Annotated in this window: 204 protein-coding genes, 2 tRNA genes and 1 riboswitch (1 of these 207 running past the window's edge); of the genes, 124 read left to right on the forward strand and 82 right to left on the reverse strand. The window is 33.7% G+C overall.

Annotated elements, in window-relative coordinates:
• Positions 1–187: 187 nt before the first annotated feature.
• Positions 188–781 carry a Crp/Fnr family transcriptional regulator gene (locus tag AABD74_RS00290; protein ID WP_406844345.1) on the reverse strand — a complete coding sequence of 198 codons (594 nt, stop codon included), beginning with the start codon at positions 779–781 and terminating at the stop codon, positions 188–190.
• 110 nt (positions 782–891) lie between these two features.
• Between AABD74_RS00290 and AABD74_RS00295 the strand changes: the two genes are divergently transcribed.
• From AABD74_RS00295 to AABD74_RS00345, 11 genes are all read left to right on the forward strand, one after another.
• Positions 892–1,785: a DUF6268 family outer membrane beta-barrel protein gene (locus AABD74_RS00295; protein ID WP_406844346.1), complete on the forward strand. Its 894-nt coding sequence runs from the start codon at positions 892–894 to the stop codon at positions 1,783–1,785.
• Between the two features lie 19 nt (positions 1,786–1,804).
• A complete protein-coding gene (locus AABD74_RS00300; protein ID WP_406844347.1) occupies positions 1,805–2,029 on the forward strand; it encodes a hypothetical protein in 225 nt (74 codons plus the stop codon).
• A 247-nt stretch (positions 2,030–2,276) separates the two neighbouring features.
• Positions 2,277–2,777 carry a tetratricopeptide repeat protein gene (locus AABD74_RS00305; protein ID WP_406844348.1) on the forward strand — a complete coding sequence of 167 codons (501 nt, stop codon included), beginning with the start codon at positions 2,277–2,279 and terminating at the stop codon, positions 2,775–2,777.
• A gap of 218 nt (positions 2,778–2,995) precedes the next feature.
• The gene (locus AABD74_RS00310) at positions 2,996–3,955 is read left to right on the forward strand and encodes an ion channel (RefSeq protein WP_406844349.1); all 960 of its coding nucleotides are present in this window, start codon (positions 2,996–2,998) and stop codon (positions 3,953–3,955) included.
• Positions 3,956–4,027: 72 nt separating this feature from the next.
• Positions 4,028–4,927 (forward strand): MerR family transcriptional regulator, encoded by a 900-nt coding sequence (locus AABD74_RS00315; RefSeq protein WP_232683116.1) that lies wholly within the window; start codon positions 4,028–4,030, stop codon positions 4,925–4,927.
• A 39-nt stretch (positions 4,928–4,966) separates the two neighbouring features.
• Positions 4,967–6,433 (forward strand): phytoene desaturase family protein, encoded by a 1,467-nt coding sequence (locus AABD74_RS00320; protein WP_406844350.1) that lies wholly within the window; start codon positions 4,967–4,969, stop codon positions 6,431–6,433.
• Positions 6,434–6,436: 3 nt separating this feature from the next.
• Positions 6,437–7,276: a phytoene/squalene synthase family protein gene (locus tag AABD74_RS00325; RefSeq protein WP_406844351.1), complete on the forward strand. Its 840-nt coding sequence runs from the start codon at positions 6,437–6,439 to the stop codon at positions 7,274–7,276.
• 211 nt (positions 7,277–7,487) lie between these two features.
• Positions 7,488–7,928, forward strand: a complete 441-nt coding sequence (locus tag AABD74_RS00330) for a sterol desaturase family protein (protein WP_232683113.1) — start codon at positions 7,488–7,490, stop codon at positions 7,926–7,928.
• A 49-nt stretch (positions 7,929–7,977) separates the two neighbouring features.
• On the forward strand, positions 7,978–8,487 hold the full coding sequence (locus tag AABD74_RS00335; RefSeq protein ID WP_232683112.1) for an SRPBCC family protein: 510 nt from the start codon (positions 7,978–7,980) through the stop codon (positions 8,485–8,487).
• Between the two features lie 197 nt (positions 8,488–8,684).
• Entirely contained in the window at positions 8,685–9,980 is a 1,296-nt protein-coding gene (locus AABD74_RS00340) for a cryptochrome/photolyase family protein (protein ID WP_406844352.1), read from the forward strand.
• Positions 9,981–10,610: 630 nt separating this feature from the next.
• The gene (locus AABD74_RS00345) at positions 10,611–11,768 is read left to right on the forward strand and encodes a hypothetical protein (RefSeq protein ID WP_406844353.1); all 1,158 of its coding nucleotides are present in this window, start codon (positions 10,611–10,613) and stop codon (positions 11,766–11,768) included.
• Positions 11,769–11,858: 90 nt separating this feature from the next.
• Here the strand turns inward: AABD74_RS00345 and AABD74_RS00350 are convergent, their stop codons facing one another.
• Both AABD74_RS00350 and AABD74_RS00355 read right to left on the reverse strand, forming a co-directional pair.
• Entirely contained in the window at positions 11,859–13,163 is a 1,305-nt protein-coding gene (locus AABD74_RS00350; protein WP_406844354.1) for an ABC1 kinase family protein, read from the reverse strand.
• The gene (locus AABD74_RS00355; protein WP_406844355.1) at positions 13,160–13,822 is read right to left on the reverse strand and encodes a TetR family transcriptional regulator C-terminal domain-containing protein; all 663 of its coding nucleotides are present in this window, start codon (positions 13,820–13,822) and stop codon (positions 13,160–13,162) included. The genes AABD74_RS00350 and AABD74_RS00355 overlap by 4 nt, the downstream gene beginning before the upstream one ends.
• Positions 13,823–13,921: 99 nt before the next feature.
• On the opposite strand from AABD74_RS00355, the gene AABD74_RS00360 reads away from it, so the two are divergent.
• Positions 13,922–14,833, forward strand: coding sequence for a TIGR01777 family oxidoreductase (locus AABD74_RS00360; RefSeq protein ID WP_406844356.1), 912 nt, complete (start codon positions 13,922–13,924; stop codon positions 14,831–14,833).
• Positions 14,834–14,836: 3 nt separating this feature from the next.
• On the opposite strand, the gene AABD74_RS00365 is transcribed toward AABD74_RS00360, so the two are convergent.
• From AABD74_RS00365 to rmuC, 4 genes are all read right to left on the reverse strand, one after another.
• On the reverse strand, positions 14,837–15,406 hold the full coding sequence (locus AABD74_RS00365; protein WP_406844357.1) for a YceI family protein: 570 nt from the start codon (positions 15,404–15,406) through the stop codon (positions 14,837–14,839).
• Positions 15,407–15,890: 484 nt separating this feature from the next.
• Positions 15,891–16,286: a VOC family protein gene (locus tag AABD74_RS00370; RefSeq protein WP_406844358.1), complete on the reverse strand. Its 396-nt coding sequence runs from the start codon at positions 16,284–16,286 to the stop codon at positions 15,891–15,893.
• Between the two features lie 42 nt (positions 16,287–16,328).
• Entirely contained in the window at positions 16,329–16,877 is a 549-nt protein-coding gene (locus AABD74_RS00375; RefSeq protein ID WP_232683103.1) for an acyl-CoA thioesterase, read from the reverse strand.
• Between the two features lie 173 nt (positions 16,878–17,050).
• A complete protein-coding gene (gene rmuC / locus AABD74_RS00380) occupies positions 17,051–18,436 on the reverse strand; it encodes a DNA recombination protein RmuC (protein WP_406844359.1) in 1,386 nt (461 codons plus the stop codon).
• A gap of 172 nt (positions 18,437–18,608) precedes the next feature.
• Here rmuC and AABD74_RS00385 point away from each other — a divergent pair, with 172 nt between their 5' ends.
• The 4 genes from AABD74_RS00385 to AABD74_RS00400 all read left to right on the forward strand — a co-directional run bounded on the left by AABD74_RS00385 (position 18,609) and on the right by AABD74_RS00400 (position 22,682).
• Positions 18,609–19,460, forward strand: a complete 852-nt coding sequence (locus AABD74_RS00385; RefSeq protein ID WP_232683101.1) for a protease complex subunit PrcB family protein — start codon at positions 18,609–18,611, stop codon at positions 19,458–19,460.
• Between the two features lie 162 nt (positions 19,461–19,622).
• A complete protein-coding gene (locus AABD74_RS00390) occupies positions 19,623–20,174 on the forward strand; it encodes an RNA polymerase sigma factor (RefSeq protein ID WP_232683100.1) in 552 nt (183 codons plus the stop codon).
• The gene (locus AABD74_RS00395; RefSeq protein WP_406844360.1) at positions 20,171–22,033 is read left to right on the forward strand and encodes a hypothetical protein; all 1,863 of its coding nucleotides are present in this window, start codon (positions 20,171–20,173) and stop codon (positions 22,031–22,033) included. Before AABD74_RS00390 ends, AABD74_RS00395 begins: the two co-directional genes overlap by 4 nt.
• 121 nt (positions 22,034–22,154) lie before the next feature.
• Positions 22,155–22,682 (forward strand): MepB family protein, encoded by a 528-nt coding sequence (locus AABD74_RS00400; protein WP_406844361.1) that lies wholly within the window; start codon positions 22,155–22,157, stop codon positions 22,680–22,682.
• 58 nt (positions 22,683–22,740) lie between these two features.
• Here the strand turns inward: AABD74_RS00400 and AABD74_RS00405 are convergent, their stop codons facing one another.
• A complete protein-coding gene (locus tag AABD74_RS00405) occupies positions 22,741–26,154 on the reverse strand; it encodes a choice-of-anchor J domain-containing protein (RefSeq protein ID WP_406844362.1) in 3,414 nt (1,137 codons plus the stop codon).
• 549 nt (positions 26,155–26,703) lie between these two features.
• Here AABD74_RS00405 and AABD74_RS00410 point away from each other — a divergent pair.
• From AABD74_RS00410 to AABD74_RS00435, 6 genes are all read left to right on the forward strand, one after another.
• Positions 26,704–26,910 carry a hypothetical protein gene (locus AABD74_RS00410; RefSeq protein ID WP_406844363.1) on the forward strand — a complete coding sequence of 69 codons (207 nt, stop codon included), beginning with the start codon at positions 26,704–26,706 and terminating at the stop codon, positions 26,908–26,910.
• Positions 26,911–26,972: 62 nt separating this feature from the next.
• On the forward strand, positions 26,973–27,545 hold the full coding sequence (locus tag AABD74_RS00415; protein WP_406844364.1) for a pseudouridine synthase: 573 nt from the start codon (positions 26,973–26,975) through the stop codon (positions 27,543–27,545).
• A 30-nt stretch (positions 27,546–27,575) separates the two neighbouring features.
• Positions 27,576–28,031, forward strand: coding sequence for a tRNA (cytidine(34)-2'-O)-methyltransferase (locus AABD74_RS00420; RefSeq protein WP_232683095.1), 456 nt, complete (start codon positions 27,576–27,578; stop codon positions 28,029–28,031).
• Positions 28,032–28,033: 2 nt separating this feature from the next.
• Positions 28,034–28,513, forward strand: coding sequence for a hypothetical protein (locus AABD74_RS00425; protein WP_406844365.1), 480 nt, complete (start codon positions 28,034–28,036; stop codon positions 28,511–28,513).
• A 15-nt stretch (positions 28,514–28,528) separates the two neighbouring features.
• Positions 28,529–28,999, forward strand: a complete 471-nt coding sequence (locus AABD74_RS00430) for a hypothetical protein (protein ID WP_232683092.1) — start codon at positions 28,529–28,531, stop codon at positions 28,997–28,999.
• A gap of 86 nt (positions 29,000–29,085) precedes the next feature.
• The gene (locus AABD74_RS00435) at positions 29,086–29,610 is read left to right on the forward strand and encodes a hypothetical protein (protein ID WP_406844366.1); all 525 of its coding nucleotides are present in this window, start codon (positions 29,086–29,088) and stop codon (positions 29,608–29,610) included.
• A gap of 116 nt (positions 29,611–29,726) precedes the next feature.
• On the opposite strand, the gene AABD74_RS00440 is transcribed toward AABD74_RS00435, so the two are convergent.
• The 5 genes from AABD74_RS00440 to AABD74_RS00460 all read right to left on the reverse strand — a co-directional run bounded on the left by AABD74_RS00440 (position 29,727) and on the right by AABD74_RS00460 (position 33,256).
• On the reverse strand, positions 29,727–30,503 hold the full coding sequence (locus AABD74_RS00440) for an ABC transporter ATP-binding protein (RefSeq protein WP_406844367.1): 777 nt from the start codon (positions 30,501–30,503) through the stop codon (positions 29,727–29,729).
• A gap of 90 nt (positions 30,504–30,593) precedes the next feature.
• Positions 30,594–30,902: a GxxExxY protein gene (locus AABD74_RS00445; RefSeq protein WP_406844368.1), complete on the reverse strand. Its 309-nt coding sequence runs from the start codon at positions 30,900–30,902 to the stop codon at positions 30,594–30,596.
• Positions 30,830–31,009, reverse strand: a complete 180-nt coding sequence (locus AABD74_RS00450; protein WP_255669562.1) for a GxxExxY protein — start codon at positions 31,007–31,009, stop codon at positions 30,830–30,832. Before AABD74_RS00450 ends, AABD74_RS00445 begins: the two co-directional genes overlap by 73 nt.
• Before the next feature lie 74 nt (positions 31,010–31,083).
• Entirely contained in the window at positions 31,084–32,112 is a 1,029-nt protein-coding gene (locus AABD74_RS00455) for an iron chelate uptake ABC transporter family permease subunit (protein WP_406844369.1), read from the reverse strand.
• Position 32,113: 1 nt separating this feature from the next.
• Positions 32,114–33,256: an ABC transporter substrate-binding protein gene (locus tag AABD74_RS00460; protein ID WP_406844370.1), complete on the reverse strand. Its 1,143-nt coding sequence runs from the start codon at positions 33,254–33,256 to the stop codon at positions 32,114–32,116.
• Between the two features lie 95 nt (positions 33,257–33,351).
• Between AABD74_RS00460 and AABD74_RS00465 the strand changes: the two genes are divergently transcribed.
• The 8 genes from AABD74_RS00465 (at position 33,352) to AABD74_RS00500 (ending at position 42,150) form a co-directional block, all read left to right on the forward strand.
• A complete protein-coding gene (locus tag AABD74_RS00465) occupies positions 33,352–33,711 on the forward strand; it encodes a DUF5522 domain-containing protein (protein WP_232683088.1) in 360 nt (119 codons plus the stop codon).
• A gap of 91 nt (positions 33,712–33,802) precedes the next feature.
• Positions 33,803–34,312 carry a bifunctional adenosylcobinamide kinase/adenosylcobinamide-phosphate guanylyltransferase gene (cobU, locus tag AABD74_RS00470; protein WP_406844371.1) on the forward strand — a complete coding sequence of 170 codons (510 nt, stop codon included), beginning with the start codon at positions 33,803–33,805 and terminating at the stop codon, positions 34,310–34,312.
• Between the two features lie 122 nt (positions 34,313–34,434).
• Entirely contained in the window at positions 34,435–36,114 is a 1,680-nt protein-coding gene (gene cobT, locus AABD74_RS00475) for a nicotinate-nucleotide--dimethylbenzimidazole phosphoribosyltransferase (protein ID WP_406844372.1), read from the forward strand.
• Positions 36,115–36,155: 41 nt separating this feature from the next.
• Positions 36,156–36,614, forward strand: coding sequence for a transposase (locus AABD74_RS00480; protein WP_406844373.1), 459 nt, complete (start codon positions 36,156–36,158; stop codon positions 36,612–36,614).
• Positions 36,615–37,643: 1,029 nt separating this feature from the next.
• Positions 37,644–38,429 (forward strand): adenosylcobinamide-GDP ribazoletransferase, encoded by a 786-nt coding sequence (locus AABD74_RS00485; RefSeq protein WP_406844374.1) that lies wholly within the window; start codon positions 37,644–37,646, stop codon positions 38,427–38,429.
• Positions 38,414–38,950, forward strand: coding sequence for an alpha-ribazole phosphatase (cobC, locus tag AABD74_RS00490; protein ID WP_406844375.1), 537 nt, complete (start codon positions 38,414–38,416; stop codon positions 38,948–38,950). Before AABD74_RS00485 ends, cobC begins: the two co-directional genes overlap by 16 nt.
• A gap of 67 nt (positions 38,951–39,017) precedes the next feature.
• Positions 39,018–39,221: riboswitch (cobalamin riboswitch) on the forward strand.
• Between the two features lie 26 nt (positions 39,222–39,247).
• Positions 39,248–41,098 carry a TonB-dependent siderophore receptor gene (locus AABD74_RS00495; RefSeq protein WP_232683082.1) on the forward strand — a complete coding sequence of 617 codons (1,851 nt, stop codon included), beginning with the start codon at positions 39,248–39,250 and terminating at the stop codon, positions 41,096–41,098.
• A 5-nt stretch (positions 41,099–41,103) separates the two neighbouring features.
• Positions 41,104–42,150 carry a YncE family protein gene (locus tag AABD74_RS00500; RefSeq protein WP_406844376.1) on the forward strand — a complete coding sequence of 349 codons (1,047 nt, stop codon included), beginning with the start codon at positions 41,104–41,106 and terminating at the stop codon, positions 42,148–42,150.
• A 185-nt stretch (positions 42,151–42,335) separates the two neighbouring features.
• On the opposite strand, the gene AABD74_RS00505 is transcribed toward AABD74_RS00500, so the two are convergent.
• Complete coding sequence (locus tag AABD74_RS00505) at positions 42,336–43,673, reverse strand: IS1182 family transposase (protein WP_406844377.1); 1,338 nt, start codon at positions 43,671–43,673, stop codon at positions 42,336–42,338.
• Between the two features lie 134 nt (positions 43,674–43,807).
• The gene (locus AABD74_RS00510; protein WP_406844378.1) at positions 43,808–45,247 is read right to left on the reverse strand and encodes a S41 family peptidase; all 1,440 of its coding nucleotides are present in this window, start codon (positions 45,245–45,247) and stop codon (positions 43,808–43,810) included.
• A gap of 160 nt (positions 45,248–45,407) precedes the next feature.
• Between AABD74_RS00510 and AABD74_RS00515 the strand changes: the two genes are divergently transcribed.
• From AABD74_RS00515 to yiaA, 6 genes are all read left to right on the forward strand, one after another.
• Entirely contained in the window at positions 45,408–45,917 is a 510-nt protein-coding gene (locus AABD74_RS00515) for an RNA polymerase sigma factor (protein WP_406844379.1), read from the forward strand.
• Complete coding sequence (locus tag AABD74_RS00520; RefSeq protein ID WP_232683077.1) at positions 45,904–46,359, forward strand: hypothetical protein; 456 nt, start codon at positions 45,904–45,906, stop codon at positions 46,357–46,359. The genes AABD74_RS00515 and AABD74_RS00520 overlap by 14 nt, the downstream gene beginning before the upstream one ends.
• An 18-nt stretch (positions 46,360–46,377) precedes the next feature.
• Entirely contained in the window at positions 46,378–46,953 is a 576-nt protein-coding gene (locus tag AABD74_RS00525; RefSeq protein WP_406844380.1) for a DUF4252 domain-containing protein, read from the forward strand.
• A gap of 2 nt (positions 46,954–46,955) precedes the next feature.
• On the forward strand, positions 46,956–47,492 hold the full coding sequence (locus AABD74_RS00530; RefSeq protein WP_232683076.1) for a DUF4252 domain-containing protein: 537 nt from the start codon (positions 46,956–46,958) through the stop codon (positions 47,490–47,492).
• A 123-nt stretch (positions 47,493–47,615) separates the two neighbouring features.
• Positions 47,616–48,947 (forward strand): IS1182 family transposase, encoded by a 1,332-nt coding sequence (locus AABD74_RS00535; RefSeq protein ID WP_406845615.1) that lies wholly within the window; start codon positions 47,616–47,618, stop codon positions 48,945–48,947.
• A 942-nt stretch (positions 48,948–49,889) separates the two neighbouring features.
• Entirely contained in the window at positions 49,890–50,288 is a 399-nt protein-coding gene (gene yiaA / locus AABD74_RS00540) for an inner membrane protein YiaA (RefSeq protein ID WP_232682648.1), read from the forward strand.
• 63 nt (positions 50,289–50,351) lie between these two features.
• Here yiaA and carB read toward each other — a convergent pair whose 3' ends face one another.
• Together carB and rpmH are read right to left on the reverse strand one after the other, a co-directional pair.
• Positions 50,352–53,207: a carbamoyl-phosphate synthase large subunit gene (gene carB / locus AABD74_RS00545; RefSeq protein WP_232682649.1), complete on the reverse strand. Its 2,856-nt coding sequence runs from the start codon at positions 53,205–53,207 to the stop codon at positions 50,352–50,354.
• 145 nt (positions 53,208–53,352) lie between these two features.
• The gene (rpmH, locus tag AABD74_RS00550) at positions 53,353–53,514 is read right to left on the reverse strand and encodes a 50S ribosomal protein L34 (protein ID WP_008464848.1); all 162 of its coding nucleotides are present in this window, start codon (positions 53,512–53,514) and stop codon (positions 53,353–53,355) included.
• Between the two features lie 168 nt (positions 53,515–53,682).
• On the opposite strand from rpmH, the gene AABD74_RS00555 reads away from it, so the two are divergent.
• Positions 53,683–54,198, forward strand: a complete 516-nt coding sequence (locus AABD74_RS00555) for a DUF2892 domain-containing protein (RefSeq protein ID WP_232682650.1) — start codon at positions 53,683–53,685, stop codon at positions 54,196–54,198.
• Positions 54,199–56,087: 1,889 nt separating this feature from the next.
• On the opposite strand, the gene AABD74_RS00560 is transcribed toward AABD74_RS00555, so the two are convergent.
• The 4 genes from AABD74_RS00560 to AABD74_RS00575 all read right to left on the reverse strand — a co-directional run bounded on the left by AABD74_RS00560 (position 56,088) and on the right by AABD74_RS00575 (position 61,531).
• A complete protein-coding gene (locus AABD74_RS00560; RefSeq protein ID WP_406844381.1) occupies positions 56,088–57,392 on the reverse strand; it encodes a peroxiredoxin family protein in 1,305 nt (434 codons plus the stop codon).
• A 213-nt stretch (positions 57,393–57,605) separates the two neighbouring features.
• On the reverse strand, positions 57,606–60,743 hold the full coding sequence (locus tag AABD74_RS00565; protein WP_406844382.1) for a hypothetical protein: 3,138 nt from the start codon (positions 60,741–60,743) through the stop codon (positions 57,606–57,608).
• Between the two features lie 301 nt (positions 60,744–61,044).
• Positions 61,045–61,260 carry a hypothetical protein gene (locus tag AABD74_RS00570; protein ID WP_232682653.1) on the reverse strand — a complete coding sequence of 72 codons (216 nt, stop codon included), beginning with the start codon at positions 61,258–61,260 and terminating at the stop codon, positions 61,045–61,047.
• Between the two features lie 64 nt (positions 61,261–61,324).
• Positions 61,325–61,531, reverse strand: coding sequence for a hypothetical protein (locus AABD74_RS00575; protein ID WP_232682654.1), 207 nt, complete (start codon positions 61,529–61,531; stop codon positions 61,325–61,327).
• A gap of 99 nt (positions 61,532–61,630) precedes the next feature.
• Here AABD74_RS00575 and AABD74_RS00580 point away from each other — a divergent pair, with 99 nt between their 5' ends.
• Positions 61,631–62,092 carry a hypothetical protein gene (locus AABD74_RS00580; protein ID WP_406844383.1) on the forward strand — a complete coding sequence of 154 codons (462 nt, stop codon included), beginning with the start codon at positions 61,631–61,633 and terminating at the stop codon, positions 62,090–62,092.
• A gap of 138 nt (positions 62,093–62,230) precedes the next feature.
• Here the strand turns inward: AABD74_RS00580 and AABD74_RS00585 are convergent, their stop codons facing one another.
• On the reverse strand, positions 62,231–62,890 hold the full coding sequence (locus AABD74_RS00585) for an alpha/beta hydrolase family protein (protein WP_406844384.1): 660 nt from the start codon (positions 62,888–62,890) through the stop codon (positions 62,231–62,233).
• Positions 62,891–63,175: 285 nt separating this feature from the next.
• Between AABD74_RS00585 and AABD74_RS00590 the strand changes: the two genes are divergently transcribed.
• Positions 63,176–63,487, forward strand: a complete 312-nt coding sequence (locus AABD74_RS00590) for a GNAT family N-acetyltransferase (RefSeq protein ID WP_232682657.1) — start codon at positions 63,176–63,178, stop codon at positions 63,485–63,487.
• Here the strand turns inward: AABD74_RS00590 and AABD74_RS00595 are convergent.
• The 6 genes from AABD74_RS00595 to AABD74_RS00620 form a co-directional block, all read right to left on the reverse strand.
• A complete protein-coding gene (locus AABD74_RS00595; protein WP_406844385.1) occupies positions 63,484–64,914 on the reverse strand; it encodes an anion permease in 1,431 nt (476 codons plus the stop codon). The genes AABD74_RS00590 and AABD74_RS00595 overlap by 4 nt on opposite strands.
• A 20-nt stretch (positions 64,915–64,934) precedes the next feature.
• Complete coding sequence (locus AABD74_RS00600) at positions 64,935–66,032, reverse strand: porin (protein ID WP_406844386.1); 1,098 nt, start codon at positions 66,030–66,032, stop codon at positions 64,935–64,937.
• Positions 66,033–66,143: 111 nt separating this feature from the next.
• On the reverse strand, positions 66,144–67,319 hold the full coding sequence (locus tag AABD74_RS00605; protein ID WP_232682660.1) for a hypothetical protein: 1,176 nt from the start codon (positions 67,317–67,319) through the stop codon (positions 66,144–66,146).
• Positions 67,320–67,524: 205 nt separating this feature from the next.
• Positions 67,525–69,159, reverse strand: a complete 1,635-nt coding sequence (locus AABD74_RS00610) for an ABC-F family ATP-binding cassette domain-containing protein (protein WP_232682661.1) — start codon at positions 69,157–69,159, stop codon at positions 67,525–67,527.
• A 649-nt stretch (positions 69,160–69,808) separates the two neighbouring features.
• Positions 69,809–70,984, reverse strand: coding sequence for a GlmU family protein (locus AABD74_RS00615; RefSeq protein WP_406844387.1), 1,176 nt, complete (start codon positions 70,982–70,984; stop codon positions 69,809–69,811).
• 533 nt (positions 70,985–71,517) lie between these two features.
• Positions 71,518–71,772 carry a type B 50S ribosomal protein L31 gene (locus AABD74_RS00620; RefSeq protein WP_011921626.1) on the reverse strand — a complete coding sequence of 85 codons (255 nt, stop codon included), beginning with the start codon at positions 71,770–71,772 and terminating at the stop codon, positions 71,518–71,520.
• A 249-nt stretch (positions 71,773–72,021) separates the two neighbouring features.
• On the opposite strand from AABD74_RS00620, the gene AABD74_RS00625 reads away from it, so the two are divergent.
• The 5 genes from AABD74_RS00625 (at position 72,022) to AABD74_RS00645 (ending at position 78,567) form a co-directional block, all read left to right on the forward strand.
• Positions 72,022–72,552, forward strand: coding sequence for a DUF4199 domain-containing protein (locus AABD74_RS00625; protein ID WP_232682663.1), 531 nt, complete (start codon positions 72,022–72,024; stop codon positions 72,550–72,552).
• 9 nt (positions 72,553–72,561) lie between these two features.
• Positions 72,562–73,509, forward strand: coding sequence for a glycosyltransferase family 2 protein (locus AABD74_RS00630; RefSeq protein WP_232682664.1), 948 nt, complete (start codon positions 72,562–72,564; stop codon positions 73,507–73,509).
• 181 nt (positions 73,510–73,690) lie between these two features.
• Positions 73,691–75,418, forward strand: a complete 1,728-nt coding sequence (locus AABD74_RS00635) for a phospho-sugar mutase (protein ID WP_232682665.1) — start codon at positions 73,691–73,693, stop codon at positions 75,416–75,418.
• Positions 75,419–75,701: 283 nt separating this feature from the next.
• Positions 75,702–77,531, forward strand: a complete 1,830-nt coding sequence (locus AABD74_RS00640) for an ABC transporter ATP-binding protein (protein ID WP_232682666.1) — start codon at positions 75,702–75,704, stop codon at positions 77,529–77,531.
• Positions 77,532–77,865: 334 nt separating this feature from the next.
• Positions 77,866–78,567 (forward strand): DUF2971 domain-containing protein, encoded by a 702-nt coding sequence (locus AABD74_RS00645; protein ID WP_232682667.1) that lies wholly within the window; start codon positions 77,866–77,868, stop codon positions 78,565–78,567.
• A 185-nt stretch (positions 78,568–78,752) separates the two neighbouring features.
• Here the strand turns inward: AABD74_RS00645 and AABD74_RS00650 are convergent, their stop codons facing one another.
• The 3 genes from AABD74_RS00650 to AABD74_RS00660 form a co-directional block, all read right to left on the reverse strand.
• Positions 78,753–79,472: a hypothetical protein gene (locus tag AABD74_RS00650; RefSeq protein ID WP_406844388.1), complete on the reverse strand. Its 720-nt coding sequence runs from the start codon at positions 79,470–79,472 to the stop codon at positions 78,753–78,755.
• An 84-nt stretch (positions 79,473–79,556) separates the two neighbouring features.
• Positions 79,557–82,028 (reverse strand): carboxypeptidase-like regulatory domain-containing protein, encoded by a 2,472-nt coding sequence (locus AABD74_RS00655; RefSeq protein ID WP_406844389.1) that lies wholly within the window; start codon positions 82,026–82,028, stop codon positions 79,557–79,559.
• Between the two features lie 11 nt (positions 82,029–82,039).
• Positions 82,040–83,722: a M23 family metallopeptidase gene (locus AABD74_RS00660; RefSeq protein WP_406844390.1), complete on the reverse strand. Its 1,683-nt coding sequence runs from the start codon at positions 83,720–83,722 to the stop codon at positions 82,040–82,042.
• 179 nt (positions 83,723–83,901) lie between these two features.
• Between AABD74_RS00660 and AABD74_RS00665 the strand changes: the two genes are divergently transcribed.
• The 3 genes from AABD74_RS00665 to rny all read left to right on the forward strand — a co-directional run bounded on the left by AABD74_RS00665 (position 83,902) and on the right by rny (position 86,259).
• The gene (locus tag AABD74_RS00665; RefSeq protein ID WP_232682671.1) at positions 83,902–84,192 is read left to right on the forward strand and encodes a hypothetical protein; all 291 of its coding nucleotides are present in this window, start codon (positions 83,902–83,904) and stop codon (positions 84,190–84,192) included.
• 5 nt (positions 84,193–84,197) lie between these two features.
• Positions 84,198–84,491, forward strand: coding sequence for a cell division protein ZapA (locus AABD74_RS00670; RefSeq protein WP_057124075.1), 294 nt, complete (start codon positions 84,198–84,200; stop codon positions 84,489–84,491).
• A gap of 208 nt (positions 84,492–84,699) precedes the next feature.
• The gene (gene rny, locus AABD74_RS00675; protein WP_232682672.1) at positions 84,700–86,259 is read left to right on the forward strand and encodes a ribonuclease Y; all 1,560 of its coding nucleotides are present in this window, start codon (positions 84,700–84,702) and stop codon (positions 86,257–86,259) included.
• Positions 86,260–86,316: 57 nt separating this feature from the next.
• Here rny and AABD74_RS00680 read toward each other — a convergent pair whose 3' ends face one another.
• The 4 genes from AABD74_RS00680 to AABD74_RS00695 all read right to left on the reverse strand — a co-directional run bounded on the left by AABD74_RS00680 (position 86,317) and on the right by AABD74_RS00695 (position 90,286).
• A complete protein-coding gene (locus AABD74_RS00680) occupies positions 86,317–87,837 on the reverse strand; it encodes a PAS domain-containing protein (RefSeq protein ID WP_406844391.1) in 1,521 nt (506 codons plus the stop codon).
• 142 nt (positions 87,838–87,979) lie between these two features.
• Entirely contained in the window at positions 87,980–88,876 is an 897-nt protein-coding gene (gene xerD / locus AABD74_RS00685; protein WP_232682714.1) for a site-specific tyrosine recombinase XerD, read from the reverse strand.
• A 78-nt stretch (positions 88,877–88,954) separates the two neighbouring features.
• A complete protein-coding gene (locus AABD74_RS00690) occupies positions 88,955–89,542 on the reverse strand; it encodes a porin family protein (protein ID WP_406844392.1) in 588 nt (195 codons plus the stop codon).
• 165 nt (positions 89,543–89,707) lie between these two features.
• Positions 89,708–90,286 (reverse strand): porin family protein, encoded by a 579-nt coding sequence (locus AABD74_RS00695; RefSeq protein ID WP_406844393.1) that lies wholly within the window; start codon positions 90,284–90,286, stop codon positions 89,708–89,710.
• A gap of 467 nt (positions 90,287–90,753) precedes the next feature.
• Here AABD74_RS00695 and AABD74_RS00700 point away from each other — a divergent pair, with 467 nt between their 5' ends.
• The 3 genes from AABD74_RS00700 (at position 90,754) to AABD74_RS00710 (ending at position 94,524) form a co-directional block, all read left to right on the forward strand.
• Complete coding sequence (locus AABD74_RS00700) at positions 90,754–91,314, forward strand: porin family protein (RefSeq protein WP_406844394.1); 561 nt, start codon at positions 90,754–90,756, stop codon at positions 91,312–91,314.
• Positions 91,315–91,439: 125 nt separating this feature from the next.
• Positions 91,440–91,853, forward strand: a complete 414-nt coding sequence (gene aroQ / locus AABD74_RS00705) for a type II 3-dehydroquinate dehydratase (protein WP_198858214.1) — start codon at positions 91,440–91,442, stop codon at positions 91,851–91,853.
• Between the two features lie 181 nt (positions 91,854–92,034).
• On the forward strand, positions 92,035–94,524 hold the full coding sequence (locus AABD74_RS00710) for a DUF5686 and carboxypeptidase regulatory-like domain-containing protein (protein WP_406844395.1): 2,490 nt from the start codon (positions 92,035–92,037) through the stop codon (positions 94,522–94,524).
• A 235-nt stretch (positions 94,525–94,759) separates the two neighbouring features.
• Here AABD74_RS00710 and AABD74_RS00715 read toward each other — a convergent pair whose 3' ends face one another.
• The 4 genes from AABD74_RS00715 to AABD74_RS00730 all read right to left on the reverse strand — a co-directional run bounded on the left by AABD74_RS00715 (position 94,760) and on the right by AABD74_RS00730 (position 98,135).
• On the reverse strand, positions 94,760–95,635 hold the full coding sequence (locus AABD74_RS00715) for a cation diffusion facilitator family transporter (protein ID WP_406844396.1): 876 nt from the start codon (positions 95,633–95,635) through the stop codon (positions 94,760–94,762).
• Between the two features lie 70 nt (positions 95,636–95,705).
• A complete protein-coding gene (gene murA, locus AABD74_RS00720) occupies positions 95,706–97,019 on the reverse strand; it encodes a UDP-N-acetylglucosamine 1-carboxyvinyltransferase (RefSeq protein WP_406844397.1) in 1,314 nt (437 codons plus the stop codon).
• A gap of 96 nt (positions 97,020–97,115) precedes the next feature.
• Positions 97,116–97,835: a DUF4290 domain-containing protein gene (locus AABD74_RS00725; protein WP_406844398.1), complete on the reverse strand. Its 720-nt coding sequence runs from the start codon at positions 97,833–97,835 to the stop codon at positions 97,116–97,118.
• A gap of 3 nt (positions 97,836–97,838) precedes the next feature.
• Positions 97,839–98,135, reverse strand: a complete 297-nt coding sequence (locus AABD74_RS00730) for a DUF493 family protein (protein ID WP_406844399.1) — start codon at positions 98,133–98,135, stop codon at positions 97,839–97,841.
• A gap of 288 nt (positions 98,136–98,423) precedes the next feature.
• On the opposite strand from AABD74_RS00730, the gene AABD74_RS00735 reads away from it, so the two are divergent.
• The 6 genes from AABD74_RS00735 to AABD74_RS00760 all read left to right on the forward strand — a co-directional run bounded on the left by AABD74_RS00735 (position 98,424) and on the right by AABD74_RS00760 (position 104,399).
• Positions 98,424–99,335 (forward strand): alpha/beta hydrolase family protein, encoded by a 912-nt coding sequence (locus AABD74_RS00735; RefSeq protein WP_406844400.1) that lies wholly within the window; start codon positions 98,424–98,426, stop codon positions 99,333–99,335.
• Positions 99,336–99,814: 479 nt separating this feature from the next.
• Positions 99,815–100,348, forward strand: coding sequence for an AAA family ATPase (locus tag AABD74_RS00740; RefSeq protein ID WP_406844401.1), 534 nt, complete (start codon positions 99,815–99,817; stop codon positions 100,346–100,348).
• Between the two features lie 65 nt (positions 100,349–100,413).
• Complete coding sequence (locus AABD74_RS00745; RefSeq protein ID WP_406844402.1) at positions 100,414–102,309, forward strand: ATP-dependent DNA helicase RecQ; 1,896 nt, start codon at positions 100,414–100,416, stop codon at positions 102,307–102,309.
• Positions 102,309–103,256 carry a methionyl-tRNA formyltransferase gene (fmt, locus tag AABD74_RS00750; protein ID WP_406844403.1) on the forward strand — a complete coding sequence of 316 codons (948 nt, stop codon included), beginning with the start codon at positions 102,309–102,311 and terminating at the stop codon, positions 103,254–103,256. The genes AABD74_RS00745 and fmt overlap by 1 nt, the downstream gene beginning before the upstream one ends.
• Before the next feature lie 180 nt (positions 103,257–103,436).
• Positions 103,437–103,709, forward strand: coding sequence for an HU family DNA-binding protein (locus AABD74_RS00755; protein WP_012022249.1), 273 nt, complete (start codon positions 103,437–103,439; stop codon positions 103,707–103,709).
• 129 nt (positions 103,710–103,838) lie between these two features.
• Entirely contained in the window at positions 103,839–104,399 is a 561-nt protein-coding gene (locus tag AABD74_RS00760; RefSeq protein ID WP_073416430.1) for a YqgE/AlgH family protein, read from the forward strand.
• Here AABD74_RS00760 and AABD74_RS00765 read toward each other — a convergent pair.
• Positions 104,396–105,232, reverse strand: coding sequence for an aminotransferase class IV (locus AABD74_RS00765; RefSeq protein WP_406844404.1), 837 nt, complete (start codon positions 105,230–105,232; stop codon positions 104,396–104,398). The two genes, AABD74_RS00760 and AABD74_RS00765, sit on opposite strands and share 4 nt — an antisense overlap.
• Before the next feature lie 54 nt (positions 105,233–105,286).
• Positions 105,287–105,679 (reverse strand): START-like domain-containing protein, encoded by a 393-nt coding sequence (locus AABD74_RS00770; RefSeq protein WP_026727620.1) that lies wholly within the window; start codon positions 105,677–105,679, stop codon positions 105,287–105,289.
• A gap of 151 nt (positions 105,680–105,830) precedes the next feature.
• On the opposite strand from AABD74_RS00770, the gene AABD74_RS00775 reads away from it, so the two are divergent.
• The 4 genes from AABD74_RS00775 to AABD74_RS00790 all read left to right on the forward strand — a co-directional run bounded on the left by AABD74_RS00775 (position 105,831) and on the right by AABD74_RS00790 (position 108,804).
• Positions 105,831–105,904 (forward strand) — tRNA-Met (locus AABD74_RS00775).
• Between the two features lie 149 nt (positions 105,905–106,053).
• The gene (locus AABD74_RS00780) at positions 106,054–106,311 is read left to right on the forward strand and encodes a hypothetical protein (protein WP_232682679.1); all 258 of its coding nucleotides are present in this window, start codon (positions 106,054–106,056) and stop codon (positions 106,309–106,311) included.
• Between the two features lie 447 nt (positions 106,312–106,758).
• Positions 106,759–108,186 (forward strand): DUF1254 domain-containing protein, encoded by a 1,428-nt coding sequence (locus AABD74_RS00785; RefSeq protein WP_406844405.1) that lies wholly within the window; start codon positions 106,759–106,761, stop codon positions 108,184–108,186.
• Positions 108,187–108,261: 75 nt separating this feature from the next.
• Entirely contained in the window at positions 108,262–108,804 is a 543-nt protein-coding gene (locus AABD74_RS00790; protein ID WP_232682680.1) for a dihydrofolate reductase family protein, read from the forward strand.
• Between the two features lie 267 nt (positions 108,805–109,071).
• Here the strand turns inward: AABD74_RS00790 and AABD74_RS00795 are convergent, their stop codons facing one another.
• The 4 genes from AABD74_RS00795 to AABD74_RS00810 form a co-directional block, all read right to left on the reverse strand.
• Positions 109,072–109,857, reverse strand: a complete 786-nt coding sequence (locus AABD74_RS00795) for a DUF2490 domain-containing protein (protein ID WP_232682681.1) — start codon at positions 109,855–109,857, stop codon at positions 109,072–109,074.
• Positions 109,857–110,048 carry a carbonic anhydrase gene (locus AABD74_RS00800; protein ID WP_406845616.1) on the reverse strand — a complete coding sequence of 64 codons (192 nt, stop codon included), beginning with the start codon at positions 110,046–110,048 and terminating at the stop codon, positions 109,857–109,859. Before AABD74_RS00800 ends, AABD74_RS00795 begins: the two co-directional genes overlap by 1 nt.
• Positions 110,023–110,577, reverse strand: a complete 555-nt coding sequence (locus tag AABD74_RS00805; RefSeq protein ID WP_406844406.1) for a carbonic anhydrase — start codon at positions 110,575–110,577, stop codon at positions 110,023–110,025. Before AABD74_RS00805 ends, AABD74_RS00800 begins: the two co-directional genes overlap by 26 nt.
• A gap of 199 nt (positions 110,578–110,776) precedes the next feature.
• Positions 110,777–111,799 (reverse strand): hypothetical protein, encoded by a 1,023-nt coding sequence (locus tag AABD74_RS00810; protein WP_232682683.1) that lies wholly within the window; start codon positions 111,797–111,799, stop codon positions 110,777–110,779.
• A gap of 197 nt (positions 111,800–111,996) precedes the next feature.
• Here AABD74_RS00810 and AABD74_RS00815 point away from each other — a divergent pair, with 197 nt between their 5' ends.
• The 7 genes from AABD74_RS00815 (at position 111,997) to AABD74_RS00845 (ending at position 118,557) form a co-directional block, all read left to right on the forward strand.
• Positions 111,997–112,512, forward strand: coding sequence for an RNA polymerase sigma factor (locus AABD74_RS00815; protein WP_232682684.1), 516 nt, complete (start codon positions 111,997–111,999; stop codon positions 112,510–112,512).
• 51 nt (positions 112,513–112,563) lie between these two features.
• Positions 112,564–113,463, forward strand: coding sequence for a FecR family protein (locus AABD74_RS00820; protein ID WP_232682685.1), 900 nt, complete (start codon positions 112,564–112,566; stop codon positions 113,461–113,463).
• An 84-nt stretch (positions 113,464–113,547) separates the two neighbouring features.
• Positions 113,548–115,998 (forward strand): carboxypeptidase-like regulatory domain-containing protein, encoded by a 2,451-nt coding sequence (locus tag AABD74_RS00825; RefSeq protein ID WP_406844407.1) that lies wholly within the window; start codon positions 113,548–113,550, stop codon positions 115,996–115,998.
• Positions 115,999–116,377: 379 nt separating this feature from the next.
• Positions 116,378–116,776 (forward strand): OB-fold putative lipoprotein, encoded by a 399-nt coding sequence (locus tag AABD74_RS00830; RefSeq protein WP_232682687.1) that lies wholly within the window; start codon positions 116,378–116,380, stop codon positions 116,774–116,776.
• A 2-nt stretch (positions 116,777–116,778) separates the two neighbouring features.
• Complete coding sequence (locus AABD74_RS00835) at positions 116,779–117,621, forward strand: DUF5777 family beta-barrel protein (RefSeq protein ID WP_232682688.1); 843 nt, start codon at positions 116,779–116,781, stop codon at positions 117,619–117,621.
• Positions 117,622–117,634: 13 nt separating this feature from the next.
• The gene (locus AABD74_RS00840) at positions 117,635–118,000 is read left to right on the forward strand and encodes a cytochrome c (protein ID WP_232682689.1); all 366 of its coding nucleotides are present in this window, start codon (positions 117,635–117,637) and stop codon (positions 117,998–118,000) included.
• 11 nt (positions 118,001–118,011) lie between these two features.
• The gene (locus tag AABD74_RS00845; RefSeq protein ID WP_232682690.1) at positions 118,012–118,557 is read left to right on the forward strand and encodes a YceI family protein; all 546 of its coding nucleotides are present in this window, start codon (positions 118,012–118,014) and stop codon (positions 118,555–118,557) included.
• 75 nt (positions 118,558–118,632) lie between these two features.
• Here the strand turns inward: AABD74_RS00845 and AABD74_RS00850 are convergent, their stop codons facing one another.
• The gene (locus AABD74_RS00850) at positions 118,633–119,613 is read right to left on the reverse strand and encodes an aldo/keto reductase (protein WP_406844408.1); all 981 of its coding nucleotides are present in this window, start codon (positions 119,611–119,613) and stop codon (positions 118,633–118,635) included.
• A gap of 178 nt (positions 119,614–119,791) precedes the next feature.
• Between AABD74_RS00850 and AABD74_RS00855 the strand changes: the two genes are divergently transcribed.
• From AABD74_RS00855 to AABD74_RS00875, 5 genes are all read left to right on the forward strand, one after another.
• Entirely contained in the window at positions 119,792–120,685 is an 894-nt protein-coding gene (locus AABD74_RS00855; RefSeq protein WP_232682692.1) for an AraC family transcriptional regulator, read from the forward strand.
• 4 nt (positions 120,686–120,689) lie between these two features.
• Positions 120,690–122,264, forward strand: coding sequence for a Na+/H+ antiporter (locus AABD74_RS00860; protein ID WP_406844409.1), 1,575 nt, complete (start codon positions 120,690–120,692; stop codon positions 122,262–122,264).
• 236 nt (positions 122,265–122,500) lie between these two features.
• Entirely contained in the window at positions 122,501–123,967 is a 1,467-nt protein-coding gene (locus AABD74_RS00865; RefSeq protein ID WP_406844410.1) for a glycoside hydrolase family 130 protein, read from the forward strand.
• Between the two features lie 365 nt (positions 123,968–124,332).
• Positions 124,333–124,575 (forward strand): hypothetical protein, encoded by a 243-nt coding sequence (locus AABD74_RS00870; protein ID WP_406844411.1) that lies wholly within the window; start codon positions 124,333–124,335, stop codon positions 124,573–124,575.
• A gap of 211 nt (positions 124,576–124,786) precedes the next feature.
• Positions 124,787–125,398 carry a hypothetical protein gene (locus AABD74_RS00875; RefSeq protein WP_406844412.1) on the forward strand — a complete coding sequence of 204 codons (612 nt, stop codon included), beginning with the start codon at positions 124,787–124,789 and terminating at the stop codon, positions 125,396–125,398.
• 251 nt (positions 125,399–125,649) lie between these two features.
• Here the strand turns inward: AABD74_RS00875 and AABD74_RS00880 are convergent, their stop codons facing one another.
• A complete protein-coding gene (locus AABD74_RS00880) occupies positions 125,650–126,252 on the reverse strand; it encodes a nucleosidase (protein WP_406844413.1) in 603 nt (200 codons plus the stop codon).
• Positions 126,253–126,423: 171 nt separating this feature from the next.
• On the opposite strand from AABD74_RS00880, the gene AABD74_RS00885 reads away from it, so the two are divergent.
• The 4 genes from AABD74_RS00885 to AABD74_RS00900 all read left to right on the forward strand — a co-directional run bounded on the left by AABD74_RS00885 (position 126,424) and on the right by AABD74_RS00900 (position 128,798).
• The gene (locus tag AABD74_RS00885) at positions 126,424–126,987 is read left to right on the forward strand and encodes a DUF6642 family protein (RefSeq protein WP_232682701.1); all 564 of its coding nucleotides are present in this window, start codon (positions 126,424–126,426) and stop codon (positions 126,985–126,987) included.
• Between the two features lie 143 nt (positions 126,988–127,130).
• A complete protein-coding gene (locus tag AABD74_RS00890) occupies positions 127,131–127,910 on the forward strand; it encodes an AraC family transcriptional regulator (protein ID WP_232682702.1) in 780 nt (259 codons plus the stop codon).
• A gap of 70 nt (positions 127,911–127,980) precedes the next feature.
• On the forward strand, positions 127,981–128,181 hold the full coding sequence (locus AABD74_RS00895; RefSeq protein WP_053472362.1) for a hypothetical protein: 201 nt from the start codon (positions 127,981–127,983) through the stop codon (positions 128,179–128,181).
• A gap of 44 nt (positions 128,182–128,225) precedes the next feature.
• Positions 128,226–128,798 (forward strand): pentapeptide repeat-containing protein, encoded by a 573-nt coding sequence (locus AABD74_RS00900; protein WP_406844414.1) that lies wholly within the window; start codon positions 128,226–128,228, stop codon positions 128,796–128,798.
• Between the two features lie 109 nt (positions 128,799–128,907).
• Here AABD74_RS00900 and AABD74_RS00905 read toward each other — a convergent pair whose 3' ends face one another.
• The 4 genes from AABD74_RS00905 to AABD74_RS00920 all read right to left on the reverse strand — a co-directional run bounded on the left by AABD74_RS00905 (position 128,908) and on the right by AABD74_RS00920 (position 137,327).
• Positions 128,908–130,473: a DUF5123 domain-containing protein gene (locus AABD74_RS00905; protein ID WP_406844415.1), complete on the reverse strand. Its 1,566-nt coding sequence runs from the start codon at positions 130,471–130,473 to the stop codon at positions 128,908–128,910.
• A 39-nt stretch (positions 130,474–130,512) separates the two neighbouring features.
• Complete coding sequence (locus AABD74_RS00910; protein WP_406844416.1) at positions 130,513–132,303, reverse strand: RagB/SusD family nutrient uptake outer membrane protein; 1,791 nt, start codon at positions 132,301–132,303, stop codon at positions 130,513–130,515.
• Between the two features lie 20 nt (positions 132,304–132,323).
• On the reverse strand, positions 132,324–135,536 hold the full coding sequence (locus tag AABD74_RS00915) for a SusC/RagA family TonB-linked outer membrane protein (protein ID WP_406844417.1): 3,213 nt from the start codon (positions 135,534–135,536) through the stop codon (positions 132,324–132,326).
• A 624-nt stretch (positions 135,537–136,160) separates the two neighbouring features.
• Positions 136,161–137,327, reverse strand: a complete 1,167-nt coding sequence (locus tag AABD74_RS00920) for an MFS transporter (protein ID WP_406844418.1) — start codon at positions 137,325–137,327, stop codon at positions 136,161–136,163.
• A gap of 103 nt (positions 137,328–137,430) precedes the next feature.
• On the opposite strand from AABD74_RS00920, the gene AABD74_RS00925 reads away from it, so the two are divergent.
• The 7 genes from AABD74_RS00925 to AABD74_RS00955 all read left to right on the forward strand — a co-directional run bounded on the left by AABD74_RS00925 (position 137,431) and on the right by AABD74_RS00955 (position 146,452).
• Entirely contained in the window at positions 137,431–138,264 is an 834-nt protein-coding gene (locus AABD74_RS00925) for an AraC family transcriptional regulator (protein WP_232682709.1), read from the forward strand.
• Positions 138,265–138,334: 70 nt separating this feature from the next.
• Positions 138,335–138,718: a hypothetical protein gene (locus AABD74_RS00930; RefSeq protein WP_406844419.1), complete on the forward strand. Its 384-nt coding sequence runs from the start codon at positions 138,335–138,337 to the stop codon at positions 138,716–138,718.
• A gap of 156 nt (positions 138,719–138,874) precedes the next feature.
• The gene (locus tag AABD74_RS00935) at positions 138,875–139,405 is read left to right on the forward strand and encodes a DUF3347 domain-containing protein (protein ID WP_406844420.1); all 531 of its coding nucleotides are present in this window, start codon (positions 138,875–138,877) and stop codon (positions 139,403–139,405) included.
• 2 nt (positions 139,406–139,407) lie between these two features.
• Positions 139,408–139,968 carry a helix-turn-helix domain-containing protein gene (locus tag AABD74_RS00940; protein ID WP_406844421.1) on the forward strand — a complete coding sequence of 187 codons (561 nt, stop codon included), beginning with the start codon at positions 139,408–139,410 and terminating at the stop codon, positions 139,966–139,968.
• Positions 139,969–140,433: 465 nt separating this feature from the next.
• Positions 140,434–141,519, forward strand: a complete 1,086-nt coding sequence (locus AABD74_RS00945) for an IS110 family transposase (protein WP_406843547.1) — start codon at positions 140,434–140,436, stop codon at positions 141,517–141,519.
• Positions 141,520–141,673: 154 nt separating this feature from the next.
• Positions 141,674–144,205, forward strand: coding sequence for a heavy metal translocating P-type ATPase (locus AABD74_RS00950; RefSeq protein WP_406844422.1), 2,532 nt, complete (start codon positions 141,674–141,676; stop codon positions 144,203–144,205).
• Positions 144,206–144,214: 9 nt separating this feature from the next.
• Entirely contained in the window at positions 144,215–146,452 is a 2,238-nt protein-coding gene (locus AABD74_RS00955) for a multicopper oxidase family protein (RefSeq protein WP_406844423.1), read from the forward strand.
• A gap of 202 nt (positions 146,453–146,654) precedes the next feature.
• Here the strand turns inward: AABD74_RS00955 and AABD74_RS00960 are convergent, their stop codons facing one another.
• Positions 146,655–147,986, reverse strand: a complete 1,332-nt coding sequence (locus AABD74_RS00960) for an IS1182 family transposase (RefSeq protein WP_406845617.1) — start codon at positions 147,984–147,986, stop codon at positions 146,655–146,657.
• Positions 147,987–148,281: 295 nt separating this feature from the next.
• On the opposite strand from AABD74_RS00960, the gene AABD74_RS00965 reads away from it, so the two are divergent.
• Positions 148,282–148,440 carry a hypothetical protein gene (locus tag AABD74_RS00965; RefSeq protein WP_406844424.1) on the forward strand — a complete coding sequence of 53 codons (159 nt, stop codon included), beginning with the start codon at positions 148,282–148,284 and terminating at the stop codon, positions 148,438–148,440.
• 188 nt (positions 148,441–148,628) lie between these two features.
• Here AABD74_RS00965 and AABD74_RS00970 read toward each other — a convergent pair whose 3' ends face one another.
• The gene (locus AABD74_RS00970; protein WP_406844425.1) at positions 148,629–152,024 is read right to left on the reverse strand and encodes a polysaccharide deacetylase family protein; all 3,396 of its coding nucleotides are present in this window, start codon (positions 152,022–152,024) and stop codon (positions 148,629–148,631) included.
• A 350-nt stretch (positions 152,025–152,374) separates the two neighbouring features.
• On the reverse strand, positions 152,375–152,827 hold the full coding sequence (locus tag AABD74_RS00975) for a DUF4442 domain-containing protein (protein WP_232680970.1): 453 nt from the start codon (positions 152,825–152,827) through the stop codon (positions 152,375–152,377).
• Between the two features lie 254 nt (positions 152,828–153,081).
• Here AABD74_RS00975 and AABD74_RS00980 point away from each other — a divergent pair, with 254 nt between their 5' ends.
• The 5 genes from AABD74_RS00980 to AABD74_RS01000 all read left to right on the forward strand — a co-directional run bounded on the left by AABD74_RS00980 (position 153,082) and on the right by AABD74_RS01000 (position 157,394).
• A complete protein-coding gene (locus AABD74_RS00980) occupies positions 153,082–153,540 on the forward strand; it encodes a DUF4870 domain-containing protein (RefSeq protein WP_232680969.1) in 459 nt (152 codons plus the stop codon).
• Positions 153,541–153,664: 124 nt separating this feature from the next.
• Positions 153,665–153,997, forward strand: coding sequence for a PadR family transcriptional regulator (locus AABD74_RS00985; protein WP_017498072.1), 333 nt, complete (start codon positions 153,665–153,667; stop codon positions 153,995–153,997).
• 3 nt (positions 153,998–154,000) lie between these two features.
• Positions 154,001–155,734: a PspC domain-containing protein gene (locus AABD74_RS00990; protein WP_232680967.1), complete on the forward strand. Its 1,734-nt coding sequence runs from the start codon at positions 154,001–154,003 to the stop codon at positions 155,732–155,734.
• A gap of 3 nt (positions 155,735–155,737) precedes the next feature.
• Positions 155,738–156,475, forward strand: coding sequence for a head GIN domain-containing protein (locus AABD74_RS00995; protein ID WP_232680964.1), 738 nt, complete (start codon positions 155,738–155,740; stop codon positions 156,473–156,475).
• Positions 156,476–156,560: 85 nt separating this feature from the next.
• Positions 156,561–157,394 carry a GIN domain-containing protein gene (locus AABD74_RS01000; RefSeq protein WP_232680963.1) on the forward strand — a complete coding sequence of 278 codons (834 nt, stop codon included), beginning with the start codon at positions 156,561–156,563 and terminating at the stop codon, positions 157,392–157,394.
• 148 nt (positions 157,395–157,542) lie between these two features.
• Here AABD74_RS01000 and trxB read toward each other — a convergent pair whose 3' ends face one another.
• Positions 157,543–158,490 carry a thioredoxin-disulfide reductase gene (trxB, locus tag AABD74_RS01005; RefSeq protein ID WP_406844426.1) on the reverse strand — a complete coding sequence of 316 codons (948 nt, stop codon included), beginning with the start codon at positions 158,488–158,490 and terminating at the stop codon, positions 157,543–157,545.
• A gap of 177 nt (positions 158,491–158,667) precedes the next feature.
• On the opposite strand from trxB, the gene AABD74_RS01010 reads away from it, so the two are divergent.
• The 7 genes from AABD74_RS01010 to AABD74_RS01040 all read left to right on the forward strand — a co-directional run bounded on the left by AABD74_RS01010 (position 158,668) and on the right by AABD74_RS01040 (position 168,798).
• Positions 158,668–158,742 (forward strand) — tRNA-Pro (locus AABD74_RS01010).
• Positions 158,743–159,378: 636 nt separating this feature from the next.
• Entirely contained in the window at positions 159,379–159,996 is a 618-nt protein-coding gene (locus AABD74_RS01015) for an RNA polymerase sigma factor (RefSeq protein ID WP_232680960.1), read from the forward strand.
• Positions 159,997–160,065: 69 nt separating this feature from the next.
• Positions 160,066–161,181, forward strand: coding sequence for a FecR family protein (locus AABD74_RS01020; RefSeq protein ID WP_406844427.1), 1,116 nt, complete (start codon positions 160,066–160,068; stop codon positions 161,179–161,181).
• Between the two features lie 199 nt (positions 161,182–161,380).
• The gene (locus AABD74_RS01025; protein WP_406844428.1) at positions 161,381–165,046 is read left to right on the forward strand and encodes a SusC/RagA family TonB-linked outer membrane protein; all 3,666 of its coding nucleotides are present in this window, start codon (positions 161,381–161,383) and stop codon (positions 165,044–165,046) included.
• Between the two features lie 12 nt (positions 165,047–165,058).
• Positions 165,059–166,534, forward strand: a complete 1,476-nt coding sequence (locus tag AABD74_RS01030; protein WP_406844429.1) for a RagB/SusD family nutrient uptake outer membrane protein — start codon at positions 165,059–165,061, stop codon at positions 166,532–166,534.
• 15 nt (positions 166,535–166,549) lie between these two features.
• Positions 166,550–167,413, forward strand: coding sequence for a substrate import-associated zinc metallohydrolase lipoprotein (locus AABD74_RS01035; protein ID WP_406844430.1), 864 nt, complete (start codon positions 166,550–166,552; stop codon positions 167,411–167,413).
• A 38-nt stretch (positions 167,414–167,451) separates the two neighbouring features.
• Complete coding sequence (locus tag AABD74_RS01040; RefSeq protein WP_406844431.1) at positions 167,452–168,798, forward strand: DUF4302 domain-containing protein; 1,347 nt, start codon at positions 167,452–167,454, stop codon at positions 168,796–168,798.
• Positions 168,799–169,142: 344 nt separating this feature from the next.
• Here AABD74_RS01040 and AABD74_RS01045 read toward each other — a convergent pair whose 3' ends face one another.
• Genes AABD74_RS01045 through AABD74_RS01055 form a run of 3 tightly spaced genes read right to left on the reverse strand, consistent with a single transcriptional unit; the run spans position 169,143 to position 174,148 of the window.
• The gene (locus AABD74_RS01045) at positions 169,143–171,356 is read right to left on the reverse strand and encodes a TonB-dependent receptor (protein WP_406844432.1); all 2,214 of its coding nucleotides are present in this window, start codon (positions 171,354–171,356) and stop codon (positions 169,143–169,145) included.
• Between the two features lie 30 nt (positions 171,357–171,386).
• Positions 171,387–172,739: a HupE/UreJ family protein gene (locus AABD74_RS01050; RefSeq protein ID WP_406844433.1), complete on the reverse strand. Its 1,353-nt coding sequence runs from the start codon at positions 172,737–172,739 to the stop codon at positions 171,387–171,389.
• Positions 172,740–172,753: 14 nt separating this feature from the next.
• Positions 172,754–174,148: a DUF3500 domain-containing protein gene (locus AABD74_RS01055; protein WP_406844434.1), complete on the reverse strand. Its 1,395-nt coding sequence runs from the start codon at positions 174,146–174,148 to the stop codon at positions 172,754–172,756.
• A gap of 215 nt (positions 174,149–174,363) precedes the next feature.
• On the opposite strand from AABD74_RS01055, the gene AABD74_RS01060 reads away from it, so the two are divergent.
• Positions 174,364–175,416, forward strand: a complete 1,053-nt coding sequence (locus AABD74_RS01060; RefSeq protein ID WP_406844435.1) for a sensor histidine kinase — start codon at positions 174,364–174,366, stop codon at positions 175,414–175,416.
• The gene (locus AABD74_RS01065; RefSeq protein WP_232680942.1) at positions 175,413–176,105 is read left to right on the forward strand and encodes a LytTR family DNA-binding domain-containing protein; all 693 of its coding nucleotides are present in this window, start codon (positions 175,413–175,415) and stop codon (positions 176,103–176,105) included. Before AABD74_RS01060 ends, AABD74_RS01065 begins: the two co-directional genes overlap by 4 nt.
• Before the next feature lie 164 nt (positions 176,106–176,269).
• On the opposite strand, the gene AABD74_RS01070 is transcribed toward AABD74_RS01065, so the two are convergent.
• Positions 176,270–178,444: a hypothetical protein gene (locus tag AABD74_RS01070; protein WP_406844436.1), complete on the reverse strand. Its 2,175-nt coding sequence runs from the start codon at positions 178,442–178,444 to the stop codon at positions 176,270–176,272.
• 191 nt (positions 178,445–178,635) lie between these two features.
• On the opposite strand from AABD74_RS01070, the gene AABD74_RS01075 reads away from it, so the two are divergent.
• The 7 genes from AABD74_RS01075 (at position 178,636) to AABD74_RS01105 (ending at position 184,703) form a co-directional block, all read left to right on the forward strand.
• Entirely contained in the window at positions 178,636–179,037 is a 402-nt protein-coding gene (locus AABD74_RS01075; RefSeq protein ID WP_406844437.1) for a septal ring lytic transglycosylase RlpA family protein, read from the forward strand.
• A gap of 277 nt (positions 179,038–179,314) precedes the next feature.
• A complete protein-coding gene (locus tag AABD74_RS01080) occupies positions 179,315–180,082 on the forward strand; it encodes a ParA family protein (protein ID WP_232680938.1) in 768 nt (255 codons plus the stop codon).
• A 5-nt stretch (positions 180,083–180,087) separates the two neighbouring features.
• Positions 180,088–180,990, forward strand: coding sequence for a ParB/RepB/Spo0J family partition protein (locus AABD74_RS01085; protein ID WP_406844438.1), 903 nt, complete (start codon positions 180,088–180,090; stop codon positions 180,988–180,990).
• Positions 180,990–181,550, forward strand: a complete 561-nt coding sequence (locus tag AABD74_RS01090) for a DUF5683 domain-containing protein (RefSeq protein ID WP_232680936.1) — start codon at positions 180,990–180,992, stop codon at positions 181,548–181,550. The genes AABD74_RS01085 and AABD74_RS01090 overlap by 1 nt, the downstream gene beginning before the upstream one ends.
• 39 nt (positions 181,551–181,589) lie before the next feature.
• Positions 181,590–182,291, forward strand: a complete 702-nt coding sequence (dapB, locus tag AABD74_RS01095) for a 4-hydroxy-tetrahydrodipicolinate reductase (RefSeq protein WP_406844439.1) — start codon at positions 181,590–181,592, stop codon at positions 182,289–182,291.
• A gap of 65 nt (positions 182,292–182,356) precedes the next feature.
• Positions 182,357–183,910 carry a signal peptidase I gene (gene lepB, locus AABD74_RS01100; protein ID WP_232680933.1) on the forward strand — a complete coding sequence of 518 codons (1,554 nt, stop codon included), beginning with the start codon at positions 182,357–182,359 and terminating at the stop codon, positions 183,908–183,910.
• A gap of 178 nt (positions 183,911–184,088) precedes the next feature.
• Complete coding sequence (locus AABD74_RS01105; RefSeq protein WP_232680932.1) at positions 184,089–184,703, forward strand: WbqC family protein; 615 nt, start codon at positions 184,089–184,091, stop codon at positions 184,701–184,703.
• An 87-nt stretch (positions 184,704–184,790) separates the two neighbouring features.
• Here the strand turns inward: AABD74_RS01105 and AABD74_RS01110 are convergent, their stop codons facing one another.
• The 6 genes from AABD74_RS01110 to AABD74_RS01135 all read right to left on the reverse strand — a co-directional run bounded on the left by AABD74_RS01110 (position 184,791) and on the right by AABD74_RS01135 (position 191,104).
• Positions 184,791–185,843, reverse strand: coding sequence for an endonuclease/exonuclease/phosphatase family protein (locus AABD74_RS01110; RefSeq protein ID WP_406844440.1), 1,053 nt, complete (start codon positions 185,841–185,843; stop codon positions 184,791–184,793).
• Between the two features lie 16 nt (positions 185,844–185,859).
• The gene (locus tag AABD74_RS01115) at positions 185,860–186,723 is read right to left on the reverse strand and encodes a rhomboid family intramembrane serine protease (protein WP_406844441.1); all 864 of its coding nucleotides are present in this window, start codon (positions 186,721–186,723) and stop codon (positions 185,860–185,862) included.
• Positions 186,724–186,768: 45 nt separating this feature from the next.
• Entirely contained in the window at positions 186,769–187,566 is a 798-nt protein-coding gene (locus AABD74_RS01120) for a rhomboid family intramembrane serine protease (protein ID WP_406844442.1), read from the reverse strand.
• The gene (gene mutL, locus AABD74_RS01125; protein ID WP_406844443.1) at positions 187,563–189,491 is read right to left on the reverse strand and encodes a DNA mismatch repair endonuclease MutL; all 1,929 of its coding nucleotides are present in this window, start codon (positions 189,489–189,491) and stop codon (positions 187,563–187,565) included. Before mutL ends, AABD74_RS01120 begins: the two co-directional genes overlap by 4 nt.
• Positions 189,492–189,667: 176 nt before the next feature.
• Positions 189,668–190,240, reverse strand: a complete 573-nt coding sequence (gene ribH, locus AABD74_RS01130) for a 6,7-dimethyl-8-ribityllumazine synthase (protein ID WP_232680924.1) — start codon at positions 190,238–190,240, stop codon at positions 189,668–189,670.
• Positions 190,241–190,324: 84 nt separating this feature from the next.
• Positions 190,325–191,104, reverse strand: coding sequence for a hypothetical protein (locus AABD74_RS01135; protein WP_232680923.1), 780 nt, complete (start codon positions 191,102–191,104; stop codon positions 190,325–190,327).
• A gap of 381 nt (positions 191,105–191,485) precedes the next feature.
• Here AABD74_RS01135 and recF point away from each other — a divergent pair, with 381 nt between their 5' ends.
• From recF to AABD74_RS01185, 10 genes are all read left to right on the forward strand, one after another.
• The gene (gene recF / locus AABD74_RS01140; protein ID WP_406844444.1) at positions 191,486–192,565 is read left to right on the forward strand and encodes a DNA replication/repair protein RecF; all 1,080 of its coding nucleotides are present in this window, start codon (positions 191,486–191,488) and stop codon (positions 192,563–192,565) included.
• A 137-nt stretch (positions 192,566–192,702) separates the two neighbouring features.
• Positions 192,703–193,380, forward strand: coding sequence for a DUF2461 domain-containing protein (locus AABD74_RS01145; protein WP_406844445.1), 678 nt, complete (start codon positions 192,703–192,705; stop codon positions 193,378–193,380).
• A 241-nt stretch (positions 193,381–193,621) separates the two neighbouring features.
• Positions 193,622–194,683: a glycosyltransferase gene (locus AABD74_RS01150; RefSeq protein ID WP_406844446.1), complete on the forward strand. Its 1,062-nt coding sequence runs from the start codon at positions 193,622–193,624 to the stop codon at positions 194,681–194,683.
• 131 nt (positions 194,684–194,814) lie between these two features.
• Positions 194,815–195,828: a UDP-N-acetylmuramate dehydrogenase gene (gene murB, locus AABD74_RS01155; protein ID WP_232680916.1), complete on the forward strand. Its 1,014-nt coding sequence runs from the start codon at positions 194,815–194,817 to the stop codon at positions 195,826–195,828.
• A gap of 39 nt (positions 195,829–195,867) precedes the next feature.
• A complete protein-coding gene (locus AABD74_RS01160) occupies positions 195,868–196,368 on the forward strand; it encodes a hypothetical protein (RefSeq protein WP_232680914.1) in 501 nt (166 codons plus the stop codon).
• A gap of 181 nt (positions 196,369–196,549) precedes the next feature.
• Positions 196,550–197,164, forward strand: coding sequence for an FMN-binding negative transcriptional regulator (locus AABD74_RS01165; RefSeq protein ID WP_406844447.1), 615 nt, complete (start codon positions 196,550–196,552; stop codon positions 197,162–197,164).
• 84 nt (positions 197,165–197,248) lie between these two features.
• Positions 197,249–198,355 (forward strand): glycosyltransferase, encoded by a 1,107-nt coding sequence (locus AABD74_RS01170; RefSeq protein ID WP_406844448.1) that lies wholly within the window; start codon positions 197,249–197,251, stop codon positions 198,353–198,355.
• Positions 198,346–198,897, forward strand: a complete 552-nt coding sequence (locus AABD74_RS01175; protein ID WP_232680909.1) for an RNA polymerase sigma factor — start codon at positions 198,346–198,348, stop codon at positions 198,895–198,897. The genes AABD74_RS01170 and AABD74_RS01175 overlap by 10 nt, the downstream gene beginning before the upstream one ends.
• A gap of 156 nt (positions 198,898–199,053) precedes the next feature.
• A complete protein-coding gene (locus AABD74_RS01180; protein ID WP_406844449.1) occupies positions 199,054–199,887 on the forward strand; it encodes an energy transducer TonB in 834 nt (277 codons plus the stop codon).
• A 219-nt stretch (positions 199,888–200,106) separates the two neighbouring features.
• A complete protein-coding gene (locus AABD74_RS01185; protein WP_012022332.1) occupies positions 200,107–200,487 on the forward strand; it encodes a PH domain-containing protein in 381 nt (126 codons plus the stop codon).
• A 56-nt stretch (positions 200,488–200,543) separates the two neighbouring features.
• On the opposite strand, the gene AABD74_RS01190 is transcribed toward AABD74_RS01185, so the two are convergent.
• A complete protein-coding gene (locus AABD74_RS01190) occupies positions 200,544–201,410 on the reverse strand; it encodes a M48 family metalloprotease (RefSeq protein WP_232680905.1) in 867 nt (288 codons plus the stop codon).
• Positions 201,411–201,740: 330 nt separating this feature from the next.
• Here AABD74_RS01190 and lipA point away from each other — a divergent pair, with 330 nt between their 5' ends.
• The 3 genes from lipA to AABD74_RS01205 all read left to right on the forward strand — a co-directional run bounded on the left by lipA (position 201,741) and on the right by AABD74_RS01205 (position 205,894).
• Positions 201,741–202,607, forward strand: coding sequence for a lipoyl synthase (lipA, locus tag AABD74_RS01195; protein ID WP_232680903.1), 867 nt, complete (start codon positions 201,741–201,743; stop codon positions 202,605–202,607).
• A gap of 90 nt (positions 202,608–202,697) precedes the next feature.
• Positions 202,698–203,696: a type I glyceraldehyde-3-phosphate dehydrogenase gene (gene gap, locus AABD74_RS01200; protein WP_232680900.1), complete on the forward strand. Its 999-nt coding sequence runs from the start codon at positions 202,698–202,700 to the stop codon at positions 203,694–203,696.
• A 26-nt stretch (positions 203,697–203,722) separates the two neighbouring features.
• Entirely contained in the window at positions 203,723–205,894 is a 2,172-nt protein-coding gene (locus tag AABD74_RS01205) for an ATP-binding protein (protein WP_232680898.1), read from the forward strand.
• 25 nt (positions 205,895–205,919) lie between these two features.
• Here AABD74_RS01205 and lpxK read toward each other — a convergent pair whose 3' ends face one another.
• The 3 genes from lpxK to AABD74_RS01220 are packed head-to-tail and all read right to left on the reverse strand — an operon-like array spanning position 205,920 to position 207,458.
• Positions 205,920–206,942, reverse strand: coding sequence for a tetraacyldisaccharide 4'-kinase (gene lpxK, locus AABD74_RS01210; protein ID WP_232680896.1), 1,023 nt, complete (start codon positions 206,940–206,942; stop codon positions 205,920–205,922).
• A gap of 4 nt (positions 206,943–206,946) precedes the next feature.
• Complete coding sequence (locus tag AABD74_RS01215; RefSeq protein WP_406844450.1) at positions 206,947–207,228, reverse strand: Txe/YoeB family addiction module toxin; 282 nt, start codon at positions 207,226–207,228, stop codon at positions 206,947–206,949.
• A complete protein-coding gene (locus AABD74_RS01220) occupies positions 207,210–207,458 on the reverse strand; it encodes a DUF2683 family protein (RefSeq protein WP_073486552.1) in 249 nt (82 codons plus the stop codon). The genes AABD74_RS01215 and AABD74_RS01220 overlap by 19 nt, the downstream gene beginning before the upstream one ends.
• Before the next feature lie 190 nt (positions 207,459–207,648).
• Between AABD74_RS01220 and AABD74_RS01225 the strand changes: the two genes are divergently transcribed.
• The 5 genes from AABD74_RS01225 (at position 207,649) to rluF (ending at position 211,955) form a co-directional block, all read left to right on the forward strand.
• Positions 207,649–208,743: a Nif3-like dinuclear metal center hexameric protein gene (locus AABD74_RS01225; protein WP_406844451.1), complete on the forward strand. Its 1,095-nt coding sequence runs from the start codon at positions 207,649–207,651 to the stop codon at positions 208,741–208,743.
• Positions 208,744–208,746: 3 nt separating this feature from the next.
• Entirely contained in the window at positions 208,747–209,526 is a 780-nt protein-coding gene (locus AABD74_RS01230; RefSeq protein WP_232680886.1) for a zinc ribbon domain-containing protein, read from the forward strand.
• Between the two features lie 159 nt (positions 209,527–209,685).
• A complete protein-coding gene (locus tag AABD74_RS01235; RefSeq protein WP_232680884.1) occupies positions 209,686–210,543 on the forward strand; it encodes an alpha/beta fold hydrolase in 858 nt (285 codons plus the stop codon).
• 66 nt (positions 210,544–210,609) lie between these two features.
• Positions 210,610–210,957: an antibiotic biosynthesis monooxygenase gene (locus AABD74_RS01240; RefSeq protein WP_232680883.1), complete on the forward strand. Its 348-nt coding sequence runs from the start codon at positions 210,610–210,612 to the stop codon at positions 210,955–210,957.
• 170 nt (positions 210,958–211,127) lie between these two features.
• Complete coding sequence (rluF, locus tag AABD74_RS01245) at positions 211,128–211,955, forward strand: 23S rRNA pseudouridine(2604) synthase RluF (protein ID WP_406844452.1); 828 nt, start codon at positions 211,128–211,130, stop codon at positions 211,953–211,955.
• Positions 211,956–211,995: 40 nt separating this feature from the next.
• Here rluF and AABD74_RS01250 read toward each other — a convergent pair whose 3' ends face one another.
• The 11 genes from AABD74_RS01250 to AABD74_RS01300 all read right to left on the reverse strand — a co-directional run bounded on the left by AABD74_RS01250 (position 211,996) and on the right by AABD74_RS01300 (position 227,001).
• Positions 211,996–213,384: a DUF4173 domain-containing protein gene (locus tag AABD74_RS01250; RefSeq protein WP_406844453.1), complete on the reverse strand. Its 1,389-nt coding sequence runs from the start codon at positions 213,382–213,384 to the stop codon at positions 211,996–211,998.
• 140 nt (positions 213,385–213,524) lie between these two features.
• Entirely contained in the window at positions 213,525–213,815 is a 291-nt protein-coding gene (locus tag AABD74_RS01255; RefSeq protein WP_053472423.1) for a transcriptional regulator, read from the reverse strand.
• Between the two features lie 4 nt (positions 213,816–213,819).
• On the reverse strand, positions 213,820–214,434 hold the full coding sequence (locus AABD74_RS01260) for a hypothetical protein (protein ID WP_406844454.1): 615 nt from the start codon (positions 214,432–214,434) through the stop codon (positions 213,820–213,822).
• A 510-nt stretch (positions 214,435–214,944) separates the two neighbouring features.
• On the reverse strand, positions 214,945–215,871 hold the full coding sequence (locus AABD74_RS01265) for a magnesium transporter CorA family protein (protein ID WP_406844455.1): 927 nt from the start codon (positions 215,869–215,871) through the stop codon (positions 214,945–214,947).
• A 393-nt stretch (positions 215,872–216,264) separates the two neighbouring features.
• The gene (locus AABD74_RS01270) at positions 216,265–217,152 is read right to left on the reverse strand and encodes a bifunctional 5,10-methylenetetrahydrofolate dehydrogenase/5,10-methenyltetrahydrofolate cyclohydrolase (protein WP_073486560.1); all 888 of its coding nucleotides are present in this window, start codon (positions 217,150–217,152) and stop codon (positions 216,265–216,267) included.
• A gap of 139 nt (positions 217,153–217,291) precedes the next feature.
• Positions 217,292–218,644, reverse strand: coding sequence for a signal recognition particle protein (ffh, locus tag AABD74_RS01275; RefSeq protein WP_406844456.1), 1,353 nt, complete (start codon positions 218,642–218,644; stop codon positions 217,292–217,294).
• Positions 218,645–218,928: 284 nt separating this feature from the next.
• Entirely contained in the window at positions 218,929–220,611 is a 1,683-nt protein-coding gene (locus tag AABD74_RS01280) for an MBOAT family O-acyltransferase (RefSeq protein ID WP_406844457.1), read from the reverse strand.
• 1 nt (position 220,612) lies between these two features.
• Positions 220,613–221,941: a GDSL-type esterase/lipase family protein gene (locus tag AABD74_RS01285; RefSeq protein WP_406844458.1), complete on the reverse strand. Its 1,329-nt coding sequence runs from the start codon at positions 221,939–221,941 to the stop codon at positions 220,613–220,615.
• A gap of 82 nt (positions 221,942–222,023) precedes the next feature.
• A complete protein-coding gene (locus AABD74_RS01290) occupies positions 222,024–223,505 on the reverse strand; it encodes an SGNH/GDSL hydrolase family protein (RefSeq protein ID WP_406844459.1) in 1,482 nt (493 codons plus the stop codon).
• Between the two features lie 276 nt (positions 223,506–223,781).
• Positions 223,782–224,867, reverse strand: a complete 1,086-nt coding sequence (locus AABD74_RS01295; protein ID WP_232680868.1) for an HmuY family protein — start codon at positions 224,865–224,867, stop codon at positions 223,782–223,784.
• A 19-nt stretch (positions 224,868–224,886) separates the two neighbouring features.
• Positions 224,887–227,001 (reverse strand): TonB-dependent siderophore receptor, encoded by a 2,115-nt coding sequence (locus tag AABD74_RS01300; protein WP_232680866.1) that lies wholly within the window; start codon positions 226,999–227,001, stop codon positions 224,887–224,889.
• 102 nt (positions 227,002–227,103) lie between these two features.
• Here AABD74_RS01300 and AABD74_RS01305 point away from each other — a divergent pair, with 102 nt between their 5' ends.
• Positions 227,104–228,009, forward strand: a complete 906-nt coding sequence (locus tag AABD74_RS01305) for a DUF6607 family protein (RefSeq protein WP_232680865.1) — start codon at positions 227,104–227,106, stop codon at positions 228,007–228,009.
• A 68-nt stretch (positions 228,010–228,077) separates the two neighbouring features.
• Here the strand turns inward: AABD74_RS01305 and AABD74_RS01310 are convergent, their stop codons facing one another.
• Both AABD74_RS01310 and AABD74_RS01315 read right to left on the reverse strand, forming a co-directional pair.
• Positions 228,078–229,580, reverse strand: coding sequence for a SusD/RagB family nutrient-binding outer membrane lipoprotein (locus AABD74_RS01310; RefSeq protein WP_232680863.1), 1,503 nt, complete (start codon positions 229,578–229,580; stop codon positions 228,078–228,080).
• A 12-nt stretch (positions 229,581–229,592) separates the two neighbouring features.
• Positions 229,593–230,686, reverse strand: partial view of a SusC/RagA family TonB-linked outer membrane protein gene (locus tag AABD74_RS01315; protein ID WP_406844460.1) — the 3' end only. 2,161 nt of this gene lie beyond the right edge of the window; only the last 1,094 of its 3,255 coding nucleotides appear in the window; its start codon lies off the right edge, out of view — the gene reads right to left on this strand; its stop codon occupies positions 229,593–229,595.

Below are 230,686 nucleotides of genomic sequence, written 5' to 3' on the forward strand. Positions count from 1 at the left end.
GAAAGTCTAAAATCTTTAAATAAGGAATTTCAATTTGTATTAATATGTTCTATTAAAAAAAGCCTTTCAAATTGTATAATTTGAAAGGCTTTTTTTAATCAGAATAAAATCTTAACCTAAATTTATTCCTTAACTATTTTTGTTTTCAGCTACAGACTAAAGTATTCTTTCCTGTACATCAAACAATTCAATTCTTTTTATTGTATTTACTATCAGCTTTCACAATCCTCGCCCTTATTCGGCTCAGAGTTTCTTTTGTTACCCCAAGATAATTTGCCAATAAATGCTGCGGTAATTTAAAAATTTTACCAGACTGTTTTTTTATCAAATCTTCATAGCGTTTTTGCGGGCTGTCGTACATCATGGATAACAATCTTTCATGCTGCTGGCAAAATTCGTTTTCAGCTATTGTCCTTCCTATTTTTTGATATACCATATCCCTGTCAAATAGCTTAATTACGTCTGCTGTAGGAAGACAAAGTACTTCAGATTTCTGATTGGCAATAATATCAAAAGAGGCTGGTCCAGATTTTAAAATTCCATAGTAGTCAGATACAAAATCATCTTCTAATGAAACATCAAAAGTCCTTTCATTACCATCATTGTGCATTACGAATCTAAAACTGCCTTTTTTAATAAAACCAATAACAGAACATGCATCTCCTCTTTTTAAAAAATATTCATTCCTTTTAAAATGTCTAATTTCTACCAATTCAGAAATTTCATTCCAATGGTGTTCGTCAAGTGGGACAATAGCATTTAAAATATTAAATAACTCCATTTTTATTGATTCAAGTCAACATTTTAAAGATTCCTGATTGTTCATATTTGCCAGCACAAATAACAAACAAAAAAACAATTAATTACAAACTTAAATCAACATTTTATATTTTGGAAAAGATAAACCTCGTTATTCTGGTATTCCTGTTTTCACGTTCAATCAAAGCACAGGAAAAAAATGAATTTTTCTCCTTAAATTACTCTCTTGCAGCCCCGGCAGAATTTAAAAAAAGTAATTCAGAAATGAGATTTAGTTCGTTAGATACCTATTTAATTACTCCAACAATTAATGCTGGAATTAAAATAAAAATCAACAACATATTTTCCTATAGATTTACAGAATATGATTTTTCTAAGGAAAAGAATACTTCAGATGAATTAAAACAACAGCTTACTGATGCTAAATGGTCTGTGCTGTTTCGATATAATTTCAATGAAAGACAATATCTGTTTGTACTGCCTCAGATTATTTTTCGCTCAGATCTTCAAAATAAGTTTAGTTCAAAAGATTTTTTCCCAGCCATTTATGCTATTTTCTATCACACATCGAAAAAGAACAGCAGACTAAAAATTGGATATGGTTTAGCCTACAGCAGAGATTATTTTAAAAACAACTTAACTCCTTTACTTGCTTTTTCTTATGAATCCGAAAGACTTTATTTTGAAGCGATCCTTCCCGGAAATGCCCAATTAACATTTTTACCCAACCCAGCTTGGGAATATGGTGTAGTTATTAATCTTGATACAGCAGTTTATAAGTCCGATTCAAGTACAAATCCTGAGACAGAATATTTAAGAACGTTAAATATCCCATTATTATTAAATGTTTCAAGAAGAATAGATGGAATACTTTGGATAAATGCCAAAGCAGGAGTCAGTCTAATAAAAAATTATGGAGCATTGGATACTCATTTCGATTTGATAGAGAATCAAAATACTAGTTTAAATCCATCTCCTTATTTCAGTATTGGTTTAAGTATGAGGTTAAACGAAAACAAAAAGTAAAATTTATAAATGTAAAACTGTGAAATTACAAGGAGATATGGTATTAGTTTTTAAAACATCTATAAGATATAAAAAGGACATAATTAAAATCAAAAAAGCATTTGCAGCTGCTAAAGATTTGATAATAAGTTTTGATCTTGAAGATTGCGATAAGATTATGCGCACTGAGGGTAATTACTATAATGCTAAGGAAATAATAGAAAAGATAGAAGCATTAGGATATTATTGTGAAGAGCTGGAATAATTGATGTCAGTTTCGTGAAAATCTTAAAATCAGTAATTTATTCAATATAAATCACTTAACAACTTCAAATCTTCCAGTAAAAGATTCGATTTTTGAAGCAAGAGCCGCTAAAAAAGGAAAAACAAATTAAAAACAAATTCTTAATCAAAAAAAATAATAGTTATTTTACAAAAGAATACTTTCACAAAAACAAAACTTTGCTAAATTCGTTTGAAGAATAATTAACCCACTAATCCCAAATTAGTTTATGAAAAACCTACTACTTGTATCATTTATTATGATAAGCTTTTCGTCGTGGTCACAAACCGCAGAAATTTATTTTAACAAAGCTTTTAACAAAGCTGCAACCGGAAATTACAAAAGCGCAATTGCTGATTACACAAAAGCCATTCGCAAAAATTCTAAATTTGTTGAAGCGTATCAAAATCGTGGCGTTGCAAAATACCAATTGAATGACTTACAAGGCGCAATGGCCGACTTTAGCAAAACAATTGAACTTGACGATATGAATGCCGATGCTTTTACGGGCCGGGCAAATGTTAATTTCAAACTGTCAAAATTCCACGAAGCCATTCAAGACTGTACTTCTTCACTTGGTTTAAACCCAAGAGATTATGTTGCCTACAATTTACGAGGTTTAGCTTACAATAAAATTGGAGATAAAGCCAATTCCTGCAAAGATTTCCTAAAAGCAATCGAATTAGGAAGCCAAAGTGCTATAAAAAACAAAAGAACTTTTTGTAAATAATAATTTGAAATTATCTTAATAAAAAAGCAATCTGCAAATACATTCTTTTGCTGATTGCTTTTTGTATTTTATTATAATAATTTATCTGTCCAAGAAAGTATTAACACAATAAAAACAGATTGGAGCTTGTAACCAAAAGGAATTTATTATATTTCGATTTCAAATGAAAAATGGACACAGCACCAAAAAAATAATCAAACAATAACAGTAAAAACTGCATGTCACTTTTAAGAAAAATAAATAACCTTCAAACAGATAAAAATTCAGGATTTGGTACTAATGCCGGAAGCTACGGCGGAAGATTTGTAAATAAAAACGGAACTCCAAATATAGAAAAAAGAGGTATGCACCTGCTTCGACGAACAAGCTGGTACCATACCATGATTGATATGCCGAATTGGAAGTTCATGTTTATTTTATTTTCTTTCTATATTATAATCAATTTTATTTTTGCTGTTATTTATTATGCCATTGGAATCGAACATTTGGACGGAATTGCCCAATCGGGAAGCATTTTAACCCAGTTTGGACAGGCCTATTTTTTTAGTGCACAGACTTTTACAACCGTTGGTTATGGACATATAAGTCCAACCGGATTCCTTACAAGTGCTTTATCTGCGGCCGAAGCCCTGATTGGTCTGCTCAGTTTTGCAATCGCAACAGGTTTATTCTTTGGAAGATTCAGCAAACCAACAGCTTTTTTAAAATTTTCACACAATGCTTTAGTCTCTCCTTATGCAGAAGGCAAAGCCTTAATGATTCGACTTGTTCCTTTTAAAAATACCAATTTTACAGATGCGGCAGCAAAAGTTACTTTAGGAATGAGTATTGAAGAAAACGGCCAGAGGGTAAATAAATTTTATAATCTTAACCTCGAATTAGATCGTATAAATGCACTTTCGTTAAGCTGGACATTAGTTCACCCAATTGATGAAAACAGTCCGCTGTACAATTATACCGAAGAAGATTTTAACAAAACTCATGGTGAGATTTTAGTCTTTATTACCACTTTTGATGACATGTTTAGTAATACAGTGGCAGCCAGAACTTCATATACCTTCAGTGAAATAATTTACGGCGCAAAATTCAGGACTATGTACAACCGAAGTAAAGATGGTACTAAAACGATTTTGCATTTAGACAAATTAAATCAATTTGATACTATAACCTTCTCATAAGGTATCATTTTTATCAAGTTTTAAAGGTTTTTTGAGATTTTATTTTACTTTTGTTTACATAATCGTATAAAAATGGTAAACAACATAAAAACTGTTTTCAGTATAAAAGATCTTGAGAATTTATCCGGAATAAAAGCACACACGATTCGTATTTGGGAAAAAAGATATAACATTTTGGAGCCAATGCGCACTGATACCAATATCAGACTTTATAATCTGCAAAATTTACAGAAACTTCTAAACATTACCTTATTACACGAATACGGTTATAAAATTTCTAAAATAGCAACTTACCCGGAAGAAAAAATCCCGCAGTTGGTACGCGAAATTATTTCGAAGAAAAACTCTCAAAATTATGCCATTACATCTTTTAAAATGGCCATGATGAATTTTGATCAGGAACTGTTTTTCAACACTTTTGACTGGCTTATTTCTGAAAAAACGTTCAAAGAAGTTTTTAAAGAACATTTTTTGCCCTTATTAAAAGAATTAGGATTATTGTGGCAGTCGGAAACGATAACACCTGCAAATGAACACTTTATGAGTCATTTGATCAAACAGAAAATTTTAATTTATACCGAAAGCCTTCAGATTCAAAAACCAACAAAAACAGACAGAATTTTTGTTCTTTCACTTCCGTTAAATGAAATTCATCAAATTGGACTGCTTTATCTTCAATATGAAATTTTATCTAAAGGCTACAAAACCATTTATTTAGGCGAAAGTATGCCTATTGAAAATCTGCAGGATTTAACCAAGCATTTTGAAAACATCACTTTTGTATCCTTTATGACTATCCAGCCAGATCGCAGCGTTATTAACCAATATGTAAAATCAATGGGGCAAAAACTGCTGCAAAAAAATAATGAAATCTGGCTTATGGGTAAAATGGTCGAACACATCGATCAAAAAGTACTGCCGGAAAGAATCCGTATTTTTGATTCCATGGAAGAAACAATAGAAACAATTTAAATATTCTGTTTAAAGTTTTTGTATATTTGTTAAACAAAAATGACAAAAACTATCGCAATAATAGGATCAGGCTTTTCTTCGCTAGCCGCTTCTTGTTACCTGGCACAACAAGGAAACAAGGTCACTATTTATGAAAAAAACCTAACCATTGGCGGTCGGGCAAGACAATTCAAGAAAGACGGTTTTACATTTGATATAGGACCAAGCTGGTACTGGATGCCAGATGTTTTTGAGCGTTTTTTTCAGGACTTCGATAAAAAGCCTTCGGATTATTACGAGCTTATAAAACTAAATCCTGCCTATCGTGTTTATTTTGGAATAAATGATTTCATTAGCATTTATGACAATTTAGAAGAGATTAAAGCTGTGTTTGAAGAGATTGAAAAAGGAAGCAGTAAGCAGCTCGAAAAATTTATCAATCAAGCCAAAAGCAATTATAGTATTGCCATAAAAGATTTAATATATCGTCCCGGAGTTTCTCCTCTGGAATTAATCACAAAAAAAACGGTTTTAAAACTCAATCAATTTTTTAATAATGTCAGCTCTGATATTCGCAAGAAATTTAAAAATGAAAGACTGATTCAAATTCTCGAATTTCCCGTTTTATTCCTCGGAGCGAAGCCAGCTAAAACACCATCATTTTACAATTTTATGAATTATGCCGATTTCGGACTCGGAACCTGGCATCCAAAAACCGGAATGTTTGATGTCATTCGAGGAATCGAAAAATTAGCTTTAGAACTTGGCGTTACCATCAAAACAAATTCTTCCATTGAGAAAATAATTGTTGAAAACAGAACTGCCACGGGAATTATTGTAAATGGAAAAACAATAAAAGCTGACATCATTTTAAGCGGAGCAGATTATCAGCATACTGAAACTTTACTGGAAAAAGAACATCAGGTTTATTCTCAAAAATATTGGGAGAGTCGAATCTTTGCCCCATCTTCTCTCTTGTTTTTTATAGGGTTCAATAAGAAAATTGAGAACATTTCGCATCATGCCTTATTTTTTGATGTCGATTTTAATCAGCATGCGGCAGATATTTATGACAATCCAAAATGGCCTGAAGCTCCTTTATTTTATGCCAATTTCCCGTCTAAAACAGATCAGACTGCTGCACCAGACGGAATGGAAACAGGGTTCTTCTTAATTCCGCTGGCACCCGGAATTGAAGATAACGAAACATTAAGAGAGGCATATTTCGAAAAGATAATTACTCGTTTTGAGCAGCTTACACAACAGGAAATCAGAAATAATATTATATTTAAGGAGTCCTTTTGTAAAAACGATTTTGAAGCAGATTATAACGCCTATAAAGGAAACGCTTACGGAATGGCTAATACATTATTACAAACCGCATTTTTGCGTCCAAAACTAAAAAGCAAAAAAGTACGTAACTTATATTTTACAGGGCAATTGACAGTTCCCGGGCCAGGTGTTCCGCCTGCATTAATTTCAGGAAAACTAGCTGCTGAATTAATTCAAAAATCTTTAAGGTCTTAAAAAATGAAAACATTATTCGACGCCGTTTCTTTTAAATGCAGCAAATTGATTACCAAGAACTACAGTTCCTCTTTTTCGCTTGCTGTAAAAATGCTGTCGCCAAGCATTCGCGATGCCATTTACAGCATTTACGGATTTGTTCGTTTTGCTGATGAAATTGTGGATTCTTTTCACGATTATGATAAAGAATCCCTGATTGACGATTTCGAAAAAGAATATTACAAAGCAATGGAGTTAGGAATCAGCCTAAATCCTATTTTAAATTCTTTTCAGCATACTGTAAAAGAATATAATATTACCGACGATTTGGTTCAGGCTTTTTTAAAAAGCATGAAACTCGACCTTATAAAATCAACTTACAACACACAAGCCGAATATGCTGATTACATTTACGGTTCTGCCGATGTTGTAGGTTTAATGTGTTTAAAGGTTTTTGTATCGGGAAAAGAACATAAATACGAACAGTTAAAAAACGAAGCCATGCGATTAGGATCGGCCTTTCAGAAAGTGAATTTTTTGAGAGATTTAAAAGATGACAATACCATCTTGAACCGAACTTATTTTCCGGGCGTTAACCTCAACAATTTCAACGAAGATTCAAAAGCACAGATCATCAAAGAAATCGAAGAAGATTTTCGTATTGCATATCAGGGAATTGTAAAACTGCCAATCGAAGCCAAATTTGGCGTTTATACCGCATATGTTTATTACAGAAAACTGCTTAAAAAACTAAAAAAAACACCTTCTCATGAAATTGGAAATTCAAGAATCCGGGTTTCAAATTATACAAAAGCAGGGCTTTTAGCACAGTCGTTTGTGACGTATAAATTGAAGCTGGTTTAGATTAAACGAACAGTTTGTCATTTCGACCGAAGGGAGAAATCGCACTCGAAACTCCGCAATGTGAAGAACCAATCTTTGTCGAATCCCGTGTGCGATTTCTCCCTTCGGTCGAAATGACAAACAAAAAAATAATCTTTAGAGTCAATCTTTAATAAACTATAGCTAAACTCTACAGATTTTAAATCATAATTTTAATAACAACATTTATAAAATGATTTCTTTTTTAATCTTTTTAGGCGTTTTTCTGTTTATGGAATGTGTTACCTGGCTTACACACAAATATATAATGCACGGTTTTATGTGGTATTTTCATGCTGATCATCATCAGCCAAAATACGAGCATACTTTTGAGCGCAACGACATTTTCTTTGTCATTTTTGCTACGCCGAGTATTCTTTTATTTTATTTTGGAGTTGAGGGCGGGTTCAACTATTTGTTTTTTATTGCCTGCGGTATTACGCTTTACGGAGCTTGTTATTTTTTAATTCACGATGTATTAATCCATCAGCGTTTTAAATGGTTCAAAAACACCAAAAACAAATACCTCGTCGGACTCAGAAAGGCGCATAAAATACACCACAAACACCTAAATAAAGAAAAAGGAGAATGTTTCGGAATGTTGTTTGTACCATTAAAATATTATAAAATGTAATTATTTGGGCGTTCCAAAAAACATTTGTAACAATTGATTTAGTTAGAAGATGAAATTATACAAGATAGCAACCGTACAATATGTAAATGCCAAGGTCGAAGACTGCTGGGATTTTTTCTCCAGTCCCAAAAACCTGCAGACTATTACACTCGACAATATGAATTTTAAAATCAAAGATTTTGATGAAAAGCGAATGTACCACGGGCAGATTATAACCTATACTTTACGGCCGCTTTTAGGAATAAAAATTTCGTGGGTTACAGAAATCACAGCCTGTAAAGAAAATCATTATTTTATCGACGTTCAGCGTTTTGGCCCTTATAAATTATGGCATCATAAACACTTTTTTGAACGAACAGCCGATGGCGGAACCAAAATGACAGACATCGTTCATTATGCGCTCCCACTCGGAATATTGGGAAGAATTATGAATAGATTAGTGGTGAAGAACAAACTAAAGACCATTTTTGATTTCCGTTATAATAAGATCGAGGAATTGTTTAATTCAAAATCACAGCCAAAGATTATACAGATTAATGCAGAGCAAAAAAGCATATAATTTATTTTTAAACACATAGAGACATAGTATTCATAGCTTTTAAAAAGGCGTTTCACTTGCATAAACAAACATAGATATTACTATGTGTTAGAAACTTGTTTCTTTTTATATTCTTTTACATAAAAATAAAATCTATGTTTCTATGTGTTTAAAAAACCATACACAATACAAAATATTCGTCAAGCGAAAATTATAAAATGACAAAACAAAAAGTTTCCTTTTTCTGGTTCAGACGTGATTTACGTTTAGAAGACAATACCGGATTATTTCACGCTTTACAAGCCAATTTTCCTGTAATTTCATTATTTATTTTTGATGATGATATTCTGGACAATCTTCCAAAAAATGATGCACGGGTAAGTTTCATTTACAATTCACTTCAAAAAATAAATACCGAATTAAATACTTTTGAATCTTCTATTTTAATCAAAAAAGGAAAAACAAAAAATGTTTGGAAATCACTTCTGGAAGAATTCGATATTCAAAACGTATTCTTCAATAAAGATTATGAACCTTTTACTATTAAACGCGATACTGCAATTTGCTCTTTATTGAAGGAAAATAATATTGAATGTTTTTCTTTTAAAGACCACGTTATTTTTGAAGAAAAAGAAATCACAAAAGCCGACGGGCTTCCGTACACGGTTTATACACCTTATAAAAATAAATGGCTCGAAAAGTATCATTTAGCAGGATCTGCTCCAGAATATGATTCTGCTCCATTTCAATCTAATTTTGCAAAAAATCAATTTCCATTTCCAGAATTAGCAGCAATTGGTTTTGAAAAAAGCCCGATAAAAGTGCAGTCGCACAACTTAACTCAAATTGCCAATTATAAAGAAACAAGAGATTTTCCGGCTCTTGACAGTACTTCTTATCTTTCGCCGCATTTACGTTTCGGAACCGTGAGTATTCGAAAATTAGTAAACTGGGCAAATCGAAAAAACCAGACTTTTTTAAGCGAATTAATTTGGAGAGAATTCTTTATTCAGATTCTGTTCAGTTTTCCTAATTGTGTCAATCATAATTTTAAATCGGCATACGACGGAATTCAATGGCGAAATAATGAAGAGGATTTCAAACGCTGGTGTTCTGGAACAACCGGATACGCTATCGTCGATGCCGGGATGCGCCAGCTAAACGAAACAGGTTATATGCACAATCGTGTTCGTATGGTTGCGGCTAGTTTTTTATGCAAACATTTATTGATTAACTGGCAGTGGGGCGAAGCTTATTTTGCCGAAAAACTACTGGATTTCGAACTGGCTTCAAACGTTGGAAACTGGCAATGGGCTGCAGGAACAGGCTGTGATGCAGCACCGTATTTCAGGGTTTTTAATCCTGAAATACAACAAAAGAAGTTTGACGAAAAAGGCGAATATATCCGCAAATGGATTCCTGAGTTTGATTTTGGTTATAATGAACCTATGATTGATCATACCTTTGCGAGAGATCGCGCGATTGCAACTTATAAAGCGGGAATCATTAAATAAAATTCCAATTCCAAATTGTTCTTAATCTTGTCATCCTGAGGAACGAAGGATCACACTAGAAGCTCCGCAAACAATATCGCCAATCTTTGTCGATTTCCGAGTGTGATCCTTCGTTCCTCAGGATGACAAACTAGACAAAAAAATCTTTGTCAAATGTTTGAAGTTTCACGCTGTGTAACCTGAAACTTGAAACCTGAAACAAAAGAAACAATTCTTAATACTTCAAATAATTCTCCACAGCAATTTTCGCTTTCAAATCGAACATTAAACTATAAAGTCCAAAGAACAGTTCATGTAAATAAATTTGTATCCGCTCTTTTTTTGCATTTTTCTCTAATAAATGCTATTCTAATACTTATTTCTTCGGCAAAATCCTTTTCTTTTCAATAAGGCCGTTTTCTTTCAAAACACACAACTGATTAACAATCAAGTATTTATTTTATTTGTAAGAAAAAAAATACATTAATTTATGTTTGTAAGTTTTTAAATACAAAATTTTTTATATATTTTGCATTTTTTTTAAGTACAAAATATAATTTTTGTTATAACAATTAAACAAGTAAAAAACATATATAAAACAACTTAGCAACCTTTTATTGGTATCAATTTTAAATTTTAAAAATAATGAATATGAAGAAAATTGTATGTATGCTTTTATTAGCTCAGAGTTCATTTATGATGGCGCAGACAGAAACGTTTATTACCACCAATGGTAAAAAAGTAGAAATAAATCCTAACTCATTAAATACTGCTGACAATGGCTTATCTGCAAGTAATGGAAAAGTTCAATTAGGAGGAACATTGAATAAACCTACACAAATTGTAACAACCAGCTCAAATACATTAACAATACAAGGACTGCAAACCGGTGCCGGTACAGATAATGTACTGGTTGCAGATGCTAATGGTGTATTAAAATGGGTAACAAGATCCTCTTTTTTGGGTGATAATTTAGGTAATCATACCGCTGCTCAAAATTTAAATATGAGCAATAAAAACATTACTAATATTAGCAATGCTTATATTAAAAATGAAGCCCAAATTCTAGATAGAACCCCTGAAAATACTAATTATTTTTCATTATATAAGAGTAATGGAATATTTGGCATTTATAGTTCAAATAAAGGAGGAAATCCCCTTGAAATTGATGAGGCAACTGGTAAAAATACTGTAAGCTCACTTCGAATAACAAAAGGAACAGATAATATAGCCCCTGTTGCTGGTGCGATTGCTACTTCTGCAGATAATAATGGTAATGTAAAATGGGTGGCTCCATCTGAAGTAACTCCTGTAGGAACTGCCTTTTTTAAATATACATTACAAAGTGACGCAAGTTTTGCAGGTAATAATGGAAAAGTGAAATTTGATAATAAAATCGTTGATAAAAGTAATTTAAAAGCTAGTATCGTTGATAATAGCGGAACTTATTCAATATTTGTTGTCCCAAAGACAGGTTTTTACAGCATTACGGCAGCAGTTTATCAGTTTTTTGCCAGTACCGGGACTATTTCTACACCTGTAACAATGAGAGGGTCTGTTTATATAAATAATGAAACTACTGGGACAAAAATAGGAACTGTCGATCTTTATGCACTTTCAGTTAGTCCTTATTATTGGACACCTGGTTTATTAACATCGATAGAAAAATTAAATGCAGGTGATAAAATATCTGTTAGCTTTAGTAATAATTTTGCATCTCAATCTGGTATCACTGCTGGAACTAATGTTGCAGGAGATGGCGGGCATCCATCAGTTACCTATTTTTCAGGTTACTTTATTTCAGAATAATAAAAAAGAAACTTCTGGAAGTAGATTATCTTTTTGCACATTGTTTTCTTAAAAGAGGAAGTTACAGCTTCCTCTTTTTTGTTAAAAACCCTAATACTTCAAATAATTCTCAACCACAATTTTCGCCTTCAAATCGAACATTAAATTATAAAGTCCGAAGAAAGTACGGTTCATATAAATAAAGTGCTTAGAACCACGATTTCCGTTCATTTTTTTCAAATTCGTATCTTCAGAAAAACGTTTTCCTAATTCTGCAATCGCATTAAAAAAAGTTTCATCGGCAAAATCAAAAGTTTCGTTTTGAAAAGGCTTCGTGAAAAGCGATAATAAATCATGAAACATTTCGGTGAAATATTCTACTTCTGACGGAGAATCGTCAGGACGGAGAATTTCTAATTCGAATAATTTTTTATTAAACAACGCTTCATCAGTAATAACATTTTTGTTGATTAACTCAAAATACGGCATGTAAAACTCCTCAGGAATTTGTTTCATACAGCCAAAATCTAAGGCAATTAATTGATTTTGATCGTTAACTAAAAAATTTCCCGGATGCGGGTCTGCATGTACTTTTCGCAAAACATGAATTTGGTACATATAAAAATCCCAAAGCGCCTGCCCTATTTTATCTGCAGCTTCCTGATCTGTATTTTTAGCTGTAAATTCAGAAAGATGAATTCCCGTCATCCAATCCATTGTAATGATTTTCTCTGATGAAAATTCCGGATAGTAATTCGGGAAAATAATATTTTCAATTTTACTGCAGGCTTCTACAACTTCCTGACTTTGTTTTAATTCTAACAAATAGTTCGTTTCTTCGATAAGTTTATCTTCAACTTCTTTGAAATATTTATCTGAATCTTTTCCCTGCAGATTAAACATTCTAATTGCGATTGGTTTTACCAAAGCCAAGTCAGAAGAAATACTGTTGGCAACACCCGGATATTGAATTTTAACGGCCAGTTTTTTATTGTTTTTCTTTGCTAAATGAACTTGACCAATACTTGCAGCATTTACAGAATTTGCATTGAACTCATCAAAAATTTCATATGGTGTTTTGCCAAAATTAGTTTTGAAAGTTTTTAAAACCAAAGGTGCAGAAAGTGGCGGAACTGAAAATTGTGATAAAGAGAATTTCTCCACATAAGCCTGAGGCAAAAAGTTTTTGTCCATGCTTAACATTTGAGCTACTTTCAAAGCGCTTCCTTTTAAGCTTTTAAGTCCGTCATAAATATCTTCGGCGTTATTTTCGTTAAGTTTATCGCGGGTTAAATCTGGGTTTACTACTTTTTCAGCATAGTGCTTTATATAATTTACTCCAATTTTGGCGCCGGTTTGAACTAATTTTCCGGCTCTTTCTATTTTTGAAGTTGGAATATAATCGATTGTTTTCATTGTTTGGTGTATATTTTTTCTTTGAATAGAAATTTTCCAAAATCTATCAAATGGTTCATTGGCGCAGCATTCATTAATTCAAATGATGCATTAACAGATTTTTCGATAAATATGTCTGTTTTTTCAAAAGCAGCAGATTCATCTTCCATCCAGAATTTAATGGTCAGCATTAATTGTAACCATGCCGATTCCTGAATGGCTTTTTCCTGAAATTTCTGCAATTTTTCCTGTTCTAATCTATAATCATCAGTTAGGATTTCAGAAACATATTCTTTAAAACTATTTCTAAGTGTAGTTAACTGAACCAGGTTTTTAAGCGGATTTCTATCAATTTTAAGCGATTGTAAAACGTAACTTCTGTTTGCAGTTAGGATTTCGAAGAAAGTAAAATAGAAACTCAGCATTTTATTCTTCATGTCATATTCCTGATATTCTTCATTTTTATGAAGTAAGTTAACTGTGTTTTCAAAAAACAGTCGGAATATTTCTTTTTCTAAACCTTCTAATGTTCCAAAAAAGGAATAAAACTCAGCTTCGGTAAAATCATTTTCTTTGGCAAAATGATAAACTGATTTTGGTTTTTGGCCTTTTTCTAAAACTTCATCCATATATTTTGAAACGATATCATCTTTGGTAATTACCTTCTTTTTAGTCGCCATTTTATTTAAAATTTAGAATTTGCCATAAAGGTAAACATTGTTTAAGTACCTTTACTAATGATTAAACGGCAAGCACTGTTAAATATATTATAAACTATTATGGCTCAAAATGTTCTATTAACCGGAGGAAGCGGATTCATTGGAAAACATTTAGCAAATATTCTAATTGGAGCTGGATATTCTGTGTCAGTTTTGAGTCGTTCTGATAAAGAAAACACTTCTGAAATCACGTATTATAAATGGGATTTGGACGGAAATTATATGGATGAAAATGCCGTTCTAAATGCTGATTTCATAATTCATCTTGCGGGCGAAGGAATCGTTGAAAAAAGATGGACAGAAAAAAGAAAAAAAGCAATTTTGGAAAGCCGCATAAAACCAATTGATTTGATTTTTTCGGTTTTAGAAAAAAACAATAAAAAGCTTAATGCTTTTATTTCGGCATCGGGAGTTGGAATTTACGGCGCTGTTACCAGTCACAAAATTTGTACAGAAGAAACGCCGGCGGCAGATGACTTTTTAGGCACGACCTGTCGGGTTTGGGAAAATGCAGTTGATAAGATCGAATCATTAGGCATTCGAACCGTAAAAATCAGAACCGCAATTGTTTTGGGAAAAGATGAAGGGTTCCTAAAAAAAGTTAACCCTAATTTTAAATCTGGTTTTGGGGCAGTTTTAGGTTCGGGAAAACAATATTTACCCTGGATTCATATCGAAGATTTATCTCAAATTTATTGTAAAGCAGTTTCAGATGACCAAATGCATGGTCCGTATAATGCGGCCGTGACAGATAACACTACAAATTTGAGGTTTTCTAAAATATTAGCAGCATTATACGGATATGCTATCTGGCTTCCTAAAATCCCTCCTTTTATTCTTAGAATTGTTTTAGGAGAAATGAGTGAAGCTGTTTTAACAGGGCAAAGGGTGTCATCAGAAAAAATACAAAAAACCGGATTTGAATTTCAGTTTACCGATTTAGAAAAAGCACTTATAGCAAGCATTAATTAAAAATCATTTCAAAGTTAAAAACTTCATATCTTCGCTTTGTACAACTCCAAGTAAATTAGTATTGGCAGTTTTTGAAATTTTACTGGCTACAACACTTGGTATTGCAATATTAAAATCTGAAAGTGAGATTGGATAATTACACGAAATTTGAATTCCGTCAGGAACTCTTTTTATCAAAGCTTTCATTTCAATAATTTTCGATTTTCCGTGCAGATAAAGCTTTCCCTTTACATCATATTCCTTTTCAATTCCATCAACGTTTTTTAAATCAAATTTTGCAACTTTTCCTTTAAATACAGCCTTTGGATAACGATGGCTTTCAATATAGTTTTCATTAAAATGCTCTTGCATTAAATCCATTTTAAAACGAAAATCTTTGATTACAACAGTACAAATTAAAGCACTTGTTTCTGGTTCAAGAATAATAGACCCGAGTTTATTTACTGCTTTTACTTCTTCAAAAAAAGGAACAGAAGCTTCAAAATTTACAACTGCCTTAGTGGTTTTAAATTTGTCTTGGGCAAGTATTGAAAATGCAGTAAAAAATAAAATAAGCAATGTAGTTCTTTTCATAATCGTCATCAATTAAACAATTATGTCATTCTATTTTTAAGAAGAAAATTACAAGATAAAAAATAGAACGGCAGTACTCCGTGAAAAAATTTCGTAACCAAATTTTATACTTAAAGTTACGAAATTTCGAGACGCAGAGTTCTTGAACTAGTGCTAAATATTTGTGAATATTTTGGGGTGTAAAATGGTAGTTGTAATATGTAAAATGTAAAGTCCCTACGGGACAAAAACGTGGTTGCAATTTTATTTTTTTTCTACCGATATGTAATCTCTACGAGATATTTTTTTTAATTTGATAGTGAAACAACAAATGCCGTGTAGTCCCTACGGGACAAAAACGATGTCGTCAATTTATTTTTTTTCCTACCGATATATAATCTCTACGAGATATTCCGCTAGGAATTATATATCGGTAGCTAAAAAATAACGAATGACCCAAATGTCCCGTAGGGACTTCACAGCCATTCACACGATTGATCAATTTTTATCCATGCATTGGCGTACAAATCTCCAATAAAAAACCGTCCGCATCTCTTACATACGCTACAACTTGTCCCCATGGTTTTTTCTTTGGTTCTGTAACTAAAACAGCCCCAAACGAAGTTGCTTTTTGAACGAGCTCACCAACATCTTCTGTTATGAAACCTAATTCAATGGCAAAAGGTTTGGCTTCTAAACTGCTTTCTATAAAACCATCGCTTAAATTATGCGATGCTAACTTTTTTGATGCAAAAGAAATCGTGGTTTCACCAGTATTTAATTCTCCATAATCATTATCCGGGCTTATAAATTTCCTTGCAAATCCAAATGCGTTTTCATAAAACTCAATTGATTTTTCTACGTCTTCAACGTATAAAATTGTATATCCAAACTTTATCATGATTTCTTTATTTAAATGTGTATCAAATATAGATAGGGAAATTTAGCTGATTTCTAAAAGCACATTGTATTTATCTAAGCTTGCTAAGTCTTCGATTGAGTTAATATTGGCAATTTTTTCGTGTTCTTCTACTTCTTTTCTAACTTCGATGTGTTTGATTGCTTTTCTAAAACGTCGCACTTCTTCGAGATTAGATAAAATAAGTCCGGGAACGGGAACACTTTTTCCTTCTTTATCTTTGGCAACCATTGTAAAATAAGACGAATTACAATGTTTTATAACTCCGGTTTGAATATTCTCCGCTTCAACACGAATGCCTACTATCATTGAGCTTCTTCCAACATAATTTACAGAAGCTTTCATGGTTACTAATTCTCCAACTTCTATTGGTTTAAGAAAGTTTACTGTGTCAACAGAAGCCGTTACACAATAGTTACCGCTAAATTTTGAAGCCGAAGCAAACGCTATCTGATCCAGCAGCTGTAAAATATATCCCCCATGAATTTTACCGCTAAAGTTGGTATGCGACGGAAGCATTAATTCTGAAATGCTGATTTTTGATGAAGAAACGGGTTTAAAATCTGTAGTCATGTTTTTGTTTTTGGAAATTTCTATAATTATTATTTTAAACACATAGAAACATAGTTTTCAAATGTCGTTAAAGGTGTTTCACTTGCATTAACAAACATAGCTATGTGTTAGAGACTAGTTTCTTTTTAATTCTTTCACAGAAAAATATCCCGATAGCTATCGGGACTATGTGTTTAAATATTTTCTTGATTCAATAATTCATTTTCATCCGTATTTAAAGCTCTGTTGATGATATTTTCGGGAAGTGATTTCTTGGCTTTTGCACCCATTTTTTTCAATTTTTCTACACTCGAAATCAGGTTTCCTTTACCGTCAACAAGTTTGTTCATGGCGCTTTCATATTCTGTTTTGGTATCTTTAATTTTATTTCCAATTCGAACTAAATCGGTTACAAAACCTTCAAATTTATCGTATAAAGCTCCTGCTTGTCGGGCAATTTCAAAAGCATTTTCCTGCTGCTTTTGGTTTGCCCACATGCTGTCTATTGTACGCAGTGTTGCTAATAATGTACTTGGAGTAACAATTACAATATTTCTGTCGAAAGCTTTATTGTATAAAGTCGAATCTTCGTTCAGCGCAATAGCAAAAGCCGGTTCTATCGGGATAAAAAGCAAAACAAAATCCGGGCTTTCTATTTGGTATAAATCGTGATAATTTTTATTTCCGAGTTGTTCTACGTGGCGTTTAATTGACAAAACGTGTTCTTTAAGCCAATCGATTTTTAGTAAATCAGATTCTTCGTTTACCCATTTTTCGTAAGCAACAAGAGAAACTTTAGAATCGACTATCATTTTCTTACCGTCTGGAAGATTGATTACAACGTCAGGAAAAACACGGTTTCCTTCGCTGTTTACAAAACTTTGCTGTACTTCATATTCGCGGCCTTTTTCTAAACCAGATTTTTCGAGAACGCGTTCTAAAACAAGTTCACCCCAGTTTCCCTGCATTTTGCTGTCGCCTTTTAATGCTTTGGTCAGGTTTAGGGTTTCTTTGCTCATTTGAACATTCATTTCGCTTAAACCAATAATCTGCTGGCGAAGCGCCGCATGATAATCGATACTTTCTTTATGGGTTTGATCTACTTTTTGTTCAAATACATGAATTTTATCCTGAAGCGGCAGCAGAATATTTTTCATATTCTCGCTGTTTTGTTCTGTAAATTTTGCCGATTTTTCTTCGAGAATTTTATTGGCCAGGTTTTCAAATTCTTTGGTGAATTTTTCCTGAAGTTCGTTTATTTCACTTTTTTGTTCTTTATGGCGTTCCCATAAATTTTCAAAATCAACTTCTTTTTTAGAAAGCTGAATTGCCAGACTATCTTTTTCTGTTCTGATATTTTCCTTCTCAGAATTACTTAAATGAAGCTGTTTCTGAAAATTATTTCTTTCTATTTCAAATTGCTCTTTCTGCAGTTGAGACTGACTCGCATTTGCATTTAATCTTTCTTCTAAGCTCACTTTTTCTGCCTGAAATTTAGCAGAAAACAACATTTTTCCTAAGTATATCCCCAGAAACAAAGCAATTATAAAAGCCAATAAAAGTGGAAGAAATTCTAACATGTCTAAGTTTATTTTAAGTAAAAGTACGCAATAATACGTAGTGCTTAATTTTAAAAATTAAAATTTCACGAATTAGTATTAATTCTAAATTAAACAAACATAATTCTTTGTTTTTAACGCAACCATTTTAAAAGTGTACCATCTACATGATATAACCTATTAAAAAATAATCATGAAAAAATTAATGTTGAGCTTATTTATCGCTTTTGGATTTAGCGCCTGCTCTCTTAGTAATGACGACCTGAATGTTGATTGTGGAACTAATGCAGATTTACCTTTTTCAGGTTTCCCTCTTTTATGCAATTATAGTGTAAAAAATTTGCCTAATAATCCAAGTGCACTAATTGTAGGTTCTCAGGAAAAAATGGATGCTTATTTTACAAAACATGAAAATACATGTACAGTTGCAAGCGATCCAAACATTGATTTTTCAAAAAATTATTTAGTAGCACTTTTTGCCGGAGTAAAACCTACAAATGGTTACGCAATAAAAATTACTTCAATTGTAGAAAACAACTGCGAAATCATTATTAATTTTTATGAAAAAGGGCCGCAGACAGGAGAAACTTTAACGCAGACCCCAACTTATCCATCTGATTTCATTTTGATTCCAAGAACTTCAAAAGCAATTTTATTTAACAGAACAAACGAAAGCCCTGATAATATTGTAATTGGAAGTTTTGCAACTACAAACGACTTTTTTCAGCTCAATGACTACAATGTTTTAAAATTTCTTGGTGTAACTACCGGAAACTATGAGTTTGCACAATATAAATACAATGCAAAAACAGTAAGAAGTGAGTATACATTATTCTCAAAAACAATTCCTGCAGAAATTTTAGCAATTAAAGGTCAGACAAAAACGTATGGTACACCAGGTGCTCAAGGTGGTGTTTATTTTGAGCTTCGCCAAGGAATTACGGTAACTAAAATTACTATTGACAATAATGATACTGCAGATCAAAGCAGTGAAATTAAAGCTTTCAAAATGGCAATTAAGGCAAAAATCAACAGCCTAAAATAATATTCTTTGAGTACTGTCTGTATCTTTTACGACCCAACAAAAGATACAGATATACTTGATAATCAAAAACTAACACAAAATACCACTGGTTCTGACTATTTACAAAATGTAGTTTTGTAAGCTTTTAAGAACTATTTTTGCAAAACCAAATTAATCCATTTTTTGAAAGACGATTTAGAGAAATATATTAAGCTTTGCATGAAAAATGACAGAGGAGGGCAACTGAAAATATATCAGTTGTTCTCTCCTGTTTTATATGGTATCTGCCTTAAGTATATGAAAAATGAAGACGATGCGAAGGATGTTTTCCAGGAAGCATTTGTAATTGTTTTTCAAAAAATAGGCCAATATAAATTTGAAGGAAGTTTTGAAGGCTGGCTAAAACGGATTTTCATTAATAAATTGATTGAAACTATAAATAAGAAGAAAAAAGAGAGTTTCTTTTTAGATGTTTTTGATCCCGATACTGATTTTATCGAAGAAGAGGAACTGGACATTATCCCGATTGAACAAGAAAAACTGTTAGAATATATTAGGGATTTACCGGATCAATATCGAACGGTTTTTAACCTTTATGTTTTTGAAAAAATGAAACACAAAGAGATTGCCGAATTATTAAAAATCTCTGAAGGAACATCAAAATCAAATTTGAATCGGGCAAAGCACATTTTGCAAAAAAGAATACTGAGCATAAAAAATTTTAAGATAGCATGAAGAAGCAAAAAATAGAAGATATTTTTTCATCAATGGAAGACTTCTCGAGTGTTCCGCCTCCTGAATTGTGGGGGCAGATTGAAGAAAAACTAGACAAACCTAAAAAGAAGAAGAGAGCAATTCTTTGGTGGTCGGCGGCTGCATGCTTATTATTAGGCTTACTGCTTCCTTCTGTATTGTATTTTACTTCTAATAATTCCGGAATTAAAACAATACAAAACAATTCTATTGAAGATAATAATGTTGTTCTGGATCACAAAAATATTAACACAGATAAAACCAGAAGTATTCAAACTAAAGAAAATATCCTGGAAAAAGAATCAAATAATAATCGGGTTTCATCATCAGAAAAAACAACAAATCAATCAAACAGTAATCAATTAAATCAAAATCCGGAAGCAGTTAAAGCTCAGACTGGTTCTCAAAACAAAACAAACAATAGCCGCTTTGAACCAAAATTTAACGCTGAAAGAAATAATGCCGTAGCCGAAAAATCATTTATTCCGGCAAGAAGTAATACGTTTAATTCTGTTTCAAAAAATCAGATTTCAAACCATAAATACGGAAATTCAAATCAGGCTGCTGCCGAAAAATCATTTGTTTCAGCTGGAGGGAATGGATTTAATGCGGCATCTAAAAATCAAATTTCGACCACTAAAAAAGAGAATTTAAATAAGGCTGTCGCCGAAAAATCATTTGCCCCAAACAAATCGAATTCTTTTAATTTTGGTTCGAAAAGTCAATCAGACATTGAAAAAAGAAATGCTGATAAGATTTTGGCAGAGAAAACATTTGCTCCGGCAAAAACAAATAAATTTAATGCTGCTTCGAAAACCCAAATATCAAATTCAATTTTTGAAGAAAATCCAAATTCAAAAAACAATAACAATATTGTTTACAATGCTTTAAAATCTCCTTCTAATTCTCCTTTAAATAGAAATTTAATTGCCGTTAATACAAATAAAGAAAAACAAAACATTCAAAAAACTGCGGTTGATAAAAGCATCGTAAGCAGCCAAAACGATAATTCAAAAAACAATACTGTTTTTACCAATACCAGCGTATTAAGCAAAAAGGATTCAGTGCAGCTGGCAGAGCTTCAAAATTTAGAAAAAGGAATTGTAACTCCTGAGGAGAAAAAGAAAAAAGAAGAAAAATTATTATCAAAATCAGAAAAATGGGCTTTACAGCTTTTTGCAGGTGTTGCCAATTCTGAAAATTATAAAAACAATAAAACTTTAGGAAACGTAAACGATTCTAAACAAAGTAATTCATACGGCGTAAAAACACAGTACAAAATCAATAAAAAATGGGCCGTTGCTTCTGGTTTTAAAATTAATGAACTAGGGCAAAGTGTGGCAAATGTTTCTTATTTGAGCGCAAGAAATGAAGCTCTTTTTAGCTCGACTGATTATTTTGTAAAAAATGAAAGCGTTCCTCAAATTGCAACCAGCGCAAATTATCTTCTAGTCTCAAATAGTACTAAAGATGTGCTGCAAAGCGAAAATATCGAAACTGGAAATCTGGACCAAAATCTTCGTTACATTGAAATGCCCCTGGAAGTATCGTATTCTGTTTTTAATAAAAACAGGACAAATATTAATATAAACACTGGCGGATTTGTTGGTAAATTGATTTCAAACAGTGTATCGATAGATGGAAATTCTATGGGAGAAAACGTAAATGCAAACAACTACGTTTATGGTTCTACCTTAAGCAGTACTATACAATACCGTGTTTATAAAAAAACAAATGTATTTGTTGAGCCTGCTGTAAATTATTATGCAAATCCTTTAAGTAATCAATCTTTCAATCAATTTCAATGGGGATTGAATTTTGGATTAAATGTTAATTTTTAATATCTATAGTTTATTGTTTTTAATTACATTAGATATAACAAAAAGGCAGTTCAATTCGAACTGCCTTTTTTATTGAATTATGTTTGATTTATTGTAATTTGCAAGAAAAACAAACCAATAAATGGCTTTTAAAAATAATTGGAATGATATAAAATTTATTCCGAAGAATTTACAAATTGCAAAAGAACTGATTTATGATGTTTGCAATTTTGAATGTTCTGAACCTCAACCCGAAAAGGAAAGTCAGGAATATGACGCTTTCGATTTTAAAATCGGCGAAAGCCGGATTAAATTTAGATCGGCTAAAATTACTCCAACAAAAACAGGTCAGTTTGTAACTTTGTGGAAACGTAATAAAGCTGGAATTATCGAACCTTTTGATTATTTAGATACAATAGATTTTGTAATCGTCAGCGTTCAAAAAGAAAATCTTTTAGGTCAGTTTATTTTTCCGAAAGAGATTCTGCTCAAAAAAGGAATTTTTACTACAACTATAAAAGAAGGAATAAGAGCTACAAGAGTTTATCCGCCCTGGGACGAAACAACAAGCAGACAGGCACAAAAAACCCAGCAATGGCAATTGGATTATTTTTTGTCAATTTCTGATCAAATTGATATAGATCGTGCTAAGTTTTTACTTGGCAGATAGATAAAAACAAAAAGGCAGTTCGAATTTGAACTGCCTTTTTTTATGAATTAAACCCTTCTTATTTTTTTAGGATTTTTTCTTTATAAACCACTTTATTATTTTCTGATAAAGTATAAATGTAAAGTCCCGGATATAAATTGCGAACAGACAATACTGTATTTGAAAGCTCCTGACTGCTATTAATTTCGATAGGATTTCCTAATACACGGCCATTTATATCGTAAAGTCTTAGTTTAAAGTTTCTGTTTTCGTTTGTTTTTACGGCAAAATTTAAATCATCAACCGCCGGATTTGGATATGCTGTTACAAAAAATCCATTTTTAGATCCAAAATCAGGAGTAGACAAAACATCTTGTTTTAATTCAAAACGAGCAATTACAGGCCCGTGATCTGATGTTGTTGTGGTATAACCCGGGATATCATTACGAGGATCATAAACTGCAATCGAGTTAGGAATATATTGATCGTTTAATTCATTAGAAATTATAATGTGATCTAAAAATCCGCCTGAACTTAAAAAACTGTAAGCACCAGCCTGGCTGATTCCTAAAGTAAGTGCATTGTAGTTACTAGTATCTGTAACAAAACTTTCGTAAGAAGAAGGATTTGGCGTAATTACAGATGCTTTTACATCATCATTATAATCTCCTAAAATAATTAAATTAGAGTTTGAATAATGTGCATCTAAACTGTCTTTTAAAACCTGGGCATCATATTTACGCATATTGTATCGTGAAATATCACTTCCGCTGTTTGCACGCGCGTGAAGATCAATAAGATTGATTTCTTTTGTAAATCCGCCCATATTGGTTTCGATCGTTACCAAATATGGCAAACGTCCAGAGGAGAAAAAACTCGACCCGTTTCCGCCAGGATAATTAGGCAGTGTTTTTGTTCCTGCACGAACTTCGTCATAAAACTCTTTAAACATAACACGAGTCTTTTTTACTGTTGTTGTCTGCGTGTTATAAAGTACTACTAGTTTTTGCGGCGGGAAATTCGGATCTGGCGCTTCAAAAGAATACGACCATGATGTCGAAGTTGTTTTATCGAATGTTTTTCCGTTGATATTTATTTTTTGAATTAAAGCGTCAATTGACGGGTCATCAGAAACTTCCTGAACAACATAAACATCTGCATTTAGCTTGTTCATTACTTTGGCAACATTTTCAATCTGCAGTGCATCATCTGTTGGGCCAAACTCTACTCCGTCTGTACCTTTTACATCACTGCCAAAAAATTCTAAATTATAAGTTACCACATCAAATGTATCTGTTTTTGGTAAAGAAGAACCCGTTAATAAACCTATTTGTTTGTTTAATGAAGTTCCGGTAACGGTTAAAGATCCGGATATTGACAATTGTTTTGTAGTTGGTGCAAATCTTACGTAAAGTGTTTTTCCGGCTGCAGCATCGGCAGATGAAACTGTTAAACTCGATTGAAATGTCACATTATCCAATGATAATTCAAAAGATGCCGGAGCTGTAATTGTAATATCATCATAACCTTCTGCATTAAAAACGAAAGACTGACTTGCCGAAACAGTATTTGGTGCAGTATCTCCAAAGTCTAAAACAGGGTTTGAAGCTACATAACCCGCTTCATTTGTAATTGCTGCATCGTCAAACGACCATTCGGCAGCAAAATTAGTTCCTCCCGCTGTAGTTTCATAAACCCAGGCTAAATAAGTATGGCTCGTTTTGTAATCATTTAATTTGATGTATTGCGATTTGGTATAAGTTCCCGTAACAGTTGGGAAATTACCTTGCAATTCTGTCCAGGTTGCCGTTTCAGGATTACTTTTTCCATCGTAATCAGTAGATACCAATAATTTTAAACCAGGACCTGCATAAAATTTACGAGAGTAAAAAGATAATAATGCAAATTGCCCAAAAGTATCTAAACGCAATTTAGGAGAAATCAACCAGTCTTTACTCGCTCCCGAATCAGAATAACCGTTCATTAAAACTGCTCCCGTTCCTGAATTTACATTTCTGGCAACAGTTGTAGGCGACCATTTATTTACTGTTCCGGCTGCATTATACTGTGTCCATCCGCTATTAGACAAGACATTAGGATCATTAAATCCTTGTACGTACGGATTAATTCCTACTCCCGTCAGTGTAACTATTTTAGTAGCTGCACCATTTGATTCGTGCGTTATCTCTCCGGTAAAACTGCTGATTGCATTTGGTGTAAACTTTACATAAACAGTTGGAGCTGCATTTGAAGCAAAATCAGCAGCAGCAAATGTTAAGGATGAAGCAAATGTACTGTTATCTTTAGAAATGGTAAAGTTTGCTGTCGAAGTTAAAATAACGTCATCTGTAAGATTTGAACCTTGAATTTGGTACGTAAAAATATCTGAATCAAAATTTGTTTCAGAAAAACCTAAATTCAAAGAAGCAACCGTAGTTGTTAAAGAAGGAAGGGCAACACTTGAAGTTGCTGCATCTATTCTATTTACAGCAGACTGAATATTTCCATAAGGATCTTCGGAGACAGAAAAAACAGAGTATGAAGTACTCAAACTTAATCCCGTAAAACTTTTTACAGATTCCTGAGATGCATCTGTAATATCTAAAAATCCAGATTGCAAAGCAGCTGCTCCGGCGGCATCCTGTCCGGCTTTTATTTGTGCAATAGCTGGTTCTGCACTTCCTCCCGGTAATAACACATAATATGTTTTTCCTATTTCATCCAGTTTACTGATAAAATCAAAACTTTGAGATAAGATATTATCTACTTTTGGATAACCAGCTGCATTAACCGGAGCTAATACATCGCTTTTAATATCAACATTATCAATTGCAAATGAAGGACGTGCCCCTGCTCCTGAAACTTGTCTTGAAATCCATCGAATTTGTACTATTGGCTGATTGTCACATTCAGCCGGTAAAGTTACTTTTATCGTTTTTAAATTCTGAGGCGTTGTAACCGCTGTTGTCTGTTTTACATCATTATTTGCGTAAGCAGTTGATAATAATGATGTAAAAGGAGCGCTTGTACCAACTCTGTATTGTAAAACCATTTCATTAATACGAGTATTAGTTGCAGCAGGCGGCACATCGTATGGATTACGAATTGTCATAGCATCATACTGAACTTGTATTGCTTTTTGTCCGGTGCCATCAAAAGCAAAACCAATTGTAAGGTCTAATGAACCTGTATTTAAAAAGCCAATTTTGCCATCATAATTATGAAAATTTCCACTATTAGTTGCTGCAGTACTGCTAGCTGCTAAAGGTCTGTCTGCCACTAATGCTGCATTTGTATTAAAAGCAGATCCCGGAGCTGTAGCTGCAGTCCAGCCCTGAAACCCTAAAGGGTACGCTGTAACTGTTGGGGCAAAAGAAAAATTTTGCTCATAAGGCAAATTCTGAGGCGTTGGAAAAGTTTGCGCAACCAGACTTAACGAACACCAAAAAAAAGTTAAAGCCATGAGATGGCGTATCGAGTAAATGTTTTTCATAAGCTTAAAAATTGAGTTTTTAGAGATCAAATTTATACCGTTTAAAGTTAAGAGAATATTGTAAAAACATGAAATTATTGTAAGTTATTTCATAAATACCTCTAAAAGACACAGCAACATTTTACCTTTAATTATCGTTATCCTCAATAATAATGCGTTTTTAGAAGATTTTTCTGAGGCATAAATAAGCTAAAACCGATTAGTTTTATTAACAAGAAAATACCCTTGTTTTACTGTATTGTATTTTTGCAGATATAAAAAGAATGTCTCAAAAAGGAACAGCTTTAAATAATTTATATCGAAAAAAAGTGGATTAAGACTTTATTATAATCAAATATTATTTCACATTAAACTCACTTAAGTCAGTAATTTTTTCCTTACCATTTAATTTCATATTTCTGCGGTCTTTATGATTATCCGGACGCAAATTTGAATAGCGTTTTTGAGAAATGGTTTAACACAGCATTAGTTTAGAAATCATTTTCATAACTTTAAACATAAACTTACAATTTGTTATTTTTCAAACAATTAAACTAAAAAACTAATCTTATGGAATTTTTTAAAATCAAAACAAGCTGGTCTAATGCCGAATTTATTCTGATAAAATTATGCATGGCTTCAATCTATATTTTTATTGGAAGTTATTTTCATGATTTCTTCAAAAATTATTATACACCACTTTTAATTCTGTTTGGAATTACAGTGATCTGGTTTGTTTATGAGTGGCTGAAAAAGATGAAAACAAAAAACGCGTAATCGATTCTTTTAATTTACTTTAATACTTGCAGAACAAAGCTATCTTTGCAAAAAAATAAAACATGCACCGACACTTCATTCTTTTTAAACCTTACGGTTATTTAAGCCAATTTATTTATGAATTAAAAAGAAAGAAAAAACTTTTGGGCGAACTGCATAATTTTCCCGAAGGTACAATGGCGATTGGAAGGCTCGATGAAGATTCTGAAGGTTTGCTTTTATTAACGACAGACGGAAAAGTAAGTGAACAGATAAGAAGCAAAAAAGTCGACAAAGAATATTATGTTCAGGTTGATGGCATAATTACTCCCGAAGCTATTGAACAATTGCAAAAAGGCGTAGAAATAGGTTTTGAAGGCGGAAAATACAAAACAAAACCCTGCACTGCTTTTATTGTTACTGAAATTCCTGATTTTGGACCAAGGGCAAAAAAAATCAGAGACGAACGACATGGCCCGACTTCATGGGCATCGATTACTGTAAACGAAGGAAAATTTCGCCAGGTTCGCAAAATGACCGCCGCAGTTGGTTTTCCCACTTTACGTTTAGTTCGTGTTCGGATAGGAAATGTATATTTGCAGAACTTAAAAGCCGGAGAGGTTTTAGAAGTAAACGATTTCCAAATAAACGATTAAACGATTAAACGAATTAACAAATAAACGATAATGCTAAACGTTGTTCTTGTAGAACCAGAAATACCAAATAATACCGGAAATATTGGAAGATTATGTGTAGGAACACAAAGCAGACTGCATTTAATTCATCCTTTTGGTTTTGTAATTAATGATAAAAACCTTAAACGTTCCGGTTTGGATTATTGGGTACACCTTGATGTAACCGAATATCAAAATGTTGACGAATGGGTAAAACAAATTCCAGATCATTCCCGTGTATTTTTAATGAGTTCTCATTCTGAAAAATCATATTTAGAAAATGAATTTCAGGATGGTGACTGGTTAGTTTTCGGAAAGGAAAGCGTTGGTTTAAGCAAAGAATTTATGGCCAGATTTGAAAATCATTTAACAATCCCGATGTCACCGCTTATTCGCTCTTTTAATATTGCGAATTCTGTTGCTTTTGTAGTTGGTGAAGCTAAGAGGCAGATTGCTCTAAAAAAATAGTCATGAGACCTTTAATTGATGTAAATAATTTAAGCTATTCTAAAGAAAAACTAATTTATTATTCTCAAACTACAATTTATGCTTGGCTTTTAGCCGCAATTGGACTTTTCATCTTTGCAATTTACTCACTGACAAATAAAAACACTTTCATAGTATTCTTTTTATTATTGCCTATTATTCTATTTTTAGTTTACAAAGCATTAAAGTTGCTAAAGAAAGTTAATGAAGTTCAGTTTCGAATTAACTCAAAAGGAATTCAGTACAAAAATGAAGAACTTGTCCCTTGGAATAATATTGAAAACGAAAGAGTTGATACGAAATTCTACGGCAGGTCCAGCACCGATTTTTTTATTTATTATATTATTAAACCTAGTCAGGTAATGCAGTTTGATCTTAATGAATTAAATACTGACGCAAGTGAATTAAGCATCGCGCTTACTATTCACCGAAATAGATTTAAGAAAGAAAATAATATCCAATAAAATATCTTTCTAAAAATGTATACTTTTAAATTAAAAACAAACTTAGAAACTCAAGATATTATAAATAAACTCAATTCTATTACCGAAAAATTTCATACAAATTCAAAAGGAGAATACAAGTTTGAAGGAAAAATATCTACTTCTGAGTTTCAAATATATCCAACATTTGATTTTGGTCCAAGAAGTCAATTACGTCCTGAAATTAACGGTGAGATAATAGAATATTTAAATCATCGTGTTATCATTTTAAGTTTTAAAATACCTTCTTATTTAAAGCCAATATTCTTTTTAATTCTATTATTAAATATAGGCTTTACTATTTTCATATTTATAAATCCAATTGACGACTTTTTTAACTGGAAAATATTCGCATCTTTTATAGTTTTTACAGCCCTTATATTTTACATTAACTTTAAAAGCAAAGTTAATACATCTTTAAAAATTCTGATAAAAGCTCTAAATGCTGAAATACAAAATCATCAATAAAATTAATATTTAAGATTTTATCTAAGAAACGATTATTTTAGCTTAAAGAAAACAAAAATAAATATCCAATTAACAATTAATTCAGCATGAGTATAAATTTTAAAGAAAAGGTAAAAGGCTTATTCAAATACATATTTTTAGGGATACTTTTATTAGGGATACTAATTTTTCGTGTTGGACTTGACGGAAATATAATGTTTGTGGGAATAGGAATAATTATTTTATTACCCTTTGGTATTTGGTTATTTATTGAAAATTCAAAAGATAAAAAAGCAATAGAAAATAATAATGCTGAGATTCAAAAGCTTAAGAAATATGGAGAAAAAATAATTGTTAATCTTGAAAATATTCCAATAAAATCAAATTCATGGAAAGAAGAAGTTAGACATACATCACAGTATGAAGATAAAGTTTCTTCTGTGAATATTAACTATAATTTGATTGAGCTTGAAATCCCTTACAAAGGTGATTTTATACATTATAGTCTTCATATAGGTATGGATACAACCATATTAAAAATGCATTTCGCAATAAAAAGAGAAACTGTTTTATATATAGATTTAAAAGACAAAAATAAAAACTACCTTGATTTAGAATTTTTAGAAAGGTAAGGATTAAAAAAAATCTCGGTCTTCCTGCAAGGTTTTCCAAACCTTGTAGGTATAAATTTTAAAAGCTGGCAATAAACAAATACCTACAAGGTTTGGAAAACCTTGCAGGAAATGAATCAGGTAACGATAAACTTTCCTTTTTCAGCATCAAAAATAATATGTTCATCTTTGAACAAAGCTGCAAAACTTCCATTTGAAATTAAATGACAAGGTTCATCCTGCACAACATTTTCGGGCGTCATAACTATCATTTCATCACTTAATTGAATTGCCAAATCAATATCGTGTGTTGAAAACAAAATGCATTTTTGAGTTTCCTGAGTCAGCTTTTTCAAAAGTTTAAACAACGAAACTTTATGCAGTAAATCTAAATGTGTTGTAGGTTCATCTAAAATAATCAGCGGAGTATCTTGTGCCAAAGCTCTTGCGATTAAAACCTTTTGCAATTGTCCGTCGCTTATTTCGTAATGTTTTTTATGAGAAAGATGTTCGATCTGCGTCAACTTCATTGCTTCCTGAACTTTTTCGATATCAGTTTGGGTTAAAGTTCCAACCCAATTTGTGTAAGGCTGGCGACCGAGCGCCACCAATTCAAAAACAGAGAGATTACTAGGCGGTAATTTTTCGGTTAAAACCAAACTTAAATTCTGTGCTAAATCTAAGGGTGTATAAGCTGAGATATTTTTTTCATTCAAATAAACATTTCCTGATAACGGATGTTGAATTCCGGTAATTGTTCGCAATAAAGTCGATTTCCCAATTCCGTTTGCACCAATTAAAGAAATCAGTTTTCCTGAACTTAAATTTAAATTTAGATTCTCAGCAATAGTCACTGTTGTTTTTTTGGATTTGTATCCAATAGTTAAGTTTGAAGCTGATAGAATATTCTTCATTGCGTTTTTTATTTAAACACATAGAAACATAGGTTTCTTTGTCTTATTAGAAGGAATTTAAGATTTACTTGTAAATCAAACATAGTTGAACTAAAGCTTTGGCAATGATCTGAAATATTCGTTTACAAATGTTTTTTGACCTTCTTTAAAAATATTAAAACAATTAAAATTAATTATAATTCCTTTTGGTGCTTTTAAAAGTTTCATATATGTCAACAGTTGAGCTTGATAAATCGAATTTATTTCGGAAACTGTTTTTAATTCTACTACCAAACAATTTTCAACAAATAAATCACATCGAAAATCTGTTACTAATTCCTTACTCCTTAATATATTATTGGAACTCTCATCTCTGTAAAAAAATTTAATTTTCTTTGTGAGAGTTCTTCTTTCAGACATTCATGATAAACATTTTCCAGTAATCCTTTTCCAATAATTTTATGGACTTCTATTGAAGCACCTAAAACTTCATAAGTTAATTCATCTAAATATTTTTGAGTAATCATTAATTCATTAATTGAAATAAAAACTATGTTTCTATGTGTTTAAAAAACTAAAGATATAAATATTTTGTAGGTTTTTACTGAAAATTTCTTTTTCTTATCAAAAGCCAAACCACAACCGGCGCACCAATTATAGACGTTATGGCATTTATTGGAAGCGTAACATCAAAACCAGGCATTTGTGAAACAATATCGCAGAACAACATTATAATCGCTCCAAAAAACAAAGTACTCCAAAACAAAATAGTATGATTACTGGTTTGAAAAGTCAGCTTTGCAATATGCGGCACTGCTAAACCGATAAAAGCAATTGGCCCTGCAAAAGCCGTTATGCTTCCAGATAAAATACTGGTCGCAACAATGATTATTAATCTCGCTCTTTTAAAATTCAAACCCATACTTTTTGCGTAATTTTCGCCCAGAAGTAATGCGTTTAAAGGTTTTATACAATTAGCACTTAAAAGCAGGCCAAATAGCACACAGAAACTTAAAATCCCTATAGTTGACCACGAAAAATTGCCAAGGCTTCCCATTGACCAAAATGTAAATTTCTGCAGCTGTTCTGCCGTACTAAAATAAGTCAAAACACTTACGATTGCGATTGTAAAACTCCCAAACATTAGCCCCATGATTAAAATTGCCATGGTATCACGTAATCTTTGTGAAACTACCACAACCAAAAGTAAAACCATTGTACTCCCAAACGTCGAAGCAATCACTATTCCGTAAGGCGATAAAACAATTACACTTAAAAACGGAGGTAGAAATCCCGCTCCTAAAATTACAAATGCAACACTTAAACTAGCACCTGAACTGAGTCCCAGAACATCAGGTCCGGCAAGAGGGTTCCTAAATAAAGTCTGCATTAAAAGTCCGCTGATCGAAAGTCCGGTTCCAACCAAAACTGCCGTAATCGCTTTTGGCAGACGATAATTTATAATGATATATTCCCAGGTTGATTTTGCAGCATGTCCTCCGGTTAAACTTGTAAAAACATCTTTTAGCGGAATCATGACCGATCCTAAACTAATGCTTGCCAGAAACATTAGTAAAAGCCCCAGAGTCAAAACAACAAATAAAATGGTATTTCGTTTTTTGTTTGCCAATTTAATTCAGTTTTGATGCAAAAGTAAATTCATAGCCCGGCAATAAATCAGGATGAAAAATTTTAATATAATCTTTTAAAACTAAATCCGGTCGGCTTGGCGCCAATTCATAATAAACCGTTCCGCCAGTTGCACCCCGTTTCCCTTCAAAACTATAAACTTTTTTATTTGTAAAAGCATCAAATTCTCCATAATGCGGGTTTGCTTTTTGCAATTCATCCAGGTTTTTAAACGACCCCGAAGCAATCCAGACATTTGCCGTTTTTGCTTTATCTAAAACTTTTTCAAAGGACAAACCTTCACTTCCCGTTCCTTTTAAATCTGCCCATAAATAATTGGCGTGCGCATCTTTCATAAACTCGGCAACCCAGCTGTTTCCTTTGGCAACGTACCACACATCCTCATACATCGAACCATATAGAACTGTTGAGCCTGCTGTTTTTTCTGCGGCCAGTTTTCTTGTCTGATCATAACTCTGAACGATTTTATCAAATAATTCTTTTGCCTTTTCTTCTTTACCAAATAATGCTCCGTAAAGTTTTATCCATTCTGCTTTTCCAAGCGGGGACTGTTCCATCCAGTCACCCTGAATCAAAACATTCAAACCGCTTTTCTTTAAATTATCCAGCATCGGATTGTTATTGTCAACTCCAAAAGTCACAATCAAATCCGGCGATAATTCTATTAATTGTTCGATATTCAATTTTTCATTTTGTCCAACGTTTTTCACAAAACCTTTGTCAATTAATACTCTTGTTTTTTCAGACGAAATATAATCGGTATGCGGAAATCCAACTAATTTATTTTCTACTCCAAGCATTTCTAAAAACGGAATATTGGTTGTTGAAGTTACCACAACAGATTCTAACGGAACCTGGACTGTGGTATATGTCTGCAGGCTATCCGGAACCTTTGCTTCTTTTTCTTTTAAAATATATTTAAGGTCTTTATTCGAATTAGGCCATGGATTTGAAACTGTTACGACTGAATAACCATCATATTTTACAATAGAAAGTCCAGATGCATATTCAATACTGTTTTTTGCAGTCTCAGATTTTGCTACTTCGCTCGTTTCGTTCTTCTTACATCCGAAGAGAATAAAAAAAGAAGAAATAAAAATCAATTTAGGGAATAAATGTCTCATATTTTACGTTTTCGAAAGGAACAAAGGTAAAGCATTTTCTAAATTTTTTGTTTACCTTTATTCTTACAAAATTCAACAATTTGTATCTTTACGTTATGAATACCACAAAAATTAAAATTTGCTCAAGCTGTGAATCTCAATTCAGCTGCGGAGATATTTCGGTTGAAAAATGCTGGTGCAACGACTACCCGCCAATTTTCAACCTTTCTGAAGGAGGCGACTGTCTTTGTCCCGTTTGTTTTAAAGAAGCCTGCGAAGACAAAATCGATGCTTATGTAGAAACTATCACTCCTAAAAATGCCCTTAAAAATAAAGCCATATCTTTGCCCAAAACAGATAAACTAATTGAGGGAATTGACTACTATACCGAAAACGGCAATATGGTTTTTAAAACCTGGTATCATCTAAAACGTGGTACCTGCTGTGGAAACAAATGTCGTCATTGCCCTTATTAGAAGTTATGAGTGTTGAGTTATAAGTTAAAGATCTTTACTTGTTACTCTGCGTTTCATAACTTATAACTCATAACTTATAACTAAATAAAAAATGATTTATTTAATTACCGGAGGCGAGCGATCAGGAAAAAGCAGTTATGCCCAGAATTTAGCATTACAGCTTTCAGATGCTCCTATATATGTGGCGACAGCCAGAAAATGGGATTCTGATTTTCAAAACCGAATTGATCGTCATCAACTGGAAAGAGACGAACGCTGGACGAATATTGAAAAAGAAAAACATCTAAGCGAAATAAACTTTTCCGGAAAAGTTGCTTTAATCGACTGTGTAACGCTTTGGCTTACCAACTTTTTTGTAGACAATAAAAACGACGTTAGTTTAAGTCTGGAAGAAGCAAAAAAAGAATTTCTTTCAATTACCAATCAGGAAAATGCAACACTAATTATTGTAACCAACGAAATTGGAATGGGCGTTCACGCCGCAACCGAAATTGGCAGAAAATTTACCGAACTGCAAGGCTGGATGAATCAGTTTCTGGCCTCAAATGCAGATGAAGTTGTTTTGATGGTTTCCGGAATTCCGGTCAAAATTAAGAGTTAAATTCCAAAATTTAAATTCCAAATTCCAATATCGTGAAGTATCTTTACGTGAATTCCAAAATTGATATTGAATTTTGATATTGTAATTGAATTTGGAATTTGAAATTTAAAAAATTGGAATTTATGACTAGTTTAGACGATATATTAAAATCACGCCGCGATACCCGACATTTTACAACCGATGAGGTTCCGGACGAAGTAATTCAAAAAGCTTTGCAGGCTGGACATTGGGCGCCTTCTGTTGGGCTTACAGATGCTACAAGATATTATATCATTAAATCAGATGAGGTTAAAAGTGCCATTAAAAATTTATTTTTAGATTATAATAAAAAAGCCGAAGAACTTACCGACAATCCGGAGCAGAAAGAACTTTATAAATCATTGAAACTGGAGGCGATTGAAGAAGCTCCAATTGGACTTATAATAGCTTATGACCGGTCTGTTTTAAATCAGTTTACGATTGGAACTATCGGCAGTAACGAAGCTGTAAAATTTAGTTCGGTTTGTGCGGCGCAGAATATTTGGCTTTCGCTTACAGAACAAGGTTACGGAATGGGCTGGGTTTCAATTTTAAATTATTACCAGTTTAAAAAAATCCTTGATTTACCAGAATACATAGAACCGCTTGGGTATTTCTGCATTGGTAAACCTGCTACAAATTATGGTAATCAGCCTATGTTACAGCAACTGCATTGGAAACAAAAATCTGAAACTGCCGATTGTAAAGAAATCAATGAAATTCATAAAATAAACGTTTCAGATTTTGATTTTAAGTCTCAGAAAAAAGAAAATAATCAAACCAATTTCAGTCAGCTTTTACAAGAAAAAATAGATTCCAAAACAAAACCTGTTGGTTCTTTAGGAACTTTAGAAACCCTGGCTTTTCAAATGGCAGCAGTTTTTAAAACTTTAAATCCTAAAATCATCAAACCTAATATTGTTGTTTTTGCAGCAGATCACGGAATTGCAAATCATGGTGTAAGTGACTATCCGCAGGATGTAACTCGCCAAATGGTGAATAATTTCCTGGAAGGCGGCGCAGCAATTAATGCCTTCTGCAAGCAGAATAATATTCAATTATCGATTGTAGATTCTGGAGTAAATTATGATTTCCCGACAAATGCAAAATTGATTGACGCCAAAATAGCAAAAGGAACGCAGTCTTTTCTACATGTTTCTGCCATGAGCGAAACGGAATTACAATTGTGTTTTGAAAAAGGAAAAGCAATTGTTGACGATATTGCTAAAACAGGTTCTAATTGTATCGGTTTTGGTGAAATGGGAATTGGAAACACTTCTACTGCATCGGTTTTAATGAGTCTTTTGACCGGTTTTTCAATTGAAGAGTGTGTTGGAAAAGGAACCGGAATTAACGATCAAAAACTTCTGAACAAACAAAATATTCTAAAAAAAGCACTCGAAAATTATTCCGGTCAAGCCGAATTAAAACAACTAATCGCCCATTTTGGAGGTTTTGAAATTATTCAAATGGCTGGCGGAATGCTGACCGCTTTTGAAAACAAAATGCTTATTCTGGTTGATGGTTTTATTTGTTCTGCCGCTTATTTAATTGCTTTTAAAATAAATCCTGATATTAAAAAAAATGCCATATTCTGTCATTGCTCTGCCGAAAAAGCACATCAAAAATTATTAAATTATCTTGGTGCAAAACCTATTTTAAATTTAGATTTGCGTCTGGGCGAAGGAACCGGCTGTGCAGTTGCATTTCCTATTTTAAAATCGGCTGAGGCTTTTTTGAATGAAATGGCTAGTTTTGAAAGTGCTGGAGTTAGTAGGAAATAATTTTCAATTTTAATTTACAGTTTATATCTTTGAATCATAAATTGAAATTATTTAAAAAATCATACATGCCTTTTACTAAAGTTTATATTCATTGCGTTTGGAGTACAAAAAACAGGTTCCCTTTTTTAAATTCGGTTGATCTACGCCAAAAAATCTGGCACCACATAAAAGAAAATGCATTAAAAAAAGAAATATATCTGGATTACATTAGTGGATATTCTGACCATTGCCATTGTTTGATTTCATTAGGAAATAATCAAACAATTCAAAAAACAATACAATTGTTAAAAGGTGAGTCTTCATACTGGATTAATAAAAATCAATTAACAAAAGAAAAATTTGAATGGCAGGATGAATATTTTGCGGTTTCTGTATCAGAATCTATTGTTGGCAAAGTGAGAGATTATATTATAAATCAAGAAGAACATCATAAAAAGAAAACATTTCAAGAGGAATATGATGAGTTTATAACCAAATTTGGTTTTAAAAAAATATCTTGATGGAATTTGGCTAAAGCCCAGAAGGTGCTAATTCTTTTTAACCTCCAGATAAATCTGGAGGCAATTAAATTTAACTTTTATCTTAAAATATTTTATGCAAAGAGCATTTCATAATAAATTAAAAATCAATTGCCAACATCTTTAGATGTTGGGATAAAATAATTGCCTCTCAAAAGGGCTTTAGCCAAATGGCGAATTCGGCTAAAGCCTTTTAGACATAACATCCTTCAAACCTCCAGATAAATCTGGAGGCAATTAAACCAAAACATTAAATTTTTATTTTCAAAATTTTACCCCTTTGAAAAGAATGAACTAAGCATAAAAAATAAGTTAAAAATCAATTGCCAATATCTTTAGATACTGGGATAAAATAATTACCTCTCAAAGGGCTTTAGCCAAATAGAGAATTCGGCTAAAGCCTTTTAGACATAACATCCTTCAAACCTCCAGATAAATCTGGAGGCAATTAAACCAAAACATTAAATTTTTATTTTCAAAATTTTACCCCTTTGAAAAGAATGAACTAAGCATAAAAAATAAGTTAAAAATCAATTGCCAATATCTTTAGATGTTGGGATAAAATAAACCTCTCAAAAGGGCTTTAGCCAAATAGAGAATTCGGCTAAAGCCTTTTAGACATAACATCCCTCAAACCTCCAGATAAATCTGGAGGCAGTTAAATATTTTTTTTTTATTTTCGATTACTTATTATTAAATCCGAAAGAATGGACTATCAATAAAATAACACAAAAGCAATTGCCAACATCTTTAGATGTTGATATAGAAATATTGTTTCTTAAAAGACTTTAGCCAAATAGTGAATTCAGCTAAAGCCTGTTAGACATAACATCTCTCAAACCTCCAGATAAATCTGGAGGCAGTTAAATATTTTTTTTATTTTCGATTACTTATTAAATCCGAAAGAATGAACCATCAATAAAATAATAAAAAATCAATTGCCAACATCTTTAGATGTTGGGATAAAATAATTGCCTCTCAAAAGGGCTTTAGCCAAATACCACAATCTAAATGAAAAAAGAACTACACATTTTCTTCACCTGCTTAATGTTCTACACCAGAATTCCCTGCCCAAAAAACATTACTCACGATCCAGATTATTTAAACAAAGCAACAAGATATTTCCCTTTTATAGGATGGATTGTCGGGTCAATTTCATTTCTTGCCTTTTATATTTTTTCTCTTTTTCTTTCAACAGAGACGGCTGTCATTTTTGCAATAATAATTTCAGTTCTAACAACAGGCGCTTTTCATGAAGATGGATTTGCAGATGTCTGCGACGGATTTGGCGGCGGCTGGACTAAAGAAAAAATCCTAATGATTATGAAAGACAGCGCCATTGGTTCTTATGGTGCAATTGGATTAGTTTTGCTTTTTCTGGCAAAATTCAAACTACTTTCAGAATCCATTTTACTTTTTACTAATAACATTTTACTGATTTTCCTTTTATTTATTTCGGCACATTCTTTAAGTCGTTTGGCAGCAATCAGTATTGTTTTTACACATCAATATTCCCGTGATGACGCTTCGAGCAAAAGCAAACCAATTGCTAAAAACCATAGCTGGAAAGAAATTTTTGGATCTTTTTTCTTTGGGTTAATTCCTTTATTGGCACTCACCTATTTCAATTATAAAGTTCTTTTAGCTATAATTCCTGTTTTTATAACCAGATATTTTCTGGCTGGATATTTTCAAAAATGGATTGACGGTTATACCGGAGATTGTCTTGGCGCAACGCAGCAGGTTTGTGAAGTAATATATTATTTAAGCATTCTTTTTATATGGAAATTTATTTAGTTCGCCATACCAAAACCATCTGCGAAAAAGGCATTTGTTACGGCCAGTCTGATGTAAATATTGCCGAACCTTTTGATGAAATCTTTGACCGGATTATTTCAGAATTACCTGCAGAAGCCATTATTTTTTCAAGTCCTTTAAAACGCTGCACTATTTTAGCAAAACACATTCAAGAGAATATAAAAACAATTTCTTATCAGGAAGATGACCGATTGAAAGAAATGAATTTTGGTGACTGGGAATTAAAAAACTGGAACGAAATTCCGCCGGAACAATTAAATCCGTGGATGGAAGATTTTGTAAATATTCAAGTTTCAAACGGAGAATCATTTGTGGAATTACATCAAAGAGCTGGTGATTTTTTAGCAGAACAAATTTCGCAAAAAACCCAGCATCCTATCGTTATTGCAACTCATGCCGGAATTATTAGAAGTATATTATGTCATCAAGCTTCACTGCCTTTGAAAGAAGCTTTTCAAAATAAAGTCGATTTTGGGCAAGTCATAAAAATTACATTTTAATTTAGTTTTGTTTAGAATTTAATTCAAATAGTAAAACAAATTTGAATATTCAATAATTTTAACTTTATCTTTGCAGCAAATTTAAGGTTGTGTTTTTATAAAACACATTAAAAGGGAATCAAGTAAAATCTTGAGCTGTTCCCGCAACTGTAAGCTTTGTTCTAAAAAAAGAATGCTTGTTGTAACTACAAAACCACTGCTCGCCCCGGCGAGTGGGAAGGTAAACAACAAGACGCAAGCCAGGAGACCTGCCTTTGTAACAAATATCGAGCTCTCGGGAAAAAGAGTGTAGAAATTATGACTTTAAGAATACGTTTTGCTTTTTTACTTTTAATGTTGTGCCAATTGATTTCGGCGCAGGGCGATTCTATTAAATTAACAGAAGTCGTAGTTTCTGACGCAAATCTTAAAAAATACTCCAATTCTCAATCGGTTTTAAAACTTAGTGATTCAATTATCAACAGGAATGAAGCTTTACTGACTGATCTCTTAAATTTCAATTCAACCATTTATTTTAAAGAATACGGACGCGGAATGCTTTCTACAGTTTCTTTTCGCGGAACTACATCTTCTCAAACGGCTGTAATCTGGAACGGAATCAACATTAATTCGCAGATGAACGGAAGCACCGATTTTAATACCATTTCGGGTTCTGATTATAATTCGATAAGTGTAAAAGCCGGAGGAGGAAGCGTTATTTACGGAAGCGGCGCAATTGGCGGTACAGTTCATTTAAACAATGATCTGGCATTTTATAATCGGTTTGAGAATAATTTAAAACTGGATTACGGAAGTTTCAACACTATTGGAATAAATTATAAAACCAATATCTCTAACGAAAAATGGAGTGCACAAATTGGTTTTTCTAAAAACAGCTCTACAAACGATTACAAATATTTAAACCGTTATACATGGCGGGGCGAACAGCGCTGGAACCAAAACGGGCAATATGATATTATAACCATGAGCGCTAATGCCGGTTATAAAATCGACTCAAGAAACACTTTAAAACTTTATAGTCAGTTTTCAAATACAGACCGAAATACTTCCTTGGTTGTAGAAACTGAAACGAAAAGCAAATATATAAACGGTTTCAACCGAAACTTATTAGAATACGATGGCGATTTTGGAAAATTTAAAACCAATTTCAAAACGGCTTACATTTTTGAAAACTATCAATATTTTGCCGATAATTCAACCAATTTATATACTTACGGAAAAACCGAAAGTTTAATTACGAAAGCTGATTTAGGATATACCTTATTCAAATCAACTCAAATAAATGGGGTTTTTGATTATAACAGAACTAAAGGCTACGGAAGCAGTTTTGGCGATCACGTTCGTGAAATCAGCTCTGCGGGATTATTAGTGAAACAAGATTTTTCTGAAGCATGGAAAAACGAACTCGGTATTCGAAAAGAGTTTACAAATAATTACAAATCTCCGGTTTTATTCACTTTGGGATCTTCGTATCAGTTTAGCAAGTTGTACAATTTCAAACTGAATTTATCCCGAAATTTCAGAATTCCAACTTATAATGATTTGTATTGGGACGAAGGCGGAAATCCGGATTTAAAACCCGAAAGTTCGTATCAGGCCGAAATTGGAAACGTATTTACTTTCAAAAACATTTCGCTTACGCAGACTTTCTACTACATCAAAATTAAAGATTTACTGCAATGGGTTCCAGGTAAAAATGGCATTTGGAGCCCTATAAACAAAGACAATGTTAATAGTTATGGTGCAGAAACTTTATTGGGCTGGAAAAAACAATTCGGTAAAAATAACTTCAGTGCAAATGCTTCTTATGCTTATACTGCATCAAAAGATGAAGAAACTAAAAAGCAGCTTTTCTTTGTTCCTTTTAATAAAGTAACGGGTTCAGTCGCTTATTCCCGAAATAGAATTTCTGCTTACTATCAATTTTTATATAATGGATTTGTCTACACAAGAGCAGATAATAATCCGGATGAAATTATAAACGATTATACGGTTTCAAATCTCGGAATCGATTATGATTTTAAATTCTTAGACTCTTTTAAACTTGGTTTTCAGGTTTTAAACATCTTCAATGAAGATTATGAAAGCCTGGAAGACAGGCCAATGCCGGGTCGAAATTTCAACATGTATTTAACTTTAAAATTTTAATATTTATGAAACTTAGTAAATTACTTTTAATAGCACTTAGCGTTTCGTTATTCGTTTCTTGTTCGAGTGATGACGATAATGACGAATCAAAAGGACAATATGAAAACGGATTTTTCATTTTAAATGAAGGAAGTGCAGGACAAGGAAGTGTTTCTTTTTCAAGCGATGATTTCAGCGTATTCACAAAAGATGCTTACACTGCAGCAAACGGAACAGATTTGCTTGGAAAATATGCTCAAAATATCTTTTTTGACGGAGATAATGCCTATATTATTGCAGGCGGTTCTAATGTTATAAATGTAGTAAACAGATACACATTTAAACTAATAGCTAAAATCGACAGCGGACTTGCCAACCCAAGATATGGTGTTGTAAAAGATGGTAAAGCTTATGTAACGAATGCTAATACTTATTCTTATATTAACCCAGCAACTGGAAATACAGATGATTATGTTGCTATTATTAACCTGACTACTAATAAAGTAGAATCAAAAATTGAACTAAATGCTACCGCTGACAGACTTGTTTTAGAAGATGGCAAATTATACATTACTGAACAATATAATAATGACAAATTATTAATAGTAAATATAACTACAAAAGCCTTAGAAACACCAGTAGTTATTGGTTCTGGAGCAGATACAATAGAAGAAGAAAATGGCATTCTGTATATCCTAAGAAAACCATATGGGGAAAGCAGCGAAATTGTAAAAGTAAAAATATCTGACAAATCTGTCTCTAAAGTTACATTTCCGGAAACATTAGATAGTGCAGGTTTTTTAGACATTTCTGACAACAAAATATATTATACTGTTGGCAGTTCAGTTTATTCTATAAACACTTCTGCAGCTTCGATTTCTACTTCTGCGATTTTTACTGCTTCTTCAGTTGCTAATTTATATGGATTTGCCGTTAATGACAATAAAATTTATTTAGCAGATAGCGGCGATTATAAAGCAGACAGTAAAGCTTACATCTACAACTTAACTGGAACCTTACAAAAAGAATTAACTGTTGGTGTGGCACCAAACGGTTTTTACTTTAACGATTAAATTTATTTTAGAATTAGTTTAGTTTTTATTTTTTTTGGTAAAAAAAGAGGCTGTCTCAAAAGGACAGCTTCTTTTTTTTGGTAAAAACAAGATTGTCCACTAAAAACATTAATTCAGGTTTTTCGGATTCCACTTTCAAGATAATTTTTTATTTCTTGCTGATTTTAGGTAAAAACGAGCTGTTTTTATCCTGTAAAGGCCATTTTTTGTAAATTATGGGCAATAGAAATCAATCCGATTTCTACCTCGGCCTTGTTTTGTCCTCGAAGCATAAATCGTTTAAATCCTTTATTGTGCTTGATCTGGGCAAATACGGGTTCTACATCATGACACCTTTGCTTTCTGAGCTGTTCTCCCCGTTTTGTTTTAAGTAAATCAAATGCCTTTTGCCTTATTTGAGCCAATTCAGGATTGTTTTGCGAGGCGGTCACCTGTTTGGTTTTGCAGTCTCTGTCAAAATAATTGTACTTAACAAAGGCTTTTATTTTTCTGGCTTTTAACAAGTTGTAGTTTTCCTGCGAACCATAGCCAGCATCGGCAACTAACTCTTTGGGAACTTTTTTGTATGATTTTTCAAAACTATCAATATGCGGGCTAAGCGTTTTTGTGTCAGTAGGATTCGGATGCAGGCTGTAGTGCAGAATGAACTGCTTATTGGTACTGATCTGCAGATTGTAAGCCGGTTTTAACTGGCCGTTTAGCATATGGTCCTCTTTCATGCGCATAAAAGTGGCATCGGTATCGGTCTTGGAGAACGAGTTTCTGTTTTGAAGAATTTCTTCTTGCTGTTTGTACTTTTCAAGGTTCTTTGGCCAGTTCTTTTTGGCATAATTGAGCTTCTGGCGTACTTTCGAAGGAACTTTTTTCTCTTTCAAAACTGCATTGATCGTGTTGATTGCAGCTTCTACTTTTTCTTTATCAATAGCCCTAAAATCAACAGATTCTGTATTTTTGAGTTCTTCTTTGGCTACACTCTGTGCATAATTCCAAAGTTCTTCCAGCTGTTGTTCAATACGTTCTTTACTCTTTTTAATAGCCTTCCCCCATACAAAAGTGTAGCGGTTGGCATTGGCTTCAATCTTTGTGCCGTCAACAAAGGCAGTCTTAAGATTTACGATGCCTTCCCTTTCTAGCAAAAGAACAATTTGGGTAAAAATTTCTTTGATTTGCCCATTTAACCGTTGGCTTCTAAAGCGATTAATAGTATTGTGGTCGGGTTGGCTCATCCCACTAAGCCACATAAAATTGATGTTTTCTTTAAGGGCTTGTTCAAACTTGCGGCTAGAATAAATATTGCATAAATAGCCGTAAACCAAAACTTTTAGAAGCATTTTTGGATGGTAACTTGATGTGCCACCAGGCTTGTATCTATGGATTAGACTTTTTAGATCAAGACCATCAACGATATTGGAAACTATTCTTACAGGGTGCTTAATGTCAATCAGCTCCGATAAATTCGGAGGAAAAAGCACATTTTGGTTGGGAATGTAATCTTTAAAGACTACTTTTGAAGCTACACACACACCGCAATTTAATCAAATTGCAAGAATTAGGAAAGCGAAAGCTTTCCTTTTTTTATGCCACAAAAAAAGCTGCCTCACTTTTGAGACAGCCTCTTTTTTTGTTTCCATTCCGGAAAATATTTAAACGCAATTATTTATAAGTACATTTCGTTTCGTAATCCGTTGATTTTTTTAGAATCATTTATATAAGGTAAAACCTCACGATGATCATTTTGGATTCTCTTAGCTGTTGAACCTGTAATTTTAGAGATTGCCAAATTCAGTAATGGTTCAGAAGGATCACCTAAAACCCCATAATTACTGATATATTCATACTGTACATAAGTAGGAACCAAACCTCCTGTATAATCTCCAAAATCTGCAGCATTAGAAATTTTAAAGATTAAAGGCTGCATTGCATATTTATGGTTTGGGTTTATATTACTTTTCAATACTAAACTCGGCGAATCATAAAGCGTCATAGAACCCACATTTTTACCAATAGTAGTTTCACCAATCTGCACCACATTAATATAAGGTTTTAATCCATTTATAACCAATTCACTTGCTGATGCCGTATTTGAAGTTGTTAAAATATAAACCGTAGCCATATTTAAACCATTTACAGTAGTACCACCAAAACTAGTTACAAATCTTTCGTTTAAGTCTTCAAGCTCATCAGAAGACAAACCAGCCATCTGTTTAAAATTATATTGTCTTTTCGAAAATATTTCGCCGTCAAACTGCCCTGTAATCATACTTGCCAAACGGGTTGAAGATCGCACAGAACCTCCTCCGTTATATCTTAAATCTAAAACGAAATCTGTAACACCCTGCGCTTTTAATTCTCCAAATGCCTCATTTAACTGGGTATCATACTCCTGATAAAAACCATTATACATTAAGTAGCCTATTTTATGGCTGCCGGAAGTAATTACTTTATTAATTAAAATTGGGTTTTCTTCTAAAGTTGTTTTAGTTAAAGAAAGTGATTTTCCGTTCAAAACAAATGCAGAACCATTGTAATCAGCAAAATTCAAGGTATAAGTATCAGCGCCTAATAACAACGATTGGTAATTTGAAACCGTCAGTTTTGTTCCGTTTACACCCGTAAATAAATCACCTCGTTTTATATCTTTATTCGAAGCATCAGAATTCGGAATAATATAACGCACATAACCTACTAAATCATTAGATCCTTCGGCAACTCGGGTTAGTTTAAAATCTACCCCGTTGTTCTTTGTGATTCCGTTAAGTTCTTGTTCTAAAACGGTATAATCTTCTACCATCCAGCTAAAACGATCAATGGCGTTGCTTGGGTATTTGCTTACCGGTTTATTTAATAAATCCTGAAATAAATCTTCGGGATTCGAATATCCGGCTAAAAAAGAATTAAATACTCCTTCCGAGCTAAAACGATCATCGGCTAAATTAGGCACATCAGCCTGCCATAAATAATATTTATTTAATCCTCTCCATATAAAATCATTTACTTGTAACTCCGCAGGAGTCCTAACATCATCTTCATCTTCACAAGACTGCAGAAAAAATGTTAATACAAATAAAAAGAGTATAGACTTTAAAATTGGTTTCATAGAATATTAGGTTTCGGTATAATGGTATTGTATTAACGTAAAAATACTACCTTTAGTTTTAAGTAGTATTCTTTTTTTATAAAAAAATTACAATATCGCAGTAACAAAAATAATTGTGCCTCGTCTTGACTATATAAGCTAACGAATAACCTTTTAATTTATGAACCAAAATGTGTTTATAGAATTAGTTAATCCTTTTAAAGACAAAGTTTTTCGTCTGGCAAAACGATTGCTTACAAGTACTGAAGAAGCCGAAGACGCCACTCAGGAAGTAATGGTAAAATTATGGAACAAAAAAGAGAACCTGGACACCTACAATAATGTCGAAGCACTGGCAATGACTATGACAAAAAATTATTGCCTGGATCAGTTAAAATCGAAAAGGGCCGGAAACCTCCAGATTGTTCATAATAATTTTACAGACCGTGAGCCGCAGTTAGACCGGAAATTAGAAGATGCTGATAGTCTGGAATGGGTTGAAAAAATTATAAATCAGCTGCCGGAACAACTTCAAATATTAATCCAGCTGCGGGATGTAGAACAATATGAATTTGAAGAAATTGCAAAAATCGTCAATATGAACGAAACCGCAATCAGGGTGGCACTTTCGAGAGCAAGAAAAAAAATAAGAGAATCAATGATAAATGCACACAGTTATGGAATTAGATAAAATAGAAAATATATTAGAAAAATACTTTCAGGGAGAAACCACTATTGCCGAAGAAAATCAATTAAAAGAATATTTTTCTTCATCAGATGTTGCGCAGCATTTGGAGCAATACAGACCAATTTTTGGTTATTTCTCTCAGGTAAAACAACAAAAATCAACGCAGGAAATCCCACTAAAAACTAAAAAACGAAATGTGGCGTGGTTATCGATTGCAGCTTCAGTTGTTGTTTTACTAGGAATTGGAACCTATTATTTTGCAGGCGAAAAAACAACTCCGGTTGTCGCACAGTCAGAACTAGGAACCTACGACGATCCTGAAGAAGCCCTTGCCGCAACGCAGAAAGCTTTGGCACTATTGTCAAACAATGTTAATGTAGGTATTGAAAGTGTACAATACATTAACGAATATGAACAATCAAAAAACAAAATTTTTAAACAGTAATTAAACACAAAAATAATCATGAAATCAACGATTCACGAATACCAAAAAAACAATAAACTAAGCATGAGTAAAAATTTCATCATAACTCTAGTTTTCGCATTCGTTACACAAGCTTTTTATGCTCAAAGTGCCTTTGACAAATATGATGGTCAGGACGATGTAACATCAGTAATTGTAAACAAAAAAATGTTTGATTTAATGAGCAAAGTAAAAGTTGATGCTTCTGATAAAGAAACACAGCAATACATAAACTTGATTAAAAAATTAGACTACTTAAAAGTGTTTACAACGAAGAACCCTAAAGTTGAAGCTGACATGAAAGCTTCTGCAGATAAATACATAAAATCTGCCGGTTTAGAAGAACTTATGCGAGTAAACGACAGTGGTAAAAACGTCAAAATAATGGTCAAATCCGGCGCAAGCGATACACAAATTAAAGAATTGCTGATGTTTGTTGACGGTGCAAAAAATGACGAGACTGTTTTGTTATCGCTTACAGGTAATTTTGATTTAAACGAAATCTCGGTACTTACAGATAAAATGCAGCTTCCAGGCGGAACTGATTTAAAAAAAGCTTCTAAAGGCAAAAAATAATTATGAAAATCAGCGTTTTCACCACAGCCATTTTAGCATTACTAACTTTTGTAAGTTGTAATTCTGAGCCTTCACTGCAAAAGTATTTTGTCGAAAATACAGACAAAAAAGACTTTATTGCACTCGATATTTCGTCTACTATTTTAAATCTTGACGATACCAAATTGTCTGCAGAGCAAAAAGAAGCCATAAATTCATTTGACAAAATGAACATATTAGCCTTTAAAGCAAATGATAAAAATCAGGTACAATTTGAAGCAGAACGAAATAAAGTTAAGGCGATATTAAAAGACCCAAAATATCAGGAATTAATGAAAGTTGGCTCCGGTAGAGACGGTGCATCAATAAGTTATGTCGGCTCTGATGAAAACATCAAAGAATTCATAGTTTTTGCAAACAGAAAAGAAAATGGTTTTGCCGTTGTTCGTGTTTTAGGAAACAATATGAACCCGAATAACATTATAACTTTAATGTCTGTTTTGAAAGAATCAAAAATAGATATGGAACAATTGAAACCTTTACAGCAGTTGATTAAATAAAACATCTTACTTTTAAACGAAGAAGAGGCTGTCTCAAAAGTGAGGCAGCTTTTTTTGTGGCATAAAAAAAGGAAAGCTTTCGCTTTCCTAATTCTTGCAATTTGATTAAATTGCGGTGTGTGTATAGCTTCAAAAGTAGTCTTTAAAGATTACATTCCCAACCAAAATGTGCTTTTTCCTCCGAATTTATCGGAGCTGATTGATAGTAAGCACCCTGTAAGAGTAGTCTCTGGCATCGTTGATGGTTTAGATTTAACAAGTTTAATGCGCAATTACAAACCAGGAGGCACTTCAAGCTACCATCCTAAAATGCTTTTGAAAGTGTTGGTCTATGGTTATTTGTGCAATATTTATTCAAGCCGAAAACTTGAACAGGCCCTTAAAGAAAATATCCATTTTATGTGGCTCAGCGGTATGAGCCAGCCGGATCACAATACGATCAATCGTTTTAGAAGTCAACGTCTAAATGGGCAGATTAAAGAAATTTTTACCCAAATTGTTCTTTTGCTAGAAAGGGAGGGCATCGTAAGCCTTAAGACTGCCTTTGTTGACGGCACAAAGATTGAAGCCAATGCCAACCGCTACACTTTTGTATGGGGGAAGGCTATTAAAAAGAGTAAAGAACGTATTGAACAACAGCTGGAAGAACTTTGGAATTATGCACAGAGTGTAGCCAAAGAAGAACTCAAAAATACAGAATCTGTTGATTTTAGGGCTATTGATAAAGAAAAAGTAGAAGCTGCAATCAACACGATCAATGCAGTTTTGAAAGAGAAAAAAGTTCCTTCGAAAGTACGCCAGAAGCTCAATTATGCCAAAAAGAACTGGCCAAAGAACCTTGAAAAGTACAAACAGCAAGAAGAAATTCTTCAAAACAGAAACTCGTTCTCCAAGACCGATACCGATGCCACTTTTATGCGCATGAAAGAGGACCATATGCTAAACGGCCAGTTAAAACCGGCTTACAATCTGCAGATCAGTACCAATAAGCAGTTCATTCTGCACTACAGCCTGCATCCGAATCCTACTGACACAAAAACGCTTAGCCCGCATATTGATAGTTTTGAAAAATCATACAAAAAAGTTCCCAAAGAGTTAGTTGCCGATGCTGGCTATGGTTCGCAGGAAAACTACAACTTATTAAAAGCCAGAAAAATAAAAGCCTTTGTTAAGTACAATTATTTTGACAGAGACTGCAAAACCAAACAGGTGACCGCCTCGCAAAACAATCCTGAACTGGCCAAAATAAGGCAAAAGGCATTTGATTTACTTAAAACAAAACGGGGAGAACAGCTCAGAAAGCAAAGGTGTCATGATGTAGAACCCGTATTTGCACAAATCAAACACAACAAAGGTTTTAAACGATTTATGCTTCGAGGACAAAACAAGGCCGAGGTAGAAATCGGATTGCTTTCTATTGCCCATAATTTACAAAAGATGGCACTTGCAGGGTAAAGACAATCCGTTCTTGCCTAAAAATCGGTCAAAAAATCGGAAAATCATCTTTAAAGCCGAATTCCGAAAAACCGAATTAATTTTTTATAGCTATCTTAATTTTTTATAAACGAAAAGAAGCTGTCCTTTTGAGACAGCCTCTTTTTTTATTTTTAATTAAGTTTTTAGTGCATTATTTGACGGTATGAATTTCGACAAAGCATATCGTAGAGACGCACAGCAGTGCGTCTTATGCGCAAAGTATATCTCAAAAATAAAAATAACGGATGTGGATACTGGACGTAGACGCACTGCTGTGCGCCTCTACGGAAAATTGGGATGAATTTACTTCTATCATTCAACCTGCAAACCACACAAAGCATATCTGTAGAGACGCACAGCAGTGCGTCTTATGCGTAAAGTATATCTCAAAAATAAAAATAACGGACGTGGATACTGGACGTAGATGCACTGCTGTGCGCCTCTACGGAAAACACAGATAAATTTATTTCTATTATTCAACCAGCAAATAACACAAAGCATATCTGTAGAGACGCACAGCAGTGCGTCTTATGCGCAAAGTATATCTCAAAAATAAAAATAACGGACGTGGATACTGGACGTAGACGCACTGCTGTGCGCCTCTACGGAAAATTGGGATGAATTTACTTCTATCATTCAACCTGCAAACCACACAAAGCATATCTGTAGAGACGCACAGCAGTGCGTCTTATGCGCAAAGTATATCTCAAAAATAAAAATAACGGACGTGGATACTGGACGTAGACGCACTGCTGTGCGCCTCTACGGAAAATTGGAACCTATTAATTTAATTCAAACATTTAAGAAGATTATTCTTCGTAATTTTTATTTTGATGTTAATTGAATTTAATTACATTTACAAAATGAGATTTAAAACTACCAAAAACTTAGATCTCTAAATATAAATAAACCTAATTAATTATGATACAAAAAACATCAAATGCCTTTATCGCGGCATCATGGGTAGCTCTTGGAGCCGGAACAATTGGTTTTATTGTTGGACTTGCCAGGGCAGAAATGCTCCTAAACGAAAAAGGATATTATTTTACCGTTTTAATGTTCGGGCTTTTTGCTGTTGTTTCACTTCAAAAAAGTGTAAGGGACCGATTGGAAAAACTTCCCGTAACTGATATTTACTACGGAATCTGCTGGTTTGGAACGCTGTTATCAATTGTTCTTTTAGTAGTAGGATTATGGAATGCCACTATTTTACCAAGCGAAAAAGGTTTCTACGCATTTGCATTTTTATTAGCCTTATTTGGCGCTATTTCGGTACAAAAAAATACTAGAGACAATATGAACTTTAGTCAAAACGAATAAAAGTTTAAAACTAAAAAAGCTCCAATTTTCATTGGAGCTTTTTGATTATAATAGAATCTGAGATTATTTACTCAAATACATTTTTCTTCTGGAGTACAATTCATAGAATTGATCGTCTTTTAAATCATCAATAAACAAGATGCTTTCTCCTGTCGATTTCATTTCTGGCCCTAATGCTTTATTTACGTTCGGGAATTTGCTGAAAGAGAAAACCGGCTGTTTGATTGCATAACCATTTAATTTCGGTTTAAAATCAAAGTCTGTTACTTTATTTTCACCTAACATTACTTTTGTAGCGTAGTTTACATAAGGCTCTCCATAAGCTTTTGCAATAAACGGAACCGTTCTTGAAGCTCTTGGGTTTGCCTCGATAATATAAACCGTATCGTCTTTTATCGCAAACTGAATATTAATCAAACCAACTGTTTTTAAAGCTCTCGCAATTTTATGCGTATGATCTTTTATTTGCTGCATCACGAATTCTCCTAAGTTAAAAGGAGGCAGTGTTGCATTACTGTCTCCAGAGTGAACTCCGCAAGGTTCAATATGCTCCATAATTCCTATAATGTACACATTTCCATCAGCATCGCAAATGGCATCAGCTTCAGCTTCGATTGCTCCGGCCAAATAGTGATCCAGCAATAATTTGTTTCCCGGAATTGTTTTCAATAAGTCGATAACATGCTCTTCAAGTTCTTTTTTATTGATTACAATTTTCATTCCCTGACCTCCTAATACATAAGAAGGACGAATTAAAAGCGGAAAATCTAAACTGTCAGCTAAAGTCGAAGCCTCGTCTGCCGTTTCTGCGATTCCAAATCTTGGGAAAGGAATATGTAATTCTGTCAATAAATCTGAGAAACGTCCTCTGTCTTCAGCCAAGTCAAGCGCATCAAAACTAGTTCCGATGATTTTTACACCGTATTTAGATAATTTATCTGCTAATTTAAGAGCCGTTTGACCACCAAGCTGCACAATTACACCTTCTGGTTTTTCGTGCTGAATGATGTCATAAATATGCTCCCAGAAAACTGGTTCAAAGTATAATTTATCAGCAGTATCAAAATCCGTTGAAACTGTTTCAGGATTACAATTAATCATAATTGTTTCGTAACCGCATTCTTTTGCTGCTAAAACTCCGTGTACACAAGAATAATCGAACTCAATTCCCTGCCCGATTCTGTTTGGCCCGGAACCCAGAACGATAACTTTCTTTTTATCTGTCAGGATACTTTCGTTATCTACATAACGCTCTCCGTTTGCTTTTTCAATTTCAGCCTCAAAAGTTGAGTAGTAATAAGGTGTTTTTGCCTTAAACTCCGCAGCACAGGTATCAACCAGTTTAAATACACGGTTGATGTTTTTTTCCATACGTAAAGAATGTACTTCACTTTCCAGACAGTTCATCATGTGGGCCAATTGTCTGTCGGCGAAACCTTTTTGTTTGGCTTCAAGTAACAATTCTTTAGGAAGGTTTGAAACTTTATAGTTTGAAATTTCTTTCTCTAAAACATAAAGTTCTTCGTATTGTTTTAAGAACCACATATCGATTCTTGTAATTTCATGGATACGGCTCAACGGAATTCCCATTGCAATTGCGTCATAAATTACAAAAACCCTGTCCCAGCTTGCATACGTAAGCTTTTCGATAATCTGCTCATAATCTTTGTATCCTTTTCCGTCAGCACCTAAACCGTTTCTTTTAATTTCTAAAGACTGGGTTGCTTTGTGAAGCGCTTCCTGAAAAGAACGGCCAATTCCCATAACCTCACCTACAGATTTCATCTGAAGACCTAAAGTTCTGTCTGATCCTTCAAATTTATCGAAGTTCCAGCGTGGTATTTTTACGATTACATAATCTAAAGTTGGTTCAAAAAGAGCCGAAGTCGATTTTGTAATTTGGTTTTGTAATTCATCAAGATTGTATCCCAAAGCCAGTTTAGAAGCAATTTTAGCAATTGGATAACCCGTTGCTTTTGACGCTAATGCTGATGAACGAGATACACGAGGATTGATCTCGATGGCTACGATATCTTCTTTTTCGTCTGGTGAAACTGCAAATTGTACGTTACATCCTCCGGCAAAATTTCCGATGCTTCTCATCATTAAGATGGCGTAATCACGTAATTTTTGGAAAGTTGTATCTGATAATGTCATTGCCGGCGCAACAGTAATCGAATCTCCGGTATGGATTCCCATTGGGTCCATATTTTCGATCGAACAGATAATAACAACATTGTCGTTTTTATCTCTTAAAAGCTCTAATTCATATTCTTTCCATCCCATTAAAGCTTTATCAATTAAAACTTCGTGAATTGGAGACGCTTCAAGACCGCGTGTTAAAAGGTCATCAAAATCTTCTTTTTTGTAAACTACTGCAGCTCCGGTTCCTCCAAGTGTAAACGAAGGACGTATTACAAGCGGGAAACCAAATTCCTGTGCAATTTCTTTTCCTTCTAAGTATGAAGTAGCTGTTTTTGCAGGCGCTGTTGGCACATTTATTCTTTCTAAAAGCTGTTTAAACTGCTCTCTGTCCTCAGTAATATTAATGGCGTTTACATCAACCCCTATTAATCTTACCCCAAAATCCTGCCAAATTCCTTTTTCTTCAGCCTCCAGACACAAGTTCAAAGCGGTCTGTCCTCCCATTGTTGGCAAAACAGCATCAATTTGCGGGTGTTCCTTCAGAATTTCAATAATCGATTTTGTTGTTAATGGTTTCAAATAAACATGATCGGCCATGGTTGGGTCGGTCATAATCGTCGCTGGATTTGAGTTAATCAAGATAACTTCAATTCCTTCTTCACGAATCGAACGTGCAGATTGTGATCCTGCATAATCGAATTCGCAAGCTTGACCAATAACAATAGGTCCCGAACCTATTATTAAAACTGATTTAATTGATGTGTCTTTAGGCATTTTTTATGTATTGTGTAGTTATATAAGTATTTAAAAAAACATTCTTAGTGTACTAAAAACTAGAATGTTGAGAAAATTTTTACCGACAAGGTATAAAAAAAGGCGATACTAAGAAAGTAACGCCTTATTTATGTTTACAGAAACATTATTTTTTGTGTCTAGGCTCGCTAGAAACAGTTAATTTATGTCTTCCTTTTGCTCTTCTACGCGCTAGAACTTTTCTTCCATTCGCAGAAGCCATTCTGTCCATAAATCCGTGCTTATTTCTTCTTTTTCTTTTCGATGGTTGAAATGTTCTTTTGCTCATTGCTTTGTATCTTTAAAAATGGTATCTAATTAACTCTTTCTTGGTTTTGGATATCGTTACTCAAAAACCGAGTGCAAATATACAAAGACTTTTTTTTCTGGCAAGTAGTTTTATAAAAATATTTTTAATTCCTTTTACTATCTTTGCAGTCACAAATATACATCTATTATGTTTAACAAAATTATCAAACTTATTCTGGCCGGACTTCTTATTATAGCTGGCGTTTGGCAAATTGTAGATAAAGAAACCGGTAATGGTATCTTCCTTATATTATTGTCTGCAATTCCTGTTTTTCTTTATTTTAAAAATGAATTTATCCTTTTAGCCTTTCTTAAATTGAGAAAACAAGACTTCGAAGGCGCTAAAAAATGGTTAGCATACATCAAAAATCCGGAAACTGCTTTAGTAAGAAAACAACAGGGTTACTTTAATTACCTTCACGGAATCATGCTTTCGCAGACTAATTTAATTCAGGCTGAGAAACATTTCAAAAAAGCTATCGAACTTGGACTATCAATGGATATGGATCTTGCCGTAGCAAAATTAAACCTTGCCGGAGTTGCCATGTCACGCCGCAGAAAACTTGAAGCTACTAATTTATTGGCCGAAGCTAAAAAATTAGATAAACAAGGAATGCTGAAAGACCAAATCTCTATGATGAAAGAACAAATGAAGAAAATCTAGTTTTTCTAAAATTTTATCCCGATAACTATCGGGATAAAATCCCAAATTCTCCCGACGCTTCGGGATGAATTTGGGATTTTTTTATTCTAGAAACATACCGTTTGTCATCCTGAGAAACGAAGGATCACACACGCTGATTGACAAAGATTGGCGATTCTCTTTGAGGAGTTTCTTTGTAGAGCTTCTTGCGCGATCCTTCGTTCCTCAGGATGACAAACTATGCCGTTTTTCTAATCTGATTTCGACTATAGCCCGCGGTTTCAACCGCGGGATACCGATTGTCATGATAACACAACGTTTCTCGACGGTTGAAACCGCTGGCAATGTTTGGCTTCGTTTGTCTCTGGAATAATAGGGCTTGTTATGTCATCCTGAGGAACGAAGGATCGCACACGCTTATCGACAAAGATTAGCGATTCTCTTTGAGGACTTTCTTTGTAGAGTTTCTTGTGCGATCCTTCGTTCCTCAGGATGACAAACTATGCCGTTTTTCTAATCTGATTTCGACTATAGACCGCGGTTTCAACCGCGGGATACCGATTGTCATGACAACACAACGTTTCTCGACGGTTGAAACCGCCGGCAATGTTTGGCTTCGTTTCTCTCTGGAATAATAGCGTTTGTTATGTCATCCTGAGGAACGAAGGATCACACACGCTTATCGACAAAGATTGGCGATTCTCTTTGAGGAGTTTCTTTGTAGAGCTTCTTGTGCGATTCTTCGTTCCTCAGGATGACAAACTATGCCGTTTTTCTAATCTGATTTCGACTATAGCCCGCGGTTTCAACCGCGGGATACGGATTGTCATGATAACACAACGTTTCTCGACGGTTGAAACCGCTGGCAATGTTTGGCTTCGTTTGTCTCTGGAATAATAGAGTTTGTTATGTCATCCTGAGGAACGAAGGATCGCACACGCTGATCGACAAAGATTGGCGATTCTCTTTGCGGACTTTCTTTGTAGAGTTTCTTGTGTGATCCTTCGTTCCTCAGGATGACAAACTATGCCGTTTTTCTAATCTGATTTTGACTATAGACCGCGGTTTCAACCGCGGGATACCGATTGTCATGATAACACAACGTTTCTCGACGGTTGAAACCGCTGGCAATGTTTGGCTTCGTTTCTCTCTGGAATAATAGGGTTTGTTATGTCATCCTGAGAACGAAGGATCACACACGCTTATCGACAAAGATTGGCGATTCTCTTTGCGGACTTTCTTTGTAGAGTTTCTTGTGTGATCCTTCGTTCCTCAGGATGACAAACTATGCCGTTTTTCTAATCTGATTTCGACTATAGCCCGCGGTTTCAACCTCGGGATACCGATTGTCATGATAACACAACGTTTCTCGACGGTTGAAACCGCTGGCAATGTTTGGCTTCGTTTCTCTCTGGAATAATAGAGTTTGTTATGTCATCCTGAGGAACGAAGGATCACACACGCTGATCGACAAAGATTGGCGATTCTCTTTGAGGACTTTCTTTGTAGAGCTTCTTGTGTGATCCTTCGTTGCTCAGGATGACAAACTATGCCGTTTTTCTAATCTGATTTCGACTATAGACCGCGGTTTCAACCGCGGGATACCGATTGTCATGATAACACAACGTTTCTCGACGGTTGAAACCGCTGACAATGTTTGGCTTCGTTTGTCCCTGGAATAATAGGGTTTGTTATGTCATCCTGAGGAACGAAGGATCGCACACGCTAATCGACAAAGATTGGCGATTCTCTTTGAGGAGTTTCTTTGTAGAGTTTCTTGTGCGATCCTTCGTTCCTCAGGATGACAAGATTGTGGTTAGAATAGGATTGGCGATATGCTTTGCGGAGTTTCTAGTGTGATTCCTCGTTCCTCGGAATGACAAAAAAAACTCACAATTAGCAATTCACCATTATTTAAGAATATTCGTATCTATTAACCTCGCATATTTTCCTGTGATTTTGCCTTTTTCGTCTATGGTGAAAAAAGTCGGGGTTCCTATTATGGCATAGGTTTGGAAGTTTGGGCCTGCAAAACCTTTATAGTCGCATAATTGTTCTTTCCACGGAAAGGTGTGATTGTGGCCGTCTGCGGCATCTTTTGTCATGTCTGCAGCGACGCTTATAATTTCGTAGCCTTTGCTTTTTACAATTTTGTAGTTGTCTATTAACTGATAAATTTCATTTTCGCAAAGATCGCAGCCTGATTCATAAAAAAATAATAATGTTTTTTTATTGATCTTTTTTTTACCTGCTGCAGTTTGCAAAGCGGGCGCTGCAACACCTATTAACGGACTATTAATAGTATTTAGCAATCTTTGCGTTGGTTTTTCTAACCTTCCAGAATTTTGGGCATATTCACTTATAGCTGCAACCATACCGTCCCTGCCAGCTTTGGTAAATAAAATAACAACTTTTTCTGTAAAGGCTGTATATATCTCATTGCTTTTTATGCGTGATAGTATCTGTTTGGTGCCTGCAAACCAGGCTGTATCATCTTTAATAATACTTTGCTGTAGTTGCATCCAGCCTTCGATAAGGTTGCTCCATTGCCCGCTGTTGTACAATACAGTCATATCAAGTTTGTCCCTTACGAAAACATTAATTTCTTGTGCGCTTTCAAGTTCTGAGCTATCCAGACTTCCGCTGGCTCCCATTAAAACAGCATATATTTCTGTTAATTTTGCAGCATACAATTTACTTTCTGCTGTACTGGTTTTTAAAGCCTTAAGTTCTCGATTAAGATTTTCTTTTTCTTTTTCAAGAGCAAGATAAAAAGTCTCCTCTTTGTTATAAGCAGCAAGACCGCCTTGTATTGCTCTTGCCTTTGCTAATAACTCACCTTGTTTTTTTACCCAGTCATTAATAAATTCATTCTCTGGCGAACCTGTATATTTTGTATTCTCAAAATTGGGCTGCTCTTCCTTGCAGGAAACAGTAAAATTTTCATTGTTTATGGTAAAATCCATACCGCCGCCATCTGTAAGAACAAAATTTGAAACACCGGCATATCCTTTTTTCGATGCCGGAATAATAATTATAGTTTTACCAGTTTCATCAAGTTTGCCTTTTGCAATAGTGTCTTTTTTATCGCCTCGCTCCAGCAGATAAACATATTCTTTTCCTGCAAAATGAGCAAAATTTACATTTATGGTTTGTGCCTGTACAGAAACTTGCATCGCTAGTACAGCAAGACTTCCTAATAACATTTTTTTCATTTTTATTATATTTTTTAATCCTTAAAATTTATTAAAACCCGAAACGCTTCTCATTCCTGCTTATGAACAGGAAATGAAAAGCGCTGCAGTCTTTTTTGGCAATCTTAATTATTTAAGCTTTTTATCATAAAGCAATTAACTATGACTTCACTAATTTTTTTATTAGTCCTGAAAACATAATTTCCCTATAAGATTCAAAGCATTTCTAAACTATTATTTTTCGCTAGCTGGTATTGCTATACAACGAACCGTTTCTGTAATTATAACAGCTCCACTTGAAGCAGCTGCTAATACAGAAGTATAGCCTCCGTTATTGTTATGAAGCATTGTAGCATACCCATTATATGGTGTACCTGCTAGATATCTAATAGGGTTATTTGACGTAGTTGAAACATAAGGCAGCATTAAAGATGACCCCACCATCACTCCTCCATTTCCTACACTTTGAGTACCCGTAAGACTCCTTACATTATATTTTACCATTCCTTGCAATTCACCCAAAGTGGGTACACGATAATTTGCCGGACAAGGATCTGTTGCTGTTTTATATCCATTTTGATACCAATTTGTTGAACCTGCATTAAATGTATAAGTTAACCCTTTTGTAGTTGGTATTGCTACTAATGGGTTTGCAGTTTGTTGTACGGCTGCTGTAACACCTAAATTAAAACATGAAAACATTCTCCATTCTGTCTCGCTTACCATTGCCCCACAACATACGCAATCTCTTACTTGTATTGGCATTATTGTTTTATAGTCATTACCGCTTATAGTATAAATGGCGTATAATTTAAAAGTAAGCGCATTAGCAGCTGTTCTTCCCTTGGCTTTACCGGTAATACCAGAGGCACTACTTAAGTCCTTCTTAAATGTCACGGTACAAGGAACCTTCGCTCCCTCATAAACAGTTCCTGAGTAATCACCTGATATACTTTCAACAATCTGGCCGCTAACCGTTTCTACATAAGTAAAACGAATGTTACTTACAGCAATACTACCTAATGAAGAAGGAACATTTAGATAATAGGTTTGCGTATAGGTTGCTGACTGATTAAAATCTGATTTGTTTGCCGTTCTTGATGCAAGAGGCCCGCAATCAGTTGATGATCCATCTGTTTCTGCAACATCAAAACACTGTTTACCCGAAAGAAGCAATCCTCCTGATGGCAAAGTATCAATACTGGTTACATTGATAGTAAAAAATTTCGAAGTTACAGTTGTACTAGAACAGCTATTCTTTGCAATACAATAAAAATAATATTTACCTGTTGCGGTTGGCTTATAGGAATAAGTAGCCGAAGTAGCATTACCACTGATAGCCGTACCACCAGCATTACTTGCTGTTGTATTGGAGTACCATTGATAAGTAGTGCCAACACCACCTGATACCGAAACGGTTAAAGCTGCTGTTGCTCCAAGTAAAATACTTTGGGTAACACTAGTCTGTTCTGTAACCACTAATGTCGGGCAAGCATTGTTTATGGTAATAGTATGCTCTAAAGCAACTGATTTACCACAATCATTTTCAGCAATTACTGTAATTTTCATTTTTACCCCATCAATTCCTGAAGCTGGGAGCTGTATCGCTACACTTGCTCCCTCACCTATAACGACCCCATCATTATCAGCTGTCCAGGTATATTTTGTTGGAGTGAATGTACCAGAAGCCTGTAAAGTGATTGTCTCTCCAAAAGTTGCCGTTGCAGGATTAGATACCCATGTAACTACCGGTATATTTGAAACAGTTGATGATACCGTTTTTAATGCCAGAACACTCGTACAACCTCCGGCATTTGTGACAGATGCACTATATGCACCACCTTCACTAACTGTAATAACAGCAGTAGTTTTATTTATTTTTACACCATCTTTGTACCATGCATATGTATAACTGCCATCAACAACCGGCACTACAGTCAAATCTGTACTTCCATTACAAAGTATTGTATTACCTGTAATATTAGGCTGTGCCGGAGTATTACCTGATACAATATCTTTTTCTAATACATGTGATTCAGCAGAACATTTTGCCCCGCTGTTGTCACTGGCAACCATGCGAAGCGAAAGCTTGGTTTGAGAACCTGGTATTAAAAAGGGATTATCAGTGATAAGCTCAGTACCATTATACCATGCATAAGCAACAGCAGGATTTGGATTAGCAATACTTAAATCTAAGCTACTATCTGCACAAAATGACACAAAACTGCTCAAGGGCTTTCCATTTACCAATACATCTGCATCCGGAACGGTAATTTGTCCTGAGCCCTCACTTTTTGTTATAGTAAGAATGTTCGATTGTTTAGAATAGCAGTTTACGTCTTTTACCGCAGCAAACCAATCGCCAACACTGCTGTCGCCGGTTATATCTATAGATTTACCTGTTTTTGATTTGTCTTCAACCCCATTGTGAAACCAGGCTATAGTGCCGGTTCCGGATGCAGAAAGTGTAACTGAATTTGTACCACATAATACACCATTATTTGAGGCTAATATTGTAATATTTGAAGGTGCCACAGTACCGGATGCAGTGATGATTTTTTCATTTGCAGCATTTGTATTACATCCTACAGCCCCCATAGAAACATTATATTTTCCTGCCAGTGTAGCAATATAATAATTAACCCCTCGGGCTACTTCAATACCGTTACGGGTCCAGATTAATTTATCAAGATTAGCAGTATTGGCAGGAACAGACAAATACACTGAACCTCCTGTACATAAAGTTGTTCCGGATGCTGTTACTGATGGCGCAGTATAGGCCATAGAACTGCAGTTTACCCCGTTTTGAGAGAATAAAAACTCTTTATATAAACTGGTACAGGTACTGGTAACACGTACTAGTACTGTATGAATGTTTACCGTTTCATTTGGAAGAAAGTTTATTTTAAAACTTCCGCTACCATTGTCAACATCAGTTAATGATGCATACTCTGAACCTGCCACAATAGCAATCGTAAATGGACCGTTAGGGCAGTCAGGATCTGTAACATTAAATGTCTGGTCACAGCCTGAGCCATCTGCAGCAATATTTACACATGGCTGTGGGCTTATGGTTGTCTGCGATGTTCCTTCGCATAAACTTACCCAGCGTACAGCGTTCCAATATTCCACACACTTGGTGTCGATATTATAAATAGTAAGTCCGTTTCCTTTATCATTGTTTTTTACTGCAAAAGCGTTACGCTGTGCGGTTGTCATTTGCGGCAGTCGAAGCCCGCCTTTGTTAAGCAGTTCCAGAACTGAGAAAGCCTCGGGTTCTTTTTTGCCCCCCACGGTCATCTGGGCCTGCGTGTTTACCGAAAATAATATGGCCAGAAGGAGAAGCCACATACAAAATAGATTTTTCTTCATTTTTTAAATTGTTTTAATTATTTAAAGCGGCAGACCCCTAACCGTTATATGGAATAACAGAGCAGAAGGCATACCTGATCGATATCCTTTTGGGATATTCGTATATATTTTGTGGTATTTATGGTATTATTGGGTAAAAAAACAGGAACTATTGAATCTTATCAATACGGCTTATAAAGATGAATGGCCTGCCTGTTTATTAATATAAACGAGGGATATTATAAAATCTGCTTATAAAACTTGGGGCTTTAAGACTGATAAAAGAATGCAACAACTTTTTGTTTCTGGTATATTGACCTGATTATTTAAGTGTTGTTTGAATAAGGTTCATAATAACATCTTTGTGTGCTTTTTCCATTGTTTCATAGTCTCTTTTTATACTGTCCGGTGTTATTCCGTGCACAGTTCCATTTACACATTGACGTATGTAATATTTTGACAGACCGTACTTTACAAACAAAGCTTCTAAAATATTTGCATCATAGGAGCTATAAGCTTTTGTCTTCCTTTTATCCATTGTCTTATTTATTTTCATTTGTTAATGATCTTAATTTTACTCTGGCTGCAATACTTCCTGGAAGTTAATCTATACTGCCTGTTTTTATTTTCTTTTGAAATTCTTTGATTAATGCCTCGCGATTTGCAATTATTTTAAGCAAAGCATTTTTCGCAATTTCATCACCTCTAAAGAATCTCATTTTCGCTGCAGGTGCATTAATACCCATTACCTGACCAAGCAAAGTGTAATCACCATACAGCGTTTTTTCCTTAATTTGTTCGATTGTCATAACAAAAAGTTTATCTTTGAATGCTAAATAATATGCAAATATATACAAAAAACTGTATAAAAAACCCTACAAAACACAAAAATCTGTAATTTTCTCGCAATGAACGATGTAACTTTAAGATTTCTAATAACTTATGAATATCTGAAAGAAGCAAAAGTTGTTTCAAATATTAAAAGTTTTGCTGCAGAACTTAATATTAGCACTTCGCTTGTTACAGAAATTTGTAAAAAAAGAACAAATGCAGGAATGGTCCCTATATCTAATTTATTAGCAAGATATAAAGATATAGATGCGAACTGGCTTTTAACCGGTGAGGGATCTATGCTAAAGAGAAGCGACAGCCCCGAAGTCAATATTAACTACAAAGAATTAGCCGAAGCAAGACTTGAAATTATCAATCTTAAAGATGAAAAAATTGAGTGGCTTAATAAGGAGCTTAAAAAAAAAGAAGGGTTTGTAGTGTGGCTGCCTTTTATTTACAAGATATGCCTTTGCGAGGAACGAAGACGGTGCATGTGTGAATCTTTGCCAAAGTTTAAAACTTTTGCAAAGATTATCTAACCACATAGTTTTTGACGCAAAGAGACCTGACAGGTTTTAAAAACCCGTCAGGCCTGAAGTTTTATATTTTGGAGTTACTTTGCGCCCTTCGACTTCGCTCAGGGTGACAAAATAATTATTAATTATCAATTTATTTACTCACTCCTCTAATATAATCGAAGGCAGGTTCTCATTGAACCATTTATATTTATTAAGAATCATAATATGGGTTCCGCCTTTTACTACTATACAGCTGTTGATGTATTTTATAGGAAAAACTTCGTCCTGATCGCCGTGTATATGAATTACATTTTCGTCGACTTTATTTCTATCCCACAAAATAACAGATTCTACAGCCCATTGCAGATAATTAAGATCTCGCACGGCCAAAAACTTCTCGTATAATTTAATTCGTTTATTGATTTTTTCTCCAAAAGAGTATTTTGCCAGACTTTCGATATTCAAAATCAGCTTCATGGGAATCAACTTGTAGGCTTTTGTCTTCTTCCCTATTTTCATTCTTCTCGGAAATTCGGCATTACTCCTTACACTCGAAATAATGATTACTTTTCTGACCTGAATATGCCTTGCAATTTCCTGCACTAAAATTCCTCCAAAAGAAACGCCAATTAACACAGGGTTTTCATGTTTGATGTTTTTCGAAATTCGAAGTGCATAATCTGATAATGCTTCTTTTGGATGCGGAATTTCCCATTCTAATAAACAGGTTTCAAAAACAGATTCATCTAATTTGATTCTTTCAAATATAGTAGGGCCAGCCGCCAGACCAGGCATAAAATATACGGGTATTTTATTCATTTGTTTGAAATAGAATTACAACTTACAGCTCTTAATTTCAAGCTAAATTTACTTTTTTTAATAATATCTACAGCAAATCGCACACCATAATTGCATATTAAAAAAAAATGAACTGCAAAAAGATCAATTTTGCAATGAACCCGATCTTAAAAAAATAATTTTATATTGAAAATCAAATGATTACCTTTGCGTTCCAAATCATTCACAGCTAAATATCTTTTTAAAAGATTTTAGCTGACTATATTTTTCGTTCTTTTTCTACTATTTTTTAACCTACCCCAAAACATGACAAATATGGAACCTACCGAAACTATGGAAATCAAAGACAATACTTTTGCAAGACAATTTGAAACCGTGGTCCCTGAAGGATTATTAAGCGTTGAATATTCTTTTCAGGAAAAAAAGATTTTTTTAACTAAAATCAACACTCCCGAAAACTTTGAAAACCAGCCAGTAATCGACACTCTGCTTAAAAACATTATGGAATTAAGCACCGAGAAAAATTTTAGGGTTGTACCAATTCACCCAAAAATTGCTGCTTTTTTCAAAAAAAACCCAAAATACAAAGATTTACTGCCTCCGGGAATCAGGATTTAAAAATCGCCAATTACCCAAAGCCATAATCCGCCAATTACCATATAAATAAAAAGCATTACAAGTCCGGTTATTAAACCTTTGACCCACCAGCTTTTTAAATCGACATATCCGCTCCCAAAGAAAACGGGAGCCGGACCATGTCCGTAATGTGTTAATGTTCCATAAATTGATCCCACAAAACCAAGCATAAAAGCGAGAAGCAATCCCGGAATTCCCAGCGAAACCCCAACACCTAAAAGTGCCGCATACATTGCTGCTACATGCGCAGTTGCACTTGCAAAAAGATAGTGGCTGAAAAAGTATACCAATATAATGATAGGAAAAGCCATCTGCCAGCTTAGTCCGCCAATTTCGGCTTTTATAACATTACTAAACCAGCCAATGAAGCCTAATTCGTTTAGGGAACTTGCCATCATTACTAATACCGAAAACCATACAATGGTATCCCACGCCCCTTTTTCGGCTTTTACATCATCCCAGGTTAAAACAGAAGTGAGCAGTAAAATCACTAAACCAATAAAGGCGGTTGTGGTGGCATCAATAGAAAACAAATCGCCGGTCATCCAGAGAAATAATAAAATAAAAAAAGTTAGCAGCATCATCCATTCGTTTCTCGTGACTGGCCCCATTTCTTTTAATTTTTGCGAAGCTATCTGCGGAGCATCTCCTGTCTTTTTAAGTTCCGGAGGATAAATTTTGTACAGCACAAACGGAATAACAAAAAAGGCACATAATCCCGGTACAATTGCCGCCGCTGCCCACGACATCCATGTTATTTTTATTCCGAGATTAAGGGCAAACTTCTGGCACATTGGGTTGCTCGCTGTTCCGGTAAGAAACATTGAGGATGCTATTAAATTCATATTATAACAGTTTAATGTTAAATACGAACCTAGTTTTTGATGTGTTTCGGGCTGCTCCGGCATTGAACCAAAACTCATCGACATTGATTTCATAATGGGATAAATAATTCCTCCGCCACGAGCGGTATTACTTGGTACGGCTGGTGCCAAAACCAAATCGGCAAGACCTAAACCGTAAGCTAACCCAAGGGAACTTTTTCCGAATATTCGAATGAACAGAAAGGCAATTCTGTTTCCTAAACCAGTTTTTATAAATCCGCGGGCTATAAAAAATGAAATTCCAATAAGCCAGATTACTTTGTCCCCAAATCCTTTTAATGCCAATGTAATTGATTTTCCGGGATCGCCAGGTGCTAAAACCTGAGTAAAAGCGGTTAAGGCAATGGCAATCATACACATGGTTCCCATTGGGGCGGCTTTTAGAATAATTCCTAAAATTGTTGCGACAAATATTGCAAACAAATGCCAGGCTTCGGCCGCAACGCCGTCTGGCGCAGGTATAAACCAAATTACAATTCCAACTGCAAGCGTAATCAGGATTTGAGGAATTTTTACTTCTTTCATTGTTTTGGAGTTAAATTAAACTACAGCCTGCACTGAAACTGAATAATAAATAAATTGTCATTATAGGTTGTTGTATCTGGAATATTTCGATCAAAACGGTCTATCTCAAACCCCATTTCTATACGGCCTGTGTAGTTTTTTCCAAATTCAAGACTTATCATAGGGGTATAAGTCTGCCTTAAGTTTGAATCGATTTTATAACTAGGGTCAAATCTTTCATAACGACAGGAAACTTCTAAAGAGGTTAATTTTTTATAATCGATTTGATATCTCAAATTGGGCAGGAAATAAATTCCGCGCATTTGATAATCAGCAACATCATCTGTTCTGGAATCAACCGGCAGAGAAAAGTATAAATTGTGGTTTGTTCCTTGTTTGTATTCTATCTGCAAATCAAATGTAAAACGATCTGTAAGCCTAAAATCACTGGTAATATCAGCTCCCAAAGCATACACTTTTTCTTTGGCATATTTACCGATACCGCCGTTTAAGCCCAGATTAATTTTATGCTTTTTTGATAATTCAAAAACCAATCTTGATGAATATTGTTTCCCGTTATCGTTGTCTTTTTCCTGATTTTTACCGTTCCCGTTTAAAACCGAAACAGAATAATTTACAGGGATTTTGCCCAGATCAAAATTTCCGGTTGCAGAAGCTCCAATTTGAAAGCTTGTCCAGCCATTTTTTCCAAATTCATAATATTGATTCGAGAAATCAAATGATTTTATAATATCAACCGGAACTAATTCCTCAATACCAAAAGCCGGCCGAAACTGTCCTCCTAAAACGGCAATGTATTTATTGAAGGTGTATTTTGCGTAGGCATTTTCGAGCACTTTACCTTTTGTGTCTGATTTAAAATCGGCAAGGTTTACTAAGATTACAACTTCTGCAGCTTCGCTTAACTTTGTGTTTAGCCCCACACGCATTCTTTTAATATCGAAGGAACTCTGGGTTACGTCGCCCGTAGAATGGTGAAGCCCCATAACGTCTACATTATCGCCAAAACTTTCCAGGTATCTTGCCTGAAAAAGCCCTTTAAATTGAAACTGGGGATACTTAATACTACTTTCAGAATCTGCCTGCGGCGGTTCTGTATTAGCAGTTTGTGCATTCATAAAAAGCGAAAAGATAAAAAAGATAAAAACAATTTTTATGTGTAAAGATTTAATCATAAACTCTGAAATAAAAATTAAGTTACTAACAGCAATTTTAAATCTTTAGCCTTTCTATCTTCTTCCAGAATTACCATTAGCAGGTCTAGGCGCTGCCGATTGTGTTTGTCTAGGTGCCGCCTGTCGTGTAGACGGATTGGCCGGGGCTGCCGGTCTTGCTGCTGGCTGTGCCGGTTTTACAGCAGGTCGTGTGGACGGATTAGCTGGAGTAACCGGACGTGTTACAGGTTGTGCCGGCCTTACAGCGGGTTTTGTTGTACCTGGCCTGGTCGATGGATCTGCAGGACGAGTTACGGGCCTGGTTGTACCTCCGGGTCTGGTAGAGGGATTCGCAGGGCGTACTCCCGGTTTCGTTGTGTTTCCTGGTCTGGCTGGTCTTGGTGATGTAACCGGTGCCGGTCTTTTATAATCTCTGCCATTGTAGGTAGTATTATAACGCCCGTTAACCCGGTTATCCCTAACGACTACTGATGTATTTCTTCTGCTTGCATAAGTATTATAATATCTGGGATTTCTTATAACAGTTGTTCTTCTATAATAACGGTCATTATAATAATGTCCGTGATACCCCCAATAGTCATGGTAATAAACCGGACGCCAAGGGTGCCAGTACGGAGGATAATATCCCCAATACCAAGGAGACCTGTAGACTACGTATACAGGAGAAAACAAAAACACCACTACCGGCCATGTACTCACGCCGGCGCTTACATAACTTGTCGTATTGTAATTATTGGTTGTATTATTATTTACAATTACAGCAGCATCTCCTTTATAACCAGGATTTGGTGTTCCTGAAACAGTATCTGAAGGTTCTACAATATAATTTTTACCATATAAATCTTTATCTCCAATAATCTGGATATGCACATTATTCTTTTTATCTTTATCTACTTCTATAACCGCAATATCTTGTGTCTCTGTATTATTTACAGCAGTCTGAAGCACAATTACATGGGTATTTCCTTCTTTATGACTCTCTATTTCAATATAATCGGTCTGCCCGTCATTATTTAAATCTAAATTATTAATCTTACTATCCGGATCATTTAATGTTTTTTCAAAATCTTCTAAGGTTTTAGATTTTTGGAAAATATCCAATACGGCATACAGATTAAGATTATCTCCCGGAAGACCTAAAGCAACCGGTTCATTATCTGTTTGAGAAAATAAAGGAATACTAAATAAACCAGCCGCTATAACAACTAGAAATAAGGCTCTTTTCTTCATGTTAATAAATTAGTTAATTTGGAAATAATATCACTAAGGTATAAAAAAACTTACAAAGTTTAACAATGCTGTAAAACTTTATACACTTTCTGTTTTATACTATAAATTACTAAAATTCCTCAAACCCTTTTCTCTATTTACCTATAAAACAAAAAAGCACAAGAGTAAAATTTCTTGTGCTTTTAAAATGATATCTTTCAATTATTTATTTTTCTATTTCTCGCATAGAATCCATTTTTTTGTGAGCAAGGAAACCTGCAACATCTTCAAAATGTTCTTTTACTCGTTTGTTTCCAAATTCAAATACTTTAGTTGCCAATCCGTCAAGGAAATCACGGTCGTGCGAAACCAAGATTAGGGTTCCGTCGAAATCGCGTAAAGCATCTTTAATAATGTCTTTGGTTTTCATATCTAAGTGATTCGAAGGCTCATCGAGAATTAACAGGTTAACTGGTTCTAACAGTAGTTTAATCATTGCCAAACGAGTTTTTTCTCCTCCTGAAAGTACTTTTACTTTTTTGGTAATATCATCGCCCTGAAACATAAATGCCCCTAAAATATTTTTTATCTGTGTACGGATATCTCCAACTGCAATGGCATCGATTGTTTCAAAAATGGTTGCGTTTTCATCTAATAATGAGGCCTGGTTTTGTGCAAAATATCCAATTTGTGCGTTATGCCCAATTTCAACACTTCCTGAATCAACGCCAATTTCTTTCATAATGGCTTTGATCATGGTCGATTTTCCTTCTCCGTTTTTTCCAACAAAAGCTACTTTCTGACCGCGCTCAATTACGATATTGGCATCTTTAAAAACCACATGGCCACCGTATGATTTTGCCATTTCTTTTACAATAACCGGGTATTGTCCAGAACGTGCTGCCGGCGGAAATTTTAAACGTAATGCCGATGTATCGACTTCATCTACCTGAACAATCTCTAATTTTTCAAGCATTTTTACACGAGACTGAACGGCATCTGTTTTTGAGAACGTTCCTTTAAAACGATCGATAAAGGCTCTGTTATCAGCAATCATTTTCTGCTGTTCATCGTATGCTTTCTGCTGGTGAATACGACGGTCTTTTCTTAGTTCTAAGTAATGAGAATATTTTGCTTTATAATCGTAAATTCTTCCCATTGTTACTTCGATCGTACGGTTTGTAATATTATCTACAAACGCTCTGTCGTGCGAAATTACCACAACCGCTTTTGCTGAATTTACCAAAAACTCTTCTAACCATTGGATACTTTCAATATCCATGTGGTTGGTTGGCTCATCCAGTAAAATCAAGTCTGGTTTTTGCAATAGGATTTTTGCCAGTTCGATACGCATTCTCCATCCTCCGGAAAATTCAGAAGTTTGTCTTGTGAAATCTTCACGTTCGAAACCTAAACCAGCTAAAATTTTCTCAACTTCGGCTTCGTAATTTACTTCTTCAATAGCATAATATTTCTCGCTTAAGTCTGAAACTCTTTCGATCAGTTTCATGTATTCGTCACTTTCGTAATCGGTACGAACGGTTAACTGCTCGTTGATTTCGTCAATTTCGGCTTTCATTTTAAAAATCTCACCAAAGGCTTTAGATGCTTCTTCCATTACAGTCGAACCGTCTTTTGTCAATAAATGCTGAGGCAGATAAGCTACAACGGCATCTTTTGGCGTAGAAATACTTCCGGTAGAAGGTTTGCTCTGGCCTGCTATAATTTTTAAAAGTGTCGATTTTCCCGCACCATTTTTACCCATAAGGGCAATTTTATCGTTTTCATTGATAGCAAAAGAAACATCGCTAAAAAGTGTAGTCCCGCCAAACTGAACCGAAATATCGTTAACTGTAATCATTATCTTCTGTGAATTTGTTTTATCGGTTAATCGTTTATTGACTACCTGTTTTTTTCGTGCTGCAAAGATAGATTAATTAGATAATTAGGCAATTAGAAAATGTGGCAATTTATTAATTAGATAATTTTGAGAATGCGGCTATTAGAAAATTTTCTTTTTTGCCACAGATTAAAGGATTTTCACTGATTATTTTTTCAAGAATAGACTTTTGAGAAAAAATCTTTTTTAATCTTTTTAATCTGTGGCAAAACAAAAAAATGTTTCGTTCTAATTTTTCAACCGGATTAAAATCCGGCCCAACAATAAAGATAGCCAAAGGCTCTCTTTTAAGTTCCGAAGGAACGAATTATGTTGTAGAGCTGGACTTCAGTCCAGTTTAATATGTAAAATAAAAAAAACAACAGGTTTTAAAAACCTGCCGAACTGAAATTATCTATGTTTCGTCAAATTCTATATTTCTGCTCTTAACTGGACTGAAGTCCAGCTCTACAACATAATTCGTTCCTTCGGAACTTAAATGAGAGCCTTTGGCTCTTCATATTGTTGGACTCGCTTTTGTTTGGTTAATATGTAAAATAAAACCCGGCAGGTTTTTTTTAAAACCTGTCGGGTTGAAATTATCTCATTATCAAATTGACTAATTATCTAATTAATCTTTTCTCCATTTTTTAGTTTCTTCAAAAACATGTTCTAATATTGAAGCCTCGATTTCATCAAAATCAACATTACGTCTTCCCATTACCAGCTTTGCCGTTTCAAAAGCTTTTTTGGTTATATACGTAGTAAAACCTGCAGCGCCGCCCCAGGAAAAACTCGGAACAAAGTTTCTGGGAAAGCCAGATCCGAAAATATTAGCACTTACGCCTACTACAGTTCCTGTATTAAACATCGTATTGATTCCGCATTTACTGTGGTCACCCATCATTAAGCCGCAAAACTGAAGTCCTGTTTTAGCAAAACCTTCTGTTTCATAACTCCACAATTTTACTTCTTCGTAGTTATTTTTCAGGTTTGAGTTATTACTGTCAGCCCCAATATTACACCATTCGCCTAAAACTGAATCTCCAAGAAACCCGTCATGACCTTTGTTTGAATTAGCAAACAGAACAGAATTTTTAACCTCTCCCCCTATTCTTGATCCCGGGCCAACTGTCGTTGCTCCGTAAACTTTTGCATTTAGTTTTACCTGTGCATTTTCGCACAACGCAAAAGGACCGCGAATTACGGTTCCTTCCATGATCTCGGTATTCTTACCTATATATATAGGACCGTTTGATGCATTTAGGGTTACAAATTCTAATTTTGCCCCTTCTTCAATAAAAATATTTTCCGGCGCAATTGTGTTTACACTTTTAGGAATTGGCTGTGATTTTCTGTCTTCGGTCAGGTAAGCAAAGTCAGTACGAATAGCAGCGTCATTTTTTGAGAAAATATCCCAAGTATGCTCTATTGTCAAACATTCACCATTATATTGAATAATTTCATAGGTATCAAAATCAACTTCTTCCTGGTTTTCTGTTGTGAAAAAAGCAATTACATCTTCTCCTTTAAAAATTGCCTGATTGGCTTTTAAGTCAGAAACTAATTCTGCAAGCGCATCATTTGGCAAATACGCAGCATTTATCATTACGTTTTCTTCCATTTCTACCATTGGAAATTTAGCAGAAAGGTAATCCTCAGTAATAGTTGTTATAGTCGAACCTAAACGAGTTTCCCATTTTTGGCGAATCGTCATAATTCCGATTAAAATATCAGCCACGGGTCTGGTAAACGTAAAAGGTAATAGAGCATTCCGGACGGGACCGTCAAAAAGAATGTAATTCATAAAATTAATTTAATGTGTTAAAATTTGTTTGGTTACCGAGGCCAAAGTTACAAATATTTATGTGTTTCATTAATATATGTTTTTTCTCATAACCGCAAATTCATGATTTTTTATATCCTCTTAAATTTTATTTCATTTAGATTGCGATTATTTGGCTAAAGCCTATTTTAGGTTTGATTTTATAACCTTCAGATAAATCTGAAGGCAATTGAAAAAAAATAATGTTGTGGAAATAATCAATAACCAACATCTTTATATGTTGACAGCTTAGTTAAATTGTGAAGGCTTTAGCCAAATCTTCTCAATTCAATATGAAAAACATAGCCAGCGGTTTCAACCGCCGGGACGCAATATATTCCACAATCCTTATCCTTCGTCCCTGTTGTTTAAACCACAGGCAATATTTTAAAAAATCAGGTTTTTTATTTATTAATAATTTACAAAAAGAAAATTCGTGAATCTGTTGCTATTAAAAATACAGCATAAAAAAAGCCCTCCAAATTGGAAGGCTTTTATATAATTTTAAACCGCTATTATTTTTTAGCGTGTTTTGCATATTTAGTTTTGAATTTATCAATACGTCCTGCAGTATCGATAAGTTTAGATTTACCAGTATAAAAAGGGTGAGATGTTCTAGAAATCTCCATTTTTACAACTGGATACTCAACTCCGTCAACTTCAATTGTTTCTTTTGTATCTGCAGTAGATTTAGTGATAAAAACGTCATCATTTGACATGTCTTTAAATGCAACTAATCTGTAATTTTCTGGGTGAATTCCTTTTTTCATCTTTCTTTTTATTTATTGTTCAGAACATTTTTATTTTGAAGCTTTTTCATGGTTAGAAAAAGGTATAAACAAACGATGCTCTTTTTTGTTTAAAATTTTAATTAATTTTGAGTGTGCAAATTTACAATTCTTTTTTAATAAACAAATACTTAGCGTACTTTTTTTTAGTTAAATTCAAAAAGCTTTTTTTCTCCTTGATTATATTGGGAATTGCTATATTTGTGGATTAATTTTAAAACATATAGAAATATGATTAATGAAGTTATAAAAAGAAATGGTATTACCTATGGTGTAATGATTGGAATTACATCTGCTTTGTTTACTGCGACTATATATGCTATTGATTTAAACTTATTTACAGCTTGGTGGATGGGATTAATAGGTTTAGCTATAAATGTTACTATCAGCATCATTCTACTTTCTAAAACCAAGAAAGCCTTAAATGGTGTTTTTACTTTTAAGGAAGCTTTTACCACTTATTTTATAGCAGCTGTAATTGGTATTTTGATTTCTACTTCTTTTAATATCATTCTATTTAACGTTATTGATCCGGGCGCAAAAGATACTTTGAGCGAAATAATGATAAAATATACCGTAAACATGATGCAGAAATTTGGCGCTCCGGCTTCGTCTATTAACGAAGCAATTGCCAAAATGAAAGTAAGCAATCCTTATTCGACAATCGAATTGCTAAAAGGATCTGCTTTTGCTATTGTAATAAGTTCAATTTTCGGATTAATTTTCGCTGCGTTTTTTAAAAGCAAATCTACACAAGAATAAAATTTATAAATGAATCTATCTATACTTATACCGCTTCTAAACGAGGAGGAATCGCTTCAAGAACTCTACACATGGATTATTAAAGTGATGCAGTCTAACAATTACTCTTATGAAATCATTTTTGTAGATGATGGAAGTACGGATGATTCTTGGAATATTATTGAAAGTTTTTCTAACGAAAATCCAAATGTAAAAGGGATTCGTTTCATGAAGAATTTTGGAAAATCGCAGGCCCTGCATGCTGGTTTCGCAAAAGCAAAAGGTGATGTTATCATTACTATGGATGCCGATCTGCAGGATAGCCCGGATGAAATTCCTGAATTATACGAAATGATTACCAAAGAGAGGTTCGATTTGGTTTCGGGCTGGAAAAAGAAACGTTATGACTCTGTTGTAGCAAAAAATCTACCTTCAAAGTTATTTAACTGGGCTGCCAGAAAAACTTCTGGTGTTGAGCTGAATGATTTTAACTGCGGATTAAAAGCCTATAAAAATGCCGTTGTAAAAAACATTGAAGTTTCGGGCGAAATGCACCGATATATTCCGGTTTTGGCAAAAAACGCCGGTTTCAATAAAATTGGAGAAAAGGTAGTAATTCATCAGGCTCGTAAATATGGCGAAACTAAATTTGGAATGGATCGTTTTATAAACGGTTTTCTGGATTTGATTACAATTTGGTTTTTATCAAGATTTGGAAAAAGACCAATGCACTTATTTGGTTTATTGGGATCTATCATGTTTTTAATTGGGTTTTTACTTGCCTTGTATTTAGGAATCGACAAGTTATTTATTAACAAAACCAGCAGATTAATTACAGAAAGACCTCATTTTTATTTATCAATAACAGCAATGATTATAGGAACGCAGTTATTTTTAGCCGGCTTTTTGGGCGAAATTATTCTGCGTACCAAAAGCAACGAAGCACGTTATAAAATATCACGAGAGGTTAATTTTTAACGTAAAGCCCCAGCCATCAAGGAAACGGCATCTCCCAATTTAAAAAAACAAAGCTTTTTAGCTGTAGTTTTTATTAATCGGGAATAAAGCAGACAGCGGACACGAGCGAAAGTGAACTGACAAAATAATTGGTTCCTGAAAAATCTTATCTTTAATTTAGAACATTAAAAATACATTTAAAATGAATATTGCACCTAATATATTAAACGCAGTAAACGAATGGCTGACGCCAACATTTGATCAGGAAACGCAGGCAGCGGTAAAAGAATTAATGACTACTTCGCCAAAGGATCTTGAGGAAAGTTTTTATAAAAACCTTGAATTTGGAACCGGCGGTATGCGCGGCGTTATGGGCGTAGGAAACAACAGGATTAACAAATATACACTTGGAAAAAACACTCAGGGTTTATCTGATTATTTACATGAGGTTTTTCCAAACCAGCCTTTAAAAGTTGTTATTGCTTACGACTGCCGTCATAACAGTAATACTTTGGCAAAAGTGGTTGCTGATGTTTTTTCGGCAAACGGAATTCAGGTTTACTTATTCTCAGATTTAAGACCTACTCCAGAATTGTCTTTTGCACTTAAATATTTGGGATGCCAATGCGGAATTGTTCTTACGGCTTCGCATAACCCACCAGAATACAATGGATATAAAGTGTACTGGCAGGATGGCGGACAAATTGTTCCTCCACAAGACGCTGAAATCATTAACGTAATTGAAAACTTAGAGTACCATAAAATTAAGTTCAGCGCAAACGAAAGTTTAATTCAATATATTGATACTGAAATTGATAAAGCGTTTGTGAAATCGTCTATCGAAAACGCAGGTTTTAACACTCCGGCTGAAGCCAAAGATAATCTGCATATTGTTTTTACTTCACTGCACGGAACTTCTATAAAATCTATTCCTGATACTTTATCTCAGGCTGGATATAAAAATGTTCATATTGTACCGGAGCAGGCAGTCCCAGACGGAGATTTCCCAACTGTAAAATCTCCAAACCCAGAAGAACCTGAGGCCTTGACAATGGCTTTGGCCCTGGCAGACAAAACAAATTCTGATATCGTTGTGGGTACAGATCCTGACTGTGACCGTTTAGGTGTTGCGGTTAGAAACAACGACGGTAAAATGATTTTGCTTAACGGAAACCAAACGATGATTTTAATGACTTCTTTCCTTTTAAAACAATGGAAAAAAGCCGGAAAAATTAACGGTAAACAATTTGTAGGCTCAACTATTGTTTCGACTCCAATGATGATGGAACTAGCTACAAGCTATGGCGTTGAATGCAAAGTTGGATTAACAGGATTTAAATGGATCGCTAAAATGATCAAAGATTTTCCTGAACTTCAGTTTATTGGCGGAGGTGAAGAAAGTTTTGGTTTTATGGTTGGCGATGCTGTAAGAGACAAAGATGCCGTTGCTGCCACCTTATTAATATGCGAAGTTGCTGCTCAGGCAAAAGCTGCGGGAAGCTCTGTTTACAAAGAACTTTTACAACTTTATGTTGAAAATGGTTTCTACAAAGAATATTTAGTTTCACTGACTAAAAAAGGAATGGAAGGTTTACAGGAAATTAATCAGATGATGATTGATTTACGTGAAAATCCTCTGAAAGAAATCAACGGTCAGCGTGTAATTATGGTTGAAGATTATCAATCATCGACAGCATTGAATTTATTGACAAATGAAGTATCTGAAATGGATATTCCGAAATCGAATGTATTGATTTATTACACAGAAGACGGATCTAAAATTTGTGCAAGACCTAGTGGAACCGAACCTAAAATTAAATTCTACATCAGCGTAAATGCCGAATTAGAATCGGTTTTAGATTTTGATGCCGCCGAAAGTTTCTTAGACAAAAAAATACAGAATATCATTGCAGATATGCAATTGAAATAAAAAAACGAGTGATAAACTCTTTAAAATACCTATCACAGTTGAGCAGAGAATATCTGCTCAACTGATTAAATTTTGATATTTTAGGACTCTGGTTTACATTTAGAACAAATGCAAATCGGAGTTTTTTAATAAAAAAAAACTAAAAAAAAATTGAAAACAAACCAATTGGATTAATTTTGTGCAGTGAAAAAATCGCCAGAACAAATTAGTAGTTATAACAAAAAAAATATTGCTAAAAACTCGAAAGAGCATTGCCATAGCAGAAAATAATATTCAAAAATAAATGAGTAATTTCAAAAAAATAGTTCCTTTTATATATCCATATAAAAAATATGCGTTCTTAAACATCTTTTTCAATGTTTTGTATGCACTTTTCAGCACACTTTCGTTTGTAGCTTTAATACCAATGCTTCAGGTTTTATTTGATAAAACAAAGCAAAACACAGTAAAACCGGTATTTCACGGAATTATGAAAATCCAGCAATATGGCGAAGATTATTTAAGCTACTACATTACAACAACAAAAGGCACACACGAATCCGGGTATGTTTTATCCATTATGGTAGCCATTATAATTTCGATCTTTTTATTAAAAAACTTAGCCGATTATGCCGCTATGTTTTTTATCACTTTTTTACGAAATGGTGTTTTAAGAGATATGCGAAATGCGATGTACAAAAAAACACTCGAACTGCCTTTGGCTTTTTATTCTGAAAAAAGAAAGGGAGATGTAATTTCCAGAATTTCTGCCGATGTAAATGAGGTTCAGACTTCCTTTTTGGCCATCTTGGAGCTTATTGTAAAAGAGCCTCTTACTATTATTTTTACCATTGTTACAATGTTAATTATCAGCCCGAAATTAACTTTGTTTGTCTTTATATTTATTCCGGTTTCTGGTTATATTATTTCATTAATAGGGAAACAGCTTAAAAAACAATCGACAAAAGCACAGCAGGAACAAGGAACTTTTTTATCTACTATTGAAGAAACTATTGGCGGATTAAAAGTAGTTAAGGGTTATAACTCTGAAAATTATTTCAATAATGTTTTTCAAAACTCTACAGAACGTTTTTTTAATTTATCAAACAGTATTGGCAACCGTCAGAACTTAGCTTCGCCAGCCAGTGAATTTATGGGAATTACGGTAATTGCCGTTTTACTTTGGTACGGAGGTCAAATGGTTTTAATTGATAAAACTTTAGATGGTGCTGCTTTTATTGCTTACATGGGATTAGCTTATAATATTTTAACTCCTGCAAAGGCAATTTCTAAAGCTTCATACGGTGTAAAAAGAGGAAATGCCGCAGCAGAACGTGTTTTGGAAATTTTAGATCAGGATAACCCTATTACAAGCAAAGTTGATGCGATAGAAAAAACAACTTTTGATAGCGATATAAGCATTCAGCATATCAACTTTAAATATGAAAATGAAAATGTTTTAAAAGATTTTTCTCTTCAAATTAAAAAAGGACAAACTGTTGCTCTTGTTGGTCAATCAGGAAGTGGGAAAAGCACCATTGCGAATTTATTAACCCGCTTTTATGATGTAAGCGAAGGTTCAATTTCTATTGACAACATCAATATTAAAGATATGAACCTGCATTCGCTTCGCAGTTTAATGGGATTAGTTACTCAGGACAGTATTTTATTTAATGATACTATCAAAGCAAATATTGCATTAGGAAAATTAGACGCTGCAGATGATGAAATTATCGATGCACTTAAAATTGCCAATGCGTATGAGTTTGTTAAAGATTTACCTTTAGGAATTTATACAAACATTGGAGACAGCGGAAACAAACTTTCAGGCGGGCAAAAACAACGTTTATCTATTGCTAGAGCGGTATTGAAAAATCCGCCGATTATGATCCTGGATGAGGCAACATCAGCATTAGATACTGAAAGCGAAAAATTTGTTCAGGTTGCGCTTGAAAACATGATGCAGAACAGGACTTCGATTGTAATTGCACACCGACTTTCGACTATTCAAAAAGCAGATGTTATTGTAGTAATGCAAAAAGGAAAAATCGTTGAACAGGGAACTCACGATCAATTAATTGCACACAACGGAACTTACAATAAACTGGTTACCATGCAGTCTTTCGAATCTTAAGACTTATACATAATAACCAAACAATCTACACAGATTAAGGAAATATTAAAACTCAGTTTAATTTCTTTAATCTGTGTTTTATTTTATAACTTTAGGTAGTAAAGATTAAAATCAAACCGTTGGGCGTAATACATAAAAAAATAATAATTAAACACATAGAGACATAGATCTTATGTTTTTGAAAAAAGTAAATCAAAAAGAAACTTGTTTCTCACACATAGCTATGTGTTGTTAATACAAGTGAAACGCCTTTCTTATGTTCAATAATTCTATGTTTCTATGTGTTAAAAATAATTACACCCAACGGGTTAAAATCATTTAATTCTTATGGAAAATGTATCTTAACAACCCCAACATAAAACTGCCGGCCGATCCTAATACTATTGTCTGGAAATATCTTGACCTATCTAAATTTCTTGATTTACTGCTTTCTAAAAAACTATTCATGTCGCGATCTGACAAGTTTGAAGATCAATATGAAGGTACTTTTAGTGAGCCGACTTATGAAGAGATTAAAAAACTTGCCGTTGACAATCCCGACTTTTTAAATTATTACAAAACGCATCGCGAGCAGGTTGCTGTAAGCAGCTGGCATATTAACGAATACGAATCGTTTGCAATGTGGCAGATTTTTACCCAAAACAGCGAAGGTTTAGCAATTCAGTCTACAATTGGAAGACTGCAAAAAGCTTTAAAGCCTGAGAATAATTTTGATCAGTATATTGGCGAAGTAAATTACATTGATTATAAAAAAGAATATATTCCGTTTGAAGATTTATTCTTTCCTTTTTTATTCAAAAGAAAAAGTTTTCAATACGAACGCGAAGTACGTATTCTTACCGACACTTCAAAAAGTGACATCAAACTAAACGACGGATTAAAAATTAATGTTGATATCAATCAATTAATTGAGAAAATATACATTCACCCAAAATCTGAAAACTGGTATAAAAAACTGGTAATCGAATTGGTAGAACGCTTAGACTTTGGTTTTGAAATTGAAAAATCGGATTTAGAAAGCGATATATTGATCTAAAGATACTACGGTTCTGAGATGCTAAGGTTCTAAGTTTTTTTTGCCACAGATTACACAGATTAAAAGGATTATTAGTTTAAAAAGAAAAGCATTTAAAAATTAAGATTTAATTTTTAAATGCTTTTCTTTTATATTTCAGAATTAAAAAAAATCCTTTTAATCTGTGTAATCTGTGGCTAAACCCTTTAAATAGGCTTGTAGCTCTTCACTTCCCATTTTTTAAAAGCTAAGTCGATATAATTGTAATGCAGTACATCGTTTTTATCGAACTGACCATTTTGGTTCGTATCTTCAATAGTTCTAAAATACAAACGGTTTTTAGATTCAATCAAACTCCAGTCTACCAATTCCTGAAGATCTGCTGAAACTTTTGTAAAATTCTCTCCACTGATATTACTTAAATATAAAGTTTTGATGTCACTGGTATCAATTTTACCATCTTTGTTGGTATCAGAATCTGTTAAAGTGTATACCATAACTTTATTTTTAGTTTTATCTGCAACCGTTTTTAAATACGTTGCTGTTAAAATCAAAACAGGTTTATCTGATAAAGCATGAATCGAATCTGAATCTGTTTTTTGAAATTTCAAGTTTTGTAAATATCCCGTAATTTCATATTCGCCTAAGTTAGAGATTGTAAAACTTACATCGTTTACACTTGAAGATCCATAACGTGCTTTTGAACCTTTTTCAAAAACCCTTAAATCCCCAATCGGATGAATTAAATAATCTGTTCCTTCCATCTGAATAGGCAGATCAGCAACTTCAATCTGAGTCGAATCTGTTTTCGTAACACTTACTTTATTTGACACATCGTAACTTACTTTTGGTTTTTTAACTTCTTCACGACAGCTAATTAACGTTCCAACAATTGCTAAGGCTATATATTTAAAGTACTTTCTCATCGACAAATTATATTCAATTATCAAATATACTATTTTTGATTGTAATTTTCGATTTTATTGAATTTTACTGGACAAATTCAGAAGTTACAATCTCGCATTAAGCTTTATATTAAAAACTCTGGAAGTCATATAATTTGGAATCGCATATTGATTTTTAGAATACACATCGCGAACCCAGGTATTTGTAATCGCATTTTGATTATTGAAAAGATTGAAAATTTCCAGTCCAATCGCTAATTCTTTGAAGTTTTTCAACCAGCTTGTTTTTGAACCCTGCGTACTGCTGTCTACAAAAACTTTAGCAAAACCAATATCAGCCCTTCTATAATCGTTTAATCTGTTTTGATATAAATACGGATCAGAATATGCTGGCGCGCCGCCTGACAAACCTGTATTATAAACTACATTAAGATAAACTTTTACACTTGGAATATTCGGCATATAATCCTGAAACAACATCGCAAATTTTAAACGCTGATCTGTCGGGCGGGCGATGTAACCTTTGTTTTCGTAGTTTTCTTCGGTTTTCAAATATCCAAAACTTACCCACGATTCCGTTCCCGGCACAAATTCTCCGTTTAACCTAAAATCAAGACCTTGAGCATATGCTTTAGCATTGTTATTGGCCACATATCGAATTCTAACATTATCTATCGAATAGACATTTACATCAGAAAGGGATTTATAATAAACCTCTGTCACCCATTTAAAAGGGCGATTCCACATTTTAAAATTATAATCATTTCCTAATACAACATGAACTGCTTCCTGCGCTTTTACATTTGGATTTACAACTCCGTCCAAATCACGAAGTTCTCTGTAAAATGGCGGCTGATGATATAATCCTCCTGAAATCCTGAAAACCATATCGTGATCCCAATCTGGTTTTATGGCAAACTGCGCACGCGGACTTACCACAAACTGATTTTTTCCTTCTTCTATGGCTCCTGAAACATTCCAGCTTTGAAAACGTGCTCCAATATGATACCAAATCTGGCTCGAACCCAGTTCAGACTGTTTGTTCCATTGTGCATAACCCGAAAATCTATTGATTGTATTAAAGTTCGTGGCTCGAATATCCTGATAAGGCAAAAGCGGGCCTGTATAAGGCGAATAAGGCTGATTATTTTTTGGCAGGATAACCAACGGCGGATTTATAGAAAACCCTGCTGAATCGATCATTTCCCACTCTACAATTCTGTCCCGGATTGATTCTCTGGTATATTTTAATCCAAATTCTAACTGACTTTCTTTCCAGTCTTTAAAACCTTTAATTTCAGCATTTGCGATTAAAGCATCTAAATCATTTCGGGCGTGATTTAACTGCGAACCAATTCCGCGTGTAAAATCAATTGTCGATGCATCTGTTGGGTTCTCAGCATCAACATTTCCTAAACGGTATTGTGCTAAAATATCAAAATGTTCTTTTTCTGTCGTATGAAATAAGGAACCGATAAACTTTAAAGTCAGCGAAGGCGAAACTTTGTAAGTTGTTTTAAAAGCCCCGAAATAAGTATCATATTGATCTTTTTCCTGGCCTTCATAATAAACCGCCAAAGCCATTGGCTGATCGATGGTTCCAAATTTGGTTTCGCGGGTTAAGGGCTGATACAAATATTTATTCTCCGAAATATTTCCTAAAAAGCTAACCTGCCATTTTTCAGAAATATCATAATTTATACTGGTTTGAATATCCGCAAAAGTTGGTGTATAATTTGTCTGTGTATCCTGGCTGTTTACTAATAAACTGTTATTTCGATAACGAACTCCGGTTACGGCCGACCATTTTTTATTTTTAGAAACTAAATCTACAGAAGCGCTTCCTCCTAAAAAACTTGCTTCGAGTGAAGCTCCAAACTGAGTTGGTTTTCTATAGGTAATATCTAAAACAGATGATAATTTATCTCCAAATTTTGCCTGAAATCCTCCAGCTGAGAAATCAACGTTCTGAACTAAATCTGTGTTGGTAAAACTCAATCCTTCCTGCTGACCTGAACGAATTAAAAACGGGCGATAAACTTCGACTTCGTTTACATACACTAAATTTTCGTCATAATTTCCGCCCCGAACGGCATATTGTGTGCTTAGTTCATTATTTGAATTTACGCCGGGAAGTGTTTTTAGAATATTTTCGATACCGGCATTTGCTCCCGGAATCTTTTTTATAGTGGCAGTTTCTATAGTCGTGATTCCCTGAACCCGTTTTTTATTTCGGGAAGAAACAAAAACTTCTCCCATTTGCTCCTGCGAATTATTCATTACAGGATTAAAAACAAAAACTTCATCCGGTTTTAAAGTAACCGTAAGGCTGATCATTTTTAACGAAATATGTGTAAAAATAATCGAGGCCTTTTTATTAGAAATTACATCAATTTCAAAAAAACCATTCGCATCTGACTGTGTATTATTTTTACCCGAAGTTATATTGACATTCGAAACAGGATGATTTTCATTATCTAAAATAATACCTTTTACATGAGCGTTTTGAGCAAATGAAATACAAGTAAAACTAAAACACAAGAAAAGTAAAGCGAATATTAACCTGTTTTTATTCAATGATTTGGGGTTTATTTTTGTTGACTTCTAAAAAAATGAGTTTCAAAGATAGTAGAATTTCCTACATTATCAACTACTTCAATTTTTAAAAAGTTTTCTCCTTCTGTCAAATATTGATCGTCAAAAATATGAGTAATTTTTCTATTTTTATTTTCATATTCAAATAAAACCCAGCTTCCGTTTAAATAACCTTTATACGATTTTATTCCAGATAGAGAATCACTAATTGTAAACTCAATTTTTTTCTGATCACTGATCCATTTTCCTTCAACAGGTTTTGCGATTTTTATAACCGGAGCAATGGTATCGAGAACTAAACCATACGTTCCCAATATTTTTGCTTTAGCGGTAAAAACATCCCCTTTTCTTGTAGTTCCGTTATAACTGGTACCTTTTCCGATGTAGAGTTTATCCTTCAAAGATTCCGGGTAAACGGTATCTTTTATCGTAATTGTAAAATTAGAATGTACCGGAACAGTATCATCATGAATATAAATTTTGTTGTTTTTTACATCAAAATTCAAATTGAAGTCATCGTAAAAAGTTCCGGCAGGAAAGAAAACAGACATATTATCTTTCTCAAAATTGGAATCTTTATTGTAACGAACAAAATATTTTGAAGTTACAGGTTCTGCCGGAACAAGCGGCGTTTCCAAATCATATTCAATTGGCACTGTAATCGAATTTGAATTTCCGAAATAATCCGAAACTTCAATTCTATAATTGGAAGTCAGATTTGGCACAGCCGAAATTATCCCTCTCAGCGAATCTGTTTTAATAATACTCAATGCAAAAGGCGTTTTCATAAAAAGTTTCTGCACGCGCTGGCTTGTCTTTTTATATCGCAGATAATCGATAAAAGCGTTGATGTAACGCATTTCATCAAACGAATAGGTATTGAATTGGTAATTATAATTTTGGTTTCCGTTTAAAAATGTTGAAACATTAAAAACCCCATTTTTATTAAAAGAAACATCATCAGTATCTGAGGCATTAATTCCAAAACCAATTTTTCCGTTTGTTTTTACTTTTGCTGCCAAATAAGTTCCATCTTTTTGAAGCGTCATGTTTACAAGCAATGGCTGTTTGGACTGGTTAACCGTTGCATTATACAATGGATACACATACAAACTCGATAATGTTGGCTTCTTAGTGTCTTTAATATTTTGGTCAAAGCCAAAGAATATCGGATTGATTACAAACTCCGTTTTGGTATCACGAATTTCAAAATGAAGATGCGGTCCTTCTGAAGATCCTGTATTTCCGGAAAGCGCAATTAACTGTCCTTTTGTAACCGGAAGCTCATCTGGTTTCAGGAGCATTTCAATTTCATAAGCCTTTTCTTTGTAGTGCGTCTTTTTTACATAATCCTGAATTGGCCCAACAGTTGTCTGTAGATGTCCGTAAACAGAAGTATACCCGTTTGGATGCGTGATGTAGATACATTTTCCGTTTCCAAAGGTCGAAATTTTAATCCTTGACACATAACCGTCAGCAATCGCATACACATTTAATCCTTCTTTTTGATTCGTTTTTAAGTCAAAACCTGCATGAAAATGATTGGGTCTTAACTCACCAAAATTCCCCGAAAGCTGCATTGGAACATCAAGAGGCGGTCGAAAATAATCTTTAGGATATTGTGTCTGGGCGAATAGAAAAGGGCTAAATAAAAAGGCAAGTATTAAAAATTTCATGAGTAACATTTTTGCTAAGGTAAAAAATTAACAGGTAAAAACCGAAGAAAAACTCACAAAAACACAATTGATTGAAATTCATTTATTTGTCTATTTTTAATGCAAAAAAATCGAGAAAAAATTGCATTAATAAAAAGGAATACTAACTTTGTATGATTAAGTAATGAAAAGGATTTATAATGAGTGTAATTGCCGAAATAATTGATACTCTTGAATATAAAGTCGAGAAGCTTTTTGAAAAATCAAAAAGCCTGGAGAAAAACAATCAGGATTTACGATTAGAATTAGACAAAGCCGTGCAAATTATCCAGAAACAATCTGAAGAAATGGAAGCTTTGAAAAAGCAATATGAAACACTTAAGATAGCCAATTCGTTGCTCGGCAGCGACAATAACAAGAGAGAGACAAAGCTTAAAATAAATTCATTAATTCGCGAAATTGATTACTGTATAGCACAACTATCAGATTAGAAAACATGGACGGAAAGCTTAGAATTAAAATATCAATTGCCGACCGCGTTTACCCATTAACGGTTGAACCGGCTCAGGAAGAAGGCCTTAGAAGCGCCTCAAAAAAAATTGATGCTATGATCAAGCAATTCGAAGAAAGTTACGCAGTTCGCGACAAACAAGATGTACTAGCCATGTGCGCACTGCAGTTTGCATCGCAGGTGGAACAAAAACAAATTGACAACGCAATCGATGGCGAAGAAACTATCGAAAGAATTAAAAGATTAAATTTGCTTTTAGATCAATATCTCGAAAATTAAACGTTCTTTACATAAACTAAGATACTGCCTACATTAGTTCACAATTGGTAAACTCAACACTAACAATTTAGAATGAGCAAATCGTCGCTACTATAGTATGCCCAGCTTTGACCGGGAAACTTGAACAGTGAGTTAGCTCAAAACTTGTCTTTACGAGTTTATACAAGCAATTAATGTAGGCTTTTTTTATATATAAACCCTAACAAACATGGACATCATAACGATCATTATTGGTATTGTAGGTATTGCGGCAGGTTTTGCAATAGCTAAAATTATCGAGAAAAGTAATATTTCAAACCTCATTAAAAATGCTAAAAAAGAAGCAGCTTCTATTTTAAAAGATGCTAATTTAGAAGCCGAAAACATAAAAAAAGATAAAATACTTCAGGCAAAGGAACGTTTTATCGAATTAAAATCTGAACACGAACAAGTTATTCTGGCACGCGATAAAAAAGTTGCCGAAGTAGAAAAACGCGTGCGTGATAAAGAATCTCAGGTTTCTAATGAGCTTTCTAAGGCTAAAAAAGTAAATGACGATTTTGAAGCTAAAACAGAAGAATACAATAACAAAATTGAAATTTTAGACAAAAAACAAGCTGAAGTTGACAAATTACACAAAAGTCAATTACAACAGCTTGAAGTAATTTCTGGACTTTCTGCAGAAGAAGCAAAAGAGCAATTAGTTGAAGGCTTAAAAGCCGAAGCTAAAAGCAAAGCCATGTCTCACATTCAGGAAACCATCGAAGAGGCTAAACTTACGGCACAGCAAGAAGCTAAAAAAATCATTATCAATACCATTCAAAGAGTTGGAACGGAAGAAGCTGTTGAAAACTGCGTTTCTGTTTTCAACATTGAATCTGACGATGTAAAAGGCCGCATTATTGGCCGTGAAGGTCGTAACATTAGAGCTCTTGAAGCTGCAACGGGAGTTGAAATCATTGTTGATGATACACCGGAAGCTATTATCCTTTCTTGTTTTGACCCGGTTCGCAGAGAAATTGCCCGTTTGTCTTTACACAAATTAGTTACTGACGGACGTATTCACCCTGCAAGAATTGAAGAGGTTGTTGCTAAAACTGCTAAACAAATCGATGATGAAATTATCGAAGTTGGAAAACGTACTGTAATCGACTTGGGAATTCACGGTTTACACCCGGAATTGATTAAAGTTGTAGGCAGAATGAAATATCGTTCTTCTTACGGACAAAACTTATTACAACACTCAAGAGAGGTTTCTAAACTTTGCGGTATCATGGCAGCTGAATTAGGCTTAAATGTAAAACTGGCAAAAAGAGCTGGTTTACTTCACGATATTGGTAAAGTCCCAGATACAGAAAGTGATTTACCACACGCATTATTAGGTATGCAGTGGGCTGAGAAATACGGCGAAAAAGAAGAAGTCTGCAACGCCATTGGAGCACACCACGACGAGATCGAAATGAAATCATTATTATCACCAATCGTTCAGGTTTGTGATGCTATTTCAGGTGCTAGACCAGGCGCTAGACGTCAGGTTCTGGATTCATACATTCAACGTTTGAAAGACCTAGAAGATGTTGCTTACGGATTTAGCGGTGTAAAAAATGCTTATGCAATACAAGCCGGTAGAGAACTGCGTGTTATTGTAGAAAGCGAAAAAGTTTCTGATGATAATGCTGCAAATCTATCTTTTGAGATTTCACAAAAAATCCAAACAGAAATGACTTATCCGGGTCAGGTAAAAGTTACTGTAATTAGAGAAACAAGAGCAGTTAACATTGCTAAATAATTCTCTTTCTGTTATATAAAATTAAAAAGGCTGTCAAATGACAGCCTTTTTAATTATTTACAGGTCATTAAAAACGATTTTAAAGCTCGTTCCTACTCCAACTTCACTTTCTACAGAAACCGTTCCTTTCATCGCCTCTATTTGATTTCTGGTAATATACAAACCAATTCCGCGGGCATCATCGTGTTTATGAAACGTTTTATACATCCCAAATAGTAATTCACCGTAGACTTTTAAATCGATTCCTAAACCGTTATCTGTAATTTTTAAAGATTTATACCCTTCCGGTTCGATTCCAAAATCAAATACAATAATCGGATCTCTATCCGGATGCGCATATTTTATAGCATTTGTTGTAAAATTTAACAAAACACTTTCGAGATAAGCCGGATTAAAATTGATCGTTAAATATTGCGGAACGTTATTTATGATTGTAACTTTTTTCTGTTTATCATAACCTTTTATAGTCGAAACGGTTTTCTCAATATATTCGTGAAGTTTCAAAGGCTCAACTGCAATATTAATATTACTCTGTGTTTTTACAATCTGCGTTAAATTAGAAATCGTCTCATTTAAATCATTTGAAACTGTTCTAAGGTGTTCCAGCATTTCGGTAACAGCTCCTTTATCTCCATCGGCATCAATAAAGTCTAAAATCGACTTTATATTTCCTGCCTGCGTATTTAAATTGTGTGAAACAATATGCGAAAAATTAAGCAGTCTGCTATTTTGGTCACTGTATAATTTCATTGTTTTGAGCAGCTCCAGCTCCTTCTCTTTTTGAAGAGAGATATCTGTGTGAGTTCCTATAACACGTAATGGCTTACCGTTTTCATCACGTTTTATTACTTTACCCCTGTCCAGAATCCATTTATAATTACCGCTTGAAGTCATTACACGATGGTAATTTTCATAATACGGAATCTTATTATCAAAATGTTCTTTAATATCTGAGTAATATTTTGGCAGATCATCAGGATGCACAATTTTATCCCAGCGTTCCGGGTCATCAAAAATATCTGCCGACTCTAATTCTAATATTTTTAATGAAAGTGAAGAATAAAAAACATTATTTGTTACCATATCCCAATCCCAAATCCCTACGGTTGATGCATCAAGAGCAAACTGGAAACGTTCTTCGGAGATGCGGAGTTTTTCTTCTTTGTCTTTTAAGTCGGTAATATCAGAAACATGTCCAAAAAAGCTAACTTTTCCATCTGAAGATAATTCTGTTTTTGCAGAAACCCGAAACCAGCGCAGTCCTTTTTTGGGTAAAACCGATCTAAACTCTAATCCCCAAGGCCGAACTTCTTTACGCGCTTTTACTAAAGACTGAAAAAATATTTCTCTATCCTGTTCAAAAATTCGCTCGTAAATAATATGCTTAACATCATCGGTAAATTCATTAAACGAAAGTTCGAAAATTTCATCAACTGATTTGCTGACTAGGGGAAAAGTATAATGATTATTACTATCTATAACAAATTGAAAAAGCAAATCTGGCATTTCGGCAAATAATTTTTTGTAAAAATTATTTACTTCCAGGCAATCTTCATTACTATACAAATCAAAAACCATATGCTGCTATTTAAGTAAATAATATCTTATTGGATCTGGGTTAAAAAAATCCTCAAAATCCTTTTAATTTACTTCCTTTGAATACAAATGTGATACCAAGTTATAACTTTTGACGTAAAAAAACCAGACTCCATCCAAAAAATTACTTCCTTGGATGATAAGAATGCATTACTTCTTTCAGGAAACTTCTGTCCAGATGCACGTAAATTTCTGTTGTTGTAATAGATTCATGCCCCAGCATTAATTGAATAGATCTTAAATCGGCTCCATTTTCTAATAAATGTGTTGCAAAAGAATGGCGCAAAGTATGCGGACTTATATTTTTGCTTAAACCAATTTTTACAGCTAAATCTTTTATAATAGTAAAAATCATGGCGCGGGTCAGCTGGTTTCCTCTTCGATTTAAGAACAAAGTATCTTCACAGCCCTTTTTAATATTGAGATGAACTCTAATCTCCTCCTGATAGATTTCAATATATTTTTTAGTTAATTTTCCAATGGGCACAAAACGCTCTTTATTACCCTTTCCGGTAATTTTTATAAAACCTTCGTCAAAAAACAAATCTGATATTTTAAGCGAAACCAATTCAGAAACCCGAAGTCCACAGCCGTATAATGTTTCTAAAATGGCGCGATTGCGTTCCCCTTCATTGCTGCTTAAATCAATAGCAGCGATAAGCGCATCAATATCTTTTATTGATAATGTATCTGGAAGTTTTCGTCCGGTTTTTGGACTCTCGATTAATTCGAGCGGACTGTCATTTCGATAATCTTCAAAAACTAAATAATTAAAAAAACTTTTCAAACCAGAAATAATCCTCGCCTGAGAACGCGGATTTACTTCTTTTGAAACTGAATATATAAACTGCTGAACAGTTTCATCAGTAATTTTTATTGGAGAAACATCGATTTGATTGGTTTCTAAAAAAAGACATAACCGCTCAATATCAAAGCTGTAGTTTTCAATTGTATTTTTAGACAAACCTCTTTCTATTCGCAGATACGATTGATAGTCTTTTATATAATTGTTCCATTTCATATTTACAAAGTAAAACATTTTTGGGCACAAAAAAACCTTCCGTTTGTGGAAGGTTTTTTTGTATTTTAAAAGTTCAAATTAGAATTTATATGCTAACGATAATGCTAAATTACTGTTTCTAAAACTTTGATTATAGAAATCACTATAATCTTGGTATTCATCTGAAATATCAGCAACATTAGTCAAACCAATTGTGTAACGCAGACCAGCCGACAAGTTTTCTGTAAAGTTATATCCACATCCTAAATTGAAACCAAAGTCTGATGTTTTATACAAATCGTGAATATCATACCCTTTACTTTTAGCCGATACTAAAAGTCCCATTTGCGGCCCGGCTTCAACAGTAAAAGCATCTGTTATATAATATTTTGCTAAAAGCGGGATATTCAAATAATTGAGTTTAAGATCTGTATTTGAACTTCCCTCAGCAGCTTCAATTGTAGTTCCTTGTGTAGAAAACAAAAATTCAGGCTGGATCGCTAGTTTTTTCATAACTTTTATTTCTGCAAAACCTCCAATATGAAAACCTATTAAAGATTTAGTTTCTTCATCATGACCAGTTACAGATGAAATATTGAGTCCTCCTTTTGCCCCAAATTTAGTTGACTGAGCATTTGCAGACCCAAACGTGATACATGCCATTATCCCTAAAATAATTTTTCTCATTTTTATAAATTAAAGCTAAAGCATTAAATATAAGAATAAACCTACTTTAATGTATTAATTGCAATAAAAAAAAATTTGAAGTTTATTAAAAAAGCCAGTTAAATACAAATCATAAAAAAAACCTTCCTAGTTAGGGAAGGTTTTTTGTATTTTAAAAAAGATATATTAGAATTTATATGCAGCTGTTAAAGCTAAAACGCTATTTTTTGCACTATCATAATAATCATAAATATCATCATAATCACCACCATCAACAACTCCTGAAAGTCCAACAGTATAACGTATTCCAACAGAAAAATTATCTGTAAAATTATATCCTGCCCCAAAGTTAAAACCTAAATCGGTAGATTTATAAGCATCTTTTATATCATTACCATCTCTTTTGGCAGAAACTAAAAATCCTATTTGCGGACCTCCTTCAACAGTAAATTGTTTTGTAACATAAAACTTTGCCAGTACTGGAACATTAATATAATTCAATTTATAATCAATATCATTATTGTTTCCAATAGCATCAAACGATGCACCTTGCGTAGAAAATAAAAGCTCTGGCTGAATAGATAATCTTTCAATAACCTTTATTTCTGCAAAACCGCCAACCTGAAAACCTATTAATGCATTTGAGTCATTATCTCCACTAAAACTTGTGATATTAAGACCTCCTTTTACTCCAAATCTAGTTTGCTGTGCATTAGTAAATCCAAATGCAAAAATAGCAATTGCTGATAAAATAATTTTTCTCATCTTATTTATTTTGGTTAAAATTAATAATCAAATATAAAAATATTCTTCATAAATAACTTCTTGGATTTTAACAAAAAAAATAGTAATAAGCATATAAATTGTTAAGGGAAGATCAATTTGCTTTTAAATGAAACCAAAAAAAGGCCCCTCAGAAATGAGGAAGCCTTTTTAAAAACTAACCAAAATATTTTTTTACCATCTTTTTTAGATATCAAATATAAGATTATACTTGCCAAAAAATAACCCCAAAAAGCAATAAAAACAATAAAATAAGACAAAATAGAATTTCGAATAACATATTAATTTTCAGTTCATTTCTATTAAAAACAATAGTTTAAATAGAATAAACTTGAAAAAACATGAGAATTTTAATAAATTTACAATGCAGCATATAAAACAATAAATTCAAAATAATGTAGTTTTGAATTAAAGAATAACAATTAAACACCAAACTAAAAACATTTTTTATGAAGAAAATACTTTTAGCAGCTGTATTGTTCATTGCAACAACAGCTACAATCCAGGCACAATTATTACAAATTGGGGTTAAAGCAGGGGTTAACTTTGCAAGTCAAACCGGAGATGCAAGCCTTAACGGTGTAGCATTTGACAAAGACGGAATCACAAGCTATCATGCGGGTCTTGTTGCCGAAATTAAATTATTAGAAAAATTCTCAATTCAGCCAGAGCTTTTGTACTCTACACAAGGTGCTAATTACAAAAACGCTGTAAATGAATTTAAAAATGAACTAGGTTATTTATCTATCCCAGTAATGGCAAAGATCTACCTTACAAAATCAGTAAGTTTAGAACTTGGACCGCAAGCTTCATTTCTATTAAGTGAAAAAAATGACTTTGATGTTAAGGATGCTGAAACTTTCGAATTTGGTCTTAATGCCGGATTAGGTTTAAAAATAACTAAAAATATTTTCATTCAAGGTCGTTATGGCTTAGGACTTACTGAAGCTTCAAAAAATGCTGATGTTAAAAACTCAACTGTTCAAATATCTGCAGGAGTCTTATTCTAAAAAATATCACATACTTTAATAAAAAACCGGTCTATTAATTAGATCGGTTTTTTTATTTTTACACTATTCAATGACAATTGCAAAAATCAATAGCAATATCAATATTTCAATAAATAACTTTAAATATGAAAATCTGCATTATCAACGGACCAAATTTGAATCTTTTAGGAAAACGTGAACCAGAAGTTTACGGAAGTCAGACTTTTGAAGATTACTTTGAAACGTTGAAACAAAAATTTCCAAACATCGAACTTTCATATTATCAAAGTAACATTGAAGGCGAATTGATAGGAAAAATTCAGGAATGCGGTTTTACATTTGATGGAATTATTCTAAACGCCGGCGCTTATACGCATACTTCTATAGGTTTAGGCGACGCTATGAAAGCTGTTACAACTCCTGTTATCGAAGTGCATATTTCGAATACTTATGCCCGCGAAAGTTTCAGACATCAATCATATTTGTCTGGAAATGCAAAAGGTGTTATTTTAGGGTTTGGATTAAAAAGCTACGAATTGGCGATTCAGTCATTTTTGTAACATATTGTCACCCTGAGCGAAGTCGAAGGGCCTGTTTTACGGAAAGGGCTTCGACTTCGCTCAGCCTAACATACGAGCGCTCAGCCTGACATACGGCTTCTATTAATCCAGATTAGAATTTAACAAATTATTAATAAGCTCATTTTCAACTTATTTTATTTTTGTGAGAGAAACCACTTTCATGAAAAACTTTATTTTATTCGCCTTTTTATTTTTTTCAATTTCCAGTTTTTCCCAAATCAAAGGAACAATAACTGATGAAAAAGGAAACCCGCTGCCGTTTGTTTCTATTTTTGAAGAGAATACTTATCGAGGAACTACCTCAAACGAACAAGGGCAATATCAATTACTGGTAAAAGAAATTGGCAAAAACAGAATCGTTTTTCAATATCTGGGATTTAAAACTCAGAAAGTAACAGTTTCTTCAGAATCAAAAACGATAACTTTAAATATTAAAATGCAGGAAGAAAGTTTTGCATTAAATGAAGTTGTTATTGATCCTAAAAACAATCCTGCAAACGCAATCATTAAAAATGCTATTGCAAACAGAAAAGAAAACTCTGAAAAAACAGCCCGCTTTACTGCCGATTTTTATTCGAAGGGAATTTTAAAAGTAAAAGATTTACCTAAAAAGATATTAGGTCAAAAAGTTGATCTCGGCCCGGATTTATCATCTAATTTAGATTCAACAGGAACGGGAATTTTATACTTATCAGAAACCATTTCGAAAGTTTCCTATCAAAAACCAGATAAATTAAAGGAAACTATAATTGCGTCTAAAATATCCGGAAACAATAAAGGTTTCAGCTATAACACTGCTGCTTTATCGACTTATGATTTCTACGACAATACCTTAGAATTTGATGTTAACCTCATCTCTCCTATTGCCAATAACGCTTTTAGTTATTATAAATACAAACTGGAAGGAAGTTTTTATGATGATAATAAACAGCAGATTTACAAAATTAAAGTAATTCCAAAACGAGATAAAGAGCCTGTTTTTGAAGGTTATATTTACATTGTCGACGATAGTTTTGCCATTTATGCAGTCGATTTCGACATTAAAGGTTATCGAATGAAAAATGAATTTACTGAAGTAATGAATTTAAAACAAAGCTTTAGTTATAATGCAAAAAACAAAATCTGGTCAAAAAATGCACAGACGCTTACTTTTAATGCAGGAGGTTTTGGAGTGAAATTTTCTGGTCAGTTTAATTATGTTTATTCCAATTACGAATTTCCAGAATCGTTTACCAAGAAAACTTTTGGAAATGAAATTGTTGCTTTTGATTTGAATGCTAATAAAAAGGACGATACTTTTTGGAATGAAATTCGTCCGATTCCGCTAACACTGGAAGAAAGTACAGATTACACTAAAAAAGACAGCCTGCAGATTATTAGAAAATCTAAAAAATATACCGATTCTATTGACGCAAAAAACAATAAGTTTAAAGTTTTAGATATTCTTGGCGGTTACGATTATAAAAATACTTTCAAGAAATACTCTTTTAAATTTGACGGGTTACTAAGTCTAACCTCTTTAAGTTTTAATACAGTTCAGGGGTTTAATCTGCGAACCGGATTTTCGTTTAAAAAATGGAATGAAGAAAACGGAAAAAGTACTTCGATTGGTACAACATTCAATTATGGGTTTTCAGATGAGCGCTTCCGGGTTATTGGCGAATTCAGCCACCGATTTAATGCTGTAAATTATGCCACAATTTCGGCTTCGGGCGGAACAAAAACAGAACAGTTTAATAGTGCTGAACCTATTAGTAAACTGATCAATTCTATAAGTTCATTGTTCTTTAAAGACAATTACATGAAATTGTATAATCTGGAATTTGCTCAAATTAACTATGCGCAAGATGTTGCAAACGGATTAAACTTAAACGCAAAAGTAGCTTACGAACAGAGAAAGCCTCTTTTTAATACAACCGATTATTCGTTCTTTAAAAGAGATGATATTTATTCGTCAAATAATCCGCTTGCACCAAATGATTTCACTACACCAGCTTTTGATCAGCATCATTTAATAAAAGCTAATTTGACTGCCAGAATTAATTTTGGAAATAAATACATTTCAAGACCAGATGGAAGATATAATTTTAAAGATGAAAAATATCCAACCGTATTTTTAGCTTTTGAAAAAGCATTTGCCGCAAGCGAAAAAAAATATGAATTTGAACGAATCGGTGCTGCTGTTCAATATGATTTAAAATTAAATAACAAAGGTGTTTTAGGAATGAATTTTAAAGCTGGTAAATTCTTTAATGCCGAAAATATTTCTTTTATAGATTACAGACATTTTAACGGAAACCAAACTCACATTGGCACCAGCGATCGTTATTTGAATGTTTTTAATTTAATGCCGTATTATGACAATAGTACAAACGACAGTTATTTTGAAATGCATTTAGAACACAACGATATGGGATTTGTAACGAATAAAATTCCGTTTTTGAATCTTTTAAAATCAACAATGAACCTTGGTTTTCATTCGCTGGCAATTCCAGACCGTAAACCTTATACCGAATTTACAGTTGGTTTAGATAATTTAGGTTTTGGAAAATTTAAATTATTCAGGGTTGATTATGTACATTCTTACCAAGGCGGAATTCAGCAAAATGGTGTTGTGTTTGGACTGAAGATTTTGAATGTTCTTAATTAAGGTGCTAAGGTTCTGAGATACTAAGATTCTAAGTCTTTTTATTTTGAATTATAAAAGCATCTTAAAATAATAGAAAAATCCGCTTATCTGACAGATCTGCGAGAAACCAGACTGCAAATAAGCGGATTTTTTATTTTGAATTGAAAATAGTGCGGGCTTCGACTTCGCTCAGCCTGACAAAAATTAGTATTAAACTTATAATCTTAGCATCTCAGAACCTTAGTAACTTAGAATCTCAATGATAATCATCTGGTTCAATATGAATTAAAACGTTTCCTAACTGCGGAATTTGTTCTTTTAAGGTATCTTGTAGTTTATGCGATAAATCATGCCCTTTTTTAACTGAAATTTCAGCCGAAACAATTGCATGAAGATCAACGTGATAACGCATTCCGGCTTTTCTAATGAAACATTTTTCGGTTCCGAGAATTCCGGGAACTGTCAGTGCTTTTACACGAATTTCTTCGACTAAATCATCGTTCATGTTTTCATCCATGATTTCGCCAAGTGCAGGTCTGAAAATTTTATAACAGTTATATAAGATAAAAAACGCAGCAAAAAGCGCAGCCCAATCATCTGCAGATTCATAACCTTTTCCCATAATCAGTGCAATCGAAATTCCGATAAATGCAGCAACCGAAGTTATAGCATCACTGCGATGATGCCAGGCATCGGCAGCAAGAGACGAACTATTTGTTTCTTTACTTCGTTTCATGACTAAACGATACGAGTATTCTTTCCAAATAATTATGGCTCCTAAAACATATAATGTCCACGATTTTGGTAAATCGTGCGACGATTGAATATTAGCAATACTTTCATAGCCAATAATCGTTGCCGAAGTTATTAAAAACCCAACGACCAAAAAGGTAATTAAAGGTTCTGCACGGCCGTGACCGTAAGGATGATTTTCATCTGCCGGTTTGTTAGAATATTTAATCCCGAATAAAACCAAACTGGACGAAAATATATCTGCTGTTGATTCGATCGCATCTGCAATCAAGGCGTATGAATTGCCAAAAAAACCTGCCAAACCTTTTATCAAGGCTAAGCAGGTGTTTCCGGCTATACTAAAAATAGTAGCTTTTACAGCTTTTTTTTCATCTATCATTTAGACTCTTTTTTTTCGCTGCGAATTTCACTAATTTTTAAGTTGAAATTCATGAATTCGCGGCTAACTTTTACGCTCTCACGATTTTTGCTCCAATTGCTCTTAAACGCTCGTCGATACGCTCATATCCACGATCAATTTGTTCTATATTTTGAATTGTACTTGTCCCTTTTGCAGAAAGTGCCGCAATCAATAATGAAATCCCCGCACGAATATCAGGAGAAGACATTGTGGTTGCTTTTAATTGAGATTCAAAATTATGTCCCATAACCACAGCTCTATGCGGATCACATAACATAATTTTTGCTCCCATGTCAATTAATTTGTCGACAAAAAACAAACGGCTTTCGAACATTTTTTGGTGAATCAAAACATCACCTTTTGCCTGTGTTGCCACAACCAAAACGATACTCAATAAATCAGGTGTAAATCCTGGCCAAGGTGCATCGGCAATTGTTAAGATTGATCCGTCAATATCTGTTTTTACTTCATATCCGTCTTTGTGAGCCGGAATATAAATATCATCGTTACGTTTTTCGATTGTAATTCCTAATTTTCTAAATGTATTCGGAATCAATCCTAAATTTTCCCAGCTTACATTTTTGATCGTGATTTCGCTTTTTGTCATAGCCGCAAGACCAATCCAAGAACCAATTTCGATCATATCAGGAAGAATTCTGTGTTCGCATCCTCCAAGGCTTTCAACACCTTCAATAGTCAATAAGTTAGAACCAACTCCAGTGATTTTTGCTCCCATAGAATTCAACATTTTACACAATTGTTGTAAATATGGTTCGCAGGCAGCGTTGTAAACTGTTGTTTTTCCTTTTGCCAGAACCGCAGCCATTACAATGTTTGCTGTTCCTGTTACAGAAGCTTCGTCAAGAAGCATATCTGTTCCCTGTAGTCCTTCTTCCGGAGATTCTACTCCATAAAAGTGATCTTCTCTATTGTATCTAAATTTTGCTCCAAGATTAATAAAACCTTCAAAGTGTGTATCTAATCTGCGACGGCCAATTTTGTCTCCACCCGGTTTTGGAATATATCCTTTTCCGAAACGAGCTAAAAGCGGTCCAACAATCATAATAGAACCACGAAGCGCTCCGCCTTCTTTTTTGAAAGCTTCGGTTTCTAAATATCCAACATTAACCTCATCCGCCTGAAATGTAATCGAGCCTGGTTCATTGCGTTGAATTTTTACACCTAAATTACCCAGTAAAGTGATTAATTTATTGATGTCTATAATATCAGGAATGTTATTAATTCTTACTTTCTCTCCTGTTAGAAGCACAGCACATAAAATTTGTAGTGCCTCATTTTTTGCTCCTTGCGGAGTGATTTCTCCTTTTAAAGGAGTTCCTCCTTCGATTTTAAAAATTCCCATAGATTTTTTTTAGGTTCTTCTTTTTAAGATTCTAAGATTCTGAGATTCTAAGACTCTAAGAAAAAACTTAGCACCTTAGTATCTTAGCAACTTCTTCTATTTTTGATTATTGTTTTTTTGAAAGTTTTTTGGTTTCCCGCCTTTATTGTTTTTGTTGTTTTGAATTTTAGGCTGTCCTGCAGGCGTTATTTTGTTTGACACGCGTTTGTTTGTACGCATTAAATCTGTTGTATTCAACAGCTCTTCTGTACTGTGCAGCAAATTTATTTTTCCTCCGGACAATTCATATAAATGTTCAAAAATTACATCATCTTTTACGGTGTCTTTGTTCCAGCTTAAAAATGATTTTTTCATGTGGTTGGCAATAACCATTACCAATGCATTTTTCATTTCGCCTTCTTCCCATTTATTGGCAACATCAATCATATATTTAATGTTGTTTCCGTAAAATCTGTATTTTGGGAAATTCTGCGGGTATTGTAAAACGTCTGGCTTTAACTGCAGTACATCCCTTGAAGGAATTGGATACGGGGATTCAACATTCAATTTAAAATCAGACATTATAAAAAGCTGATCCCATAATTTATGCTGAAAATCCGGCACGTCACGCAAATGCGGATTCAAACTTCCCATAACCTGAATGATATATTTCGCAGCTTTGTTGCGTGTTTCATCATCTTCTATGGCAGTAGCCTGATCGATTAGTTTTTGTAAATGACGACCGTACTCCGGAATAATCAAGCGTTGTCTTTCAGAATTATATTCTAAATTAAAAACAACGTCATTTGCGACTTCTTTTTTATATTTTTCAACCATAAGTTATAATGAAACTATACCTTCTATTGTAGATACTTCTTTGTATTTACCAATCACCTCATCAGAGCTGTGCATGGTAACATCTACAGAAACGCTGGTAAATTTACCGGTTTTAGATTTTGTTGTTTTAATAACCGCTCCCATTCTGTCAAAAGCTTTTTCAACACGCTCAACATTATCCCCCACAGATGGCACAATAAATTTGTACAAGTATTCTGCTGGCCAAGTATTTGCATTATCTAGTTCGACTTTTAATCTTTCGTAAAATTCGGCAGTATTTTTTTCTTTATCGTTCTCCATTCGTAATTAAAAATAAACGCAAATATACGGTTTTGATTTCAGATTTTTTAGATTTTTTATTTTGAAAAAAGGTGTAAAGTTACAAAGGCGCAAAGGTGCATAGAAAAAAGCAATAGAAGATTATTTCTTTGTAAATTTTACTCTTACATTTGAGAAAATAATCTGCTAAAATCTCTCGCAAAATTTTGTTTAGCCACAGATTAAAATGATTTAATAAAATCTGCTCAAATCTGCAAAATCTGCGTGAAACTAAAAATTTATTCCGTTACGAGACTAAACCACATTATAATGAAAAAAATCCTTTTACTTTTTATAGCACTTACATTCAACAACATTCAGGCGCAGGAAGTTAAAACCCTGACTTATTTCCAAAATGATACACTAAAACTGGATTTGGATTTATATCTGCCAAAGAAAAAATCTAACGAAAAAATCCCGTTAATTATGTTTGCATTTGGCGGCGGATTTTCGGGAGGAGAACGCACAAGCGAAAAAAACTTCGGAATGTTTATGGCCGAAAACGGTTATGCGGTTGCCAGCATCTCGTACAGTTTATATATGAAAGGAAAAGATTTTGGCTGTAAAGGAACTTTAACTGAAAAGATAAAAGCAATTCAAATTGGCGTGAGCGATATGTGGCAGGCGACTTCTTATCTAATCGAAAACGCAGACAAATACGATCTTGACACTTCGAAAATCTTTATTTCCGGAATCAGTGCCGGTGCCGAAATTGGTTTTCATGCTTCGTTTTGGGATTACAAACTTATGAATCTATATAAAAGCAATTTACCTGAAAATTTTAAATACAAAGGTTTTATTGGAGGTTCTGGCGCGATTCAGGATATTAATTTAATTACGAAAGAAAAAGCAATTCCGATGTTACTGGCTCACGGAAGCAATGACGACACAGTTCCTTATAGTGCAGGTTCACATCGTTCCTGCCCGACAAACGCTTCGGGCTGGCTGATCCTTTTTGGTTCTTATGCTGTTTACAATCAGATGCAGGATTTACATAAAGATGTTGAACTGATTACTTTCTGCGGCGGCGGACATGAATTCTCCGGTTATCTTTTTCACGACGGACAGCAATATGTTCTGGATTTTACGAATGATGTTTTAAAAGGAAAGAAATTTGAATCGCATTTGATTGTGCCTTCTAAAAAAGAAAAAGGTTCTGGGAAATATTTGTTTTGTGATTAAAAAAATTTGATCACACCGAAATAATCAACATTATAAACTGGACTGAAGTCCAGCCCTACAATATTTGGCGAGCCTATGGCTCTCTTTCAAACAATCTATATTATAGAGATACACTTAATCCAATGATTGCAATATTTACCAAACACATATCTCTTTTCACAATTCAGTTCCAAAGGAACGCCCATATTGTAGAGCTGGATTTCAATCCAGTTATCATAATATTTAGCAAACCCACGACTCTTTTCACAATTCAGTTCCGAAGGAACTCCCATATTGTAGAGCTGGATTTCAATCCAGTTACCACAATATTTAAAGAGCTCACGGCTCTTTTCACAGTTTAGTTCCGAAGGAACGATCCATATTGTAGAGCTGGACTTCAGTCCAGTTTACAGTCAAAAATGCTAAATTATTCGCTCTTGATAAATATTCTTTTTAAATACGAATAAGTTTAGGTAAATTTGCGCTTTATTTTTAGAATAGTGCAAAAACAAATCATAGTTCTCATTGGCGGTCCTGGTACAGGAAAATCTACGCTTATAAACGAATTAGTCGCTCGCGGCTATTGTTGTTACCCTGAAATTTCAAGAGAAGTTACACTCGAAGCCCAAAAAAGAGGCGTTGAGCAATTGTTCCTGGAACAGCCTTTATTGTTTAGCGAAATGCTTTTGGAAGGGCGTATTCAGCAATTTGAAAACGCAAAAAAAGAGCCGGATAATTTAGTTTTTATTGATCGCGGAATTCCTGATGTTGTTGCTTATATGGATTATATTGGTGACGAATATCCTGATAATTTTATAAAAGCCTGCGAAGATTTTAAATATTCTAAAACTTTTATTTTACCGCCCTGGGAAGAAATTTATCAGAGCGATACGGAGCGTTATGAAAATTTTGAGCAGGCACTTACGATTCAGGAGCACTTGATTGAAACGTACAAAAAATACGGTTACGATTTAATTGAGGTTCCGAAAGATACGGTTGAAAACAGAATTCTTTATATCTTAGACAAAATTTAGCAGCCGGTTTTAAAGTTGCAAAACTAGAAACTGATTTCTACATTTTTAACTTTAAAACACAGGCCATGCAGGACGCACAGGAAATTCTTTTAAAATACTGGAAACACCAAAGTTTCCGACCGTTGCAAAAAGAAATTATTGATTCGGTTTTAGAAGGGCAAGACACTTTTGCACTGCTGCCAACCGGAGGCGGAAAATCGATTTGTTTTCAGGTTCCGGCGATGATGCAAGACGGAATTTGTCTGGTAGTTTCTCCTTTAATTGCCTTGATGAAAGATCAGGTAGCGAATTTGCAGAAAAGAGATATTAAAGCAATTGCTCTTACAGGCGGAATTCATACGGAAGAAATTATCGATCTTTTAGACAATTGCCAATTCGGAAATTATAAATTCCTTTACCTTTCGCCAGAGCGTTTACAGTCTGACTGGATTTTAGAACGAATCAAAAATCTTCCTATAAATTTAATCGCTATTGATGAGGCACATTGTGTTTCCCAATGGGGTCACGATTTCAGACCTGCTTATTTAAAAATTTCTGAACTTAAAAAATACTTTCCTAAAATTCCTTTTTTGGCTTTAACCGCAACTGCGACTCCACGAGTTGTTGAAGACATTAAAACCGAATTGGGGTTAAAAGACCCAAAACTTTTTCAACAGTCTTTTGAAAGAAAGAATATTGCCTACATGGTTTTTGAAGTCGAAGACAAATTGTATCGTGTCGAACAGATTTTGAAGAAAAATCCACAGCCATCTATTATATATGTGCGAAACAGAAAATCATGCCTGAATATGTCAACTCAATTGCAATCGCTAGGATTTAGGGCAACGTATTATCATGGCGGACTTTCGGCTCAGGAAAAAGATAAAAACATGCAGCTATGGATGTCAGAACAAGCACAGGTTATTGTTGCCACCAATGCGTTTGGAATGGGAATTGACAAAGACAACGTTAAAACTGTTATTCATACGCAACTGCCTGAAAACTTAGAAAATTATTATCAGGAATCTGGAAGAGCAGGACGAAATGGCGAAAAAGCATTTTCTGTTTTATTGTTTAATAATTCAGATGCAAACCAAACTGAACAGCAATTTATAAGCGTCCTTCCTGATAAAAAGTTCTTAAAGACGATGTTTATTAAATTGTGTAATTATTTTCAAATTGCTTACGGCGAAGGTTTAGACGATTCGTATTCTTTTAAAATGAATCATTTTTGCCATAAATACGACTTCCCTACTTTAAAAACTTATAATGCTTTGCAGTTTTTAAACCAGCAGGGAATCATTACAATGTCTCAGGAATTTTCAGAAAAAGTTACAATGCAGTTTTTAATCGAATCAAAAGAAGTACTTCGATATATGAGTCTGAATCCGAATGATGAAGAAATTATTCTGACAATTTTAAGAACATATCCTGGAATTCATGAAATGAAAACACCGCTTAATCTTTCGCTGATTGCAAAAAAATCAAATCATACTGAAGAACAGGTTACGGCACTTTTAGAAAAATTGAAAGAGAAAGACATTATAGAATATAAATCTAAAAATAACGACGCTACTATTTTATTTAATGAAGTACGTGAGGATGATTTAACAATAAACCGGGTTTCTAAATATCTGGAAAAGCAAAATAAACTAAAACGAGATCAGCTTTCGTCGGTACTATATTATATAAAGGAAGACAAAACCTGTAAAAACAGATTGGTTTTGGATTATTTTGGAGAAGAAACCAAATCGAATTGCGGCGTTTGTTCTTTCTGCATCACTCAAAAAGGAAAAATCACTGAAGCAGACGCTATTGCTGATAAAATTCTTCACTTATTAAAAGCAACTGCCTTAACTTCGCGCGAAATTCAAAATCAGATAAAATTAGATGCTAAAGATGTTATTCTGGTTCTTCAGGAATTACTGGAAAACAATCATATCATTATTTTAGCCAATAATAAATACACTTTAAAATCATAATGGAAAAATTACGAATTATATTTATGGGAACTCCGGAATTTGCGGTTGGCATTCTGGATACCATTATTAAAAACAATTACGATATAGCTGGTGTTATTACAGCTGCAGACAAACCGGCTGGACGCGGACAAAAAATAAAATATTCGGCTGTTAAGGAATATGCACTAGTAAATAATCTTACCTTATTACAGCCAGCGAATTTAAAAGACGAAAATTTTTTAGCTGAGTTAAAAGCTTTGAATGCCAATTTACAAATTGTTGTTGCTTTTAGAATGCTGCCAAAAGTGGTTTGGGAAATGCCTAGTTTAGGAACTTTTAACCTTCATGCTTCTTTATTACCAAATTATCGCGGTGCGGCGCCAATAAACTGGGCTATTATTAATGGAGAAACCAAAACCGGGGTTACTACATTTTTTATCGATGATAAAATCGATACCGGAGCAATGATTTTAAATTCTGAAATTGCAATTGAGCCAACAGAAAATGCGGGACAACTGCACGACCGATTAATGAATTTGGGAAGCGCAACTGTTATTGATACTTTAAAAGTGATTGAAAACGGAAATGTTACTACGACAATTCAGGAAGATAATGATGATATCAAAACGGCTTATAAATTAAATAAGGAAAATTGTAAAATCGACTGGGCAAAACCTGGAGATGAAATCAATAATCTGATTCGTGGTTTAAGTCCGTATCCAGCAGCCTGGTGCTTTTTGAAAGATAAAAATGAAGAATTAAATATAAAGATATATGAAGCCAAACTGGTTTCAGAAGTTCATTCTTATGAAGTTGGAAGTTTAATCAGTAATAAAAAAGAAATCAAAATTGCAATAAAAGAGGGCTTCATTCAGTTATTAAGTCTACAATTACCAGGAAAAAAACGAATGCAGGTGGCAGAATTGTTAAATGGAATAACTTTTTCAGATAGCGCAAAGGTCTATTAAGGTCAGTAAAACAGGGGTTTTTACCTGTTTTTGATCGATAAACAACATGCTTTATGAACAAAAAAAACAAGTTATCAACAATTATTGCTAAAATTAAAGAAAACACTTGCACGCAACGGATTTCCTACTAAATTTGTGTATTAACAATTTTTTTTAACCAACAATTAATAACTAATTATTATGAACAAATCAGAATTAATCGATGCTATCGCTGCTGATGCAGGAATTACAAAAGCTGCGGCTAAACTAGCTTTAGAGTCATTTTTAGGAAATGTAGGAACTACTTTGAAAAAAGGCGGAAGAATTTCATTAGTAGGTTTCGGATCTTGGTCAGTATCTGCGAGAGCTGCTAGAGACGGTAGAAATCCTCAAACAGGAAAAACTATCAAAATTGCTGCAAAAAATGTAGTAAAATTCAAAGCTGGAGCTGAATTAGAAGGTGCAGTGAACTAAGTAAGAAAGTTCTCTAAACTAAATAATATAATTAAGACCCTCCTTATGGAGGGTTTTTTTATGCGGTTTAACGATTTTATTTGGGAGTTTAGAAATTTTATGATTAAATTTAATAAAAATTGTAGCCGTATGATTTCAGAAAAATTAAAAAAAGGACACCTGCTTATTGCCGAGCCTTCAATAATTGGAGATTTATCATTTAACAGATCGGTAATTTTATTAGCAGACCATAACAAAGAAGGATCAATAGGTTTTATCATTAATAAACCATTAAAATACACTATTAATGATTTAATACCAGAGATTGATGCTAACTTTAAGATATATAATGGAGGACCGGTTGAACAAGACAATCTGTACTTCATTCACAATATTCCTGACTTGATCCCGAATAGTGTCGAGATTTCTAATGGAATTTATTGGGGGGGAGATTTCGAGTCAACTAAAGACTTAATAAACGACGGATCGATCAATAAGAACAATATTCGTTTTTTCTTAGGTTATACCGGTTGGGACGAAAATCAGCTTGAGAACGAAATGCAGGGAAACTCCTGGATCATTGCTGACAATAATTACAAAAACAAAATTATTGGAAAATCTACTACCCATTTTTGGAAAGAGCAGATTATTGAACTTGGCGGTGATTATGTTATTTGGTCAAATGCACCTGAAAACCCATATCTGAATTAATTTTCGGATATGGATTCATTTAGTTTTTGTACTAATAAATGAGCCAGATTACTGGTAAACTCTTTTTTTCGGTATTTGCTTATCGGTTGTATTCCTGTGATTACATTTGTCAAGAATAATTCATCAGCTTTTTGAAGATCAAACGGCGAAATTATTTCTTCTGTTACTTCTATACCTTCAACTTTCTTAGCTAAGGCTAAAATCTGCTTGCGCATAATTCCGTTTAAACATCCTTCAGAAATTGGAGGTGTAATTAATTTTTTGCCCGAAACCATAAATAAATTTCCCTGTAAAGCTTCGACAACATTTTTAGTATCGTTTAGTAAAATACAATTTGCCAATCCGTTTTCATGGGCAAAAATACTACCTGTAACATTAATCATTTTATTAGTCGTTTTAATCGACGATAATAATTGTTTTGTTACATAAAAGTCTTTATACAAATCAACTTCATATTCGTTCGTATTTAAAGCATATAAAGTGTTTTCAAGCGGCACTGCATGAATCAAAAACGAAACATCATTGTTTTTTGGCAGATATAAACCTCCATCGTTTCTAAAAACAGTTATTCTGGCTCTTGCCGATGAAGTAATGTTTTTTTGCTGTACAAGATTCAAAATCTGTTCTTCAAAATATTCCATTGTAAAATTCATCGGAATTTCCATCCTGACAACACGCATCGAAGCCATTAACCTGAAATAATGATCTTCCAGAAACAAGATTTTATTGTTGATAATTTTTACTGTTTCAAAAACGCCGTCTCCATATAAAAAGGCACGATTTTGAGTTAATACATTTTCTTCCTGTGCAATGTTTCCGTTAAAATTGATCATAAAAAAACCCTGAATTTTGTTCAGGGCAAATATAAGGCATAAAATAGACTTTTACTAAACAGATCCTATAAGATGTTTTAGGTCTGAGATTTGATTCTCCCACAATTGTTTAGCTTCTCCTACTTCTTCTTTTTCAGCGAAATCGACTACCATCAATGATACATCTTTAGTTAATTCATCAACTAAAATATGGAGTTCAAAAAAGTATTCAGTATCCTTACTGCTTTCATCAACCCATTTAAACTTTACTTTTTCACCTGTTTTCTTAGAAGCAAGACGTGCTTTTTCCTGCGAGTCATTCCAGATGAAAGTAAAAAATTCACCTCTTGAATTAACATTGTCAGCAAACCATTCTGATAAACCTGACGGAGTTGATATATATTGATACAATAATTGTGGGGAAGAATTGATCGGAAACTCGATTTCGTAACGTATTTTTGAATCCATGTGCTACTTTTAATTTTTTCGAAATATAAGAATATATGTCCAAAAACAATGCGTTTTTAAAAATATTTTTTTTTCTTCATTTTATTCTTGTAAGCTTTAATATTATTTCTATCTTTGCACCCGCAATCAGGAATTCAATGATGGCAGTCCAGGCGAGGTAGCTCAGTTGGTTAGAGCGCAGGATTCATAACCCTGAGGTCACGGGTTCAACTCCCGTCCTCGCTACAAAAGGCAAACCCTTAAACAGTAAATGTTTAAGGGTTTTTTATTAATGCAAACCAGAATACCTCTGCTTGCTATTTTAAATTATTCATATTTTTATTTATACAATTAATTACAATAACTTTGCAGTTTCATTAAGCAACTTAAACAATATGGACATAGTTAAATTTAAAATTACATCAAAAACGATAAAAGTAGAAGTACGCAATTCGAATAATTATGTTTTTAATTTTAATACTGCCTTAGATATTGCAAAAGAAGACAAAGATGTTTTATTGAAACTATACCATGCATTAGATCTTCTTTTTAAGAAAGAAACTCCTCCGGAAACTAAAAACTATATTTCGCCAAATCAAACTAATATTCTGGATCAGATTTCTGCTGTTGACAGCTTAGAAGATCAGATATAAACAGGCTTCAATTAAAGTCTGCAAAAAACCACTGAAATAGACTGCACCAAAAGTTTAGCCAAATTAATAATTATATTTAGATAATATGTGTTCGATATTGTGCAGAACTCATTCCTTTTAAACTTATCTTGATTTAGGTTTTGAATACCTCTCCCATTTTTCTTTTACTTAAAAAAAATACGGGCTTTCTCCTTCTGATATTTTAAAATCAGTAAAAAATATGACTTTAATTAAGAAACAATATTATACTTTTCAAAAAAGTCAATATAAAACCATCCATTTTCCATAATTATTCCCTAAATTAGCTTATATTATTTTCAATACAAAACACTAATATACAGACGATTAAAACAATACACACTCCGTAAAATGAATTAAGAAATCACAACGATTTTAAAAGAGAATAGAAATTTTTAAAATGCTTTATAAATTTAAAAACCATATTGTATGAACAAAAAAATTCTTTTATCAGTTTGCATGATAGCTTTTATCGCCTGCAATAAAACAGAAAAAAAATCTATCTCCGAAAAAAATAATAAAACTCTCAGTGACGAACAAATAATTCAAACAGTAAGAGAAGGTTATGAATTTGCATATCCTGTGATATTATTTTATGCCACACAACGAGTAATGACTAATACTCAAAAAATTGTCATTGATAATGGACCTATGCGCGCGCCTATTAATCAATTAGTGAGTGCAAGTCATTTTCCTGATGCTAAAGATCATACGGTAATTAGGATGAATGTTGATACTTACTACACATCATGCTGGATAAATTTAGAAAAAGAACCACTAGTCTTTCAGGTTCCGAATACAAACAATCGATATTACCTGCTGCCAATGCTTGATGCCTGGTCAAATGTATTTTTTTGTCCCGGTAAAAGAAATACAGGTACTAAAGCACAAACTTATTTAATTACTGGACCTGGATGGAATGGTCAGATCCCTTCGGGAATGCAGCAAGTAAAAGCACCAACAAATATGATTGTATTACTAGGACGAACACAAGTTAATAGTCCAAAAGATGGCGCTGATGTGGTTAGAAAAATACAAGAAGGATTCAAGATCACGCCATTAAGCGCATACGGAAAACCATATATTGCCCCAAAAGGAACAATTGATCCTTCAATTCCCCGTAAAGCCCCTGGCGATGCGGTAATGGATATGTCAGCAGAGGATTTTTTTAATACATTCAACAAACTATTGACTACTAATCCGCCTGCTGCTGCAGACTCAGTAATTATAAAAAAACTAGCCCTCGTTGGTATCGCTCCGGGTGCAAAGTTTGAAATTTCAAAATTCTCAAAAACTGTACAGGATTCCATAAATGTAATCTCAACTTGGGCAAAAACAGAAATGCTAAAAAATGGTTTTGGTACAAGCAAAGCTATTAATGGCTGGTCATTAGAACGCGGATTAGGAAATTATGGTACAAATTATAAATTTCGTGCAGGAGTTGCCTATACAGGCTGGGGCGCTAATCTTGATAAAGACGCAATGTATCCTTCTTCGACAGTTGACATCGACAACAATCCATATGATGGTGCCAAAAATAAATACATTTTACACTTTGATAAAGGCCAGACTCCGCCTACCAATGCTTTTTGGAGTTTAACACTTTATGATACTGCAGGATTTTTTTATGACAACTCTATAAATCGTTACTCCATTGGCGACAGAAATCCATTAAGGAAAAATATTGACGGTTCTGTAGATATTTATATTCAAAATGAAAATCCCGGAAATGATAAGCAAAATAACTGGCTGCCAGCTCCAAAAGCTAATTTTAATTTAATGTTGAGGATCTATTGGCCCAAAGAAGAAATGGTGAATGGGAAATGGAAAGTTCCCGGCGTAAAAAAACAAATCTAAAAAACTTTCAGCATTTTAAAATCGGTGGAGAAAGTCTGGGATTCTATTTTTACTTTTGCATATAAACCTGTAAATATGAAAAAAGTAATTCTAAATCTTGCAGCTACATTAGACGGATTTATTGAAGGTCCAAACGGAGAAATCGATTGGTGCATAATGGATGATGATATGAATTTTGATGCCTTCCTAGATAGCATAGACACAATATTTTACGGAAGAATAAGCTACGATGCCTGGGGAAATTTTCAGGCAGACGAAAATGCTGACCCTGCCGAAAAAGAAATATGGAAAAGTATTCATTCTAAAAACAAATTTGTTTTCTCGAGCCAAAATCGAAATGATGAAAAAGCAGTTTTTATTTCTTCAGATATTGCCCGTAAAGTAACCGAAATAAAAAATCAGGAAGGTAAAGATATCTGGCTCTATGGAGGTGCCAGTCTTATCAAGACATTTATAAACTTAAACCTTGTTGATGTTTATAAAATCTCTGTTCATCCGGTTGCTTTAGGTTCAGGTAAACCTTTGTTTGAAAATTTATCGGAACGAATTGGATTGAAGCTAATCGATACCAGAGTTTTTAAATCCGGAGTGGTAGAGCTAACTTATCAACCAGAATGAAAAAAACAATCGAAGCTTTAGCTTATACCTTGAGAGAAATGAGATTTTTTGCAAAACCTGATATTAAAGATTCAAAACATATATAACAAAAGACTCTATTATTTGTAAACTGCCCCCAAAAAGTTAGGCACTATTTGAGAGCAGTTCATTGCTAATGGAGTTTTTTTATTGCTTTTCACTACTTCCTATACAGTTATTTCCAAATGATTGATTATTTATTCGAAATAAAGCAGCTTTAAAAGGCAGTGAATTTAGCTGTATTGTTTATTATTTAGCATTATGGGTCAAGTCTATATTGAAATTTGCATTTACGATTAACCCGCTATTGGTTTGAAATACATTTTGTGAATTAATTTGTCTTCCAAACTGTAAAATTTGATTGAGATATCCAGCTTCTATCCTAACGGTTTTATTAAAGCGGTATCCTAATAAAACACCTAATCTATTTTGGTCAAATACATTATTAGTTACATTTTTTCCAAAACCAACAAAAATTTCATCATAAAGCGCAACGTAAGGTGTTTTGTCTTTAATTTCACTTCCTTTTAAAGGAACCTGCATTCTTATCATATAACGCATTCTGTTGAATAAGGGAAACTCATCTTCCTTCGTAACACTTGCAGCACTATATCTTCCTACAAATCTTTGTTCCAGCATAAAACGATGAGAAAAATCGACAATCCCTTCTTTATGGGATAATTGTATCATTTCAAAAATTCTATGTTCTGTAAAATCTCTGCCCAAACCATTAATTGGGTATTCTCCATAAGGAAAGGTTTCAATCCATGCATAACCAACTCTAAATAAAACACGCGGGTTTAAATTATAATTAAGACCAACTCTTAAAAGGCTTTGCTGCCAGTCAGTTATTACATTATCTCGACGCCATTGGTATTCGGTATGCAGTCCAAATTTCTCAGACAATTTGAAAGTGCCAAAAGTGTTATACCAGCCAATTGTGCTTTTAGTATTCAGGCGGGTATTTTGCCCAAATGTGTATTGAGCAAAAATGAACAGGATAATCGTAAAAAATAGTATTGTATTTCTTTTCATTATTTTAAAAACTCTAAAGTTCCATCAGTAAGATTATAAAATACTCCAACAATTTTTATTTCTCCTTTATCTTCCATTTCTTTTAAAATAGTACTTTTTTCTCTGATTTGCTGGATCGTATATTTTACATTATTTTCAGCAACGTACTTTACATATTCATCATTTTTAGATGTTTTTTTTACCTTGAAAATCCTGGCTCATCTTTACAGCCGGTTTTATTTTTGCCAGCATAGCAGTTATGTTTCCAAGTTTTACATCATCGATAGCACCTTTTATTGCACCGCAATGCTGGTGTCCCATAACTAAAACGAGTTTAGCTCCGGCTAATTTACAGGCAAACTCCATACTGCCTAATTGGTCTTCATTCACAAAATTTCCTGCCACACGACCTACAAATACATCACCCAGACCCTGATCAAAAACATCTTCAACTGGCACACGACTATCTAAACAGCTTAATATAACGGCTTTTGGAAACTGTCCCGGGGCAGATTTACGAACTTGTTCGCTATGATCTCTTACTGTTGTAATGCCGCTTCGAAATCTTTTATTACCCTCAATAAATTGTTTTAAAACCTCATCAGGTGTCAGTTTTGCCTGTTCTTCTTTGGTCATTACGTGAGATACAGGCTGTGTTTTTTCTTCTTGTTTTTTATTGTCTTGATTACAAGAAATTAGAAATACTGCCATTGAGGCCATTGCCAAAAGCTTTTTTTTCATCTGTTTTTTAAAATTTTGATTATTTATTAATTGGGCTGTAGTTTGTAGATCTATGTATTAAAAGTCTGCCCTTTTTTGTTTTAACAAAAAAGCATAAGTTTATATGCTCAACTTTGTTTTATTAGTATAAATTAATCTTAACATTATTTACCTTTTATCAAAATTTAAGGCATCCTTTAAAATTAAGATTATATAAGATTTATTCTTTTTCAAAATAAAGATAATTGGTAGTACCGCTTACATCGCGCAATCGAATCTGCGAATTATTAAATTCAAATAACTTCCAATAATTATTTAATTTACTAAGTAACGCTGAACTAAAGGTCAGCTGCAGTTCTCTTACGTTATCTTGTACAGTACTTGTCCATTGACCAGTTTCAGAAATTCCTCCTTTTGTAGCAACTACTGAGTTATCACTTTTAAAAACAAATGAATAACCGCTGTAAGATGAGGTTTGCTCAGAATCGTCAAAATAATATGGAATTTCCCAAGTGCCTTTTGTAATTACTTCATTCAAATCAAGTGTTACAATATTGTTTTCAGGACAGTAATCAATAGCGTATTTTATAGCATTTTCGAAATCTAAATTATTATTAATTGATTTCGTCTGGCCATTATAATCTACTATCGAAATTGGATATTTTAAAGAAATATACTGACTGGCGCTCAAATTTTTTATAAAATTAAAAAAGGCCTGATCGCTTATAATCGTTTGAGAACTTCCAACCTGATTGGCACTGTTATAAATGTTGATTGTTATAGGATAATTGATATTTAATCCGTTGATTTTAGATAAAAGATCAGGGTAAAGATTCCAATAATCGATTAAAGCATCAAAATCAGCCTGATCAGGGATAAATTTTTCATAATAATTATAGTATACCATCGTTACCGGAAAAGTTATATTTACAATATCATCATCGGTATTGCTTGCATTAATATTGTCTATTACTTTTTGGTAATCAGCAGCGCTGTTAACTGCAATTTGTTCGTTGTTAACAGTAACGGTGTAAGGAAATTTTATAGTACAATAAGTAGACCCGTCGATTATATTATCCTGTACTGTCTGAACCATTGCAACCCTTTGCAAATAGGACGTAAGGGGGGAAGTATTTGTAATTGTTCCTTGTGCATTATTATCATTCTGATCATCTGATTCGTGCTGACAAGACAATAAGAACAAGAAAACTGCTATTGATAAATATTTTTTAAAAGAGAGCATATTTATATTTTTACAAAGGTAATAAAAATTAAGAAACTGTTTTTTTTAGTAAATCGCCATTAAGGAATTTGGTTTCATATTTAATTTTGAATTATCATAAGAAATTTCATTTCATACAACTATAAAACAATCTGTATTGCTTTTACCCTACTTATACTAAAAACAAATACTTTTGTACCAACCAATTGAAAATATAAATGCCAGCTAAAAACCAATCAGATACTTGCGATGAAATAATTTTTTCATCCTTTTTTAAAAGTCATATAGTAGCACTTCGAAATTTTCTTTTTTACAAATTTGGCAATGTCGATCAGGCAGAAGATGTAGCGCAGGAAGCATTTGTAAAACTTTGGCAAAACTGCGCATCTGTACCGCTGGAAAAAGCAAAATCGTATGTTTATACGGTCGCCAATAACAACAGTCTCAACGAAATTGCACACCAGAAAGTGATTTTAAAGTACGAAAAAAATTTTACAGGTTTAGACAAAACAAATGAAAGTCCAGAATATATTCTCGAAGAAAAACAATTTCAGACCAAACTTTTGAATGCTATTGAAAACTTAAACGAAAAACAGCGTGAAGCCTTTTTAATGCATAGAATCGACGGAAAAAAATACAGCGAAATTGCCGTCGATTTAAATATTAGCGTAAAAGCAGTAGAAAAACGCATTCATCTGGCTTTGTTGAGCTTACGTAAAGAAATTGATTTATAAAAAAGTAGGGTAAATTTAATTTTAATTGTTTTAAAGATATAATACAATACAATGAAAAAAGATCGCTTATTAGCAAAATGGCTCAACAATGATTTATCTCCGGATGAATTAGCTGTATTTGAAGCAAGTCCCGATTTTGAAAAATACCAAAAAATAAAAGATTATACAGCTCATTTAGAAGTAGGTGATTTTGACAAAAATGCTATGTTGTTGAATATTTTGAGCCAGAAAAAAGAGGCTCCAAAAGTAATTCCGCTTCATAAAAAATGGATTTTTAGAGCTGCTGCCATATTTATTCTCGCACTTGGAATTACATTTGCGATGAAATTTTTTGTTACCCAGACTCAAACAGCAGATTTTGGAGAAAAAACTACTTTTTCATTACCAGATAATTCTGAAGTGGTATTAAACTCCGGTTCTGAAATAAATTATAAAAAATGGAACTGGGATAACAACAGACATCTTGAATTAAAAGGAGAAGCTTATTTTAAAGTAGCAAAAGGGAAAAAATTTGAAGTACAGACCAGTCTTGGAAAAGTAACAGTTTTAGGAACTCAATTTAATGTTAAAGCCAGAAAAAACAGGTTTGATGTAGTGTGTTATGAGGGACGTGTAAAAGTAAATTATGCTGACATCCAAATTTTATTAACTCACGGACAAAGCGTTAGTTTTGAAAACGGAAAGCAGGTTAAAACAACTGTAACTTCGTCAAAACCGGAATGGATCGACAATCAAATATCTTTTTATATAGAAAACATAAGAAGCTTATTAGACGAAGTTGAAAGGCAGTATAATATTACAATTGAATTAAACGCAAAAAACACAACTTCCCTATTTACAGGAAAATTACCCGCTAAAGACTTGAATACAGCCTTGCAGATTATTAGTACAACCTATCATTTAAAGATCAGACAAGTCTCAAAAAATAAAATTATATTTGACGAAAAATAAATGTTGGTCCTAAAACGATTTCATTTTTTGTTTTGTCTATTTTTCCTTGTCCTGAATCTTTTTGCTCAGGACAAAGAGAAACCCATGCCTTTTAAAAAAATAATTATTGATATTGAACAGCAGCATCAGGTTAGCTTTAATTATACCGAGGACAATATTGCCGGATTGGAATTAATTCCGCCAAAAAAATCGCTTTCCTTAGAACAAAAACTGAAATATCTTTCTCAAAAAACCCATTTGTCTTTTGAAAATATAGGAAACAAGTTCATTAATATTTATAAAAAAGATAACGAAGCTCCAATATTCTGCGGCTACGTTTTTTCTAATGCAGATAAAAAACCAATTGAAAACGCCAATATTAGCTTACTTGATAAAACTCAGGTTTCAACCGATGCAAACGGTTATTTTGAGTTTGAAAATAAGGGCACAGCTATATTTTTGACCAGCCACATAGGATTTATAACCAAAAAAGTTACGGCTGACAATACCAACTCTAAAGATTGCCTGCAGATATTTTTAGATCCGGAAATTACAGAACTTCTGGAAATTAAAGCCAATGCAATTCTGGCTTCGGGAATTTCAAAAAATAAAGATGGCTCATTTGAAATTAAACCCAAAAAATTTGGTATTCTGCCCGGACTTATCGAACCCGATGCTTTGCAGACAATGCAGCAAATCCCGGGTGTAAACAGTATTGATGAAAGTGTATCCAGCATCAATGTTCGCGGCGGTACCCACGACCAAAATTTATTTTTGTGGAATGGAATACGAATGTTTCAAACGGGACATTTTTTTGGTTTAATATCGGCTTTTAATCCCAATTTGGGGCATACTATTTCTATTTATAAAAACGGGAGTTCTGCCTTTTACGGAGAAAGTGTATCTAGTGTAGTCGCTATTTCGTCTACTCCCGAAATGGCAGAAAAAAACTCGTTCAGTGCAGGAATAAATATGATCAATGCTGATATTTATGGAAAATACAATCTTTCGAAAAAGAGCTATATTGAAATTTCAGCACGTAAATCGATTACCGATTTTGTAGAAACGCCTACATATAAAGAATATTTCAATAAAGTATTTCAAAACACTACAATCACTGATTTTTCAAATAACCAAAATGTCGATTATCAAAGTGATAAGAAATTTGGTTTTTATGATGCTACGCTGAAATATGCTCAAAAAATAGGACCTAAAGACCAAATCGTATTAGATCTTATTACAATTAAAGATAATCTGGAAGTTTTTCAAAGTGCAGCTGCAAATGACATAAACAAATCTGAAAACAATATTTTACGCCAGCAGAATTATGGCGGAAATTTAGCCTGGAAAAGAAACTGGAACAGCTTCAATACAACTAAAATTAATATCTATAATTCAGCTTACGAACTTCGTGCCAACCAAAAAACAACCTTTGAAGATCAAATCGTTATTCAGGAAAATACCGTAAATAATAATGGCTTTAATTTAGAGAACAGCCATATCATTAACTCTAAATTTACTTTTAACGATGGGTATCAGTTTAACGAAATAGGTGTTACTAATTTAGAACAGGTAACGAATCCTGATTTTTATCGCAGGGTTAAAGAGGTATTGAGAACCCACGCCTTAATTTTAGAAGGAAAATACAACGATACGATTTCCAGAATATATTTTAAGGCCGGAACCCGTATTAATTATATTGAAAAATTTAAAAAATATATTGTAGAACCACGATTGCAGTTTAGCTATGGCATAACTAAAAGTCTAAATGCAGAACTGCTGGGCGAGCTAAAAAGCCAGAACTCGCAACAAATCATTAATTTGCAAAAAGATTATTTTGGAATTGAAAAAAGACGCTGGACCCTCTCTAATAATACAACAATCCCTATTCAAAAAAGCAGGCAAATATCTTTAAACTTATCTTACACAAAAAATAGCTGGCTGTTTGATATCGAAAATTTTTATAAAAAGGTAGTCGGAATTACAACCTCCAGCCAGGGTTTTCAGAACCAGTTAGAATTTGTTAAAATTACCGGCGACTATGAAGTATGGGGAACAGAAATGCTTATTCAAAAAAAAATGAACCACTTTTTGACTTGGTTAAGCTATACGTATAATCATAATAATTATAATTTTTCTACTTACGAATATCCAATTTTCCCCAACAATTTTGAGCTAATGCATACCGCATCATGGGCAGGAATTTATGAGAAAAACAATTTTAAAATTGCTTTGGGAACAAAATGGACATCTGGCAGACCTAACACGCCGCCTGATAATTCTCAAATTGACCGTTCAAATCCTGTACTGGTTTACAACAAACCTAATAGCAGCAACTTGCGTATTTTTTCTCAGGTTAACTTTTCCTCAACTTACAAGTGGGAAACTGATAACGGCATTCAATACAAATTAGGGATATCTATTTTAAATATCCTGAACAGAAAAAATGAAATCAGCGAATATTATAGAATAAGTTCACTGACAAATTCTATAGAAGAAGTCGAAACTTTTTCACTGCAAAGAACTCCAAACATGAGTTTTAGGGTTTCATTTTAACTTTATTCAAGCAGGAATTTAAAAAAATTCTGTACTTCTTTTCATTTTTTTTACAAAAACATCATTTTTTTGGTAGGGTAATACCTATCAAGATTGTTTTACTATTGAATCTATCAAAAGAGTAAAAAATGATTTCCTTAAAAAACTTGATACCATACCATCAGGGCTATTTTTTTCATGACAGTTCGTAGCAACTATCTAAATTATTTATTGAACGAAATGCTCATTAAAACGAACATGACTTCCTGATGTGTACTAGAGGATGCGAAGCAATTTGGCCGGTTACGGTAAAAGACATGCCACTTGCGATATAAGAACTAACATTCTTTAAAAAAGAATTCTGATACACTGCTGTAAAATTTAAAATAATAAAATTGACATGAGTACAAAAAGAAAAATCACAATTTTGGTAGTGTTGTTAGCAATAAGTTTTGGCCCTTATTACATCTACCAAAACATTATTTACAAAGATGCCAGAGACATCAATAAGGAAAAATCTATACTTACCATTTCTGCTAAGAATTTAGAAAGTCAATATGCAGGAAATTCTTCGCAGGCAGATTCAAAATACTTGAATAAAACAATTGAAATTGTAGGAACAGCTACAGAAGTTACTGATTCTTCTATGGTAATTGACGGAAAAGTATTTTGTAAAATGAATGAAATAGTAAAAACAAATTATACGAATAAACAAATCAATATAAAAGGAAGATGTATTGGTTATGATGATTTATTCGGAGTAGTAAAATTAGACCAATGCAGTATACAACAACATTAAATATGAAAAAAATATTCTTAATTGCCAGCTTTTTAATCTGCTTATATGCTAATGCCCAAGAAGATTTACTTTATAGTCTGGACTCGACACAAGTAGTTGATAAAAACGCAACTGCCACTTTTAAAGCCCTGCAGATTATTACGCTGCAATCGACAAAACTAGCGGCCAAAAAAGAGCTCTATATTGTTGTATCACATCGATTTGGTTCTGTAAAAGGCGGAATCTCTGAGTTTTTTGGTTTTGATGATGCCACTACAAAAATTGGCGGAATTTATGGTGTAACCGATTGGCTTTCTGTAAGTGCATCACGCCATACGCTATTAAAAATTTACGAAACATCGGTTAAATATCGACTTGCCAGACAAAACGACAAATTCCCGTTTGACATTGTGGGCTACAATACAATCGATATTAACAGCGGATTAAAAAAAGACGATTATCCTAAAATTGAATTTTCTGACCGGTTAACGTATATCAGTCAGCTTCTTATTTCAAGAAAAGTCTCTGACAGATTATCTCTGGAACTGGCACCTTCATTCATTCATAAAAACCTGTACAATCCGGATACTGAAAACGATAATCAATTTACATTAGGCACCGGCGGAAGATTAAAATTAACCAAAAGACTTTCTCTAAATCTTGAATACGGTGCGAATTTCGACAAACCTAGCTTTTATAACAATCCATTATCAGTTGGTCTGGACATAGAAACCGGCGGTCACGTTTTTCAATTAATTTTTACGAATTCGCAATCTATGACCGAGAGCGGCTACTTAACAAATGCAGCCGGCGATTGGGGAAAAGGCGATTTTTTCTTTGGATTTAATTTATATAGAGTTTTTTAAAAAAGTATACAATATGAAAAAATATATCTTCTTATCTGGTATTATATTATCCTTATACGGCTGTGAATCGAACACTTATGAAAGCCTGCAGGAAGACCCAGTGGTAATAGTAGGCAAAGTTACTTACAACGCTAATGTTAAATCTATTATTGATGCAAACTGCATTGCCTGCCACAGCCAAAATGGTGAAGCAAGTTTTACACCTTTAGTAACTTATGCACAAGTTAAAAACGCTGTATTAAATACAGATTTATTAGACAGAATCCAGCGTCCAAACGGTGCTTCGGGACAAATGCCAAAAGGAGGCAGAATGCCTCAGGATAAAATAAATACCATTCTGCAATGGAATACAGATGGATTATTAGAAAGTGAAAATTAAATCAATATAAAATGAAAAAACAAATTATACTGCTATTTTTATTTGTTGGAATATTTCAAGTTTCAGCACAAAAATATGCGACAAAAACAGGAAACTTAAAGTTTGAAGCTTCTGTTCCTTCTTTTGAAGAAGTTGCAGCAGAAAATAAAAATACATCTGCTATTTTAGATTCAGGAACGGGAGATATTGCCGTATTAACACTTATGAAAGGATTTCGTTTTAAGGTTGCTTTAATGGAGGAACACTTTAATGAAAATTATGTAGAATCAGACAAGTTTCCAAAAGCATCATTTAAAGGAAAAATCGAAGATTTTGATGCTTCAAAACTTTCATCTGCAGCTAAAGCAGTTAAAATTTCGGGAGATTTAACCTTACACGGAAAAACAAAAAAAATTACTGTAAATGCTAAAATTTCAAAATCTGATGATAAGATTACAGTAACAGGAAGTTTTGAAGCAAAAGCAGAAGATTTTGCTATTGAAATTCCAAAACTGGTTTCTAAAAAAGTCGCAGATAAAGTAAATGTAAATTTTAACCTGCCGCTTACAAAAATGTAATTTTTTTTAGTTTATGATTTGTTATTTAAAAGTGCTAAATTTTTCAATTTAGCACTTTTTTATATTACTACAGCATTATTTCCCTACTGTTTGCTGCAACTGAGCAGGATATCGATCTCCCTGTATTGTGGTTTGGGCAAATGCATCGTCAATTTTTTTAACATCATCTGCAGATAAATTAATTGAAGCTCCGCCAATATTTTCTGTTAATCGATGTGATTTTGTTGTACCTGGAATTGGTGCAATCCACGGTTTTTGCGCCAGCAGCCAGCCCAATGCAATTTGTGCAGGTGTTGCCTGTTTTTGAGAAGCAATTGCGGCCAGTAAATCGACTAATTTTTGATTCGCTTTTCTGTTTTCTTCACTAAAACGAGGCAGATTATTTCTAAAATCTGTCGCTTCAAAACTGGTACTTTCAGTTATTGCTCCGGTTAAAAACCCTCTTCCTAACGGACTAAACGGTACAAAACCAATTCCTAATTCTTCAAGTACCGGTATAATTTCTAACTCCGGTTCTCGCCACCAAATAGAATATTCGCTTTGCAAAGCTGAAACCGGCTGAACCGCATGCGCTTTTCTAATTGATGCCGCACCCGCTTCAGAAAGTCCAAAGTATTTTACTTTTCCTTCTTGTATAAGATCTTTAACAGTTCCTGCAACATCCTCTATCGGCACATTTTGATCTACTCTATGCTGATAAAATAAATCAATAACATCTGTTTTTAAATGTCTTAAAGATTCTTCGGCAACAGCCCTGATATTTTCTGGCCGGCTGTCTTGTCCGTTAAATGCATTTCCGCCTTTAAAACCAAATTTGGTCGCAATAACAACATCTTTTCGAAACGGCGCCAGAGCCTCTCCTACTAATTCTTCATTGGCAATACCATAAGCTTCGGCAGTATCAAAAAAAGTAATTCCCTGTTCGTATGCTTCTCTAATTATTTTTATTCCATGCTGCTTGTCTACCGCTGTACCGTAAGCAAAACTTAATCCCATACAGCCCAATCCTAATGCAGAAACCTCTAGTCCTTGTGTTCCTAATATTCTCTTTTCCATAATTTTATTTATATAAAAGTTTATTGTTATTTTTAACAGTACAAATTTCCTTTAATAAAACCAGTCGTATATAATACAGATTACTGCTATTATTACCATTTTTACTGATTTGAATAATCACACTAAGTTATTAATAATCTGAATAGTATATTTGTGCAGCTATTTTTATAAAGAGATCATGGACCAAATAAAACTCGAACAAGTTACACAGTATAATCAATTAAAAGGTGTTGAAATGCAGCATCCTTTAATTAGTGTTTTTGATAATTCTAACAGTAAAGCACTGCCCAATCATACCCGCCTGCACTTTGGTTTTTATGCTGTATTTTTAAAAGGCGGTCATTGCGGTGAATTAAAATACGGGCGTAATATTTATGATTACGATGATGGCACAATGGTTTTTGTAGCACCCGGACAAGTACTCGAGGTTAATAATACAGACAATTATAAATCTACAGCTTTGACATTACTTTTTCATCCTGATTTGATAAAAGGAACTGCGCTGGCAAAAAATATAAATCAATATTCGTTTTTTTCTTATGATTCGCACGAAGCACTTCATTTATCTTTAAAAGAACAGCAAATCATAAAAGATTTATTTAGTAAACTGGAATATGAATTAAGCCAGTCAATTGACAAACACAGCAAAAATATTATAAGCAATACAATTGATTTGCTTTTAAATCATTGCGTGCGTTTTTATGACAGGCAGTTTATAACCCGCGAAAACATCAATTCTGATATTTTATCAAAGTTTGAGAATTTATTAAACGACTATTTTCAATCTCAAATGGCACAAGATTCTGGTTTGCCTTCTGTTGGATATTTTGCAGACCATTTACATCTTTCGCCAAATTATTTTGGAGATTTAATCAAAAAAGAAACAGGAAAATCAGCTCAGGAACACATTCATCTTAAGTTGATAAATCTGGCAAAAGAACGAATTTTTGATGCAGAAAAATCAGTTAGTCAGATTGCCTCAGAATTAGGGTTTAAATATCCACAGCATTTTAATCGAATGTTTAAAAAAAATACCGGTTACACCCCAATAGAATATAGAAACCTAAACTAAAAGAATGCTGGACAACTTCCCTTTTTATCTTGGTCTGTTAATTATCATTTTATTGCTCATTATGCTGGGCAATAAAATAAAAGTAGCTTATCCAGTACTTTTGGTACTGGCAGGATTGGTAATCAGTTTTATTCCGGGTGTTCCCGCTATAAATATCGAGCCTGAATTGATATTTTTTATTTTCCTGCCCCCGTTATTATACGAAGCTGCGTGGACAGTTTCATGGAAAGAGTTATGGCGCTGGCGGCGCATTATTACAAGTTTTGCTTTTATAGTCGTTTTCATCTCGGCACTTTCAGTCGCATTAGTGGCTAATTATTTTATTCCGGGCTTTTCATTAGCATTAGGTTTTGTTTTAGGCGGCATTGTATCGCCTCCAGATGCCGTAAGTGCCGGAGCAATTTTAAAATTTGTTAAAGTACCCAAAACCATTTCGTCAATATTAGAAGGCGAAAGTTTATTGAATGACGCCTCTTCTCTTATTATTTTCAGATTTGCCATGATTGCTGTAGCAACAGAGCAGTTTATATTTTACAAAGCCGCAATAAGTTTTAGCTGGATGATTTTTGGCGGCGTTGCAATAGGTTTATTAATAGGGTGGCTTTTTATGAAAGCCCACAAATATCTGCCAACTGACGCTAATGCAGATATCGTTCTGTCATTACTAACACCGTATATCATTTATCTGGCTGCCGAAGAAGTTCATAGTTCCGGAGTATTGGCCGTTGTAAGCTGCGGATTGCTTTTGTCTAATAACAGGCACCGCTTTTTGAGCAGCAAATCCCGCGTTCAGGGTACAAATGTTTGGGAAAGTTTTTGTTTTATATTAAATGGATTGGTTTTTATGCTGATTGGATTAGATCTGCCTCAAATTACCAAAGGACTTGAAGAAGTAAGCCTTATGACAGCAATTGGATATGGCGTTCTGATTACAGTTGTTTTAATTGTAAGCCGAATAATATCTTCTTATGGTGCAGTAATTGTCACATTAATTGCCCGAAATTTTATCACGGTTGCAGACAGAAGACATCCCGGTTACAAAACACCTTTTATACTCGGCTGGACCGGAATGCGCGGTGTTGTTTCATTAGCCGCTGCATTATCGATACCCGTTTATTTGAATAATGGCAACGGATTTCCGCAGCGTAATCTTATCTTATTTATCACTTTTATTGTTATTCTTTTGACTTTATTAATTCAGGGATTAACGCTTCCTTATTTTATCAGAAAAATTAAACTGCCTAATATCTACGATCCTGTGCCTCATGATGAGGCTTATAATCAAGTACGACAAGAATTAGCTCAATTTGCCTTGCATTATTTAAAAACTAATTATGACGGTCAGGTAGAAAATAATACCTCATTGCAGCATCTTATTCAAAAATGGGAACAGCATATTAAAGGAATCGATAATGAATCAATAAGCCAGGATCTAAAACATATTTATCTTGATTTATTAAACCAGCAAAGACAGTGGCTTATAAATAAAAACAAAGAAGATCAAACTTTAGACGAATCTATTATACGCGCGCAGATGCATTATCTGGATATTGAAGAAGAAAAACTGCGATATCTTTAGAAGTCATTTCAGTAATAAAACCTGCTGTTTTACATTATAAAGTTTATCTCTTTAATTCTTAAAATAATTATTTAAGAGCGAGAAAAACAAATACCGGCAGAGAATTTAATAGAAATAAAGTTTTTTTTCGTTATCAAAATTGTTAACTTGTTATAGCATTAGAAGTTATTTTCTGCAAAATAATTCTAATACTAGATAAAAATGCATCTATTTTACTGTATTTAAAAAATAAAATTATGCGAGTATCAGTAGTCCGAAAAAATATAAAATTCACCCCAGATTCCAGAAGAGTTGTTGCCCGATATTTTATGAATGGTTATGAGCGAACCCAGCAAATGGTACTTCGAATCATGACGCTGGATGAAAAACAAGTATCAGAAACCTTAGAGCAGACCCTTCGCGAATTTGCCAGACGCCACCGAAATATTTCGTCTATATTTTTTAGGCACTGTGAAAAAATCAGACCTATAATAGAAGCCATGCAGGTAGATTACGAAGCGATGTCCCTTAATCGAAAAATGCTTATTGGTTCTTATTGTACAATGGAATATGCGATAGAATCTGCGGCCATTTTTAATCCCTCAATTGTAGAAGATTTTGATCAGTCGGGTTTAGAGACCGGCGAAAAACGTGTTATTATTTCTTTCCGTGCCACTGGTGAAGGTCATATTTCATCAATTGTTTTTAGAAGAGGAATTCTGGACAAAGACAACAACCTTCAAATAATGAAAATTGGGCATCATATTGATAAGGCCGAAATTGAACACAAAACCGTATTCAATAAGGAACGCTTTTTAACAAAATTGATTGAAATGCATACGCAGGATAAGTATATCGATCAAATTATGCAGGATTTACCGAATGAATTTGAGTTTGCTATCCTTAAAAATTTACTGACTACGGCTTTGAGTGATCCGTCGATTCTTCAGGAAAGAAGAGTTGCACTGGAAGAAATACTCTGGTTAGCCAATTCTTTTTATGATTTACAATTCAAACACGATTCTGATATTACCGAACGTGTTATATTTCCGATATCCGATTCTGAAAGCCGCGGAATTGAAGACGCTCGTTTTGTCCGTTTTGTTGATGATGACAATTCCGTTCGCGTTATGGCTACTTATACGGCCTATAACGGTCACGCCATTTTACCAAAACTAATTTCTACAGAAGATTTTTATTCTTTTAGAGTAATGCCTTTGCATGGAGAAGGGGCTCAAAATAAAAACCTTGCCTTGTTTCCAAGAAAGATAAAAGGAAAGTATGCCATGCTTGCCCGAATCGACGGCGTAAACAATTACATTATGTATTCGAACCGGGCTACACAATGGAACGCTCCTGTTTTATTACAGCAGCCTCGTTACACCTGGGAACTTACCCAAATAGGAAATTGCGGTTCACCGCTTTGGACAGAAGAAGGCTGGCTTGTAATTACACACGGTGTTGGTACAATGCGACGCTATTGTATAGGTGCATCACTTTTTGATCTTGACGATCCGTCAAAAGAAATTGGAAGACTCAGCGAACCTTTGCTTTCACCACTCGAAGACGAACGAGAAGGTTATGTACCCAATGTTGTATATTCCTGCGGTGCAATTATTCATAATAACAGCTTGATATTACCTTATGCGGTTTCTGATTATTCGTCTACTTATGGTGTGGTTGATCTGGTTGAATTGTTGGATGCTTTGAAGAAGAGTAAATAGAAATTGTAAATTTTTATTTAAACTGCTTTTATTTGTTTTTGGAATGAAATTTTATCGTTTCAAAATTAAAAATATGGTCTGGAGAAGGGCTAAAATTTAGTACCCTAAATTGTATCAAAAATTTAAGCTAAAGCTAACAATAACAAAGCTTTTCTTAATAATTATCTTGCTTATAATAAAATAGTTAAAGTTTAAAAACAGGTATAAATACCTGGTCCAATTTTTTTTTGAATATTTATACATTGCACTAACAGTTATGAAAAATTTTTATAACCCCCTTAAGATTATTTTTCAATTCTTTTTTTGATAAAATTGAGACTACTGTATTAGCGAATAATAAATAAAGAATCGAAAAAGCTAAAGCAATGAATTTTGAAAAAGGACAAGATGTATCCTACACAACTTTAAGTGGGAGATCTTACAGGGCTATTGTATTAGAGAGAAAAATAGATTTTAAAAAAGGACTTATCAAAAAATCTGCAATGAAAGAAATGACATTTCATTACTTGATTGAGGTTTTTAGAAATGATCTTAGGGAACAAATTCTTTGTTCAGAGGAGCAGATAAAGGTTTTGGAGCAAAAGTTATGTGTGAAAAAAGCGGCTTAGTATCTGTTTTTTGCTTTATCGGAATTTACCAATTTCTCCTTCATTATTTTGTTAGCTTGGATTTGTTATATATTAAAATCAGGTGTTTATACTTACTCTTTATTTAATAATTATTGAGATGTTTGTTATGTTATGGAAAACCATAAAACAATTCATCTGAAAAGATTCAACTTTGTTAAGTATAAAATTTAATAATTTAAAATAAAAAATTATGAAAGCACTACTTCTAACTCTTCTTATTTTCATTTTTTCAAACTTCAAATTAATTGCTCAAATTGAAGCAACAACAAATGATGGAAAAAAGATAATATTGAATAATGATGGTACATGGAAATTTAAAGAATCCTCAACTAAAAAAACTAATGAAACTGATGCAACAACAGATAATTGTAGCAAATACATAGTAACTCAAGTGGATAAGATGACTGGTAGATCAAGTACATCTTCGAAAAAAATACTTATTGTATCAAAAGACGGAGGAAAAAAGGGGTTTGGAATATTTCTATTGAAAAGCGACAAATCAATAATTTTGAGTATTCAAGCAGTTGGAGCTGGTGGTTGTATTGATGATGACGGCAAAATGAATGTTTTATTTAGAGATGGGACTAGACTAGAGCTATCTAATGACGGAAAATTTAATTGTGAATCAAAATATACTCAATATTTTGGTGGAGGATTTGCGCATGAAGAAGAACTATCATTGTTCCAAACAAAAGAAATTGAAACTATTAGAATCTGGACTTCCAAAAGTTTTGTCGAAGAAAATTTCACTGATGCGCAAAGCATCGAATTAATGAAAAGCTTTAATTGTCTTAGTAATTAAAAATCTATAGAATGCAAAATGATAGATTACGAAATAAAAAATTGGAATATACCCTTAAAAAATATTTAGGCTGTTTTAAAGAATAAATATAAATCTATTTCAAAAACCACATTAAATCCCAATCAAATAAAAGTTTATATATAAATAAGCTTGTCAAAACAGTTTTACCAACAATAGAAGAGACATTTGTACGGACAATAAAAAAATTATTTTCTGCCTCGAAGACATTCACTACGTAGATATTGCTATGTCTACACTAAAACATCTTCATTATTAAATCCTAAAATCTTACCATAAGCTATAGCAGCTTTATGCACCTGAACAAACCAGTCTTCGGCAGCATTATCATCTGCACCATCAGAAATATATTTGAGACATAAAAACGGAATATTCTCTTTCATTGCAATCATCGCCAAAACATAGGCTTCCATATCTACAACATTATAGGCATCAGAACAATGTCCCATTTCAAAATTATCCCCTGTTCCGCAAATCCCTTCTTTCAATCCATCCATGTTCAAACCATATTCCAGAACAGGAGGCAGCCCGGATAATGGCGTTTCATATTGTGCATAACCTAATCCCTGAACATCCATATCTCTTTGTACAAACTTAGTACAACAGATAACCTCTCCTTTTTGAAAAAAGCTGCTTCCCGCAGATCCTAAATTAATTATTAATGCAGGTTTTTTATACTGAATTGCTTTAGACAATTCATAAGCTGCATTAACTTTTCCAATCCCTGTAATCAATGTTTTATAGCTTTTAAAAACTTCTGCCGCTTCAGATTCAAGAGCAAAAGAAAACAATATATCATCAATGGCAAAAAATTGGTTTTTATTAATTTGTATCATGAGTAATTAGGTTTTTCAGTCAGCAAAAATACGCTTAAAAAAGTTTTTTTGTTTAGTGTATTTCTTCTAATTCAAAAAACCACGTTAAAATCCCAATCAAATAACAGTTTTTCCATATAAAAAAATATATTTGTCAAAAGCAGTTTTCCCAAGAACCGAAAAGACATTTGTATGGATAATGAAAAATTTATTTTCTGCCTTGAAGGCGTACAGGACGTAGATGCCGTTATGACTACTGATGTGGTTAAAAATCTGGAAGAAATTGCTATTGACCAGGGAATTGCAAGTATTTATAAAGCCTGCGATACAATTGAAGGTTTAGAAGAAAGCTTGAACACACTGCTTTATGACGATCATAATTTTAAGGATTATGAAATCATTTATCTTGTAATGCCGGGACAGGAAAACAACATCTGCCTTCATGATTATTACTACAGCCTCGAAGAAATAGCCGAGCTTTTTGAAGGAAAAATGAAAGGAAAAATTATTCATTTTGCCAATAAAAAAAGGCTCGATCTCAACGATGAAGAGGCACAATATTTTCTGGATATTACAGGCGCGCGGGCCATTTCGGGTTACGGAGCTGCTTACAATAAAATTGCCAGCTGCAGTACGATCGATAAAGTGTTTTTTAGCTTATATCAGGAAAACGACGATCTTACCGAAGTTGTAGAAGATTTGTACCAAAAACATTATGCGCTTTGCAAATTACTAGATTTTAGATTGTATTATTAGGTATGAAAGCAAAGACAGTTGAAAAAATAAAAACCTACGAGGCAAAGGGATTTCGGGAGAAATTTCTTGGTGAGGACAATCCTATTCATTTGCTTTTCAAATCAAATTCGGATCATTTTTTTTGTTTAAAAACAAACGAAATAATGCAATTGCAAATTCCTGTTCCTCCTTGTAAACACAGCTGTCATACTTTAGTATTTGTAGCATCTGGTTCGCATACTATGAAAATAGGTTATGAAGAATATTGTACTATTGCTAATGAAATTATCGTAGTTCCGGCTGATCAGGTTTTTTCAATAAAAAATGTACAAAACACATATACTGGATATGTCTGTCAGTTTCACCCTGATATTTTAATTCGGAAATATGGAAGCCGCGAAATGCTGAACGAATTTGATTTTTTGAAAATTTCAGGAAATCCAAAAATTACTTTAGCACCAGAAGACGTTTCAAATATTATAGCTGTTTTAGACCGGCTGCAAAAAGAATATTCTGAAACGCCGACTGCCAACCTGAATATTGTGCAGTCGTATTTGATTGCTTTGTTTTATGAAATGAACAAAAATTCGGTTAAGAATACTAAAAGCATTTCGGCCGCTGAGGTTATTACGAACAAGTTCAAAGAGTTGATTCATCAGCATATTAAAACCCATCATTTAGTTCATTATTATGCTTCAATGCTTAATGTTACACCAAATCATTTAAATAAATCTGTCCGGACAGTTACAGGAAAATCGGCCGCAAAATGGATTGACGAAACCATATTATTAGAAGCCAAATATCTGTTGTTTCAAACCTCGCTTTCTGTAAGTGAAATCGCAATACAAGTAGGGCTCGATGACCAATCGTACTTTAGCCGTTTTTTTAAAAAACATGAAGGAATTAGTCCTATTCAATACCGAAAAATGATTGATAAATCCTAATTATTGATTATTGAATCCTAATAAATAGCAAGACTTTTTTCAGAAATTTGCATCTCAAAAAATGCATATTATGATTTATGTTTTTAAAACTTCCGTTGACAATCGATCCAAATTTGAGTCGGCTTCTGCCCTTCTTCAGGAATTACTCCCAAATACTTTATGGAATTTTGATCTCGAGGACTGCGATAATATTTTAAGAATTGACAGCGAACTTGACATTCCCAATTTAATTCAAAACAACGGCATTTTTGATTGTATCGAATTAGAATAAAATCAAATTACTTTCTCCTCATTTCAATTTCTTCATCCCTTTTAATGGAAACAAAATTATACCAAAACCGAACTTTTGATACAATAGATTACTCAGAACAAAGTTTATCAAATACCGAATTTGTCAACTGCGAATTCATTAACTGTAATTTCTCTAAAAGCGATTTAAGCCATAATGATTTTTTGGATTCTACTTTTAAAAACTGCAATCTTTCGCTGGCAGTTCTTAAAAACACGGGATTAAAAAATATAAAATTTATTGGCTGTAAATTGATGGGTTTGGATTTTAGTGCAAGTAACAGCTTTTTGTTTGCAATGAGTTTTCAGGACTGCCTTTTAGATTATTCGACTTTCATTTATAAAAAATTAAAGAAAACGAACTTTATTGACTGTTCTCTAAAAGATGTCGATTTCTCAAATACTGATTTGTCTTTGGCAATATTTAAAAATTGTGATTTATTGAATGCCACTTTCGTGGAATGTATTCTGGAAAAAACCGATTTCAGGTCTTCGAGAAATTACGCTTTTGATCCTTCTGAAAATAAAATTAAAGGAACTAAGGTTTCGCACACCGCGCTTGCGGGATTGCTTGAAAAATTTGATTTGGAGATTGAGTGAGTTAAAAGGGTTTCAAGTTTCGACATGCGAAACTTTGTCAAAGTTGGAAAACACAAAAAGGGATGCTGTCTGCATCCCTTTTTAAACCAATATAAAAAAATGAATTTATTTAATCCAGCCAGCGCGGATCTCCAATTTGGTTGTCGATCAGGGTTTGGTTTTTTACTGTAAAATCACCACTTGCTGCATTTACAAATTGCGGATCTGCTGTAGTTCCTGAGGCATCGATTTTATTTAAAGGAATCGCTGCATCCATAAAACTTGGGGCGTTGTAATAATAGGTTTTACTAAATACCGGTTGAACTGTATTTGCTTGATTGGTATAAATCGCAGTTGTCCCTGCTATCAAAGTATTTTTTACTGTTGAAGCATTATCTAAGAATCTAACATATAAAATTCTTTTTGGAGCTGCAGTATTTGATACATTATACAATGTACATTTATCAATTAAAATATTGGTTACTAAGCCTGTTCCAGACAAGTTAGCAGCAGCATCGACTCTAATAAAATCACGAGCTGTAGAACAACTGTCGAATGTGCTGTTTTTAAGCACTATACTTGCGACGTGGGTATTTCTGAAATCGATAAAATCAGCACCAACATTTGTATTTACATTTTTAACGATGCTGTTATCAACCGTAAATGATGCCAATTTTGCGTTTGTTACATTAGCAGCAATTAAGGCACGAGTATAGTCATGGATAATACTTTTGCTGATTAAAATATCTCCATAAGTTGATACTGCCCCGGCAATTGTTATTACGGCTGCATTGTTCAACCCTGTTCCATTCAAATCTAAATCTACTAATGAAAGATTTGTAACTCCCGGATTGACTGTAAACTTGACATTTAGTTTTGGCTTATCAGCTGTTTTTAATCCTCTTATAATAAGCGACTTATTTAAAATTATCTCACCGGTAGTACTAAAAGTTCCCGGCATCAGTAATAATCTTGAACCAGCAGGTGCGGCTGCAATGCTTGCTTCTAAATCATCTCCCGGATTCACTACAATACCATTGGTTATATCAATTCCGGTTGTAAAAACTGCAGTTCCTCTTGTTTTGGTTCCGTTTAGTAATGTTGCTGTATAGGCTGTTTCACCAGTAAGTCCGTTTACGACTGCGACTCCCGCTGTTTTTTCTGCAGGTGTTATAGTGTGAATGATATTACCCGGAGCAACAGAAATTTGTGTAACGTTGCTATTTGGTGTCCATCTCAAAGTAACAAATTTAGCATCGATATCAGCATCCTGAACCGGGAAGAAAATTTGCTCAGAAAGTGTAGTTGCCGTAGTTACTGACCATTTTGAATCTTCCAATCCTGTTGAACCAACTGCTTTTACTCTTATCGAATAAACTGTTTCTCCTTCTAAAGCTACCTGTATTGGTAATTGTGCTGGTGCAACATTTATGGTTTTAAAAATGGTTTTAAATTCCGGATCATCTGCACTAAATTCTACTATATAATGATCTACTGTATTATCATCTTCTTTTACAGTCCAGTTTAATTCGACTGTAGTCTGATTTCTGACTTTTGCAGTTAAACCAATTGGAGAAAATTCCCTGCTTACCTCTAAGGTATCTACAACACCTTCATTATAACTTTCGCAGCCCGAAATAACAGCAGTCAGCAGTACTGAAGCTATTAATCCTTTTATTATATATTTTGCTTTCATAAACATAATGCCTTATAATTAATAAATAATTGTGAGAGATTAATAACCGTAATCGTTAGTCAGTTTACCATTACTTCCGTCAATAAACACCTGCCAGATTGGCCAGAATTGTCTGTTATCAGGATTAACACCGGCTTTATACAAACTATTGATTTTTGTATCTGCGGCGGCACCTGTCCATGTCCATGCAATAGAAGAATAAGCAGCTCCCGGATCAACAGTTTCTCCACGGTTTAATCCGTAAATATCTAAGCTGACATTATCCGCTTTAAATTTATAATATAAAGTTGATGGCACTGCGGCATATTCGCCTAAACGCTGTGATAAGTTTGCCATTTTAACTTTGGCTTCGTCCAGTTTAGTTTTAAGAAGATTCCAGCGAATAAGAGCTTGTTTACGTTCCATTTCTCCGGTAAACTCAAATTTATTTTCTTCTACTAATGCTCTAAACATAGCATCTTTGCTTGTTAAGGCATTTACGTAAGCATCAACTTTTACAGCCTGAACTGCTGCCGGAAATGCTCTTCTGCGGATTTTTTTTAAATACGGAGCGGCTGCACTTGGGCCTTCTAATTCATTAGCTGCTTCTGCTGCAATTAAAAGAACCTCAGCATAACGCATATAAATTTTATTTACACCATCATCATTTGATGAAGTAACCCTGCGAGTCATCCATTCGTAACGGTATTTTCCAAAATACCAAGTATTTAATGCCCCTAACTCTTGTTTGGCAATATTGTTTACGGCTGTGCCATATTTGTAGGGAACACAAGTTACATCCCTTCTTGTATCTGCCTGATCGTAATCGTAAAAAACGAAAGGCAGCGGTCCGGCTGTTCCTCCACGATTTGGACCATTGGCATGAAATTGATCGTTTGTCGTATGACGAACTGCAAATGTAAACAGCATACGGCCTCTTCCTTCTGAAAATGGAATTTCCCACAGCGATTCTCCGCCTGCTATTAAATATTCCTCATTGTATTTTTTCCAGAATGTTTCAAATGAGGATTCTAAATGAGCAGATCCACTTTCAATTACCGAACGGGATTCTGCCAATGCCAATGCATACATATTGGCAACAGAAAGCTGCGGATCTGTACTTCTTCTTACTCCGTCAGGATATTGCTGATAACCGCTTGCTGCCATTGCTAAACGGGCACGAAATCCTTTTACGAAAGCTTTATTAATTCTTTCTACACTGCTTGTTGCAGTAGTTTCTCCAGGCCATGGCACTAAGGCTGCAGCTTCGCCTAAATCTTTAAGCAATTGTTTATAGATTTCGTCACGGCTTGTTTTTCCTATGTAAAGTGTTTCATTTGTTAGAGGTTCAAATCGGTACGGAACATCTCCAAAGGCTTTTATCAAATCAGCATAATAAATAGCCCTCAATGTTAAAGCCTCACCTAACAAATATCCTAAGTCTGATCCTGGTGTTGGATTACCGTAAGTACGTAAACCGCGAACACAAAGATTGGCACGCTCAATTCCGGAATACATCATTGCCCAGGTACTATTGGATAAATTCATTACAGAATTATTTGGCTTTGCATCATAGGTACATAAATCTGATCCGTCACTTACAGTCTGAGAAGAATTATACCATTCTACATCTGTATTTAATCCGTAATAAGGAAGAAAACGGCCTCTGTAAGAGTTGGTTTCTCCAAACGGGATTTTAATTCCGTCTATTGCACCTGCAGCTAAATCCGGGCTGGAAAAAATAACTGATTCATCTAATGTTGATTGTGCCGGGGCATCTAAATAGTCATCTGAGCAAGAACAAAAAAGACTTGCAACAAACATTCCTGCTATTAATATTTTATGTTTCATCTTGTGAAAATTTTACTGAATTAAAAATTAAGGTTTAAACCAAATATCAACTGTCTGCTTCTTGGATAAGCCGAATAATCAACCCCGGGAGTAAGTGGTGTATTTCTTCTTGTCGAAGCTTCAGGATCTGGCCCCGTGTATTTAGTCCAGACAAAAACATTACTGGCAGTTAAGTAAAATCTTAACTTAGAAACGCCTAAAGCAGAAGTTAAATCATTTGGTGTAGTATAACCTAAACTTAAAGTATTAAGTCTCAAGAAAGACCCGTCTTCAACAGCCCAGTCACTAAAAACATAACGCGGCATATAAGGAGACCACATTGTAGTATTTGCATTTAAGGCAGTTAACGCCGCAGGATCTGTTACTAACTGTCCTGTGTTTGGATCAAAGTTTGTCCATCTCGTTCCGTCGGCCATTTCAGAATTTAAATTTCTATACTGCCCGTTTGGAACTGAAGTAGAAAATTCAACTTTATTGGCATTGTAAACATCATTTCCAATGCTGTAGTTAAACGCCGCAGAAAGATCAAATCCATAAGCATTTGCATTCAGCACAAAACCACCTGTAGTTTTTGGGTTAGCATTTCCTATAACCGTAAGATCGTTTGCATTTACCTTACCATCACCGTCAATATCTTTCAATTTCATTGCACCTGGTTTCATAGGGCCTACAATTGTAGTACCATCTGCCACCCCGGTTTTTAAAGTATAAGTTCCTGCATTATAGTTGAAATCGGATACTTCGTAACGTCCGTCACTTTTATATCCATACATTACACCTATCGACTGGCCTACATTTACTAAATAATCATTTCCAATAGCGGTAGAAGCCCATCCAGAACTTACACCAAAATTATTCATTACACCAAGTGAGTTAATTTTATTGGTGTTGAATCCAGCATTAAACGATAAGCTTACACCGTATTTTTCTCTTTCAATTAGGTTAAGGTTTAAAGTTGCTTCAACTCCGCTGTTTTGAACTTCACCCATGTTTCTGTACTGATAATCATATCCTCCAGAAATTGGGAAGTTTATTAATAAATCTTGAGTCGTGTTTTTATAGTATTCTACTGATCCTGTAACACGGTTTTTGAATAAGTCGAAATCTAAACCTAAGTTTTGTGTAACAGTAGTTTCCCATTTTAAATCTGGGTTTGCCATTGTTTTAGAAGGTGCCCAGTAATTATCGACACCATTAATCCATGTAGATGTTGTAGATGTAAAACTCTGAACCATTTGTCCTGTTGGGATATTATTGTTCCCTGCTTCACCATAACTTACCCTTAATTTAAGTAAATTAACCCATGAAGCATTTTTCATAAATTCTTCCCCCGAAATTTTCCAGGCTGCCGCAGCTGCCGGAAAAAATCCCCATTTATTATCACCTAAAAATTTACTTGAACCATCGGCACGGTATGTTGCTGTAAAAAGATAACGATCTTTATACTCGTAATTTACACGACCAAAAAACGAAAGCAATTTATCATCTGGAAAATAGAAATTATCCACAGAAACCGGTGTTCCCTGAGTCGTTAACTTTTTTGCCTGATCTAAATCAAATGTTAATGGATAACCATGAATTGCGGTGTTTACCTCATTTCTTTTGTATTCTATAGATTCTTCACCAAAAAGTAATTTTAAAGTATGATTTTCTCCTACTAATTTTTTCAAATCATAGTTAAGCGTATTTGCATTTCTAAAACGAGTATCTTTTCTGTCTCCCAATATCATAGCAGGCATACCTTGTCTTTCTGCTGCCGGATTATTTTTTACGTAATAAGTCGAACGCCCAAAATAACGATAGTCTAAATAATTATAGTTATCCAGACCTAGTTCTGTTTTAAACACTAGATCTGAGGTAAGTTTCCATGAAAAACTCCCCAGCATATTAAAGTTTTTTCTAAACTGCTGACGATCAGTATCAGCAATTGCTACAAAAGGATGTGTCAAATTTTCCGAAACTGCTTCATCTGTATCATCAGTAGTTAAACCCGGAACTGGAATTGGAGCATATCCCACAACAGTTTTTAAACGGGAATCTGCAGATGAAACCTCATTTTGCTCATTCATTCCCCCGCCATTAATTTCAGTATCTGAATAACGTACTGTAAAACTCAAATCGACTTTATCAGAGGCTTTACTGTTTAAAGCCAGCGACAAGTTATTTCTATTAAAATCTGACCCGTTCATGATTGCTTTTTCATCATAATGAGCATAATTGAAATTATAGCTCATTTTCTCTGAACCGCCGCGAATAGATAAGTCACGACTTTGAACTTCGCCTGTACGTCCAAAAACCTGTCTTTGCCAGTCATTACCTTTCATACCTTTGTACATATCATAATCCTGCCATGATCCAAAATATTTCTCATAAGAGCTCAGGTCTGTATTATCCTTAAGCAAAGCATACTCATACTGCCATTTCACGTAATCTTCAGGAGCTGTAACATCTATAGTATTGGCTATTTTTTTCATGCCATAAAACATATTATAGTTTACGGCAATTTTACCATCTTTACCTTTCTTTGTAGTAACAATAACAACTCCATACGCACCTCTCGAACCATATATAGCGGTAGATGATGCATCTTTTAATATTGTCATAGTATCAATATCAGAAGAAGAAATGTCATTAATATTGTTTACCGGAAATCCATCTACTATATATAACGGAGAAGCATCTTGTGTTAAAGAACCGTTTCCACGAATTCTAATCTGTATATTTGAATCTGGCGAACCTTCAGAAGAAGTTACCTGAACTCCCGCTATACGTCCCGTTAAAGCTTCTGCTACGTTAGGAACAGGAATTTTACGCATCTCATTTCCAGAAAATGTAGCCACCGCACCCGTTAAATCAGATTTTTTTGATGTCCCATATCCAATTACAACAACCTCGTTTAAGTTATTTGAATCTTCAGACATAGTTGCATTTACTTTAGTTTTACCTTCTGTTGAAACTTCAATGCTTTTAAATCCTATAAAAGAAAAGCTTAAAACCGCTTTCGGATTGGTTAATTTTAATTTATAGTGACCATCAAAATCAGTAGAAGTCCCGTTCTTCGTTCCTTTTTCCAGTACATTCACTCCTGGCAAAGAAAGTCCGGCTGCATCTTTAACGGTTCCTTCTATTGTTACTGTCTGAGCATGCGCTCGATTGCTCAACAGCAAGCACAATAAAAAAACAAATGCAAAGCAATGATTTGCTCCTTTGTTTAATAAATCTTTAAAATTCATGGTTGTTTGTTTAAGTTAGTAAATTGTTTAAAGTGGTTTTTTGGTTTCTTTTTATGTTTGCAAGCCCAGTCTTTATCAACAATAACAAAGACTTAGATTGTACACTATTTTGGAATTTTAATTATTCTTTTTTGTAAGAATCAAAACTTAGGGCATCTATACTTGAAAAAGTTGTAATCGATTACACAAACATAGATATTTTTTTAATACAAAAAATTAAAATTCATAAAAATTTCATAAATAGAATTGCATATCAAAAATAAAACGGCTTTTTTATACGACTTATGTAATTTTATCGATATATAAATATTAAATATATTATCGTAATTCAATGATTTGTTAGGATTTTTTCTAAAAAAACAATCGATTACAAGCTTACAATTTAAAATATTTTTAAGTGTGTTTTTAACATTTATTTTTAATATAAAAATGATTTTAGGTTTTAATTGATGAATATTTTAACAAGTTTTTTATTTAAAAAAGAAATTCATAATTTAACTTGTGTACTTCAATTGCACCAATTAAACTTCACTAAAAACTCTAAACAATTCCTAAAACAAATTTTGGCACAAAAAAACCCTTAGATTGCTTCTAAGGGTTTGATGTTTATAGAGATATAAAAATTTATGCGCTTTGAAGCCTCAAATCGTTCCTGTGTATTTTTATTAATGTCACGGTTATCAGCATTCCAATAATAGACATTCCAACCCCGATAAGATTTGGAGATTCATAGCCATATCCGGCAGTCAATGGTAATCCGCCCAGAAAAGCTCCAAGGGCATTACCAATATTAAAACTTCCCTGGAGAGAAGCCGAGGCGATCATCTCTGCTCCTTTTGCTGTTCGTATCATCAACATTTGAATTGGTGCAATAACCGAGAAAGAAATAGTACCCGTCAGGAAAGTCAAAAACAAAGAAATATATTGACTTGATGAGAAGAAATAAACCAAAATCAAATCGATTGACATAATAAATAACAAAGCTAAAGTTGTGGGTGCAGGCGAATATTTATCTGCCAGTTTTCCTCCGGCAAAATTTCCAACCACCATACCCAGTCCGGCCAGAATTAAAATATACGAAACATCGCCTTCGCCAAATTTCGAAACATTAATTAATAGCGGCGCAATATAACTGATCCAGGCAAATAATCCTCCAAAACCAATTGCAGTGATTCCGATAATTAACCAAGCTTCGGTTCTCTTGAAAAACTCTAATTGTTTTTTCATATTTACCGTTTCGCCTTTTTCTAACTTTGGCATCCATAAAGAAATAAGCAAAAAGGTTAACAAACCCACGATGGCAATTAATACAAAAGTATAACGCCAGATAAAATTATGACCAATATAGGTTCCAATAGGAACACCAATTAAATTAGCCAGGGTTAAACCCGAAAACATAATAGCAATCGCCTGTGCTTCTTTTCCTTTGTCGGCTAAACGGCTTGCGACTACCGCACCCACTCCAAAAAATGCTCCATGCGGTAATCCCGATAAAAATCGCGAAGCAAATAAAAAATTATAAGAAGGTGCAATAATCGAAAGCGCATTAAAAACCGTTAACATTAAAGCTAAAATTAAAAGCATTTTTTTAGGCGGAAAATTTCTTCCAAGTATTACTAATAAAGGAGCGCCGATAACGACTCCAAGTGCATAAGCAGAAATTAAATATCCGGCAACGGGAATGCTGACTTTCATATCTGAAGCGATATCAGGAAGAAGACCCATCATCACAAATTCGGTTATACCGATAGTTAAACCTCCAAACGAGAGTGCAATAAGACTTTTTTTCATTTTGATTTCATAAGAAAGGGAAAGACTTTCTACGATACAAATTTAACACCATTAAACAAGAAAAAAGTTGTACATTTATAACATAAACTTGTAATAATAAAACATGCCGAAATTAAATCAATTTGAAACTCTTGTCATTCACGAGTTCGAAGATGAAAAATTTCATCTGCCTCCGCATACGCATACCTATTACGAAATCATATATATAAAGAAAGGAAGCGGTGTTCATCACCTCAACAATAATCTTCTTCCATACAAGTCTGGAGACTTATTTGTGATTTCGCCAGAAGACGAGCATTATTTTGATATTAAAAAATCGACCCGCTTTGTTTATATCAAATTCACTGATAATTATTTTAACTCTAAACAAAATTTAACCTGCGATGAATTTTTAATTCACACGCCTGAAAATTTTATGCGGGATAAATTATTAAAGGAAACCGTTTTAAAATTAGATGATCCTTGCAAAACGATTCTTAAAAATACAATCGAAAACATTACGGCTTATAATTGCAAAACCGATGTTTCGACTTCGCCTATTATCTTTTATCAGATTCTTTCGATTTTTGGTGTAATTAAAGAAACTATTAAATGTATGAATCTGCGAATGGAATCGACGCATATCGATAACGAACAAATTGCCACTTATATTCATCAGAATATTTACAATCCGAAATTGGTACAGATAAAAGTTATTGCCAGTCATTTTAATATTGCCGAAACTTATTTTAGTGCTTATTTTAAGAGGACTTTTTCTATCAGTTATCGTGAATACATTAATAATCTACGAACGACTTTAATCGAAAAACGTATTCATAACGACAAACTTTCTATTAAACAAATCGCCTACGAATTTGGTTTTACTGATGAAAGCCATCTTTCGAATTATTTTAAAAAGAAGAAAAACATGAAACCGACTGATTTTAAGAAAACATAAAATTTGAAATCTTAAATAAAGAACAGCTCTTAAAAAAATTATCTAAATTTGTAATTCAAAAGCTTTTACATTGAAGAAAAAAACACACATATTATTTTTCATTTTAACCCTTGGCTTCTTTTTGATGTCCAGTTCAGGTTATGCATGTGGAAAATCTTCTGAAAAAACTTCGTGCGAAAAGAAAGCTTCTTCTAAAAAAGAGAAAACCCATTCTTGTCAGGAAGATTGCTGTAAGAAAGGTCATAATTCTAAAGATCAGCACGGCTGCAATGGAAAATGCGATCATTCGAGCTGTACAACTACTGCTTTGCAATTTAGTCTGCTAACCACAAACGAATTTGAATTCGAAAATAATCTCTTTAATTTCTCATCTGAGAAATCTATATCTTACTATAAAACTGCCGGTATTTCTGATGGTTTTACTTCTATTTGGTTAATTCCTAAAATAAACTAAATTCTATTTCTGACAGCCATAATAGTGTTTTGCCGCTAAGGCACAAAGGCTCGAAGAAATATAAAACTTTGCGTCTCTGCGACTTTGCGAGATTAAAAACATCCTAAATTATTTAACTTAGAGAAAAATTACATTCTCTATCAAAATTTACATACAATGAAAAACTTAATATCAACTATAGCAGCAATAATCACATTATTATTTACTGCAAACACGATTCAGGCAAATGCAATTAAAACAACAGAAACAGGAATTGAAATTGCTGATTCAAGTCAATTACAATCTGTTTATGATGCTTATTTTAATGTAAAAGATGCTTTAATTAAAAGTGATGCAAAATTAACTTCGGCGAAAGCCAAAGATTTATTAGACGCGATTACTGCTATAAAAATGGACAAATTAAAAACTGACGAACATACAGCCTGGATGAAAGTGGTAAAAAAATTAACTGCCGATGCCAAAAGTATTTCGACTTCAACAGATTTAAAAAAGCAGCGTGAGACTTTTAAATCGCTTTCAAAAAACACATATACCTTAATTAAAGTTTCAAAATCAAACGAAGTTGTTTACAAACAATACTGCCCAATGGCCGATGCTGACTGGTTAAGCAAAGAAAAAGCAGTTAAGAATCCGTATTACGGTTCTTCGATGTTAACTTGCGGAAACGTGGTAGAAACTATCAAATAAATATGACGCTCTACATCAAAAACATGGTGTGCGCCCGCTGTAAAATGGTTGTGAAGTCTGAGTTTGAAAAACTCGGACTTCAGACTATTTCTGTAGAATTAGGCGAAGTCGAACTGCAAGATGATATCAATGATTCTCAGAAAGAGATTTTGCTTAAAAACCTGCAGACTTTGGGTTTCGATTTATTGGATGATAAAAAAACCAAAACCATCGAGAAAATTAAAAATCTTATTGTCGATTTGGTTTATCATAAAAATAGCGAACTCAAAGTTAACTTATCTGATTATTTAGCAGAAAACCTAAATCAGGATTATAATTCTTTAAGCAATCTTTTCTCAGAAATTGAAAATACAACTATCGAAAAGTATTTTATCAGCCAGAAAATTGAGAAAGTAAAAGAGTTATTGATTTACAACGAACTATCTTTAAGTGAAATTGCTGATCTTTTAAATTACAGCAACGTAGCGCATTTAAGTAATCAATTCAAGAAAATTACGGGTTTTACACCTACTTATTTCAAACAGCTGAAAGATAAGAAACGTATTCAGATCGAGAATTTGTAATTTTTTTTAACCGCAAAAAGCACAAAGGTTTACGCAAAGTTCGCAAAGATTGTAAACACAGCCAATGGTTTTAATCATTGGAATACAATAAATTTATCATAACATACGTCTCCAAGGTTAAAACCTTGGGCTATGTTTTCTGACAAAGCTTTGCGAACTTTGCGTTTTTTATACATACAGCATATCAAAAATTCCTTGCGCTCTCCTATGTTTGTCAAGTTAATTTACGATGAGTGATCGTTATGTTTAAATTTGCAATAATTAAGTGAAAAGGAATGAGAGTCCATTGGCGCCTAAATAGTTCAAGAAACATATTCTCGCAAAGAAATTACCTCATTCTTTTTTATCTTTTAGAGTCTGAACAGAATGTAAGGAATTATGCAATGCTTAATATCCAGAATATCCAATCAGGAGAAAAGACGAGGGAAGATTCATCACTTTATAATTAAATTTAAAAAGACAAAGATGAGTAAAGCAGTAAAACAAGTAGCAGGAATTGATGTAGCCCAAAAAGAATTAGTGGTTACCTTAGGTCGTCTTTTAGATGATTTTACTATAGAATTATTTGCCTACAGGATATTTAGGAATAACGATTTAGGCTTTAAGTCGCTGGTTGAATGGACAAATTCACTCACTGACAATCAAATCCCTGTTCGATATGTAATGGAAGCCACAGGTGTGTATCATCAGAAATTTGCCTATTATTTATCTGACAATAACCATGAAGCAAGTATTGTGCTGCCTAATAAAATCAGCAATTATATGCGGACTTTGGAGTTAAAAACTATTACAGATAAAAGCTGCTCACAAGCAATAGCCCAATTTGGGTTAGAGAGAAAATTGGATATTTGGAGCAGGCCAAAAGCTGTTTATAGGGAATTGCAGCAGCTAACCCGCGAAAGAGATCAAATAGTACAGGAAAGAAGCATTATTAAAAATCAAATGCATGCCGAAAATGCAGAAGCGGAGCCAAATCAAAAAAGTATGCAGCGAATGCAGTCAAGAATAGGATTTTTAAATTCACAGGAAAAGGAAATCAAAGAAGACATTGCAGGTCTAATAGCTGCAGATCTTAACTTAAAGCAGACCATCGATAAAATCACTTCAATACCTGGAGTTGGAGAATTGACCGCAGTGATTGTTTTGGCAGAAACAAATGGATTTGAACTCATTAGGAATAAATCACAATTAACAAGTTATGCAGGACTTGATGTAAAGGAGAAGCAATCAGGAACCTCAATAAAAGGAAAGCCCAGAATATCAAAAAAGGGAAATCGAAATTTAAGAAAAGCCATGCATCTTCCAGCATTAACTGCAGTAAAATGGGACGATAACTTTAAAGATATATACGCACGACTGGCATCTAAGCATGGCATTAAAATGAAAGCATTGGTAAGCATTCAAAGAAAAATACTAGAACTTATCTATGTTTTATTCAAAAACCAAACTCTTTACAATAAAAACTATACAACAAAAAATAGCGTGAAAACACAAATGGCTTTACACGCTATAGAGACTAGCTCAAAGACTGTCTTGAAAAAACAAAACTAATAAAAATTAAGATTTTAATTTGGAAATCAACACAGAATCTTTGCGGTTAAAAAAAACTTTTAGTAAATCTTACAAATCATTCTCAAAATTATACAAACCGTTGTAAATCTTACTTCGGAAATTTGCATTGTAATACCTTAAAAACGAAAAAACAATGACTCATCAATATATAATTTCAGGAATGTCGTGTAATGGCTGCCGCACCAAAGTCGAAAAAACACTAAATGAAGTTGAAGGAATTCATGCCGAAGTAACGTTAGACCCGCCAGTAGCAGCCATAACAATGGAAAAACATGTTCCAACAGAAAAATTTCAGGAAGTTTTATCTGCTGCTGGAAAATATACTATTGAAATGGATTCTCCTAAAAAAGCCGAATCTGCAGTAAAATCATGTTGTTCAGGTCATAAAAAAGAAGATCATACTTCGCATTCTCATAAAAAAGAAAAAATAGTAATTCCTCATAATGCAACGGGAGTTTTTTACTGCCCAATGCATTGCGAAGGCGATAAAACTTATAACAAACCCGGAGACTGTCCGGTTTGCGGAATGGATTTGGTCCCTCAAATAGCAATTGGAACACAATTTACCTGCCCGATGCATCCGGAAGTTATTTCTAATGAGCCGGGCGACTGTCCAATCTGCGGAATGGATTTAGTGCCAATGCAGGCATCAGATTCTGAAGAAAATAAAACCTATACCGACTTATTAAAGAAAATGAAAATTGCGACGTTGTTCACACTTCCTATTTTCATTATTTCAATGTCGGAAATGATTCCTGATAATCCTCTTTTTAAAATCATGTCTATTGAAAAATGGAACTGGGTTCAGTTTCTATTTTCAATTCCGGTTCTGTTCTACGCCGGATGGATGTTTTTTGTACGCGCCTGGAAATCAATTATTACTTGGAATCTCAATATGTTTACTCTAATTGGAATAGGAACCAGCGTTGCGTTTCTATTCAGCGTTGCGGGAATGTTCTTTCCGGATCTTTTCCCGTCCGAATTTAAATCGCATCACGGAACTATTCATCTTTATTTTGAAGCTGCAACGGTTATTATAACACTGGTTTTATTGGGTCAGCTATTAGAAGCCAAAGCCCACGGACAAACTAACGGTGCGATTAAAGAATTACTAAAATTAGCGCCAACCGAAGCTACTTTGGTTGAAAACGGAACTGATAGAACAATCTCCATTCATGATATTAAAAAAGGGGATTTATTACGAGTAAAACCAGGAGAAAAAATTCCGGTTGACGGAAAAATAACTTCCGGAGAAAGCAGTATTGATGAAGCCATGATTACCGGAGAACCTATTCCGGTTGATAAAAAAACGGGCGATAACGTAATTTCGGGAACTATAAACGGAACAAAATCATTTGTTATGACTGCCGAAAAAGTAGGTTCAGAAACTTTACTTTCGCAGATTATTCAAATGGTAAATGACGCAAGCCGTTCGAGAGCGCCAATTCAAAAACTGGCAGACCGCGTTGCAAAATATTTTGTTCCAACTGTTGTTGCCATTTCTATATTAACTTTTATTATCTGGGCAAAATTTGGCCCTGAACCTTCTTATATCTATGGATTAATAAATGCTATTGCGGTTTTAATAATTGCCTGTCCTTGTGCTTTAGGACTGGCGACTCCAATGTCGGTTATGGTGGGAGTTGGAAAAGGCGCTCAACATGGAATTTTAATCAAAAATGCCGAAGCACTCGAAAACATGAATAAAATTGATGTTTTAATCACCGATAAAACGGGAACAATTACAGAAGGAAAACCAACTGTCGAAAAAATTTATGCGATCGATAATAACGAAGATATTTTATTGCAAAACATTGCTTCACTAAATCAGCACAGCGAACATCCTTTGGCGCAAGCCGTTGTTAATTTTGCGAAAGAAAAAAATCAATCCTTACTTGAAGTTCCGGATTTTGAGGCCGTTGCCGGAAAAGGAGTTTTAGGAACCGTTAATAATTCAAAAATTGCATTAGGAAATAAAAAACTAATGGAACAGATTAAAGCTTCGATTTCTGATAATTTTGAAAGCAAAATTACAGCCGAGCAGAATCTTGGAAAAACAGTTTCATACATCGCCATAAACAATATTGTTGCTGGTTATGTAACCATTACAGATTCCATAAAAGCTAACAGTGCGAAAGCAATTAAAAACTTAATCGATCAGGGTATTGAAGTTATCATGCTTACGGGTGACAATAAAAACACAGCCAAAGCGGTGGCAGATCAGCTTCATTTAAGTTCTTTCAAAGCGGATTGTCTTCCTGAAGAGAAACTGAGAGAAATTGAACGTTTGCAAGCTGAAGGAAAAGTGGTGGCGATGGCCGGCGACGGAATCAACGATGCTCCGGCTTTGGCAAAAGCTGATATTGGAATTGCAATGGGAACCGGAACGGATGTTGCCATTGAAAGTGCTAAAATAACGCTTGTAAAAGGAGATTTAAACGGAATTGTAAAAGCTAAAAAGTTAAGTTTTTCGGTTATGAAAAACATTAAGCAAAATCTGTTTTTTGCTTTTATATACAATGTTTTGGGAATTCCAGTTGCAGCAGGAATTTTATATCCGGTATTCGGGATTTTGCTTTCGCCGATGTTAGCTGCATTGGCTATGAGTTTAAGTTCTGTTTCGGTAATTGCAAACGCTTTACGATTGCGAAATCTCAACCTTTAAAAAATCAATATGAAACTACATACTATTTTAATTGTCTTTTTAATTGCTTTGAGTGCAAAAGCCCAAAAAGTAGTTCGTTATGATTTACACGTTCGGGACACGATTGTCAATTTTTCGGGAAAAGAAAAACGGGCTCTAACTGTAAACGGGCAAATTCCGATGCCGACATTGACTTTTACGGAAGGTGATATTGCAGAAATTTATGTGCATAACGATTTAAAAAATGAAGATACTGCCCTGCATTGGCACGGATTATTTCTTCCGAATAAAGAAGACGGCGTTCCGTATTTAACGCAAATGCCTATAAAACCTGGAACAACGCACAAATACACTTTCCCTATTATTCAAAATGGAACGTATTGGTATCACAGTCATTCAGGATTACAGGAACAAATTGGTTTGTACGGACTTTTCATTATCAATAAAAAGAAAGACGATACTACCTTTAGAAAAGGTATTGACGATTTGCCTACTGTTCCAATTATTTTAAGCGAATGGACGGATTTGAAACCGGAGAATGTTCAGCGAATGCTTCATAATGCCAACGATTGGTTTGCTATAAAAAAAGGAACAACTCAAAGTTATGCCGAGGCAATTAAGAAAGGGCAATTCTCTACAAAAATCACCAACGAATGGAAACGTATGAATGCCATGGACGTGAGTGATGTATATTATGAAAAGTTTTTAATTAACGGAAAAAATGAAGACCAGCTTTCGCAGTTTAAAGCCGGAGATAAAGTAAGATTACGAATTGCTAACGGAGGTGCATCCAGTTATTTCTGGCTCACGTATGGAGGCGGAAAAATAACGGTTGTAGCCAGCGACGGAAACGATGTTGAACCTGTAGAAGTAGACCGTTTGATTATTGCCGTTTCTGAAACTTATGATATCGTGGTTACGATTCCTGAAGATAAAAAATCCTTTGCTTTTTTGGCTACAGCCGAAGACAGAACCGGATCTGCTTCTTTGTTTTTAGGAGAAGGAACCAAGCAATCTGTCAAACATCTTCCCAAATTAAAATATTTTGAAGGGATGAAAATGATGAACGATATGATGAAGATGAACGGAGAAATGAATGATATGGGTATGAATATGTCGCTCAATAAAATGGACATGAATGCTGTAATGTATCCTGAAATTTCCGGCGAAGAAGAATCTGCAAAAACAGAAGATCATTCTGGTCATAATATGAAAGGCATGGAAATGTCAAATGATTCTACGGCAACTTCTGAAATTGTAACACTGAATTACGGAATGCTGAAATCTCCAACCAAAACAACGCTTCAAAAAGACGCTCCAGTAAAAGAATTACGTTTTACATTATCGGGAAATATGAACCGCTATGTTTGGAGTTTGGATAATAAAGTAATTTCTGAAACGGATAAAATTTTAATTAAAAAAGGTGAAAACGTTCGTATTGTATTGTACAACGAATCAATGATGCGCCACCCAATGCATTTGCACGGACACGATTTTAGGATTTTAAACGAACATGGCGAATATTCTCCGCTAAAAAATGTGATTGACATTATGCCAATGGAAACTGATACAATCGAGTTTCAGGCCAATGCGGATGGCGATTGGTTTTTTCATTGTCATATCTTATATCATATGATGGCGGGAATGGGACGTATTTTTAGTTATGAAAATTCGGCTCCGAATCCGTTGATTCATCATCCTGAAATGGCTTATAAAATGCTAAAAATGGATGATCGTATGTTTCATTTTATGGCCGAAAATGATTTTGCTTCAAACGGAAACGACGGAGAGGCGATGTACAGCAACACGCGCTGGAGCATTGGAACGGAATGGAGATTGGGTTATAACGACAAACACGGTTATGAAACCGAAACGCATATTGGCCGCTATATTGGTAAAATGCAATGGTTTATGCCTTTTATAGGTTTTGACTGGCGATACCGAAAAATGGGAATGGACGAACAGGAACAAAATATGTTTGGACAAAAGAATACCAAAGACAATCGCTCGGTTTTCAGCATCGGTGCCGAATATACATTACCAATGTTAGTAAAAGCTCAGATAGAAATGTATACGGATGGAAATGTGAGAGTACAGTTTGAGCGAAAAGATATTCCACTTTCGAGACGTTTACGAATGAATTTAATGTGGAATACTGATAAAGAATATATGGCTGGCTTAAAATATGTTGTTGGCAGAAACTTTGGAATCACGACACATTATGATAGCGACATGGGAGTTGGTTTTGGATTGAATCTCAATTATTAAAGAAGTGTAGTCCCTACGGGACACTGGGGTGCTATTTCATTTCCTTTTCTACCAACCTTATGAGGCTGTCTCAAAAGGACAGCTTCTTTTCGTTTATAAAAAATTAAGATAGCTATAAAAAATTAATTCGGTTTTTCGGAATTCGGCTTTAAAGATGATTTTCCGATTTTTTGACCGATTTTTAGGCAAGAACGGATTGTCTTTACCCTGCAAGTGCCATCTTTTGTAAATTATGGGCAATAGAAAGCAATCCGATTTCTACCTCGGCCTTGTTTTGTCCTCGAAGCATAAATCGTTTAAAACCTTTGTTGTGTTTGATTTGTGCAAATACGGGTTCTACATCATGACACCTTTGCTTTCTGAGCTGTTCTCCCCGTTTTGTTTTAAGTAAATCAAATGCCTTTTGCCTTATTTGAGCCAATTCAGGATTGTTTTGCGAGGCGGTCACCTGTTTGGTTTTGCAGTCTCTGTCAAAATAATTGTACTTAACAAAGGCTTTTATTTTTCTGGCTTTTAACAAGTTGTAGTTTTCCTGCGAACCATAGCCAGCATCGGCAACTAACTCTTTGGGAACTTTTTTGTATGATTTTTCAAAACTATCAATATGCGGGCTAAGCGTTTTTGTGTCAGTAGGATTCGGATGCAGGCTGTAGTGCAGAATGAACTGCTTATTGGTACTGATCTGCAGATTGTAAGCCGGTTTTAACTGGCCGTTTAGCATATGGTCCTCTTTCATGCGCATAAAAGTGGCATCGGTATCGGTCTTGGAGAACGAGTTTCTGTTTTGAAGAATTTCTTCTTGCTGTTTGTACTTTTCAAGGTTCTTTGGCCAGTTCTTTTTGGCATAATTGAGCTTCTGGCGTACTTTCGAAGGAACTTTTTTCTCTTTCAAAACTGCATTGATCGTGTTGATTGCAGCTTCTACTTTTTCTTTATCAATAGCCCTAAAATCAACAGATTCTGTATTTTTGAGTTCTTCTTTGGCTACACTCTGTGCATAATTCCAAAGTTCTTCCAGCTGTTGTTCAATACGTTCTTTACTCTTTTTAATAGCCTTCCCCCATACAAAAGTGTAGCGGTTGGCATTGGCTTCAATCTTTGTGCCGTCAACAAAGGCAGTCTTAAGGCTTACGATGCCCTCCCTTTCTAGCAAAAGAACAATTTGGGTAAAAATTTCTTTAATCTGCCCATTTAGACGTTGACTTCTAAAACGATTGATCGTATTGTGATCCGGCTGGCTCATACCGCTGAGCCACATAAAATGGATATTTTCTTTAAGGGCCTGTTCAAGTTTTCGGCTTGAATAAATATTGCACAAATAACCATAGACCAACACTTTCAAAAGCATTTTAGGATGGTAGCTTGAAGTGCCTCCTGGTTTGTAATTGCGCATTAAACTTGTTAAATCTAAACCATCAACGATGCCAGAGACTACTCTTACAGGGTGCTTACTATCAATCAGCTCCGATAAATTCGGAGGAAAAAGCACATTTTGGTTGGGAATGTAATCTTTAAAGACTACTTTTGAAGCTATACACACACCGCAATTTAATCAAATTGCAAGAATTAGGAAAGCGAAAGCTTTCCTTTTTTTATGCCACAAAAAAAGCTGCCTCACTTTTGAGACAGCCTCATTTATTACAAAATATCTCGTAGAAAAAAAATATTGGTAGAAAAAAAATAACCAGCATTTAAAATTGTCCCGTAGAGACTACATAAACATTTCTATATTAACTTATCATTGACAATTTCCCAAACTAAATCGTATTATATTTGAACCAACATCTTCAATCAAAAAGAAAAATACTAACAATTAAATTAAACAAAAAATGAAAAATTTATTTGCCGTTTTAGCAATTGCTTTATTTACAATTGGATTACAAGCTCAGGATACTACGCCTGCTAAGAAAGAAAAAGCTAAAAAAGAATCTTGCTGCAAAAAAACAGATGACAAAAAAGACAAAAAATCATGCTGCGTTAAAAAATAATCGCAACATGTATTGAATTTAAAAGGTCTCAAATATTTGAGGCCTTTTTTGTTGTGTTTTTTTATTGTGTTTTTTTCGCCACAGATTTCACAGATTAGCATAGATTTTTTTTAAACAAACTTTGTCAAAGTTATTCACTCAGAAATCTTTTTAATCCTTTTAATCTGTGGCAAAAAAACTTAAAAAAACTATTTCACCGTTGCAACATTTCCTGTTCTGGTGAGTACTCCCCAGCTTTGGCTTTCGCCTTTTATGGCTCTTCGCAGGGCTCTAAATAAAATTACATACATCAATTGTCTGTATACAAATCGCTGCGGAATTAGCCATATTAATTTAGTCAGTCTTTCTTTTTCGAAAATAAAAGCAACCACACTAACCAGCATATCTACAAGCATAAAAGCTATATAGTAAACCAATATTTTATGAAGACTGTCCGGATCATTGAAATTCCAGATTAAGCTCAAAATAAGAACTAAATCTGCCAAAGGCGCAAAGATTGGCAAAACGATTTGAAAAAGAAGAATGTTTGGCAGAGCGACCATTCCTAATCCTTTATATCTTGGGTTAAAACACGCATCCCTGTTTTTCCAGAAAGCCTGCATAATGCCATAACTCCAGCGAAAACGCTGTTTCATAAATTCTTTCAAACTTTCTGGAGCTTCTGTTACCGCAACGGCCTCAATGCAGTTTATAATACGGTAATCATTTCTTAAAATCCGAATCGTTAAATCGCAGTCTTCAGCAAGCGTATCAGTTGTAAAGCCTCCTGCTTTTTCTATTGCTTCTTTCTTAAAGGCGCCAATCGCTCCTGGAACAACCGTAATTCCGTTGATTAAATCGAAAGCCCTGCGGTCAAAATTTTGTGCGGTTGTATATTCAATACTCTGCCATTTGGTCAACATTGTATTTTCGTTTCCTACTTTTACATTTCCGGCAATCGCTCCAATCTCTTCATTGTTTTTTAACTGCATCGTAAAACCTTTCATCAATTGCGAAATCGCATCGGTTTTTAGCTGCGTATCGGCATCGATACAAACTACATACTCATTTTGGGTTAGTTTAATTCCATAATTTAAGGCAGATGCTTTCCCTCCGTTTGGTTTGGTATTGACTTTTACTTTTGGATTATTGGCAAAAGCTTCGTTGATCATGGCAAAAGTTTTGTCTTTCGATCCATCATCTACAAAAACAATATCAAAATCCGGATAATCCTGACCTAGTAAATTTTCGATAGTTTTTACTGCATTTATTTCTTCATTATAAGCCGGAACGATAATACTCACTTTTGGAAGAACTCCATTTGAAGGCTTATAAACTGGCGGGTATTTATGATCTTTCCATTTTTTTATAAAAGCCATAACAGCCATTAAGGCAATTCGGAAAAAACCCAGAAAAATAGCAACCCAAAAAGTAGCCGTAATAAAATGTCCAAACCAATATCCGAAATCAAAAATAAAATTGTCAATTGAAATAAACGGACCTTTTGCTTCTGGCATGATTTCGTCTTTGGTTTTACCAAGTAAATGAGCAACAGTCGTAAACTGAATATGTCTGTCTTTAAAATATTTAATAATTCTCGGCAAAGCTGTAACTGTAGCTTCTCTATTTCCTCCGGCATCGTGAAGCAAAATAATTCCTTTATCGGGATTTGCTTCATATTGTTTTATGGTTCGAATATAGACAGAATCGGCACTGACGCCTTTTTCCCAATCATTTGGGTCGATACTTTCTCCAACGGTATAATAATTTTGTGCTTTGCTTAAGGCAATTGGTTTCAGTTCGGCTTCTGTTGTGGGTTCAGCATCTGCATTATAAGGCGCTCTAAAAAGCACGGTACTTTTTCCGGTAACGGCTTCGATTAATAACCGGGTCGTTTCCATTTCTTTCGCAGCCCTTTCCGGACTTACCAAAGCAATATTTGGATGCGTAAAAGTATGATTTCCTATTTCGTGGCCTTCTTTATAAATTCTTTGCAGCAGCGGAATATTATTTTCTCCCTGAATGCCAATCACAAAAAATACTGCCGGTACTTTTTCTCTTTTTAAAATATCTAAAATCTGTGGGGTATAAACAGGATCCGGCCCGTCATCAAAAGTTAAAATAACTTGTTTGTTTACGTTTCCAAATTTGCTGATTACGTATTTTGTTGGTAATTCTACATATTTCTGTTCTGTAATAATATCATCATCTTTATCGATTTCCAGTTCTATTTTTCCTGGTGCTGGATCGGCAATAACATTTAATATTTCGCCGTCACCAATATAAGCGGGACTTTCTATTCGTGTATTGACACGTTTCATTACATTAAAGTCAAAAGGCTTTTTATTGATGCTTTCGTTTGTTAAGCTGCGCTGATAAAAGCTCCACAAACGCTGATCTTCGCTTCCTAAACGCCACAAAGCAGTTCCTCCCAAACCATATTCGTCACTAAACCTTATGGTATTAAAATTAGTGGCGGCATCTTCAAAATTAACCACATGTTTTTTACCATTACCATCAGTATAATTAAAAGAATTACTATAACTGTTATTATCAAATTTTATCACGGCATTATGCTGTTTTGCAATGGCAATTGCCTGATCGTAGGTTATGGTTTCTCCTTCTTGTTTTTCCTGCCAGTCGTAACCATAACCAGCAAAACAAAGAATAATTTTATCTGACGGAATTTCCTGCGCAGTTTTATCTACTATGCGTTCTATCCATTTTTGACTGCTTACATCTCCCGGAACACTGCTGGCATAATGTTCATCATAAGCCATCAAAAACATGTAGTCATTGTATTGTGCCAATGCTTTTACGTTAAAATCATCGTCTGATGCCATAATATCCTGCGAAACAAGATAACCCAGCGGATGCAGTTTTTCATATAAGGCTTTTTGAAAAGCGATTATGGGTTCATCGCTGTTTTCTTTAAATTCCTCAAAGTCAATATTTATCCCCTGCAAATCATATTTTTTTAATGCTTTTGCAATGTCATTAATTAGTCTTTCTCTTTTATTTGTATCGTGAAGAATGCGATGAATAAGATCGCCGTCAAATTCTCCTTCACCTAAAGATTCGTTAATGTTGTTAATTAACGGAAGGATTTTTACTTTTCCTTTTTTCATTGCTTTCAATGCTGCCGTATCAATTTCTGTTCGCAGCAAATCTGTTTTGGGATCAATAAAAAACCATTCCGGAACGACCATATTGAGTTTATCAATATTTTTTTGCAGTGAAAATAAACTCTGCGGATCCCAGTCTACATAAAAAGCAGCCCGAACCTCAGCAGCTGTTTTTGGTGCGATTGGTTGTTTTCGTAATTTATCTATTTTAGTTTTTTCTCTTAAGAAATAATCAAACCCTTTAAACTTTTTGAGTTCTTTATCACTTAAATCTTTTGGTGTAACAGGGTTTTCTAAACTATGTCCGGCTCGGCTGCTGTTAGCCAAAAGCGGTAAAGGCGGTTTTAATCCTCTTTTTAAAGTGATGAAAAAAATTGGAACCATTAAAATAAGAAGAAACAAAATAAGCCGGCTTGACCATTGAAAAGTTCTCCAGCGTTTTTGGGTAACCGTCTGAAATATTTGTTTTTTATCATCCATATACTTTACTTTTTTAGGTAAATGCTATAAATATTTATCATACTTTACAGCTTAATTTGAATGTAAAACTATTATTACTAAATGAAGATCAAATTAATATGCAGAATTTTTATAATGGGAATTACAGAATAAAATTACAAAAGAAAAACTCAACAAAACAACAAAAAGTACTGATTAACAAATAAATACAAATAAAAAAGACCTCAATTGCCTGAGGTCTTTCTTTATGTTTGTTTTTGCCGCAGATTAAAAGGATTAACACTGATTTTTTCTATACATAAACTTTGTCAAAGTTCTTCAAACTGAAATCCTTTTAATCTTTTTAATCTGTGGCAAAAAAACTAGAAAAATTATTTCAATCTAACGCTCCATTCAAAATCCATTTCAGAAACCTGAACGCCTTCTTCATTAGTTCCAATAGATTTCATCCAGAAGGTTTGCCCTTCGCCTGTTGCAATGGTCTGCTTAATGGCTTCAGCAATTAAATGTCCGTCATTGCAGACAAAAGTTATTCTTCCAGTTGCTTTTTTTGTGAAGTTTCCTTTATTATTTGCAACCAGCATTGAGATTTTTTTACCGCTTTGCTGAATTTGAGAAATAACCAAAGCTCCGGTTGTTAACTCGGCAGCCATTGCCTGAACTGCAAAATACATTGAATTAAAAGGGTTTTGATTGATCCAGCGGTGTTTTACACTTACTACACATCTGTCTTTGTCGATTGCTTTTACGCGTACGCCACAAAAGTATGCCGACGGTAATTTGAATAATACAAATTTGTTAAGTTTAGATACAGATATTGCCATTTGATATATTTTTTATGTAAAAATACAAAAAAACTATGCATGCACAATAAATTGATATTACTTTATAAAACTATCAGTAAAATCAATACTTTACAGTGATTTTCAGTTATTTATATTTCTTAAATTCACTTTGATTTTGTTAATATTTTGTTAATATTTGGTACTATGCAAAACAAGATACTGTCTTTTAGATATATATTTGCATAAGAAATTACTATATACTTTTAATCATGCAATCATCAACACCACTCATCATGGAAAAATCATCAGAAAAGAATACTTCGGCATTTGCCCATTTAAGTACATTAAGTCAATACATTATTCCGTTTGGAAATTATATTTTTCCAATCATCATTTGGTCAAGCTATAAAGACAAATCGGAGTTTGTAGATCATCACGGAAAACAGGCTTTGAACTTTCAGTTAAGTTTATTGCTTTACACGTTAATTCTGGCTTTAATCGCAATCCCGATTTTTGTTACGGTTTTTTTACAAAACCTTCCAATCGAAGCTGTTTTTAATGACAATGAAGATTTCTACATCAGAAATTTCAATTTTGACGGAAACATTGGCCTATTAAGTATTGGCGCTACGGCAGTAGTACTTTTTGGACTTTTAAAATTTGTTGAATTCTTTTTAGTGATTTATGCTTCTATAAAAGCTTCAAACGGAGAATTATACAAATATCCGCTAACGATTCCTTTTATAAAGTAACACTTCGATTTCGCTCAGTGTGACAAAAAGATTAAAGGTTATAGCACAAAAAACAATCAATCATCAATCAATTATCATCAATCAAAAAACGAATTGTTCAATCTAAAAAAAACAAAATGAAATTATGAACATTGAAAACACAAAAGCACAGATGCGCAAAGGTGTTCTTGAGTTTTGCATCTTATCAGTATTAAAAGAAAAAGACGCATATACATCTGAAATATTAGACACTTTAAAAAACGCAAAATTACTAGTTGTAGAGGGAACAGTTTATCCTCTTTTAACTAGATTGAAAAACGACGGTTTACTAAATTATCGATGGGAAGAATCGACATCCGGACCACCAAGAAAATATTATGGATTAACCGAAATAGGGCAGACATTTTTAAACGAACTTAGCGGTACCTGGACAGAATTGTCTGACGCTGTAAAACTAATCACCAATCAAAATCAATAAGTCATGAACAAAACAGTAAATATTAACTTAGGCGGTATGTTTTTTCACATCGATGAAGATGCATATTTAAAATTAACACGCTATTTTGACGCTATAAAACGATCACTTAACAATTCATCTGGACAAGATGAAATTATTAAAGATATCGAAATGCGTGTTTCTGAATTATTAACAGAAAAACAAAAAAGCGAGAAACATGTTGTTGGACTGAAAGACGTTGACGAAGTGATTGCAGTAATGGGACAACCTGAAGATTACATCATTGACGAGGAAGAAAAATCGAATCAGTCTTTTAAAAATTATAGCGGAAGAAGTCACAAAAAATTATACCGTGACAAAGAAAATGGTATGATTGGCGGTGTTGCAACCGGTCTTGCCCACTATTTTGGAATTGATGCTGTATGGATTAAAATCGTGTTCTTAATATTTGTTTTTGCAGGTTTTGGAACTGGGATTTTAGCTTATTTCGTTCTTTGGATTGTAACTCCTGAGGCGGTTACAACTTCTGAAAAACTTGAAATGACTGGAGAACCGGTTACAATTTCGAACATTGAAAAAAAAGTTCGCGAGGAAATAGATTCATTGTCTGAAAAATTTAAAAATGCAGATTATGACAAAATGGGAAACCAGGTAAAGTCGGGAGCTGAGAGAATAAGTAGTTCATTTGGAGACTTTGTTATGACGGTTTTTAAAATCTTTGCTAAATTTTTAGGGATAATTTTAATCATGTCAGGAATTGCCGTTTTAATCATGTTATTGATTGGGGTTTTTACTTTAGGAACTAATGCTTTTGTTGATTTTCCCTGGCAGAATTTTGTTGAAGCCGGAAACTTTACAGAATACCCACTTTGGTCTTTTGGTTTATTAATGCTTTTTGCCGTTGGGATTCCGTTTTTCTTCTTAACATTATTAGGATTTAAATTGTTGTCTCCAAACCTAAAATCAATCGGAAACATTACTAAATATACATTGCTTGCCGTATGGATTATCGCTATTGCAATAGCAATTAGTATTGGAATTAAACAGGCTACAGAAATCTCTCGAGATAATAAAGTGGTAGAAAAGAAAACAATTGCCATTACACCAAAAGATACTTTGTATGTAAAATTCAGATACAACGATTATTACGCTAAAGATTTATATCGTCATGGAGATTTTCAATTTGTACAGGATTCAGCAGGTAATGATTTAATTTACTCTACAGATGTTCGTTTACATGTTTTACGTACTGATGAAGCTTCTCCTTATATTCAGATAGAAAAAAGCGCAAGAGGAAATTCATTTACTAATGCTAAAAAAAGAGCAGAAAAAATCAATTTTAAGTACCAGGTTAACGGAAATCGTTTAATTTTGGATAATTATTTTCTGACTGATGTTAAAAATAAATTCAGAGGTCAGGAAGTAGATGTATTCTTATATTTACCAGAAGGTCAATTATTTAAACCAGATGCATCTATACAAGATTACGATGATTCTGAAGATGATTTCTTCAACCTGCACTTCAGCGGAAATTACAATTATAAAGTAGAAGGTTCAAAAATTAAATGTTTGAACTGCCCTGCAGAAGAAATTGACGATGAAGATAATGATGGAAATTATAATGAAGAAAATCATATTGAAAGTGATACTGTAAAAGAAGTTTCTATTAAAATAAACGGAAAAGAGGTACTAAACGGAAAAAAAACTAACGGAAAGTTAACCACTGATAAAAACGGAGTTATAATTAAAATTAACTAAGCCATGATAAAAATAATCATTCATATTACGAAATTTATTATTGCCACAATTACTGCACTATTGTTTGCTTCATGTAATAACTTAAACCTGAACACCATTGAAGGCAGCGGCAATGTAACAACTGAAAAAAGAATTATTCAGGGAGATTTTAAAAACATCGAAGTGAGCAATGCAATAGATTTAGTTATTCAGCAATCTGATTCGGTAGACATTACAGTTGAAGCTGATGATAATATTCAGAAAGAAATCATTACAAAAGTCGAAAACGGAACTTTGGTAATTAAATGTAAATTCAGTTCTTTCCGTAATGTCAGCATGAAAAAAGTAACGGTAAAAATGCCTCATATTGGTAAAATAGAAGCATCGAGCGCCGCAAGTGTTTCAAGTAAAAATGCTCTTCAGGGAGAAAACATAGAGTTGGAAACGTCAAGTGCAGCATCGATGCATGTAGATGTAGAGTCTGATAATATTTCTTGTAATTCAAGCAGCGGAAGCTCAATTGACATTAAAGGAAAAGCATTAAAAGTGCAAACTTCAGCTTCTAGCGGATCTTCAATCGAAGCCGGAAAATTATTAGCAAATGATGTTGATGCCGAAGTTTCAAGCGGGTCAGTGATAAGCGTTCATCCTATTTTAAGTCTGAAAGCCCAAGCAAGCAGCGGTGGAAATATTAACTACAATAATGTTCCAAAAACGATCAATAAAGAGACAAGTTCCGGAGGAAGCGTTAGTCAGAGCTAACATTTTTTAACTGTTAAATATAAAAGAAATCATTCATCTAAAGTGGATGATTTTTTTATATTTGCCAAAATCAAATCTAAAATAAATGAAAAAAAATACAGCCCTGTTCCTATTGCTCTTGGTTACAACATTAACATTTGCTCAAAAAAGAGAAAAAATAAAAGGTTCTAAAATTGTAATTACTTCAATTAAAGAAGCAGGAAGTTTTGATGCCCTTGAAGTCGATGATAATATAGAAGTTTATCTTGAAAAAGGAGAAAAAAACGAAATAAAAATTGAAGCCGATGACAATCTTCATGAAATCATTGGAATGGATTTAAGAGATAAAACGCTTCGTTTATATACATCAAAAGAAAGTACTATTTTTAAAAAACTTTCGGTAAAAGTTACTTACACCAGTTCATTAACGAAAGTAATTGCAAAAAATGAAGCAAAAATTTATGCCATTCAGGAAGTTCAATTAGACGATATTACATTTAATAGTGTCGATTATTCTAAATTATACCTGAATGTTAATTCAAAAAAATTCAGTTTAATTGCTGATGACAAATCAAAAACAGAATTAAACTTAAAAGCTGAAGACGGAAGTTTGCAATTGAGCAAAAGTGCTTCGATTAAAACTCTGGTTTCTGCTATTAAATTTAAATGTGATTTGTACCAAAAAGCAAATGCGGCTATTGAAGGAATTGCCGAAAAAGCTACTATTCGTTTAGATAATAATTCGGTTTTCACCGGAACAAAGTTTACTTTGAAAGATGCTAATGTAACTGCCGAAAACAATTCTGTTGGAAGCATTTTAGCCGAAACAACTGTTTCTATTGCAGTTGGGGATAAAGCAGAATTATCTTTATTTGGAAACCCAAAAATTGAATTAACCCGCTTTTCTGAAGAAGCTAAGCTGATTAAGAAGATTAAATAATTTGTTTCAGGTTTTCTTTGTTTCAGGTTTCAGGTTGAAATCAGGGACGTTAATTATAAAAAAATCCCAGTCTAAAATTTAGATTGGGATTTTTTATTTTAAGTTTTACGCTCCAATAACTTGAAACATGAAACCTGAAACTTTTAACTTACTCCTTTGAAGCTAAATAACGCTCTGCATCAAGTGCAGCCATACAACCCGTACCTGCAGCAGTAATTGCCTGGCGGTAAACGTGGTCTGCTGCATCTCCGGCAACGAAAACACCTGCTACATTTGTATTAGAAGTTCCTGGTGTATTTACGATATATCCAGTTTCATCAAGAGTGATGTAATCTTTAAAAATATCTGTGTTTGGTTTGTGACCAATTGCTACGAAAAATCCTGTTGCCGGAATTTCAATAGTCTCACCAGTTGTTTTATTTAATGCTTTAATAGCGTGAACTACATTTGAATCTCCTAAAACTTCAACAGTATCGTGATTCATTAAAATCTCGATATTTTCTGTTTTACGAACGCGTTCTTCCATAATTTTTGAAGCTCTGAATTTCTCGCTTCTTACCAACATCGTTACTTTTTTACAAAGTTTAGATAAGTAATGTGCCTCTTCACAAGCAGAATCTCCTGCTCCAACAATTACAACTTCTTGGTTACGGTAGAAAAATCCGTCGCAGACAGCGCAGGCAGAAACACCGCCTCCCATATTTAAATAGTGCTGTTCTGATGGTAATCCTAAATATTTAGCTGTAGCACCTGTAGAAATAATAACAGTTTCACAGTGCAATTCGATTGTATCGTTAATCCAAACTTTATGAATATCTCCAGAAAAATCAACCTTTGTAGCCCATCCATCACGGATATCAGCTCCGAAACGTTTTGCTTGTTCTTGTAACTGAACCATCATTTCCGGTCCTGTAACACCATCAACATAACCAGGGAAATTTTCTACTTCATTAGTCGTTGTCAATTGACCCCCAGGCTGCATACCCTGATATAAAACCGGATTCATGTTTGCTCTGGCTGCATAAATTGCTGCAGTATAACCTGCAGGGCCAGAACCTATAATAAGGCATTTAATTTTTTCGATTGTATCTGACATAATGTGTATTGTTTTTTTGTGATGCAAATGTAAACTTTATTATAAAAAATAACACCGAAAATAAATCTGAAATAGCTATCTCAAAATAAGTTTTATTTATTTTCATTTTTTCCTTTCGTAAACAAATTTTATTACTATATTTGCATCCGCTTACAGGCATTACAATAAATACATCTTCGGGGTGTAGCGTAGCCCGGTTATCGCGCCTGCTTTGGGAGCAGGAGGCCGCAGGTTCGAATCCTGCCACCCCGACAAAAGTCTTTTCATTTACTTGGAAAGACTTTTTTTTTGCCTTAAACTAAAATAAAATAAAACAATTATCGCGTCTCGATTAAAAATCGGGAAGACCGCAGGTTCTCCCGAAAGTTTTTGGGACTGCCACCCCGACTAAAGTCTTTTCATTACTTGGAAAGACTTTTTTTTGCTTTAAACTAAAATAAAACAATTATCGCATCTCGATTAAAAATCGGGAAAACCGCAGGTTCTCCCAAAAGTTTTCGGGACTGCCACCCCGACCAAAGTCTTTTCATTACTTGGAAAGACTTTTTTTGCTTTAAACTAAAACAGAACGGTTATAGCTTCTTGATTAAAAATCGGGAAAATCGCAGAATACAAAAGATTGTTTCCACACAAGACAAGATGCCGATATATGCAAATCCTATGGTTTAGCCGCTGCCGCTATATTTAACAAGCGAGGTAGCTTTTTGATACAAAAGGATACCATAGTATGGCGAAGTTTTAATGAGGTTTGCAGATGAAATTTTTTATTGCATGACAAACTGAATAGGAATAGTTAAACTAGTTTGCTTTTAAAATCTGGGACTTTTAGAGTCTCCCTTCTTATTCTTATAAATACATTAATGACATTTTTACTAAAAAATATTTTTTATGAAGACCCAGGTTCTGACAATTAAAACCTATGACGACCACAAACTTTGGAATAAACTTAAAGCGGGTGACGAAAAGTCGTTTTCTCTGCTTTTTGAAAAGTACTATGGTGATTTAATTAAATATGGAAACTCATTTTCTCCTTTTGCTGAAAGAGTTCAGGATTGTGTTCAGGACGTATTTGTAGATGTTTGGTTATATCGTGAGTCCCTGCAAGAGCCAAATGTCGTAAAGGCTTATTTATTGTCAAGTGTACGAAAGAGAATTGCACGTATGTACGAACGGGATCATTTTTTAAGAAATACTACAACTACAGCTTCAATTGAATTTCTTTTTGATTTTTCGATTGAGAAAGAACTTATTGATGATGAAATAACAGCAGAAAGAGTTTTCTATCTCAATAAATTATTAAACGATTTACCCCCACGTCAAAAAGAGGCTTTATTTTTAAGGTATAATCAGGGGCTCGGTGTAGAAGAGATTGCAGAAATGTTAGACGTTAATTATCAATCGGCAAATAATCTTTTGCATCGCGGATTACTTAAACTTCGCAAAGAATGGAAAGGAAATCTTCCGATTATTGCATTACTGTCTTCAGGTCTTTTTAAATTTATTTAAAAAAAAATATAATTGGTGAGTATTTAATAACAAAGCCGCCCTCTGTGTTTTTGTAACCTTATTTTATAGATGCAAAAACGTAATTATTATATCGAAATTGAAGATTTCTTATCTGATGAATCATTCCAAACATGGATTTTGTCCAAAGTTGATGAACAAGGCTGGGAAGAATGGACTTTAGAAAATCAACAACGTGCCAAATTAGTTGAAGATGCCCGGCTTTTATTACTGGCAATGAAAGTACCTGCTATTGTTTCTTCTTCAGAACTAAAAACTGCATTACAATTAACATGGGTTAAAATTGAAGATTCAGAAAACACCCATAAATCTGCTAAAAGCAATACCAGCATCTACTTAAAAAAATATTGGTTAACAGGAGTTGCCGCTACTATGTTTTTTGCCTTTTTATCTATTTGGTTTTACAAAGATCAATCACAAACCAATCATACTGTAGTTACATATAAGGAACTTGTTAATGATAATAAAGAAGGACTTGTTGAGCAAACAAATAATTCTAACAAGCCTCAGGTAATTACCCTATCCGATGGCAGTTCTGTCATATTAGAACCCAATAGTAAATTAAGTTATCCAAAAATCTTTACAGGAAACGAAAGGAAAGTTTATTTATCCGGTGAAGGTTTCTTCGAAATTAGTAAAAATCCCCATAAACCCTTTTTTGTTTACGCAAACGAAATTATTACAAAAGTAGTTGGTACAAGTTTTCGTGTAAAGGCTTACTCGGACCGGCCAAATATTGAAGTGCTTGTTCGTACAGGCAAAGTCAGGGTAAGTTCAAATGAATTGGCTGCAGATTCAGACCTGAAAAAGGAGGTTGTTTTACTTCCTAATGAAGCCCTGCGCTTTTTTAGAAGTGATTTCAGTTTCAATAAGATCACTAATATCACAGAAGACAAAACATTGGCAAGTAAAGCTGGCAATATTGAACAATTGAGTTTTGAATTTACTGATATTCCTGTAAATCAAATTCTTAAAACAATAGAACAGGCATATCTGATCAAAATTGATTTTCCAAAGAATAAATTAAAAAATTGTCATTTAACAGCTTCATTAAGTGACGAGACATTATCAGAAAAACTTAAAATTATTTGTAAAAGTATTGGCAGTGATACCAATTTTGAAATGAATGGAAATCAAATTATAATAACCTCACAAGGCTGCTATTAAGCAACATACAATCAAACTCAATATATAAACTTTAATAAAACTCAATTTTTGCCTATGTGACAAAACTATATTAAAAAAAGTGTCGAAATGTTGCAACATTTCGACACTTGATAAAATAAAATAACTCTCTGGAAAGAGTCATTTTATTGTGTTTCTAAAAAATACGCTTGAACAGTATTAATCAAAACAAATCAAAATTATGAAAAAATCAGTTGGTAAACAACGATTACTCTATCGAATAAGAAAAATAACACTATTTCAGTTCGTCTTGTCACTTGTGTTTTCAAGTGTAGCTCTGGCTAACAATGTAAATGGACAAAGAAAATTAGATACAAAAGTCACCATAGCTGTTGAAAATTTAAGTCTGGATAATGTTTTATCTAAACTTCAAAAGTCTGCACATGTAAAATTTTCATACAATTCAAGATTACCTCAGTTAAATCAAAAAATTAGTATACAGGCTCATCAGGAAACATTGTCAAGTATTCTCAACCGAATTCTGAAACCACTCAATCTAACTTATACAGAAATAAGCGATCAGATTATCTTGCAAAATAATCTAAAATTTGAGAGTCATACCGATCCTGTTATTAAAGGAAAAGTTACAGACCAAAACGGAGCACCCCTGCCTGGGGTAACAATCACGGCTAAAGGAACTAATACTATCGTAGTCACTGATTTTGATGGTAGTTTTTCTATAAAAATACCTATAACTTGCCACCATCTGATCGCTTCTTATGTTGGAATGGAGACCAAAGAAGTTGAAGCAGGAAATACTTTTCTAACGATAGTTTTAAATGAAGTAGAAAAAAGCTTAAAAGAAGTCATAATTACAGGTTATGAAAAAACATCAAAAAGAACTTTTACAGGAGCTGTTAGTAAAATTCCCAATGAAGAACTTAAAGTAGACGGAATTGTTGATATAAGCAGGGCAATAGAAGGAAAAGCGGCAGGGGTTATTGTACAGAATGTTTCAGGAACTTTTGGTGCAGCTCCAAAAATTACAATTCGCGGATCTTCTTCAATTTTTGGAGACACAAAACCATTATGGGTTATTGATGGTATTGTTCAGGAAGATATTATTAATGTATCGGCATCTGATTTGGCCTCCGGAAATTCTGCAACATTATTAACCTCTTCTGTTACCGGAATCAATCCTAATGATATACTGAGCATTGAATTTTTGAAAGATGCATCTGCAACTTCTATTTATGGATCAAGATCCCTAAATGGGGTTGTGGTTGTAACTACAAAGCAGGGAAAAAAAGATTCTGCTTTGAAGATAACATATTCATTAGATCAAACAGCCAGAACAGTACCTAATTATAGTCAATATGACATCTTGAATTCAAAAGAAACAATGGGTGTTTTGAAAGAAGTTGAAGCAAAAGGTTTTTTAGACCTGCCTTCAACTGCACAGGGGCGTTATGGAGGGGTTTATAATATTTTAGCCAGAGGAATTAATACTTATATTCCCGAAACAGACAGTTATTTAGTAAAAAATGACCGGGCCGGACGTAATGCTTTTTTAAGAAAATATGAATCAGCCAATACCAATTGGTTTAAAGTACTGTTTAGGCCTTCGATTGCCCAAAATCATTCCTTGAGTTTTTCGGGAGGAGATAAAAATAATGCTATGTACGCTTCATTAGCTTTTTATAATGATCCGGGCTGGAGTATTGCCGATCATGTAAAACAGCTTTCATCCAATTTAAAAGGTACTTTTTATATTAATGAGGACTTAAATATTACATTAACCACACAGGCTTCTGTAAGGAATCAGGGTGCTCCCGGAAGTTATGATAGTGAAATAGATGGTTATTATGGAAAGGTAACCCGAAATTTTGACATTAATCCTTTTAAATATGTCTTAAATACAAACAGAACCCTAAGACCTTATGATGACAATGGAAATTTGGAATATTACAGAAGTAATTGGGCGCCAATTAATATTTTAAATGAACTTGCAAATAATTTCATGGAAATTCAGGTAAAAGACATTCGTTTTCAAATGGATTTAGATTATAAAATAAATCCTTACCTGACTTATAATTTTACTGGTTCAGCGCGTTATGCCAATACTGACAGAGAGCATAAAATCCTTGAAAATTCAAATGTAATAGAGGCTTATAATGCCGCAGAAACAACTATTGTAAGAGACGAAAATATTTTTTTATACCAGGACCCAAATAATTTAACAGCACCAAAGGTTTCAGTGCTGCCAAACGGAGGAATGTTAAGAAAATTTACAAACGACCTGACTTCTTATTATATAAGAAATAGTGTAAACTATAAACGTATTTTAAATGAGAAACATGAATTTGAGGGATTGTTTGGTACAGAGCTAAGGTCTTTAAATAGAAACAGCGACAATTTTACTGCTTATGGGTTACAGTATGATAAAGGTCTTACAGGCTTTACAGATCCAAGAATATTAGAGAAAACGATTACCGAGGGAAGTTCGTATTTTGGGTTTAATGAAGAAAGGGAAAGAACGGCAGGTTTTTTTGGAAAAGCAGGATATACCTACAATCGACGTTATACAGCATCAGTTACCGGACGCTATGATGGTTCAAACAGACAAGGCAGTAATACTTCGTCCCGCTGGCTGCCAACCTACACTTTTAGTGGAAAATGGAATCTTAAGGAAGAAGATTTCATGAAAGATTTTGAACCTATAAATAATTTAGCATTAAGAGCTTCTTACGGACTTACCGCAACTGCAGGACCGGCCACCAATTCATTAGCAATTTACAAAAGTTACATCACAAACCGTTTAAATCTTGATGACAGGGAATCTGGTATTAGTATAGACCAATTGCAAAATGCAAATTTAACATGGGAAAAACAATTTGAAACCAACCTGGGTTTTGATCTTGGTGTATTCAATAATAGACTGCAATTAACAACAGATGTATACAGCCGTAAAGCTTATGATTTGGTTGATTATGTAATAACATCAGGAATTGGCGGACAAACAATGAAACAAGGTAATAATGCCGATATGGAAACTAGTGGTCTTGAGATTAGTCTGACTACTAAAAATATAATCACTAACAATTTTAAATGGTCAACCAATTTAAATTTTTCTATATATAATCAGAAAATTACAAAGCTGGGGAGCCAGGCAGCAGCTTATGATCTGATCGAAGGATCAGGAGGAAATACTATTGGTCATCCAAGAAACGCCCTGTATTCTTATCATTTTACAGGATTAAACAACCAGGGTCTGCCAACTTTTGTAATGAAAGACGGACAATTGGATAACATTGCCGGTGCCAATTTTTTTGATAATGATGATGTAACTAAATATTTAAAATATGAGGGGTCTATAGAACCTAATAAATCTTTTGGACTATCAAATACGTTTACTTACAAAAATTGGTCATTATACGTTTTTGTTGTTGCATCAGGAGGAAATAAAATTCGTTTAAACCCTGTTTATTCAAGTGAATATAATGACTTAACTGTTTTTACAAAAGATTTTACCAATCGCTGGATTAGTCCCGGAGATGAAAACAGAACCAATGTACCCGTAATAGCAGACAAAGCTTTGATTAATAATTATGATGCTCAGTCCAAATCATTGGAAATTGCTTACAACACATACAATTTCTCAGATGCGCGTATTGCAAATGGAGATTTTGTCAGATTAAAAAATGTATCCTTAAGCTGGGAATTCCCGAAGGCTTTAAAAGAAAAATTAAGAGTAGCAACTTTTACATTAAAAGGATCAGCAATTAATCCATTATTAATTTATTCTGACAAAAGGTTAAACGGTCAGGACCCTGAATTTCGTAATACGGGAGGTGTAGCATTACCAGTTACAACCCAATATACATTTGCCCTAAATATTTCATTATAATCTATAAATATTATGAAAAAATTAAAAATTATACCAGCATTATTACTACTTATAACTCTTAGCAGTTGTGATAATTTTCTTTCTGAAGTACCCGATAACAGAACACAAATAGATACACCTGAAAAAATTTCCGAATTGTTGGTTAATGCTTACCCTGATGCCTGTTATATGGAGTTTGCCGAAACCATGACCGACAATGTTTTTGACAGTGGTGACCCAGGATTATTTGTACCTCTGAATACAGAAAATTACAACTGGGAAATGAATAACGGAACAGACGTAGACAGCCAGACCAATTATTGGAATGCCTGTTATAGTGCAATTGCACGTGCAAATAAAGCACTTGAAGCTATTAAGCAATTGGGCAGCCCTGCAAGTCTTAATCCGCAGAAAGGTGAGGCTTTACTGGCCAGGGCTTATGCACATTTTATGCTGGTTTCTTTTTGGTCTAAACGTTATGATCCGGCTACTGCCGATACCGATTTGGGAATACCGTATGTAACAGAACCGGAAGATGTACTGATCAAAAAGTACAAAAGAAATTCTATGCGCGAAGTTTTTGATTATCTTGAAAATGACATAGAAGAAGGCTTAAAATATGTTACAAACGAATACAACCAGCCAAAATTCCATTTTAATAAAGATGCAGCCAAAGCTTTTGCATCACGCTTTTACTTAATTAAAGGAAACTGGAACAGAGTTATTGAACTTACAAATGAATTAACAGCTAACCCGGAAGGAAAACTAAGAGATTACAGTTCTTATCTGAATCTTGATTATGATACTCGTTCCAAAATTTATGCCGACCAGAGCCAGGAAACAAATTTATTGATTGCCTCTGTACTGTCTTACTATAATAGATCTTTTTACCAAAACAGGTTTCAGCTTACAGTAGCCCGAGAAGGGGAAATTTTAAGTTCCTCAACAAACATTTTTAATAAAGACTGGTTTGTTACAAGTACATCCTACAATTATGTTACATCATTTGTACCCAAATTTAATGAATATTTCAAATATACAAATTCCAGTGGAACCAGTGGTGAAGGATATGATGCAATAGTATTATTGAGCAATGATGAATTTTATTTGAATGGAACAGAAGCACTTGTGATGACAAACAGAATAGATGAAGCAAGGGCAGCATTGCAATATTTTATCGGAACAAGAACGGCAGATTATGATCCGGCAGCCGATATTTTGACAGATGAATTAATAGTTAGTAAATATCCTGTAATTCAAAATGAATATACTCCTTTTTATGCTTTAACCGATCTGCAGAATTCATACCTAAAAGCAATAGCAGAACTACGCAGGAGAGACTTTATTCATGAAGGCATCAGATGGTTTGATATTAAACGGTTTAATTTAGAGGTTAAACACGAAATATACAATGGCCCAACAAATGTTTTAACTAAAAATGACAATCGCAGGGCATTACAAATACCACTTCAGGCATCAGCAAATGGTATCGAAAAAAATCCAAGATAATTTAATATCAAGCAAATGAAAATAATAAAACAATATACAATGACATTTTTGGCATTAGCAGCAATTGCTTTTGCAGGATGTTCACATGATGATCAGCCTGAAGGGAGTGCATTAGATGTTACAAATCCTCCCCAGTCAACATTAGATGAATGGATTACGACTAATTATTTTAATCCTTATAATATAAATGTCCAATACAAATGGAACCAGAATAACGTTAACCTAAATACTTACCTGTATCCGCCGGAAGAAGGCAAAGTGCAGCCCGCTTTAGAAATCATTCAAAAAATCTGGTTAGATAGTTATCAAACAATTGCTGGTCCTGGTTTTATAAAGAAAATTGCTCCCCGGGAAATTGTATTGGTTGGGGGAATAAGTTTGGATTTAAACGGAAATACTACTTTGGGGCTGGCAGAAAGCGGACAAAGAATAATACTTTTTGAAACTGATAATATAGAGAAAACTGATAGGGAAAACGTAAAAGAATTTATTCATACAATTCAGCATGAATACATTCATATTTTGAACCAGCATAAACCATACGATGAAAAATCTATGGCAAAAATAACACCATCCGGTTACACGGCCAGCTGGTTTGATACCTCAGATAAGGATGCTAATGAACAAGGGTTTATTACAGCTTATGCAAAAATGAATATTAATGAGGATTTTGCTGAAATGGCTTCTGTTATGCTGATTAATTCTAAAGATGAATATGAGGCCATTTTGGCAGGTATACAGAATCCGGACGCTGTTGCTGCGATAAGGGCTAAAGAAGCTGTTGTTGTCAAATATTTTGAAAAAGAATTCGGCGTGGATTTTTATGCTTTAAGAGATGAAGCACAAAAAAATACTACTGCTGTACTGAATGGAAATTAAAACTAATTTAAGTTAGGATAACTTAAAAAGAAAACATTATGAAAATAAAAAATATATTTAAGTTTCTAATTATTGCTTTTCTAACAGCACAATTAGGAGCCTGTGTTAGTAATGAAGCAGAACAAAAATTTGATCAAACACCAGCTGAAAGATTAAATGCCCGCGAAAAAGAACTTAATGATCTCTTACTTTCGGCTGAATATGGGTGGAAAGCAGTTTATTTTACAGATAACACACAGCTTGGCGGATTTACACATTTGTTTAAATTTTCTGCTGACGGAAAAGTAGCCATGGCATCTGATTTTGACAGCGATACCAGTACTTATAACAGTGATTACAGTATTGAGATTGGGAGTACAATTAGTTTAGTGTTTACTACTAAAAACAGAATACACCTGTTATCTGATTCAAATAATTTTCCTGTGCCCGGATTAAAAGGCAGAGGATACGAAGGAGATTTTCAGTTTTTATATTACGGGGAGGAAAATGGCGAAATCATTTTTAAAACCAAACGCAGCTTTGAAGAATTACGCTTCGTAAAAGCAACAGTTGAAGATTGGACAGATCTGGAACTAAATACAGAAATGGCCCAAAATGTAATAGGTTCAGAGAAACGTTCTCTTTTTAGGTTATTGGAAATTAATGATGGTACCAATATCCATAAACTAGATTTTAACTATGCACCCAGACCCCGGTTTGCAATTGCAAATTCTGTAGAGCAGGGTTACAATATGAGTTATAATATGGGTATTGCCTTTACAAAAACAGGTATTATTGTAAGCCCGGCTGTAGTGGTCAACGATCAGGAATTAACAGAATTCATTTATGATGACAGCACAGGTAGTTTTACTGCAACGGGTACAAATGGTGTGAGTGCTGCAATTAAATATACTGATAAACCTTTGATTTTAACGGATGATTATACATTACTATTGCCCGGAATTGGAAATGGAAATAATGCCTATGCTTATATACATGATTATACAGAACTTGAAGGAGCAAACTCTGCATTATTTTTATCTTTATTAAATGATATAGAGGAAGCTAACGGTGAACCCCTACAAAGAGCACAATTTTGGTTTAATAATGCTGATGGCACTAATTATGTAGAATACAGATTTGGAAACGTATCATATTATCATTACTTTACTTTAAAAGCAGATGATGTAAACAAAACAATCACATTTATTCCTGATGCCTGGAAATCTGGTCGTAATCCCAAATCACCAACAATCACAGCCCCATCTTTTTTAAAAACACTCGATGATGAATTTATGAATCCTCAAGGTCTTTATTTTGCAGAAATACCGGTTGTTGGTTATAGGGCTTATACTTTTACAAGTACAACAACCCCTTTTAGAATGGTTGCTTACTCATTTCAATAATTAATTTAAATACGATTTAAAAAGAAAATAATCATTACAAGATTCAGAAAAGAGAACTTCCAAAACAAAGATTCACACTCCTGATGATGAAAATTACACACAAATACAAAACGATCCGCATCATACCATTATTTGTCCGGCAAATGCGAGATTAAACAATCCCAATCTGTACTGTACCTACAGTATTTTAAAAAAAGTCGTCTCAATTTAAAATTTGAGGCGGCTTTTTAATTTTTTCATATAAACAAAAATTGTTAAAGACGTAAATTCAGGTATAATCAGCTGCCTGTTTTGTTTTATTAAATTCAGGAACCAATAATTGGTACATTGAAATATATAAATGCTTAAAATTTATAACTTATTCCTGCCTTCAGGAAAAAAGGGGTACCGGGAGTAAAATGAATTTCTTCTACACCAGTCGTTTCATTCTTTAATCTGGATTCTGTGGCAAACTGAGTTTCATTCCATTTTGAATTGAATATATTTTCAATCGATACTCCAAAAACTATTCTTTTAAATGTATAATTTATATTGAAATCAGACATAAAATATCCTTTTGCAACAATCGAATTATCTTCGTTAGCTGGACGATTTTTCATGTATCGGTAACGTAAACCTCCTGAAAAACCTTTCCAGTTTTGAAAACTTAGCCCTCCAGTGGAAGTAAAATCCGGGGCCAGCGGAATGTAATTTTGCCCTTCAGGCTCATTAATGCTTCGTGCATATGTATAATTGGCATCCAGATTAAAAAAGAAATAATCACTTAGCTGATAGCGAACTCCCAAATCAAAACCAGCCCGCCTCGTTTCTCCGCTTGGCTCAACAACTCCTGCATCGCCTACGTATACAAACTCTTGCTGCAAATACAAATACCACAAGGCCGAATTAACAATTAATCTTGGAAACGGTTTCCAAATCGTGCCTAAATCTGTACCAACTGCAGTTGGTAAAATTTCTTTTCCATTATTTGCTGTCACAACTCTGGCATCATTCGAGTGAAACCCCATTCCTGTTTTGAGATAAAATTGTAAATCATTATTTTGTGAGTAAACAAAATTTAGTTTTGGCGATACTTTTACCTTACTTTCGGTCTGTGTTTTGTAATTAGCAGCCAGCTTATCCTGATACCCAAACTTAAAATAATCCAGTCGAACAGCAGGATTAATCAGCCACTTACCCAAACGAATCTCTGAGTTTAAATACGTAAATATATTTGACTCATCAATATCGCCTAATTTAATTTGTTCTAAAGTGGTGCTTCTATTCAGTGTATGTGATAATTCAGTATTGGCTGTGGCATCGTTTCTCACGCCAAATCCCAGTTGAAATAATAAATCAACGGATTCTTTATGAATGTTTTTATTCAGCTCTGCATTGATTCCGAAAAGATTTCTATCTTCTTTTTGCTTAATCTGATCCCCATTTACAGGATCTTCCAGAAAAAAAGTAAAATTCGAAAACAATTCGAATTTATAATTTGAATAAAAGGTATTGGCTTTCAAAAAAGTATTCTCATCGACTGGTTTAATCAATGAAACATTAAAATTAGATCTTGAAGTTGATCCGCCTTCTGTATCATCTACAGATCCAAATCTGGAAATCGTTCCGGCATCCACCAATCGCTGCGGCACTTGTCCTGAGGCATCCCATTTGCTGGTGAAACGGGAAGCTGTAACTGAAAAACGGCTGTTATCTTCTAAAACAAAAGAATATTTTCCAAACAAATTAATTCTGTTAAAATTTTGAGGCGAATCAAATGGTCCGTCAGTAAGAATATATTCGGCAGCAATATAAGCACTTTGCTTTTTGCTATTTCCCAAAAGATCAAACAAACCTACTGTTCTAAAAGTATTAAACTGCCCTGCTTCTACTCTAATACTGCTAAAATCGAGTTTTTCTTTTGTTCCAAAATCAACATATCCGGCCGTTGCAAAATCACCTTTGTCTGCATAATACGTTCCTTTTCCAAAATCTATTTTCTCGACCGTTTCCGGGATAACAAAATGTAAATCGGCATAACCTTGTCCATGTGCATGAGAAACCATATTTACGGGCATTCCATCCACATTAATTGCAATATCAGTACCATGATCGATGTCAAAACCCCTTAAAAATATTTGTTCTGCTTTACCCCCTCCGGCATGCTGTCCAATAAACAATCCAGGTACTTTACGCAAAATTTCCTGCGAAGAATTCACCGGAGTGGTTTCCAGATCAATTTTAGAAATCACATTAATTGCCACTATTTTAGACTGAATAACCACTTCTTCCAGTTTAAAACTATCACTTTCCATCACAATACTAATTTCAGAATTGGTAATGGTATAAATCATTTTTTTGTACCCAAATGCAATTATATTCAGTACATCTCCAATATTAGATTTATCAATATTAAATACTCCGGTTTCGTTAGTATGCGAATGTGTATTTGATTTTGGATTAGTAATCGTGGCGTTTTCTATTGGTTTTCCGTTTTCATCAATAACAATTCCTTTTTGAGTCTGGCTGAAAGTGGTTAAACTAAATAATAATGCGAAGATAAAAGCATGTTTTCTCATATTTAAATCAATTGGCACTTTAAAAACGGTTCAGGAAATGGTAGATTGGTTTGTGTTCTTTTTACGTTTGATCCAGTAGTGTCCTCCAAAAATAGTTAAGGAAAAAAGTGCTAACATAAAAATTCCCCAAGGAGCAAGCCCATAATTATTTTGTATTAGGATTGATATCTTATTTGGTTTTTCAAAAACCCGTTCCGAAATCCAGGCCAGGGAAGCAATTCCGGCTAACAGTGCCCATACAACTCTAACCCATTTATATACAGGAGTCTGACTCAATAGAATTAGCCATGGAATTATGAGAATAACTACAAACATCTGCATTATTTCTATACCAATATTAAAACTCAAAATACTTAAAGCCATAACACCTGCATCTAAATTTAAAACGGAAAGTACTGTCGCAAAAGCCAAACCGTGCACTAACCCAAAACCAGCTGCAACATAAACTTCTTTGTTTGGAAAAATAGGATAAATGGCATGTATTGCAGAAATTAAAATAGAAACAGCAATTAAAATCTCAACAGGTTTCACCGGCAGGTTAACCCAGCCTGATGCTCCAATTAAAAGTGTAACAGAATGTCCAATTGTAAAAGCGGTGACAATTTTCAGCAAACGCATAATGCTGTATTTGGTTCCTCCAAAATTTCCCCATTGTTTTCGATTTATCACCAGAGGGGCCGGTAATAATAAGACAAGCAGAAACAATAGATGATCGGTGCCTTCACGTATATGTTCTATTCCTAAAAAAAACATTCCTTTGAAACCTGTCCACCAATTACCTCCTTTTTCTAAATTTATTTCTAATGGATAAATAAGTGATGATTGGGTGTCTACTCTTATAACGCCAGCTTTTACAGGCTCTTTGTTTGTTTGTCCCAATTCCCAGTCACTACGAATAGAAACCAAAGCACTATGGGTGACCAATTGATGCATAATTACATCATAATCAAAAATGAATTTTCGGGTACTTTCTCCTGTTGGGGGAATAAGAACAAGTTGTACAGTAATTTCCTGATATGGCCCGCTCCCTGTTTGTTCAGCTTTTCCAACAATCATATTGGTCACTTCAACTATCCAGAGTTTATTTTTTTCAGTCATTGGATGAATATGCGCTAATAAATATTCTTTGAGCTGTGATCCAAATCTTTCAATTAAATGCTCAGGGTCTTTTGTAATTTCATGCCCAAAAGCAAGTTCTAATTCCCCAAGAGGCAATTGGAGTTCGACAGAAACCGCTTTAGGATTTACATCTAATAATACAATCGTACTTGGTGTTTGATGCGCAGATATTCCTTGAGAAGTACAGCACATTACCAATGTTAAAAAGAAAAACAACCTCCATCCCAAAGGATGGCGGTTGCTTAAAATTAATTTATGAATCATAGTTTCGTATTATTTTACAATCCGATATAATCACGGGTATGATCTCTAAAAACGGTATGATAATGAATTCCTGAAAGCACTACTCCGCTTTGGCATATAAATTCTATCCAAACACTTGGCCCATCAATTCTCACATAGTCAGTATTTGCTGTTAGGAAACTACTTGCACTTCCTGAAACACCACTATTATTGCTCGCATAGGTTACATAAGTATTGGCCAATTCATTCGTATATAGGGTCGTAAATGTCGCTGCTGACGCTGCATCTACATCATTAATCCAAGGCAGCATTGCTGCTAAAACTTTTGCCTGGGCAGCTGTACTTAATTCGCTTACCTTAATCCCTAATTTTGTAGACGGGAAAGTATTTGTTGTAGAACCAGGTACCATTAAACAGTCAGAAAACGTTGAAGAAGTTTTCGCAGCTGCTAATTCGGCAGTTGAAAAAGAAGCAAGCATATTTGCCATTGCAGCTTGTTCCGATGTTAATGGACTTGTATATGTTGTACCGCTGTAAGTAAAAGAACCTGCCGGCTCAACTGCTTCGTGCATAGGCGTAATACTTGTTACAGCTCCTGCATCATAAGTAATATTTTGAGCGTAATGATGCCCGCCAAACTGCAGCATCCATTTTCCGGTTGTACTTGGTGTCCCTAAAAATGCAATTACATAATTACCTGACGAATACCCGGATGCCGTTGTTCCTAAATAATCATCTGCTGTTCTAATTGTACTAAATTCATCATACCCTTCACCAGAATCAGTACCTGCAGCCGCTTTAATTAATGCTAATGCAGCTGTTTGCTGAGCAGAAGTAAGACTGCTAAATAATAACCCATTTCTACAGGATAAGGCACAAGGCAGATTAGACCATCTTTTGGCATTGGAAAGATTTAGTGTAAGCACCACTGATGTTTGCTGCGTTGTAGTTAATGTAGTCAAAAAAGCATTGGCTAAACAAACTATTTTTGTAACTCCGGTTTCTGAAGAGCAATCTACCGTAGTGGCAGAATTTACCGTTAAAGTAATGGTTACAGTCTGCCCTCCAAATGTAATTACAAAACTGGCAGTCCCTGATGATGCAGGTGTTCCTGTAATAGTGTACGTCAGGCTGCCGGCACCGTTTGCAAGTGTTCCTGCCGTCAGGGTAGCTGTTAATCCGGTGACCCCAGTTGAGGCAATAGCTGTTCCTGCTGAATAAGACACGCCGTTACCGCCTGTGTAAGGGAGTGTAGCAGTTCCTGTATAAGCAACATTAATAGTGGCTGTTGAAGAAAAAACAGCAGATCCGCTTACAAGTGTCGTAACCGAGGCTGAACTAGAAGAGTCATCATCACTTTTGCTGCAGGCAAATACAATTGCTAAAAGGAAAGTAATAACTCCTAATAAAATTAATTTTGTTTTTTTCATAGTAATTTATAGGTTTAAAGGTTTATTGGATTTTCAAACTTCAAAATTATATGATTATTTCAGCGGGGTTCTTTTTTGTGGCCAACAGTACTTTTGTAGTGGTAAGTAAATGAAAATCATCCCCTTTTCTTTTCACAACAATATACACAACTACATTTTCCCATTTCACCACATTTTTTTTGCTGCTGTTTAATATTGTATAATTTTACATCATTATGCAAGAGAAACTAAAATCATATTTGTTTTTAATTATAGGAAGCTTAGTCTTTCTGTTTCTTCCTCTATTGTTTTCTCCTCGTCCTCCTGAGGAGGAAAATTATTTGTTTACAAAAGCTACCCAACGGGATTTTTTAGCCAATTTGTTAATGCTTCTTTTCTTTTTTCTGAATTTTTATGTTTTGATTGAAACTCTTTATATAAAAAAGAAATATGTTTTGTATGGTTTTATTATTATCATTTGTTTATTGATTGTTTGTATTGTACCGTCTATCCTTACAGGTCATAATCCTTTTACCCCGCATAATGAATTTCTTCCCGACATCCATAAACCTGACAGGGATTTTATGCCTAAAAAACGTCCAAACGGATTCTTTTTTCTCGAAGAAATCAGGCATCATATTTTTCTATTTACAGCCGTAATTTTTTCTTCTGCGTTTCTTAGGGAAAAAGTTCGGAACAAAGTCATTGAAAACGAGAAATTACAAGCGGAACTTTCCCATCTTAAAACACAAATTCATCCTCATTTTTTATTCAACACTTTAAATAGTATTTATGCTTTGTCTATCAAGAAAGACGATAAAACTGCCGAAACAATTGTAAAATTATCGGAGTTCATGCGCTATTTGCTTAAAGATTCTAATCAGGACGAAGTACTTTTAGAAAAAGAGATTACCTATATTGACAACTATATTGATTTACAAAAATCACGATTGCGAAATGCGGTCGATTTAGAATATAAAACCAACGGCGATTTTTCAAAGTACAAAATTGCACCATTATTATTATTCCCGTTTATAGAAAATGCTTTTAAATATGGGGTAAACCCTGATGAAAATTCAGTTATAAAAATAGCAATTGAAGTATCTGAAAACCATTTAAGTATGACGGTTTTTAATCACAAAGTAAGCATTATAAATATAGAATCTTCAAAAATTGGCCTGCAGAATACCTATGATAGATTACAGTTATACTACCCCAAAAAGCATACTTTAAAAATTGAAGAAAATGAACATATTTACACTGTAAATCTAAGAATTGAACTAGTATGATAACAGCAATTGCATTAGACGACGAATTACCGGCACTGGAAGTTTTAGAAGCTTTTTGCAATCAAAGCAAAGAAGTGAATTTAATAAAATTCTTTACAAAAACGCAGGATGCACGGTTTTACCTGGAAGAATATCCGATAGATTTACTTTTTTTGGATATCAATATGCCTTCTGTCTCCGGAATTGATTTTTACAAGTCAATCTCACAGCAAACAACAGTAATATTTACAACGGCTTATGCAGAATATGCTGCAGAAAGCTATGAATTGAATGCTGTAGATTATTTAATGAAACCATTTAGTTATGACCGCTTTTTGAAAGCTATTGATAAAGTTAAAAAGCTAAATCAAATTCAAAAAGCTGATAAACAAAATTATATTCTTTTTCGTGTTGATTATGGTTTGACCAAAGTGTTACTATCAGATATTTTATACATCGAAGGATTAGATAATTATTTAAAAGTACATATCAAAAATCAAAAGACTTTGGTTGTGAGAATGACAATGAAAATGTTATTAGAAAAATTACCTTCGCAAGAATTTTGCAGGGTGCATCGTTCTTATATTGTATCCCTATCTTATGTACAGTCTTATCGCAATAAAATTATAAAAATTAACGATCAGGATATTCCGTTAGGGAATAATTATGAGACTGATTTTTTACAGATATTTAATGATTTATCTCAGTAATATTCAGGAAATAATTAAATTTCTTTATATCCCACGGTTGAAACCTTGGGATACAAATCTCATAAAGATATAATGCCCTTCAATGGTTTCAACTGCTGGCAATACTTATAATAAATTGAGTTTTACTTTGTTTGAAAAATTTTCCAGTGTGTATCTTTTCTTATTTACTTCTCCATAACAATATACGCAGGATATGATTCACGATTGGGCAAATCAAATTCTTCATCAAAAGGTTGTGTGCCTTCTCTATTATTGTATAATGCCACACGTTTTACACCAGCTGCTGTGCTGCCGCCAATACCATTAATAACGTTTTGAATATTACCCGGGCCAGCAAAACGGGTGATACACATTTTTTCGAGTTTCACATTTGGGTTGTTAGGCGCTTCAAAGCCATTTTTCTTATTCACATTACCATCAGTTCCTGTAAAAACTGCATAAGAACCCATTCCTATACTATGATAATCTTTTACAGTATTCGCTATTTTAAATGCTGCATAACCATCAACTTTACCTCCCTGACTGCTCCAGCTTGCTTGATTTGGAGCATCGTATGGCGGTTCATTTTGGAAGAAATAAGTTCTGCCGCGTTCTCCTAACCATAAAACTTCATATTCCTGAAAATGTTCTGTAAACAAAGCATAAAGTGTAACATCATTTCCTGCAACAATAAGTCCGTTTTTACATCTGTCCCTTGTCCATCGCAAATCTCCGCCTTTCTGCGAACCATGATCGGCACGCCACAACCAGAAGTGATCGCCCGCCACATTACTGCTGTTTATTTGCATAGCTGTATGTATCTGAATATTTTTTGACTGAACCCCGCCTACTCTACAAGTAATATCTGATAGCAAAATCGGATTTGCTGCATGGTCTGCTTTTGCACCTTCCTCACCAATTCTAACCTGATACGTTGTACTATTAAATGAATCTGTAAGAAGTCCGGCAATGATAATTCCATCCTTGTCATCAGCATAGATACATCCCCAAATATTTTTCTCAGTAGGCTCCAGTGTAACCGAAGCTATACCGGCACCCAGAAGGATTGCATCTTTTCTATTTACCTGAATAGGCGCATTCAACGCATAATGCCCCGGTGTAAAAAATATATTTTTACCTGTCTTTAATGCATTATTGATTTCTACATCGGTGTCACCTTCTTTAGCAACGTACCAATCAGTAAGTAAATCTTGAATTTTACCTTTTCCTATATCAGTTGACGACCATGAAACTCCTACTCTATCTTTTTGCCATGCCGGAACAAATACTTTGTATTCACCATCATTATCCATAAAAAGAAAAGGTTTTTCTCTGATAACAGGTGTAGTAGGAATTGGAGAGTTGACATCATCTGCTTGCGGAGGATTAACACAGCCTTGCCAAACCATATTATATGAGCCGCCCATAGCTCCTGAGCCCGACGGAAAAATAGTATTTCTCGTGTACCATTGCTGCTGTCCGCCCCAATTTGGTCTGTTTGATATATAATGAGTATCGGCAATAAAACCGCCGCTGCCCCAAAAGTTGGTGTTTCCAACATCTGAAATATATTTTGAAGTACTTTCAATCAGCATTCTTCGTGCGCTTGTTGATTGAGAAACTGTCCAGGCAAAATCCCGTATTACTTCTACATTTTCTACAGAACGCCAAAATGTACACGTCGCATTTGCCCCGCCAGAAAGGTGAGGTCTTGTGAAGATAGAACCCAATTTAACATCTGATGGCACTTTGCCCAAACCTCCAATGTGAGAGTAGAACCCTAATTCTATTGAATTGGCCTCTGCCGATGATGCAGAACCCGACCCGCCTGAATCGTAAGTCTGGCCATGAACATTTGCTTTAAAATAATAGGCCTGACGTTTTGTTGTCCATTCACCATTTGCTCCGCCCATGCCAATAGCACTAAATTGCGAATTAATATCAATTCGTGCAGTTTCAGCTTTTTCATATTTTCTATCGTAGAAATACATATTACTGCCAAAAATTTGGTTTTCCAGCGAAACTATTATTGTTATATCGCTGCGAGTAATTTTATAATAGTTCTCGTATTTATCTTTATTTGGTTTATTATCTGTAAATGTCAATTTTGAAGTCGAACCCACCGACACAAAATTGGATGCCAGACGACTGCCTCCCCTTGTAATCACATAATTTCCCGAAGAGCCAAATGCCGGCCACGATAATGTTATGTTATGTTTTTTCTTGTTGAAAACAATTTTACCTTCTGTTTTATTCTCCTGTTTTTTCTTATCAGATGAAGATGAACTGGATGCTGCAAAACTGCATAAAATCAGTATAAACACAAATGCTGTAAATACTGAGGTTAACTTTTTAATCATAAAAATTGTTTTTGGTTTAATAGTTTTTAGGGTTCCTAAAATAGTCATAATCTTTAACCTGTATCTTTCAATTTTCTTATCAAAAACTATACAACGGTGCCAAATATGCCTTTTAATAGCATAAATAAACCGTATACGATATTCTCATTTTTTAATAATAGATTTTTTTTGCGCCCAATAGAAATTAGAAAATGAAAATAATACTACTCTATATTGCTTTAGCCTTTTCAGCAGCAGCCGCAGCACAAGAAAACTCAATTGATACAGACCCCAATGCTGAAAACAGCCAATATATCTTATATAAAGAAAATGCGCACGCTTCTTATTATCATGATAAATTTAATGGAAGAAAAACAGCAAGCGGTACAAGATTCAACAATGATGAGCTGACTGCTGCCCATAAAAAACTTCCTTTTGGCACAAAACTTAGAGTTACAAACGAAAAAAATAATAAATGTGTTATATTAGTAGTTACAGATAGAGGACCTTTTATTAAAGGAAGAGAAATTGACTTAAGCAAAAGAGCTTTTATGAACATTGCTTCAAATATAAAGAGCGGTTTAGTTTATGTAAAAATTGAGATTATAAAATAAAAATCTTGTTCATTATTTTTTATTATTGATATTTTTAGAAAAGAAAAAACAGAATGAGATCATTTCTACAAAGTAAATTTTAAATTCGTTCACTTTTACTGCAAAAACAACTTTCATCATGACCAGAATCTGGTCTGTAATTCTGCTCAAAACTTAAATTAATTTCTGCCGAACACGCACGAAACAACGATTAAGCGAAGTTTCATAAATGTTAACAAAATAGATTTTCAAAAACCATAAATAATTGTATTTTTACGGTTCAAAATTCAGAAAATAAATGGGCAAAATCATTGCGATTGCTAATCAAAAAGGAGGCGTTGGAAAAACTACAACATCTGTAAATCTTGCAGCCTCATTAGGTGTTTTAGAGAAAAAAGTATTATTGATCGATGCTGATCCTCAGGCAAATGCTACATCTGGCCTTGGGATTGATGTAGAATCTGTTGAAGTTGGTACCTACCAAATACTTGAACACAGCCATACACCAAAAGAAACTGTTATACAATGTACAGCACCAAATGTTGACGTTATTCCTGCTCACATTGACCTTGTTGCCATCGAAATCGAATTGGTTGACAAAGAAAACAGAGAATATATGCTTAAAAAAGCATTAGAAAGTGTAAAAGACGAATATGATTATATCATTATCGACTGTGCTCCTTCATTAGGTTTATTAACCTTAAATGCTTTAACAGCTGCCGACTCAGTAGTAATTCCAATTCAATGTGAATATTTTGCACTTGAAGGATTAGGAAAATTATTGAACACTATAAAAAGTATTCAAAAAATCCACAACCCTGATCTTGACATCGAAGGTTTATTACTTACAATGTATGACTCAAGATTACGTTTATCTAATCAGGTTGTTGAAGAAGTTCAAAAACACTTTAACGATATGGTTTTTGATACCGTTATTCAGCGAAATGTAAAATTAAGCGAGGCACCAAGTTTTGGAGAAAGTATCATTAATTATGATGCTACAAGCAAAGGGGCCGTTAATTACATTCATTTAGCTCAAGAAATTATAAAGAAAAACAGTAAATAGTTTTTATGACAAAAGCAATTAAAAAACAAGCCTTAGGAAGAGGATTATCAGCGTTATTAAAAGATCCGGAAAACGACATTACATCAGTAGAAGACAAAAATGCTGACAAGGTTGTTGGAAATATTATTGAGCTTGAAATAAGTGCTATCGAAATAAATCCGTTTCAGCCTAGAAGCAATTTTAATGAAGAATCATTGCGCGAATTAGCCACTTCTATTAAAGAACTTGGTGTGATTCAGCCTATTACTGTTCGAAAATTAGATTTTAATAAATACCAGTTAATTTCTGGAGAGCGTCGTTTGCGTGCTTCAACTTTAGTTGGTTTAACTCATGTTCCGGCATACATTCGTATTGCTAATGACAATGAGTCTCTTGTTATGGCATTAGTTGAAAACATTCAGCGTCATGACTTAGACCCAATCGAGATCGCACTTTCTTATCAGCGTTTAATTGACGAAATTCAATTAACACAAGAGCAAATGAGCGAGCGCGTTGGAAAAAAACGTTCTACAATTGCCAATTATTTACGTCTTTTAAAACTTGATCCAATTATTCAAACTGGTATTCGCGATGGTTTCATTAGTATGGGACACGGCCGTGCCATTATTAATATTGAAGATTTAGACGTTCAGACTGATATTTACCAAAAAATCGTAAGTCAAAATTTATCTGTTCGTGAAACAGAAACTTTAGTAAAAAATTATCACGAAAGTTTACAGCCTAAAGCAGAAGGAAAGCCTAAAGCAGATTCTACGTTTGTGGTTAGGGAAACACAAAAAAACACTTTCAATGATTATTTTGGTTCGAAAGTTGATATAAAAGTCGCTGGTAACGGAAAAGGAAAAATCACAATCCCGTTTAATTCTGAAGCCGACTTTAATCGAATTATAAAATTAATAAACGGATAGTGAATAAAATTGTCCCCATAAGTCTATTGTTCTTTCTCATAGGAACCGTTTCTCTTTTTGCCCAGGCAAAAAAAGACACGGTTTTAGTCGTTAAAGACACAACTGCATTAATAGAAATAGATCCGCTTACACCTGCAAAAGCAGCTTTCTATTCGGCTATTTTACCTGGTTTGGGTCAGGTATACAATAAAAAATACTGGAAAGTCCCGCTCGTTTACGGAGCAATTGGTACAAGTTTATACTTTTATATTGATAACAATAAAAAATATCATGATTATCGTGATGCCTACAAACGAAGATTAGAAGGCTATAATGATGATAAATACCAATATCTTGACGAAAGCAGACTTATTGCCGGTCAGAAATTTTATCAGAGAAACAGAGATTTATCTGCCTTATTTGTTGTTGGCTTTTACGTTTTAAATATCATTGATGCCAATGTTGATGCGGCTCTGATTCAATTTAACGTAAACGAAAGATTATCACTTCGTCCAGAAATTTATCCCGCCGATGTAACATTTAAACCAAATGTCGGACTAACTTTTAATTATCGTTTTTAAATAGTTTCTTCTATTTAAAAATTCACAAATACATACAAAATGAAAATTGCGCTTTTAGGATACGGAAAAATGGGTAAAGTAATCGAACGAATTGCTTTAGAAAGAGGTCATGAAATTGTTTTAAAGAAAGACGAATTCAATACATACGACGGACTTTCGACTGCAGATGTTGCGATCGACTTTAGTGTTCCGTCTGCGGCAGTCGACAATATTACTGCATCTTTTAATGCTAATGTCCCTGTAGTTTCAGGAACAACAGGATGGCTGGAACATTATGATGAAATGATTGCTCTTTGCAATGAGAAAAAAGGAGGCTTTATTTCCAGCTCAAATTTCAGTCTGGGCGTGAATATCTTCTTTGGGTTAAATGAATATTTAGCCAAAATCATGAATCAGTTTGATTCTTATAAAGTTACGATGGAAGAAATTCACCACATTCACAAACTTGATGCTCCAAGCGGAACTGCGATTTCTTTAGCACAAGGCGTTATTCAAAACAGTGATTATTCGAACTGGACTTTAGATAAAGCAAAAAAAGATGAAATTCATATTGAAGCTAAAAGAATTGGAGAAGTTCCGGGTACACATACCGTAAACTACGATTCTGCTATCGACAGCATTGAAATTAAACATACTGCCCACAATCGTGAAGGTTTTGCCCTTGGCGCCGTTATCGCAGCAGAGTGGCTTGCAGGAAAGCAGGGAATTTTCACTATGAAAGATGTATTAAACTTACAATAAATTGATAAAAATTGTGGATTAAACCAAACATTCAATCCAGAATTTGAAACTTAAAATACTATATTATGACTCTTTACTCTTGGTTCGTATTTTTCTTAGCTGTTCAAATTATTCATTTCGTTGGTACTTGGAAATTGTATCAAACAGCAGGGAGAAAAAGCTGGGAAGCGGCAATTCCGGTATATAATTCAATTGTTTTAATGAAAATTATCAGCCGCCCAACCTGGTGGACATTATTACTTTTCATTCCAATTATTAACTTAATTATGTTTCCGGTTGTTTGGGTTGAAACACTTAGAACGTTTGGCAAAAAATCAACTTTAGATACTATTTTAGGGATTTTTACTCTTGGTTTTTACATCTACTATGTAAATTACACACAGAAATTAGAATATAACGCTGACAGAAAATTAACTCCTGAAAACAAAACAGCAGATACTGTAAGCTCTTTACTTTTTGCAATTATTGTTGCCACTTTAGTACATACTTACGTTATTCAGCCTTATACAATTCCAACTTCTTCCTTAGAGAAATCATTATTAATTGGAGATTTCCTGTTCGTAAGTAAGGTAAATTATGGCCCAAGGGTTCCAATGACAACTATTGCTCTGCCAATGGTTCACGATTCTATCCCGTTAACGAAAAGAAAATCATATTTAAGCTGGCCGCAATTACCCTATTTCAGGCTTCCGGCTTTTGAACAAATAAAAAGAAATGACATCGTAGTATTCAACTGGCCGGTTGATACGGTACATTATTTTTATGAGCCAAAAGGAAGACCGGGTGTTATTAAACCAATCGATAAAAAATCAAATTATGTAAAAAGATGTGTTGGTATTCCTGGCGACAGTTTATCAATTAAAGACGGCTTAGTTTTTATCAACGGAAAAAAACTTATTTTACCTGAAAGAGCAAAACCTCAATATTCTTATTCTGTAGCTTTAGACGGAAAAACATCTATTGATTTTGAATCTTTATTTAAAGAATTAGACATTACAGATCCAGCAGGTTTTAGAACTGAAAAAAGAGATACGCTTTATTTTAGAGCTCTGACCGAAGCAAGTGCTGAACGTTTAAGAAATACTCCTGGCGTTACTGCTGTAAAAAGAGAGATTGACAAAGGAAATGACAATGCCATTTTCCCTCATATTAACAAATGGAATCAGGATAATTTTGGCCCAATTTATATTCCGGAAGCTGGTAAAACAGTTGCTTTAACGAATACATCTCTTCCGTTTTATAAAGAGATCATCACGAATTACGAAGGAAACACTTTAGAACTAAGCGGCTCTAAATTTATCATAAACGGAAAAGAAACGAACACTTATACCTTCAAACAAAATTACTATTGGATGATGGGAGACAACCGTCACAACTCTGAAGATAGTCGTTATTGGGGTTATGTACCGGAAAATCACATTGTAGGAAAACCAGTTTTCATCTGGATGAGCTGGGACACAAACGGAAAAGGTATTAACAAAATTCGCTGGAGCAGAGTTTTCACTACCGTTGACGGCGAAGGACAGCCGCAATCGTATTTCAAATATTTCCTAATTATTCTTGCACTATACTTTGTTGGAGAATTCTTCTGGAGAAAAAGAAAACAGAATAAAGCATAATTAAAAAAAAGTTATTTTTGTTTCAGGTTTCAAGTTTCAAGTTCTCACAACCTGAAACTTGAAACCTGAAACTTTTAAACAAATATAGCCAAACGTTTAAAAGTCTAAAGTCATAAAGCCAAGCTTCAAAACTTGTTTTATGACTTTTGACTTTTGACTTTAAAACTTTAGACACACTATGAATTCCTTATTACTTCCTACATATTTTCCATCAATTAGCCACTTTGCAGTTATGGCTCAATCTGAGAATATAACTTTTGAAATGGAAGATAATTTTCAAAAGCAGACAAATAGAAACAGAACGTATATCTATAGTCCGAATGGAATTCAATTATTAAACATTCCTGTTAAGCATTCTAAATCTGCTCATCAAAAAACAAAAGATGTTTTGATTGAAAACGAATTTGACTGGCAGAAACAGCATTTTAAATCCTTAGAGGCAGCTTATAGAAGTTCTCCGTTCTTTGAGTATTTTGAAGATGATATCGTTCCTATTTTCGAAAAGAAACATACTTTCCTGATGGATTTAAATATGGAAGTTTTTGATACGGTTACAAAATGTCTCCGAATGAAATTAGAATTTGGCAAAACTGCTGAATATTTTCATGAAGTTGAAAATATTTCTGATTTCAGATACCTGGCAAATGGAAAAAAAGATCAAAATTCTTTTGAAAAATACACTCAGGTTTTTGATGACAAACATGGTTTCATTAACAATTTAAGTGTTTTGGATTTACTTTTTAACGAAGGTAAGTTTGCAATGGATTACTTAAAAACTCAGCAACTAATATAAGTTATAAGTCAAGATTTATGAGTTTGAAGTGTAATGATGATTTATAACTCATAACTTCTAACTCATAACTTTTTTTAAAACTCTCTACTAAAACTGTTCTATTGAAAGTCTGGTCATTATTGGGTAATGATCTGAATTTTCAAAATCAGAAAAGCTTTCGAACTGCTTTACTTTCATTTTAGTATCTGTAAAAATATAATCGATTCTGGCCGGGTAATATTTAAATTTATAAGTCGCTCCAAAACCTTCTCCTGCTTCTTCAAAAGCATCTTTAAGTTTTCCTTTAATATTACGGTAAACATATGAAAACGGACTGTTGTTCATGTCTCCGCAAATAATAATCGGATTCTTGCATTGTTTGATGTTATCTTTAAAAATTTCAGCCTGTTCCTGCTGCTGTGTAAAACCTTTGCTGATTCTGGCATAAATACGCTGAGATTTCTGCTGGTTTACCTTATCAATATCATCAGAGATCTCACTTACATCAGGAGAAATTTTAATCGACTGCAAGTGCATATTATAAACACGAATTACGTCTTTCCCGCGTTTAATATCAGCATAAATCACATTATTATCTGATTTAGGAAAAATAATATTGCCTTCGTTTATAATTGGAAATTTAGAAAATATTGCCTGTCCGGTTTTAATCTGGTTTCCGTCAATAAAAATATAGCGGTGCGGATACACTTTTAAATCCAGATGCGCTGAGTTTGAATATTCCTGAATACATAAAATATCCGGGTCTTTTTCATCAATAAATGCTTTTATATTTTCCGGGATATCATCACGGTCCAGCCATTTAAAGACATTAAAAAGGCGCACATTATAACTCATTACAGAAAAATCCCTTTCGTCTTTTACGTATTCTTTAGCCGAGAATTTATAGAATTTGCTGATAAAAGTAATTCCGGTAAGCAAAACCAAACCAGATAAAATAAGGCGTTTTTTAAACTGAATTGCCCAATATAAAAAGAAGAGTCCGTTTGCCACAAAAAAGGCCGGCATAAACAAAGTAAGCACCGATAAAAGCGGAAAGCTCTTAGGTGCTAAAAACGGCAAAACATAGACACTAAATGTAAGCACAGTCAGTACTATATTCAAAAAGAACATTATTTTATTAAACCACGAAAGGTTTTTCATATTTTTTTGCTAAGGATTATTTTCCAGCTTTAAATAAAAACTCTTTTTCTTCTTTTGTCAGGCAGTCATATCCAGACTGGCTGATTTTATCTAAAATCTCATCAATTTGCTGCTGCGTTTTGTCTTTTGTAACAATTCTCGATGAAGTTTTTTCTGTAGGTTTTTTGTAATTTTTATGAACTTTTTTAAATGGGGTCGTTGGGGATTTTCTAAATAGATTGGCAAAAAAGTCCAATACCTTAGAAACAATAATACTCAAATCTGTTCCGTTTTGAAGCAGTTTAATAAAGATGAATCCGAAGAATGCTCCGGCTAAATGCGAAATATGTCCGCCCATATTTTCAAGACGTAACTGCATTAAATCTAAAAGCAAAATTACGCCTGTAATATGCCAAAGCTTTACGTTTCCGAAAAGAAATAATCTAACATTCATTAAAGGCTGATACGTTGTAGCAGCAACTAAAATTGCCATAATAGCAGCCGATGCACCAACCATCGAAGCAGAAGTTCCTAGAACATAAAAACTTAATGCAAAAACGATTCCTGAAAAAATTGCACCTAAAATATATAAACCTAAGTATTGTTTTTGAGTAAAGAAGGTCAGGAATAAATTACTGGCGAAGTTTAGCACCATCATATTAAATAACAAGTGCAAAAATCCGAAATGAAAAAATGCATACGTTAAAAATGTCCAGGGCTTAAAAATGAAAACCTGAGGATCTGACGATAATGCCAGACAGTTTGGAAAAACAAACTGACCAGTTGAAAACTGATAGAAAAAAATTAGCGAAACAAGAAAACAGGCGATGTTCCAATAAATAACCTGCATTGCAATGCCGCCTAATTTATATTGAAGTTTTAAATCGTCAAGAATATTCATAAAGTCTTCTTTTGGTTTTTAAATTTAATTAATTAAAGTTAAAAATTAATTCCATCGATTATTGTTAAACTGATTTTTTTTCCAGTACAACATCATTAAAAAACCAGCAACTGCACCGCCAATATGTGCAAAATGTGCAATTCCTGTTCCGCCGCTTCCAAATAATGAACTTCCTTTAAATCCTAAAAACAAATCGATTGCCAAAATTCCAGGAACGAAATACTTTGCTTTGATTGGAACCGGAATAAATAACAAAGCAAGCTGCGCATTAGGAAACATAAAAGCAAACGCAGTCAATAAACCATAAATTGCTCCGGAAGCACCTAACACAGGGGACTGTACAATTCCGGCTGCCTGTCCTAAAACATTAAATTGTTCTTGAGTACATTGTGCGTTTTTTAGAATAGCTGCAACCTCACCTTGTATAATTTCGCCAGATTCATATCTTGTATTCAAAATCAAATGAAGGTCAGCTTTAGATAAATTTAAATCTGACACAGAATTTAAAAGAGATTGTAATTGCAGATAATTCACTCCTGTATGAAGTAATGCTGCTCCAAGTCCGCAGGAAATGTAAAAAAACAAGAATTTTTTTCCTCCCCAAAAATGCTCTAGCGCAGAACCAAAACTATATAATGCAAACATATTAAATAAAATATGGGCAAAGTTTGGCAATGGTGCATGCATAAACATGTGGGTAATAACCTGCCAAATCCTAAAATTATCGCTTTCCGGATAATACATTGAAAAATATTCATAAGAAACCGGCACCAGCTGAGCACCAATAAAAAATATAATATTAATAATTAGCAGTTGTTTAACTACTGGAGTCATATTCATCATAAGGCAAACTTTTTATCTATATCTTCAACACGCATAGTGATGAAGGTAGGTTTTTGAAAAGGTGAAATATTAGGATCTTTACAAGCAAACAAACCGTTTACTAAATCATCTTGTTCTTTTTCGGTTAAATAAGATCCTGTTTTAACCGCTAAACTTTTTGCCATCGATTTAGCAATGGTATCATTTTGACTGTAACTGCTTGCCGGAATTCCGTCCTGCAAATCGCTTAGTAATTGTTCAATTACAATAGAAACTTCACTTTCGGTAATGTTTACCGGAATTCCCGAAATTACAATATGATCTGTTTTGACTTCTTCAAAAATAAATCCGGTTGTTTCTAATGAAGGTTTTAATTCTTCGATTAATTTCATTTCTGCAGAAGAATAAAATAAATCTAAAGGAAAAAGCAATTTCTGACTTGAAGCTTGGTTCACAGTCATATTCAACAAAAATTGTTCGTATAAAATACGTTGATGCGCACGCTGCTGATCAACGATTATCATTCCTGATTTTATTGGCGAAACAATATATTTTTTATGAATTTGATACGTTTTCTGAGCTGCCTGTTCAACTTCATCATCATTAAATAAAGATGATGTTACTTCTTCATTTTCGAATGTAAATGGTGAACTTTCGATACTTTCAGCATTTTCTGTATCTAAACCAACATACAAACTTTCCCAGCTTACTGTTGGCTCTACTCTTTTTGAATAGCCTGAATAAGACGAAGATGAATTTGAAGAGGAAGAAGATCCTGAACTATAACCAGAACTTGATCCTGAACCCGCTTTTGTGTAATGTTGATTGGTTTTATCATCTGTAAAAGGATTAAAAGTTCCATCAACCTGAATTGTTGGCACTTCTGCTTCTACATCTTTATAATGATAAGGTGTATCTAAATTTGAATCTCTGTCAAAATCTAAAACCGGAGCCACATTAAACTGCCCTAAACTATGTTTGATCGAAGCTCTTAAAATAGCATATAAGGCTTGTTCATCATCAAACTTAATTTCGGTTTTTGTGGGATGAATATTGATATCGATTGTATTGGGCGGCACTTGCAGATATAAGAAATAACTTGGCTGAGAACCATCTTTCAAAAGTCCGTCATAAGCTGCCATAACTGCATGATGCAGATAACCGCTTTTTATGAAACGATCGTTTACAAAAAAGAATTGTTCTCCCCTATTTTTCTTGGCAAATTCTGGTTTACAGACAAATCCCTGAACATTTATAATTTCTGTATCTTCATTTACTGGAACTAATTTTTCATTGGTTTTACCTGACATAATCCCAACAATACGCTGACGATATCCTGCTGCGGGAAGATTATACAATTCGCTTCCGTTATGATAAAAACTAAAATGAATATTTGGATGCGCTAACGCCACGCGTTGAAATTCATCCATTACATGGCGAAATTCAACTGTATCTGATTTTAAGAAATTACGACGCGCCGGAATATTAAAAAACAAATTCTTAACGGCAAATGATGTTCCTTTTGGTAAAACAGCCACTTCCTGCGAAACAAATTTACTCCCTTCAATAACAATATGTGTTCCTAGTTCATCCTGTTCTTGTTTAGTTTTCATCTCCATGTGTGCGATTGCCGCAATAGAAGCCAATGCTTCGCCGCGAAAACCTTTTGTAGCAAGAGAAAACAAATCTTCGGCCTGGCGAATTTTTGATGTAGCGTGACGTTCAAAACACAAACGTGCATCTGTAACGGTCATTCCCACGCCATTATCAATAACCTGAACCAATGATTTACCGGCGTCTTTTATAATCAATTTAATATCAGTTGCCTTTGCATCAACAGCATTTTCTAACAGCTCTTTTACAACTGAGGCGGGTCTTTGAACCACTTCTCCAGCAGCAATTTGGTTAGCAACGTGATCAGGAAGTAATTGAATAATACTCGACATTGAAAATTTTAGATTGTAGATTAACGATTTAAGATTTTTGATTTAAATCTAAACCAAGCTGCACAAATTTAGTGAATTTATACTGGCTTTTTGAATATGTGAAATCATAAAAAAAACAAAAAACCTATACTATTATGACACAGTATAGGTTTTAATATTTTAAAACAAATGTGTTTTTATTCGTTCTCTATTTTTCTTGGAGAATCTTCTATCTGAAGTGCACCAGAAGTCAATAAAGGCTGATTAAAAGGATGCGAGATAGAGGCCTGCTGACGAATGTATGCCATTTTTATGGCAGCAATTGCGGCTTCAGTCCCTTTGTTTCCGTGAGCACCGCCGCTTCTGTCAATTGACTGCTGCATATTATTATCTGTTAAAACACAAAAAATAACCGGAATATCTGTTTGAACATTCAAATCTTTAATTCCCTGCGTTACACCTTCACAAACAAAATCAAAATGCTTGGTTTCTCCTTGAATTACACATCCAATTACGATTACTGCATCAACGTTTTGTGTTTGAAGCATTTTTTTTGCACCATAGATAAGCTCAAAACTCCCTGGTACATTCCAGCGAATAATTTGCTGCGCGGGAACATCACAATCAATTAGTGCGTCAAAAGCGCCATTGTAAAGTCCTTCTGTTATAACATCGTTCCACTCAGAAACAACAATCCCAAATCGAAAGTCTTTCGCATTTGGGATTGTGTTTTTATCATATTCTGATAAATTTTTATTTTCAGTAGCCATCTTTAATATTTAAGATTTTAGAATTTTGATTTCAGATTGTAAAAATACAAATCTAAAATCTAAAATCTTAACTCTACAATAATATTATTGCGCTAATCCAATCAAGGCATCAACAGCACCAGCTTCTGGAGCTGCATCGAAGTTATCTTTAATATCGTTTAGATATTTTAAAGCATCTTCTTTTTGACCTAAAGCAATTGCTGTTTTAGCAGCTTTTAACAAGAAACGAGGTGTTGTAAAATCGTTTTTGTTAGCCTCGGCAGCTTTTACATAATAGTTTAAAGCTTCTTTTTGATTGTTTTTTTGAGAGTAAGCATCTCCAATTGCTCCTTTAGCCAGAGCGCTTAAGATTAAATCATCTGATTTAAATTCTCCTAAATACTTAATAGCATCATCAAATTTACCTGTATTTAAATATGCCATACCAGCATAGTAATTTGCTAAATTTCCAGCGTCAGTCCCAGAATATTCGTCAGCGATTTTTACAAATCCAAATTTACCTTCAGACCCGTTTAATGCTAATTTATATAATGAATCACTTGCAACACCATCAACAGCTTTTTGAAAGTTCTGTTGTGCAACAAACATTTCGTTTGCAGCTTCGTCTTGTTTAGGATTTTCAATAAATTTTTGGTAAGCCAAATAACCAATAGTAGCAACTGCAATACCAGCAACTAAACCAATAATGATTTTTTGATTTTTAGCAACCCAATCCTCAGTTCTTGAAGCAGTTTCATCTAATTTAGAAAAAACACCAGCTGTTGTACTGTCTTTTTCGTCAATAATTACCTGTTGTTCTTCATTTACTTCTTTAACTTCCTTTTCTTTTGGTGCTTTATATCCTCTTTTATTGTAAGTAGCCATTTAAAATTAATTTAGTGAACGGCAAAAATAAAATTTTTCTTGAAACTGAGGCAAAAAAAATCAATTTTATCACTATTTTAAAACAAATATTTTTAATAATCCTAACTCCTTTCGCATCAGCACCAAAATAAATCAACTTGAAACGCGCCAAAAGTCCTTTATATCGATAATTTTCGATAATTTGCACCCTCAAATTTTTGATGTTTCAAATAACATTTTTCTGAGCTAAAGCTTGGTTTTAGCCACAGATTTCACAGATTTTCACAGATTAAAGAGTCTCTGTAAAAAAATCTTTTTAATCATTTTAATCTGTGGCAGAAGAAAAAAGGCAGCAAATTAATAGAAAACATCAAATTTTATCTTTTTAGAAGTCTCTTAAAAATGCATTTAAACAAAATTTCTTTATTCAATTATAAAAATTTCGCTGAAGCCAGTTTTGATTTCGACATCAAGATCAATTGTTTTGTTGGAAAAAATGGAATTGGAAAAACCAATGTACTGGATGCCATTTATCATCTGGCTTACGGAAAAAGTTATTTTAATCCGCTGGCGGTTCAAAACATCAAACATGGAGAAGAGTTTTTTGTCATTGATGCCGAATTAGAAAAAAACGACAGAACGGAACAAATTGTCTGCAGTTTAAAAAAAGGCCAAAAGAAGATTTTAAAAAGAAACGGAAAGGCTTATGATAAATTTTCAGATCATATTGGTTTTATTCCGCTCGTAATTATTTCTCCTGCTGACCGTGATTTAATTGTTGAAGGAAGTGAAACACGCCGTAAGTTTATGGACAGTGTTATTTCGCAGTTAGATTCGACTTATCTGCATCAGCTTATTCAATATCAAAAAGTAATTGTACAGCGAAATGCACTTTTAAAATATTTTGCGCTCAATCATACTTTTGATAATGATACCTTATCTATATATAATGAGCAGTTAAATGAATACGGAAAATCGATTTTTGAAAAGAGAAAAGATTTCCTGGAACAATTTATACCTATATTTAATGTACATCATCAAGCAATAACCGGTTCTGAAGAAACAGTTCAGTTAGTTTATGAAAGTCATTTGTTCGAAAAAGATTTATTGACACTTTTGCAAGAAACCATCAATAAAGATCGCGCACTGCATTATACAAGTTCCGGAATTCATAAAGATGATTTATCTTTTGAAATTGATTCGCATCCTATAAAAAAATTCGGATCGCAGGGACAGCAAAAATCTTTTTTGATTGCATTAAAACTGGCTCAGTTTGAGTTTTTAAAAAAACAAAGCGGTGTAAAACCTATTTTATTATTTGATGATATTTTTGATAAGCTGGACGAAACCCGTGTTGCCAAAATTGTCGAAATGGTAAACAGTGAAACTTTTGGACAGCTTTTTATTTCAGATACACACCCGGAACGAACTGAAGCAATTGTAAAATCTACGCATCAAACCTATAAGATATTTAATTTATAAAGTTTTTTTTGCCACTAATTACACGAATTTTCACGAATTAAAACTTTGTCAAAGTTGTGCGATAAGCAATTAAAAAATTAGTGTAAATTCGTGTAATTAGTGGCGAACTTAAAACAACTGCAATAAAAACACATAATATGCTTACGAAAGAATCATTACAGTTTTTAGACGATTTAAAAAAGAACAACAATAGAGACTGGTTTCAGGACAATAAAAAGCGTTATGAAATCTTCAAAAAAGATTATCATCAATTAGTGAGTGATTTTCTGGATGTAATGAAACCTCTTGATCCTTCGCTGGAATTATTGGAAGTTAAAAACTGTACTTTTAGAATTAACCGAGACATTCGTTTTTCTAAAGACAAATCTCCTTATAAAGCACATTTAGGTATCTGGCTTTCATCTGGCGCAAAAGGCTTAAACCGTTCCGGATATTATGTTCACATTGAAAAAGGAGCTAGTTTTATAGCAGGTGGATTTTATTCACCTGAAGCAGAAGATTTAAAAAAAGTCCGCAAGGAAATTGCTTTTTTCCATGATGATTTGGAAGCAATTGTAGCCGATAAAAACTTTAAGAAAGAATTTGGAAGTTTAGATGTTGATGAAAATAATTCGCTTAAAAATCCGCCGAGAGGTTATGAAAAAGATCATCCGGCTATTGAATTTTTAAAGTTGAAAAGTTTTACAGCGTCTCAAAAATATGATATTTCTGAAGTGACTCAAAAAGATTTCGTTTCAAAAATGAGTAAAAAACTGATTGCTTTAAAACCTTTAAACGAATTCATAAATCGTGCTTTAGACACTGATGAATCTTAATTTTATCTGCCACAGATTTCACAGATTAAAATGATTTTTTTTTCGCCACGACCTGAGCGATAGCGAACAGGCGAAGCAATTACACAAATTAGCGCGAATTAATGAATTTGACAAAATTTTTTAAACTTTGTCAAAATTAAACCAATCACAATTAAAAATTTGTGGAAATTTGTGCAATTCGTGACAACTTTACTATAAATCCTTTTAATCTGTGAAATCTGCGGCAAAAAAACTCATTTTAATGAAAAGAAAAATACTTTTTCTTGGTGAATCATACCGTGCCGATGCTATAACCTGGATGAAAGGCTTGAAAGAATTTGGCGATTTTGAAATAATTACCTGGGAACTTCAATCTCCGAGTAATTCTAAACTCAACCGATTCAAACGCATTTTAGAATATTTCTTCGCTCCTGTTTCTATTCGAAAAATAATCAGAAATGAAAAACCCGATATGGTTATTGCTGAAAGAACTACAAGTTATGGATTTCTTGCTGCTTTATCAGGTTCAAAAACTATAGCAATAGCACAGCAAGGCCGAACTGATTTATGGCCGGAAAATTCTGTTTTATATCCATTTAAGAAATTCATTCAGAAATATGCTTTCAAAAAAGCGCACTTAATTCATGCCTGGGGGCCAGTTATGACGATTTCCATGAAAGCCATTGGCGTTGACATGAACAAAGTTTTGGTTCTTCCCAAAGGGATTGATTTATCGCTTTTTACACCTTCAGCAAACCATTCAAATAAAATTGAAGCGATTGTTACGAGATCGCTGCAACCGGAATATCGACATGATTCTATTTTAAAAGCATTTGGTATTTTACATCAAAAGGGAATTGATTTCTCGCTGACTATTGTTGGCGATGGAACAAGGCTGCAATTTTTAAAAGATTTAGCTAAAGAACTGCAAATCGAAAACAAAATAATTTTTACAGGAAGAATCCCAAATACAGAACTGCCAAAATTATTACAGCAATCGAATATTTATATCAGCATGCCAATTACCGAAGGTGTTTCGGCATCATTATTTGAGGCTATGGCCTGCAATTGTTATCCTGTAGTTTCAGATATTCCGGGAAATCAAAGCTGGATTACGCATCGTGAAAACGGACAATTAATTGAAATTGATAATATTGAAATGCTTGCCGATGAATTAATTTGGTCTTTTGAAAATCCTGAATCCCGAAATGAGGCAATTATTCGAAATAGAAAATTTGTAGAGGAAAATGCTAATTATAATATTAATATGAAGGTTATTGCGGATAAATATCATGAACTTTTAGATTCCCGAAAAGCAATTTAACCGCAAAGAACACAAAGTTTTACGCAAAGTTCGCTAAGGTTTATGCCCTTAGCGTAAAACTTTGTGTTCTTTGCGGTTAGAAAAAAATTATAATCCTTACTTTTGACCTCAGATTAAAAAGCCTTTTACACATGCATATCCAATCCAATTTTTCTTTAAAAAACTATAATACTTTCGGCATAGAAGCCAAAGCTAAAAAATTTACTGCAGTACACTCTGTTGAAGAACTGAAAACTATTTTAGAAAAAAACAAAAACGAGAAAAAATTTATTCTTGGCGGCGGGAGCAATATGCTTTTAACAAAAGATATTGACGCATTGGTTATTCATATCGATTTAAAAGGCAAAAAGATTATTAAAGAAGACAATGATTTTGTCTGGGTTGAAAGTCAGGCTGGCGAAGTATGGCATGATTTTGTGCTTTGGACAATCGACAACAATTTTGGCGGATTAGAAAATATGTCTCTAATTCCGGGAAATGTCGGTACAACTCCTGTTCAAAATATTGGTGCTTATGGAACTGAAATTAAAGATACTTTTGTTTCCTGCGAAGCGATGAACATTGAAACTCAGGAAATAAAAACTTTTACCAACACCGAATGTAATTTTGGTTACCGCGAAAGCATTTTTAAACACGAAGTAAAAGATCAATTTATTATTACTTCGGTAATTTATAAATTGACAAAACGCAATCATAAAATCAATACATCTTACGGAGATATTTTGGCTGAATTGGCTAAGAATAATGTCTCTGAACCTACTTTAAAAGATGTAAGCAACGCTGTAATTGCTATCAGGCAAAGCAAATTACCTGATCCTAAAGAATTAGGAAACAGTGGCAGTTTCTTTAAAAACCCCATTTTATTGAAATCTGATTTCGAAAAAATCCATCAAAAATTTCCTGAAATGAAGTTTTATGAAGTTTCTCCAACCGAAGTAAAAGTACCTGCAGGATGGCTTATTGAACAGGCAGGCTTTAAAGGAAAACGCTTTGGTGATGCCGGAGTTCATAAAAATCAGGCTTTGGTTTTAGTAAATTACGGAAACGCAACCGGCCGGGAAATTTTAGACGTTTCAAAACAGGTGCAGCAAACAGTTTTTGAAATCTTCGGCATTCAAATTGAAGCCGAAGTAAATGTGATTTAAAAAAAACTCATACTTTACAAGCTTACCAACCAAACCTTAATGAAAGAATTAAATATCAAAGTTATTTTACTCCAAATATTCGGAATGATTTTCCTTATAAATGGTATTCTGCAGCTTAGATTTTATACAGTATCTGAAAAAATCATCTGGGCAGAAACACATTCTCAATATCAGCACTCACAATACTGGAATAAATTATTACCCGCAGATGAAGGTGTTTTTAACTTTTGGCCAAGTGTATATGTCTGGATATTTTTAGGTTCATTGATTGGAATTGCTATACTTTCTTTTGTAAACTGGAAGAGTAAACTTTCATCACTCAATTCAATTATAGTTGCAATTGTATTATACATTCTGTTGAGAGTTAAGTTTTTCAGAAAAGAAATAGTATCACAATTATTTCGTCCCGTTAGAACCTTATTTTCTGATGATTTTGGAACACAATGTTTAATCGAAGGAATAATTTTTACTTTTATCGGTGTTACTATTTTATACCTAAGCGTAATTCAAATTTATTTGAACTCAAAAAAATTGAGCTGAAATTTAAACTGATGATTAAAAAATCTTCCTTATAAATTAACAACATCAAAAACCGAAAAAGTTATAGAAAGTACCTTTGAATTATCAACAAATCTTTATCTTCGTTTTGAAAAATTCAAGAATTCATATTGATGCTGAAGTGAACGCAGTAACAAAAAAATCTTGAAAGCAAATTCAGAAAATGTACACACCAGAATTATATAAAGATGAAGATCCGGAATCAATCAGAACTTTTTTAAAAGAGAATAGTTTTGGAATCCTGATCAATCAGACTAACGGAAAATTATGTGCAACGCATATTCCGATAGAATTAGAAATTAACGCTGATGGAAAAGAAATCCTTCAAGGGCATATTTCTAAACTGAATCCACAAGCTGAAGGTTTTGCAGAAAACGACCAGGTTTTAGCCATTTTTACAGGTCCGCATAGCTATATTTCATCCTCTTGGTACGATCATGAAAATGTTCCAACATGGAATTATATAGCTGTACATGTTTACGGAAGAATCAAAATTGTAGATTACACCACAACTGTAGAGCAGCTCAAAAAGCTTGTTGACAAATACGAAGCAAACTCTGAAAACCCAGTTCGCGTTGAAAATTTATCTGCCAAAACCATGCGCGAAGCCAGAGGAATTTTTGGTTTTGAAATAGAAATTAATGAAATTCAGGCCACTAAAAAATTGTCTCAAAACCGCGACGACCACAATTATAAAAACATAATTTCGGAGCTGGAAAAAACAGAAAACCCTCAGTCTATTGCTATTGCAAAAGAAATGTCAAAATGCCGAAAGTAAATTAGGATTAAACATTGAAAATTAGGAATTCATAACTACCTTTGTTCTCGCAAAATTTGGAACATTAACAGACATTAAGACCATATGCTTATAATTTTACTTTACTTTTTTATTGCTATTGTTTTTATTCAACTTTTCTATTATTTAGGGATTTTTGGAAAATTTGCTTTTGGTAAACCTCAAGATGTTAAACCAAAAAATGTTCCGGTTTCTGTTATTGTCTGTGCAAAAAATGAAGAAGAAAACGTAAAGAAATTTATTCCGTTATTAGCAGAACAAAATTATCCTGATTTTGAAATTGTTTTAATTGACGATGCATCGAGTGATGAAACCCTTGAAGTATTTGAAGAATTTGAGCAAAAATATCAGAACATCCGCTTGGTTAAAGTTGAAAACAACGAAGCTTTTTGGGGAAATAAAAAATACGCTTTAACCTTAGGAATTAAAGCTGCAAAAAAAGAATACTTATTATTTACAGATGCAGATTGTTATCCTACTTCGAAAGAATGGATTACTACAATGGCTTCGCAATTTACCACAGAAAAAACTATAGTTTTAGGTTATGGTGGCTATGAAAAAATAGAAAATTCTTTATTAAACAAAATTATTCGTTTTGAAACTGTTTTAACTGCTGTTCAGTATTTTTCCTGGGCAAAAGCAGGACTTCCGTATATGGGTGTTGGGAGAAATTTAGCTTATAAAAAAGACGAATTTTTCAATGTAAATGGTTTTATTGATCATATCCAGGTACGTTCCGGCGACGATGATTTATTTATCAATCAGGCTGCAAACAAATCGAATACTACAATATCATATACACCGGAAAGCTTTACTTATTCAAACCCAAAAGAATCTTATAAAGACTGGTTTACACAAAAACGAAGACACGTTTCTACGGCTGAACATTATAAATTTTTTGATAAATTTCAATTAGGACTTTTCTTTGTTTCACAATTATTTTTCTTTTTATTAGTTATAATCCTGCTGGCTTTTCAGTTTCAGTGGATTGCTGTTGCAGCAATTTTAGCAACACGTTATACTGTAGTTTGGACAGTAATTGGCTTTTCTGCAGGAAAACTCAAAGAAAATGATATTAAAATTTGGTTTCCTGTATTAGAAATTGTGCTTATTATAACGCAAATTAATATCTTTATAACTAATATTTTTTCAAAACCTGTATATTGGAAATAAATTCTAAAATAGAAAAAGCAAAAAAAGGTGACCAGGTCGCCTTTACTTTTTTATTAGATTATTTCTGGAATGAAGTTTATGGTTTTATGCTTAAACGCACAGAAAATGAAACTACGGCAGAAGATATCACCATTGAAACTTTCTCAAAAGCATTCGATAAAATAGGTTCTTATAACCCCGAATTTCAGTTTAACACTTGGTTAATTGCAATTGCAAAAAATGTTTATATTGATTTATTACGTAAAAAGAAAACCAATCTTTTTATAGAAATCACTGATACTGAAGATCAACAGGCATATAATATTGCCGACACTACTCCATCTGCAGAAGATGCATTAATTAAAGAGCAGAACCTCTCCCGTTTGCTTTTATGCATCAAAGAATTAAAACCCCATTATCAGGAAGTGATTCATCTTCGTTATTTTCAGGAAATGTCCTATCAGGAAATTGCCGACAAAATTAATGAGCCTCTAAGCAGCGTAAAAGTAAAATTACTTCGTGCTAAAAAATTACTGGCAGAAATCATCGAGCGTAATAGATAATTTATTATCTTTAGAAAAAGAATAAAATATAATCATATTTTTTCTTAAAAAAATAATTTATTCACACACTAAAACAACAACTTCTGCGTTGTTTGCTAAAACCCAATTCCATATCGCGTATGATTTAAAGTTACTTAACCTTAAAATCCAAAAATCATGACTAAATTAAGCATCTATGAAAACAAGTGGATCGATCTTGTTTTCGAAAACAAAAACAAAGAATACGGAGCGTACCAATTACGCCAGGAAAATTCTAAAACAACAGTTACGGCATTATTTATGGCCTTGTTGTTACTAACAGCCTTAGGAAGTGTATCGATGCTGATTAATAAATTTAGAACACATGATCCTGTTGAGGAACCAGTTCCTTTTGACCCTGTTATTCATTTAACAGATGTTGACCCAATAGTAATACCAAAAACAACGGAACCTATTGCTCCTCCAGTGCAATCAACTGCACCGGCGGCACCAATAGTGGAGTCAAGCCAATTGACACATCCGGTTATAGTAACATCAGATCAGGCAACACCAGACATTGCACCTAACATTAATAACACTCCTCATGTAGACAATGCTACAGGGACAGATGGAACGGTAGTAAATGCAGTGCCAGGAACTGGCGGTGGAGAACCAGCAATTGCTGATTCAGGCAGCAATGGAACAACAATTGTAAACACAAGTGTTTTAGACAAATTACCAGAGTTCCCTGGAGGAATTAAAAAGTTTTACACTTATGTTGGTAACAATTTTACAAAACCAGAATTGGATGCAGAAAGAACTTTGCGTGTTTACGTTTCATTTGTAATTGAAAAAGACGGTACAATGACTGACATTATTGTAAAAAACGATCCAGGATTTGGAATGGGAAAAGAAGCTGTTAGAGTTTTAAAATCATTAAAAACAAAATGGGCTCCGGGCATATTAGCTGGAAAACCAGTTCGTACGGCATACAATCTTCCAATAACAATACAAACAGGACAAACTGAATAAAAATAAAATATAGAAAAAGAAAAAGCAGAATTTAGGTTCTGCTTTTTTTATGGCTAAAAATAGAATTTCACCATTAAGAGATTAAGAAAAATAAGTTGAGCTTCTAATCCAAGTCTTAATTTTTCTTAATCTCTTAATGGTTAGAAAACTTTTTTATTCTCCATTTTACTTATTTTTACAAGATATTCAAAGACAATTAATCAATTTAAAAACAATAAAATGGGAATATTTTCAGCTCTTATGGGCAATGCCGGTACAGTAAGTCAGGAAGATTTACTAAAAAAATACGGTCAGCTTTTAACAGATAACGAAGAAATTGAAATGGGATTCAAACTTATTCGTGATACTTTTATCTTCACAAACAAAAGATTAATTTTAGTAGATGTTCAGGGATTAACAGGTAGTAAAACAGAATACAAATCTATCGCTTACAAAAGCATTACTCGTTTTAGCGTAGAAACAGCCGGAACATTTGACCTTGATGCCGAACTAAAAATCTGGGTGTCAAGTGAATTAAATCCTAGTATCGTAAAACAATTTAATAAATCTGTAAACGTATATGATGTTCAAAAAGTTTTAGCACATCATGTTTTAGGTTAATTATAAAATAAAAAACGGCAAATCTAAGACTTGCCGTTTTTACATGATATCAAAAACTATTTTTTCTTTGTTGTTGTCTTCTTTGTTGTTTTTTTCGCAGTTGTCTTTTTAGGAACTGTATTATCGATTTTTTGCTGAACGTATGGTTTGTATACTCCATCTTTTTCTGCTCTTGCCTTTGCATCATCAGCTCTTTTCTTAGAATCAGGATGCGAACTCATCATTTGATCAATAAATGAAGCTTCGGCTCCTTCACTCATTTTAGCTAAAATTCTGAAAGCAGATTCTTCAGCATTTACATTATAACCGTTTTTCTTTAAGAAGTTATAAGAGTATAAATCAGCTTCTGTTTCTTGTTTACGGCTGTGTTTACTATCGATTAAAGCACTTCCAATTTTTCCCAACTGGCTGTCTGTTACTGCAGATATTTTAGCAGATTGTGATGATGCTCCATCAATTAATGCTTCTTTTTGGTAAGCCGCACGCATCGCATCTCTTGAATCATTATTAGCAACGTGACCAATTTCATGGCCAATTACGGCTAATAATTCGTTATCATCCATGATATCCATTAATCCTGAATACACACGTACACTTCCATCTGCAGTTGCAAAAGCATTTACTTCTTTTAATTTATATACTTTATAATTTAAAGTAAAACCATCACCTGCTGTATGTTTTCCAAAAATTCTATTTAATCGCAAAGTATAACCATCATTTGGTCCTGCTACTTGATTTTCGGTATCTAATTTAGCTACTGCTTCTTTTGAAAGTGTTGCAGCATCAGCATTTGTTAAAGTGAAAGCTGTTACACCTTTCTGAACCGCTCCTATCGCTTTTTCACCTAAATTAATCTGTGCATTCATTTTTGTAAAACCAAAAACAACAAACAAAACCCCTAATGCGATAATTTTCTTTTTCATATCTAATTCAATTTACAATTTAACACCAAATGTATTACAAATAAAATTTCAAAATAAATTCTTTTAAGTTTATTTTATAACAATTAAAGGTATAAAAATTAAACGAGTAATAATCAATCAACTATGAATATTAATATTCTAAGATTTAAAATATAGAGAAAAGACACAATGCAAAACCATTTTATTTCACAAAACACAGTTTTTTAACTTTACAGCAAAACAATCCTCATTTTGCCAGACAAAAAACAAAAGTTCATATTTTCAAAATAACCATCAAACAAATCATCAAATAAACAACATTCCGTATCTTTGTGTTCTGATTTATGATATATGGAAACAGTCATTGAAAACATACCGCCTGCAAAACCGAAATGGTTAAAGGTAAAATTACCAATTGGACAAAAATATACTGAACTGCGCGGTTTGGTTGACAAATACAGCTTAAATACGATCTGCACCTCTGGAAGCTGCCCAAATATGGGAGAATGCTGGGGAGAAGGAACAGCAACTTTCATGATTCTAGGAAATGTATGCACCCGTTCCTGCGGTTTTTGCGGTGTTAAAACCGGACGCCCGGAAACGGTAGATTGGGACGAACCTGAAAAAGTAGCGCGTTCTATAAAAATTATGAATATTAAACATGCTGTAATTACAAGTGTTGACAGGGATGATTTAAAAGACGGAGGCTCTATCATTTGGATGGAAACTGTAAAAGCAATCCGTAGAATGAACCCAAATACTACTCTTGAAACTTTGATTCCGGACTTTCAGGGAATTGAAAGAAATATTGACAGAATTGTTGAAGCAAATCCTGAAGTAGTTTCTCATAATGTTGAAACCGTTCGCCGTTTAACCCGCGAAGTTCGTATTCAGGCTAAATATGATCGCAGCTTAGAGGTTTTACGCTATTTGAAAGAAAAAGGAATAAACAGAACCAAATCTGGAATTATGCTTGGTCTTGGCGAAACTGAAGAAGAAGTTTTTCAAACCATGACCGATCTGCGTAATGCAAATGTTGATGTTGTTACCATTGGTCAATACCTGCAGCCAAGTAAAAAACATTTGCCGGTAAAGGAATTTATAACCCCTGATCAATTTGCAAGATATGAGAAATTTGGTCTTGAATTAGGATTTCGTCATGTAGAAAGCGGACCGCTTGTTCGTTCTTCATACAAAGCACAAAAACATATTTTATAAAAAAAGTTTAACTGTTTAATCGTCAATTTGTTTAACCGTACTCCGATTAAATGATTTACCGATTAAACAATTAAACAAATAAACAAAACATTGAAAACAAGAATTGCTATTAATGGTTTTGGAAGAATTGGAAGAAATTTATTTCGTCTTCTTATAAATCATCCTGAAATTGAAGTTGTTGCAATTAATGATATTGCAGATAATAAAACCATGTCGCATTTAATAAAATACGACAGTATACACGGAGTTCTGCCTTTTCCTGTAAGTTATGATGAAACAGGAATTATTATAGATGAGAAGCATTATTTATTTTTTCATGAAAAAAATATTTCAAATCTGGACTGGAAAAGTCAGGCAATAGATTTTGTAATTGAATCGACGGGGAAGTATAAAACGCATGAAGAAATAAATGCGCATATTGAAGCCGGAGCAAAAAAAGTGATACTTTCTGCACCATCAGAGGTTGATACTATCAAAACAGTAGTTCTTGGAGTTAATGAAAACATACTAGACGGAACAGAGAATATTGTTTCAAATGCAAGCTGTACGACAAATAACGCCGCTCCGATGATAAAAATCATTGAAGAGTTATGCGGAATTGAGCAAGCATACATTACAACGATACATTCTTACACGACAGACCAAAGTCTTCATGACCAGCCACATAAGGATTTACGCAGGGCTAGAGGTGCAAGTCAGTCAATTGTTCCAACAACTACAGGTGCAGCTAAGGCATTAACAAAAATTTTTCCTAAATTGCATGAAAAAATAGGAGGCTGCGGGATTCGTGTCCCTGTTCCCGATGGTTCATTGACAGACATTACATTCAATGTTAAACGCGCTGTTACTATTGAAGAAATTAACATTGCATTTCAAAAAGCCTCAAAAACAAATTTAAAAGGAATATTAGATTACACAGAAGATCCTATCGTTTCTGTTGACATAATTGGCAATACACATTCGTGTTTGTTCGACGCACAATTAACTTCTGTCATTGACAAAATGGTAAAAGTCGTGGGTTGGTATGACAATGAAATTGGCTATTCATCAAGATTAATTGATTTGATTTTACTGATAAGAAAAACATAAGATTCATTGTAAATGCACTGCCATACATGAAGTACTATCTTTTATCTGTTGTTTGTTTTTTTAATTCATTTTTGTATTCTCAAATCAAACAGAATACAGACAGTGTTTCCTATTATAATAAACTGGCAAATAAAAAACTAAACAGCAAAGAGTACAGTCAGGCCGTTTTTTACACTAAAAAATCAATTGATTTTTGCGAAACTAATGACATCCCTGAAAATTTAGCCAACCAAACTTTTAAGCTTGGAAAAATTTACTACAACCAGCGGAAGTATGACGAAGCATTAAAAAACTTTCACAAAAGTGTTTCTTCATTTGACAGCGTAAAACCAACTTGCACTAAAATCTTAGCATTCCAATATATTGGAGCAGTAAATACCGCAAAAGGTGATTATAAAACTGCAGATATTTATTATGCAAAAGCCCAAAAACTTTTAAAACAGCTTGGCATTGTTGATAGTTCTGAAATTTTAGATTATCAAAAAGCGCTCGCATTTAAAACAAATAAAAATTTTCGTTTAGCTGCCAAAACCTTCCAAAAAATCATCAGAAAACCGGATAATCCATTGATTTTAGAAACCAAAAGTGATTCTTATTATCAACTTGGATTAATTGAAGCACAGCTTAAACGGAATGATTCTGCTATGATTTATTTTGAAAAAGCTCTTGATTATACTGATAAAACAAATAATCTTTCGCAAAAATCAAAAATAACTTTAGCAATAAGTCAATATTATAAACAAAATAGAAATTTTGATTTAGCTTATTCTTACTTAGATGAACATTATCAGTTAGAAAATTATATTCTAAAATTAAAAAATGCGAAAATAGATTTTAACGAATTTCAAAAATTCAAAAAAAATCAAACCTTAAACAATACGCTTAAACGAGAAAGCGAAGAAAAAATCCAGCTAAAAACGTATCGTTATTCTAAATTAGTCAGTATTTTGGCGATTGCCCTAATTTCGATTCTATCACTTTTGAGTTTAGCATTGTACAAAAACAATATTATTCGAAATCAGAATAATTTACTTTTAAGAGAAAAAAACAAAGAACTTATCCTGGCAAAAAATAAAGCCGAAAAAGCATCAAAAGCAAGATCAGAGTTTTTATCAACTGTAAGTCATGAACTGCGGACGCCTTTAAATGCGATTAACGGAATCACACATTTACTTCTTGAAGATAATCCAAAAAAAGCACAGTTAAAATACTTAGAATCGCTAAAATTCTCAGGAAATTATCTTACTACTTTTATAAACGAAATCCTTGAAATTAATAAAATTGACTCAACTAAAGTTGAAGTTGAAAACATTAGTTTTAATTTAAAAGAATTACTTTTTAATATTCAAAGTTCTCTGAAAGAACTGGCAACGGCTAATAAAAACTATTTCAATCTCGAAATTGACGATGCAATTCCAGACAGTTTAATTGGCGACCCTACCAAATTATCTCAAATTATATTAAACCTAATTAACAACGCACTAAAATTTACACAAAACGGAAATGTAAATGTAATTGCGAAATTATTTGCGCAGGAAGATGAAAATGCAACCATTTATTTTGAAATAGTCGATACCGGAATTGGTATTCCCGAAGATAAACTGCAAACCGTATTTGAAAGTTTTTCACAAGGTTCTATTGAAGTAAATCGAAAATATGGCGGCACAGGATTAGGGCTTACGATTGTTAAAAAGTTAATCGAACTTTTAGGAGGCGAAATCAAACTAAAAAGTGAAGTTGGCAAAGGATCAACTTTTACTTTCAAATTAAATTTTAAAATTAACAACGAACCTTTGGAAGCGGTTACAGAGGAAAAACCATATAACGACAAACAATTAAAACACAAGTCTATTTTACTGATTGAGGACAACAAAATCAATCAAATGATTACGCGTAAAATGCTTGAAAATAAAATGATTTGCTGCGAAATTATCGACAATGGCGAAGATGCAGTCGAGCTTTTAAAAGTAAAACGTTTTGATATGATTTTAATGGATGTGCATTTGCCCGGAATTAACGGAACTACTGCAACACAGCAAATACGGGACTTTGATAAAACAACTCCTATTATTGCATTGACAGCTATTTCGCTTGACGAAAACAGAGATATGCTTTTATCTTTTGGAATGAATGATGTAATTACAAAACCTTTTGTTCCCGACGAGTTTTACAGTACAATTGCTAAGTTTTTTGATTAGTAAAAGCTTCTAAGATGCTGAGTTTCTAAGATTCTAAGTTTTCTTTTATATACTGTAAAATCGAAACATCAAAATTTTGCTGATGATTGATAAACATGCTTTTTATGGGTAGATAATACAATTGAGAAACCAGCTTTGAATCTTTTAAGCGAACATAATCTTTCTCGGTTGTAATAATTTTTCTTCCGTTTGCTTTATTTTGGATAGAATCTAAATCGGCATCAGAAAAATGATGATGATCCGGAAAAATCAAACATTCGTCATTTTCATTTTTTAAATAATCAAAAAATGGTTTTGGTTTTGCAATTCCTGCTAAAAGCAGCTTTGATTCTGATTTAATTTCATCAACAGCAATCTTTTCATTTTTGCCATAAATTACAGTATCATAATCTATAAAAGTAAAGAAAATCTGCTGTGAATAATTTAGCTTTAATTTCAAACGAATCTCAGCTTGTTTTTCTTCCGATAAATTATTTGGACATTTAGTAACCACAACAATATTAGCTCTGTTGGCTCCACTTCTGCTTTCTCTTAAATTTCCTGTTGGCAGCATAAAATCATCTGCATATAAATCTCCGTAGGAAGTCAGCAGAATATAAAATCCAGCTTTTACTTTTCGATGCTGATAGGCGTCGTCTAATAAAATTACCTGTGGCTTATTTTTTTGCGAAAGCAATTGTGTAATTCCGTTTGTACGATTGGCATCAACTGCAACCTGAACATTTGGGAATTTTTGATAAAATTGAAAAGGCTCATCGCCCAGAATTTCAGCATTCGAAACTGCATCTGCCAAAACAAAACCTTCCGATTTTCTTTTATAACCCCGGCTTAAAGTCGCCACTTTATATTTATCAGATAATAACCGTATCAAATATTCAATTTGCGGAGTTTTCCCGGTTCCGCCTACGCTTAAATTTCCAACTGCAATAACCGGAATATCAAAAAAAGTTGATTTTAAAATTCCTTTGTCAAAAAGAAAATTACGAATGCTGGTTATGAATCCATATAGAATGGCGAAAGGGAAAAGTATTTTTCGAAGTAAGTTCATAGAATTATTTATCTGAATAATGACCCATTGCAGAAACAATAATAACAGTCACAATTTCCTCTTCTACCCTATAAATTAGTCGGTCTTTTTTATTGATTTTTCTCGACCAATAACCTGTATAATTGTATTTCAATTCTTCTGGCTGTCCTTCCCCAGAAAAAGGACTTTCCGTTAATTCTAAAAGTATTTTTTCAATTTTTTTAATAGTAGCTTTATTTCCTGATTTATAGTGATTTTTTAAATCCCTACGAGCAATATCCTCAAAGTCTACAAAATACTTCCCCATATATCATCAGGATTTAATCTTGTAGTTTTTCCTTTTTTAATATTTGCTTCTGCTTTTTTAATTTTCGCAACAAATTCAGGACTATATATACTCTCTGTTTTTTTAATTTTTTTTGAATCTGTTTCAATAATCTCTATTCCATCTGCATTTTTAAAAAAAGATTCAGACATAGCGATAAAAGCTTTTCCCGCTTTAGTGCGTTCGTTAATTTTTATTGTTATTGTAGTCATGTTTATCAATTTAAACACAAAGATACAAAATTAGTAATAGCCGTAATACTGTATTATCCGTATTACTAACTACAAAAAAATATCAAATATTTTAAAGTTGATATGTTTCTTCGTTAATTTGTTTTAGCTTTAAGGTTTGTCATCTGTTGAAAAAACTTGAAACCTGAAACAATAAAACTTGAAACAAAAAATGAAGATCAAAGACATTATAACCGTACTAGAAGAAATGGCACCTCTCGCCTATGCAGAGGATTTTGACAATGTGGGACTTTTAGTAGGAAATCTGGAAAACGAGAGTAACGGAGTTTTAGTTTGTCATGATGCGCTAGAAAATGTAATTGAAGAAGCAATAACTAAAAATTGCAATCTCGTAGTTTGCTTTCACCCTATTTTATTTTCTGGAATTAAAAAAATCACTGGTAAAAACTATGTCGAGCGCGCTATTTTAAAAGCCATTAAAAATGACATTGCTATTTATGCCGTACATACCGCTTTAGACAATCATTCGCAAGGAGTTAATAATATTTTCTGTAATACCTTAGGCTTAATAAACACCAAAATTTTAATTCCAAAACAGCAATTTCTACAAAAATTAGTTACTTATACTGTTACTGAAAATGCTGAAAAAGTTCGAAATGCTATGTTCGAAGCTGGTGCCGGAACCATAGGAAACTATGATAACTGCAGTTTTAATTCGGAAGGCTTTTTTACTTTTAAAGGAAATGAAAAAAGCAATCCAACAATTGGAGAAAAAGGGAAATTACATACCGGAACAGAAATAAAAATCGAAGTTATTTTTGAAAAACATTTACAATCCAGAGTTTTAAAAGCACTCTTAACGAATCATATTTATGAAGAAGTGGCTTATGAAATCTACGATTTACAAAACGCACATCAAAATATTGGTTTAGGAATGATTGGCGAATTAGAAAATGAAATGGATGAAAAAGAGTTTCTACTTTATGTAAAAGAAATTATGATTGCCCGCGGTATTCGTCATTCTGCCTTTACCGGAAAAAAAGTAAAAAAAGTAGCTGTTTTGGGTGGCTCGGGAAGCTTTGCCATAAAAAATGCAATTCAGGCTGGAGCCGATGCATTTTTAACTGCTGATTTAAAATATCATCAGTTTTATGAAGCAGAAAACAAGTTACTTTTAGCCGATATTGGTCATTTTGAGAGTGAACGCTATACAAAAAACTATATTGTTGATTATCTTCGAAAAAAAATTCTTAATTTTGCGATCATTTTATCGGAAGAAAATACAAATCCAGTTAAGTACTTATAGAATATGACGAATACGAAAGAATTAAGTGTTGAGGACAAGTTAAGAGCAATATATGATTTACAGCTTATTGACTCTAGAATTGACGAAATCAGAAACGTTAGAGGAGAACTTCCTTTAGAGGTTGAAGATTTAGAAGATGAAGTTGCAGGTTTGAGCACTCGTTCAGAAAAACTGAAAGGTGAACTTGAAGTGATTGAGGAGCAAATCAAAGCAAAGAAAATTGCTATTGAGGAGCATAAAGAGGTTATCAAGAAATACACAAAACAACAAGAATCAGTTCGTAACAACAGAGAATTTAATTCTTTGACAAAAGAAGTTGAATTTCAGGAATTAGAAATTCAATTAGCTGAAAAGCAAATCAAAGAAATGAAAGCTTCTATCGAGCACAAAAAAGAAGTTATTTCTAATTTAAAAGAAAAACTTGATGCTAAAAGCTCTCATTTAAAACATAAAAAATCTGAATTAGATGCTATTATGGCTGAAACTCAAAAAGAAGAAATCTTCTTATCTGAGAAATCAGCTGAATTTTCAGCTCAAATCGAAGACAGATTATTAGCTGCTTACAACAGAATCAGAAGCAGTGTTCGTAACGGATTAGCTGTAGTTTCTATCGAAAGAGGAGCTTCTGCAGGATCTTTCTTTACGATTCCGCCGCAAACTCAGGTTGAAATCGCTTCAAGAAAGAAAATCATTACTGATGAGCACTCTGGAAGAATTTTAGTTGACACTCAATTAGCAGAAGAAGAAAAAGAGAAAATGGAACAATTGTTCTCAAAATTCTAAATATCAAGTCCCGATTAAATCGGGACTTTTTTTTGCCATTATTTTTGCCGCAGATTAAAAGGATTAACACAGATTAAATTATTCTTATGCTGAATAAAATCTTTTTAATCCTTTTAATCTGTGACAAAACATTTTTTACCTTTAGAAAAAATTTAAGTTTTGGGAATTAAAAAAGGCATTCGTTTTATTACATTAAAATCAGTTGGATCTTATATTAACTTTTTGAGTTATGTGCGCCCGCAAAAAGCTATGGAACTTTCTTATGCTCTTTTTAGTCAGCCAAGAATTGGGAGATTAAAAAAAGAAACACTTCCAAAAGTTTTAAGAAATACAGAATCAGAAATTTTCCATCATAACGAACATCATTTTCAAACCTATATCTGGAAAGGAAATGAAACCAAAATTTTATTGGTTCACGGTTGGGAAAGTAATGCTTCACGCTGGAAAAAAACATTACCTCATCTACAAAAATCCGGAAGTACTATTATTGCAATTGACGCGCCTGCCCACGGTCAAAGCAGCGGAAAAGAATTTAATGTTCCGCTTTATGCCGAATTCATCAATAAAGCCGTAGAAAAATATCAGCCAGAAATTATTATTGGACATTCTATTGGCGGCGCAGCATGCGTTTATCATCAGTATTTATTTCCGAATACGAGCATTAATAAAATGGTTATTCTTGGCGCTCCGTCTGATTTAAAAACTTTGATTGATAATTACATTTCAATGCTGAGTCTAAACAGCAAAATGTTAACTCTTTTAGAAAGCAAATTCATAAATCGCTTCAACTTTAAACTGGAAGATTTTTCAGGACAAAAATTTGCATCTCAATTTACTATTCCTGGTTTCATTGCGCATGATACTTCTGATAAAATTGTGGCTTTCGCCGAAGGAAAAAAAATAGCCAGCAACTGGAAGAACAGTCAATTTATCGAAACGAAAGGCTTAGGCCACGGAATGCATGATGATGAATTGTATCAAAAAGTGATTGAGTTTCTTTTTGAAGGAACAAAGTAACAGAGGTTCAAAGGGACAAAGTTTTTCCAAAAATCTAAAATCTGAATTCTAAAATCAAAAATCAAAATGATCGCAGTAATTTTTGAAGTTATTCCTAATGAAGGAAAAAAAGAAGAATATCTTGATATCGCTGCAAGTCTGCGTCCTGAATTAGACCATATTGAAGGTTTTATTTCTATTGAGCGATTTCAGAGTTTTTCTGATCCTTCAAAAGTTTTGTCATTATCTTTTTGGAAAGATGAAGAAAGTATTCAGCAATGGAGAAATCTTGAAATACATCGAGCTGCGCAGGCAAAAGGCCGAAATGAGGTTTTTAAAGATTATCATTTACGAATTGCAACTGTTGTTCGTGATTATGGAATGTTTGAAAGAAAAGAAACTCCTGAGGATAGTTCGATTTTTCATGATTCTTAGAAAAGGTTCAAAGGTGCAGAGGTTCAAAGTGACAAAGGTTTTTTTTATAGATTCTGAGGTTCTGAGTTGCTAAGGCCCTAAGTTTCTTTTTTGGTATAAGCTTTTGAAAATCTTAAATTCTAAGAAGTCTAACAATCTAAGAAGTCCTAAATTTTAGCTACTTTTGCAGTATGGAAGAAAATCTTAAACGTCTTAATAAATTTATTGGTGAAACGGGTTATTGTTCTCGTCGTGAAGCCGATAAATTAATTGAAGAAGGACGTGTAACAATAAATGGCACTGTGCCGGAAATGGGAACTAAAGTTTCGCCAGATGATGAAGTACGCATAGACGGAAAATTAATCGTAGAAAAGCACGAAAAAATGGTTTATCTGGCTTTCAACAAACCCGTTGGAGTCGAATGCACCACTAATTTAGAAGTCCGAAATAATATTGTGGATTATATCAATTATCCGAAACGTATTTTCCCTATTGGTAGATTGGATAAAGCGAGTGAAGGATTAATTTTTATGACGAATGACGGTGATATTGTAAATAAGATTTTACGCGCCAGAAACAATCACGAAAAAGAATATACGGTTACCGTAAACAAACCTATTACAGATCGTTTTATTCAACGAATGGGAAATGGTGTCCCGATTTTGGATACTGTTACCAAAAAATGTAAAGTAGAACAAATCAGTAAATACACTTTTAAAATAATTCTGACCCAAGGTTTAAACCGTCAGATTAGAAGAATGTCTGAATATTTGGGTTATGAAGTTACGGCTCTTAAACGTATCCGAATTATTAATATTTCTTTGGATATTCCGGTTGGTCGTTACCGCGATTTAACCGATGCTGAAATTAAAGAATTAAATCAGTTAATTGAGCCTTCGAGTAAAACGGAAGAAGCTAGTCTTCCTAAAGTTGAGGCTCCAAGTCAAAGCACTAATCGAAGAACAACGTTTATTTCTAAACACGATCCCCGATTTAAAAAAAGAGGTGACAACAATTAAATAAAAGTCCCATTTGAAATTTCAAATGGGACTTTTAAATTTATTTCTTATTATCTAAAAATTCATAATACAAAGCCTTTGATAAAAAACCTGCATTTTGATAATTTGAAATTAATTCTTCTCTTATACCTTCATCATAACCTCCGCTTAGATTATTTTTTGAAAAATAGTCTCTTCTGGCATCATCATTAAAGTTTAATCCGCTTAAAAATACTGGTTCTACTCCTTTATTTACCGAAATATTATAATTGGTTACTAAATTTCCCCAATTTACATAACTGCATATCAATATTGTTGCATAGAAATACCAAACCATTTGATTGAAAAGATAGGCATTTGTTTTTTGTTTCGTTATTTTTAAGAAAGAATAAACTAAACCGATAATGGCTAAAATTAAAAAAGCATAAACTCCGAGACGTTTGTATGTTAAACCGTAAAAAGAAACATATTCTGAGTTTTTAACTATGGCACTTACAATTAAAACTACATTTAATACAATCCATGTTTTTGCCAGTTTTTTTAATGTTGTGGCTTTTTCATCAAAATTGAATCCACCTTTAAAGTAAAATAAGATTACGCCAACTGCCATTAAGATTGAAAATATAACTGCATTTACTCGTTCGTGCGTATCTGCACTTAGGTTTGTTTTTTCGACTACTTCAAAAAATTGCTCGTAATTATATGTTCCAATGAAGATTAGAAGCATAATATTCAACATAAATAATGTGATCACCCCGCTTTTTCTTTCAAAATCCAAGTCTAAGAATGAGAATGTACTTTGATTTTTTACTTCAGAAATATTCGTGAATTCATTGTTTAGTTTTGGATTGAACTGATAAGAAATATCCGGAACCCAATAATTCCAAAAACTGAATGAGATATAAAATCCTAAAATGCACATAGCTATTAATTGAGGCAGATTAATATCTAATGTATAATCAGTAAACAATGAAGAGAAATGATTGCTCCCAAAAGAATAAACGATAAAAAATAATCCAAGAAACACTAACGGAATAATTACAAACGCTACTAGCTTTTTAGCAAAGTCATTGTGTATTTTTCGTTCAGGAAGCCATTGGCTAAATATAAAAATACGCCCTATTGTAGTGATTCCGTTTAGGAATATTAAGGGGAAAATCTGAATGATTTTAAGTTCTCCATCCTGCGTTTTAAATTGTAAAAACAGAATTGATAATGCTAAAGCAAAAAACGAAGCGGCGTCTCCATACCACGCAAAGGCAAAACAAGATAAAATAGAAGTCATAACAAGAACAAGATGTGATCTGTTTACAAACTTTTCCTGAAAGAAATAACTAATTAACAGAGTAAGTATCACTCCAAAAATAGAAATGTTGATTCCCACAGATTCATTGTAAAAAAGCAGTATAAAAACCGCTGTACAAGCTAGAATAATTTGATGTTTTTTCATTTTTGTAGATTTTTATTTGTTATTGGTCAAAAATGTAATTGCCTTATTTGCTGGTTGTAAAAACATTATCGGCAATTTCATGATTTTAATTTTTAAAAGTACTTTGTAATTCAAAGTTTTTAGGTAAAAAAATATAATTATTAGGATTTCATTAATTTTTCGAGATAAGAAAGGTGTTCTTTAAACGCTGCGCGGCCTAGCGGCGTTACCTGATAAGATGTTTTTGGTTTTTTACCAACAAATTCTTTCTTAACTTCGATGTATTCAGATTTCTCCAATGCTGAAGAATGACTTGCTAAATTACCATCGGTGATATTTAAAAGCGTTTTCATCTCGGTAAAATCTACCCAGTCGTTAACCATCAGAACGGACATTATACCCAATCTGACACGGCTTTCAAAATCTTTATTTAGTTTATCAATAATTCCCATTGGGTTATTTGTATTTTTTGAACATCACCAATCCATATGCGATATGCAGGATACCAAATCCTAAGATCCAAAATATTAAACCATATCCAATATAAAAAAGTGAAATACATCCTAACAAAAGCTCAGAAAAGCCTAGATATTTTATATCTGAAAATGTATATTTTTCAGCATTGATAACGGCTAGTCCATAAAATAATAAAGTAGACGGTGCTACTAAACCGTAATATCCGTGGTATATTAATGCTAAACAAAATATTCCTCCTGCTGCCAGTGGAACTGCCAGATTAAACAACATATTTTTTGTGGCAGAGGTCCAAATTGGCAAATTGTATTTTTTGCTTTTTCTAACAGTAAAGAAAGTTCCAAATACAAATGCGCAAACTAAAATTATTACCCCAATCCAGATTAATTCTGAAACTAAGCTGCCAGATAAAACTATATGTTCGTCAGTAAAATATTCTATGCCATTTACTTTAAAAAGCTGATAGACATATAATCCGCCTATCAATGCCGAAAGTCCCGCGAAAACTCCTGAAAGTCCGCTTAACGATATAAATCTTGAAGAACGTTCCATCATGGAACGAATATGTGCTAAATCTTCTTGGTGCTTTTGATTCATAATTAAAGTACTTTGCAGCACAAAGTTATTATTTATTTTGAATTGACAAATAAAAAATTGAGTTTTTTATTTTAATTTATTTGTAGGCGTAATAATGAATTGTGTTCCGTAGGTATGAAATGTGTAATCCCTACGGGATATTTTACCGGGAGGTATTAAATATTATGCTACCGATATTTAACTCCTAACAGAGTATCTCGGAGAGATTAAATATTGGTAGATAAAAACATATGTCACGAATTTTGTCCCATAGGGACTACACATTTAATTGATCCTGAAATTATACCTACAAGGTTTTGGAAACCTTGCAGGAACGGGATTTGTTTTTACCTGAGTGTGCGTGAGGGATAGGAGCTGGCTACCGAAGTAGCGCAGATAGCCCGACCGTCCAGATATAAGAAGGCGTATTTACATAAAGTATATTGGCCTTCTTATATCGGGACGGTCACGCCCAAAGTATAGAAACGAAAAAGCCTATTCGTAATGAACAGACTTTTATATTTTTTCTATTTAAAACCATCTTCTTCTTTTGAATAAAAAGACTCCGAAAGTTGATAAGATTACGGAAACTAAAAGCAGAATCCAGATTCCGTATTTACTTTCTTCCAGACCATTTGGCACGTTCATTCCGTACAAACTGGCGATTAGGGTTGGAATCATTAAGATGATCGAAATTGAAGTCATCTGCTTCATGATGTTATTCATATTATTCGAAATTACCGAAGCATACGCATCCATCATTCCGGTTAAGATGTTGCTGTAAATATTGGCCGTATCCTGTGCCTGGCTTAATTCGATTTCGACATCTTCCAGTAAGTCTGAATCGTAATTTGCTTTATACGCTTTTAGGTTTTTAATGCGTTGAAACAAAACATCGTTTGCTTTTAATGAGGTAATAAAAAATACCAAACATTTTTCGATTTGAAGCAATGCCTGCAATTCTTCATTTTTAATTGACTTTTCTAAATTATCCTCTGCCAGTTTTATTTTTTGATTGACTTGTTTTAAGTATTTCAAATACCAAACGCTTGATGAAAGAAGCAGTCTCAAAACCCAGTCGAAATTGTCTTTAACCTGAATATTTTTGCGTCGGGAATACAACATAAAATCATATATGATTTCTGTTTTGTAAAAAGTTATGGTTACGCAGACATCATTTTTAAAAATTACGCCTAGCGGAATGGTTTGAAAAGGGAGTTTAATATCGTTACTTTTTATAGGAACGCGCATGATGATAAGCGTCCAGCCGTCTTCAATTTCTATACGGGGTCTTTCGTCGATATCTTCAATATCATTGTAAAAAGCTTCGGGAATTTGAAGTTCTTCTAGTAAATATTTTTTTTCTGTTTCTGATGGATCTTCAATGCTTATCCAGCAGTTTGGAGTCCATTTTGGTATTTCTAGTAATCCGTTGTCATTTGTGTAAAAGGCTTTCATTTCAAAATACAGGGTTTTAGCGCAGCATTTTGAAAGATTTCAAAAGCTGCTTTTAATTTAATACTAACGAATAATAATCGTCCATTTGGAGAAGTGTTTTTTAAGTGTGGCAAAAGTATCCTTTATTTTTAAGAACCAAAACTTTAAAAGTATTAATTATATATTAAAATGGTTTTTAAACACATAGAAACATAGATATTGTAAGTGTAAAAAGGCATTCCATTTTTTCTAAACAAACATAGTTAGAGCCAGCTATGTGAGAGAAATTTGCTTCTCTTTCATATTCTTTTATAGACTTAAATCTATGTTTCTATGTGTTAGAAAATTTTCAGTTGTATAGTACAAAAAAGCCTGCTCAATTGAACAGGCTTTATAAATTATATTAGAAACAAATTACTTGTTTTTCTGACTTCTCATTTTACGTGCTAAAAGTGTATTTTTAAGCAGCATTGCAATTGTCATTGGTCCTACTCCACCAGGAACCGGCGTAATAAACGATGCTTTTTTGCTTACTCCGTCAAAATCAACGTCACCTTTTATAACGTAGCCTTTTGGGTTTGATGCGTCATCTACACGAGTAATTCCAACGTCGATAATTGTTACTCCATCTTTTACCATATCTGCTTTTAAAAATTCAGGAACTCCTAAAGCTGTAATAATAATGTCAGCATTTTTAGTGTATTCTTCTAAGTTTTTAGTACGACTGTGTGTTAGGGTAACTGTCGAATCTCCCGGGTTTCCTTTGCGGCTCATTAAAATACTCATTGGTCGGCCTACGATGTGGCTTCTTCCAATTACTACGGTATGTTTTCCTGAAGTTTCTACTTTGTAGCGTTCTAACAATTCCATAATTCCAAATGGTGTTGCCGGAATAAAACTTTCCATTTCAAGTGCCATTCTTCCAAAGTTAGTCGGGTGAAATCCATCTACATCTTTATCAGGATCGATTGCTAATAGGATTTTTTGCTCGTCGATATGTTTCGGTAAAGGGAGCTGCACAATATATCCGTCAAGATTATCGTCTTCGTTTAGTTCTTTTATTTTAGCAAGCAGTTCATCTTCGGTAATCGTTTCCGGAAGACTTACTAAAGTTGAATCAAATCCGATTTCCTGGCATGATTTTACTTTACTTCCTACGTAAGTTAAACTTGCTCCGTTTGTTCCAACTAAAACGGCTGCTAAATGAGGTACTTTTCCTCCGGCCGCTTTTATGGATTGAACTTCGGCTGCAATTTCGTTTTTAATGTCGTTAGATGTTTTTTTACCGTCTAGTAGCTGCATTTGTTTTGTTTCAGGTTTATCTTTTTGTTTCAAGTTTCAGGTTTCACGTTACTTGTGAAACTTAAATATTATGTAATTAAAAAAGTTTCAAGTTTTGGCTTCTTAACTTGAAACCTGAAACTTGAAACTTTTAATTTTATTATCTCGGCATTCCTCCTGGCATTCCTTTCATGCCTCCCATCATTTTCATCAGATTTTTTCCGCCTGGCCCCTGCATCATCTTCATCATCTTGCTCATTTGGTCAAACTGCTTCATTAACTGATTTACCTGCTCGACTTTCGTTCCGGAACCTTTTGCGATTCTGGCTTTTCTTTTTACGTCGATGATGGCCGGTTTGCTTCTTTCTCCCGGTGTCATGGAGTGAATGATTGCTTCAATATGTTTAAAAGCATCATCTTCTATTTCTACATCTTTCATGGCTTTTGAAGCTCCTGGTATCATTCCTACCAAGTCTTTCATATTACCCATTTTCTTTACTTGCTGAATCTGCGTTAAGAAGTCGTCAAAACCGAATTCGTTTTTAGCGATTTTCTTTTGAAGTTTTCTTGCTTCTTCTTCATCAAATTGTTCCTGAGCTCTTTCTACAAGCGACACAACGTCCCCCATACCTAAAATACGCTCAGCCATACGATCTGGATAGAAAATATCAATTGCTTCCATCTTCTCGCCTGTACCTACAAATTTGATTGGTTTGTTTACAACCGATTTGATCGAGATTGCTGCTCCACCACGAGTATCACCATCTAATTTCGTTAAGATAACTCCATCAAAATTCAGGATATCGTTAAAAGCTTTTGCTGTGTTTACAGCGTCTTGTCCTGTCATAGAGTCGACAACAAACAATGTTTCCTGAGGCTGAATTGCTTTGTGTACACGTGCAATTTCATCCATCATTTCCTGATCGACTGCTAAACGTCCTGCAGTATCGACAATAACTACATTGAATCCGTTTGCTTTTGCGTGTTTGATTGCGTTTTGAGCAATCTCTACAGGATTTTTATTTTCTGGTTCTGAGTAAACCTCAACACCTATTTGATCTCCAACAACGTGAAGCTGATTGATCGCCGCAGGACGGTAGATATCACACGCTACAAGAAGTGGTTTTTTATTTTTTTTCGTTTTTAAGAAGTTGGCTAATTTTCCTGAGAAAGTAGTTTTACCAGAACCTTGAAGTCCAGACATTAATATAACGCTTGGATTTCCAGATAAATTAACCCCGGCAACATCACCTCCCATTAATTCTGTCAGCTCATCTTTTACCAGCTTCACCAATAATTGTCCTGGCTGAAGCGTTGTTAAAACGTCCTGACCAATTGCTTTTTCTTTTACTTTGGTTGTAAAATCTTTAGCAATTTTAAAGTTAACGTCGGCATCAAGTAAGGCACGACGAACTTCTTTTAAGGTATCGGCAACGTTTACTTCTGTAATTTTACCGTGTCCTTTTAATATATGGAACGCTTTATCTAACTTTTCACTTAAATTATCAAACATACTATTTTCTTTATTTGAAGTGCAAAGATAATCTAATTAGATATTTCAGGCAATTTTTATTTGTGTGCAATTTTTTGCCACGAAGGCACAAAGACACAAAGTTTATTTTGTTTTTTCTTGTCAAGGCACCAATTTTTTCTTTTTCGCAGATTTAGCAGATCGGCAGATTATTTTTTAGATAGAATATGAAAAAATCAGCTATATCTACTAAATCTGCGAGAAAAAAAAGCGCAAAAGAAAAAACCTTTGCGCCTTTGTAACTTTGTTCCTCTGAACCTTCTAAATTAAAATTGGAAATAGATAAACGGTTGTGAGCCGGCTACTGCTGTTGCGTAAACGATCCAGTAAACGAAGCCCAGAATTATTGCTTTTATTAGTAATGGTGTATTATCAAAAACCAATTTCATTTTGTCTGTGATAACTTCTGGTAAGAAATGCCAAACATATCCGAATAACATTAATAGGAACACATTTTTATATCCTAAAACTATGGCTTTCCAGTTTTGCGGCTCGAAAGTTAACTGACCAATATTATTTATTACCTGCAAGGCTGTTTCGAAATCTCTTGCACGAAAGAAAATCCAGCAGAAAACTACAAAATGGAATGTTATTAAGATTGAAAAGAATCTCCATAAGAAATTACTTTTTCCGTCTTTTTTAGAAGGAAAGAATTCAAGGAAAATTTTATGAACCGCTAAAGCTAATCCGTGTAAAGCTCCCCAAACTATAAATTGCGCTCCGGCTCCGTGCCACAATCCGCCTAAAAGCATTGTAGTAAAAAGATTTAGATTGGTTACTAAAGTTTGTTTTCTTTTATTCGAAAGTAAAAATGATAAACAGAAAAGTGCAATCGAAATTGACGCAATAATCAACGGAATTATGCTGGTATTGTAACTTGTAATTCCCCAAAGCAATAATCCGAAGAAGAATAAACTTGGAAATAAAAATCCGGCGAATGAACCTTCTCTGTTTCCTCCTATCGAAATGTATAAGAAATCTTTTAACCAGGTCGAAAGTGAAATGTGCCATCTTCTCCAAAAATCGGTAATCGAGGTTGATTTATATGGCGTTCTAAAGTTGGCTGGTAATTTGAATCCTAGCAACAAAGCGATTCCAATTGCCATATCTGAATATCCTGAAAAGTCGCAATAAATCTGGATGGCATATCCGTAAGAGGCCATTAAATTTTCGAACGAAGTATAAGTCAATGGCGTATCAAAAACACGGTCAACAAAGTTTACTGAAATGTAATTTGAAATTACTGTTTTCTTAATTAATCCGCCAATAATCAAAAACAAGGCGTTGTTTACATCTTGTTTTGTCAAGTTTAATTTTTGGTAAATCTGCGGTAAAAAATCTTTTGCACGCACGATTGGTCCGGCAACTAACTGCGGAAAAAACGAAACAAAAAACAAATATTCAATGTAATTTTTAGTAGGTTTAATTTCTTCACGATAAATTTCGATAATGTAACTCATCGATTGAAAAGTGTAGAACGAAATCCCGACTGGAAGAAAAATATCATGAAATTTAAAATGTCCATTGAACATATCGTTGTATGTTCCAATCATAAAATTCATGTATTTGAAATATCCTAATAATCCCAAATTCAGGATTACACTAATTACAAGATATATTTTCTTGGCAGCGACTTTTGTTTCTTTATAGATAATCTGGCTCAAGCCATAATCTACAACTGAAGAAAGTAGTAACAGTAAAAAGTAAATTCCGCTTGACTTGTAATAAAAGAAAAGCGAGAAGAGAATAACGTACGTTAATCTTAAATAAAATGTTTTGCGTAAAAAGCCGTACACAAAATAAAAAACCAGAAATAATCCTAAGAATAAACCTGTATTAAATAATAGTTTTTCGTCTGGATTATAAATAAACCAGCTTTTAACTTGTTCTATTGTAATTGCACCAAAATCTTGAATGAACCAATTATTGATGTTATCTATTGTTATCAACTTACTTCTTTAATTTAAAATTATCGTATGCTTTTAAAAATGCCTCTGAAAACAAATTCCCTTGTTTTTCGTATCCTTTTTTAGAATAATGAACCCAATCCGGGCCAATTAATTTTGCCGATTTTAGATTTCGAATTCCTTCCATTCCTCCAAATTCATCGTATAAATCCCAAACTGCAAAACCATCTGTCTGCGCGATCTCGATAATTTGTTTTGTGTAATTTTGAATGAATGTATTTGGTCTTTTTCTAAGCAGCGATGGCGGCGGCGTCATTACAATTATCGGAACATTTATATTCTGCGCTTTTATATTGCTTATAAACTCTCTTAATTGCTTTATATAATTTCCCGATTCTAATTTCTCGTAACTTTCATTTGTTCCGAGAGAAAACACCAGCATATCCGGATGTAAAGCTTTTAACTGCTCAAAAAACAACGGATATTTATTATAATCTGAATATTTTGCTCCGTTTACTCCAATGCCGCTGTAGATTAATCCCGGTGAGTCTTTTTCTAAAACAATTCCGTTTAGTTCAAATTTTGAAGCTTTTTTATTCGGAATCAAATAAATTTTATCTAAAGCTTTTTCTGAATTATAATAGTGCGAATACGAGTCAGATTCCATGTTTAAAGAAACATATTCAGATGTTTTTATATTTCTTGACTGCGTTTCGTTTGTTGGAATTTTCAATATTCTTCCTGCACGAATGTTATTTGATTTTAGCGAATTCGCTCTTTTTATCTCAGCAATTGAAACATTATATTTATCAGCAATTACAGAGATGGCTTCTCCTTTTTTAATTTTATGCTTAATTATTTTAGGTTCTGCTGTTTCAATAAATTTTGTTTGAGATGCTGTTGACAAATCAAACATATCTTCATTTTTGGGAGTTATTATTTTTATTGAATTAAACTTATACGACGGATCTTTAATGTTCAGTTCTAAAACAAATCCGCCAGAATCTCTCCAAAGTCCTATTCCGCTTAAACCAACAGGATAATTTCTAATTGGATATATATTACGATACGTTTCCCAAACTCTGTTGCAGCGAAAGCGCTCGTTATATGATCCGTTTGTTTTAGCCAGTTGATACGGAAAAACTAATCCGCGGCCTGCATTTCCAAATTTTCTCTGTAGATTTTTCCTGATTTCATTGGTCATTAAATCTCCCTGAATGTGAGAATCTCCAATATGAACAATATTTATTTTTTGATTATTGTTGCTTTCATTGTCTTTTAGTTTCTTAAAAAAACTTTCTAAAACTTTCGCATTATAAATATTATTTCCGTTGAAAGATTCAACAGTTGTTGAATCGACTTTACTAACCATATTTTTAGTTATTGGAGGTGAGACTGGATTTTGCGGTTTATCATTTGTTGAGAAAAATAGACAACAAAAGAAAATAATAAGTTTATTCATTTACGCTATCTTTTTCTACAGAGACGGAATCTGCTTTGGGTTTTCTAATCGCTTTAGGTCTAACGCCTGTTTCACGTTTTTGACGTAAAATTTTATACTGCTCGTATCCGTTATTTAACTGACTGTATAACAAATTACCAATTGCTCTTGCGCCTCTTTGGTTAAAGTGTGTATAATCTTTATTAGCTTTTGCCGGAGATTCATCAACCCATTTTACCATCGATCCGTCACCGCCCATTAAAGTATATAAATTTACAAATCCGGATTCAGTTTCTAAAGCATATTTTTTCTGTGCTTTCATTAATGGAACAACTGCTGAATCTGTTTTCATTTCTAAATCGTATTTAGTCGATTTATCTGCTGTTGAAACAATTAAAATAGAAACTCCCGGAAATGATTCTTTTATTTTATTTACAGTTTTTGTCATTCCTTTTTCGTACCAGAAATAGTTTTTGGTTCCATAATTCAATACGTTAGTTCCGTAGTGAAGTACAATTAAATCGTATTTCAGGTTATTATCAAAAGCCTGCATTACACTGGCATCAAACATAGAAATTGGCAGTCCTGAATTTCCTCTTTGAGAGAAATTATCAACGTGAACACCAATGCCGTTATCAAAATTAAATCCGTAAATCGGGATTGAATCGGCATGAATAAAGTTAGCTTTGAAAGCTTTTATACTTCCCGAAGTAACTTTTAAGGTATTTACCAAGTTGTTTGGAGAAAGGCTTTTTTTCAATGTATCTTTTCCGATAATGAAATTTACGTTTCCTCTTTTAGACGATCTTCCGTAAAATAAGGTTGGATTATCTAAAGTAGTTGTATGCTTTGGAAGCCCTGCTTCATATTGAACCCAGGTTGGGTTTGTCTGATCATTTGCAAAAAACACATGCCCGTTTACACCAAAAGGGCTTGCTGGTCTTTTTACATTTAGGTACGATTGTGTTTTCCAGTTTTTAGAATAGGTAGCTTTAACCGAACCTCTTGAGGCTGCAGATTCTGAAGTTATGGATACGAAACCAACTCCGTTTCCGCCAAAACGATCCTGATAATTGTTACGCACATCCTGAACAATTAAATCTCCATCGGTCATAGAATCTCCGTAATAAGCAATTCTAACATGCCTTTGCGGATTCTGTTCCAGTTGATATAATTTTTCGTAAAAGGAAATCAGGTATTGATATCCTTTGTAGTTATCAAAGGTTTCTGATGGAAATTCGATTCCTTCAGAGGCATCGTAAACAATTTTCTGCTGGCCTAATCTACGCTCGCTTTCTTCGATGCTGTCACTTTTTAGCGACAATGAATCTTTAGCTACCGATTCCAAAAGCAAGCTGTCTATAAGTACATTTTTGGAATCTATTTTACTATCAGAAAAAATTTTATCTGGTAAGATTTGTTTAAAACCAATAAAAGCAACAAATGCTAATGCTACGATTGCAAAAGACTGAAAGAAATATGACTTAGTATTCACTTAATAAATTAAATTTAAGAAAAGAACTACAAAAATTAAAGAATATGTAAAATTCCTGTTAATTCTTAATATATAAATGCAGACAAAGATAGAATTAAACATTCATTTATAATAATAAAGAAATAAAAAAAAGAGGTTAGATAAATCTAACCTCTAAATCAAAAAAAAAAAAAAAATAAAAAAAACAAAGCTAATGATTAACTAAATTTTTGATGCTAAAGCATCCTAAAATTAGAATGAAATAATCTTTATATTTTTTAGATTCTTCATTATGAATTATTTTAAGATAGCGTATTCCAAAGTTGGATATCCTCTTTCTCCTGCAGCATTTGTCATTCCTAGGAATTTAACTTTATAATAATTTCCAGCAGCATCCTTCACAACATAAAAACGATCTGTTCTGATACTTGGCAAAGTGTTTGGTCCACCACCACTTCTCCAGTTAGCACCAATCATTCTTTGATCTGTAGCAGAAACTGTAAAATTAGCTTCTACAACTTTAGCTTTTGTAAAATCTGCATAAGTAACACCATCAGCAACTAAAACTTGGTAAGCTTGAGTTCCAGCTTTTGCATTTGTTGTGATAAAATCAGAATATCCGTAAGTAACTTCAGTTCCTGCATTTAAATAGTTAGTAAATACCGTAAAATTTAAATCCCATTTTGCTTTTTGAGGCTCAACAGAAACTGTATTTCCTGTTGTTAAACTAAAAAATGTGAAGTTAAAATCAGCATCTTTAGTAATAACTTTTTCAGTAAAAGTAGCAGAAGCTAAATCAGCATATTGAATTTTATATCCATTTCCGCTTCTCAAAATTCTAACTTTTTTCCATCCTCTTGCATCTCCATCTACACTAACTGAACCTATTGCAGGTTGAGTCGTAGAAACTGCAAATCCTAGATTTACTAAATAAACTTTATTGTCTGCATCTGTAGCAGAAATCTCTGCAATTGCAGTTCCAATTCCTGCGCCTGCGCCTGCTAAAACTCCAGTTGGATTATCAACATATCCATTTGATGCTGCTGTAGTTCCTGCCCCAACTGCTACATCAGAATCACTTTCCTGAGGTAATGTAATATCAGAAGTTGCTAATTTTTTTACCGCCATTTTAACAGACCCATTGATTACTACTCTAAATTCAGAACCTGTAGAAAATCCAAAATCCCAAGCAGCTCTATTTACTGATTTAGATTCTTCAGAACTTAAATCAAGATAAACTTGGTTTGGTTGGTTTGGTCCACCTACTGCTGGTTGTAAAGTTGCTCCAACCGTTGGGATTTCAACTTCTGGAGTATTATCATCATCACTTGAACAAGATGCAAGAGATAAGAACGCGAATGATAGTAATAATAATTTTTTCATTTTTATTTCTGTTTTTATATTAAAGATTAAGGTTATATGCTAATTTTAAAAAGTAGGAACGTCCGTATGCAAGTAGTAAATTTGATGCTGAGGCATGTCCAGCTCCTTCATTTGTTCTAGATTGATTTACATTGGTTACATCTAAAATGTTCCTTGCTCCTAATGTTACTTCAAACTGATCTTGAAAAAAGTTTTGTCTAATAGATGCATCTAACCAGCTGCTTGGATCAATTTCGGATATAATGTATGCAGAATTCCCTTCTACAAACTGTTGTGTTTTCCCGTTATACTTATAATATCCAGAAATTATTGTCTCCCATTTTGGAATTGTATAAGAAACACTTGCGTTTAAATTAAATGAATACAGAAATTGGTCATCTGAAACAAATACTGCATTATCAATTTTTTGTGAAACGCCTATAAATGCGGCACCAATATTAATTGTCAGGTTATCTATTTTTAACTGGTTCGTTGCAGAAAAATTCCACATTCTATATTTACTAATGTTTATATATTGATATTCCGGACTTCCTGTATCCGGATTATCTCTTACATACGCCATATCAATTCTGTCATTTACATCTAGGTAACTTCCGGCAATGGTATTTGAAAGCTGTACCCCTGAAGAAAATGAAGTGAATTTTTTAACACTCGCTTCATAAGAAGTGCTGGTTTCCGGTATCAAATTTTCATTTCCAACAAAGAAATGCCCGTCAAAAATTTGTTTTGAATATAATTCTTCAAAATTTGGTGTTCTAAAACCTGTACCATAAGACCCTCTAATTTCCAACCCTTTATCAAATAAATATCTTAGTCCGATAGAAGAAGCATATTGATTTTCAAATTTTGACTGTGCTGAAAATCTTAATCCTGGTTTAATTGAGAATCGCTCAGTAGCCATGATTTCTGAAGATGCGAAAAAATCATAATTTTCGAGCTTTTTATGTACCGAAGAAGTCTTATTATTTGCTTCCTGAACTAATGCAAAACCATTATTATTTACAAACTCATATCCTAATTGTAAGTCAACACTTTTATCAGAGAAAAAATTATTTAAAGTTCCAGTAGAGGAAAGAACTTCCATAGACTGATCTTTTACAGTAATATTTTTGGCTTCTTTTTTAGTATACAAATAATATTCAAAATCTTCTACTTCACGCTGTTGTTTTTGATGAGAAACAGATACATTATAATTTAATTGAGAAAACAATGTCCCCGCAACATTTAAATTGTGAAAATATCTATTAGTAAAATATCTTTTGTCATTGGCATAACGATAGGAACCTAGCTCCGGAGTATAATTTGATTGTACCGTACTATTATAATAGTCTACATTTTCATCTAAATATTCGAATTTATAGAAAAATCTAAAATTATCCTTGTGATAAGATATTAATGCACTTCCATTTAATTGGTCTTTTGGCAGCCAGCTATAACCTCTCGTAGTATCATTTTCAAGATAATCTTTTCCGTTTTTATCTGCTAAATATCCTTGAAAATCATTTCTATTTGCTCCAACACTTACAAACCAATTTTTACTGAATGTATGTGCAATGCGTAAAGATTGGATATGGCGCCCTTTTTCAAAAAGAGAATATTCATTATTAACCGTTTCTTCTTGAACAGCTGCATTTATATTCCATTTATATTTCGAAGATTTTTTTGTTATAATATTTAAAACACCGCTTACAGCGTTAGCTCCATAACTAACTCCCATTGAACCTTCAACAATTTCAATATGATCAACATCGTTAAGGTTAATTTGTGATAGATCTGTATTATTTCCCAGACCACCCTCATTAACCAATGGAATGTTATCTACCAAAATTTTAAAATATTGTGCATCTAATCCAAATAAAGAAACTGTAGAACGTCCGCTTGTGCTGCTTGGTCTTACTGTAATATTTAAATATTGGTTTAAAACATCTCCTAAATTATTGGCTGCTAAATTTTGTATATCCTGATTTGATATAACTCGAACATTAAATACCGATTTTTTTATAGACTGTGGCTCAAACTGTCCTGTAACAACCACTTCTGAAAGTTTTTCTTGAGATGCAATAGTATCTTTTTGCTGCGCAAAAGAAATTTGACAGAAAGTTAATACAGCAAAAAGAGGTGATTTTATTTTCATTATTTTTATTCAATCTTAATAATCGATGCAAATATATAACTATTTTTAATTGTTCTAAATAAATTTTATATATTTGCAAAAATTAAAACTAATAACTAAGTTATGATTACAAAAAGCCTCTATTTTTCAGCCGTTATGGCTTTAACATGCAGCCTAGGTTTCAGTCAGGACGCAAAAAAACAGCAAGACATAAAATCAATTAAATCTATGTGTGGCTGTTATGAAGTGAAGTTCAACTTTGCAGAAACTTTTCAATACGCAAAAGATTCGGCTGCATACAAACCTTCACAAACTAAACATGAATCTGCTTTAGAATGGGTAGAATTATTAGAAGATACTCCAAACAAAATTGTTATGCAGCACTTATTAATTGTAAGTGACGATATGATTATCAAACACTGGAGACAAGATTGGTTATTTGAAAACACAGACTTATATTCTTTTGATAAAGGAACTTCTTGGAAATACAAAAAATTAGACAAAAAGGCTGTTAAAGGACAGTGGACTCAAAAAGTGTATCAGGTAGATGACAGCCCAAGATATGAAGGATCTTCGACTTGGGTACATGTTGACGGACAAGATTACTGGGCAAACGTTGCTGATGCTCCACTTCCAAGAAGAGAGCAGACAAAACGTAATGATTATAATGTTTTAAAAAGAAGAAACATTCACCAAATTACTGCTACAGGATGGAACCATGAGCAAGATAATGATAAACTTATTCGTGATGATGCAGGAAAAGATGTTTTGTTAGCGCAAGAAAAAGGATTTGATGTTTATACTAAAGTTCCAGACATCAAATGTGTCGCTGCTCAAAAATGGTGGAAAGAAAACAATGCCCTTTGGAAAAATGTTCGTGATAAATGGCAGACTCTTTTTGACAGACATAAAGACTTAAACTTAGAAGCTAAAGTTGATAGAAAAGCACTTTATTCTCTTTTGTTTGATTTAAAACCAACAGCAGCAAAAGCAGAATCTGATGCCATTATCGACAAATTTGTAAAATAAAAAATGGTTTGTGTTAGTTGTAAAAAGCCGGTAATTTTTAGGATTACCGGCTTTTTTTAATTTAAAAATTAATCTATATCCCAGAATAATTTTGTTTTTAGTTTATCCCCACCTATCGAAGAGGAAGCAGCATTATAATTTACCGCATTTAATGTTTGCTCTCTAATTGGATAGGTCATTCTAGACGGAATTTGACCTTCAGCAGCTGCATCAGCGTTTGATGGAGGTACTAATGCAGGAAAATTAAGTCTTCTTGTAGATGTCCAACCTTCAAATCCTCTATTAAATAAGGAATACCATGCCTGCTCCCCAATTTTTTGCTGCCAAGTTCCCGTTGCCGTAGCATATGCTACAGTTGATTGAGTCAGATAAGTATTTATGTCGCTTTCTGATACTCCCCAATCTCTCATAGAGGCTTTTATAGCATTTGTATAATGAGATTCAGCTGTTCCATCAACAGCTATTCCTCTTTCTATAGCTTCTGCTAATAAAAACTCAACTTCGGCATAGTCTAAATAAGTTCCTTTAAAGTTAGGTAATTGAATTACATCTCCTACATGCGTAAATTTTCCATAACTATTTTTAACTCCAATTACTCCTCCTTTATATGGCAATGCGTTCCCATCCTCATCTTTTAAATTTTGAGCAAAGTAGACTTTTGTTCTAGGATCGTTTTTTGATACTAATGCATCTACGAATGGTTTTGCAGGCACAAAATCATGTCTTCCTGAAAAAACTAAATCAACATAAATTGGGTTTGTATTTGGAACATTTGTTTGATATTCAATTTTAGCATTGTCTTCATTTGATGTAAATGTACCTTTTGCCGCTGTGACAATCGCTTCATCAGCAATTGTACTCTCTAAACCAGAAGCTTTTAAGTTAATCCCTAGCTTTAATTTAATACTATTTGCAAATTTCACCCATTTTGACAAATCATCTCTATAAATTACATCTGCGGTTCCAAAACCAGCATAAGCAGTATTTATATTTTTAATGTCGTTATCAAGACGCTTAATTAGATCTTTATAGATTTCTAAAGCTTTATCATATTTAGGCAGATAATTTCCTGCGCCTTTTTGAGCATCAGAATATGGTATATCTCCAAAAGTATCTACTAGAATTTGATATGAATAAACAGTAAGAATGTCTATCATTGCAAGTCTATTATTTTTAATAATTGTCTTAGACGAAAAATTAGGATCAGAAGCAATTATAACTTCGTCTTCAACATACGATTTAGCCATTATCAAATCATTAATAGATCCATCATTTGTAGATGTTCCAGAGAAAAAGGCACCCCAATGGTTATCTGAAATCTTTCGTGTTGTCCACTGATAAACTGACTCATCTATATAAGTCGTTTCTGTCCATTGCTGATTAACTAATCTAAAAATATTTTTGTTTACACTTGTATTAATAACTTGTTCAGCGATACCTTTTTGTGCACTGGTAAACAAAGAAGAAGCTGGTACTTTTGATGGGTTTTTATCATCTTCATTTAAGTCCGTTAAATCGCTGCAAGAACTTGCAAGTAATACGAAACTAAAAAAATAAATTATTTTTTTCATGCTTTTTATATGTTAAAATTTGAATGTAAGATTGAACCCAATGTCTCTTGTAGTTGGCAGTGAACCTACAGAATAACCTCTGGATTTGTTTCCTGATGATAATCCACTTTCCGGATCTGCATATGGTAGATTCTTGCTTATAATCCATAAATTTGATCCTAACAAACTTAATGTTGCTGCGTTTACAAATGTTCCTTCAAACATTGTTTTTGGAAAAGTGTAAGTAATAGAAACCTCTCTTAATTTTATGTAAGAAGCATCATAAACAAATGCTTTCGCCGGCTGTGCCAAGTATCCGTAATTATTGGAATATGCACCTGGTCCTGTTTTAGCAGGTGTATCGTTTGTATTTACAGTTGAAACTGTATTTGGAATCACGGTTGTACTGCCATCCGAATTTGTTATTACCCCTACGCCTTGGTTTACGATACCATTTTCTCTTTGATTTCCAATGGCAGTTTCAGGATATAATCCATTTGCAAGACCATAATACATATCTAAAGAGAATATATCTCCCCCTTTTTGAGTATCAATTAAGAATCCCATAGATACATTTTTATAAGTAAACTTATTTCTAATGCCGCCAATCCAATCTGGAGTAATATTTCCTATCACATTATCTGATGTACTGGATATAAGATATTTTCCCGTTTTTTGATCTACTGTACGCTCCCCATTCGTGTAAACATAATCTGTTCCTTTTAGAGTACCATAAGCTTCTCCAGGGGTTGCATTAATCGTTACACCTCCTTGAAAAGATGCAATTTGTAAGTTATCAACTCCTGACGGTAATGAAACAACTTTACTTCTATTATTAGACCAGTTTACGGTTACATCCCATCTAAAATTTTCTGTTTTTACAGGAGTACCTGTCAACTGTATCTCTAATCCACTATTTTCAATATTTCCTCCATTAACCCATGCAGTAGTAAATCCAGAAGAAGATGATACAGCTGTAGAAACAATTTGATCTACTGTATTTGTTTTGTAATAGGTAATATCAAGTCCTAAACGTTTATCAAAAGTGCTTGTTTCCAGACCAACTTCAAATGATTTTGTACGTTCTGGTTTTAGATTAGGATTTTTATTTGTGTTTGGTAAAGTAT

Origin of the sequence: Flavobacterium soyae, assembly GCF_045348165.1 — a bacterium.
In the GTDB taxonomy this organism is placed as follows: Bacteria; Bacteroidota; Bacteroidia; order Flavobacteriales; family Flavobacteriaceae; genus Flavobacterium; species Flavobacterium soyae.

What these genes read in the sequence shown, in the direction of transcription:
- AABD74_RS01025 (WP_406844428.1), top strand. Translation starts at nt 161,381, where the DNA reads ATGAAAAAATCAGTTGGTAAACAACGATTACTCTATCGAATAAGAAAA.
- AABD74_RS01255 (WP_053472423.1), bottom strand. Translation starts at nt 213,815, where the DNA reads ATGGGAATTATTGATAAACTAAATAAAGATTTTGAAAGCCGTGTCAGA.
- AABD74_RS00835 (WP_232682688.1), top strand. Translation starts at nt 116,779, where the DNA reads ATGAAAAAAATATTCTTAATTGCCAGCTTTTTAATCTGCTTATATGCT.
- AABD74_RS00745 (WP_406844402.1), top strand. Translation starts at nt 100,414, where the DNA reads ATGCAGGACGCACAGGAAATTCTTTTAAAATACTGGAAACACCAAAGT.
- AABD74_RS00360 (WP_406844356.1), top strand. Translation starts at nt 13,922, where the DNA reads ATGGCTCAAAATGTTCTATTAACCGGAGGAAGCGGATTCATTGGAAAA.
- AABD74_RS00330 (WP_232683113.1), top strand. Translation starts at nt 7,488, where the DNA reads ATGATTTCTTTTTTAATCTTTTTAGGCGTTTTTCTGTTTATGGAATGT.
- AABD74_RS01295 (WP_232680868.1), bottom strand. Translation starts at nt 224,867, where the DNA reads ATGAAAAAATTATTATTACTATCATTCGCGTTCTTATCTCTTGCATCT.
- AABD74_RS00790 (WP_232682680.1), top strand. Translation starts at nt 108,262, where the DNA reads ATGAAAAAAGTAATTCTAAATCTTGCAGCTACATTAGACGGATTTATT.
- rpmH (WP_008464848.1), bottom strand. Translation starts at nt 53,514, where the DNA reads ATGAGCAAAAGAACATTTCAACCATCGAAAAGAAAAAGAAGAAATAAG.
- AABD74_RS00755 (WP_012022249.1), top strand. Translation starts at nt 103,437, where the DNA reads ATGAACAAATCAGAATTAATCGATGCTATCGCTGCTGATGCAGGAATT.
- AABD74_RS00680 (WP_406844391.1), bottom strand. Translation starts at nt 87,837, where the DNA reads ATGGTTTTTGATTTGTATAGTAATGAAGATTGCCTGGAAGTAAATAAT.
- AABD74_RS00590 (WP_232682657.1), top strand. Translation starts at nt 63,176, where the DNA reads ATGACAAATATGGAACCTACCGAAACTATGGAAATCAAAGACAATACT.
- AABD74_RS01180 (WP_406844449.1), top strand. Translation starts at nt 199,054, where the DNA reads ATGACTAAATTAAGCATCTATGAAAACAAGTGGATCGATCTTGTTTTC.
- AABD74_RS00460 (WP_406844370.1), bottom strand. Translation starts at nt 33,256, where the DNA reads ATGAGACATTTATTCCCTAAATTGATTTTTATTTCTTCTTTTTTTATT.
- AABD74_RS00760 (WP_073416430.1), top strand. Translation starts at nt 103,839, where the DNA reads ATGATTTCAGAAAAATTAAAAAAAGGACACCTGCTTATTGCCGAGCCT.
- AABD74_RS00975 (WP_232680970.1), bottom strand. Translation starts at nt 152,827, where the DNA reads ATGGCAATATCTGTATCTAAACTTAACAAATTTGTATTATTCAAATTA.
- AABD74_RS00865 (WP_406844410.1), top strand. Translation starts at nt 122,501, where the DNA reads ATGCGAGTATCAGTAGTCCGAAAAAATATAAAATTCACCCCAGATTCC.
- cobC (WP_406844375.1), top strand. Translation starts at nt 38,414, where the DNA reads ATGGAAATTTATTTAGTTCGCCATACCAAAACCATCTGCGAAAAAGGC.
- AABD74_RS00670 (WP_057124075.1), top strand. Translation starts at nt 84,198, where the DNA reads ATGGACGGAAAGCTTAGAATTAAAATATCAATTGCCGACCGCGTTTAC.
- AABD74_RS00915 (WP_406844417.1), bottom strand. Translation starts at nt 135,536, where the DNA reads ATGAATTTTAAAGATTTATTAAACAAAGGAGCAAATCATTGCTTTGCA.
- AABD74_RS00870 (WP_406844411.1), top strand. Translation starts at nt 124,333, where the DNA reads ATGAATTTTGAAAAAGGACAAGATGTATCCTACACAACTTTAAGTGGG.
- AABD74_RS00625 (WP_232682663.1), top strand. Translation starts at nt 72,022, where the DNA reads ATGATTAATGAAGTTATAAAAAGAAATGGTATTACCTATGGTGTAATG.
- AABD74_RS01045 (WP_406844432.1), bottom strand. Translation starts at nt 171,356, where the DNA reads ATGAGAAAACATGCTTTTATCTTCGCATTATTATTTAGTTTAACCACT.
- AABD74_RS00965 (WP_406844424.1), top strand. Translation starts at nt 148,282, where the DNA reads ATGAAAAATTTATTTGCCGTTTTAGCAATTGCTTTATTTACAATTGGA.
- AABD74_RS00850 (WP_406844408.1), bottom strand. Translation starts at nt 119,613, where the DNA reads ATGGAAAAGAGAATATTAGGAACACAAGGACTAGAGGTTTCTGCATTA.
- AABD74_RS01160 (WP_232680914.1), top strand. Translation starts at nt 195,868, where the DNA reads ATGAAAGAATTAAATATCAAAGTTATTTTACTCCAAATATTCGGAATG.
- AABD74_RS01310 (WP_232680863.1), bottom strand. Translation starts at nt 229,580, where the DNA reads ATGAAAAAAATAATTTATTTTTTTAGTTTCGTATTACTTGCAAGTTCT.
- AABD74_RS01040 (WP_406844431.1), top strand. Translation starts at nt 167,452, where the DNA reads ATGAAAATAAAAAATATATTTAAGTTTCTAATTATTGCTTTTCTAACA.
- lpxK (WP_232680896.1), bottom strand. Translation starts at nt 206,942, where the DNA reads ATGAACTTACTTCGAAAAATACTTTTCCCTTTCGCCATTCTATATGGA.
- AABD74_RS00815 (WP_232682684.1), top strand. Translation starts at nt 111,997, where the DNA reads ATGCCAGCTAAAAACCAATCAGATACTTGCGATGAAATAATTTTTTCA.
- AABD74_RS00465 (WP_232683088.1), top strand. Translation starts at nt 33,352, where the DNA reads ATGAATACCACAAAAATTAAAATTTGCTCAAGCTGTGAATCTCAATTC.
- AABD74_RS01220 (WP_073486552.1), bottom strand. Translation starts at nt 207,458, where the DNA reads ATGACTACAATAACAATAAAAATTAACGAACGCACTAAAGCGGGAAAA.
- AABD74_RS00620 (WP_011921626.1), bottom strand. Translation starts at nt 71,772, where the DNA reads ATGAAAAAAGGAATTCACCCAGAAAATTACAGATTAGTTGCATTTAAA.
- AABD74_RS01135 (WP_232680923.1), bottom strand. Translation starts at nt 191,104, where the DNA reads ATGGCTACTTACAATAAAAGAGGATATAAAGCACCAAAAGAAAAGGAA.
- AABD74_RS01215 (WP_406844450.1), bottom strand. Translation starts at nt 207,228, where the DNA reads ATGGGGAAGTATTTTGTAGACTTTGAGGATATTGCTCGTAGGGATTTA.
- AABD74_RS01185 (WP_012022332.1), top strand. Translation starts at nt 200,107, where the DNA reads ATGGGAATATTTTCAGCTCTTATGGGCAATGCCGGTACAGTAAGTCAG.
- AABD74_RS00510 (WP_406844378.1), bottom strand. Translation starts at nt 45,247, where the DNA reads ATGAAACCAATTTTAAAGTCTATACTCTTTTTATTTGTATTAACATTT.
- AABD74_RS00935 (WP_406844420.1), top strand. Translation starts at nt 138,875, where the DNA reads ATGAAAAACTTAATATCAACTATAGCAGCAATAATCACATTATTATTT.
- cobU (WP_406844371.1), top strand. Translation starts at nt 33,803, where the DNA reads ATGATTTATTTAATTACCGGAGGCGAGCGATCAGGAAAAAGCAGTTAT.
- cobT (WP_406844372.1), top strand. Translation starts at nt 34,435, where the DNA reads ATGACTAGTTTAGACGATATATTAAAATCACGCCGCGATACCCGACAT.
- AABD74_RS01230 (WP_232680886.1), top strand. Translation starts at nt 208,747, where the DNA reads ATGACGAATACGAAAGAATTAAGTGTTGAGGACAAGTTAAGAGCAATA.
- AABD74_RS00415 (WP_406844364.1), top strand. Translation starts at nt 26,973, where the DNA reads ATGCACCGACACTTCATTCTTTTTAAACCTTACGGTTATTTAAGCCAA.
- AABD74_RS00925 (WP_232682709.1), top strand. Translation starts at nt 137,431, where the DNA reads ATGCCGAAATTAAATCAATTTGAAACTCTTGTCATTCACGAGTTCGAA.
- AABD74_RS00905 (WP_406844415.1), bottom strand. Translation starts at nt 130,473, where the DNA reads ATGAAAGCAAAATATATAATAAAAGGATTAATAGCTTCAGTACTGCTG.
- AABD74_RS00955 (WP_406844423.1), top strand. Translation starts at nt 144,215, where the DNA reads ATGAAACTACATACTATTTTAATTGTCTTTTTAATTGCTTTGAGTGCA.
- rluF (WP_406844452.1), top strand. Translation starts at nt 211,128, where the DNA reads ATGGAAGAAAATCTTAAACGTCTTAATAAATTTATTGGTGAAACGGGT.
- AABD74_RS00560 (WP_406844381.1), bottom strand. Translation starts at nt 57,392, where the DNA reads ATGAAAAAAATGTTATTAGGAAGTCTTGCTGTACTAGCGATGCAAGTT.
- AABD74_RS00695 (WP_406844393.1), bottom strand. Translation starts at nt 90,286, where the DNA reads ATGAGAAAAATTATTTTATCAGCAATTGCTATTTTTGCATTTGGATTT.
- AABD74_RS01110 (WP_406844440.1), bottom strand. Translation starts at nt 185,843, where the DNA reads ATGAAAAACCTTTCGTGGTTTAATAAAATAATGTTCTTTTTGAATATA.
- AABD74_RS00555 (WP_232682650.1), top strand. Translation starts at nt 53,683, where the DNA reads ATGTTTAACAAAATTATCAAACTTATTCTGGCCGGACTTCTTATTATA.
- carB (WP_232682649.1), bottom strand. Translation starts at nt 53,207, where the DNA reads ATGCCTAAAGACACATCAATTAAATCAGTTTTAATAATAGGTTCGGGA.
- AABD74_RS00605 (WP_232682660.1), bottom strand. Translation starts at nt 67,319, where the DNA reads ATGAAGAAAAGAGCCTTATTTCTAGTTGTTATAGCGGCTGGTTTATTT.
- AABD74_RS00710 (WP_406844395.1), top strand. Translation starts at nt 92,035, where the DNA reads ATGAAAAACTTTATTTTATTCGCCTTTTTATTTTTTTCAATTTCCAGT.
- AABD74_RS01300 (WP_232680866.1), bottom strand. Translation starts at nt 227,001, where the DNA reads ATGAAAATAAAATCACCTCTTTTTGCTGTATTAACTTTCTGTCAAATT.
- AABD74_RS00395 (WP_406844360.1), top strand. Translation starts at nt 20,171, where the DNA reads ATGAAGAAGCAAAAAATAGAAGATATTTTTTCATCAATGGAAGACTTC.
- AABD74_RS00690 (WP_406844392.1), bottom strand. Translation starts at nt 89,542, where the DNA reads ATGAGAAAAATTATTTTAGGGATAATGGCATGTATCACGTTTGGGTCT.
- AABD74_RS00860 (WP_406844409.1), top strand. Translation starts at nt 120,690, where the DNA reads ATGCTGGACAACTTCCCTTTTTATCTTGGTCTGTTAATTATCATTTTA.
- AABD74_RS00385 (WP_232683101.1), top strand. Translation starts at nt 18,609, where the DNA reads ATGAAAAAATTAATGTTGAGCTTATTTATCGCTTTTGGATTTAGCGCC.
- AABD74_RS00845 (WP_232682690.1), top strand. Translation starts at nt 118,012, where the DNA reads ATGAAAAAACAAATTATACTGCTATTTTTATTTGTTGGAATATTTCAA.
- AABD74_RS01225 (WP_406844451.1), top strand. Translation starts at nt 207,649, where the DNA reads ATGAAGATCAAAGACATTATAACCGTACTAGAAGAAATGGCACCTCTC.
- AABD74_RS01150 (WP_406844446.1), top strand. Translation starts at nt 193,622, where the DNA reads ATGAAAAGAAAAATACTTTTTCTTGGTGAATCATACCGTGCCGATGCT.
- rny (WP_232682672.1), top strand. Translation starts at nt 84,700, where the DNA reads ATGGACATCATAACGATCATTATTGGTATTGTAGGTATTGCGGCAGGT.
- AABD74_RS00355 (WP_406844355.1), bottom strand. Translation starts at nt 13,822, where the DNA reads ATGGCGACTAAAAAGAAGGTAATTACCAAAGATGATATCGTTTCAAAA.
- AABD74_RS00450 (WP_255669562.1), bottom strand. Translation starts at nt 31,009, where the DNA reads ATGATTACTCAAAAATATTTAGATGAATTAACTTATGAAGTTTTAGGT.
- AABD74_RS01035 (WP_406844430.1), top strand. Translation starts at nt 166,550, where the DNA reads ATGAAAATAATAAAACAATATACAATGACATTTTTGGCATTAGCAGCA.
- dapB (WP_406844439.1), top strand. Translation starts at nt 181,590, where the DNA reads ATGAAAATTGCGCTTTTAGGATACGGAAAAATGGGTAAAGTAATCGAA.
- AABD74_RS01020 (WP_406844427.1), top strand. Translation starts at nt 160,066, where the DNA reads ATGCAAAAACGTAATTATTATATCGAAATTGAAGATTTCTTATCTGAT.
- AABD74_RS01270 (WP_073486560.1), bottom strand. Translation starts at nt 217,152, where the DNA reads ATGCAGCTACTAGACGGTAAAAAAACATCTAACGACATTAAAAACGAA.
- AABD74_RS00530 (WP_232683076.1), top strand. Translation starts at nt 46,956, where the DNA reads ATGAAAATCAGCGTTTTCACCACAGCCATTTTAGCATTACTAACTTTT.
- AABD74_RS00735 (WP_406844400.1), top strand. Translation starts at nt 98,424, where the DNA reads ATGAAAAAAATCCTTTTACTTTTTATAGCACTTACATTCAACAACATT.
- AABD74_RS00805 (WP_406844406.1), bottom strand. Translation starts at nt 110,577, where the DNA reads ATGAAAAAAAAGCTTTTGGCAATGGCCTCAATGGCAGTATTTCTAATT.
- AABD74_RS00600 (WP_406844386.1), bottom strand. Translation starts at nt 66,032, where the DNA reads ATGAATGCACAAACTGCTAATACAGAACCGCCGCAGGCAGATTCTGAA.
- AABD74_RS01080 (WP_232680938.1), top strand. Translation starts at nt 179,315, where the DNA reads ATGGGCAAAATCATTGCGATTGCTAATCAAAAAGGAGGCGTTGGAAAA.
- AABD74_RS01145 (WP_406844445.1), top strand. Translation starts at nt 192,703, where the DNA reads ATGCTTACGAAAGAATCATTACAGTTTTTAGACGATTTAAAAAAGAAC.
- AABD74_RS01265 (WP_406844455.1), bottom strand. Translation starts at nt 215,871, where the DNA reads ATGAAAGCCTTTTACACAAATGACAACGGATTACTAGAAATACCAAAA.
- AABD74_RS01260 (WP_406844454.1), bottom strand. Translation starts at nt 214,434, where the DNA reads ATGAATCAAAAGCACCAAGAAGATTTAGCACATATTCGTTCCATGATG.
- AABD74_RS00570 (WP_232682653.1), bottom strand. Translation starts at nt 61,260, where the DNA reads ATGGATAAAAGGAAGACAAAAGCTTATAGCTCCTATGATGCAAATATT.
- AABD74_RS00290 (WP_406844345.1), bottom strand. Translation starts at nt 781, where the DNA reads ATGGAGTTATTTAATATTTTAAATGCTATTGTCCCACTTGACGAACAC.
- murB (WP_232680916.1), top strand. Translation starts at nt 194,815, where the DNA reads ATGCATATCCAATCCAATTTTTCTTTAAAAAACTATAATACTTTCGGC.
- AABD74_RS00820 (WP_232682685.1), top strand. Translation starts at nt 112,564, where the DNA reads ATGAAAAAAGATCGCTTATTAGCAAAATGGCTCAACAATGATTTATCT.
- AABD74_RS00810 (WP_232682683.1), bottom strand. Translation starts at nt 111,799, where the DNA reads ATGCTCTCTTTTAAAAAATATTTATCAATAGCAGTTTTCTTGTTCTTA.
- ffh (WP_406844456.1), bottom strand. Translation starts at nt 218,644, where the DNA reads ATGTTTGATAATTTAAGTGAAAAGTTAGATAAAGCGTTCCATATATTA.
- AABD74_RS00495 (WP_232683082.1), top strand. Translation starts at nt 39,248, where the DNA reads ATGACTTTAAGAATACGTTTTGCTTTTTTACTTTTAATGTTGTGCCAA.
- aroQ (WP_198858214.1), top strand. Translation starts at nt 91,440, where the DNA reads ATGAAAATCTGCATTATCAACGGACCAAATTTGAATCTTTTAGGAAAA.
- AABD74_RS01305 (WP_232680865.1), top strand. Translation starts at nt 227,104, where the DNA reads ATGATTACAAAAAGCCTCTATTTTTCAGCCGTTATGGCTTTAACATGC.
- mutL (WP_406844443.1), bottom strand. Translation starts at nt 189,491, where the DNA reads ATGTCGAGTATTATTCAATTACTTCCTGATCACGTTGCTAACCAAATT.
- AABD74_RS00630 (WP_232682664.1), top strand. Translation starts at nt 72,562, where the DNA reads ATGAATCTATCTATACTTATACCGCTTCTAAACGAGGAGGAATCGCTT.
- AABD74_RS00610 (WP_232682661.1), bottom strand. Translation starts at nt 69,159, where the DNA reads ATGATTACAGTTAACGATATTTCGGTTCAGTTTGGCGGGACTACACTT.
- AABD74_RS01070 (WP_406844436.1), bottom strand. Translation starts at nt 178,444, where the DNA reads ATGATTAAAAAGTTAACCTCAGTATTTACAGCATTTGTGTTTATACTG.
- AABD74_RS00890 (WP_232682702.1), top strand. Translation starts at nt 127,131, where the DNA reads ATGCAATTGCAAATTCCTGTTCCTCCTTGTAAACACAGCTGTCATACT.
- AABD74_RS00565 (WP_406844382.1), bottom strand. Translation starts at nt 60,743, where the DNA reads ATGAAGAAAAATCTATTTTGTATGTGGCTTCTCCTTCTGGCCATATTA.
- AABD74_RS00730 (WP_406844399.1), bottom strand. Translation starts at nt 98,135, where the DNA reads ATGGAGAACGATAAAGAAAAAAATACTGCCGAATTTTACGAAAGATTA.
- AABD74_RS00520 (WP_232683077.1), top strand. Translation starts at nt 45,904, where the DNA reads ATGGAATTAGATAAAATAGAAAATATATTAGAAAAATACTTTCAGGGA.
- AABD74_RS00765 (WP_406844404.1), bottom strand. Translation starts at nt 105,232, where the DNA reads ATGATCAATTTTAACGGAAACATTGCACAGGAAGAAAATGTATTAACT.
- AABD74_RS00715 (WP_406844396.1), bottom strand. Translation starts at nt 95,635, where the DNA reads ATGATAGATGAAAAAAAAGCTGTAAAAGCTACTATTTTTAGTATAGCC.
- AABD74_RS01030 (WP_406844429.1), top strand. Translation starts at nt 165,059, where the DNA reads ATGAAAAAATTAAAAATTATACCAGCATTATTACTACTTATAACTCTT.
- AABD74_RS01050 (WP_406844433.1), bottom strand. Translation starts at nt 172,739, where the DNA reads ATGATTCATAAATTAATTTTAAGCAACCGCCATCCTTTGGGATGGAGG.
- xerD (WP_232682714.1), bottom strand. Translation starts at nt 88,876, where the DNA reads ATGAAATGGAACAATTATATAAAAGACTATCAATCGTATCTGCGAATA.
- AABD74_RS01205 (WP_232680898.1), top strand. Translation starts at nt 203,723, where the DNA reads ATGAAGTACTATCTTTTATCTGTTGTTTGTTTTTTTAATTCATTTTTG.
- AABD74_RS01250 (WP_406844453.1), bottom strand. Translation starts at nt 213,384, where the DNA reads ATGAAAAAACATCAAATTATTCTAGCTTGTACAGCGGTTTTTATACTG.
- AABD74_RS00780 (WP_232682679.1), top strand. Translation starts at nt 106,054, where the DNA reads ATGGACATAGTTAAATTTAAAATTACATCAAAAACGATAAAAGTAGAA.
- AABD74_RS00640 (WP_232682666.1), top strand. Translation starts at nt 75,702, where the DNA reads ATGAGTAATTTCAAAAAAATAGTTCCTTTTATATATCCATATAAAAAA.
- AABD74_RS01285 (WP_406844458.1), bottom strand. Translation starts at nt 221,941, where the DNA reads ATGGTTAGTAAAGTCGATTCAACAACTGTTGAATCTTTCAACGGAAAT.
- ribH (WP_232680924.1), bottom strand. Translation starts at nt 190,240, where the DNA reads ATGGCTACTGAAAATAAAAATTTATCAGAATATGATAAAAACACAATC.
- AABD74_RS00885 (WP_232682701.1), top strand. Translation starts at nt 126,424, where the DNA reads ATGGATAATGAAAAATTTATTTTCTGCCTTGAAGGCGTACAGGACGTA.
- recF (WP_406844444.1), top strand. Translation starts at nt 191,486, where the DNA reads ATGCATTTAAACAAAATTTCTTTATTCAATTATAAAAATTTCGCTGAA.
- AABD74_RS00365 (WP_406844357.1), bottom strand. Translation starts at nt 15,406, where the DNA reads ATGAAAAGAACTACATTGCTTATTTTATTTTTTACTGCATTTTCAATA.
- AABD74_RS01000 (WP_232680963.1), top strand. Translation starts at nt 156,561, where the DNA reads ATGAAAAAAAATACAGCCCTGTTCCTATTGCTCTTGGTTACAACATTA.
- AABD74_RS01105 (WP_232680932.1), top strand. Translation starts at nt 184,089, where the DNA reads ATGAATTCCTTATTACTTCCTACATATTTTCCATCAATTAGCCACTTT.
- AABD74_RS00900 (WP_406844414.1), top strand. Translation starts at nt 128,226, where the DNA reads ATGGAAACAAAATTATACCAAAACCGAACTTTTGATACAATAGATTAC.
- AABD74_RS00410 (WP_406844363.1), top strand. Translation starts at nt 26,704, where the DNA reads ATGGAATTTTTTAAAATCAAAACAAGCTGGTCTAATGCCGAATTTATT.
- AABD74_RS00310 (WP_406844349.1), top strand. Translation starts at nt 2,996, where the DNA reads ATGTCACTTTTAAGAAAAATAAATAACCTTCAAACAGATAAAAATTCA.
- AABD74_RS00980 (WP_232680969.1), top strand. Translation starts at nt 153,082, where the DNA reads ATGGAAAAATCATCAGAAAAGAATACTTCGGCATTTGCCCATTTAAGT.
- AABD74_RS00770 (WP_026727620.1), bottom strand. Translation starts at nt 105,679, where the DNA reads ATGGATTCAAAAATACGTTACGAAATCGAGTTTCCGATCAATTCTTCC.
- AABD74_RS01065 (WP_232680942.1), top strand. Translation starts at nt 175,413, where the DNA reads ATGATAACAGCAATTGCATTAGACGACGAATTACCGGCACTGGAAGTT.
- AABD74_RS00335 (WP_232683112.1), top strand. Translation starts at nt 7,978, where the DNA reads ATGAAATTATACAAGATAGCAACCGTACAATATGTAAATGCCAAGGTC.
- AABD74_RS01165 (WP_406844447.1), top strand. Translation starts at nt 196,550, where the DNA reads ATGTACACACCAGAATTATATAAAGATGAAGATCCGGAATCAATCAGA.
- rmuC (WP_406844359.1), bottom strand. Translation starts at nt 18,436, where the DNA reads ATGTTAGAATTTCTTCCACTTTTATTGGCTTTTATAATTGCTTTGTTT.
- AABD74_RS00855 (WP_232682692.1), top strand. Translation starts at nt 119,792, where the DNA reads ATGGACCAAATAAAACTCGAACAAGTTACACAGTATAATCAATTAAAA.
- yiaA (WP_232682648.1), top strand. Translation starts at nt 49,890, where the DNA reads ATGATACAAAAAACATCAAATGCCTTTATCGCGGCATCATGGGTAGCT.
- AABD74_RS00580 (WP_406844383.1), top strand. Translation starts at nt 61,631, where the DNA reads ATGAACGATGTAACTTTAAGATTTCTAATAACTTATGAATATCTGAAA.
- AABD74_RS00345 (WP_406844353.1), top strand. Translation starts at nt 10,611, where the DNA reads ATGAAGAAAATTGTATGTATGCTTTTATTAGCTCAGAGTTCATTTATG.
- AABD74_RS00485 (WP_406844374.1), top strand. Translation starts at nt 37,644, where the DNA reads ATGAAAAAAGAACTACACATTTTCTTCACCTGCTTAATGTTCTACACC.
- AABD74_RS01115 (WP_406844441.1), bottom strand. Translation starts at nt 186,723, where the DNA reads ATGAATATTCTTGACGATTTAAAACTTCAATATAAATTAGGCGGCATT.
- fmt (WP_406844403.1), top strand. Translation starts at nt 102,309, where the DNA reads ATGGAAAAATTACGAATTATATTTATGGGAACTCCGGAATTTGCGGTT.
- AABD74_RS00795 (WP_232682681.1), bottom strand. Translation starts at nt 109,857, where the DNA reads ATGAAAAGAAATACAATACTATTTTTTACGATTATCCTGTTCATTTTT.
- AABD74_RS00990 (WP_232680967.1), top strand. Translation starts at nt 154,001, where the DNA reads ATGAACAAAACAGTAAATATTAACTTAGGCGGTATGTTTTTTCACATC.
- AABD74_RS01075 (WP_406844437.1), top strand. Translation starts at nt 178,636, where the DNA reads ATGAAAATAATACTACTCTATATTGCTTTAGCCTTTTCAGCAGCAGCC.
- AABD74_RS00325 (WP_406844351.1), top strand. Translation starts at nt 6,437, where the DNA reads ATGAAAACATTATTCGACGCCGTTTCTTTTAAATGCAGCAAATTGATT.
- AABD74_RS00650 (WP_406844388.1), bottom strand. Translation starts at nt 79,472, where the DNA reads ATGAGAAAGTACTTTAAATATATAGCCTTAGCAATTGTTGGAACGTTA.
- AABD74_RS01170 (WP_406844448.1), top strand. Translation starts at nt 197,249, where the DNA reads ATGCTTATAATTTTACTTTACTTTTTTATTGCTATTGTTTTTATTCAA.
- lipA (WP_232680903.1), top strand. Translation starts at nt 201,741, where the DNA reads ATGGAAACAGTCATTGAAAACATACCGCCTGCAAAACCGAAATGGTTA.
- AABD74_RS00420 (WP_232683095.1), top strand. Translation starts at nt 27,576, where the DNA reads ATGCTAAACGTTGTTCTTGTAGAACCAGAAATACCAAATAATACCGGA.
- AABD74_RS00370 (WP_406844358.1), bottom strand. Translation starts at nt 16,286, where the DNA reads ATGATAAAGTTTGGATATACAATTTTATACGTTGAAGACGTAGAAAAA.
- AABD74_RS00725 (WP_406844398.1), bottom strand. Translation starts at nt 97,835, where the DNA reads ATGGTTGAAAAATATAAAAAAGAAGTCGCAAATGACGTTGTTTTTAAT.
- AABD74_RS00320 (WP_406844350.1), top strand. Translation starts at nt 4,967, where the DNA reads ATGACAAAAACTATCGCAATAATAGGATCAGGCTTTTCTTCGCTAGCC.
- AABD74_RS00615 (WP_406844387.1), bottom strand. Translation starts at nt 70,984, where the DNA reads ATGAATTACATTCTTTTTGACGGTCCCGTCCGGAATGCTCTATTACCT.
- AABD74_RS01085 (WP_406844438.1), top strand. Translation starts at nt 180,088, where the DNA reads ATGACAAAAGCAATTAAAAAACAAGCCTTAGGAAGAGGATTATCAGCG.
- AABD74_RS00515 (WP_406844379.1), top strand. Translation starts at nt 45,408, where the DNA reads ATGAACCAAAATGTGTTTATAGAATTAGTTAATCCTTTTAAAGACAAA.
- AABD74_RS01060 (WP_406844435.1), top strand. Translation starts at nt 174,364, where the DNA reads ATGCAAGAGAAACTAAAATCATATTTGTTTTTAATTATAGGAAGCTTA.
- AABD74_RS01015 (WP_232680960.1), top strand. Translation starts at nt 159,379, where the DNA reads ATGAAGACCCAGGTTCTGACAATTAAAACCTATGACGACCACAAACTT.
- AABD74_RS00825 (WP_406844407.1), top strand. Translation starts at nt 113,548, where the DNA reads ATGCCTTTTAAAAAAATAATTATTGATATTGAACAGCAGCATCAGGTT.
- AABD74_RS00575 (WP_232682654.1), bottom strand. Translation starts at nt 61,531, where the DNA reads ATGACAATCGAACAAATTAAGGAAAAAACGCTGTATGGTGATTACACT.
- AABD74_RS00500 (WP_406844376.1), top strand. Translation starts at nt 41,104, where the DNA reads ATGAAACTTAGTAAATTACTTTTAATAGCACTTAGCGTTTCGTTATTC.
- AABD74_RS00445 (WP_406844368.1), bottom strand. Translation starts at nt 30,902, where the DNA reads ATGTCTGAAAGAAGAACTCTCACAAAGAAAATTAAATTTTTTTACAGA.
- AABD74_RS00920 (WP_406844418.1), bottom strand. Translation starts at nt 137,327, where the DNA reads ATGAAAAAAAGTCTTATTGCACTCTCGTTTGGAGGTTTAACTATCGGT.
- AABD74_RS00350 (WP_406844354.1), bottom strand. Translation starts at nt 13,163, where the DNA reads ATGAAAACAATCGATTATATTCCAACTTCAAAAATAGAAAGAGCCGGA.
- AABD74_RS00375 (WP_232683103.1), bottom strand. Translation starts at nt 16,877, where the DNA reads ATGACTACAGATTTTAAACCCGTTTCTTCATCAAAAATCAGCATTTCA.
- AABD74_RS00400 (WP_406844361.1), top strand. Translation starts at nt 22,155, where the DNA reads ATGGCTTTTAAAAATAATTGGAATGATATAAAATTTATTCCGAAGAAT.
- AABD74_RS00440 (WP_406844367.1), bottom strand. Translation starts at nt 30,503, where the DNA reads ATGAAGAATATTCTATCAGCTTCAAACTTAACTATTGGATACAAATCC.
- AABD74_RS00660 (WP_406844390.1), bottom strand. Translation starts at nt 83,722, where the DNA reads ATGAAATTTTTAATACTTGCCTTTTTATTTAGCCCTTTTCTATTCGCC.
- AABD74_RS00430 (WP_232683092.1), top strand. Translation starts at nt 28,529, where the DNA reads ATGTATACTTTTAAATTAAAAACAAACTTAGAAACTCAAGATATTATA.
- AABD74_RS00700 (WP_406844394.1), top strand. Translation starts at nt 90,754, where the DNA reads ATGAAGAAAATACTTTTAGCAGCTGTATTGTTCATTGCAACAACAGCT.
- murA (WP_406844397.1), bottom strand. Translation starts at nt 97,019, where the DNA reads ATGGGAATTTTTAAAATCGAAGGAGGAACTCCTTTAAAAGGAGAAATC.
- AABD74_RS01055 (WP_406844434.1), bottom strand. Translation starts at nt 174,148, where the DNA reads ATGAAAAAAACAAAATTAATTTTATTAGGAGTTATTACTTTCCTTTTA.
- AABD74_RS00895 (WP_053472362.1), top strand. Translation starts at nt 127,981, where the DNA reads ATGATTTATGTTTTTAAAACTTCCGTTGACAATCGATCCAAATTTGAG.
- AABD74_RS00940 (WP_406844421.1), top strand. Translation starts at nt 139,408, where the DNA reads ATGACGCTCTACATCAAAAACATGGTGTGCGCCCGCTGTAAAATGGTT.
- AABD74_RS00340 (WP_406844352.1), top strand. Translation starts at nt 8,685, where the DNA reads ATGACAAAACAAAAAGTTTCCTTTTTCTGGTTCAGACGTGATTTACGT.
- AABD74_RS00840 (WP_232682689.1), top strand. Translation starts at nt 117,635, where the DNA reads ATGAAAAAATATATCTTCTTATCTGGTATTATATTATCCTTATACGGC.
- AABD74_RS00985 (WP_017498072.1), top strand. Translation starts at nt 153,665, where the DNA reads ATGAACATTGAAAACACAAAAGCACAGATGCGCAAAGGTGTTCTTGAG.
- AABD74_RS00425 (WP_406844365.1), top strand. Translation starts at nt 28,034, where the DNA reads ATGAGACCTTTAATTGATGTAAATAATTTAAGCTATTCTAAAGAAAAA.
- AABD74_RS00435 (WP_406844366.1), top strand. Translation starts at nt 29,086, where the DNA reads ATGAGTATAAATTTTAAAGAAAAGGTAAAAGGCTTATTCAAATACATA.
- AABD74_RS00830 (WP_232682687.1), top strand. Translation starts at nt 116,378, where the DNA reads ATGAGTACAAAAAGAAAAATCACAATTTTGGTAGTGTTGTTAGCAATA.
- AABD74_RS01240 (WP_232680883.1), top strand. Translation starts at nt 210,610, where the DNA reads ATGATCGCAGTAATTTTTGAAGTTATTCCTAATGAAGGAAAAAAAGAA.
- lepB (WP_232680933.1), top strand. Translation starts at nt 182,357, where the DNA reads ATGACTCTTTACTCTTGGTTCGTATTTTTCTTAGCTGTTCAAATTATT.
- AABD74_RS00645 (WP_232682667.1), top strand. Translation starts at nt 77,866, where the DNA reads ATGTATCTTAACAACCCCAACATAAAACTGCCGGCCGATCCTAATACT.
- AABD74_RS00585 (WP_406844384.1), bottom strand. Translation starts at nt 62,890, where the DNA reads ATGAATAAAATACCCGTATATTTTATGCCTGGTCTGGCGGCTGGCCCT.
- AABD74_RS00950 (WP_406844422.1), top strand. Translation starts at nt 141,674, where the DNA reads ATGACTCATCAATATATAATTTCAGGAATGTCGTGTAATGGCTGCCGC.
- AABD74_RS00305 (WP_406844348.1), top strand. Translation starts at nt 2,277, where the DNA reads ATGAAAAACCTACTACTTGTATCATTTATTATGATAAGCTTTTCGTCG.
- AABD74_RS00595 (WP_406844385.1), bottom strand. Translation starts at nt 64,914, where the DNA reads ATGAAAGAAGTAAAAATTCCTCAAATCCTGATTACGCTTGCAGTTGGA.
- AABD74_RS00525 (WP_406844380.1), top strand. Translation starts at nt 46,378, where the DNA reads ATGAAATCAACGATTCACGAATACCAAAAAAACAATAAACTAAGCATG.
- AABD74_RS00875 (WP_406844412.1), top strand. Translation starts at nt 124,787, where the DNA reads ATGAAAGCACTACTTCTAACTCTTCTTATTTTCATTTTTTCAAACTTC.
- AABD74_RS00995 (WP_232680964.1), top strand. Translation starts at nt 155,738, where the DNA reads ATGATAAAAATAATCATTCATATTACGAAATTTATTATTGCCACAATT.
- AABD74_RS00315 (WP_232683116.1), top strand. Translation starts at nt 4,028, where the DNA reads ATGGTAAACAACATAAAAACTGTTTTCAGTATAAAAGATCTTGAGAAT.
- AABD74_RS01120 (WP_406844442.1), bottom strand. Translation starts at nt 187,566, where the DNA reads ATGATGAATATGACTCCAGTAGTTAAACAACTGCTAATTATTAATATT.
- AABD74_RS00880 (WP_406844413.1), bottom strand. Translation starts at nt 126,252, where the DNA reads ATGATACAAATTAATAAAAACCAATTTTTTGCCATTGATGATATATTG.
- AABD74_RS00405 (WP_406844362.1), bottom strand. Translation starts at nt 26,154, where the DNA reads ATGAAAAACATTTACTCGATACGCCATCTCATGGCTTTAACTTTTTTT.
- AABD74_RS01190 (WP_232680905.1), bottom strand. Translation starts at nt 201,410, where the DNA reads ATGAAAAAGAAAATTATCGCATTAGGGGTTTTGTTTGTTGTTTTTGGT.
- AABD74_RS00970 (WP_406844425.1), bottom strand. Translation starts at nt 152,024, where the DNA reads ATGGATGATAAAAAACAAATATTTCAGACGGTTACCCAAAAACGCTGG.
- AABD74_RS00910 (WP_406844416.1), bottom strand. Translation starts at nt 132,303, where the DNA reads ATGAAACATAAAATATTAATAGCAGGAATGTTTGTTGCAAGTCTTTTT.
- AABD74_RS00635 (WP_232682665.1), top strand. Translation starts at nt 73,691, where the DNA reads ATGAATATTGCACCTAATATATTAAACGCAGTAAACGAATGGCTGACG.
- AABD74_RS00665 (WP_232682671.1), top strand. Translation starts at nt 83,902, where the DNA reads ATGAGTGTAATTGCCGAAATAATTGATACTCTTGAATATAAAGTCGAG.
- AABD74_RS00785 (WP_406844405.1), top strand. Translation starts at nt 106,759, where the DNA reads ATGAACAAAAAAATTCTTTTATCAGTTTGCATGATAGCTTTTATCGCC.
- trxB (WP_406844426.1), bottom strand. Translation starts at nt 158,490, where the DNA reads ATGTCAGATACAATCGAAAAAATTAAATGCCTTATTATAGGTTCTGGC.
- AABD74_RS00945 (WP_406843547.1), top strand. Translation starts at nt 140,434, where the DNA reads ATGAGTAAAGCAGTAAAACAAGTAGCAGGAATTGATGTAGCCCAAAAA.